Below are 230,686 nucleotides of genomic sequence, written 5' to 3' on the forward strand. Positions count from 1 at the left end.
GTGGCGAGCCAGACCGATACCTTCGGCAACGCCGGCAGCGCATCGCTGAGCTTCACGCTGGACACGCTTGCGCCAGCGGTCGCGATCACGACGATCGAGGGTGGCGACAATCTGATCAACGCAGCTGAGGCGGCCGGCGGGATCCAGATCAGCGGCACCGCGGAGACCGGCTCGACCTTGACCGTCAACGGTGCGGCGGTGACGGTCGACGGGACCGGTCACTGGACCACGTCGATCACACCTGCCGGCCAGGGCGCCCTGGTTGTCACGGCGACAGCGACTGATGCGGCAGGCAATACGGCTTCGGCCTCGACGACGCTGACGGTCGATACCGTTGCGCCAGCGGTCGCGATCACCAGCGCCGGCGGTTCGACCAACCAGGCCAGCCAGACCATCGCCGGCACGGTGGATGTGGCCGATGCCGGCGCCACGGTCACCATCCTGGACGGCACGACGACGATCGGCACCGCCGTGGTGCAGGGCAACGGCAGCTGGAGCACCACCGTCACGCTCAACAACGGCTCGAACTCGCTGACCGCCCGGGTGAGCGATGCGGCCGGCAACACCACGACCAGCGGTGCGGTGGTCTATACGCTCAGCACCACCGGTCCGACAGTGACCGAGGCCCTGGTGTCCGACACCGGCAGCTCGGCCACCGACCACGTCACCACCAATCCGGCGCTGACCGGCACCGGGCTTGCCAACACGGTGGTGCACTTCACCATCGATGGTGTTGTCAGCGCCACCACGGTCACGGCCGATGCGCAAGGGGCATGGTCGTTCACGCCGAGCGGGCTGGCGGACGGATCGCACATCATCGTGGCGAGCCAGACCGATACCTTCGGCAACGCCGGCAGCGCATCGCTGAGCTTCACGCTGGACACGCTTGCGCCAGCGGTCGCGATCACGACGATCGAGGGTGGCGACAATCTGATCAACGCAGCTGAGGCGGCCGGCGGGATCCAGATCAGCGGCACCGCGGAGACCGGCTCGACCTTGACCGTCAACGGTGCGGCGGTGACGGTCGACGGGACCGGTCACTGGACCACGTCGATCACACCTGCCGGCCAGGGCGCCCTGGTTGTCACGGCGACAGCGACTGATGCGGCAGGCAATACGGCTTCGGCCTCGACGACGCTGACGGTCGATACCGTTGCGCCAGCGGTCGCGATCACCAGCGCCGGCGGTTCGACCAACCAGGCCAGCCAGACCATCGCCGGCACGGTGGATGTGGCCGATGCCGGCGCCACGGTCACCATCCTGGACGGCACGACGACGATCGGCACCGCCGTGGTGCAGGGCAACGGCAGCTGGAGCACCACCGTCACGCTCAACAACGGCTCGAACTCGCTGACCGCCCGGGTGAGCGATGCGGCCGGCAACACCACAACCAGCGGTGCGGTGGTCTATACGCTCAGCACCACCGGTCCGACAGTGACCGAAGCCCTGGTGTCCGACACTGGCAGCTCGGCCACCGACCACGTCACCACCAATCCGGCCGTGACCGGCACCGGGCTTGCCAACACGGTGGTGCACTTCACCATCGATGGTGTTGTCAGCGCCACCACGGTCACGACCGATGCGCAAGGGGCATGGTCGTTCACGCCGAGCGGGCTGGCGGACGGATCGCACATCATCGTGGCGAGCCAGACCGATACCTTCGGCAACACCGGCTCGGCCTCGCTGAACTTCACGCTGGACACTACGGCTCCGACGGTCGCGATCACCACGATCGAGGGCGGCGACAACCTGATCAACGCAGCTGAGGCGGCCGGTGGCATCCAGATCAGCGGCACCGCGGAGGTCGGCTCGACCTTGACCGTCAACGGTGCAGCGGTGACGGTCGACGGGACCGGTCACTGGACCACGTCGATCACGCCCGCCGGCCAGGGTGCGCTGGTCGTGACGGCGAGAGCGACCGATGCGGCGGGCAACACGGGCTCGACCTCGACGACGCTGACGGTCGATACCGTTGCGCCAGCGGTCGCGATCACGACGATCGAGGGTGGCGACAATCTGATCAACGCAGCTGAGGCGGCTGGTGGCATCCAGATCAGCGGCACCGCGGAGATCGGCTCGACCTTGACCGTCAACGGTGCGGCGGTGACGGTCGACGGGACCGGTCACTGGACCACGTCGATCACGCCCGCCGGCCAGGGTGCGCTGGTTGTGACGGCGATAGCGACCGATGCGGCGGGCAACACGGGCTCGACCTCGACGACGCTGACGGTCGATACCGTTGCGCCAGCGGTCGCGATCACGACGATCGAGGGTGGCGACAATCTGATCAACGCAGCTGAGGCGGCCGGCGGGATCCAGATCAGCGGCACCGCGGAGACCGGCTCGACCTTGACCGTCAACGGTGCGGCGGTGACGGTCGACGGGACCGGTCACTGGACCACGTCGATCACGCCCGCCGGCCAGGGCGCCCTGGTTGTCACGGCGACAGCGACCGATGCGGCAGGCAATACGGCTTCGGCCTCGACGACGCTGACGGTCGATACCGTTGCGCCAGCGGTCGCGATCACCAGCGCCGGCGGTTCGACCAACCAGGCCAGCCAGACCATCGCCGGCACGGTGGATGTGGCCGATGCCGGCGCCACGGTCACCATCCTGGACGGCACGACGACGATCGGCACCGCCGTGGTGCAGGGCAACGGCAGCTGGAGCACCATCGTCACGCTCAACAACGGCTCGAACTCGCTGACGGCCCGGGTGAGCGATGCGGCCGGCAACACCACGACCAGCGGTGCGGTGGTCTATACGCTCAGCACCACCGGTCCGACGGTGACTGAAGCCCTGGTGTCCGACACTGGCAGCTCGGCCACCGACCACGTCACCACCAATCCGGCGCTGACCGGCACCGGGCTTGCCAACACGGTGGTGCACTTCACCATCGATGGTGTTGTCAGCGCCACCACGGTCACGACCGATGCGCAAGGGGCATGGTCGTTCACGCCGAGCGGGCTGGCGGACGGATCGCACACCATCGTGGCGAGCCAGACCGATACCTTCGGCAACACCGGCTCGGCCTCGCTGAACTTCACGCTGGACACTACGGCTCCAGCGGTCGCGATCACGACGATCGAGGGTGGCGACAATCTGATCAACGCAGCTGAGGCGGCCGGTGGCATCCAGATCAGCGGCACCGCGGAGGTCGGCTCGACCTTGACCGTCAACGGTGCAGCGGTGACGGTCGACGGGACCGGTCACTGGACCACGTCGATCACACCTGCCGGCCAGGGTGCCCTGGTCGTGACGGCGATAGCGACCGATGCGGCGGGCAACACGGGCTCGACCTCGACGACACTGACGGTCGATACCGTTGCGCCAGCGGTCGCGATCACGACGATCGAGGGTGGCGACAATCTGATCAACGCAACTGAGGCGGCCGGTGGCATCCAGATCAGCGGCACCGCGGAGATCGGCTCGACCTTGACCGTCAACGGTGCGGCGGTGACGGTCGACGGGACCGGTCACTGGACCACGTCGATCACGCCCGCCGGCCAGGGTGCGCTGGTTGTGACGGCGATAGCGACCGATGCGGCGGGCAACACGGGCTCGACCTCGACGACGCTGACGGTCGATACCGTTGCGCCAGCGGTCGCGATCACGACGATCGAGGGTGGCGACAATCTGATCAACGCAGCTGAGGCGGCCGGCGGGATCCAGATCAGCGGCACCGCGGAGACCGGCTCGACCTTGACCGTCAACGGTGCGGCGGTGACGGTCGACGGGACCGGTCACTGGACCACGTCGATCACGCCCGCCGGCCAGGGCGCCCTGGTTGTCGCGGCGACAGCGACCGATGCGGCAGGCAATACGGCTTCGGCCTCGACGACGCTGACGGTCGATACCGTTGCGCCAGCGGTCGCGATCACCAGCGCCGGCGGTTCGACCAACCAGGCCAGCCAGACCATCGCCGGCACGGTGGATGTGGCCGATGCCGGCGCCACGGTCACCATCCTGGACGGCACGACGACGATCGGCACCGCCGTGGTGCAGGGCAACGGCAGCTGGAGCACCATCGTCACGCTCAACAACGGCTCGAACTCGCTGACGGCCCGGGTGAGCGATGCGGCCGGCAACACCACGACCAGCGGTGCGGTGGTCTATACGCTCAGCACCACCGGTCCGACGGTGACCGAAGCCCTGGTGTCCGACACTGGCAGCTCGGCCACCGACCACGTCACCACCAATCCGGCCGTGACCGGCACCGGGCTTGCCAACACGGTGGTGCACTTCACCATCGATGGTGTTGTCAGCGCCACCACGGTCACGACCGATGCGCAAGGGGCATGGTCGTTCACGCCGAGCGGGCTGGCGGACGGATCGCACATCATCGTGGCGAGCCAGACCGATACCTTCGGCAACACCGGCTCGGCCTCGCTGAACTTCACGCTGGACACTACGGCTCCGACGGTCGCGATCACCACGATCGAGGGCGGCGACAACCTGATCAACGCAGCTGAGGCGGCCGGTGGCATCCAGATCAGCGGCACCGCGGAGACCGGCTCGACCTTGACCGTCAACGGTGCGGCGGTGGCGGTCGACGGGACCGGTCACTGGACCACGTCGATCACGCCCGCCGGCCAGGGTGCGCTGGTTGTCACGGCGATAGCGACCGATGCGGCGGGCAATGCAGCTTCGACCTCGACGACACTGACGGTCGATACCGTTGCACCGACCGGCGGAGTACCGGTCCTTGCGGCGGCATCTGACACCGGGCAATCGAACTCCGACAACATTACGTCCGATACAGCGCCAAGCTTTGCGATAGCGCTCGATCCAACGGTGTCGGTTGGTGACACGATTCAGCTGCTGCTCAACGGCTTGGCATTTCTGCATCCGGTTGCACACGTCATCACCTCAGCCGATATTCTGGCCGGGACTGTCACTCTGACCGTGACGGCGGGCGACCTCGGGGCCGATGGCAACAAGCAGGTCGCGGTTCAGTTTAGCGATTTGGCTGGTAACACGTCTGTAACTTCGGCGGCGAGCTTCACTCTTGATACCGCTGCTCCAACTGAGGCGCTGGCGATCACCGCTGTCGCTGCAAATTCGGGAAGCTCAACCTCGCTGACGGTGTCCGGTACAAACGGTGCGCTTACCGCTGGGGAGAAGATCCAGATCAGCAGTGATAACGGTGCGACGTGGATCGACGTCCTGCAAAATACCCCGACGAGCTGGAGTCTAGTAGACGCCACGACACATCCGCTGCATTACACCTATCAGGTGCGGATCATCGATGTTGCCGGCAACACCGGCAGTGTCGTCTATCAAACTGCCAACGGTGAAAGCTCGAGTAGCATTGTCGCGGGCAATCTTGATCCCGCGAATAGCGGCAACGTTGCTGTTGCTGTTCCAGCTTCACCATCCATTTCAGGCGCGTACGACGGTGTGAAGGCTTTCACCTTTGGCAGTGGCAACGTAAGCGTTTCGGCTGCGAGCGGCGCAAACATCACTGGCTCAAAGCAGTATGGCATTGAAGCGTTCTCGACATCTACGGGAAGTCTCTCAGTGACGACTGCAGCGAATAGCAATGTCAGGTCCGGGAGTGCGGGCGTCATTGCTTACAATCAGGCGTCGTCGATTTCGCAACTCAATGGAGTCACCACCAGTTCGATCTCGGTGATAGCCAACGGGACGATCGAATCGGGTACTACCCCGACCGGTTCAGGCGCAAGACCTGCAGGGATTTTGGCCGTATACAAGGGAGGTGCGACCAATACGGTCAATGCAGCGGTGTTTGGAAACGTGATCGTGGATAATTTTGCCACCATCACGGCAGCTGGCGGCGACGGAATTCGTGCCGCCAATTATGGCAGTGGTGACGTCACCATTACCGATCGCGCCGGGTCAACGATTTCGGCAAGCGATGTTTATGGCATCAGTGCAGGGACTTATGGAAGTGGCCGGGTTTCGGTCACGATGGAAGCCGGTGCCACGGTCAATTCCGGTTCTATCGGAGTTCAGGCGATCAATCAGGCAACCGCGATTGCTGTGGCCGCTGCATCAACTGTGAGCGTGACCTCGCGCGGGGTAATCCATTCAGGCACGCACCTAACGCAGGGGGGGTCCCAGCCCCAGGGAGTCTCAGCGGGCTATTATTCCAATGGCGGCGTCTCGGACACGAATGTCAATGGGACTGTGTTCGTCGACAACTTCGCGAACGTCATCGCCGACGCCGGCACCGGTGTGAACGCTTACAATTGGGGCAATGGTGCCGTTACGCTATTCGAAGAGGCGAATACGAGCGTTTGGGGCGCGCTATACGGAATAACAGCCTATTCGCTGAGTTCCGGAACAGGCAGTTCCGGTAGTGTATCCATTGTCGTTAGCCAGAACGCAACGATCACTGCAGGCGCGTTGTCCGGGATCATTGCAATTGACACGTCTGAGCGCAATGGTGGAAATATTTCGGTGACGACATCAGCCGGTGACATCATCAATTCCGGCGGCACAGGTATCAGCGCAAGCAATCAGGCTGTAGGTACCGCAGCAGTGCCGATTACGGGGCAGGTCTCCGTAACTGCGTTTGGAACGATCAACTCAGCCTACAATATGTTCACTGGTGGTGGTCAACCCGGGGGCATCTGGGGCGGCTACAGTGCAGGAGGTAGCCAGACCGTCAATTCATTCGTTCACGGCAACGTTATGGTCGATACTGCCGCCACGATTAACGCGGCAGCAGGAGTGGGGATTGGTCTCTACAACTTCGGCACGGGAACGATAACGGCCACGCTTGAGCAATCTTCCGTTATCACCGCCGTCTCGGCCGGTCTGAACATTTTTGCGCAAGGCGGCGGCAATGTGACGATCGTCAATCATGGCGCCGTGACAGTCCCCAACGGCAATGGAATCCTTGCGGGAAGTGGACAGCCTTCGGCCAGCGGCAGTGGCATTATCTCGATCAGCAACCTGCACGATGCGGGAGGACCGTCCAGCTCCGGCACGATTGTCGCGCTCGGCTCGCTCAGCAATGCAACGGTTCAAGTCAATAACTGGAGCAGCCAAGGCGCAACGATCGCGAACTCTGGGACAATTGCCGCTACGCAGTTCTCTTCGACCCGATTGAACACGGCGATCGGCACTAATAATGGGCCTACTAGCACGAACGTGGGCAGCGCCACCGCCAATAACTCCGGCGTTGTTATCGGAAATGTGAACTTTGGCGCAGCATTCAATATCAATGCAGCTTCGTTCAACAACAATTCTGGTGGCGTGTGGAACGTCAACGGGCAGAATTATTTTGGCGGCGTAACGAATGCGATCAACAATGCCGGAACCATCAACGCGTCCGGCCTCAGCATTTTTTCGTCCTCGGGTCCGCTTGCGATAAGCAATACCGGCGCCATAAATGTGTTGGCTTTCGGCGCGGCCCTCGTCTTTGGCAACGTCTCCGGCCAGGGCGCGTTCACGATTGGCGATCGTGCTGCGCTGGAATTCGGTGGCTCGGTTGCGGGTGGATCGACCGGCCAAACTATCACCTTTGTAAATGGCAATGGTCTGCTGACGCTCGATAATCCCTCAGCTTTCAATGGGACAATCGCGGGGCTTTCGGTTGGAGATACGCTCGATCTTCTGGGTGGCGTGACGGTCTCTAGTGCCAGCATCAGCGGCTCGACATTGACCGTGACCGACAGCGCACACTCACAAACTTACGCTTATCAGGTCACTGGCGCCCAATCCGGGACAGCTTTCAATGTGCTGTCTGCGGACAAGATCGTGATGATACCAATATCAGCGCTCTTTCCTACAAACGCACAGCGCTCGTTCACGCCGTCGTCGGGATCTTTTTATGTTCTCGCAAACGATACGATTTCCGGCACCGGCGTTGGCTTTGCAGTGAGTTCGACAGACAGCAATTCGCTCGACTACAATACGGTTCAGATCAACCAGACTTCGTCCATTTCGGTCTCAGGAACGGCGATCAATTTAACGACGACTGGAGCCAATATCGCCCTCGTCAATGCGGGGAGCATTACATCTACAGGCGGCACAGCGATCCTCACGAATTCTGGATCAGGATCAACAGACATCGTTAATTACGGCAGCGTGTCGGGTCAGACCGTTGGAATTGGGGCGCGCACGAGTGGAGCGGGTCCGCTCCACATCGTCGCAGGAGGTTCAATTACCGGCACAACGTCCAGCGGCATCTCGGCGATCTCGACCTTGGGAGCGGTCAATGTAACCACAACGCCCGGAGTGCTGATCAACGCCGGCACCAACGGCATTCTCGTTCAAAATCAAGGTACTGCCGTGCCGCTTGGCAGTGGCCCGATTTCGATCGTTACGTCTTCGGGAACAATCAACGCCGGCACCAACGGTATATCGGCGAGCTACCTGTTAGGCACCAGTGCGCCATCGACCCCACCCAACCCACCAAACGCTACAGTTTTTGGCGACATCGATATTGAAAATGGTGCCACGCTTAATGCAGCATCGGGAGTTGGCATTTCCGCGAGCAATTACGGCGTGGGCAACATCTCGGTTTCCAATAATGCAACCATTACAGCAACGGCGGCAGGGACGACCATTCCAGGCACGACTTCATCGCAATATGGGATCGGCGCCTTCAACTACGGCTCTGGTAAAATCACAGTTACGACCGGGTATGGGTCGGTCATAAATTCGGGCAGTACCGGAATCAACGTTTCTAATCAGGCGACGGCGATCGCTGCGGCAGCGGCAAGCACTGTTACCTTGGTGACGCTGGGAACTATCAATTCGGGCGTAAACAACAACAACTCCGGCAGCGCACCCTCTGGGATCCAGGCCGGCTTCAACCCCGGTCTAGCGGGCGTGTTCAACGCAGGTGTTTGGGGTGACGTACTGGTTAGCGCTAATGGCAACATCACCGCGGCGGCGGGTGATGCCATCAACACTTACAATTATGGCAATGGCAGCGTCACAGTAAATCTCGGGTCTAACGTCAATATCCAGGCGCCAACTTCTGCGACGTCTGCAACCGGTAAGGCGCCTTATGGAATCGGCGCGTCGGTTTATGGGCCTGGCGACATAGCCGTAACAATGGCAAGCGGCGATGTGATAACATCAGGTAGTAACGGGATTAATGCAGTCAATCTTGCAACTTCAATCGATGCGTCTGCGGCAGCGTTGATCACTATTTACAGCGTAGGTACGATTCATTCCCAGTCTATTCTGACAAATAGCGGTGCTCAACCGTCTGGAATAGCCGCGGGCTTCTTCGGCGGCGTGAACGCCACGTCAAACCTAAACGTAAACGGCAGAGTGATCGTAAACAACGATGCGAACATCGTTGCTGACGCAGGTGTCGGCATCAATGCCTATCATTACGGAAACGGGGACATAACGGTCAACGATGCTTCTGGGACAACAGTCTCCGGCGCACAATATGGCATCGAGGGGCACCTGGAAGCCGTCGGTAACACCGGAAATATAGCGATTAATATCTACTCCGGAGCGACGATCAATTCAACCACGAGCTATGGGGTATTCGCATTCACCAAGGGGACTGGGAATATTTCGATCATCACCTCGTCGGGTGATGTCATCAACGCCGGCAGTGTCGGGCTAAATGCGACCAATGAAGCGACTTCAATTGATGTCACGGCAAAGAGCTCAATCGTCGTCACTGCGGCGGGAACGATCAATTCGGGCACAGGATCGACCGGAACCGGAAACCCGCCAGCAGGAATTATAGCAGGCTATTTGGGCGGAACGGGTATCCCGCCAAGCTTCCCTCTTACCACTCTCAACGGCGACGTTATTGTCAGTAGCACCGCAAATATTGTTGCCGCCGCGGGCGATGGCATTCGCGCGTATACCTACGGTATTGGCAACGTCACTGTAACTGATCTGGCGGGATCGATTACGGCGCTCGGCGGAAGCAGCCCAGTCAACGGGTTCGGCGTCGGCATTTCCGCAAACAACTACGGTTCCGGCAACATCAGCATTTCCACTGCGGCGGGAAACGTAATCAATTCTGGAAGCTCTGGCATCGCTGCGGTTAACAAGGCACCTTCAAGCGGCGCGTTTGTCGTGCCTGCAACAAGCGTGATCGCTGTCTTGTCATACGCCACTATTTTTTCCGGCACCATCCTGACTGGTGCGGGGGATGCGCCAGCCGGCATCCTGGCAAGTTACAATCCGAACGCTGCAAACGTCGTCGACGATAATGTCCACGGCAACATCCAAGTTGACGACTATGGTTCTATCACCGCGGCCACGGGGACCGACGGCATTCGCGGCGAAAACTACGGCACCGGGTCAGTAACGATCACGGCGGAAGCCGGGGCGCTCATTTCTGGCGGACGGTACAGCCTTTCAGCAATAAGCCACGATGGTGGAAACGTCAGCATCACCAACTATGCGACTGCAATCGGGACAACGGCGGCCGTGAATGCCATGACCACGTCGACTGGCACGGCGGTCATCGATAACTACGGACATCTCGTCGGCGGCATCAACGCCTACAATGCTACGGTTACCAATGAACTTTCGGCGGACTGGTCCGTCATCGGAACGAGCGCTTTCTCCGGCATAAGCGTTCTTTTTAATATGGGCTCGATCGACAGCGTAGGCTCGTCCTTGATTTCGGGGCTTTCGAGCCTCGTGAACACGGGGACAATTGAAGCGCTATCTGGGAACCTTGAAGTTGCCGCCGCAATGACCGGTGGCGGCGCTGTCAACATCTACGGCGCAACAGTTCAATTCGATGGAGCTTCCGACGCGCACGTTCGATTTGTAACGAGCCAATCCGGCAAACTGGTCCTGGCGGATCCCGCGCACTTCTCCGGTACAGTGACTGGTTTCGACTCGGGAGACATTCTAGACTTAAAGGGGATCGCTCCGGCGAGCGTTAGTATCAGCACGACTGGTTCGCTCCACATCAGCTATGGCACTGGAGCCTTCAATTTGGTCGGCGCTTATAGCGCTTCCGATTTCTCAATCCTGTCGGATGGCGTGGGTGGCTCCGAGATCACCTGGAATCATCACGCGCCCGCCATTGTTACTGACCAGGTCAGCGTTGTGAACAATGCCAATGGAACGATGACGGTCCTCGGCTTGCAGCTCTCTGATACGGATGCAAGTGCGTCGACTGAAGCTTTTGCGTTAAGTGCGACGACCGGAGAGGCTGGATCGGGAAGCACTGTCACGCCCTCGGTGAGCGTTAGCTCCCTCACGGCAATCAACGGCGTTCTTGCGGCCGGCGCAGTCTACAATCCAGGTGCCGCACCGCCGACTACTGACAAGATTACGCTGACGGTGACCGATGGCTTCGGCGCGACGGATATCGTGAATCTAATTTTCGATCGAGTTGGATCAAGCCCCAATACAGCGCTGCAGGGATCGCCAGGGAGGGATGTTCTCTTCGCTTCGAATGGCGCGGACGTGCTCACGGGCGGGAATGGACCTGATCAATTCGTATTCGCGCCGACATCTTCGGGGCCGTCGGTGCAACACACGGTCACCGACTTCGTTGTGGGATTGGACCGACTTGATGTGAGACAGTTCGCTGGCCTTACAGCGACATCGGCGCCTACCGAAACTCAGCAGGGAAGCGACACACTGATTACGCTCGGCAGTCACGACACGATACTGCTGAAAAATGTCAACGTGGCGGCGCTGCACGCCAGTGATTTTCTCTTCCATGTTTAGGCTTACAACTGTGCGATCGCGCAGTTGCTTGGGAGTGAATTTGGCCCGTACGAGAGAAGTCTTGCGAGATCAGATTGCATAAGTCCGGAAATATGCTGCTTTGACATAGCCTGTACGCTCTTTCAGGCGCGCCTACATGACGGGATCAGGAAATAACAGGTGGCATTCTCGAAGTTGCGGCAACTTCGGGGACGGTCCACGCGGAGAGATTGCAGCCGCGAGCTTGTTGCCATGGTTGAACAATCACTTTTGTCTCACGGCGATTGAGTGAGTTCATGCCCGAACGCAATCACAACTTGCCCATCGTGCCAAACCGATCGGTTGTGGAAAATAAGACCATGAGAGGACAGAGGATAGTTGTCGCGTCTTCAGCGGGGCCGAGGCTCGCCGGCAGGTCAGGCACCGTCACCGGCAAAGGCACGACTAAAAGCCAAGTCAGGGTTTTGCTCGATGGCTCTAAGGGTTGCATAACGTTGCACGCGCGCTTTGTGGACCTGCTTCAGAACCTTTCGGATCTTGACGTGACCCCGCCGGCAAGAGTCTGACCGGGCAGGATCAGTACGACGTCGATGAACTCAGGCGGTTTGAGCACCTCTGCCGTGATCTGGCAGAAGAGAGCAGGGGGCCCGGTGAGGCCGGCGCCCTGCTGGAGACCTCTGGAAACTACGGTCGAAAGGCTGTCAAAAGGACCGTGGTTAGTACCCGTAGATTACGAACGCCGCGAGCGGAAAAGGCGTGCGATTTCAGCCGGATTGACGGACACTCCTTTCCCCGAACGTATCAAGGCTTTCAGCGCACTGCCGAGGTCCTTGTGAGCTTGCGGCATCTTCGAAATCCAGAATAGTCCTCAAGACGATATGCACGTCATGAGGAATCTCCTGAGAGGAACATTGGGGCGGCCCATGACGCCCAACGCTTGTCTGTTCGTCGACTGATAAGCTTTGGTCGCAAAGTTTATCAGTCGGACAAAAGTCCATAACATTCGGTTTGCGAACGTCTGCCATTTCTCTTGGAGCCCGTCGCGGACTTAGCCCTATCTCGCAGACAGGGCTAAAGTCGGACAAAGCAAAGCTGCGGGGGCATCGCCCTTAAGAAGCAATTACCGCATCTCTGGACTGTCATGAAAATGGGGGGCGGCATCGATGTATGAACGCCAGCCATACTTGGCCCTGTGTGGCGGATAGGACCAAGTTGACTTGCTCTATCCCGAAGCCTTTCGGTCGGCCGTTGGCCTGCTTCTTCCATAACATCTCATTTGCGAACTGCATGGGCTTAGTTTGCGTGCTACCAGGACCAGGTGACCCTACGCCGCAAACTTCGTTCCGTCCCACGTAGAACCCAACGCCGCCGCAAACGCGCTCGCCGCGATCGCGCTCGGCGTGTAGAGCAGCGCCAGTTCGTCGCCGAGCTTCGTCGTTCCGGCGACCAGGCCCGTGGTATTGGCGAGACGAGCCCAGGCAATGTCGGTCGGGGAAGTTGGCGTCGGCAACGGTGTAGCCGGATAAAACCCTGCACTGGCGAGAAGCGGTGCCAATTTGACCAGGCTCGCATTGTTCAGGGGGACCTTGTTGACGGCAGTACCGGCGATCCGCAGCGCTTCATAATTGTCGGGCGGTATTGCACCGGCCGGCTGGGCGTTGGCCCAGAGATCGAAATCACCGACAGACCCCGCCTTTCGGGCGATGACGAGCGGATCGGTGCCGGGTGCCTGGAGAGCGGCCGAGGGCGCCAGCGTCAAAGCACGACCCAGGTAGAGCAGAGGGTCAACCGGCAACGTCGAGCCCGGTCCGCCGGCCGGCAGCATGAGCGACGTCGGCCCCGCGAACGGCATCGTGGCGTTTGAGGCGTGCAGTTGCTTCAATGTGTCCTGCAGTGCGGCGATGAAGTCGCTGCGTACGACCACGGCGAGCGGTAGGCTTGCCTGCGCCGGGCCGGTGGGGCGGTCGTTCGTCATGCTCACCATCGACAGCGGCTGCGGTTCTAGTGAAGTAAGCGAAGGAATTGGCCCTGCCACGCCCAGGATCCCGGCCAGGGTCTGTTCACGCATGGTCGATTCGCCGAGCGCCTCGAGCAGATTGAAGTAACCACCGATCTCCGTGATGTTGCGCGGCGCCGGCACGCGGGAGCCGACCACATCTCCCGACAGCGCCAACCGGCGCAGCAGGATCGATTGCGCCGCCGCGGCATCTGGCGAGTTGTTCGCCTGAATCATCGCAATGAGTGCGCCAACGATCTGAGAGGTGATGGCCGGATCCAGCGTTGAGGTCGTCGTGTCGGGCACGGTGCCGACGTAACCGAACTGGGCTGCCGACGCGAGGGCCGAGATGCCGCCCGGAGCGACAACTGTGACGTTCACGTTGCCGGTACCGGCGGGGCTCACGGCCACGAGGCTCGTGTCGCTCAGGACCGAGATCGAACTCGCCTGCGTCGACCCGAACCCGACCAGCAACGCGCCGGTAAAGCCAGTGCCGGTCATCGCGACCAGCGTTCCACCCGCGGCCGGGCCGGCCACCGGCGAAATGGATGTGACAGTCGGAGTGGCCACTTTCGGTCTCCTTCTATTTCTATGCAAATGCCGCGATGATCAGCGGTAGCAACGCCGAGATGATCTGCCCGGCGTTCGAGCCACCACCGCTGCTATCCGAGCCGCCAGAGCTGTCGCCGCCGCTACCCGAAGATCCATTCTTGCTCCCGCCCTTGCCGCCACTGCCGCCACTGCCGCCGCCGCTGGGAGCGGCGAGGATCTGGCCGAGCGTGGATAGAGCCTGCTGCGTGATCTGCGTGTTCGACTTCACCATGTCGGCGCGCGCCGACTCGGCGGTGTTCTGGGTGTTTTGGAGCAGCGCGGCAAGTTTGTCGGCGCCGCTCAGAGACGGATCCAGCCCCTTGACGGCAGCCATCGCGGAGATGAGCGCCGAGGCCAGCGTGCTGTTGGGCGACTGCGCCGCCGGCGGAGCCACGTTGTTGTTGATCAGGCTGGGCAGCATTCCCGCCAGCTGGCTGCCTATCTGGGCCGATGCGAGCGTCGGCAGCTGGCTGCCAGGCACCGTGACCGGGGCGATCGCGGGCGCCGAGTCGGCCGGCGAGTCCTGCCAGTTCCAGAAGCGGGTGAGATCGATCTTTTCGCCGGACGAGCAATGGCCCAGCATTGCCTCCCCGAGCACACCCCGTGTCGGGAGCGAGGCGTGGCTCGTCTGGTTCGGCGCGCTCTGCCGGTGGAAATGAAGCAGGGCATCCTCAAGTTCGCCGGTCGTCATCCCGAAGTCCCTCGTGTCGCCGAGCGACTTGGGAATCGAGAACGGGACAATCATCGAACTCCCATGGAAGCCAAGGACCTCGTTGCCGATGCAATCCAACAGGGGCACATTGCTGGACAAGCCCGGGAACGACAGCAAGAAGGGCTCCAGCAACATCACGCGCTCTTCAGGGGGTAGCCCCATCCAGACGGCCTTGGAGTAACGCACCAGGTTGCGCAACACGTGCTGCAGTGTTCTCTCGATCTGAATGAGGTCGGAGTATTTGAGCAGTGGCGCCACTTCCATGGCGGGGATCGGAAAAATTCCCGCAGGCAACTCCGCCGGCGTCGAATCCGGCTTTACATAGCTTTCGGGATTGCCAGCGACGCTTGCCGTCAGATCGGCCTTGAAGTTCCACAGATAGGGAGCACCGATTTCGCTGCCCAATTGCGCCGCCGTAAAGGTCCTTGCTTGCGGCACCATCGGTGGCGAGATCAGCGCCGGAAGGACGCCCAGGACGGACGCCGGCCATCCCACAGCCGCGCCGAGCAGGCCGGTGGCGACGTCGATCGGCGTGGCGAACTGGTAGGTGAAATTATCCATTCTGCGGGTGATCTCAAAACCGACCACATCGGTAGGCGAGAGCGACCGCGGCAGCGCGATCGACGCCTGCAAGGTGGCCGGAACAGCCTGCGTCGGATTCCTCTGGCTCTGCAGGTACTGGATCAGGTCGGCGTCGGTCTTGAAGGCCGCGCTCGTGTTGAACTGGCCCGGCACCGTGACGGGTGCGGTCGGGATCATCTCCACCGGCCCGAGCCGCGCACCCCACCGCGTCACAGCCGCGACGTACACATGATCGAACGGCAGCACGGTGGCCGAGGCCGACATCCGGATCACGTCCTCGGCAAGGCTGTCGAGCGCGAGCGAAGCCCGCGGGTCTGCAGCGAAGCGTTCCAGACGACTTAGCCCGGTCGTGTATTGCAGCGGGAGCGAGCGGGTGAGCACATCCGAGTGTGCCAGCAGGCCTGCGTAGCGGTTCAGGACGTCGTGCCGGGACATGCCGCCGGTCAGCGTCGGGCTCGACAGCTGCTGGTAGAGCGCCAGCGTCACCGGGGCGGCCGAGTTCAGCGATGACAGGGCATCCTGCAAATGGCTTGTGGTTCCCGTCGAGAGGAACTGGTCGACCGAGGTCTTTGCCTGGCCGAGCAGTGCAAGGATCTGGTTGGCCTCGCTGGCCTGGACCGAGAACCCGCTGCCCAGCCCTCCAAGCAAGCCGAACAATTGCGTGGCCTGGTTTTGAGCTGCCTGCAGCTGCGCGTCGGCGCCGGCCGCGAGGCCCTGCGCGAGACCGACGAAGGGCAGCGATGCCAACGCGTTCGCTTGGGTGACGAGACCCGCAATGCCGCCGACGGCAGTGTTGATCTGGCTCGACCACTGGATCGCGTTGGACAAATCGCTGTTCGAGATCAGGTCATCCAGGTGCTCCTTTTGGCCGGGCGGAAGAAACCAAACGATATCCATCGGGATGAGGCACCAGGCTCACGCCGTCGTACGAAGTTGCAATGTCGAACTGGCGCAGCACCTCGAAGTACTGCATGGTCAGCGCGTGCAGCTTGTTGTGGTTTGTGATGGTCTTGGTTCGGACGCTGGTCGACTCTGTCGTCGTGGCCATTCGCATCGCCGTACGCTGCGCCGAGCGGGTTGAATGGGCCTGCTGTTCCGCGTAGGTCTGTGCCGCTTGCGTGGCCGTGGAGCCGTAGCTCTGTAGTCCGTCCATCCAGTTCTGCGTGCTTCCGCCGGAGACGGTTTCACCCACGCTCCCGCTCGGCCCGCCGAGTAGGCCCAGCAGACCGCCGCCGGCGCTCAACGCCCCGGTCTCCGACGCACTGTTGAAGCTGCTGCCGCCCTGGGCGGTTTGCCGCAGTGCCGAGTTGAATGTAGCCTGCGTGGAGGAATCCGATACCTGCGAGGCCTGGCTGCTATCGGAAGCGATCATCGCGTCGAATTCACGCACCGTGAGCGTCGTCGTCTGCTCTTCGACAACCACCTGCTGCTGCTCGCCTGGCGCGAGCGGCAGTGAATAGACGAGGTCGCCTAATGCCAGGCCTTGGAATTGCCAGTTCTGGCTACAACGGAGCACGTAGCCCAAGCCCAGCGAGCCGACGATTGCTGGCCGCGACAGGAGTGACTGGCGGAACTCGTCGACGCTGATCGGACCACTCAGATCGACGCGCGCCAGGGGAGTGTCGACGCGGATGTCGGTCTGGAATGTACCAGGCGCGTTGGCGTTGACGGTCTCGGTTTCGGTGAACAGCGCCGGCGCGATGAGCTGGAAGAAAATGCCGTATGGAAAGCGCTCGAAGGATGTCTGGTTCTCCAGCACGCGGATGCAGTCGGGATCGTCACCCAGCGTGAGTTTCGGAACGGCTGGGCCACCTCCAGTATCTCCGGTTTCCTGTTCGATTATCTGCTGCAGTTCCGTCAGGATCGTGGGCGGGATTGGCAAGAGCTGCTTGTCCATTGCCAGGGTACCGACGTAGCCAGTCGGGCCCAATAGATCCGGTGGCACGGACAGGCTGACGCTCACGCCAGACGCCGCGCCCCGCGCGCGCATCGATAGCGAGGAGCCGGAAGGCAAAACGACGCCGGCGGGCAATGGAATCGTGAAGTTGCCGGCGCTGTCGGTCAGGCCCGACGCAATGACCTGCGATCCGGACGGGCCTATGCCAAGCACGTTCTTTGCGCCGGCCCCGCCCGGATTCTTCGCCGCAGCTCCGCCAGACGCCGGCGGCAGAACCTCGAGCTGCAGGTTGGCCCCGAGGCTATTGTCCGGCTGTTGCAGCGTGCCGAGCAGGCGCTGCGGCAAAGGCACCGGCGGTTGCGTCGACAGGATGACTTTGTTCAACTCCGTCGAAAGGATCGTGAACACTTTCTTGATCTCGACGCCGGGCAACTTGATTGGCTTGGCCGCAACACGTTGCGTGCTGGCTCGCGTGGCGGGGGCCGGCTCGCGCGCTACCGCTGCCGGGAGTGTTGGCACGAGGCCCTGCCCGGCGGGAATGTTGTCTCCGGACGATCCTGATGGATGTCGCGCACCGCGCGTCGTCTTCTTCGGAAGGGGTTTTTTGCGAGCGGCCATCGGGTGCACCTCAGTTTGCGGTGTGATTGCCTGTCGTTCGATCGTCCGGTTTGCATCCAGATTATTGGGCGCATGATCCGCGCCTGATTTTCGACCTCAGGCTACTTCATCGGGATAAGTCCAGATGTGAACTGCTTCACAACGAGTGTTGGTTTGAGAAATCCGGGTATGGCTTGAGAATGGACGACGGTGTCCTCAGATTTCAGCCGAGATGTCCGAAATCCGTTCCGTCGTCTGACCGTTTGGATGCAGCGGAAGTCCAGTGTTCGTAAGTGCAAATTATCAGCCCCTGGCCGATTTATTTCACAACATCTGATTTGCGAACTCCGTTCTTGCTCGCGCAGCAGCTCGGATGTTCTTCAAACGAAGCTGAATGCTTGTTCGCGAGACGCCAAATCCATCGGCGATCGAATCCACCAAAGCTCTGGACCTGCTTGCGCCGCCGGCGGCTGAAGACCGCCCATGCGTGCGCAAGGGGCGCCCAACTCCTTCGGGGGGCGCAATGACCTTCCTTCTGCCAAGCGGTCTTCAGCCTTGACCCGGGCCACGTCCCAGGCGCCGCGGCAGAATGTACTCGACGTCAATACTAATGCTGTCCCCGCTCAGGGGCGGTGTCTCGCGAGTTATGCTGTTCGGATTATAAAGCTGCAGAGTGAAATTGTTCAGCGCGCAGAACAGTCGGCTCATGCAGAAGCTGCTAGAGAACGCCTTGAGCGGCCGCGTTATCACGATCAATCTGCTTTTGGCGAGTTATCGCCAGCTCTCTGCTGCACGCGGTGAATGCAGCGCTCGTTGAACGCATTCCGAAGGTCTCGCAGAATTCGCGATCCTCATCGGCTATCGTCCGTTCAAGATATTTTTGTGCGGCGTCACGCGTGGCAGTGTCCGAGATGAAAAGCGCGTGCAGTCCGTAGGCAACCAGTACGGCAAGAAGTAGCGAATATCCAACTGCAGGGAGCGAGAGGCGGTCGGAGCTTGGAGTATTGGTTTCTGTCTTGGCCATGACTGGAAAAATCAAGGTACATAGGAAGGCGGGTTGTTCGGGGGCGGGCGTCCCCGGACGAAACGGCGGCCAGGCCAGCGGGATTGAATGGCAAGCATGCGCTGCAGTGCATGAATCGCGCGACAGCACCGAGCTGTGATCATGGTCGCGGAAAAGCATCGCAAGCGGGATGTCGTGCGTTGCTAGACGCTCAGCGTGATGAGTGCGCAGCTTGCCGGCGACGTAAATCATCGTGGCGCCATCGTTCACCAGCGCTCCAGTCGCGGTGAGGACGTTCACTTTTCGCCCCACCGGCGGGATCAAGCGCCTGAGCTCCATTTGGAAAACATTGCGCAGATCGCAGCGGCCCTATAGGATTCTAAAATTTGGGACTGGGGGCAGCCTTGGAAAGAGACGAACTCGAACGCCTTGCCGGCCGCCCGTTGCGGTTGAACTTCGAGGACATCGTGAACCATCCTCGGCTGCCGGAGGCCCGGCGAGCTTATCTCGATAGCTTCTCCGAAGTGTACGGAGGCGATCCGTTTCTGGTTCGTCTCTTGCTCCAGGCAGGTCGATTTCTCGTATTCCACAGCGCAGCGGTGCTCGAAGCCGCGCAGGATTTGTCGCGGCGCGAAACCTGGTTCACGGTCGCCGCCCTGAAGCAGCAATTGGCCATGTTTGGCTATGCGAGCCCGCGACAGATCGACCATCTCCTGGCGCGGCTTTGCGAGGTCGGATTTATCGAGCAGAGCCGGGCCCCCGGTGACGGGCGCGTGCGGCTCCTGGCGACCACGAATAAGCTTCGCTCGCATCACACCGAGTGGCTTGCCGCCCATTACGTGCCGCTTGCCAGGCTGTACCCCGACCATGATTACAGCCCCGTGCTGTCGCGAAACCGGGCCTTTCATGTTCTCCATTGCCGCGCGTGCCTGCCGTTCACTCCGGTCGGCGCTCGCCTCATGATGACCCTTCCCGACACGCTGCTGTTCTTTGCTCACGCTGCGGGACCGCTGATCCAGAATGCGCTCCTGAAGGCCGCCCTCGATGCGGGAGATCTGGCCGCCGAGGTCCCTTACATCGACGTGGCCGATCGGTTCGGCGTATCCCGAACCCACGTCCGCAACCTGATGCACTCCGCGGAGGCGGCTGGTCTCGTCAGAATCGTCGGGCGCGGCGGCCGAAGCATCGAAATTCTCCCGCGGCATTGGGTGAGCTACGATCGAGGTCTGGCCGTCGGCATGTATCTGCACGATGTCGGCAATCTCGTCGCGATGCGCCAGTGGACGAAGGAGCACGCGGATACCGGCACGACTGCCCTGCTTGATCGCACATTGACCGCCACAGTTTGATTTTCGTTGCTGGCGCAGGTCGCCTTGATCCTTTAGGTTCCCCTAGGGAACCGATCCCGGGCTGGATCGGCAGGCGGTCGGGGCGACCTTTTGGGCAAATGCTTGTGTTCGGGCGGCTTTCAAGCCGTCTTGGATCAGCGTGGCGCGCGCGTTCCTCTACGCTTGGCGCGACACATGGCGCTCGCCGCAATTGTTGCGATCGGGCAGATCGGTCCGATCTCGGCTCAAAATGCTCCCGCCGGTAGCACACCACCTTCACGTGGCAGCCTCGAGCAGCCGACGCGGCTACCGCCGGTGACCGTTGACTCCAAGCGCGAGCGCATCGCCAAACCCAAGCCCGCCAAGCCAGCGGTTGCGGTTGCGCCGGCCCCGCCTACGACGGGACGCGCCAACGTGCCGGCGCCGCCCGATGGCGTCGCGCTGTACGGCGGGCCGCCCGTGACGCAAACCACTGCCGGGCCGGTAAGCGGCTATCGCGCGCTCACTTCAGTCTCGGCGACCGGGACCGCCACACCGATTGAGCGCATTCCGCAGGCGATTGCGGTCGTGCCGCGCGCCGTGCTCGACGACCAGCAACCGCTCGGGCAAATGGATGCGCTGCGCAATATCTCGGCCGTGACGCCGATGTCGGCCAACACGTTCATAGGCTATGCCTACAAAGTGCGCGGCTTTCCAGCCGACCGCTATGTCGACGGCCTGCCGAACTATTATGACGGCGGCGACAACACCTCACTCCGCAACACCGAACGCATCGAGGTGCTGAAAGGCCCGGCCGGCATCCTTTACCAGGGTGGCATCGGCCCCGTCGGCGGCATCATCAATACGGTCTCGAAGCTGCCGACCGAGAATCGGTTCGCCGAGATCGGCGTCACGGCGGGCGGTTACCGGCTGGGGAACGTCTGGTTCGACGTGAACCAGCCGCTCACGAACGGGGGCACGGCGCTGTTCCGTATGACCGTCGACTTCGAGAAATCCGGCGACTTCATCGATGTGATCGAGCACCGCCGCTATGCGTTCAATCCGACGCTTCTCCTTAACGACAAGGACGGCACACGCCTCACCATCCAGGGCAGCTTCTCGTCGCGCTCGTTCCAGAACTATACCGGGCTGCCTGGTGCCGGCACGGTCGACCAGTCACTGTTCAAGATCTCGCCGACGCTGTTTCCCGACCGGCCCGATCTCGGCCGCAGCTGGACGACCTACAACGGCGTGACGGTGCGCCTCGATCACGAGTTCAACACGGTCTGGTCAGCAAACGCCACGACCCGCGTCAGCGAAATGCGGCTCGAGCAGTTTGGACATTTCCTCGGAACCGATACCCCGCTGTTCGGCTCGACGTTCCCGTTTCTCAGCTTCCATTTTCCGGTAGATACCCGCGAGATCGCCTCGAACGCCAATTTGGTCGGCAAATTCGCGATCGGGCCGACCAGGAACACGGTTCTGTTCGGGGCGGACAGCGATCGCGTCGCCGATAAGATCCGCGACGACATCGCCTTCGTCGGCCTCGTCGACTTCGCCAATCCGGTATTTCCGGCGTACACGACGCCGACCGCGAGCGCGTTCAACTCCAACAACCTCTATGTCAACAGCGGGCTGACGGCGCAGTGGCAGTCGGACATCTATGACCGGCTGCACCTGCTCGCGGGCGTGCGTCTCGCCAATGTCTATATCCACGGCACCGACACGGTGGCGGGCAGCGATTTCATCACCGATGCCTGGAAGCCGCTGCCGCGGTTCGGTGCGGTGGTCGATCTCGTGAAAGGCGTATCGGCCTTCGCGGACTACTCGCAGGGCTACCGTGGTGTGCCATTCTTCAATGCCGCCGGCGCGCCGAAGCCCGAGGAGGCCGAGCAGACCGAGGCCGGGTTGAAGCTCGCGCTGCCGTCCGGCTTTTCTGGCACCTTCGCGTGGTTCACCAACACGCGGCGCAATGTCATGAACCTGCTGCCGGGGAGCCTCTTCCTCGCCACGCAGGTCGGCGAGCAGCGCGCAGAGGGGTTCGACGCGGACCTGACCTGGCAGCCGTTCGCGGGTCTTTCGATCCTTGCAAGCTACGCGCACGTGAAAGCCATTGTCACTCAGGATCAGCTATTCGCGCGAGGCACCGTGCTCGAGCGCGTCCCGCGCGACTCCGGCCGGCTCTGGGTGAACTACAAATTCCAGGATGGATGGCTGCAGAACGTTGCGATCGGGGCCGGCCTCTACGCGGCCTCCGCGCAGGCAGTGGCGCTCGACAACATCTATTTTACACCGGGATATGTCACGTTCGACGGCAAGATCGCTTACGAGACGGAGCGCTGGAGCCTGGGCGTGACCGGGAAAAATCTCGCCGATCACCGCTATTTCGTGCCGTACGCGAGCGGCTCCGGATACATCATGCCAGCCGACGGACGCACCGTGCTGGCTTTCGGGAAGCTGCGATATTGAGCGGATCGTCCGATTGATTCCCCGCGGCCGCCCCAGGTGTTTCGGGCGAGGCGAGATATGCGCAAGGTTTTCCAAACGCTCGTCGCTCTCCAAGGGCTATTCTGCCCGCGTTGCAGGCTGTCCACTCGCGAACAGCGTCCCTTTCCAGCTATTTGATTGCCAAGAGAGATTTGTATGACCGAAGCCAGAACCGGTACTTCCAGCCCCGCCCGCGTCCAGCTTCCCGCACTCGGGTATTGGCTGCTCCTTGCTGTACTGACAGCCTTTGGGCTGAACGCGCTGTTCTTCGCCGGGCCTGCCATGCGGATAGCGGCCCAAGAGCAGCTCGAGCAGGCCGTCGCAGCCGAGGATCGCGGGTTCTGTGAAATGTTCGGTATGCGCTCGGGTAGTGCGGCCTTCGCTGCATGCAGCAGAGAGCTTGCGATCATTCGCAAAAAGCAAGTCGACCGTGATAGCGCAGCCGCACAGGGAATTCTTTAGCAAGGCTCTGTTCGAGATCGAGAGATCCCCGCTCAATTGCGCGTGTCGCAATTCACCCCATTTGCCAGGGGGAGCACGATGTCCTCCCCTATTTTTGCGAAGGCGCCCCTTCCGGCGCCTCTTTTCAAGAAGGAATTTGATGATGGTTCGACGTACGATGCTCGGTTTAGGCGCAGCAATGATTTGCATCGTGTCCGCCGCCGCACAGGAGTCCCCGCCCTCTTACCAGGCCGACCCAACGACCTACAAAGTCATCTTCGAGGATCAGAACTTCCGCGTGATCGCCGGTACCTGGAAGAAGGGGACAACTGACAAGCCACACTCCCACCCGGCTCCCTTCGTCGTCTATGCTCTTAGCGATTGCGTCTTGCGGCTGCACAATCCGGACGGCACAAGTCGCGAGAACAAGACCACGGCTGGAGCGGCCTTTGCGGGACCCATCACATCCTCGCACACCGCTGAAAATGCCGGCGAGTCGGATTGTCAGGCCATTTTCGTCGAACGCAAGTAATCCTCCCTAAGACGGGCGGTGGTGCGGCAAACGACGTACCTGGCAAGTCAAGCCAGTGTTGGGTTGCAGACCAATCGGCTGCCACCTGTCATGAACCGGACACCAACACGACTCAACATGAGTCCGCGCGGTAGCGGTGCATTTTGACATCACTTTGTTCGAAACCTGTTACTGGAGATAACCATGCGCGCAATGCTCAAATTCACGTTGCCGGTCGAAAAGGGAAACGAAGCGTTCAGAGATGGCACTCTCGCAAAGACAGTCGAATCGATAATGAACACCCTCAAACCCGAGGCGGCTTATTTTGGGTCGTTGGACGGCAAACGCGGCGGGATGGTATTTTTCGATCTCTCGAAGTCGTCGCAGATTGTCGAAGTTGTTGAACCGTTCTTCTTGAATCTCAATGCAGAGACTGAAATCGTACCGGTCATGAATCCTGACGACTTGCGCGAGGGACTTTCGAACGCCGCCGCTGCTCAGAAGTAGTTCGGCGTTTCGTGCCCCCGGATCGCAAGACCCAAGGGTGGCCGGTTTTGGGCTCGGGGGACGCACATGCAGCGGCGAGAATTTATTGTGGGGCTCGGCGCGGCAGCTTCATGGCCGCTGGCCGCGCGAGCGCAGCAACCGGCTGCCAGGTTTCCAACTGTCGGATTTATCGGTCCCAGTACGGCCTCCGCGGACGTCACTCGGCGCAACGCTTTCGCTAAGCGGCTCCGCGAACTGGGCTGGGTCGATGGACGAAATCTGGCCATCGAATATCACTGGGCGGATGGCGTGGTGTTGCGCGCCGGCGAGATCGCTGCAGAATATGCGCAAAGAAAAGTCGATGTCATCGTGGTCAGCGGCGACGCTCAAGTGCTGGCGGCGAAGCGAGCAACGGCGGCAATTCCAATTGTCATCGCCGCTGCCGCCGATCCCGTAGGGAACGGCCTGGTCGAAAGCCTGGCACGGCCGGGCGGCAACGCGACCGGTCTGTCGCGTCAACTCACCGATTCCACCGGGAAGCGGCTCGAGGTATTGCGGGAATTTCTTCCGGATCTCCGCCGCGTGGCGATCCTGTTCAATGCTGCCAATCCGCTCACCGCGCCCGAGTTGAATGTGGCCCAGGCTGCCGGCGCCAGTCTCGGTCTCGATACCGTCAACTGTGAAATCAGGAGCGCTGAGGACGTTGCGCCTGCGATCGAAGCCCTCAAAGGCCGCGCCGATGCGCTCTACGTCTGCATCGATCCGCTCGTGAATACCAACGGCGTTCGCATCAGCTCGCTGGCGCTGGCGGCGCGGCTGCCGACCATGCATAGTTCGCGGGACAATATCGACGCAGGCGGTACGATCTCCTTTGGGCCGGATGTCACCGATCTGTTTCGGCGTGCCGCCGAATTTGTCGACAAGATCCTGCGCGGAGCCAGGCCGACCGATCTTCCCGTCGAACAGCCAACCAAGTTCGAGCTGGTGATCAATCTCCGCTCCGCCAAAGCCATGGGATTTGAGGTCAGCCTCGCGCTGCTCTCCCGCGCCGATGAAGTGGTCGAATAAGGCCGGCCGACGGCCGCTGATGGGCGAGCCCGGTCACGCCCTAGTCAGGACCTCAATAACGCCGATACAATGCTCTTTGAGCTTGGGGGTGGGATATGCGGCGGCGCGAGCTTCTTGTTATTCTAGGTGGTGCGGCGGCTTTACCTGTTGTGGCGCGCGCCCAAAAGGACTTGCCCGTTGTCGCCGTGCTTGTGCCGGGACCAGCGAAGCAGGCCGAGAATCGAATAGTGGCCATCCGCCAAGGCATGCGGGAGGCAGGCCTCACCGAGGGCATCAACTTTACTTTCGCTTGGCGCTATGCCGACGGTGTTTTCGATCGATTGCCCGCGCTTGCCCTTGAACTCGCCGCTCTCAAGCCACGCCTCATCATTGCTTCAGCCGCCGCCGCGCCGATCGCGCACAAAGTCCTGCCCGAGCTACCGCTGATCTTCACCTCCTATGCCGCCGATCCCATCAAGGCAGGATTTGCCGAAAGCTATGTCCACCCGGGTGGCCATGCGACCGGCAACGTGATGAATGCGGTTGGCGAGGAGGAGGCGCTGACCCAGAAGCGCATAAACTTCTTCAAGGAACTGGTACCCGATCTGAAGGCCCTCGGCTTCATCGGTTCATCGTCGATTCTGGCCGCAGCCGAGCTCGTCGCATTGCAGAGCGTCGCTGGTCAATTCGGCTTTGTCGTTGTCCGTTATGGGCTTAATGGGCTCGATGACGTCGAGGGCGCGGTTGCGGCGAGCGTTGGCGATGGCGTTGGTGCCCTCTATGTGTCCGGCGAACCTCTGCTCTACACCAACATGCCGCGCGTGCTTCCCTTAGTGATGGCGCCGGGAAAGCCAACGGTCGGCACCTATCCGGAGTGGGGCCGGGCTGGGCTTCTGATGTCCTATTCGGCGGATCTTATCGACGACTTCCGTCGAGCCGGCACCTATGCTGCCAAGATACTCCGCGGCGAAAAGCCTGCCGACCTGCCGATTGAGCAGGCCAGCAGGTTTGTGCTCGTGCTCAATCTCAAGACGGCCAAAGCCTTGGGTATCAAGGCGCCGGACCGCCTCATGGCGGTAGCCGATGAGGTGATCGAGTAACGAACTTGGCTACGCTGCTTGGCGGGATCAACGGCAGTGGCCGCGAGCACGGCAAAATCGATGTTGGAATTGCCGACGCTGAAATTCAGCGCGAAGCCCTTACTGCCGCCCTAGTGGTTCGGGCGAGGCGAGATATGCGCAATGTTTTCCGAACGCTCGTCGGTCTCCGAGGGTTATTCTGCTCGCGTTGCAGGCTGTCCACTCGCGCACAGCGTCCCTTCCTAGCTATTTGATTGCCAAGAGAGATTTGTATGACTGAAGCCAAAACGGGTACTCCCGGCCGCCGGCGTCAATGTGCGGACCGTCATTCGTCGCTTCGGCGGCAAGGGCGGACTGCTCAAGGCCTTCGTTGACGATTTCATTCCGTCCATCGCCATCGACCGCAAGACGTCGCCAGGCGACGTCTCGGCGGCCATCGATCGGCTGATGGAAGTCTACGAGACCTGGGGCGACAGTGTCATTCGCAACCTTGCGCAAAAGCCACGTCACCGGCCTTTGAAGCGGCTTCTTGATCTGGGCCACGAACGGCATCGTACGGTAACGGCGGCGCGCAATGGCTCGACTGTCTTGCCCCGCCGGAGCGGACAAGGACACTCGATGCGCTCGTCGTCGTAACCGATGTCTATGCCTGGAAGCTCGCGCGGCCGTGCCGCGTACAGCTCCGACAACGGAGATCCGCGCCGCGCTCGACCGCCTGGTCTCCGAGCCGAAATTCCGGACAGCAGCTGGAATGCACGGCGACGCGGTCGATGCGGAATTTCGTAGCGATACCTTGATCGCCGACCTTGAAGAATTGGCACGCAGCGATGGCAAGGCTCGCCCCAACGTGGCTGCTCGTCAAAAGGAAACGTTCGCTTGACCTTGCAACCGATTTCTTTCGTCATTCCTATCCGGAGACCTGCGTCATGCGCTGCCGATTTGCACTGATCCTGATCGCCCAGCTCCTGCTCACCGGCGGGCTCATGTCTTCAGGCAGGACTGAGGAAGCCATTGATGCGCGCGAGCCGGTTCAGCGAACTGAGGCGGAGAAAGTCTTTGTTCTCGACCAGATGCGGTTGTTCTTGACCTCTATCGCCGAGATCGAAGAAGGCCTTGGTTCGGGCGATATGGACCAGGTCGCGCGCGGAGCGGCCGCGCGCGGCCGTAAGGCAAATGTGACGCTCGCGCGACCGGCAACTTTAGCTTCCAAAGAGAGCGAAGCCTGGAAGATGATGTTCGGATCGACCCGGGGCGGCTTTGACCAGATCGCCGAGCAAGCGATTTCGAACGCGTCTGCGGCAACGATCAATAAGACCGTTGCCGATACAATGAGGAATTGCGTCGCTTGCCACCAAGCGTATCGCATCTCGGTGGAGGCGCCGTAATTGAATTCCGAGGGCAACTGACCAGAAGAGCGATAATTTGAGCGATGACGGGATTGCCTGAACGTGTGCGCACGAGACGGAGCGGAGCAGCAATGAGGCGACGTGAATTTGTCGGCGTCTTAATGAGCTCTCTCGCGCTATCGGCGGGGGCGGCGCGGGGGCAGCAGCCCCGGCATATTCCGGTCGTTGGTGTTCTCTGGCATGCCGCCAATGCCCAGGAAGAGCGGGAATATCTCAGCGTCCTCATCGATGAGTTCGCCCAGCTCGGCTACGTCGATGGCACCAACATCACCTTCCTGCACAAGTTTCCTGCAGAGGACTCCGCTCGTTTTCGCAGGCTTGCCGGAGAGCTCGTTGAGAGCAAACCCGATGTCATCATTGCGGTAACCTCGGCCGGTGCAATGGCGCTGAGGGAGATTTTGAGCGTAATCCCGGTGGTTTTTGTGATCGAACCCGATCCGATCGGAAATGGTTTGGTCGCAAGCCTTGCGCGTCCGGGCGGTCACATGACGGGACTTTCCATTGTGACAAATGACCTGTCGGGAAAGCGAATGGCTTTGCTCAGGGAAGCCGTTCCCAATCTCACCAGCGTCGCCCTCGTCAACTCAAAAGACGTCGCAACGTCGCGGGTGACCTTGGCGCATGCAAAGGCGGCAAAGGACCTCGGAGTTTCGCTTCGCGAAATCGAAATTCCACAGCCGGACGCGATCGAGCAGGCTTTTGCAGAATTGGAGCATGAGGGTGTACAGGCAGCCATCGTGAACGGATCGATGCTCTTCAACGAGCGGGCACGCCTCGGTGCGTCAGCTCTAGCGCACAAGATACCGACGCTCAGTGCGATCGCAGAAATGGTGCCTTATGGACTTCTGATGTCGTATGGCCAGGACTTCCCCGACTATTTTCGGCGAGCTGCCGCTTACGTCGTCCGGATCATACGCGGCGCCAATCCGGCTGATCTGCCGGTCGAGCAGCCAACGCGTTTCAAGCAAGTCATCAATCTCAAAGCAGCCAAGCTCCTGGGGCTGACCATTCCGCAAACGCTGCTTGTCACAACCGACGAGGTCATCGAATAAGTGTACCGCGATATGAGCCGGTTGTGGTCGAAACGTTGGAAGGCGTCAGAGTTCGCCGATCCGGAGTGTGCCCCAAGGAGAGCGACGCTGTCGAATTTCGAATCCTGACGGCGCGGCCACTTTCTGCGCCGCCTCCACGTCGGGTTCGTTATCCACGACAAGAACCAATGCCGCCACGTTGACCTCTAGTCCTTTCTGTTGTCTGCGGGGGTGGTCGCTCGCGGCAACACGATCGTGAACTCGGTGAATTGCCCAGGTTGCGTATCCACCTCTATCCTGCCGCCGTGTTGTTTCACGATGATGTCGTGGCTCATCGAAAGACCAAGCCCAGTGCCTTCTCCCGCCGGTTTGGTCGTGAAGAACGGATTGAACATTTTTTCCTTCACCTCCGGCGGGATGCCGGTACCATTGTCGCGTATGCGTATCTCGATGTGGCTGCCGAGATTTTTGGTGGCTGCGCTGAGCACCGGCTCGAAATCCGCCTCACCGTTCTCGGCTTCACGCTTGCTCGCGGCATAAAACCCGTTCGAGATCAGATTGAGCAAGGCGCGGGTGATTTCCTGCGGGAACAGCTCTATCACGCCGGCGTCCGGATCCAGGTCGCGCTGCAGCGTGATATTGAAACCAGGTTTCTCGGCGCGGGCGCCGTGATAGGCGAGATTGAGGCTCTCGTCCAACAGCGCGTTGATATCGACCGCCCGCTGCTCGCCCGAACCTTCCCGGGAATGCAACAGCATGTTCTTGACGATTGAATCGGCGCGCTTGCCGTGCTGGACAACCTTTTCGAGGTTGCTTTTCAGAAGCTCGCGGATTTCATCCAGCTCCTTTCGTCGGCCGGCTTCGTCGAGCGCCGGATTTTCAAATACGTCGGTCATCTCGTCGATGAGTTCAACCGACAGCGCCGAGAAGTTATTGACGAAATTCAGCGGGTTCTTGATCTCGTGGGCGATGCCGGCGGTGAGCTGACCGAGTGAGGCCAGCTTTTCGGTCTGCACCAGACGATCCTGCGCGGTTCTGAGATCGTCGAGCGACTGCGAAAGTTCGCGGGTGCGTTCCCGAACCTCTTGGAATAGTCGAACATTTGAAATGGCAATGACCGCTTGGTCGGCGAAGGTCTTAAGCAGTTGGATGTGATTGACTGCGAATGGGCCGGGCTCAACCCGCGTTTGGCCGATCATGCCAATCGGCGCCCCATCTCGCAGCAGCGGAACGAACAGCATGCTGCGGTAGCCGCGCATCCGCGCCAAGTCTCTCAGCACTGGTTCAGTCTCGGTGTCCGGAAGGCTGTAGATCGCACCCTGACGAATAGGTCCGCCAAAGGGCATTGCAGATAGTTGTCTCGGGAACGAAGCCGTGAGCGCTGCGTCAGCCTGCGGATTGGTCCGCGTAAACGCCGACAAGTGTATGGTATCATCAACAATACTGAGCACGGTGGTCGACAGGCCACTAACCAGCCGGTTCGAGCGCTCGGCGATCGCTTCGAACACAGGCTGCAAATCGGACGGTGAGCTAGCTATCACTTTGAGGATGTCGGCTGTCGCAGTTTGGCGCTCCAGCGCCTCTTTGGTTTCGTTGAACAAGCGCGCATTCTGGATTGCGATCACCGCTTGGTCGGCGAAGGTCGACAGCAGATTGATTTGCTTGTCATTGAACGGACGCACTTCGGTACGGCGCAGCAGGATCGCGCCGATACTCTCGTTCCCAAGCAGCAAGGGCACGGACAGAACGGTATGAATGGTCGAGCCTGTGCTTTGGCCCATGGCTCTGGCGTCCGGAAACTCGGCGCCATCCCCGGATAGCATGTCGTGAACATGCACAGGCTTTTGGTCTACAAAGGCGCGTCCAGCGGTCCAATTGCGGCTAATTGGCCATTTGTCGAGCGTTACGGGGATGGGACCGGAATGCGCGCTAAAGTGGAGATATTCTGCGTCTTTCAACAAGACGACTGCATCGCTGGCTTCGCAAAGCTCTCGCGCACTCTCGACGATCTCCTTGAGAACCGGTTCGACATCGGTGGGTGAAGAGGCGATCACCCTTAGAACATTGCTGCTCCCGGTCTGGTAAGCCAGCGCCTCCTTGGTCTCGTTGAACAGCCGCGTGTTTTCGATCGCGATCACCGCCTGATCGGCAAAGGTCGCGACCAGTTCAATCTGTTTCTCGTTAAAGGCACCGGGCTCGCTGCGATTAAGCGATAGCGCACCAACAAGCTTGCCTTCGCGCAACAGCGGCACCGCAAGCGTCGCGCGATAGCGCGCGCGGCTCTGTTCGCGAGTCAGGCCATAAGCCGGATCGGCCAGCACGTCCGGAATGCAGACAGGTTTCAGGGTGGCTCCGGCGCGCCCGATCGCGGAGGGATGGCCGGGCATCAACGGGCGGCGTTCGAGCATTTCGTGAACTTGGGGGGGAAAGTTCCAACTGGCAAGGATGCGAAACACGTCGCCATCGTAGCGAAAGAACATCGTCTGCTCGGATCCGCACAGCCGCGCCGCGGTATCCGAGATGGCCTGAAGCACGGGTTTCAGGTCCGAAGGCGAACGGCTGATGACCGCGAGGACTTCGCTGGTCGCGGTCTGCTGCTGCAGCGATTCGGTAAGATCGCGCGTCTTGGCTTCGACTTCATTGAACAGCCGCGCGTTCTCGATGGCGATCGCCGCCTGATCGGCAAAGCTCTGAATGAATTCGATCTCGGTCTCTGTAAATGGCTTCTTGGGCTGGCGCGTGACGACGAGGGAGCCGACACCGCGAGATTCGGAGATGATTGGCGCGTAGAGCACCGACATGCCGCCGGCCAGCCTTATGGCATCCCTCTTATCCTCGGGCAGGCCGGTCTTGTCGGCAAGATCGGGGAAATGAAGCGGTTGCCGCTGCGAGATTGCCAGGCCGGTCGAACTACCAGCGAGCGGCATCGAATCTGTTCCCCAGTCTCCTACGCCAGGGCCGCGCCGCGCGACGCCCCTCACTCTGTCGCCTTCGACCAGGTAGACGGCCGCATCGTAGGGGTTGAACAGGCGCTGACAGGATTCGAGGATCGTGTCGAAGACCGGCGCCGCGTGCGCGACCGAACGACTGATGATCCTCAGAATGTCTGCGGTCGCGGTCTGCCGCTCCAATGCTTGCTTGGTCTCGTTGAATAGTCGCGCGTTCTCGATGGCGATCACGGCCTGGTCGGCGAAGCTTTGCAGCAGGGCAAGCTCTTCGTCGGTGAATGGCAAGAGCCGGTCACGGAAAACGATGAGGGCGCCGATTGCCTTGCCGTCGCGCCGGAGCGGCGTGCCACAGACGGTGCGGGCACCTCCGGCCCGCGCATGGGGCAGGCCGGGAAAGTCAGACATCGAGGGATCGAGATGATCGAGGTCCGGGATGTGGATCTGCCGGCTCTCGGCCACCACCGTGCCCGGCAGGTTTCGGCCGCCGACCTTGATATTGGATCGGGGATAGGCAGAGCCGACACGTTTGGCGATGGCGCCCACGCGGTACTCCCGCGTGAATTCGCTGCCTTCGGCGAGCTGGATCGAGACGCTGGACGCCTTGAACAGGCCTGCGGTCGTCTCGGCGATCAACTGCAATGGCCCCGCGGTATCCCCCGATGCGTTGGCAACAGCGCGCTGGATTTCGGCGCCAGCCTCCAGTTGCATCCGCGCAGCCTTCAACTGCCGTTTCAGCCGCGCGATCTCCGGCTGACGCGAAGGCTTCCGCTTGCCGAGATCGGTCTTGGCCGGTTTCGGCTCACGCAAGCCGGGCTTGCGAGCTATGGACACGCCGGATTTGCGCGCCCGCAGCCCGCCGGGACCGGCCGTCGTGCGCTTTCCCGCTTTTCGCTTGGTCTTGGCCATCTGTCCCGTCCGTTGGCGACGATTTGCGGATTCGCTATTAGGTTAGACTACTCGTTTCTGCTTTTAGGGCACACCGGAGAGCCAACGACCAATAGGCGCAAAGTTTTCCAGACACGCCGGACGCGAAGCGCTTAGGTTTCTGGCCATTGTTCGGAGCCTGACGGCTCCAGTGAATTTGGCAACGGGGCTAATCGCTCAATTTTTTTCCGACAACTGAACGCGGGCACTTAGAAAAGGCGGCGCCCTTTTCAAACAGGCCGTCTAGCGACCCAATCGCCGGGTCCAGGAACAGATCAATACCTAACACGCTCTCCGAATTGCGGATTATCTGACCATGTGTGGAGGAGGCTTTGTGCTTCAAGTATATAGACCCGATCGGCTCGGGCGAGCTTCCTGGCTTTCTACGGGGCTATCTCATTGGATGCGCTGTCTTGATTTGCATCCTGGCCGTTGATCTGATCGTGCTACTCTAGTCCCCGGATAGGGTACGCTCATCGATGCCTGTCATTGCGTATTCGCAAACTTAAACTCGTGCGAAATTGCCCCTTGGAGCCCCGCTGATGACGATATTCAGCCGACGTGACGCTTTGAAATTTTCCGCTGGTCTGACGCTTGCCGCGGCTGCAGGTGGTTTCTCGTGCGTTGAGATAGCAAGCGCGGCGCCCATTGAGGTGCCTACGATCGACAGGCTCAGCGTTCGTGTGCTCGTCGACAGCGCAAGCGATGTTTTTTTCAAACCTCAGGCGGTGGGTGGAGTCAAAACTGAACCAGGGCGCTCCTCCGACCCGAAGCGGCCGCTGCACAGCGAGTGGGGGCTTTCCCTCTATTTGGAGCCGGAACGCGGAGACGATAAGCGCACGTTTCTTCTCGATTTCGGTTGGACCCCCGAGACGATCAACGGCAATATGGAATTGCTCAAGGTCGATCCATCCCGAATTGACACCCTGATCATGAGCCACGGTCATTTCGACCATTGGGGTGGGCTGCTCGGGTTCCTGGAGAGGCATCGTCGAGCCTTGCCTGCCGACCTCACGATGTACGCCGGCGGCGAAGACAATTTCTGTCAGCGATACGTGAGGATGGGCGCGCAGAGCGAATTGAGCGACTTCGGCATGCTCGATCGCCGCGATCTCGCCAAGCAGAATGTGAAGGTTGTCTTGTGCGAGCAACCGGTGGTGATCGGAGGCCTCGCATTCACGACCGGCAAGCTCAAGCGCAGCAGCATCGAAAAGGTGCTGCCGAACTCGCTCGTGGAGTTCAAACTGAAAGATGGCGCCGGCTGCAACGCGAGCCACTATCTGCCAGCGGAAATGGAAGGCAAGATCGTGCCCGACGAACACATTCACGAGCACGCCACCTGCTTCAACGTCAGGGACAAAGGACTTGTTGTCATCTCCTCTTGCGGCCACGTCGGGATCGTCAATTCGGTGCGGCAGGCCATGGAAGTGTCCGGGATTGAAAAGGTCCACGCGATCATGGGAGGTTTTCATCTTGGACCTGCCCCGGCCGATTATTTGAAACTTGTCGTTGGCGAAATTGCGAAGCTGAATCCGGATGTGCTGATCCCGATGCACTGCAGCCGCCTCAATTTCACCGAGGAAGCGATGCGGCAGATGCCCGGCAAAGTGCTTACCACGACAACCGGCAGTCGGATTACTTTCGGGATCTGATGCGGTCAATGGTCGTCATGCGGGGACTAGCGATCTTGATGGCCGGGTGCCTCATCGCCACCAGTGGCGTTGCGGCAGACAACCAGCCGTCCGCGGCGCAAATGATGGACGACCTGATGTATGGCCGCGGTCAGATCGGCGGTCCGTTCTCACTTGTCGATCAGACCGGCAAGTTGCGCAATGACCGTGAATTTCGCGGCAAGCTCATGATCGTGTACTTCGGTTACACATTTTGCCCGGACGTCTGTCCAGGTGATCTGCAGGCGATCACTCTGGCACTGGATCAGCTCGGTCCATTGGCGGCCAAAGTACAGCCTGTTTTCATCACCATCGATCCAGAGCGCGACAATGATGTTTTGGCGCAGTACGTCTCCGCCTTCCATCCCACTCTGATCGGCCTCACCGGCACACCCGACCAGATTCGCGAAGTCGCCAATTCCTACAAGGCGTTCTACACCAGGGTGAGAGATGATCGTACGGGCGACTATTCGATTGACCATGCTGGCGTGATTTACCTGATGGGGCGTGACGGAAGATATCTCGGCTTCATGCCGCCGCAAATTGCGCCCGATCGTCTTGCCGAGGTTCTGCGCAACCACCTTGCGAATTAGTATGGAACGAGCCCAGCACCTGACGATCGAGTATTTGACGAAGTCATTTTCGAGGAGAATTACATGCCGGAGACGATAGAAGCCTTGTTGTGGTGTGCCGCGCGCGCGACGTGGCTTATGATGTTCTTCACGATCGTCAGGAAAGGCGTGAATGAAATCTTGGGCAGTGTTCGCAGGAGAATGGGTAGACAAGCTAAAGTCCTTCGCTCACCCTTCGGGCAAAAGTCGCGCGAAACTTGGCGCCCTGAATAGGGCTGGAAGGTTCGGCATGAGACGGCGAGATTTTATTGGTTTTATCGCCGGGACGGCCCTTGCATGGCCGCGTGCCATGCGCGCGGAGCAGAGGGGCAAGACGATAGGTGTCCTGGGTGCTGCGTCTGCGGCGGCATGGGGGCCCGCAGTGAAGGGATTTGAACAGCGTCTGCGCGAATTTGGCTGGGTTGATGGACGCGGCATGACCATCATTTATCGGTGGGCCGAAGGTGATAGCAGCAGGTACGCTGTGATCGCCGACGAACTGGTGAACATGAACGTCGATGTCATCCTGACGGTAGGCAGTGCGGCAACCAGAGTCATGCAGGCGACGCGTACGATACCGATCGTACTCGCGGCTGCGGTCGATCCTGTCGCGAGCGGATTTGTCGACAGCCTTGCGCATCCAGGCCGGAACGTGACGGGTCTCTCTCTGCAATCGAGCGAGATCGCAGGTAAGCGACTACAAATCCTGCGCGAAGCGCTACCGGGATTGGCACGAATGGCGGTTCTTGCGAATTCCGGTTACGCGGGGGCTGCCCGAGAGATGGCGGCAGTTCAGGAGACCGGGAGGGGGCTCGGGATCACAGTTGAAAGCGTTCCAATTCTTGCGGCGAACGACATCGCACCGGCAATCGCATCGTTGAAGGATCGGGCAAATGTACTCTACGTATGTACGGATTCGTTGGTCATCTCCAACTGGCGGAGCATCAACGCTGCAGCGCAGGCCTCGAACATAGGGACGATGTGGGGTGCACGCGAGTACATTCGGTCCGAGGGGGGGGTGGTGGCCTACGGTCCCAACGACGTCGATCAATTTCGGCAAGCGGCCGACTATGTCGACAAAATCCTGAGGGGCGCCAGGGCGGAAGACATTCCGGTCGCGCAACCCACCAGGATCGATCTATCGGTAAATCTCAAAACAGCAAAGGCATTGGGCTGGACCATTCCCGAGCCGCTTCTTTTTCGAGCCGATGAAGTGATCGAGTAACATCGAAATGATCACCGCATATGCCAATACTTGCCTCAAAGGCTACGCGATGGGGGAGAGCGCGCGCAAGAGCGTAGCTCAGAAGATGCCCGGAGAGACAAGGTGAGCACCTACATTCTCGTCGTTGACGATGAGCCGGACGTCGAAAGCATGTTTCGCCAACATTTCCGCCGCGATCTGCGAGCGAGCCGGTTCGCGATGGCGTTTGCGACTTCGGCGCGGGCGGCACTTGAACAGGTCAAGGCCATCGCCGATCCGTCGCTAATACTGATCCTGTCGGATATCAACATGCCGGGAATGAGCGGGCTGGAAATGCTGGCGGAAGTGAAGGCGGCGCGACCCAACGTGCCGGTCATCATGATCACCGCCTATGGTGACGACGATACGAAAATGAAGGCGGCTAAGCTGGGAGCAGCTGGCTTGTTGACCAAACCCATCGATTTTAGCCTCCTTCGCCATGAGATCGATCAGCGCTTGGACAGCGCGTCGTAGTGTCTCGCTCCTCTCTCACGACAAGCGCGGATAGAAGCAAAGTTTTCCGGATCTATCTAGCTCAGGAGAGCTAGGCTTATTTCGTCTTGGGTTTTTTAGCATTGCTCATTTGTGTCGACCGGCGCGACTTTTACAGGAGGCCATTTTGGCATTGTTCAGGAAAGTTTCGTTGCATGCGTTGACCCTGCTGGTAGTCGCGGTTTCCGCAATTGCCAATGGCTTCACGCAGAGTGGTGTTGAGTTATCCGCTGCCAGAGCGTCCGATGGGCTTCCAACTTGGGCCTTCTTGTGGGACCCGACCGTCCAAGTACCCCCGCCCAGCGAGATGCCCATTGTGCTTCACGGCAGCAATGCCACGTTCAGTTGGAAGCAAGCGCGGGACCTTTTCGTCGCGCTTGACTGGCATCCGGACGCGCATCCCGCGATGCCGGACATTGTCGCGAACGGGCGCAAACCCGAAGTTCGCGCTTGCGGATCATGTCATCGTGTTGAGGGCACTGGTGGTCCCGAGAACGCAAGCCTCGCCGGTCTGCCAGTTGCCTATTTTGTCCAGCAGGTCGCCGACTTCAAAAGCGGAGCGAGAATAATGTCCGGCCCCGCGAGGCCTTCCACGCAATTTATGTTGGCTTCGGTCAAAGGCCTGACAGACGCCGACATTCGTGCCGCGGCGGAATATTTCGCGGGGCTGAAGCGCAAGTCAATCATCAAAGTCGTCGAGAGCGAAACGATACCGAAAACAGGACCATCGCGCCTATTCTACGTGAAGAGTTCGGCTGGAGGAACCGAATCGCTCGGCCAGCGCATCGTGGAGATGCTGGACCAGGTCGATCAGTTTGAACTGCGCGACTCACGAGCGACATTCACGGCTTATGTCCCTGTCGGAAGCCTGGCGAAGGGAGAAGCACTTGCGAAGACCGGTGGATCGGGAGCGACGACCGCCTGCAATCTCTGCCACGGACCGGAATTGAAAGGTCTTGACGCCGTTCCAGCGATCGCAGGGAGATCGCCAACCTATATCATGCGTCAACTCTACGAATTCCAACGCGGCAGTCGATCAGGAGGCGCAAGCGCTCTGATGAAACAGACTGTCGACAAGCTTTCGCAGGAAGACATGATCGCCATCGCTGCTTACGTCGCCTCGCTTGATCCATGAACACTGAAATTTTCAGTGCATGCGCCGTCGGTTTGCTGCGGGCCCCTAGCTGTCGAGGTGCATAGCGCGAGCGCTCCAATCTGCTTATGCTCTACCAGTTGCCTTTTGCTAGGATCGGACATGAGGCGTCGGGAGTTTTTGGGCATTGCCAGCGGTACGATGACGTGGCCGCTCATGGCGCGTGCGCAGGCACCCGGTCGAGTGCGACGCGTGGGCGTGCTGCCGACGGGTTACCGCCAGGCGGACCCCGAAGGGCAGGCGCGCATCGCCGCATTCGTCGATACCCTTAGCAAGCTGGGTTGGAGCGATGGCCGCAACATTCGCGTCGAGGTCCGCTGGCCGAGCGCCGACATTGACCAGATAGGGGTGGAAACGACCGCTCTGGTCGAGACGGCGCCGGATGTCATCGTGGTCAGCAGCAACGCTGCCCTATCCGTTCTGAAGAAGCTGGATAAGGCTGTACCGACCATTTTCGTCCAGGTCTCCGACCCGGTCGAGAGCGGATTTGTTGACAGCCTTGCGCATCCCGATGGCAATATCACCGGATTTCAGAATTTTGAGCCGGCGGTTGCCGGCAAGTGGCTGGGGCTACTGAAGGAAGTCGTCCCAGCACTCCAGCAGGCGGCTGTTACAGTCTACCGGGATACAGCGGCCCATTCCCGATTCTTGAGCGTAGCCCAGGCGGTCGCGCCAACGCTTGGCGTTCGTATCTCCGCCATCAACATTGACGGGCGAGATGATCTCGAACGCGGAATCATCGAGTTTGCCGCCTCCTCAAACGGCGGTCTGATCTTCCTGCCGCATCCTCGCACCATAGATCAGCGTGTCGCACTCGCCGATCAAACCATTGGGCTTCATTTGCCGTCGATCTATCCTTTCAGCTATTTTGCGGTCGACGGCGGCCTGATGTCGTATGGGTTCGATCAAGTCGAGCAATGGCGAGGCGCGGCCAATTACGTCGATCGCATCCTGCACGGCGCCAGGCCGGCCGATCTGCCGGTGCAAGCCCCAACGAAGTATGATCTTGTGATCAATCTCAAGACTGCAAAGGCGCTAGGCTTGACGATCCCGCACTCGCTATTGGCAACTGCCGTCGACGTGATCGAGTAGCCCGTTTCCCCTCGTAAGCCGTCATGTTTGCATCTGGCCCATCGCGATCTCGGGGAATGTCCGCTTTTGGGCGGTGACCGGACATCACTCGGCGAGCCGCTTAATGAGTACATGACCTAACTGATAAGCTTTGGTCGCAAATGGAGCCAGTTCGAACGCTGATAATGAAATTGCCGAAAGCTTATCAGTTCAACACTCGAAACCAATTGCAAAGTTCCGCAAGGATTGATCTGGAAGCCGAGTAAATAGCATTGCTAACTCTGTGCAACTGACAGGGTTTCCGGTCATTCGCGCATTGGTGGTTGATGATACTTCGAGCGAGTGCGAGGCAGTCGTTCCATCCACCGGTTAAGCGCATCGTTTGTCTGCTGCGCTTCATGGACGATCCAATTTCGTAAGTTGACGATCCCAGGCTCGTCCTTTCTAGATTGGCGGCAGGAGAGGAAAAATGACGGACCATCTTCCACGACGTGAGGGACAGGCGTGATCAGGCGACCTGACAAGACGTCGTCTATATTGTAGAACATTTCGCCCAGCGCGATCCCTGCGCCCGAACGGGCGGCTTGATAGGTCAGAGACAGGCTGTCGAGCTTCCAGCCCCCCGTCAAGTCTATTGGATCGCCATCGCTCGATCGAAACCACGCATTCCATATGTGCAGCTCACGAGCTGGCGGAAATGCGGATCAAGCCGATTGCAGGTATGATCCAGCTCGAGTAACGACCCGCTGCTTCGCAGCGCAGCATCCGGCGCGAGCGGTCTACCCCCTTTGCGCCACGTTTGGGCTTGATTTGGTAGACAACCCTACTAACCTTGAAGTCGAAAATTGATTGCAGTGACCGAATTGTTTGCCAGTGCGCTCAGATGATCATGACCAGACCGCGTAGGTTGCCGTTATTCATCGTGGGGACCACCATTGTTTTTTAGGAAGTGATTGCGACCACGCCCGTCGGGAGATGGACGATGACTGAAGAAAGAATTGTTCGTTTGCGAACCAACAGAAACAACATTGATCGATATCGGCGGCTGCTGAAAACGAATCTAAGTGAAATTGAGCGGCAATACCTCGAAAGGCGTCTGTCCGAAGAGCAAGCAGCAATGGAAATGAACATGGAGCGCAGTTGAGCGGGCTAAAAATGACCGTTCGGCCACCATTGTCGGGATCCGACCACAACAATGACCCCCCGACGATCTAGCACCTCGGGATCATTCATGATTATCAAGCGGAGTGCTCGCCGTGGCCTTCCCCCTGCGCTTCGCCGACGGTTGCTGGATAGGTCATCAAAAAGGTCGAAGGAGTGTGCCCACGCCGCGTTGATGAGTCGTGGTTCGTGGCATAATGCGTGAGCTTCACCGACTCTTTTTTTTGCTAAGATTCCACTAGCTTTTGCGGCGACGGAGCTTCAGAGTTTTCAAATTAATTTCTGTGTTGTTAAGGGGGACATTGCGATGGTGAAATCAGTCGTTTCCCGTGAGGCTTTTCGTGGCCTGTTTGCTCTTTATGCAGCGAGGGCTCACCACGATCAGCAGCACGATGGTGAAAACCGGTTATTGCAGCTGTTCGTGACAACCAAAGACGTTCCTGACTATTTACTCGAGCTATGGTCAGACCCAACGCAGCTGTTCGGCTCCGAAACTGTTGGCACCGTACTCGGTCGGCAGGCCCGCCAGATCGCCGATGGCAGCGCACATTACGACCACGCCAGCAACTTTCTCCATGCTCTCCTTAGAGACGTAGGTCGAAACGCGCACTGACGATTCCGTCCCGTTCCTCATGGCAACGCTTGCCCCGTTTGGGAAGCGCCGCACGTGAATGTGTGGGTGAAGCGGCAACAATTGTGGCGTTCATGTCTATTTACGATCCATTGCGAATGAGGCTGGGGAACGTGCGGGGCCCAGACGTTCGACTTACATTTGCGGAAATCGAGGCAATTCTCGGACGACCGTTGCCCGCCTCCGCCCACAAATTCAGTGCATGGTGGGGAAATGAAAGCTCCCGCAAAGCCGGTCACACGCAATCCAAGGCGTGGCTTCTCGCCGGCTTTGAGGCAAGGGTCTCTCTAACGCGCAAAGCGGTCGAATTTCATCGAGCCTAACGGTCATCGCTTGCGCTCTAACCCGCGGTTTCGAGAACGCTAGTCAAAGCTGCTCTTTGCAGATCCGGATTGTCGCATCACCGCTGAATTCCGCTTAAGCCGTTTTCAACCCTGCTTCTGAAGAGCTTCATCACCCGGGTGTTACGCGCCGCGACAAGGCTGGACTTACCTTGAGTCAGATGGAATCGGCAGACGTTCGACGGCCAATAGGCGCTCGACGTTTGGCTGCGGCCGGCTAGCCGGGCCGATCGTTCAGCTCGACGCGGCCCGTGGTGTTGAAGGCGCGTGGTCGTCACCAAAGCTCATACTTGAAGCGCGATGGTGTGATCCGGAGTGGCGAGCGGCCGCGTGGTGCTGGGATGGTATGACGATGATACCTTCGCGATGATGGACCGGAGCGCGGGTCTTGTTTTGCACCCACCCGGTCCCGCAAAGGTACGTGGTGTGCGTCGGCGATGTGGCGACGGGCTGTGGATATTGTACCCGCATCTCGCGCCAGACTATTGAAATTGCAATGAATATCTTGGATTGAAAATTCGTGGGGCCGTTGCGGCGCAATTAGGTGCCCAAGGTTTCGGCACAATAATCCCTTGGTTCGGCCCAATCGAACCGAGATTCCTGCCTCAAACGTAAACATACGTTCATCCGCAATGAGACGTCGGTTGCGCTCAGACTTACGGGCGCTGGGGGCATTCAGCACAATAGGGGAATCGATTTGGCAACACTACACTACACTGCAGGCAACAACATCAGCGCGCAGGGCACGTACGCTCCAGCTGCGGCAGGCTTCAACTTGGCCGACGTCTCGTCGGTGAGCGAGCTGAATGCATTGCCGGCAGGCGTGCAGGGGATGATCTACCTTGATCAGGGCAGCGGCGTCACTCAGAGCTTCATTGATGCAGTGAAGCCCTACATCGGAAATCCGAAAGTCTTCGGCTTCTACCTCAAGGATGAGCCGGATCCCACGGGACAGTACAATACGCTGGTGACGGCGGCCAACCTCAAGGCTGAGTCGGACTACATCCACGCCAACGTTCCGGGCGCAAAGACCTTCATTACCATGATGAACATGGGGTCTTCGGAAAATCCAACTTACGCGAACACCTACAACCCGACCAACACCCACATCGATCTGTTCGGCATCGATCCGTATCCGGTGCGGTCGGACATGAGCACGGTCGACTACAGCATGATCGACAAAGCCGTGGCCGCAGCCGAGTCCGCGGGGATTTCGGCGGACCACATCGTTCCGGTGTTCCAGACCTTCGGCGGCGGCAACTGGGCCGACGACAGCGGTGGCCATTATGTGATGCCGACGGCCGCGCAGGAACAGACTATGCTCGCTCATTGGGCGGCGGCTGTTCCAAATCCGGCCTTCGACTACGCCTATGCGTGGGGTTCGCAGAACGGCGACACGGCACTCGAGAGCTCGTCAGCGCTGCAGAGCGTGTTTTTGCAGCACAACACCGGCACGAGCACGACGCCTCCGGCCGGAGGCACCAGCGGTGGCTCGACGGGCAGTTCTGGCGGTAGCACGACACCCGTGACCGGTTCGAGCGGTGGCACAACCACTGGCTCGAGCGGCGGCACAGGTACCGCTGCGGGCGGCGGTACGACCACCGGTGGCACGACCACGGGCTCGGGCAGCGGCAGTTCGTCCGGTGGTTCGACATCGACGACGACCGACAGTCACCATCACCACCATCACGGGCTCGATTTCTCGCAGCTTGCGACGAGCGCAACGACGGCCTCGCCGGCAGTCGTCTCGACGGCCACAATGTCGACCGCGACTGCGAGCGTAAGCAGCGCAACGGATACCACTTCTACCCACACGGATGCCGCGACTCATCTGGCGGATCTGACCAGTCAGCATACTGACCATCACGCGTGGCACTTCTGAGTTGAGGGACCGTTTTCGTTAACAGAGACATACGCGGGGCACGCCCCGCGTATGAAAATTGCCTAGGGGATCGCTTGCTGTTGCAGTGATCGCGATCCGGGTGCCATTCTGCGCGAGGCGGAATGTTGGAATGCGAGCGCTTGCGCTCGATCACATGCAAATTTCAACTTCTTGCCGCTGCCCGTCCAAGGGCTGCCCGGATACGCACATGTACGCTACGGCAAAGGTTTCCGCGCTCGCGGATGGGTTCCGTCAGATACGTCCTGGCCTGCTTGCGGCCGGCGGACTATCGATCTTCATAAACCTGCTGGTGTTCGTTTCGCCGCTCTACACAATGCAGATTTACGACCGCGTGCTGACCAGCCGGAACGGAATGACCCTCCTGCTGCTCTCGCTGATCGCGCTCGCGGTATTTGTCAGCTACGCGGCACTCGAGCATTTTCGCAGCCGGGTCCTGGTGCAAGTCGGTCTCCAGTTCGACCAGCTCCTTTCCGGGGAAGTCTTCGAGACCGCGCTCGGCCATTCCCTGAGCACGAGCAGCTCGCATCACGTCCAACTGCTTCGTGACGTGGACACTCTGCGCGAGATCTTGTCGGGTGGTGTGATCACGTCATTGATGGACGTGCCGTGGACACCGATATTCCTGGCAATATGCTTCCTGCTCCATCCTTTGATTGGCCTGGTCGCTCTGACCGGTGCGGTTGCCATTCTTTTGCTGGCCTTCCTCAATGAGCGTGCCACCAAGGCGCCGCTCATTGCGGCCGCGTCGAAAAACCTTCATGCCCTAGACCGACTGACATCCTCGCTACGCAACGCCGAGGCCATCCGAGCGCTTGGAATGGGACCTGCCGTGCGCACCGCCTGGAGCTCAACACATGGCGAGGCACTTCTCGACGGCGCCCGGGCGGGCGAGCGCGGAGGCACGCTGCTTGCGATCTCCAAATTCCTGCGGATGGCTCTTCAGGTGTCGATCATGGGGGTCGGCGCCTACCTCGCGATCCAGCAGGAGATATCGGGAGGCGTTCTGTTCGCGGCATCGCTCATCATGGGGCGGGCGCTCGCGCCGGTGGAAGCAGCCGTATCGCAGTGGAAGGCCCTCGTCGTCGCGCGTACGTCGTATGCGCGGCTCGACGCCGCGCTTCGGAATCGGGCCGCAGAGCGCCCGCCAACCAGGTTGCCGCCACTGGCTGGGGAGGTTTCGGTCGAAGCCGTCACAGTGCTCGTACCCGGATCCCAAATGCCGGCGGTCGCGGATGTGTCTTTCCACTTGGCCCCCGGCGAGATCGTTGCAGTGGTCGGACAGTCTGGCTCCGGGAAATCGTCGCTGGCGCGGGCTCTTGTCGGCTCCTGGCCCGTCGTTCGCGGTTGCGTGCGCATCGATGGGAACGACACAAGGCATTTCGACCCCAATTTCCTTGGGCAACGCCTGGGGTATCTTCCGCAGGACGTCGAGCTGTTCGCCGGCACGGTGCGCGACAATATCGCTCGCTTCCGCGATGACGCGACGGATGAAGCGGTCGTCGAGGCTGCGCAATTGGCGTCCGCGCATGCCATGATTCAACGGCTTCCGAAGGGCTATGATACAGTCATCGGCGATAACGGGGCTGGTCTTTCGGGTGGTCAGCGGCAGCGCATCGGCTTGGCGCGCGCGCTGTTCGGCAGGCCCGTGCTGGTGGTGCTCGATGAGCCGAATGCCAATTTGGACGGCGATGGCGACCGCGCACTCGCAGATGCGATCCAGACGCTGCGGAAGGAGCGCGTGACGGTTGTGATCATCAATCACCGCCCCAACCTGCTTGCCCTGGTCGATAAGATCGTCTTCATGCACGAAGGACGCCTTGGGCGGGTCGGGACACGCGACGAGCTTCTTCCCGTGCTGCTGGGGCAAGCGGTCACGCCGATGCATCGCGATGCTCGAGAGCCGGGTGAGCGCCGTCACCAAGTCGAAGGTCATCATCGCGCCGACGGCGCTCCCCTCAACGTGCCTCTTTCGAAGCCGGCGCGTCCAGCTCACGCGACGAGGCAGTGATGGACAACATGATGTCGGTCAAAGAGAACACGCCTCAACGTGAATTTACTGCGCTTCTCAAGCGCTTGAGCGCGAGCGATAAGCCTCGCGCGAGCCACATCCTGCCCGACGCCATCGCCAACTTGCGGTCACTGGCAAGGCGGCTTCCTCGTCTTGCGAAGGCCATTGGACCGATGCTTTCGCATTGGGGCTCGGGGCGAGACCCTGGTGGCCCGTCCGGCGATTGGCACACTCCAGCGAGGCGGGGCTTCGCCATCGTGTTCGTCACATTCGTCGTGTTTGGCGGTTGGGCCGCCCTGGCCTCGATCGATGGCGCCGTGGTGGCCACGGGCTCGGTCGTGGTCGAGAGCGACAAGAAGGCCGTGCAGCACCTTGAGGGCGGCATCGTTCAAAGTCTGATGGTGACCGGCGACGCTCATGTCGCAGAAGGACAAGTCCTGTTGCGGCTCGATCCAACTCAGGAACGGGCGAAAGAGGAGATTGCGCGCTCGGCTGTTTATTCGGCGGTCGCCGAGGAGGCGCGCCTCCAGGCCGAAGCCGACGGGAGCAACAAGATCACGTTCCCCGCCGAGCTGGCTCAGACGGCCTCGGATCCATCGGCGCAACGTGCGATGGGCGATCAGAAGCGGCGCTTCGACGAACGACGCGCTGCACGAAAAATCGAGATATCGATCCTTGAAGAGCGTATCGCGCAGGCGCAGCGCCAGATCGAGGGAAGCAATGCGCAAAGCAAGGCGTCGCGCGCGCAGTTCGATAGTGTGAGCCAGGAATACGCCAAGCTCAAGCCGCTCGCCGATCAGGGAATCGTTGCTTTCGCACGTGTCGCTACTCTCGAGCGCAGCAAAGCCGAGCTCGACGGAAAGATCGGCGCCTACGAGGCCGACATCGCCCGCTATGGACGCGTCATCGACGAGTCGCGGCTGCAGATCGACCAGGTCGGACAGAAGGTCCTGGAGGAAGCGACTGCCAAGCTGGCTGAGACGAGGGCGCAACTTGGCGATGCGCGCGAGAAGCTGCGGGTCGCCGCTGACATTCTGACCCGGATGGACGTGCGCGCGCCGCGCTCCGGACGTATCGTGAATTTGAAAGTCCACACCGTTGGTGCCGTGATCAAGCCCGGCGACGTGCTGATGGAGGTCGTGCCCGACAATGATGTGCTCGTGGTGGCGGCAAGGGTCTCGTCCCTTGACATCAATCATGTACAGGTCGGGCTGCCCACGGAAATCCGGCTTCCTTCGTTCAAGGCGCGCTCCACTCCGATCGCCGTCGGCGAAGTTCTCTCGATCGCAGCTGATGCGGTTCGCGATGAAGCGACGCATCAACCTTACTATGAGGTCAAGGTCTCGGTGCAGGTGGCGCAATTTCCCGAGAAGATACGCGAAAAGCTCAAGCCCGGGATGATGGCCGACGTTCTGATCGCCACCGGCGAACGCACTGTTCTGGCCTATCTGACGCAACCGATGACGGACGCGGTACGGCGCGGCATGCGGGAAAACTAGCTGGCTCAAGGAGCGATTGAACAAGCGGACCGGTCTTTGGTCAGATGGGGAGGTTGCTCAGGAGTTCGGCCAGTTGCAGGCTTTCGCGAGCTTGCGTCGAACCGAATCCAGGCCGGTCAACTGAAACGTGCTTTCGTATGGCAGAGCCTTTCCCGCGTAAACCCTGATCAGGAGCTGGCCGCCCTCCGGCATTGAGCGCAACAGTCGAACGACGTCACCCTGAAAGGCAAGGCTTTTGCCGCCTTCTGTAGTGCGCCACCGCTCTTCGACGGATGGCTGGTCGTTGATCTGGTACACGACCTTCACGACGCTGTCAGGGGGTGGCTTCCAGGAGGGCGAGGTGGATATCATCAGCTCGGTCCGACTGGCGCGACAGTGGATGGAGAACGAGGAGGGCGATTCCTTTGTCGCTGGGCGTCCCATGGTCTGCGCCTCGATCTGTGGCTTGTAGTCCACCGGTGAAGTCGTCTCGCTGATGATCCAGCCCTGCCCCAGCTGTGCCGGGGTGGTCGGTTCTGCTGCCTCTCCAAGCAACTCATCGACGCATTTCAGGCGTTCCATTCCTTCAAGCCGGGCACATTTCTTCAACTGGTCGGTGGCATCGTCCGCCTGTGCGCAGGTCGGTGGGCCCAGGATTGCTAACGTAATCAAAGCCACCGCACCTATGCCCTTCATCGAGACAGTCCCACCGTCGCGCCCTGTGAGCGATCGAGCCATTCCTGTGCTGGGCCGAACCGGGCGAGGCCGGGCACGTTGGCGCGGAGGCTCACGTCTTTCCATTTCGGATCGAAGCCGGGGGACTGCAGCCGGTCGAGCCGGCCGAACAACTGATCCACGAAGCGGGCCATGCGCACGTAGCGGTCGGATTGTTTCGGCCAATTGTAGCTCGCGAGAATGGTAGGAACGGCGATAGTCGAGATGCGTTCCCCCTGCGGCACGAGGCTCGGATAGTCCGCCGAGTTGATCGCAGACGGCAGATAGTAGTCCTCGAACCGCGAGTCGTACTCGACTGGCAGAAACTTGTACCCGGGCTCCCAACGTCCCTTCAAAAAGGCATCGACCGGCTTCGATGTGATGAACACAACCGCCGCGATTTCCCCGCTCTTCATCTGCTGCAATGCGACCTGATGGGGAATGAACATCTTCTCGACGTTCAGCCCTAGCCGGCTGAAGATCAGCGGACCGGAATAGGCGGCTGCTGTTCCTTGCGTATTGAAATTGACCTTCTTACCCTTGAGGTCATCGAGCGACTTGATCTCGGGGCGCACGAAGACGTGCAGTTCGGCAGGAAAAAGATTGAGAATGTAGACGATGCGCCGGTCGATCGACGGGACCTGGGCCTTGTACTCGTCGAGGGCGTCCGTATTGATGATCGCCGCATCCACCCCCCGCAGATAAAGTAGAGCATTGACGTTCTCCGTCGCGCCGGTCGTCACGATCGGGATGACGTGGAGCTTGTCTTCTTCGTTGACGACGCGGGCGATCTCCGCCGCAAGTCGAAGCGGAGCACCCTCGATGAGACCGCCTGCAAGCCCGACGGTCCAGGCATTAATGCGCTCTTTTGCGATCATGTCGGCGTTCTTTGCCGGTGCCACGACCGGCGTTGCGGGTGTCCTGACAGACTGGGCGTTCGCCGCCATCTGCAGCCCGACCAGCGCCGATAAAACTGCCGGCGCCAACTTGATCATGCGCATGTGTCGTTCTCCGTCGTCTGGCTGCTTCGAGATCTGGTGCGGCGCTAATTCAGCGCCTTGATGCGCTCCTCTGCATCGTCAATGCCGCCGGCCTTTGCTCTTTGATACAAGTCGCGTGCCTTGGTCCGATCGCCCGCGACTCCGCGTGCATGCCACGATTCCAGCACGGGCGGATCATAGGTCTCCGCGAGCATGAAGGCGGCCTGCGCGCTGCCACGGGCAAGAGCCAACTCCAGCAACTGGCGAGCGCTGCTGATGTCGACCTGCCGGAGTAACGCAGTCGCCCGCGCAAGCAGCCTCTGCTCGTCTGCGAGGGCGCGGGGCGTCGCGCTTGCCGGAGCGGAGCGCTCCGATGCCGCGGCGACCTTCGAACCCGGATCTGCGGGCGCGTCGCGATTCGGCGTTTGCGCCTGCAATGTCGATGAGCCAAGTTTCGAGGGAGGTTGTGGGTTGGAGGTGACCGTCCAAGCGGTGTCCTGCTCGCGCGAGCGACCCCCTCCCTCGCCGTTAGGAGCGAGATCGGGCGCACGCTCCTGCGCAGTCTGTTCCGGCGGCCGGCCTGTGGAAGCGTTTGTTGCTGCCAGTTTTCCATTGGCTTCCTCGACCTGCGCCCTGGCCGACGCAAGCTCGCGTGCGAGACCGTCGGCGCGCTTGCGCTCACTGGCGAGGGCATCGTTCTGCTTCGCGGCCGTCGCGTTGAGTTCCGTGACCCTGAGGATTTCGGCATAGGCAGCGGCGAGGCCCGCGGAACGTTCCTCGACCTCTTTCTGCGCAGAGGCCAGTTCGCGAAGGAGAGCTTCGCTCTTGTCCCTCTGTCTGATCGCTGCCTTCTTGTTCTCGGCCTGGGCGGCATCGGTGGCCCGCGCGGCGTCTCCGGCGGCGGAACGCGCATCATCACGTTGGTTCGTCAGCGACACCGTTTCGCGTGCGAGCGCGTCTACTCTGTCTCGCTGCTGGCCCAGCTCGCGTTCCTGCGTCTGCCTCAGCTCGGTCTCGGCTTTGCTGGCCTTCATAGCGGCGGCTTGCGCGGCCTCGAACTCGGCTTGGACGGAGGTGAGCTGCTTCACGGCGGCATCTGCTCGATCTCGCTGTTGCGCGAGTTCTTTCTCCAGGGCGAGCTTCTCTTCGGCGGTTGCTTTCGCGCCGTCTGAGGCCTCGGTTCGAGTTGTGTTGGCCGCCGTCCGCAGGGCACCCAGTTCGGAGGCAGCGGCATCCGCCTTGTCGCGTTGTAGCTTCAATTCCCGCTTCATGGCTTCTGTTTGCGCGGCCTCGGCAGCGGCAGTTTTGGAGGCTTCGGAAGCTGCCGCCCGTGCGGTTTCGAGCTCAGTCTTAAAGGAAGTCAGCTCGGTGGCGAGCGCGGCGGATTTTTCGCGATGCTGCTTCAACTCACGCTCAAGAGCTTCCTTCTGCGCAACCTCTGCGGCGATGGCCTTTGTGGCTTCTGTCTCGGCGCTCCGCGCGACGTCGAGGTCCGATCGGAGCGACGCAAGCTCGGCCGCGGCGCTGTCTTTGCCGCTTCCAGGTGCGACTATCGGCTCTTGCTTGGGTTCCGCTGCGGAGATCTGCATCGCCTTTGAGGCTGCGATCCGGGCCGTGGCGAGCTCCGCCCTGAGGAACGAGAGGTCTCGCGCGAGATTGTTCACCTTGTCCCGTTCCAGCTCAAGGGCGTGAGTTTGCCTGATCCCCAGCTCAATGGCTCCAATCGCATGCGCGCGATCGAGTTGGACGGCATCGAGCTCTGCTCGGACACTTGCCAGTTCACGTGCGAGCCTGTCGGCTCGATCACGCTCCTGTTCAAGCGCCTGGTGCTGCCTGATCCGTTCGGCGTCGACTGCCGGAACGTCGAACTCGATAGTGTCGAGCGGGCCGCCATGCGCCAATCCGACACAGAGTGCCAGGAGGAATGTCGCCGCAGCAGCTGTCCGCGCGAAATCACCGCCAAGCGATCGGCCCTGTCGGAGAGGACGGGGAACGCCGCTCAGCGAGACAATCATTTCGTGCGCAATTTCCTGTAACCCCATCGTGACAGCTCAGATCTGGCCCTAGTCATCTTGTCGTTGGGCGTCATCAATGACACCGCCTCGGTTGGCGCTCTGTCGATGTGGCAGTATAGGTAGCCAAAAGGAGGTAGAGGCGCGCCGTTCCGGGAATAAAGTAGATCGTCTGCGCTGCTGCTGTGCATTCCTTGACCAGCGCAGCCGCTCGCAACAGATTGGACGGGCCAGCCTAGGCTGCGCGTGTTCCGCACAATTCAGGGGAAGACAGCATGAACAAGACAATCGTCGTTTTCGCCAGTCTGACCTTCACTGGCGCGTTTCTGGTGAGCGCGATCCAGACTACTTATGCTTCTCAAGCTGGAAGCCTTAAGCTGAACGCTAATGCCAAGATGATCGTCAGTCCCAAGCGAGCGCAGTCGCACCGGCTCGTCGTCCAGGTCGACGTCAATGATCCGGCGCTCATGAACCTCGCGTTGAACAACGTCAGCAACACGGTTCAGCACTACTCCGAAATCGGTCAGAAGGTCGAGGTCGAGCTGGTGGCATTCGGACCAGGGTTGCACATGCTGCGAGACGATACCTCGCCGGTGAAGGCACGCATCAAGTCCATGAGCGAGACCATGCCCGAGGTCTCGTTCTCCGCATGCGGAAATACCAAGGAAAATATGGCGAAGACTGAAGCAAAGGAGATTCCACTTATATCGCAGGCGAAGGTCACCAAATCCGGCGTGGTTCGGCTGATGGAGCTGCAGGAGCAGGGCTGGAGCTACCTGCGCCCCTGAAACGGGCTCGGCCGTCGCGTCGTTGTGGTGCGCCGGCGAGGTACGAAATCTCAACCGGACGGCGCCTCCGCACGGACTTCCGGTCGCGCCGTGGCTTTTTCCTTGCGGTTAGGCACGAATACCGCAAGGACACCGGGCAGCAGTCGCAGAGACCGGAAAACGAAGAAAGCCATGGCGATGTGCCAGATGATCAACGCGGCCGAGCTGGCGATCGCAGCGCCGGTCAGTCCAAGCCAGTAGATGAGTGCGACGCTGACGAGGATGTTGGTCGCAGCGCTCAGGGTCAGCAGAACGGCAGCCGCCCGTTCGTGCTCGGTCATCGTCATGATGAGCAGCAAAGATCCGAACGCCGCTGAAATTACCTGCCCCAAGAGGAGGATGTGCAGGGCGGGGGCGCCAGCCACAAAATCCTCGCCGAACCAGGAGAGAAGCGGCTCGGCCACGATGGCCAACCCGAGCGCGATGCCCACCGCGGTACAGAGGGTCCATAAAGCGGCCTTGGTCACGAGTGCCTGCAAGGTCACCCGGTCGTTCCTCGTGAACAGGCTTGAGATGGTCGGTGCGAACAGGGTGTTGATCGCAGTGCGGGGCAATGCCACCAGGAATGCGATGTTGAAGACCAGGCTATATATTCCGGCCTCTCTGGTGTCTCCGAACCAACCGAGCAGCACCACGCCGGCGCGGTTGAGGAGAGCTTCTGCCCCCGCGATGATCATGAACGGCACGGCGGTCTGCCGCCAACTTGAGGGCGCATATTGGGGCTCCGCCGCTCTGATTGCGTCCGGGCACAATCTACGAACGGCTTGGCTGGCGAGCACGAGCCCGACAACGGCGCCAACGACGGTCGCCATCATGATTCCCTGTGCCTCGATGCGCGATCCGAGCAAAAGACCGGCCACGACGACAAGGATCACAAGCAATCCGTCCCGCACCACGCGGTCGGGTATAAGTGCCGGCACAACGCCACCAAAAGCGCGGACGACCGAGCAGCGTATCCATAACAGCGGCAGAATGGGAATGAGAACGAAGCCAACCAGAAAGGCATTTGTCAATTCCGTCGAGAACGGCCTGGGCCAGATGTCGACAATGCCCGCCCCGATGAATGCGACCAAAAGGCTTATCGCAAGGGAACGTCGCTCCGCGTATTGGATGACGCCTCGTGCAAGGTTGCTGGCTCCCATGGTCTGATATGCGGACACGAAGCGCAGCAGTGCGATGTCGAAACCGAGCGCGCAGAAATATGCGAGAATGGTTATCCAGGCGATGACATAGGCGTAGACGCCGTAGGTGTGAGCGCCGACAATTCTGGCTAGCAAGAGCTGCGCACAGGCAGTTACGCCAGCACTGGCAACATAGATAGAGAATGCTGCAGCTCCTCCGACTACCACTCGTCTGATCCGCGCGTTACCGACGCCGCGCTCATGCATGTTCATTTTATTGTCCTTGCAGCCCTGGCTTTATCCAGCGCGTAAAATCCGGGTCGAAAAATGATTTAAGGAAAATGATTCAACAGGGAATGGCCTGAGATGTCCGCCTCAACATGTTCCGGTTTGATCGTGCCGCGCTTGTGTTGCTCAACGATGCTCACGATCTGCCGTTCCATCTGTTCGACGGCCGCGGCGAGAGACGCTTGATTGAGCGACGAGATGCTCACGACGTTTCGGCCTTTCCTGCGCAGCAATTTGTGCAGGAGATCGACGACGTTGCGTGAGTTGAGGCTGGTCTCCACGTCCAGCTCGAGCAGCCGTTCGATCTTGCCCCCGAGATGATGTCGGTCGCGGAGCCGCTCCTCGAGGAGCTTGGTCGGTGCGTCGAGGCGAATCAGGAGGTCTGGTTCGGGGACAAAGTCCAGCGCATACGAGATCAATGCCTCGTCTGCGATGCCGCAGAGGAGTGTCAAAGAGCAAATCGCCTGGACGAACGCTTGGTCGAACAAGACGATGTGCGCAATCGCAGATCTGCGAAACCATGCATGCGACAATCTGGACATATATTGCAGCAGCCGGAGCGAAGAGAGCGCGCTGGACGGTGGAAGGATCTTGATCAGGCCCAACGCTGTCCCGAGATCGCGTGAAATCCCCCGCGGTCGGAGCATCATTGACGCCAACTCCGCCAACGGACGCGTCAAGCGCCGTGCCGCGAACGATATCTTCCGAAGGGCCGATGTCGATGATTTGACGTTCTCGTTCGGCCAACGCTCCGCCGGCCGATGGCTGAGTATGAGGTCCACGGTGTAGTTACGTTCACGCAGACGTGCCGCAAGAGTACGTGCAAGAGTAGTCTTGCCGGCGCCTGGAGGACCGAAAAATTCGATGATCATATTCGTATCCAGACAAATGAACTGATTGAATTGGACCGTTTCTCGTTCGCGCTAAAGTATTCGCCACACCTCCTTCTTCACCGCGCGAATGACGTCGGTTAGAGGCTGTTGGGCGTCGATCGAGACCACGCGCGCGCCGGAAAACGCCAGTCGCGGGATGGCCGCGATACGCTGCGTAATGACGGCAGGATCCATGTCGGGTTCGCGTTTGGCGCAAACCTCCGGCGGCACGACCAGCTTGATGACGATATCCGGTGGAAGGCGCGCGGCAAGGGAATAGGTTTTAGCCTCAAATCGACGTAGCCAGAGAGGGATCCCGATCAGGCGCGGCATCAGCGGACCTTCGTTGAAGCCGGCGATTTCGTTCTGCGGGTATCGATCCGTGACTACGACAAGGCCGCGGCGGGCTCCGCGATGCGCCGCCGACAGCTTGGTCCGCTTTTCGATGGCAGTGGCGGTCGCCCAAATCGCCAGGAGAGCACTGTATAATCGGCCCGGGGGGCGACCCGAGATCTTGCCATGCGATGAGCCTTTGGGCTTGGTTTTGAACAACGGCGTGATCAGAGGCACCATCAGCTTGAGCGGCCATAATATGAGCGAAGGACGTCCTGCCCCGGTACCGAAATAGATCGGAATGACATCCATTTCCTGGCCTAGCCACTGCCGAATTGTCGCGACGATGGTTGATTTCCCACTTCCGTCGACGCCGATGACGGCCACAACGTGCCCACCACCTGGGGCCCGTCGGCTCCACGGCCGGGGTGCCCAGATAATGCGTTTGTTTAGGTAACCAGCGACGAGGTGCGTGGCGCGTATCAGACCTCGCAGTCCTGCCTCAAGATCGTTGTAGGTACGATGCGGCGCCAGGTGCTTTCGGATACGCCGCCGCAAATGTCGCTGATGCTCCAGCGCGGTCTGGCAATAAAGGGCGTCTGCAACCATGTCGGCCAGATCGTCGCCCAGGAGTTCTGCCGCTCGCTTTCTGAGCGCAGCGCGTGGAATCTGATCGGCGAGCTCTGCGCGATCAAGTGCGAATTTGCGTGTCATTGCCCGCCAGTTGCGCAGCACGACAGGATCCGATCGCCTCAGTTCGAGGCACCCGCGTACAATCAAAAGCAATGCCTCGTCTGCAGGCTCCAACATACGGATCGGCAGCTCCGGATGAACGATCGCTCGCCTCGCCAGGGCCTCCTCCCACGGCAAGTGGTAGTTCTTGAGCAGGCTGGCGCCCGCGACCAGTCGGACGTGCAGATGAAGATGCACGATCCGGCCACTCGGTTCGTCATAACCGAGATAGCTCAAGACCGACGGATGGTCCCGATAGGCGACGGCAGGAAAGGACTTGAGACCGCGCTCTAGGACGATCGCCTGAGCGCGATGCTGATCCCGTTTCGCGACAACCAGATCGAGATCTCCGTCGCCGGTCAGGCCGCGGCAAATCCGATTGCTGCTCTTCCAGTAGAAGTAGGTGATGTCGTGCCGATCGAAGTCGTTCAAGACCATAAGAGCAAGCGGCAAGATCGCGCTCTCTGCGGCCGGGCCACCGATCAAGTCTGTCCTGTGCAGGGCATCCGGTCTCATCCTTCGTGCCCTTTCCGCCCGAATGATCTTACAATGTCCAGCACTTGAAATCCGACCTCCTGCATCCGTTGATATAGGGCAGATGGTATTGCGAGGCACCTTTGACCAATGCCGGTGCGAGGCGCGTCTGCGGCCCCGGCGAGGAATTCGCTCGTATCCCCGTAGCGATATTGCGCATGCCTCTTGAGATCGACTTGTGTCACGATGGCCGCCGCAAAATCGCCGCGCTCGTTCTTGATGCGCCCGCAGTTGCGAAGCAGGCCCAAGGCGTTTTGAGCGACCTCCCGCCTCGTGCTCCCCCATTTGACGACGAAGAGAAACTTGTCGGCAATCGACGGGAGCAATCGCGCCTCAACGGCTGCGAGGACAGGCGGACCATCAATGATCACGCAATCGTAGCGTTCGCGCAGCTGGCGGATAAGGTCGGCCATCTGTTCGACTGCACTCATTGGGTCGAGCCGATAGCCGGGTATCCGAAGGTAGTCGAAGCCGGCCTGCGGAATGTGCCGGATCGAGTCCGCGAGCGACCGGTTCTGTAGACCGACGATTCGTCGCTCGCCGCCGTTGTTGAACTCGCCAGCGCTCATGCCTCCGGGAAGGTCGATGCCGATCAGGAGCACACGTCGTCCGAGGAGGCCGACATAAGCCGCGAGGCCCCGGGCGAGCGTGGTGTTCCCTTCCCCAGGAATGCTGGAGCCGATCAGGAGCGCCTTCGCGTGGCCTGGCTCGGCCAACCGCAACGTCGCAACCGTTGACCGAAGTGCTTCCGCGTACGGGGAGAATGGCTCGCCCCGAAGGTAACTTACGGAGTGGGCCAACTGGCTCGGCGGCATTCGGGGTACCAGGCCGATGCAGGAGAGTTCGAACGCATCGGTGACTTCTCTTTCGCTGCGCAGCCCACTGTCGAGGCGCTCTTGTGCGAGAGCTACGAAGCTCCCGCAAATCAAGGAGACGATCAAAGCGGGAAGCATAAACAGGATCGGATTCGGAGAGCTCGGCCGAGACGGCGGAGAGGCAAGCGAGAGAATACTTACGTCCGGGTTGACGAGTTCTTCCTGTTCGCGGATCTCCTTTTGTCGCTGAAGAAGACTTGCGTAGAGTTGCGCGCTGGCGGCGGTCCGACGCTCGAGCTCGCGTGGATCAAGGTCAGCTTCTTGTTCCGTGCTACCGGCGCTGCGACCCGCATCGGAGCGGCGCTGAATTGCCTTTTGCAGAGCCGCGCTAGTCCGCTCGATGTCGCCCTTGACCGTAGCAATCCGTTGGTCAATCCGAGCCAGTTCGCTGGCGGTATAGGCCCGTTGCTGCTCGGCATTGCTCTGGACGTAGAGTTCGACGATTCGATTGACGATGTCGGCAGCCCTCTGGGGAGTCGTCCACTGAAAGGTTACGTTGATGATGCGTGAGCGGCGTTCCTGGAGGGCCTGTAGACGACGCTGGAGATCGTCAAATTGCAGGCCTGCGTCGGTTCGCTTGTGCCGGAATAGCGGTCCAATCCAGACGCCAAGCCGCCGCTTGAGCTCCTTCAGGCCCAGCGGCCCGGCCTCGCTCGTCTCAGCCTGAGCAGGTTTCGGCGGAGTGGCCGGATCCGCTTCGACGTCAGGCGCCAGTCCACGAAACTGAGGATCGTTCCGAAAGCTGTCGAGAACGTGGCGCAAGTGATAGGGAGACGTCAGCATCGTCACCTGAGTGTCGACGGCCTGCTGGAGCGCCTCGGGACCTAGGGAAGCGGTGCCCTGAACCTGAACGACCTGCGCGGTCGCAGTATATTTGGGTGTTATGAGCAGACCGGCGATGCCTGCCAGCATCGTTCCTACACCAGCGATGGTGAGGATGAGCTTGCTCCTTCGACGCAGGATCCCGATCACTTGCAGGACGCCCGGTTCGGACGCGATCGTGGTCTGGTCGTCTTGCCGCACGCCTTCGAAGTCGGACCTCAATGGTATGCTGTCGGCGATGAGACCCGTCTTATCCATCAGCTGCATCCGTACCTCCCTGCCATCGCTCCATCCTCGCGGTCAGCTCGACCCCGAGCCCAGTTGGCTCGCTCCATATGCGGGTCGCGGGCGCGCACGAGAGCGACCCCATGCGTTCGCGAGGCGAGCATGGCCGCGCAGTACGTAGCCTCTGGCGACCGATCGTAGCTGGTCCGCCGGCATCGGCTCTGCGGTCAGGCAGACTGCGATTACAAACCAGAAGATAGGATGCCGAAGCAGAAAGGTGGCGACGGCGTAAATGCATAGGCCACACAGCAATGTCGGCAAGGCTGCTTGACCGGTCGCGTAGGCGGACCTGAAAGCCGTCACCACGAGCCAGACGAAGCTTAGGACGATCAGGAGCCCGCCCTGGGTAAAAAGGTCGAGCATCGTATTGTGCGCCTCGAAGTTCGGCACGAACGAGGGCTTGGGGTGCTCAACAAACTCGGGATGGACCGTATCCATTTTCCTCGCGGAGACGATGGAGTTCGGGATTTCGAGATGCGGACCGGGGCCTAGGCCGAGCATGCCGGATTCGACACCCCGCCTGATGGCCTGGCTCCAAAGCTCAAATCGCAATTCCGTCTTCTCCCTGGTTTGCTCGGGGTTTTCCCGTGCCATCGACTTGGCGAAGTCCCTGGCTTCGACCGCGATCGAGTAGGCCAGCGGCGCGATCGAAATCACGACTCCGGGCAACGCCAGCACAATCATCCAGGCGAACGCTGACCGGAAGCTGATCTGCCGTGCTCGCGAGAACAGCAAGGTGCGGCACTTGAGCGCCAAGAAGATCGGGCCGGCGAGCACAAGAATGAGTGTAAACGAGTCGCTCCCGGTGAGCCGGCCCGTGTAGACGGGGATGATGGCGCAGGCCAGAGCGCCAATCCTCGCGCCGAGCCTGGTGGACGTTTCGGCAAGATGGAGCGATAGAATTCCAAGCACCATGCAGAGTACTGCAAGTTGATGCGGATTCGACGACCAGCCTCGGAATTGATCCCACCATAGCGGATCGACCGAAGGAATGCTGTAGAAACCCCAGGCGTTGGCGAGCTGTGCGACCACAACCGGCGTGCCGAATCCACACAAAAGCCAGGTGATGCGACGCAACCTGGGTCCGGGTTGCGGCCCGACCACGCTCAGGCAACTGATGGCGGCCAACAGGGGATAGGCCATGACATCGTGCATGAACCATTCGGAATCGTGCTCGTCGCCGATGAGCTTTGCCGTCAACGTTCCGAGGCTCTGCGCAAGCACAAACAGCGACCAGAACACCAGGAGTCGAGACAGAGCCGGCGTCAGGACCAGGCGAAGGTGAGCTGCTTCGCGACCGAGTACGAGGATGACCCAGATGAACAGACAAAGTTCGCCCGGTCCGACTGGCAAGCCCACAATCCGCAATTGGGAGGCGGGCGTCAGCAGCAGCCCAAATGCGAACAGGAAGTCCAGGATCATCGACGTACCTCGCGCTGCGTCGATCGATTCCGTAACCGCCGCTCGATCGAAGAGGGCAGTCTTTGAGTGACGATCTGAAATGTCGCCATGGTTTGCGGGGCAGCAGGCAGGAGTCCAGACCTCATGTCCGTCGTTCTTATCTTGACGCGCGCATAAGTGCCGCCCGGCTGGCATGTTTTGCGGTTGCGACACGTTCGGGCGGTTTCCATTGGACTTCAATTCATTCGGTTCAAAGCGATTGGGTTTTGATTGCGGCTCAAGAACGCTGCCTGCAATTCCGGTGAGCCGGCGAGGGCCCAGTCTCCATTCTGCGCTCCCCAGCTGTAGGCGAAGTCAAAAACGGGTGTCGGTATGAGCACGTCCCAGCGCGCCAACATTAGCTGCATCTGACTTGCGGTCGGCATCACGTATCGGCCGCCGCCGTCATTGATCCAGCGGCCGCCGCCGAAGGTCTGGTAGACCGGGACCATCTTGTCGCGCGGCACCCCAGCGGCCTCGGCCGCCGCGACATAGCGATCGATCTGGCGGTAATCGCAGCCCTTCAACTCCGTTCGGCACGGGTAGGGATCGATGCCAAACAGATCGACATGCGAGTTGGCTGGGTTGTAGGTGTCCTTGAAAGACGGTGTTCGTGACGACGTCATCGTCATGAGCAGGATGAAGGTCTTTGCCCCCGGCACGTTGGCATGGATCCAGTCCGACTCCGCCTTCAGATTGTCAGCCGTGCAAAGCGCGAAGTGTTGTCCGGTTGGATCCGGATCATCCATCAAATAGAAGCCGAACAGTTTCGTGTGGCCGATGAACGGGCGGACGGTATCGACGAATTTGGCATCCGCGCCGTTGCATTGACCGACCCACACCAGGCCTCTCACACCGTCCGGCAGAGACTCCAGCTGCGCCAGGCTGCTGACATCCGCAAGATTGAAACCGGCAGAGCCGGGAACATAGCTTCCGGCCGAGTCGAAGTTTCCGTTGGAAGCGAAATGCAGGGTGGTCGTGGCCTGCGCGCGCGTCGGCGTCTCGAACACGAAGCCTTGCAGGAGCAATGCACTGGCCCCGAGCACGGCCGCTACCGCGCACCACCTGGCGTACGCGGCGCGTGCATGAGTCCCTAGAGGGCGCTGCATGTGTCCCCCTTAATCGTCGACGCCAACCTCCCGTCTTTGAACCGGGCTGGGGGCGCACGGTCAATCAACTGCCTGTAGAGAGCAGCATGCCGATCGACAACAGTTGTGAGCGAGAACTCCTTCCTGACATACTCGGCGGCGCGATCGGCCATGGCCAGGCCCTTCTCTCGATTGGCGAGCAGGTGGAGAATCTTTGCGGCCAATACGGGCGGCGCTCCCGGGGGCACCAGCAATCCGTTCCATCCATCGCGGATGACCTCAGCGCAACCCGGCATGGTGGTGGTCACGATTGGCAGGCCGGCGAGTGCGGCCTCAAGGAGAACCCGAGGCACGCCTTCACGGTACTCAGTCGGAAACGCGAATACATTTGCCAGCCTGAGCAGAGCCGGGATGTCCGATCTCGGCCCGATCGCCTTCACATAGGGGGCATGCCGATCAATCTCAGCTTGCGTGATGGCGAGGGGTCCTTCGGATTCGCGCGGCCCGACAAGCAGGAAGCGTACATCGGGACGCACCTCGTGCACCCGGGCGGCCGCGTCGAGCAGCGCCGGAATGCCCTTCTGCCTGGTCATCCGCGTCACGGTAATGACGACTTCGGCGTCGCCAAGCCCAAGCTCGCGGCGAAGCTGATCTGGCGAGGGTCCCGAGCTCAGTGCTCGATCGAACCCCTCGACATCGACGCCGGCACCGCGAATCAGAACGGGCATCTTCCCAGCGATCCCGTGACGCTCGAAGAACGCGCGGTCGTCACTGATCTCAAATACCGTGGCGGCGGCGGTGCGAGCCGCCAACCTGTGGAGCGCGCGGTAGACCGGACGTAGCGTCAAGGCAAGCGGGGAGCGAGAAGAATAGAGAAAAGCGCGCCCATTAATCGTACGGATGGCCAACACATCAGGAGCGCTCCGCGCGGCCAAAGGCAGGAATATCGAGGGTTTGGTGTCGAAGCTCTGCGCAAGATCGGGCCGCTCCTCGATCAGGATTTTCGCAAGGCTCTTGATGGCCGCCAAGTCGGCCCGCGGATTTACGAACCGGTTGAACTGGAAGTCTCGATAGCGGATGCCTGCCTGAGCAAATGGAGCTGGGTCGCCGCTCGCGACGGCTGTTATGCGGAAGCCATGATCGCGCAGGGCGCACATCGCCGGAATGCGAAGATGATGATCTTCGCCCCCGATATAGAGCAGATGGGGCTGCACTGGATCGCGTCGGTCCCTCGATGTTTCATCTGGATCGTCATCAAGGAGGTGAGAGCCGTATCTATGATCGCCGTCCCGCCCTGGTTTCAACATTCGCAAAGCTCCCGCATTCGATATCGCCCACGCCTTGGCAAATCTCGGTAGCCCGTCGGCCAAGACAGGATCTCACTAATTCATCCGCTGGATGGCAGCACACTTGAACGACGCGCTGCCCATCCATCGATCGGAAACCGCAATGTGGTATCCGCTCAAAAGCGCCGACACGCTCAGGGAAGCGTGAATTCACCATTCAACCGAGTGGGTTGTCGAGAATCCACTATTATCACAGCACATTCGAGGTCGTATCTGAATAAAGGGGTAACTACACGATCCACTCGCGCAATCGGCGGCCGTGCGTTGCTATGCTGCGCCAGGAGGATCGCGCGTGTGCGGCGAGAATGGATTCGATAAGGCGTTGGTCGATCGATGCTTGGTCGGCGGGTGGGGCCGTATGATGCGGCCCCGCGTTTCCGGTACCCCCTTTGGATTACCTCGCAGTTCGTCTCTGTGCCCGGGCCATTGTCCGCCACGGAGTTTTCCGCTGCGACGCCGAGCGGCAGCCTATCGATGTCGCCGCCTCGGCGCGGGCTTCTGAGCTTCTGAGCTACCCATTAGGGCCTAATGAAACTGCACGTGTACTGCGTTTTTGCCGCGCGGGTATCCCGTGAGCAGAGTTAGAGTCGCGACCGCAGGAGGCGACTTCACTGCAAGCCGTGTTTTCACGAGCACCCAGCGCTCGCCGGATCGAGGGCGAGACGAGCACAATAGATGGCCACTCGGGATGCAGTCCAGATCTGATGTCGTTGATCGTGAGATGTTGGCGGACCACATGCGGGATATCCAGGAAGTAGCGTCTCCAGAGAAGTCAGGGTCCTTTGCCCTCGTCTTGTTGCTCAGGTTGCACGGCATTGCAGCGGACGAGGAGCAACTCTGTCATCGATTAGGTACCCGTCACATCGGGGTGACGGAGATGGTGCGCTGTGCGAAGGCTTTCGGCCTCAAGGCGCGCACGATCAAGACCGGTTGGGCGCGTCTTGCGCGCATACCGTTGCCGGGGATCGCCGTGCTTAATCAAGGCGGCTTCCTCCTGGTCGGCAAGGCGGACGGGGACGAGGTATTGGTTCAGTGTCCCTCGGACCCCCGTCCGCGCAAACTCAGTCGTGCTGAGTTCGAGACGCTCTGGGATGGGCGCCTGGTCTTGATGGCGCGCAGGGCGTCGCTTTCCGATCTGTCTCGCCGATTCGACTTCACCTGGTTTCTTGGTGCCATTCAGAAATATCGCCACCTGCTCGGAGAAGTTCTGCTCGCTTCCTTCTTCCTCCAGGTATTCGCCCTCGTCAGCCCGCTATTCTTTCAGGTGGTCATCGACAAGGTGCTCGTCCATCGCGGGATTAGTACGCTGGAAGTCTTGGTGATCGGTCTGGCCTTGATCGCCGTGTTCGAGGCAGTGCTGGGCGCGTTACGCACTTACCTCTTTTCTCATACCACCAACCGCATCGACGTCGAGTTGGGCGCCCGCCTCTACCGCCATCTGGCGTCATTGCCGCTCATGTATTTCCAAACCCGACGTGTCGGCGACTCGGTAGCCCGCGTTCAGGAGCTGGAAAATGTCCGCAACTTTCTGACAAGTTCCGCGCTGACTTTCATTATCGATTTCATGTTCACCGCGGTTTTCATTGCGGTGATGTTCGTTTACTCGCCGATGCTCACGATGATCGTTCTGGGAGCGTTTCCGTTCTACATCGGCATTTCGGCCATTGCGACTCCGCTGTTCCGTCAGCGGTTGGATGAAAAATTCCGCCGCGGCGCAGAAAATCAGGCCTTCCTGGTCGAGAGCATAACGGGCGTGCAAACGCTGAAGGCCCTGGCCGTCGAGCCCCAAATGAACAGGCGCTGGGAGGAACAGCTTGCCGCCTATGTTTCCGCGAGCTTTCGCGTCGTGAGCCTTGGAAATATGGCAAGCCAGGCGGTGCAATTGGTGAGCCATCTGGTGACGGTTGCGATCCTGTTCTTCGGCGCGAAGCTGGTGATCGACGGTAGCTTGACCGTCGGTGAATTGGTGGCCTTCAATATGCTGGCAAACCGCGTGAACATGCCGGTCTTGCGCATCGCCCAGATCTGGCAGGACTTCCATCAGGTTCGTCTCTCGATCGAGCGGTTAGGTGATATCCTCAATACGCGGCCGGAGCCGACTGTCGGCGTAGGGCGCGCCGTGCTCCCGCCGATTGCGGGCGCCGTTACATTCGATCACGTTACATTTCGCTATCGCACCGACGGACCTGAGACGCTGCACGACATTGGATTCCATGTTCCGGCAGGCCAGGTCGTGGGGATTGTTGGTCCGTCCGGCTCGGGCAAGAGCACGCTGACCAAGCTTCTCGAGCGGCTGTACGTGCCGGAAAGTGGCCGTGTCCTCGTCGATGGTGTCGATCTTGCCTTGACCGATGCCGCCTGGCTCCGACGGCAGGTGGGCGTCGTTCTGCAGGAGGACGTGCTTTTCAACCGAACCGTGGCCGAGAACATCGCGCTTGCCGATTCCGCCATGCCGATGCAGCGGATCATTGATGCGGCCATCCTTGCCGGAGCACATGAGTTCATACTCGAGCTGCCTGAGGGCTACGATACAATCGTCGGTGAGCGCGGCTGCAGCCTCTCGGGTGGCCAGCGGCAGCGCATCGCAATTGCCCGCGCTCTCATCAATGATCCTCGTATTTTGATTTTCGATGAGGCCACCAGCGCCCTCGACTATGAGAGCGAACGCATCATCCAGGACAACATGCGACGCATTTGCGAGAGGCGCACCGTGTTTATCATTGCCCACCGGCTTTCCACGGTACGACGAGCAAATCGGATCATCACCATCGATCGCGGGCGGATCGTCGAGGACGGCACCCATGATGAGTTGATCCGCTCGAACGGGCGCTATGCAAACTTGCACTTGCTCCAGGCAGGGATCAATGACCATCGCTAGAAGCATCGTTCCGTTCCCCGATCGCCGCCGGCGCCGCGAAGAGGAGACCGCCTTTCTCCCGGCCGCGCTGGAGGTCCTCGAGAGGCCGCCGTCGCCGGTCGGCCGCGCCATAGGCATGATCATTATCTTGCTGTTTTGCGTCGCAATGGTCTGGGCGACGCTCTCCAAGGTCGATGTTGTCGCGACCGCGCCGGGCAAGATCGTGGTGAATGGCCGAACCAAAGTGATCCAGCCCGCGGAAACAGGGGTGGTGCGCGCGATTCACGTCAGGGACGGCGCGATAGTCAAGGCGGGTGACGTGTTGATCGAACTGGATCCAACGATCACTGCCGCCGAACTCGATCACGTGAAGAGCGACCTGGTTGCTACGCAGCTTGATATCGCCAGGTTGCGCGCCGCGCTGGGACCCGGCGATCCGATTGCGGCGCTCGTCCCTCCGATAGGGGCCAGCCAGCAGGCGATCGACCTGCAACGTCAGTTCCTGGCCAGCCAGATGGCAGAGCACATTACGAGGCTGTCGGAGCTCGATGGGCAGTTGGGACAGAAAAAGGCGGAGAGCGAGACAATCGCGGCGACGATCTCCAAACTCGATGCAACAATCCCCCTCCTCGAGGAGCGTGTGAGCGTTCGCAAATATCTCTACGACAAGGCGATCGGGTCCAAGATCACCTATCTCACCGAGGCTCAAGAACTGGTCGGCCAACAGCATGACGTTCTGGTCCAGCAGAGCCGGCTCCGCGAAGCGGAGGCCGCGACGACGAGTCTCGCGCAGGCCAGATCCAAAGCGGAAGCGGAGTTCCGGCGAGCGCTCTATGACGATCTGTCGAAGGCCGAACAGCGGGCCGCCGGTCTCGCCCAAGACATGATCAAGGCGGAGCAAAAGGCGAAGCTGCAAATTCTCACCTCGCCGGTCGATGGGGTGGTGCAGCAGTTGGCGGTGCACACGATCGGTGGCGTGGTTACACCGGCGCAAACACTGGCGGCCGTGGTTTCCTTGAATCCGGATTTCGAGATCGAGGCGCTGGTATCGAACCGAGATATTGGCTTTATCGTTCCGGGGCAGACCGTCGCAATCAAGATCGACACTTTCAATTTTACCCGCTATGGCCTGCTGAATGGTCGGGTGCTCAGCATTTCACGGGATGCGATCATACGTGACCGGCGTGAGGACGGAGTGAGGGATCAATCCGGCGGAACGGAGATTGCGTCCAGCGAGCCGAAAGGGCAGGAGCTGATTTACGCGGCCCGCGTCAGCCTCGACCGTACCTCGATGGAGGTAGAGGGCCGGACCGTCCAACTGTCGCCCGGAATGGCGGTGACGGTCGAGATCAGGACGGGTTCGCGACGCATCATCAGCTACCTGCTCTCACCGTTGACGCGCTACAATCAGGAAATATTGCGAGAGAGATAGCGGCCATGACGCTCTGAGGATGGAGGAGCGAGCCTCTTTGGCCATCGGGCGGCGCCCCGGGGCGTGCCGGTGAAACACGCCGGATAGCGGCCTTACGACGATCATCGTTTGGATGCGCCCCTCGGCAGCAGAGTAGTCGGAAACGGAATTGAGGTAGTTAAGGTATTAGGGCGATACGTCCCAAGAGGGTGACGAGCTCCACCTGGCGTCGCGTCTGTGTCTTGACGAACAGCGACGCGAGATGGGAACGGATTGTCGTTCGGCTCAGCCGCTGAGCACGGGAAATGTCGAGCAGATTGCCGCCGCGTGCCAATTCGATGGCGACATGAATTTCCGCGGTCGTGAGGCCAAACAAGCGTTGCAGCGTTCGGGGCGACGGCTCCGGACGAGCATCGAGGTCGACCAGGACGATTGCGCAGGTGTCGTCCGACCAGACATTGGCTGTTTGATTGACAAGGCTCGTTATGCCATCGCGGGAGGACGTTGCCAGCCACGCGATCGAACCCGCGGGAACTTCGACACCCGCGCGCTTTACGATCTCCCTTACAGCGTCAGACAGCGATTTTGTACCCAGCGCGGATCCACAATGGCGCTCCAGTATGGCGCGGCCCGTCGGGCTCACCTCGACTACACGGCCGTGTTTGAGCAAGATGTGCGCGCAGCCGATACGGCCTAGGGCTGCGTGCATTTCATCGCGCACGTCGAACCGACGGTCGTCGGAGAGGATTGGGGGAGCACGGTTGGAAATGTTGAAGATGGATTCCTTGGATTGGTAACGCGATGCAACCGAGCTGCTCTGTGTCAAGTTCAGCATTCGATGCGCCCTTTTCATTTCCCGGCTCGTTCAAATGAACGATATCTGACGACCATTCTCCAATTGGCCGGCGCTTTGTAAATGTTGAATCCGGGTTAGACGGTCAACTTGGGAGTAATCCAGCCGACATTCTCGCGAAGCCGGAGGAGGCTCACGCGGGGTAGCCGGAGATCGCTTGTTGATCGCCCCAATGGAGGGCTCTGCAGGTCAGTGCGATGTGTTCGAGCCGGTGGCGCTAGGAGCCGCCAGGGGCGCGCAGCGCGATTTCGATAACGTCACCTGGTTCCAGGTCGAAATCTTCGGATGCGACGATCTTTTCCCAACTCTGGCCGGACTTTCGTACGACGGTGACCTGGGGCTTTAGGTCACCTGTTCCCGCTGGTACCGCCGCGCTTCCGCTTATGGGCTGCAGCTTTTGCCCCAACGACCTCATTCTGATGCGCAGGTCGGTTATGTGGACGTTGGAGTCCCTCAGCTCACGAAGCAGCGTGACCGTGCGCTGGCTTGCGGCGCGATCGATCTGCCGGGCGGAATCCTCGCGCTGGCGTTGGAGACGCATAAGCTCGACCGTGGTTTGCAGACGTCGCGTCGAAGAAAGCAGAAGGGCACGTCGACTTTCAGTGACGCGGGGGCTCGGTAGGGAACCCGAACCGAATAGCTTCACCACGCGATCGAGCTCTTCCTCATCCGCCTGCACGCCTTTTTCTTCGCCTTCCTGCTGCTTACTGAGCGTCGCGAACTGTCCGTCCGCTTGCTTTACGGCGTCTTCCAGAAATTTGCGCTCCTTGCGATAGTCGCGTTGTGCGGTCTTTAGCGACTCTGCCTCAGCCTGCACGATCGGAACGATTGCAGATGACGGCAAAGATATGTCCTGGGGCGGGGTCTGATCGAAGGTGTCCTTGTCCGCGAGTTCGGCATCGACACGAAGGATATGGAAATACTCCTTCACGTACTCCGTGGAAAAGGACTGATAGTCGCGCAGAAGATCCGCTGGGTCATTGGTGCCGGGCTGATTGCGGGAACGCAACAGGCTGTAACCGCCGGAAACCGCGACAGCCTGGCGCACGGTCATCGAGGACCTGTATGCCAACTGTCCGGGCGTCAGAACATCACCGGTAACGTAAATGGGACGATACTCCACCACGCTCGCGATCACGTCCCCGGGTACGACGACGATTGCCTGTTCGCGACCGTCTGGCAGCCGTTGCCGCAATATCTTCGACTGGAGCAACGTTTCCATCCGGCTCTGCAACTCGGCCGTGGTCAAGCCCGCAACATCGACCGTGCCAATTCCGGGAAAAGCGATCGTGCCATCGATCTGGATTTGCGCCCGGTGCCGTTGTTCTGACGCGCCTCCGATCGACACCTCGACGGTATCACCCGCCGCCAGCCTGTATTGTGCCGCGAAGCACGGGCTGCTGGCGAGCAGAACAATCGCCATCCAGCTCGCGATCGAGATGTGGCTGAACGTCTTGACGCGCTTGATGCCGTCCATAGCGATCTCCTTGCACTGATCAAGCATGCGCAGCACGATGCGGTTCATTCCGGAAGGAGAAGGTCGTTACAGCTCGTAGCGGCTCCACAATCCCGAAGAGAACTTGTCCGGGAATGCCCTGGCTGTTGAGCGGCCTTGTCACGTAATGAAGTCCGTCTGCTGTCGAATTTTCTTGGTGGAGAGGCGACCGCGCCACCAATTGACGGTTCGCTCCAGTCCCTCGCGCAGCGTCACCTTCGGCGTCCAGCCGGTTGCCCGTACGAACCGAGTGGAGTCGGCAAGGAGCGCGCGCACTTCCGAATTTGTCGGCCGCAGGCGCTTTTCGTCGCGAAGGACCGGCTTGTGACTGGATGTCAGCTCAAGAATGTTGTCGATCAGATCACCAATTGTGATGGCGCGCTGACTGCCGGCGTTGTAGGCGTGGCCATATTCGACACCGTCCGCAAGCCCGGCCGCCATGAATGCCGCGGCTGTATCCGTGACGAATGTCAGATCGCGGACGGTGGTGGTATCGCCGACCATGATCGCACCGCATTCCGGATCGAGGGCCTGCCGGATGATCGTGCCGATGATCGCGCGTTCGCTTTGCCGAGGTCCGAACGTGTTGAACGGTCTGAGGATTACGACGGGAACGCCGAACGAGCGCGCAAAGGCCTCCGCCATCATGTCTGCACCGATCTTGGAAGCCGAGTAGGGCGATTGCCCTTGCAGCGGGTGAGATTCATCGATCGGCATCTTGATTGCCGTACCATAGACCTCGCTCGTCGACGTCACGACCACCCGCTCGATTCCGTATTGCCGCGCGGCCTCAAGGATGTTCAATGTGCCGAGTACGTTGGTCTCCACATAGGATTGCGGCGCGAGATAGGAATAGGGTATGGCGATCAGCGCCGCGAGGTGAAAGACGTAGTGATGGCCTTGAACCAGCCGGCCGACGAAGGCTGCGTCGCGAATGTCGCCACGTACGAGATTGAGCTTCTGTCGGGTTGATTGGGGAATATCGTCCAGCCAGCCATGGCTGTCGAACGAGTTGTATTGCGCCAACGCCGTTACGTCGGCTCCTGCCGAAACGAGGTGCTCCGTCAGGTGCGATCCGATGAAGCCGTCCGCTCCTGTCACAAGAACTTTTGCTCCAAGATAGGTCATCATCGCCCTCTCTTTCTCTCAACTTGATCGAAGCTTCCGCGTTAGCGCGGCCCAACATTCCACGGCGATGACGTACCCGGCACGGGCGATCCAGCCGAAATCCGATACGAGAGTCCGGTGTGGAAAATAGGCAAGGTCGATCTTCGCCTTGGCTGGAAACAGGACTTTTCGATAGTACTCCGCTGCCGGCGTGTCGGCGGGGTACATCCTGCTTTCGTGCCTGAACAGGACCTGGCACGGGCCGAACACACCTGGTTTGTAGTCGAGCAGCTTTTCGAAGCCGTCGCGAAAGCAATCGGAAAAGCTGAGAGACTCCGGTCGGGGGCCGACGAGAGACATGTCGCCCCGCAGGACGTTCCAGAGCTGCGGCAGCTCGTCCAGCTTGGTCGCGGCGAGGACTCGGCCGACGGCCGTCAAACGTTCATCCTCCTGCAGCGTCAGGGGCGAGCCGCCGCTGTCACAGCTCGGCCCGAACTTGCGAAACTTGTACATGCGAAACGGTTCGCCGCTTTGTCCCAGGCGGAGTTGCGAGAACAGGAGTGGCCGCCCGCTCTCGAGCCAAATGACGAACGCGACAACGACGAACACGGGTGAAAGCGATACCATGGCGGTGCCGGCGCAGAGAACATCGATTGCGCGCCGTGCACTCAAACGAGATGAACGAGATTGCGCGCCCCACCGGTTCGCTATCTCGGGCAGGGTCATGCTACCGCCCCCACTGGGAAATCGGTGGCGAGTGCAGTCGTCATCGCAATCACGACTCTCTCGACATCCGCCGTCGTCATTTGTGGATGCAGAGGAAGTGTCAGTTCGCGGCGAGCAAAATCCTCGGTGCGCGGGAGGAGCATCTCCGGATAGAGATCCCTGTAGAAAGTCAGGCGGTGGACGGGCGGATAGTGAACTGTGGTCTGAATGCCATGCTTGCGTAGGCGATCGATGACGCGCTGGCGGCTGGTTGCCGGCGGCAGCACGACCGGCATCAAATGGTGGGTCGACGGCCAGGGATTTTCAAAGGGAATCATCACCGATGGGCAATGTTCCGCCATGAGCTCACGGTAGGTGGCAGACAACCGCCGCCTGATGTCGTTCCACTCCGGCAGTTTCTTAAGCTGCACGAGGCCAAGCGCCGCCCGCAGCTCGTCCATTCGGTAGTTGAAGCCGAGAACCGTCACGTCGTAGTCGGGACGGCGGCTGGTGAGACGTTGCCGTGTACCGCTTGTCATCCCATGGGCGCGGGCCTGCCGGATGGTCTCGCGCAGGGAGCGGCTGCGCGCAATGATCGCGCCTCCTTCGGCGGTGGTCATGTTCTTGTTTCCGTAGAAGCTGAAGGCGGCCGCCTCGCCATAGCTGCCGACCTCGGGCAGTCCGGGCGCGTGAGCGGCGTCCTCGATCAAGAGCAGCCCCTTCCGGCGCGCAAAGGATTGCCAGGCATCGCGATGTGCAAGGTAGCCGGCAAAATGAACGAGGATGATGGCCTTGGTCCTGGAGGTGCACTTTGCTTCCGCTTCGTCCAGCGACATCAGTGGAACCTCTGCGGACCCGATATCGACGAAGACTGGTTTGGCGCCGACATAGAGGACACTGTTGGCGGTCGCTACGAACGTCAGCGAGGGGACAAGGACCTCGTCTCCGGGGCCAATCCCGAGGGCGTGCAGGATGAGGTGGAGGGCCGCCGTGCAGGAGCCGACGGCGACCGAGTCCTCGGCCTCGTGCAGGCGGGCGAACGCCTGCTCGAACTCGCGAACTCGATCTCCCATCGTTACCCAGCCGCTTTCAATGACCGCGGCGAGAGCGACCTTCTCCTCGTCGCCCAGGACCGGCTCTGATACCAATAGCATGCGTTCATCTCCAATCTGGGCGTGAGCTCGCGTGGCGAGCGCGGCTGCTGCGATCACTGTAGGATAGGAGCCGGCGCCTCAGGCGGCGGCGAAGCTTGCGAGAGCAGGGGACTGTTCATCCCATGCGACATCCTGTGCTTTCAGGAAGTCCTCGACGCGTCCGATGTCGAGCCAGAGGCCGCTGTGCTTGAAGACGTTGACCGGCACGTCCTCGTTGAGCATCTGGAACATCAGATCGTCGAACCCGAAGGGGACGCCTGACGGGATCCGTTCGAGGATGGACGGGGCCATGCAGTAGATCCCCATGCTCACGAGATGCGTGAGCTCGGGCTTTTCGCGGAAATCGCTCACGCGTCCTTCCGTCTCCTCGATCACGCCAAAGTCCATCTTGGTCGGGCGAATCGACGTGGCGATCGTGAGTGGAGAGTTGCTGCGCCGATGGCAGTTCACGAACTGATTGAGATTCAGATCCGTCAGCACGTCGCCATTGAGAACGAGAAACGGCTCGTCGAGGTGGTCGCGCAGCAGCGACAGTGGGCCCATGGTTCCGAGCGGCTCCATCTCCTGGGTGTAGTTGATGCGCATGTTCCACTGGTTGCCATCTCCGCAGACGCTGCGAATGAGGTGGCCCAGATATCCGGTCGTGACGTAGACTTCCCTGATCCCGTTCCGCCTGAGCCACTTGAGGACGAGCTCAAGCACAGGACGGGCACCAATCGGCATAAGCGGTTTTGGTAAAATCGAAGTGTGGGGGCGTAAGCGAGTTCCTTTGCCGCCGCATTGAATAACCGCCTTCATCAAACCCTCCCTATTGCTAAAATTCGAAATCGTTCAACTATGCACTATCCCCCGCGTAAGTCCGATCTCAGCGTGCTGGTCGCGCAGGAGCATGGAAAGAACGTAGACGCAAAACGACTGAGACGTCTTCGTACGTTTGCATGAGACGATGTGGGTATGATGTGGGTATGCGGACATGATCGAGTGCGTACAGTGCGGTCGCGATCGAATCTCGAACGTCGCGCGCAGGCGTGTGAGTGCGCGGGCGATCGCTGCGCTGCCGCGCTGGTTGGCGCGTTCAAACACGCAGAAATCAAAGCACGATCAGTGCGCTGTGGGTAGACCGGGACGGTCGAGGTCTGCACGACAGACGAACGCCACAGCAGCGTGGCTGCTGTGGCGCGTCGAGAAGATTGGAAGTCGCGTGACGGTTGCCTTACCGCGGGATTAGTCCTTTATCGCACGCCGCAGACTCCGTTGCGACGAGGTGGTAGACGCGTGCCAGGGCCCGCTAGCCGAGTTTAGTGACGCTGGGATCCTGGTTGCCATGATTTCGGCGATCCGGCCGTAAGGCGCTGAGGCTTGCGGGTTGAGGGATAATCGAGGGCAGGGTGTGTCCATTTGCGGTGTGCACCTGTGACCCATTGTTCATTCCCCAGATCGCAGCCTGCGTCCGGTTCTGGACCCGGATCTTGCGCAGGATTGCTTTGACGTGGACTTTCACGGTGGCCTCGGCGATGTCGATTTTTCGCGCGATGCATTTGTTGGAGCTGCCCTCGATCAAACAGGACAAGATTGCCTTCTCCCGCGGAGAAAGATGTGGCGCAATTGGCTCCTCCGCACTGACAACGATCGCGTGCTCGCTTTCACCGATTGGTGGAGCTTCGAGCTTATGATTGCTGTCAAGCGCGAACGATAGAAATGCCGGGGGAAAGACTGCCTCCCCCATCGTCACGAGCTCTATGGATTTAACGAATGCATCGCAGGAATTGACATTCACGAAATAGCCGCTAGCACCGGCCCGATATGCCGAGACAAGTTCATCTGGGCGATAGTGATCCGACACGATTGCTATCCGTGCGTCGGGACAGCGGATCCTCACAAAACGTATCTGTTCCAATGCGACATCGAAATTGTCGCCATTGTGGATAATCAGAAACAGCAGCTGACGTGCTTCGAGAGCGCTTGGCAGTTCATCGGCACTCGAAGCGGATAATAGGATCCGGAAGTTTGCAGCATGCAGTATCCGTGAGATGCCCTCTCTGATCAGTATGTTTTTTCCAATAAGAATGGTCTCGCAAGATTGCCGCCTCCTCATTGTACCCTCCGCGATATACGCAATGACACGACATAAATGGAACTTAAAAACGATTTGGCCGGCTAAAGCGGCCTTTCAACTTGTCGTCTATTCGACCGGTTTTCCCCGGCGCATTACACTTTTGTACTACCTCGGCCGTGGGTTCCCGGCCTTGGCGTCTGTTGGTATGTTTCTAGCCCTCCGTATTTGTTAAGCTTTTGTGAACGCTAGAACTGAATTGCCGACTACTATATATATCGTTGGTTATAGGCGTGACGACGGCTTGAGGTGCGGCGAGCACAACTGTTGCATGACTAATTATCGAAATGCGTCCATAAATTGAGATAATTTGCTGCGGGCCGGCGAACCGGCTGAAACACTGGCCGTCCTAGAATCTCCAGTGAGATACGCGCCGAGCGCCCGTCAAAAACGGATAGGTAATGAAGTCGGACCTGTCGTGCTGCGGTGGAGTTCCTTTCTTCGCGTAAGTGCATCGTGGCGATCTGCCACCGGAGTTCTACGGATGACGCGCTCCCGGATTCTGATCGTAAGGTTACTGCAGAAATCGGCCGGAGCCGAGCGCGCGTTCATAAGCTGAATTTACGGATGCATTGACTTGAGTGTATTGCGTTGCGGGATCGACATCCCTTGTGTTGGTGCAGAAATGTGGAGATCCTATCGACATAGAAGTGAAACATAGGCGGGCGGGTGGAGTTGGAAGGTCGGGGGCGAGTGGCTGTGGAGCGCCCAATGAGCCGCATAAGTGTAGTGATCGCGGACCGGTATCCGGTGGTCTTGCAGGGTCTGAGCAGCGTGCTCAGTGCGGAAGCCGATTTTGAGATCGTTGCATCTTGTGGCGATGCCGCCAGTTGCATTGAAGCGATCCGGGCTCTGGCACCCGATATTGCGATTCTTGATCCAACAATGCCCGGGCTGATTGCGCTGAAGAACTCCTCCGTCGTCAATCCGGACGGTCGCCCGACCCGTGTGGTGTTTTTCGTCCCTGCCGAAGGCTACGAGCTCGTTTTGTCGAGCGCGTTCGATGGCTTCAGCGTCGTGCCGAAAGAGGCGTCGCCGGAAACGCTGGTGCGCGCTTTGCTGCAGATCGCGAGTGGTCAAACAATCGTGCCGCAGTCATCAGTGGATCAGGTCACGCCCGAAGTGAACGGGTTGAATTCGGAGAGTGCGCTGGCAGTGCTGACGGACCGAGAGCGTCAGATCATGCGCCTGGTTTCGGAAGGACTATCAAACAAGGAAATTGGACGCCGCTTGAACATTGCCGACGGCACAATCAAAGTGCATCTTCACCACATCTTCCAGAAGCTGGAGATCAGCAATCGCACGGCGCTCGCGGCCTTGGTCATCTCGCAGCATGATTGGGTTGCTCCGGTCAAATCGCCAGAATCTGGATAAGCGGAGAACATTGTGCTCCGCATGCCAGTGCCGGCTGGCCGAGGCCAAGCCTCGTTTGACTGGAGGAATCGTCGCTAACCGATGGTTTTTGAATGCCAGCAAGGCGCTCGTCGTAGCTTATTGGGAGACCGAAAAGTGAAGGACAAATATTGGCAGACCCGTCAGTTCAGGGCTGTCGCTCACTTCGATCCGCCAGCAGGAATAATCATGGAATGGTCCAACGAGCTCGCTTCTCAGGATCTCTCGGGTCAGCTCAATGGCGGCTGTCCGCGCGGCGCCGATATCGGGGAGAGCCAACCCGAGGTCGTCCGGCACTGAACCGCCGTCGTGAACATGGAAAAAATAGCGAGGCATTGGCGTTTCCGGAAAGCGATGCATCCCCAGGGCGTGGCGCCGCCAAAGTGGACCTACGACAAGCTGCTGTTGTAGGTCCATGGTGATTGTTGGGTACCTCAACGTCGACTCCGAATCTCGCGTAGTTGGCATGGACAATTGTTTGCTGCAAACTAAAGTCAGGTTGCGCCGCAGTGCCCACTTCGGCGTGTTCGGCGGCCCCGGCCCTGCAACCAACCAGCCCCCCTGCCGGGGCCGCGGTCTCTTCGCATCAACGGCAATTGTACGGTGGACAACCGGCTTGACTGGTTCGCTCGCCTGGTCTGCGGGGCGTTACTTATCGAATCGCGTCAGGTGACACACGTCGAGGTGCGAGCCCGATTTGAGGGTGATTAGGCCCGGCAAATGCCAATGCATCCGCTCCCGCGGCCGTTTAGATAAGCCTGCGGCTCGGGCACCGGACTTCGATCCGTCCCGCACATCAACCCGCCGATTCGCTGGATCGCATCGGCAATTGGAAATCGATCAATCAACCTGGACACGACGCGGGGCAGCTCCATCGAAAGAGGAGACGGCTTACCGTATTGGGTTCGCTCGAACGAAGTACCCCGCGCTTGCTGCAGCGGCCCTCCCGATTCGCCGGTCTCAATTTACGCCACCCGTGTATTGGGGGTGATCACCATCGTGCGCGCGCATTTTATGGATTGTCGGCGAGGCGGGAGGTCTAACGGATGTGCGGAATTATCGGCATTCTGGGGCGAACTGCGGTCTCGGAGCGATTGATCGATTCACTCAAGCGGCTCGAATATCGGGGTTATGACTCAACGGGCGTGGCGACGCTCGATGATGGTCGTCTCGAACGTCGCCGCGCCGAAGGCAAACTCATAAATCTGGAGGCGCGGCTGCGTGCCGAGCCGCTAAATGGTGAAGCAGGCATCGGTCACACGCGCTGGGCAACGCACGGCAAGCCGACCGAGTGCAACGCGCATCCACACGCGACCGAGCGCGTTGCCGTGGTCCACAATGGGATCATCGAGAATTTTCGGAAACTGCGCCAGGTGCTCGAAGCGAGGGGCGCGACGTTCGCGAGCGACACGGATACTGAGGTCGTTGTACATCTCGTCAATTCCTACCTGCTGAAGGGCTATTCGCCTCAGGAAGCAGTGAAGGCGTCCTTGCCGCGGTTGCGCGGCACCTTTGCGCTGGTGTTCCTCTTCAAGGGATATGGCGATCTTCTGATCGGAGCGCGCAAGGGTTCACCACTGGCGGTGGGGTATGGCAATGGCGAGACGTATCTTGGTTCTGATGCGATTGCGCTCGCTCCATTTGCAGAGGCTATTAGCTACCTGGAAGACGGTGACTGGGTAGTGTTGTCGCGCGACGGAGGGGTGATCCGCGATGGAAGCGGTGCAGTCGTTACCCGCGAGTTGCTGAAATCGGGCGGATCGTTGTTCGTGGCCGACAAGGCCAACTATCGCCATTTCATGGCAAAGGAGATTTGCGAGCAGCCGGACGTGGTGGGACGTACGCTCGCCCACTATCTAGATATGACAGTCGAACGGGTGGCGCTGCCGATCAAGCTGCCGTTCGATTTCAGCGACGTCAGGCGCGTTACGATCACGGCCTGCGGCACCGCAAGTTATGCCGGGACTATCGCAAAATATTGGTTCGAACGGCTGGCACATATCCCTGTCGATGTCGATATCGCCTCCGAATTCCGCTACCGCGAAGCGCCGCTTCGCAAGGGCGACCTCGCGGTCTTCATCTCGCAATCGGGCGAAACGGCCGATACACTGGCAGCACTTCGCTACGCCAAGGAAAAGGGGGCTCACACCGTCTCTGTTGTGAACGTGCCGACCTCCACCATTGCGCGTGAAAGTGAAACGGTGCTGCCGACCCTGGCCGGCCCGGAAATCGGCGTTGCCTCCACCAAAGCCTTCACCTGTCAGTTGATGACGCTCGCCGCCCTCGCGGTCGCCGCGGGAACAGCGCGTGGCGAGATCTCCGTGAGCGAGGAGAGAAAGCTCGTCGGGGGGCTGGTTGAAGTTCCGCGTTTGATGGCCGCCGCCCTTGCCTGCGAGCCGCAGATCGAGAAGCTGGCTCGCTATATCGCAAAATCGCGTGATGTCCTTTATTTGGGGCGCGGCACCAGCTATCCGCTCGCGCTGGAAGGTGCGCTGAAGCTGAAGGAGATCTCCTATATCCATGCCGAGGGTTATGCCGCAGGCGAACTCAAACATGGCCCGATCGCTCTGATCGATGAGAACATGCCCGTCGTGGTTATCGCGCCTTTCGACGGTGTGTTCGAAAAAACCGTGTCGAACATGCAGGAGGTCGTAGCGCGCGGCGGCAAGGTCATTCTGATGACAGATGCCAGGGGCGCGGCGGAAGCAGGCGTCGAGCCCGTAGCTACGGTATTGCTGCCTGACATGGCGCCGACCTTCGCGCCGATAGTCTACGCCGTTCCGATCCAGTTGCTCGCTTATCATACGGCTGTGATCATGGGCACCGATGTGGACCAGCCGCGCAATCTGGCCAAATCGGTGACGGTCGAATAGAGGCGAATGCCGTGGCAGGACATGGCCGCGCGCCATCCAGGGGTGCAATGATCAAGGATCCGCTCGGAAGCATTATCGATCATGCGGCTGTTCTCCTCCAGGTCGGTGAAGAGGGAGACGACCCATTCGGTGCAACGAACTTGGCGGGGAGCGGACACTTGGATCCCGTGAAGGAGTACCCCTTCTGGGCCGTTAGAATGGTCTGTCGTGGTGCTTCAAATTCCTGGCCGTATGTCGTGCAATATCAAAGAGCGCGGTAGGCGAAGGTGTTACCGTTGGTGGCTGACAGTATCATTTGCGTTCGGGTCCGGTATGCGCGTGAGCAGTGCCGGGGATAACGTCGGATTACAGGCTCGGCTAATTACTGACGGCTTCAGGGATTCTTGGCACGGCCTCGCCGAAGTTTCCGCGACAACGAGAATGATCGAAGAAGTGCAGATTCGGACAGAGGGAGCATAATGTGAGCTATTCCTCGAGCATCCAGACATCATTCTCCGGGCCATCGACCACCAGCACCTCTCCTCCGCACAACGGTCTTGCCGTTGGGCCGAACTACGTCGTGATGATCGACGGGTCGAGGATCGAATGGACGAACCTGACCGGCGGATCGCCGACCGTGCAGTCGGTCTACAGCTTCTTCTCGCCGCTAGCGCCGACCGGCGGCCTCTATGATCAGCGCATCGTCTACGACAGCGTCAATCAGCGTTTCGTCGCGATCATGCAATACCTGGCGCCAGACGGCACCACCACTGACATCGATGTTGCGGTCTCCAAGGACTCCAACCCGAACGATGGCTGGACCTTCTCGCAGCTCAATACCACCGTCACAATCGGCGGTCAGTCGACCGACTCCGACCGCCCGACGTTGGCGGTCGACGGTTCGAACGTCTACATCTCGGCAGCTCAGTACAACATCAACGTGTCCGGCTACGCCGGTACGGAAAACTGGGTGTTCGGCGATACGGCCGGTGCAGGCGGTGGCATCTATGGTGGCGGCACGCTGAGCGTGACCGCAAGCGAAGTCATGCCGTCGACCCAGGACATCTTCGCCGTCGCAACCGGCAATAACGGCAAGACCTACTACGCGAGCGCATTCACCAGCGGAAGTCAGATCGCCGTTGCCGTGCAGACCTACGACAAGGCCACCAATACGTTCAGCACCACGAGCACCATCTCCCTCGGCAATATTGACCAGGGCGGCAGCTACACGGCCCAGCAACAGGGGACGACCCTCCTGCTCGATGCCGGCGACAACCGGATCGCCAGCATGGTCTATGCCAACGGCTTTCTCTACGCCGTGGCCGAGATGAAGCCGACCGGCTCGAGCGTGCCGTTGGTCCATTGGTTCAAGATCGACGTCAGCAATCCCAACGCTCCGGCCCTCGTGGCGCAGGGCGATATCTCCGGCGCCGCAATCGGCACCAGTGTGGCGACGTTCAATCCATCCATCGCGGTGGACGCAGCAGGCGATGTCATCATCAACTTCACCGCCAGCGGCCCGAACATGTACCCGGCGGACTACTATGTCTTCCAAGGCGGCAGCGATCCCGTGGGTTCGTTCAGCGCCCCCGTGCTGTACCAGGCGAGCACCGGTTTCTTCAACTCGGGCAATGGAGCCAACGTGCAGGACTGGGGCCGCAATTCATCGGCCACCGTCGACCCCAACAATCCGAATTCGTTCTGGATATCGAATGAATATGTCACCAGCGGCTGGTGGCAGACGGCGGTCGCGCGGATTGCAATCCAGAACTCCACATCGGGCCCGACGGTCTCCTCGATCGTAAGCTCCGGAACTGGCATCACCAGCGGCGCCGGCGATCTCAATGCCGGCAAGGTGGTCACGCTGACCGTGAACTTCGGCGCGGCCGTGACGGTCAACACCAGCGGCGGCATGCCGTCGCTGACCCTCAACGATGGCGGCACGGCGAACTACACCGGCGGCTCGGGCGGCACTGCGCTCACCTTCAGCTACACGGTGGCGGCAGGCCAGAATGCCGCAGATCTCATCGTCTCATCGCTTACCCTCAACGGCGCGACCATCACCGGTGGCGGCAATGCTGCCAACCTGACGGGGGCGACCAACTACAATCCGGCCGGCACCCTGCAGATCGACACGACGGCGCCGACAATTGCTTCGATCGTCCCGACCGGGACCGGCATCACCAACGGCACCGGCACTGTGAGCACCGGCGGGGTCGTCACCTTGACGGTCAATCTGAGCGAGGCCGTGACGGTCAACACCACGGGCGGCGCACCGACGCTTACCCTCAACGATGGCGGCACAGCGAGCTTTACCGGCGGCTCGGGGAGCACCGCGCTCACCTTCAGCTACACGGTCGCGGCAGGCCAGAGCACATCCGATCTCGCCATCTCGGCGCTCAACCTCAACGGCGCCGTGATCAACGACGGAGCCGGCAACGCCACCAATCTGTCGGGAGCTACCAATTACAATCCCGCCGGCACCCTGCAGGTCAACCCGACGGCGACGACGGTTGCCTCGATCGCAGCCTCGGGCACCGGCATCACCAGCGGCGCCGGCGATCTCAATGCGGGCAAGGTGGTCACGCTGACGGTCAACTTCAGTGCGGCAGTGACGGTCAACACCACGGGCGGCACGCCGTCGCTCGCGTTCAACGACGGCGGCACGGCAAGCTACACCGGCGGCTCGGGCGGCACTGCGCTCACCTTCAGCTACACGGTGGCGGCAGGCCAGAATGCCGCGGATCTCATCGTCTCCGCGCTCAACCTCAACGGCGCGACCATCACCGGTGGCAACGGCAATGCGGCCAACCTGACGGGGGCGACCAACTACAATCCGGCCGGCACCCTGCAGATCGACACCACGCCGCCCACGATCGCCTCGGTCGTCGCGACCGGGACCGGCATCACCAACGGCACCGGCAGTGTGAGTACCGGCGGGGTCGTCACCTTGACTGTCAATCTGAGCGAGGCCGCGACGGTCAACACCAGCGGCGGCACGCCGACGCTTACCCTCAATGATGGTGGCTCGGCGAGCTACACCGGCGGCTCGGGCAGCACCGCGCTCACCTTCAGCTACACAGTCGCGGCAGGCCAGACCACGTCCGATCTCGCCATCTCGGCCCTCAACCTCAACGGCGCAACCATCGTCGATGGCGGCGGCAACGCGGCCAACCTGTCGGGCGCCACCAACTACAATCCGGCCGGCACCCTGCAGGTCAACCCGACCACCGCCGCCAGACCTAGCCACATCGTCGTCCTTTCCCTGGAAAACGAGAACTACGCCGACATCGTAGGTAGTTCCCAGGCGCCTTACCTGAACTCGCTGATCGCTCAGGGGATGCTGCTTACCAACTACAACGGTGTGACCCATCCGAGCCAGCCCAATTACATTGCCCTGTTTTCCGGCTCGACGCAGGGCGTCACCAACAACGGCACCTTTCCCCAGCTTCCGGCCAGCGTACCGACGCTGGCCAGCACGCTCGCCGCCAGCGGTTACACCTTCGGCGGTTACGCCGAAACCACGGCGGATCCCGAACGCCAACCGTGGAACCACTTCGCCAATTCGGCCAACACCGCTCACGATTTCAGCGCTTTTCCTCAGACCGCGGCCGGCTTCGCCAACCTTCCGACGGTCTCCTATGTTTCGCCCAACGACGCCGACAACATGACGCCGACGAGCGACAACGGCGGCGGGATTCCGGCGGGCGACGCCTGGGTCCAGGCCAATCTCTCCGCCTACGCCGCCTGGGCGCAGGCCAACAATTCGGTGCTGATCGTCACCTTCGACGAAAACAACACCAATCCAGCGGTGACCTACCCCAATCACGTTGCGGCAATCGTCGTCGGCGGGGGCGTCCCGGCCGGAGCCGTCAACGACTCACCGGCTGATCCATATTCCCTGCTTGCCACGATCGAAAGCCTTTACGGCGCTGCAGCGATCGGCGCCAGCGCCGGCGTACCGGCACTCAACTTCTATTCGTCGACGCCGGCGAGGTCGTCCGCCGCGGTCACTCGGTCATTCTCCGGATTGTCCGACCCGACCAACAATCCGCCCCAAAATGCGTTGGCGGTAGGGCCGAATTACATTTTCACCGCGGAGACCACTCACTATGCGATAGCCGACCTGAGCGGCAATCCGATCGTATCCAACGGATCATTGTACAGCTTGTTCGCACCGCTTGGCGGCACGCTTGACAACTCCCTTCTCGACGCGCGCGCCGCCTATGACAGCTCGACCGGCCGCTACGTGGTCACCGTGGATAATTTTCAACCAGGAGGCGGGAATTTCGCCACCAATATCGATGTCGCCGTGTCGGTGGATAGCAATCCGAGTGACGGCTGGTATTTGGCTTCGATCGACACGTCCAACGGCGCTACGACCCAATCGGACATGCCCTATCTGTCGGTCAGCAACGGCAAAATCTACATCTCCACGCCCGAATTTTTAGACGCGGGAGGCGGCTACAACAACGGCGAATTCGTCGTTAACGAAAGCAGCGTCATAGCTGCTGGAAACCGCGCGATCACGCCTGACGCCAGCGCTAGCGTGCCTGGGACCGCCAGCATCATGCGCAACGTCGCCGGCGACAACGGGGTGACCTACTATTTGAGCGCCCATTCGACCGCGAGGGAAACCGCGCTTACATATCAAACGTACGATCCGACGCATGGCTTCAGCGGGACTCAAACGATCTTCCTCGACAACGCCGATGTGGGAGGAGGCGGGAGCAACTTCACCGCCGCGCAGTTGGGCACGACCAAGACGCTCGACATTAACGACGGGCGCATCCAAAGCCTTGCCTACACTTCCTCCGGAGGACACAATTACGTCTACGGCGTGAGCGAAGCCATGCCGAGCGCAGGGTCGCGCGCACAAATCGAGTGGTTCAAGCTCGATGTCACCGATCCCACGAATCCGCAATATGTCATCGGGAACGTCATTTCCGGCGCGTCCCTCGGCACGGGTGTCGCCGTGTTCGACCCTTCGATTGCGGTCGACAAGAACGGTGACGTGCTCATCAATTTCTCGGCCTCCGGGCCGAACATGTATCCTTCCGACTATTATATGGTGCTCGGCGCCGGCGCTTCCGCTTTCAGCGGGCCGACACTTTACCAGGCGAGCACCACGTTTCTCGCTTCCGGCAGTCTGAACGACCAGCGTTGGGGGACCTATTCGACCGCAATAGCCGATCCGAACAACGCAAACGGATTCTGGATATCGAACGAATACGTGGCCAACGGCTGGTGGCAGACGGTGGTCGCTCAGATCGCCGTCCAGGGTTCCGCGGGAACGGCACCGACAGTTGCCTCGATCGCAGCCTCGGGCACCGGCATCACAAGCGGCGCCGGCGATCTCAATGCCGGCAAGGTGGTCACGCTGACGGTGAACTTCAGTTCAGCCGTGACGGTCAACACCAGCGGCGGCACGCCGACGCTCGCCCTCAATGATAGCGGCACAGCAAGCTACACCAGCGGTTCGGGGAGCACTGCGCTCACCTTCAGCTATACGGTGGCGGCGGGCCAGAACACCGCCGATCTCATCGTTTCATCGCTCAACCTCAACGGTGCGACCATCACCGGTGGCAGCGGCAATGCCGCCAACCTGACGGGGGCCACCAACTCCAACCCGGCCGGCACCCTGCAGATCGACACGACGGCGCCGACGATTGCCTCGATCGCGGCTTCCGGCACCGGCATCACCAACGGCACCGGCACTGTGAGCACCGGCCAGGTCGTCACCTTGACAGTCAATACGAGCGAGGCCGTCACGGTCAACACCACCGGCGGCACGCCGACGCTCGTACTCAACGATGGCGGCACAGCGAGCTACACCGGCGGCTCGGGGAGCACCGCGCTCACCTTCAGCTACACGGTCGCGGCAGGCCAGACCACATCCGATCTCGCCATCTCGGCGCTCAACCTTAACGGCGCCGTGATCAACGACGGAGCTGGCAACGCCACCAATCTGTCGGGAGCTACCAACTACAATCCCGCTGGCGCCCTGCAGGTCAACCCGACGGCGACGACGGTTGCCTCGATCGCGGCCTCGGGCACCGGCATCACCAGCGGCGCCGGCGATCTCAACGCTGGCAAGGTGGTCACACTGACGGTGAACTTCAGCGCAGCCGTGACGGTCAATACCAGCGGCGGCACGCCGACGATCACCCTCAACGACGGCGGCGCGGCAAGCTACACCGGCGGCTCGGGGAGCACTGCGCTCACCTTCAGCTACACGGTCGCGGCAGGGCAGAACACCGCCGATCTCATCGCCTCGGCGCTCAACCTCAACGGTGCGACCATCACCGGTGGCAACGGCATTGCTGCAAACCTGACGGGTGCGACCAATTACAATCCGGCCGGCACCCTGCAGATCGACACGACGGCGCCGACGATTGCCTCGATCGCGGCTTCCGGCACCGGCATCACCAACGGCACCGGCACTGTGAGCACCGGCCAGGTCGTCACCTTGACAGTCAATACGAGCGAGGCCGTCACGGTCAACACCACCGGCGGCACGCCGACGCTCGTACTCAACGATGGCGGCACAGCGAGCTACACCGGCGGCTCGGGGAGCACCGCGCTCACCTTCAGCTACACGGTCGCGGCAGGCCAGACCACATCCGATCTCGCCATCTCGGCGCTCAACCTTAACGGCGCCGTGATCAACGACGGAGCTGGCAACGCCACCAATCTGTCGGGAGCTACCAACTACAATCCCGCTGGCGCCCTGCAGGTCAACCCGACGGCGACGGCGGTTGCCTCGATCGCGGCCTCGGGCACCGGCATCACCAGCGGCGCCGGCGATCTCAATGCTGGCAAGGTGGTCACACTGACGGTGAACTTCAGCGCAGCCGTGACGGTCAATACCAGCGGCGGCACGCCGACGATCACCCTCAACGACGGCGGCGCGGCAAGCTACACCGGCGGCTCGGGGAGCACTGCGCTCACCTTCAGCTACACGGTCGCGGCAGGGCAGAACACCGCCGATCTCATCGCCTCGGCGCTCAACCTCAACCGCGCGACCATCACCGGTGGCAACGGCATTGCTGCCAACCTGACGGGTGCGACCAATTACAATCCGGCCGGCACCCTGCAGATCGACACGACGGCGCCGACGATTGCCTCGATCGCGGCTTCCGGCACCGGCATCACCAACGGCACCGGCACTGTGAGCACCGGCCAGGTTGTCACCTTGACTGTCAATACGAGCGAGGCCGTCACGGTCAACACCACCGGCGGCACGCCGACGCTCGTACTCAACGATGGCGGCACGGCGAGCTACACCGGTGGCTCGGGCGGCACCGCGCTCACCTTCAGCTACACGGTCGCGGCAGGCCAGACCACGTCCGATCTCGCCATCTCATCGTTCAACCTCAACGGCGCCGTGGTTAGCGACAGAGCCGGCAACGCCGCCAACCTGTCGGGTGCGGCCAACTACAATCCCACCGGCATTCTGCAGGTCAACTCGACCACCAGCGCCGGTGTACCGAAGTACAGCCATATCGTGGTCGTCGTTGAAGAAAACCACAACTACGACGAGATCGCCGGCAATAACCAAGCACCTTACATCAACAGCCTCATGGCCGGCGGCGCCTCGCTAACCAACATGACGGCGGAAGCTCATCCAAGCCAGCCGGACTATTTCGCCCTCTATGCCGGCTCGACATTCGGTACAACCGACGACAACTCCTACAGCCTTCCGGATCCAACACTCTACACGGTCTTGCACAACGCGGGTCTCTCGTTCACGGGCTATGTGGACGAGGGCGGAATTGGTAGTGACTTCAACCACGACCCCTGGGTTTCATTCCCCGAGGGGCGCACGGTTCAAACGGATTTCACCAGCTTCCCGGCGCTTTTTGCCAACGGCAATTATTCGAGCCTGCCAACCGTCTCGTACGTCATTCCCAGCGTGAGTAACGACATGCACGACGGGACGATCGCGCAGGGTGACACATGGCTTCAGCAAAACCTGAGCGCCTATGCCCAGTGGGCGGTCAACAACAATTCGCTGCTGATCGTGACCTGGGACGAAAATGACGATTCGACCTCCGAGGCAGCTTCCAACCAGGTTCCAACTCTCCTGTATGGCGCCAGCGTGGTCCCGGGAAACTACAGCACCGCCTACAATCACTACAATCTTCTGAGCACGATCACTGCATCGTTGGGCTTGACCGCTCCCAACAGCGCCGCGACAGCGGCGCCCGTTCAGGTGTTCGGGACGGCCGCTGCGGGGGCAGCCGCGCTGGCGGTGGATCAAGACGGAGTGGCCGAGAGTCCGGCACTGACCATCAGCAACAATTCGCTGACGGTGCAGGCCGGGGGATCCGTGTCGTTGGGCATCACCGCGACGCCCGTCGACTCCGACGATCAACTATCGCTGAGCATCAGTGGCTTGCCCAGCTACGAGTCGATCACGGCTCCGGCTGGAAACACCGTCACGAGCAGCCTTCAATCCAACGGAACCACCACCTGGACCGTTACCGAGGGCTCCTCCACGACAGGCCAACCGCTCACCGGGCTGACGCTGTCGTCGAGCTATACGGGCACCGACCATCCGGTCGCTACGCTCACGGTGACGGCGAGCAACACAACGACGGGCGAAACCGCGACATCGGCGGCGCAGACCATGCTAATGACCGATCCTCCGGCGGTAACGTCGGATGCGGCGGGGTCTTCATCGGCCGGTCCGAATGACGTATCGAGCCGGGATGCGGGGCATATCGGCCGCCTTGCAGCCATGATGGATCAATTCGCGGCGGCGGGGTGGACCGGAGGGGCCTCTGGCCCGGTCCACCAGGCATTCTGTCCGAACGGCGGCTCGGACAACCCGGCGTTGCTGGCTGCTCCCCATTTTCACATAGGATGAGCAACGGTGGATCAGGTTCGCTATCGTTAACTGGCGTGGCTCCGTCGAGAGCTTGCAACTTCAAGAGCCGGCTTCTGGAATGCCAATCTTCGCCCAGTCAACCCAAGGGGGCGACCGGCAAGTCATTGATTCTTCTTACCGCGTGGCTGCATCTTGATCAGCGGGTCCCAGGTTCGAGCCCTGATGCGCCCACCATCCCAAGTCCTGTTGATGTAGGGCACGGGAGCCCGGGTCTCAGAGGTGCTCGCTGTCACGGCGTCCTCATTCGCAATCGATGCAGGCTTAGTTTCCCCCGCACTCTTAAGCGGCGCAAGCTGCATGAGATACCAATCCCCCCGAGCTAAAGAGAAGTTTCGATGCGTGCTTCGGTCTGCGCCTTGCCGGCGAAGCGACTTATGATCGCCAACGTCTCTGGGGATTTTGCCGTCAGACGGCGCACCGCATTGTGAATGCGCACCATGCCTACTAAACATTGCGAGCGAAGTTGGCTGGTTCTTCGACATAGTAGCAGCGCCTGCCATACGTGCGCGCCAGGAAGTTTGGGAAAATCTTCAACATCTCGTCGATCGGCGGCCGGTTCGCGTGCCCCTTTCTCAAGCCGGGCTTATTCCTTCAGCGCGCCAGCAACCAGATTGTCCATGACGAAGTATTGAAAGACGAGAAAGATCGCGATGGCGGGAAGCAGGGACAGGATGCTGGCCGCAGCCACGAGTTGGGTTGCCGAGCCTGTATAACTCCCGAGAAAGTTGAAGATACCGACCGAGATTGGCAGCATCTCGGGTTGACTGAGCAGGATGAACGGAACGACAAATTGAGACCATCCGAGCATCGCGGTCATAGCGAAGGTCGACGCCAGTCCCGGCAGGGCGATGGGCAGCAGGATACGAAGAAACGCCCGAAAACGCCCGCAGCCGTCAATCATCGCCGCCTCTTCGATTTCCTTGGGAATGGCATCGAAAAATCCCTTCAGCATCCAGGTTGCGATCGGCGCGGACGCTGCAATGTAGAGGAGGGCCGTGCCGAGGTGAGTCTCGGCCAGCCCCAGTGCCTGCATGTTGCGATAGAGCGGCACCATGATGACCAGCGGCGAAAACATCTGGAACGCGAGTAGCGCGAACATCAAGTGGCTGCTGCCCCGAAATCGAAAACGAGAGAATGCGTAGGATGCGGGGGCGGCCACGATACAAGCCCCGGCCGCGCCGACGACCGAAAGCTTGACGCTATTCCAGAGATAGCCGAGGAACTGAGGATTGCCTAGAATTTGAATGAAGTTTTGCAGCGTCGGTGACCTCGGAATGATGCGTACGTCCGCCACGAGGATTTCGGCCGGCGTCCGAACCGACAGCGACAGCAACCAAAGCAGAGGAATCGCAAAGAACGACAAGATCAACGCAAGCGCAATATAGATTGCAATTCCTCCCTTCGCAGGAGAACTCAACTCGCCCTCCTACCGCCAGATCTTCCAAATTGCTGTCGCGACAGCAAGGTTGATGAGCAGCATCAGAACCGCGAGCACGCTGCCTTGTGCCAGATTGAAATCATGGAAAACCGCATTGTAGGCGGCCAAAGCCAATACTTCTGTTGAACGCCCCGGGCCACCGCCTGTCAGAGGCAGCACGAGATCGAACGCGTTAAGCGAGAAGACGCTGACGATCATGACGTTGACCAACAGAATTGGCTTCAGACTCGTCAATGTGATGTGTCGGAATGACTGGAAGGCTGTCGCGCCGTCAACCGCCGCCGCCTCATACAATACGGGCGGAATGGTTTGTAGGCCCGCGTAGAGCAGAATCATACTGAGCGCCGTGCCACGCCAGATATTTGCCAAGGTCGCGGACCAGATCGCGATCCGGGGATCGGACAACCACGCGACGGAAGGCAGCGAAGCCAGGTTCAATACCGCGTTAAAAAAACCAAAGTGAGCTTCGCTCAGAAGCAGTTGCCAAGTGATCCCCGAGGAAACGCCGGGAATGATCCATGTCGCCAGAACGGCAACTTGAACTGCCCTGACCCCGATCAGCTTTCGCCGAAACCCTGCCTGTAATGTCAAGGCGATCAACAGCCCGAAGACAGTCTGGACGATCACGCTGCCAGAAACGAAGATGGCGGTCGCAACAATGATCGCAGCCAGATCGGCATCTGCGAAAGCGGATCGATAGGTTTCCAGGGTGAGACGATACGACGGCTCCGAAAGCTTTGCATCTGTGAAGCTCAATCGCAAGACGTCCACGGCCGGCCAGAGATAGAAGACCGCCAGCAATACCAGGATTGGCAGCAGCCACCAAAAAGGATGTTCGTCGAGGTTCAAGGACTGGCGCCGTGGCATCGACGTCATGGGCGCCGAGCGGCTCGGGCGATTTGCGCCGCCGCATCGTCAACCGCGGCCTCTGCGCTGCGGGTCCCCGAAAGTGCCTCGCTGATGGCTATCTGCAACCGGTTGGAGATTTCGGTGTAGATCGGGAAGCCCGGTCGCGCTCGCCCCTTCTTCAGGTATTCCTTGATCTGCAGATAGAACGGCGAGCGAAACATCGGCATGGCATCAAAGTCGCTTTGACGTGTCGGCAAGCGTTGCAAAACTTCGACGGCTGACCGCATGTAGACTTCGCGGACAAGGTCCATGCATGCCTTCACCTTTTCGGGGTCCTTCGAAAAGGCCACGAAGGTCCACCCGCCGGTGGCAGTGGAGCGTTGGTCAGCAGTCGGTCCAGGCAGCATCGACACCGACCATTTTGCCAAAGCTTCGGGGCTCATCGCCGCCTGCATCTGCCCCATCGCCCAATCGCCATTGACCATCATGGCGGTTTTGCCAGCGATGGCCGCCGCGGTGAGATCATCGTAACTGGTCAGGCTTGCGACACGAGGTGGCGACGCACCCGACTCGATCAGACCACGATAGTAGGCGATCGCATTCAGCAGATAGGTTCTGTTCGGCTCTCGTCCGAATACCGGAGTCCCCTCTTCATCGAGCAATTTGCCGCCTTGCGCCCAGAAATGGGGCAAGAAGTCTATCATCGTAGTCTCGTTGCGGCCCCCGTTAAACAATAGTCCTTCAATCCCGCCGCCCGCCGCGCGTTTTGCCGCGAGCGCAGCTTCCTTGGTCTGCTGCCAGGTCTGTGGCGGATCGGGGACAAGTACAGTATTGCGGTAGAGCACCCGCAGATCGGTCGTCCACCACCAAGCGTAAATGTGACCGTCGGCATCAGAGATAATGGGCCGAACAAAGGGGAAGAGATCGTCGATTTCTTCCTTCGTGAAATGCTCGTCGAGAGGCTGAAGAAGGTGTTGTCGGACGAAGAGAGGTACCTGGAAAGAATCCAACGAAGAACAGTCGGGCGCCGCGCCGTTCCTCGCCTGCTCCATCAGGCGCGCATGTTCCTGCGGAATCTGAAGCGACATAAGCTGGATTCTTATACGCCAGTCAGGATGATTGCGCGCATACTTCTCGAATAGCGCAGCCATTCCAGCGGCGAACTGCGGTTGCGCGTTGCTGTTTGACTGTTCGGTCAGAATACGAAAGGTAAGATTCTTGGGTGCGCCAATCTGACCAATGCGATCTGGTGCAACTAGGTCTGCGGCGCATACCACGCTCGGCGACTGGATGCAGCCGGTCACGAGAATCGCACACAACAGCTGGCCGATTTTCGGCTGCATTTCCACCCGTCCCGAGTATCGCGTTGCTTCACACGATCCCTGACCGAACGCGAATTGGGGCTAGATTTAATCGGAACTTGCCGCAATATGCCGTCTTGCTAGGGTGTTATCAAGCTAATTTAGCCCGTCGGCGCCTCTGACGGTTCGAATCCTGCTGAGGCGGTGAAAACGACATGGGGCTCGCTTCAATTGCCGGGACTACAGAAGCATCCAAAAGGCAGCTGGAGATCGCTTCCACGTGCACCCGTCGCGTCAATCGTCGGATGGCAATAGGGTCATCTCGGCATTGCCAAGGTAAGGACCGTTACCATGGACCTCGCCGGTTACGAGCTGGAGCCTCTGCGCGACGACGGCGAGTTCACGCTGCACCGCGCGCGCCACCCAAACAATCCGGTGCGAGTGCTGGCTCTAGTCGCCGCTCGATCGACGCTAGTTAAGCGGCTTGAGAACGAATACGCACTAGCGGACGCTCTTGATTCCAATTGGGCGGCGCGACCGTTGGCGCTGGTTCGCTACAACGGCTCGGCCACCCTCGTGCTCGAGGATTGCGGCGGCGAGCCCCTTAGTCGGCTTCCCAACGAGGGACTTGAGCCGTCGCAGTTCCTGCGCCTCGCTATCCGGCTCGCGACTGTGGTTGGCCAAGTCCATCGCTGCGGCCTTATTCATAAGGATATCAAACCGGCGAACATGCTTGTCGATGCCGCGGGCAACGTTCGGCTCACCGGGTTTGGGATCGCCTCACGGCTGCTGCGCGAACGGCAGGCAGCCGGGCCGCCCGACGCCATCGCTGGCACCTTTGCCTACATGGCCCCTGAGCAGACCGGCCGCATGAACCGCTCGATTGACGCTCGCAGCGATCTTTATTCGCTGGGCATCAGCCTCTACGAAATGCTCACCGGGGTCCTGCCGTTTACCGCGACAGATCCGATGGAGTGGATTCACTGCCACGTTGCCCGTCTGCCCGTCGCGCCGGTTGATCGAGTGGGCGCGGAGATGACCCAGCTCGCCTCGATCGTGATGAAGCTTCTGGCGAAGAACGCCGAAGACCGGTATCAGACCGCAGAGGGCCTCGCGGCCGATCTTCAGCTGTGCTTGGAAGCGTTGGAAGCGAACCGTCGGATCGAACCGTTTGCCCTGGGCGCACACGACGGCTCGGATCGACTGCCGATCCCTGAAAAGCTATACGGACGCGAGGCAGAGATCGACGCGCTTGCAGCCGCATTCGATCAGGTTGTAAGCCATGGCATGACCGAGTTCGTGGTGGTGTCTGGCTATCCAGGCGTCGGCAAATCCTCAATCGTGAGCGAGTTGCATAAGTCGCTGGCGCCATCGCACGGCCTGTTTGCTGCCGGCAAGTTCGATCAGTACAAGCGCAACATCCCATATGCGACGCTGGCTGAGGCTTGCCAGTCCCTCGTCCGCCAAATTCTCGCCACCAGCGAGCCAGAGGTCAGCCGCTGGCGGCAAGTCCTGCTCGAGGCGTTGGGCGCGAATGGCCAACTGATGGTCAACCTGATCCCGGAGCTTGCACTCATCATTGGAGCGCAGCAGCCGATCCCGGAGCTTTCGACGCAAGACGGGCAGCATCGTTTCCAGTTGGCATTCCGGCGGCTCATAGGCGTGTTTGCGCGGCATGAGCACCCGCTTGTTCTGTTTCTTGATGATCTTCAATGGCTGGATGCTGCGAGCCTCGACCTGCTGGAACATTTGGCTACCCACCCCGAGGTGAGGCACCTTCTGCTCATTGGAGCCTACCGGGATAACGAAGTCGGCCCCACGCACCCCCTCAAGCGCTCACTGGCGCTGATCCAAAAGGCGGGCGCGCCGATCACGCAAATTGATCTGGCCCCACTTGGATCCGACGACGTCGGCCGACTGGTTGCCGACGCGCTTCATTGTGATCCGGATGTTGCTCGACCTCTCGCTCAGTTGGTGCACGAGAAGACGGACGGCAACCCCTTCTTTACGATCCAATTTCTTACTGCATTGGCGGATGAAAGGCTGATCGCATTCGATCAGACGGCGAGCGCTTGGCGGTGGGACATCGAACGAATCCGCGCGAAAGGCTTCACAGACAACGTCGTGGGTCTCATGATCGGAAAGTTGCAGCGCTTGCCGCGAGCGACTCAGGTCGCCTTGCAACAGCTCGCATGTATGGGCAACAGCTGCGAGATCGCCGTGTTGACCAAGGTGTACGGAGTAGCCGAGGAGAAGATCTACGAGACTTTCTGGGAAGCTGTTAGGGCGGGCCTCGTGTTCAATCAGAACGACAGCTATGTATTTCACCACGATCGCGTCCAGGAGGCCGCTTACTCCCTCATCGCGGAGGGCGAACGGGCTGCCGCACACCATAGGATCGGGGAAACACTGTTATCGATGACGGCAACTGAGGAGCTCGAGGAGAATATCTTCGAGATCGTCAATCAATTCGACCGCGGGATGGCGCTCATCACCAACCGCGACCAGCGTGAGCGCGTTGCCGAACTCAATCTCATGGCGGGCAAACGCGCGAAGGCGGCTTCCGCCTATGCGTCGGCTCTGGCCTATTTTTCCGAAGGCTGTGCATTGTTGGCAAATGACAAATGGGAACGAGTCCACCCGCTCGCTTTCTCGCTCGAACTCCTTACCGCTGAGTGCGAATACCTGACCGGAAACCTGGCGTCTTCGGAAGAAAGACTTCTGTTCCTTGCAACCCGTGCCGAGAACACCGTCGAGCACGCCTCGGTCGCATGTCTGCGCGCCGTCCTGTACACGAATCTGGATCGCAGCGACCGGGCCATCGAGCTAGGTCTGGAGTTTCTACAGCGGGTTGGGATCTTCCTGTCGCCGAACCCGACGGCGGAGGATGTCCGGCTGGACTATGAGCGACTATTGCAGCGGCTTGGGCCTCGCGCCATCGACGAACTAGCGCAGCTGCCGCCAATGATTCATCCGGACCAATGCGCAGCCATGAGCGTGCTTTCGACGCTTTGGCCACCGGCGAGCTTCAGCGATGAGAATCTGAGGAGTATCATTGCCATTCGAATGGCGATCATCAGTCTGGAACACGGCAATGGTGATGGATCGGGCTATGCCTATGTATCTCTGGGAACGACGATTGGGCGCCGTTTTGGCGACTATCAGTCAGGCTACCGCTTCAGCAAGCTCGGCATGGAGCTCGCGGAGAAACATAGTCAGTTCAAGGCTCGTATCTATCAGGTCTTCAGCAATCATGCCGCGCCCTGGATGCAACATCTTCCGACCTGCCGGACCTACGTGCGCCGTGCGTTCGACGCGGCTCAGGAAGCCGGCGACCTGTCGCACGCGGCATATAGCTGTTGCGATCTGGTCACCAACCTGCTCGGCGTTGGCGACCCGCTTAGCGAAGTCGAAAAAGAGACGGAGAATGGCCTGGACTTCGCAAGGAAGGCCAAGTTCGGTCTCGTCGTCGACGTCATGATGGGACAGCTCGCGCTTATACGACGTCTCCGAGGCCTGACTTCGGAGCCCGCGCAACTCAATGACAATGCAGTTGCCGAACACGAGTTTGAACGCCGCCTGGAGAGCGACCCCCGGCTGACAAAGCCACTGTGCTGCTACTGGGTACGCACGCTCCAGGCGCATTTTCTCGCCGGCGACTACAAATTGGCCGCTGCAGCAGCATCGAAGGCGGAACCTACACTGTGGACGGCACCTACTGATTTCGAATTTGCCGAATATCATTTCTATGGTGGACTCTCGCGAGCGGCATTGTGCGATTCGGCAAACGCCGATCAGCGACGGACGCATATGGAAGCGCTCTCTGCTCATCACCGTCAGGTCGCCGTTTGGGCGAAGAACTGCCCCGAGAATTTCGCCAACCGTGCCGCATTGCTCGAAGCCGAGATCGCGCGTCTCGAAGGCCGGCCGATGGATGCAGAGCGTCTTTACGAGAATTCCATCGCATCCGCGCGCGAGTACGGATTCATTCAGAACGAGGGAGTGGCAAACGAGCTTGCCGCTCAATTTTACCTGGCCCGGGGCTTCAGGAAGATTTCCGACGCCTACCTCCGAGATGCGCGTGACTGCTATGTGCGCTGGGGCGCCGAAGGCAAGGTTCGTCAGTTGGACGTAAAATACCCGCACCTCAGACGCCCTCAAACTCAGCTGCCCCCCACGACGACGACCTTCGACGCACCCGTGGAGCAGTTGGACGTCGGCACCATGTTGAAGGCTTCACAGGCGCTCTCTGGCGAGATCGTACTCGACACTCTGATCAAGACACTGATGCGGATCGCCGTAGAGCACGCGGGGGCCGAGCGCGGAATCCTGGTTCTCCTCCGCAACCAGGAGCCGCAAATTGCTGCGGAGGCCGCGTTCACGCGCGGCTTGGTTGAGGTCACGCTTCAAGAGGAAACCATTCTGCATCCCGAATTTGCAGAATCCGCACTGAACTACGTCATCCGGACACGGGAGAGACTGTTGGTGGATGATGCGTCGGTCAGCCCCTTGCTTTCAAACGACGCGCACGTCCGACGGCGGCGGTGCAGATCGATCTTGTGTTTGCCCATTATCAAGCAAGCGGGACTTGTTGGCGCGCTCTACCTCGAAAACAACCTGACACCAAGTGCCTTCACACAAGATCGGATTACGATCTTGGAGTTTCTCGCTTCGCAAGCCGCCATCTCCCTGGAAACCGCTTACCTTTATTCCGATCTGTTACGCAGTAGAGCCTTCCTGGCCGAAGGACAGCGAATGAGCCGCACTGGCAGCTGGAGCTGGAATCTTGCCACGGGAAAGGTTGTATGGTCTGACGAGCATTTCCGAATCTTCGGCTTTGCTCCGAGTGAGCAACCTGAACCAACATTCGAATGGTTTCTGGAGCGGATCCATTGGGAGGATCGGCCGTTTCTTGAGCAAAGAGTTGATGCTGCGGTTCGCAGCGGCGGAGAATTTGCGTTCGATTTTCGAATCGTGCTTCGCGATGGGGCCGTCAAGTATGTACATGGTGTGGGTCGCCCGGTCAGGGAGAAGGAGGGCGATATCAATGAATACATTGGGACCACAATCGATGTCAGTGACCGCAAAATAAGCGAGGACGCCTTGCGAAAAGCGCAGGCGGATCTGGCCCATGTCACCCGGCTCACGACAATGGGAGAACTCGCGGCGTCAATCGCTCACGAAGTGAATCAGCCGCTTATGGCAATCGTCAATAATGCGGAAAGCTGCTTGATCAGATTCGCCACGGACAATCCTGATCTCGTCAAGATCCAGCAAGCGGTCGAACGCATAGTCAAGAACGGGCACCGTGCGGGTGACATCCTGAAAAGCATCCGCTCCATGGTGCGGAAGTCCCCGTCGGAGATGACGGGAATCGATATCAATGCGGTGATCGAAAGCATCCTGGATCTGATGCGCGCCGAGTTGCATCGGCATGACGTCTCGCTGGAGGTGGATTTGCGCGAGGGCCTCGATCCAGTTACGGGCGATGGCGTCCAACTGCAGCAGGTCGTCCTCAACCTTGTTATGAACGCCATCGAAGCCATGAGCGAAGGCCCGAAGCAACCGCGGACGTTGCGCGTCGCCACTCGCCCCGATGGAGAAGGGAACGTGAAGACCTCGGTCCAGGATTCCGGAATAGGGTTCGACCTTGCGCAGATCGACCGCATCTTCGAGCCTCTCTTCACGACCAAGCGAGAAGGCATGGGGATGGGACTCTCGATCTGCCGCTCCATCATCGAGGCCCATGGCGGCCGGCTGTGGGCGTCGTCACAATTGGCCGGCGGCAGCGTCTTCGAGTTCATCTTGCCGATGGTAAAGGGTGGGCGCCCGGTCGGGCCTTTCTCTTAGTCGAGAGGCGGCAGCGATCGCGACGCGCACGGATTGCGCATCCGCGCCGCGAAACAGCAGCCGAATTTCGGTCTTTTTACCATCGGGCGTGGTCGGCGCGGCAACGCCATCGATGGGGCGTATCTCCAACGTAGCGTTTGAACACCGTCGTAAAATGAGCTTGCGACATAAAGCCTACACTCAGCGCGACATTGACGACCGATTCTTCGGTTTCAGCGAGCAATTGCCGTGACCTCTCAATTCGGTGCCGGAGGACGAACTCATGTGGGCGGAAGCCAGTGGCAAGGCGGAACTGGCCCGCGAAATGCATCCGACTGAGCCCCGCTACGGACGCCAGATCCGTAAGAGTAATTGAATGCATGTATCGCGAACTGATGTATTCGGTGACGCGCTTCAAGCGCCATTTTGGTAACTGCGGCTCGTCGACCTCCGTATTCCGCTTGCATTCGAATCGCAGACAGAGCAATCGGGTCACGATGGCGAGACGCACAGCGTCCGCGTAAAGGTCATCAAAATGACCGGTGCTCTGTTCCGCGGCTTCAAGTGCCCCGGAGAGCCGCTCGATGACCGGGTCATTCATAAAGCTGCCGGGGACCTGGTATTCGATCGTTTGATCAGCTCCCGGTTGCTTTGCTTGAGGCACTGCGCGACGTTTGCGCTGTCAATATTCAGCCGGATCGCGTCATCGAGTGACGTGGCGCTCGGGGATCGAGGAATTCGGGCGCCTATTCGCCGGGACCCAGCGGATGGGGTGGAAACGGATAGCACAACATCCATGTTGTGCAGCTTGATCGTGATGTCACTCGAAATCGATCGGTTTTGAGTTTCCCGATCCGAATGAAATTTAAACGATGCAGACTTGAACTGGCTCTCACCGGAAGTCTCGGTACGAACCAATTCTTCCGATCGGCCCTCTGCAGGGAGACAGAACCGCCGCAATGGGGTTCATAAACGGGATCATCCGAATTGCACGACAAAAGCATAGACATGGTTCCAGGCTCCTCCGCAATCGTTCGTCTGCATTTCCACAATGCGTGGTGCTTCGATCGATTACACAAGCCGGTCGAGGAAACTTCGCCGCGCTTCCCTACCGACGTCTGGAGAACTCTATGGCCGGCGGGGCTCCCCGAATCGAATGAAATCGCGCAAAATCCAGAGAAACGTTGCTAATGTCAGGAGCCCGGAGTTTCCGACCGCCGCCGTTGTGGTAGGTTTCGTCGACCCTGATTGCAATGGGGCGTTGGCGGGCTTGCGATCGAGCGACAAGCGGAAAGCAGGAATCGGCGGTTGCCCGCCGTCACTTGCGCTCTACCAGGAAGGTACGACGACCGGCCGACGATCAGCGTCTTCCATTTTACGAAGCCGAAAGCAAAGGGCAGGACTTGAAATTGATCGTTCAGCCCAACAAAGAGGCGCCAAGCATCGTTGTTATCGATGACGATGTGGATGTCCGAGAGGGCCTCGCAGCTCTTCTCCAGTCGGTTGGATTGCGCACGGAATCATTCGCCTCAGTACGGGAATTCCTCGACAGCGGGGGGCTCGACCGGGCCAGGTGCCTCGTCCTTGACGTTAGGTTGCCCGGGAGAAGCGGGCTGGATTTTCAAGATGACCTGATCAAAGCCAAGGCGCATCTTCCCGTCGTTTTCATTAGTGGCCATGCCGACGTACCGATGTCGGTTCGTGCGATGAAGGCGGGCGCAGTCGAGTTTCTGACCAAGCCCGTTCGCCATCAGGACCTGCTGGACGCGATTCAGTTGGCGATCGAGCAGGACTCGGTCCGTCGCAAAAGCGAGGATTCAATCACGGCCCTTCGGGCGAGGTTCGACAGTTTGACGGGGCGCGAGCAAGAGGTCATGACGTTGGTCGCCGCCGGCCGCATGAACAAGCAAATCGCGGAAGAAATCGGGATCAGCCTTCCTACGGTAAAGTTGCATCGCGGCCAGGCCATGCGAAAGATGGAGGCCCGGTCGCTCGCCGAGCTGGTTCGGATCGCGGATAAACTCAATCTTGTGCGTCAGTAGGCTAGACCAAGGTATAGGAACTCAAGACCTTGGGAGGAGCCGTTGCTTCGCACGGCCAATTGAGGAGCGCCATCCTTCGGCTCTAGATTGACCGAGTTACAGAGAAAGTGTCGCAGTGCAGAAAAAAACGCTAATTTCCTGCATCGATGACGATGTTGCGGTCCGCGACGGGATTGCAGCCTTTCTGGACGCATCCGGGTTCGATACCGAGTTTTTCTTGTCTGCGGAAGAATTTCTCAAAACAGGGCGTCTGGAGTATACGTCGTGCCTGATTACGGATGTCATGCTCGGAGGAATGTCGGGACTTCAGCTTCAAGAGCGGTTGATTTCGTCTGGCAGGAATATCCCGATCATCATCATCACGGCTTTTCCGGACGACTGGACCCGCACAAAGGCGCTCAACGCCGGAGCAATCTGCTTTCTCGAAAAGCCAGTGAGAGCCGAGGATCTGCTAGCCGCTATTGATTTGGCGCTGAAGGGTTCGGCGCGAGGGTGAAGCCAGCCGTCGGGTAATTGATGAACAGGGAGGCGCATGTGACGAAGATTCGATCGGCGGCACCGCATTCCCCCGAAGCGTTGGATCAGCAGTCGGGATGGCCTTTGAGGGAAAACGAGGAGATGGCCCGATTCGATGCAACCGTGATCATTCGGTTCGGGCGGTTTCTCGTCCTGCCGCGTGCACGCCAATTGCTCGTCGACGGACGCCCTGCAGTGATTAGCAGCCGCGCGTTCGATATTTTGATGGTTTTGATCAGGGCGCGCGGTACGCTGGTTACGAAGACCGAGATCATGAACCAGGTCTGGCCCTCGACGTGGGTCGAGGAAAGCAACCTGCGCGTACAGATGTCGGCACTACGTGCCGTGCTTGGCGAAGATCGGGAGATCATCAAGACGGTCCCGGGACGAGGCTATGTGTTTGCAGTCAATGTCGCTCTGGTAGCGGGGCATCCGTCTCTGCCGACAGCCGTCGATTTTGAGCTTCCCGGCACGGTGCTGCTGCCAGATCACATTGGATCCACCAAACTCGTGACCTCCCGATTCAAACATGCTCCGGCAAAAGCTCGGCCGACGATCATCGTCATCGATGACGACGATGACGTTCGCGACTCCCTCGCAGCTGTTCTCGATTCGGTCGGCTGGCGCGCGGAATTGTTTGCTTCAGTGCCCGAATTCCTGAAGAGCGACAGCCCGGAGCGCGCCGGATGCCTTGTGCTCGATGTCAGGCTGCCGGGGCAAAGCGGATTGGACTTTCACGATGAGCTTATCAAGGCGAATGTGCATCTGCCGGTGGTCTTCATCAGTGGCCACGCCGACGTGCCAATGTCGGTTCGGGCGATGAAAGCTGGCGCAGTCGAATTTCTCACCAAGCCTATCCGGCATCAAGATTTGCTGGATGCAATCCAATCGGCCGTGGGATCGTCGTCATCTGCTTGAGCCGGGCTCAAGAACACGCTCTTCGGGCTGTCATGCGACCCGATCGACTGGACGAGGCGCTAGCAGCCAGTGGTCCATCTTGGTTGCGCCTGGCCGCCAGTGAGCCCCGCCGTCCTCGCCCCGACGCACCACCGTCCCGCGAACGCTGTCGATACCAGCATGAGAATCTCAAGTGCCGTTCGAAGGACACAGCGTTCGATCTCTCAATCGAGACGCGGATTTGAAAAGATAACGGCCCGGATTTGATCGATGTTTGGGTGTCAGCGCGATCTAACTCGGGAGAGTGTTTTGGAGCAATCAATACCACCCGTGAATTCGTTCCCCAGGGGGGACGAAATCGTTGAACCTGGACCGCAGATTCGGACTTGGGCCTCAAGTCAACGCCCGGCGTCTCGGATTGACGTCGAGCGCCAGACGTTGGCGACTCCGAGCGATCAGCTTTCATCGGATCCGGAGCTCCACAAGATGCTTTGGCGAATGAATCAAATGAAAAACATGGAGCACATGGCGGCCGGGCTCGCCCATGACTTCAACAATATGCTGCAAGGCGTTGTCGGCGCACTCGACATCATGCAAAAGCGGATCGGACAGGGGAGAGTGGATGAGATCGCCGATCTGGTGGAGACGGCCCTGGTCTTGCTCCGGCGGACTGCCGCGCTAACCCATAGTTTGCTCGCCTTTTGTCGGCCAGAGGCAGTCGAGATGAACCGTCTCTGCGCAAACGAGGTGATCCAATCGATGGAGAGCCTGCTACGCTGCACAGTTGGCGACCAGATGGAAGTCAAGCTCGAGCTAGGGAAAGGACTTCCGCCAATTGCATGCGACCGTCATCAGCTCGAAAACGCGCTTCTCAACCTGGTCGTAAATGCAAGGGATGCGATGCCCCACGGGGGCGACGTCGTTGTCAGGACGTCGTGCGGCGATCAGGCGATGAAAGAAGCCGATTCGGCGCGGCAATGCATTGGAATCATCGTGGCGGACACGGGCGTCGGCATGACGCCTGATGTCGTCGAACATGCGTTTGATCCATTCTACACCACCAAATGCAAGGGGCGCGGATCAGGTTTGGGGCTCGCCATGGTCAAGTGCTTTGTTGACCGACTTGGGGGGCAATTAGCGCTCAAGAGCGTCGTTGGAAAAGGCACGAAGATAACGCTCTATCTGGCGCTGATACCACAGCGCTAAAAGACGCTCACGAAGCGAACAATCGGAAGCCGCGTTGGTAGGCATCGGACTGCGATCAGCGTACATCGGGGTCGGAAACTGCGTGCTTTGCCGCAATGCATGTCGACAGCCACGCTATAAAACTGCGCCGCTCGATCGGCCCGGACTGTGACGCAGCGCGGTCCGGACCGATGGATGTGCGCGCGGATTTAGCTGCAGCTCAGCGGCAACGGCTGGTTGGGATGTAGCTCGTACCAATCATAGCAATCCGGATAGGCGCCGTAGGATCCATATCCGGGGTGGTAGCGGTCAAAGCGGTGAAACGCGTGCTGGCGGAGGCCGTCGGTTGCGGCATGACCGCCGAAGCCGAGGTGCTCCCCGCCGAACCGGTCGCCGCCGCCGAATACGCCCCCGTGCCCCATGCCGCCGAAATGCGCACCGCCGCCAAGGCCCGCGTGTCCGCCGCCGAAGCCGCCGCCGCCGAAGCCGCCGCCGCCGAAGCCGCCACCGCCAAAGCCGCCGTGGCCGCCGCCACCACCACCACCGCCGTGCGCGTTCGCTGCGCCGATGGCGAGCGTCGAGGCAAGCGCGGCGGTTGCCAGAATCATGATGGCTCTTTTCATGGGAAACTCCTCTCGTGTTGAGCTGCCCGGTCATCCCTGAAGCCGCTTCCGCGTCGTGCTGTGCGCGCGAGGCTGCTGATGACTGGGCGTGTGATGAAAGAGAGGTAAGAGGGCTGCGCGGCAATCCAACTGAATTCGGCGTCAGACTTCAGGCGCGCCGAGCGTGGTGGCCGCGCACGCAAGGGAGCGGGCTGAATGGAACAGCCCGCTCCCTGTCACTCGATGTGCGGTAACCGGCGGAGTCTTCCCGCCGGACGCGTTGGCGCGATCAGAAGCTGCCCGTGCCGGGCTCGCAAGGCACGTTGTTGCCGGTCCACGGCGCAGTGGCGAAGGCGCCGACGCGCGGCGCCGGAACGCAGGCAGGGTCGCCCTGATAAACGGGCGCGCTCGTTGCGACCGTATCGGCGTCCACCGCGGGCTGCCGCACGAAGCCGTGATGCTCGCGTGCCATCACGGGTCCGCCGAGCATGGCGGCTGCAATCAGTCCCATCGACAACAGTTTGGACGTGGTCATTCGCTTTCTCCTTGATGACATCGGGCCGACCAAGCCGGCTGCCCACCGAGGTGTGAGCGATCGGGCGTCGTTCAAATGCACAAATCGCTCACCGCAATTCAACGGCCTGTGAGCCGATGCGGCGTCGCAACCACGATCGTGCGAATACATAACAACCGTGGTCCCCGAAACTACAACGAGTGCGTTGAGGCATATGTTCGATGCTGCACTATTCGGATCCCGGAAGATGATCACGACATTGGCAACCCGCATCGTCCTTGCAGTGGCGCTGCTCGCGAGGCGCACGGTCCGCAGCATGAATTTCAATTTAATGGCGCTCCATGCGCCGCAGCACTATCTCGTACCTCAGCGAGTGGCCGACGTCAGCCGACATCAGCACCGCGGGTTCGACGCGCGCGGGCGCTGAACATGACACCGCGTGCCGCTGAGCCCAAGCTTCCTCACCGCGCGCCGAAACGCCGCACGGAACGTGGAATGCAGATCATGAAGCGGATTCTCCTGATCGAGGATGACGCCGAGACCGCCGAAGCGATTGTCGCCGAACTCGCCGATCGCGGCTTCGAGGTGCAATGGGCCGGCGACGGCGTCGACGGCCTCGACCGGGCGCGCGCGTCGAGCCCGGATGCCATGATCGTCGATCGGATGCTGCCGGGAATGGATGGGCTCACCGTCATCGAGGCGCTGCGCAAGGATCAGGTCAGGACACCCGTCCTGGTCCTGAGTGCGCTCGGTGCGGTGGACGATCGGGTGCGCGGATTGCGCATGGGCGGAGACGATTATCTCACAAAGCCATTCGCACTCATCGAGCTGGTCGCGCGGATCGAGGCGTTGCTGCGCCGTCCGTCCGACAGCCGCGAAACCATCATGCATGTCGGACCGCTCGAGCTCGACCTGATCGAGCGGACCGCGCGACGCGGCGAGCGCGAGCTCGACCTGCTGCCGCGCGAATTCCGCCTGCTCGAATACATGATGCGCTGGAACGACCAGCTGCTGACGCGCGCGATGCTGCTCGAGGAGGTCTGGAACTACAAGTTCGTGCCGGCGACCACCAACCTGATCGACGTGCATATGGGCCGGCTTCGTCACAAAGTCGACGGCCCCGGAGAGGTGCCGCTGATCCACAACGTCCGCGGCTCGGGCTTCGTCCTGCGCTCGCGGCAATAGGGGCGCCAAATGTATCAGATTCAGCTAATCCGCTCTGGCACATTCCTCTGGGCCCTGGCCGTGGCGGCCGCCTTCGCGCTGTTCGTGGTTGGGCTGTTCGCGTTCATCTACTGGAAGCTCAATGATTATCTGATCGCGCGAACCGACCGCATGATCATCACGCAGATCCACTTCATCGCGAACCTGCCGCCGGCCCGCCGCGTCAGCACGATCGCCGATCATCTCGTGCAGGATTCCAGGGGGGTGCAGTACGCCGGCCTCTTCGATGCCGCCGGCACCAGGCTGGCCGGCAACATCGACCGTGTGCCGCGCGAGCTCGGTCTCGACGGCGCGGCACAGGCCGTGCGGCTGGGGCGCATCGAAAACTCGGCCGTGGACGGTCGGGTCGTCAGGGCGGTCGGCAGGCGTCTTGATGGCGGCGATGTCCTGGTGATGGGACGGAACGTCGATGAGACGCGCGAGATATCGAGCGTCGTGGGGGAGGCACTGGCTCTCGGATTGCTGCCGGCCTTCAGCCTGTGCCTGATGGCCGGCGTCTGGCTGAGCGTCCGTGCCCAGAAGCGCGTGGAGGAGGTGAATCAGCGGGTCCAGCGCATCGTGGCCGGCGAGCTGCGCGAGCGCCTGCCGGAGGGCAAGACCGACGATTCCTTCGCGCGGCTGGCCAGGATCGTCAACGGCATGCTCGACGAGATGGAGACGATGATCAATGCGCTTGCCGGCGTCGGCAACGACATCGCCCATGATCTCAGGACGCCGCTCACGCGCGTCCGGCTGGCGCTGGAGCGCGGGCGAACGCATGCGACAACGCTGGAGGAGCTCCAGGAGATCACGGACAAGGCCATCGCCGGCATCGACCAGTCGCTTGCGATCGTCACCGCCCTGCTGCGCCTGACCGAGATCGAGAACAACCGCCGCATGGCCGGCTTTGGCGACGTCGCGCTCGACGAGATCCTGCGGGAGGTGTGCGACGTCTACGAACCGATCGCCGAAGACAAGCGCATCGGGCTCGGTGTCGTCATCGATCGCAATGTGCAGGTGTGGGGTGATCGCGACCTGCTGTTCGAGGCGGTGGCCAATCTCGTGGACAATGCCATCAAGTTCACGCCGCCCGGCGGGCGGGTGGAGCTCGGACTGGAGGCGGAGGACGGCACGGCGCTCGTGCGCGTCAGCGATACCGGACCCGGCATCAGCGAGCAGGAACGCGAGGCGGTGCTGCGGCGGTTCTATCGCTCCGACAAGATGCGCAATACGCCGGGCGTCGGGTTGGGACTGAGCCTGGTCGCGGCCATCGTCAAGCTGCACGCTTTTCGGCTGATCATCGGTCCGGCGCCCGGAGGGCGGATCGAGATCCTTGCTTGGACCGGACGGGCGGGAAAGTCCGCCTCGCGTCGGTCCCGGACATTGCTGGACGCAGAGGCGGACCAGATGGGATGAGCCAAATGATGCGCGATGCGTTCGAGATCGATCAGCCGGCCTGGAGTGTGGAGTGACAGATGCAGACTAGCCACGAAGTTACGAGGAACAATCCCCCTGCTGCGCCGGTCGCACCGGTGCCGGCGCCGTTCCTCAGCGCGTATTCCGCAGCCATCCGGCGCTACGACCTGCTTGAGCCAGGTCAGGAGCAGCAGCTTGCTCGCCGCTGGCAGGAGACGCGGGACCGGAGCGCAGCGGATGCGCTCGTCACGAGCCACCTTCGGCTCGCAGCCAAACTGGCACGAGGCTACAAAGGATACGGACTTCCGCTGGTCGATCTGATCGCCGAGGCGAACCTCGGCCTCGTGATCGCCGCGTCGCGCTTCGAACCCGGCCGCGGCGCGCGATTCTCCAGCTATGCGATCTGGTGGATCAAGGCCAACATTCACGATTACGTCCTGCGGTCCTGGTCACTGGTCAAGATCGGGACGACGGCCGCGCAGAAGAAGCTGTTTTTCAAGCTCCGCAGCGAGATCAGGAAGGCCAACGGTAGCGTGATGGCCGGGCTCACACCCGATGTCGTCGAGGTGATTGCCGGGAAGCTCGCGGTGACCGCGCGTGACGTGATCGAGATGGACGCGCGGCTGAATGGCGACTTGTCGCTGAATGCGCGCATCGGCGATGAGGAAGGCGGAACCGAGCTGGAAGCCCTGCTGGTCGATGGGGCGGTCGATGCGGAGACGGTGCTCGTCGACCACGAGCAGATGGACCTGCGTACCAAGGCCCTGCGTGCTGCGCTGGGCGGGCTCACGGCGCGGGAACGTCGTGTCTTCGAGGCGCGGCGGCTGACGGAATGCCCTGTCACGCTTGATCGGCTTGCCCACGAATTGTCCGTATCCAGCGAGCGGGTTCGGCAGATCGAGGCGCGCGCCTTTGCCAAGGTCAAGCGAGCCGTCATTCTCGCCGCGCAGAATGCCGCGCGTGGCACTGTATGAAGCCTCTGAATTCCTTTTCATTTGAACGGCGGTCCGACCGTCCTCATCTGTCCGACGATCCCGCGTAACTTGCTCCAGGCAGACCACCATGGGAATTGTTCGCTTCGCGCTACGGCTTCCGCACACATTCTATGTGCTTGCCGCGCTGATCCTGTTTCTCGGCGGGATCGCCATCCGGTCGATGCCAACAGATATTTTCCCGGAGATCCGCATCCCCGTCGTCACGGTGGTCTGGAGCTACACCGGCCTGTCGACGCCGGAGATGGAGCAGCGCGTCAGCACTTACAGCCAATATTCGATCAGCGCCAACGTCAGCGGCATCAAGAATATCGAGGCGCAGACCCTCAACGGCCTGTCGGTTCAGAAGATCTACTTCCAGCCGGACGTCAATCTTGATCTCGCGATCTCGCAGATCGTCTCGGCGACCAATGCGATCCGCGCCCTGATGCCGCCAGGCATCCAGCCGCCGATCATCGTGCAGTTCAATGCCTCGAGCGTCCCGGTGCTCCAGCTCAGCCTTGAGTCGAACAGCCTGAACGAGCAGCAACTCTACGATTTCGGCATCTACCGGATCCGCCAGCAACTGGCGCCGGTTCCGGGCGTGACATTGCCCACGCCTGCCGGCGGCAAATACCGCCAGATCATGGTCGACATCGAACCGAACAAGCTTCTGTCGCGCGGATTGACGCCCCTCGACATCGTCAACGCGGTGAACACCCAGAATCTGACGCTGCCGACCGGCACGACGAAGATCGGCGATACCCAATATACCGTTCGAACCAACGCGACGCCGGCCACGATCCAGGACCTCAACATGATCCCGGTCAAGTTCGCGAACGGTGCCACGATCTTCCTGAAGGATGTCGCGCAGGTCCGCGACGGAGCCCAGGTCCAGCAGAACATCGTGCGCGAGGACGGCCACCGCGCCGTCCTGCTCAGCGTCATCAAGAACGGAAATGCCTCCACGCTCGCCGTCGTCAATGGTGTGAAGGCGGCGTTGACGTCGATACGCGCGTCCGCTCCGGCGGGGCTGAAGATCAATGAGCTGTTCGATCAGTCGATATTCGTCACCCATTCGGTCGATGGCGTGCTGCGCGAAGGTGCGATCGCCGCCGGCCTCACGGCGCTGATGATCCTGGTGTTTCTAGGATCGTGGCGATCGACGCTGGTCGTCCTGATCTCCATCCCACTGGCGATGCTGTCCTCGCTGATCGTCCTGTATTTTCTCGGCGAGACCCTCAACACGATGACGCTCGGCGGGCTTGCGCTCGCGGTCGGTATCCTTGTCGACGATTCGACGGTGACGATCGAGAATACGCACCGGCTCTGGACCGAGGAAGGCAGGCCGTTGCCCTATGCGACCCTGCACGGAGCCGCCGAGATCGCGGTGCCGACGCTGGTCTCGACGCTTGCGATCTGTTGCGTGTTCACCTCGGTCGTATTTCTGGAGGGCCCCGCCAAATACCTGTTCACGCCGCTCGGACTCGCCGTGGTGTTCGCGATGCTGGCGTCATACGGGCTGTCGCGGACGCTCACGCCCATCACCATCGGTTTGCTGCTGAAGGGCGAGCGGCGTCATGGCGAGGGCGAGCGCCCGTCGGGCATATTCGCGCGCGCCTCTGCAGCGTTCGAGCGCGGGTTCGAGCGCCTGCGCGATCGGTACTCCGATCTCCTGCTGAAATTGTTGCGGCATCGCGCCGTCGTGCCCGTCATCGTCGTGCTCGTTTTGGCGCTCGGAGCGACCATGTTCGCCTATGTCGGCAGGGATTTCTATCCTGTGATCGACGGCGGCCAAATCCAGCTTCATGTCCGCGCGCCCGCGGGTACGCGCATCGAGCTTACGGAGGCGGTTTTCCAGGCGGTCGAGGACAAGATCCGCGAAGTTATTCCGGAACGCGATCGGGCGCTGATCGTCGACAATATCGGCCTCCCGGCACGGCCCTACAATCTCGCATTCACGGACGGCTCGACGATCGGGGTGAACGACGGCATTATTCTGGTGTCGCTGAAGGACGGGCACAAGCCGACTGCGGATTACGTCAGGAAGCTGCGGCAAGTGCTGCCATCGGCATTCCCGGAGGACACCTTCTATTTCCAGGCGGCCGATATCGTTACGCAGATCCTGAACTTCGGTCTCCCGGCGCAGATCGATGTCCGCACGGTCGGTTACGGCAGCAACAATCTGGCCGTGGCCAAGCAGCTGCAGAAAAATCTCGCGGCGATCCCCGGTATCGTTGACGCGCATTTGCAGCAGGAAGTCGATGCTCCCGCGTTCTACGCCGACATCGACCGCACCCGCGCCGCGCAACTGGGCCTCAATGCGAGCACGGTGGCGACCAATATCAATGTCAGCCTGAGCTCGTCCGCGCAGGTCTCGCCGAATTTCTGGACTGATCCGACGTCAGGTATTCCGTATTACCTGGCCGTGCAGACACCCGAATACAGGGCTAATTCGCTGAACGCGCTGGGCAACACGCCAGTGTCGGCCTCGCTTGCGGCAAGCGGGCAAACGGTGCCTGGCCTCCTCAGCAATGTCGCGACCTTCAAGCGGGGCACTGTTCCCACCAATTTGAACCAGGCCAATGTCCAGCCGGTGTTCGACGTCTATGCGAGCGTCCAGGGCCGCGATCTCGGCAGCGTTGCCGCCGACATCGGCAAGGTGACATCCACCTTGCAGAAGCAACTCCAGCCAGGCAATTCGATTGACGTTCTGGGGCAGATCCAGAGCATGCATCAATCGTTCCGAGACCTCGGAATCGGACTGCTGTTCGCGGCCATCCTGGTCTACCTGCTGATGGTTGTGAACTACCAGAATTTCGGCGACCCCTTAGTCGTCATCCTGGCGCTGCCAGCGACATTCTGCGGCATCGTGACGATGCTGTTCATCACCGGGACGACGCTGAACGTGCCCTCGCTGATGGGAGCTATCATGGCGGTCGGCGTTGCTTCCGCCAATTCCATCTTGCTCGTGACCTTCGCGCGTGACGAGCAGTTGAAGGGACATTCCGCGTTCCAGGCGGCGCTGAGCGCGGGCCGAACGAGGATCCGACCCGTGCTGATGACCGCGGCGGCGATGATCGTGGGCATGATCCCGATGGCGATCGGAGGGCCGGGCGAGGAGCAGAATGCAGCGCTCGCGCGGGCGGTCATCGGAGGACTGCTGTTCGCAACCCCGACCACCTTGCTGATCGTGCCTTACCTCTTTGCCATGTTGCGCAAGGGTAACGACGGCAAGCCTCGTCACGGCGTATTCGAGGAGCAACCGGAATGAGTAATGTTGGCGCAAGGACCGACGAAGACCAGGCGAGAGACCGACCCGGGGCGGAAAGCCCCCGCATCGTGGAGCTGCCGGGCAGGGGCGCACGATCTGGACGCCGTTACGGTGGCGCGCTGCTCGGGGGAGGCGTGCTCCTGCTCCTTGCGGGCGGTCTCGGCATCGGCGGCTGGCGGCACTATGAAGCCGCGCGTGACGTGGCCGCAGTGGCACAGCAGGTTCGGACCAGCGTTCCAGAAGTTCGGGTGGCGACAGTCCGGCCCAGCGACGACCTCATGAAGGTCACTCTGCCGGCGACGACAACCGCGTTCGAGGCGGCCAACATCTTCGCGCGGACCAGCGGCTATATCGAAAAGCGCTACGTCGATATCGGCGATCGGGTCAAGAAGGGCGATCTCCTCGCGGAAATCACCGCTCCCGAGCTGGACCAGCAGATCGCGCAGGCGCAGGCGACGCGCGCCCAGGACCAGGCTGCGCTTCAGCAGGCGCAAGCGAGCCGGGAACTGGCCGACGTCACCAACTCGCGTGACAGCAATCTCGTCAAGCAAGGCTGGTTGACGGCACAGCAGGGCGATAACGATCGTCTCACCCTGCGCGCGCAGCAAGGGGCGGTGGGCGTCGCGCAGTCGAACATTACAGCGCAGGAGGCGCAGATTCGCGTCCTCCAGCAGGAGAAGGCCTATCAGCGTGTGGTGGCGCCGTTCGACGGCGTGGTCACGCAGCGCAACGTGGACAATGGCAGCCTGGTGCAAGCCGGGTCGACCTTCATGTTTACAATGATGCATTCCAACGTCATCCGAACCCAGGTCTTCGTGCCGCAGGACGAGGCGTTCGGAGTCGGCCCGGGCGTCGATGCTGACATCCGCGTCCCCGAGATTCCGAGGCGGACGTTTGCGGGCAAGGTCACGCGAATCGCAACCGCGCTGCAGCCGGGGAGTCGGACGCTGCTGACCGAGATCGACGTGCCCAACCCCGATGGCCTGCTCAGTCCGGGCATTTATTGCACGGTCGAATTATCGATCCCGCGCAGGACGCCGTCGATGACGATCCCGTCCGACGCGCTCGTCTTCGATCAGAACGGTCTCCATGTCGCGGTCGTGCGGAACGGTACGGTTCATTTGCAGCAGGTCTCGATCGCTCGCGATTTCGGCACCACGGTGGAAGTACGCGATGGCGTGCAGCCCGGCGATCAGGTCGTACTCAATCCTGCGGTCAACCTGGCAGAAGGCAGCAAGGTCACCGTTCGCAAGGTTGCAACGAGCTAGGGATACGAATGATGATGCGGGTCGCGTTCGCAACGATGGTCGCTTTCCTCTTGGGATTCTCTCCGGGCGAGGCACAGGTCGCAACGACCGGCACCACGGCCATGGATCTGCCGACCGTGCCGGGCGCGATCGTGATCTCGCCGCTGAACAGTCCGGGGCCGTTTTCTGCAGCCACCGTGTCGGGCACGCCGGATACGACGCTGGCGCCTGTTCCGCTCGCCACGGATCCGACCACGCCGGGGACGGAGGTCATCTGCGCTCCACCGGCGTCATCGCCAATGCCGGTGCCGGCGACTCCGACCGTCTCGTCCACCGGCCTTTCGACGCCGGGAATCGCGGCGCCGATCCTCACGGGACAGAACGGCAGCTCCATCGGGACAATCTCCACGGTTCCGCCGGCGGGAACGGGTGCGACGGTGGCATGCAGCTCAACGCCGGGAGGACAAGTGACGAGTGCTGCATCCCTGCCGCTTTCGATTCCGCAAGTGCCTGAAAGCCCCGCGCCCGGCACGATCCTGGCGGACACGAGCGGCGCCGGTGGCACCGGCTTAGACCCGAATGCGGCCGTCGTGCCTAGCCCGAACAGCTCGGCTTGCGCGGAAGGGGTCTCGATGAATCTGGCGGAGCCTGCGACGGTGTTGCCGGCCAACGCCTCAGGCGCAGCGCCAACGCCGGGCGTGTCACCGATCCTGCCGCCGGGATGCTGAGGTGGAGCTGCAGGGGGGCCGTGTCATCGCATCATGCGGCATTCGCCGGTCATGTTGCCGGGCGCAGTTTGCGGACTTCGGCATCCGGCGGAAGCATGCTTCCACCGTCCCTGTATTTCCAGTCCACCATGACGGCCTTGTTGCCCCTGACCGCGGTGCGGCCGACGAATGTTCCCATCGTGCTCTGATGGTCGATCGAACGCCAAGTTGCCGGTCCAAACGGTGTGTCGAAACTGACATTGCCAAACCCGTCCGCCATCGTCTCGGTGTCGACGCTTCCGAGGCGCTCGATTGGAGCCGCGATGGAGCTGATCATGGCGTGACCGACCACCGAGCCCATGGTGGGAGCCTCGCCGTATCGCGAGGAATAGGCCGACGCGAACGAGCTGTTGGCCTGGTGCAGGATCTCGGTCACGGGATAGCCGGTGACGATCCATCCTTTCGGCGCGTCCTCTCCGAGCGGATTGAGATATTCGGGCTCGCCGGTCGTGAAGGATACGACGTGTCGCCCTTCGAACAGGCCTCGATCATTTCCTTGCCGGACAAATTTTGTGAGATCAGGTCCGAAGGTGACGTTGAGGATCGCTTCGGGATTTTGCTGGGCAAGTGCGTTCACGACCACGCCGGCATCGATGACCCCCAAGGGCGGCCACTGACTGTCAACGAACTCGACATCGGGTCGACGTTGGCTGAGAAGCTGCCTGAACCACCTGACGGCCGACTGCCCGTACTCGTAGTTCGGAGCGATCGTCGCCCATCGCGTCGCCTTCAATTGCGCGGCCTCCTCTACCAGCATCGCTGCCAGCATGTACGTCGAGGGGCGGAGGCGGTAGCAATATCGATGTCCCCTCTCCCAGACGAGGGCGTCCGTGAGCGGCTCGCTCGCCACGAACAAGATCCGATTCTGCCGGGCGAAGTCGCTGATCGCGAGGCCGATATTCGACAGATATGCGCCTGCCAGCAGATCGACGTCGTTCCTGCGCACGAGCTCCTCTGCCGCGCGGATCGCGACGCTGGGTTTGCCTTCGTCGTCCCGGCTGATGATCTGAAGCTCGCGCCCGAGAAGGCCACCCTTCGCGTTGATTTGTTCGACCGCCAACTGCCAGCCGCGACGATAAGGCAGGGTGAACGCAGGGGCGCTGCTGTAGGAGTTGATCTCGCCGATCCTGATCGGTCGCGCGCCCTGCGCATGGATGAGACCGGGCGAAAACATCGACGCGCCGACGCCGCCCAGAACCTGTCGTCGAGAAATGTTCATCAAGCAAGGTCCAGAAGTTCGAGTGAGGGATCGGCAGTGCAGGACATGTTGTTTCGGCGGAAGGCATTGCAACCTAGTGGCAGGTGCAAGACGCGGGCCGGTCGCCGTCGCATGTCGAAAGCGAGATGCCGGGTATTTCGGCCAGAGCGCGGACAAAGGCGAGTGCGGGAAGATCGATCTCCTGATCGAAGAGGGCGCTGACCGGACCGACGAGATCAAGTGCTGTCTGCTGACGGTTCGATCCCGCCATGATCCGTGCCCATGCGGCCGCAACCTTGAGCTCGTAGAAGCGGGATTGCTGGTCCCTGGCCACGGATAGTCCCTCGGCGAATAGCAATTCGGATCGAGAGAGGTTGGTTGGATCGTTGGCCAGGAGAATTTCGCCCTTGATCCTCAACAGGTCCGCAAGGCACCACAATTGCCGGCCTTGCCGCGACATGGACAAGGCCTCTTCCACCGCAGCCAAGGCCTGTGCAGCCTCACCGCCCGCGAGCAGACCCTCGGCGAGCGATCCGAGAAACTCGGGGTTGCGCATCAGCCATCCGTTCTCGGTCCGCGCTTTCAGGCCGCCGCGCAGCAGCGCTATTCCGTCGTGATGCTTGCCTTGCAGAACCAGCAATTGTCCCTTCAAGCAGGACGTCCAGCTGGTCCAGAAAGCTATTCCCTCGCGTGTGACGAGTTCGAGAAGAGAGGATATCGCCTGTTCGGCGGCGGCAAGGTCATGCGTCATCAGCGCGATCGGGCAGACGGCGTTCCGGAGTGCGTAGGCGATCGCAAGCTTGTCCTTCTCACGCTGGGCCTCCTGGAGGCACTCGGCGGCCAAGGATCTGCTCTGGGCGATCTTTCCCTGCAACAGCAGGACGCGGGCCAGCATCGCCTTGGCGAGAACGCTCTGGTTCAGCAGAAACCACATCTGGTTTGCGCCGCCGTTCAATCCGTGAGCCGCATGGTCAAGCGACAGGGTCAGTTCGCGTCGCGCATCCTCCTGCATTCCGAAAAAATGGGCGGCAGCGCCGATCAGGCGCCGGCCGACCGCCTCGTTGGCGGGATTTGGGGTGCGCAGCGCGATCTCGAGGTAGCGTTCGCCGACCTCCTTGGCCGCGGCATATTGGCCCGAGTTGAGGTTATAGCTCCATAACGTCCAGACAGCCTTGAGCTGAAGCTCGAGATCGGACAATTCCTCGGCGAGCACGAGACCGATGCTCAGCGCCGCCTTCATGCGATCCGCCGACCCCGTCGTGTTGAGAAGTGCGAATCCAAGAGCGACATACAGCTGCGCCTTGAGTTTCGGAACGCAGGTGAACTCGGGACCGAAATGCGCAAGAGCGTGCTCGATCCGCGTCGAGCATTCCACGAAGGACAGCAAGTGCATCCATACCGGGACGAAGCCGGCCGTCAGCTCAATGCCAAGCGCGGTATCGCCATTGGGCGAAAACGCCCAATCGAGCGCCGCATGCACGTTTCCGATTTCCCGCGCGAAACGGGAGAGTCGTCAGGAGCGGGAGAGGCATCGCCGAGTGGCGCGATGATCTGCCTGAGAAAGCCAGCATGCCGTCTGGCAGCCTGCTCGACGAGGCCTGCTTCCGCGAGTTTCTCCAGGGCATAAGCGCGGGTGCTCTCCAACAGGCGCCATCGTCCCTCGAAAGAGGGATCCAGCGACACAAGCGATTTTCCAACCAGATTGAACAGCGTTTCGACGACGTCCGACCGCGCCACGGTGTCGTCCATCATCGCACCGGCCCCATCGAGCGTGAAGCCGGCCGGAAACATCGCGAGCTGGCAAAGCAGCTTCTGCTCTGCCGCCGGCAAAAGGTCATAGCTCCAGTCCAGTGTCGCCCGCAGTGTCTGGTGGCGCGGCAATTGATCGCGGCGGCCGCCGTTCAGGAGCTCGAAGCGCCTGTCCAGGCGGAGCAGTACGGTGTCTACCCCGAGATTGACGGCCCGGGCTGCGGCAAACTCCAATGCTAGCGGAATGCCGTCGAGGCGGCGACAGATGGCGGCGATTTTCCGAAGCTCCTCCGCGCCGGCGACGAAGCTTGCGCGCAAGGCCCGCGTTCGTGCGACAAACAGCTGCACTGCGCTTTCCCGGAGCAGCAGATCGGGTTCGTGCATATCGGGGCGACGAACCGACAGCGCCGGAATGGCCGCAACATATTCGCCGTCGATGCGGAGGCCTTCGCGGCTGGTCGCGAGAACGGTGACGTTCGGACAATAGCGAAGTACGGCACTCGCGATATGCGCGGCGGCTTCGATCACATGTTCGCAATTGTCGAGGACCAGAAGCAGACGGCGCGTTCCGATGGCCTGCGCAATGCTCGCAGCCGAGACTTCCTTGCCATTCGAGGCGAGCTTGAGTGCACGGGCGCATGCGGATGCCGCAAGTGCCGCATCCTGCAGGGTCGCGAGCTCGACCAGCGCAACGGAATCGTTGAACGAGGACGCAGCATTGCGCGCGAGCTCGATTGCCAGCTTCGTCTTTCCGATGCCGCCGGGTCCGACCAGGGTCACGGCCCGATATGCGGACAACACATCGGCCAATTGGCTCAGACAATCCTCGCGACCGATGAGAGGCGCGCGGATGCTCGGCAGGTTGCTGGAAAAGGGCGCATCGGCCGGCACCGTGACGAGTGCGGCCTTAAGGTGATCCAGATGCCCGCTTCGCCAGGCTCCGGCCAGAGTATATCCGCGACCTGAAATCGTCTTGAGCAGATTGCGATCTTCGCCAAGCGCTTTCCGGACAGCCGAAATGTGAACCTGAAGCGTGTTGTCTTCGACGGTCAGGCCCGACCAGACGCTCCCGATCAAATCGTCCTTTGTGACAAGGAGACCCGCCGAGCCGACCAGCTTATCGAGAATTTCGAATGCGCGGCTGCCGATCGGTACCGTGACGTCGTTGTATCTCAGCTCTCTTCGTTGGCAATCGATCAGCCAATCTCCGAACGAGTAAGTGCGATCAACCGGCGACAACATAGGGGGGTCCGTGCATCAAATTCACTGCCGTGATCCGAAGGAAGTCACGAGCCCACCCTTGAGATCACCGACCCTTGGCAAGACTTTGAAAGCGCAAATACGCTTGGCTGTCCTACAGGGGCGGCCGTCGGCGTGTCAAGAAGGCCTGCCCAATCGTCGGCGACAGGTCATTGTCGATGCTGGCGCCCGATGCGCGCGTGTTCAGCACACGAATTCGTGACAGCGGTCGGGCGTGTGTCACAATGGGAAAGTCGATCGAAAGGAGCCCTATGCCATCAATGGAGGCATCATTCGCTCACATCGCCGGGAATTGCTAGTGCAAGGACGCAGAGCACAAATGCGTGCGAGAGACGTGCACCGGTCGCAAGAACGGCGGCCTGGTCGTGAGCCGCCGTCCTTCGTTCAGCCGAGAGGTCGAAATCCGGAACGTTGACACGATCAACTTCCAGTCGGCGTCAACCGGACTTGCTCCGGTTCGCGAACTCAATAGCCCGAGGTGGGCTCGCAGGGCGGCCGGCGCCAGGGGGCGCTCGCATAGGCACCGACGTCGGGAGCACGGACGCAGCCGCGCTTGGAGGTGACGGGCACGCGCTGAGCCGACGCATCGGCGTCGACATTGATACGCTTGGCGTTACCTTCGCGCGCCATCACGGGGGAGGCAATCATGGCTGCGACCACGAATCCGGCCGACAAGAGCTTCAGTAGAGTCATCGAACATCTCCTTGAGAAAGCGCCGCCGGGAACACCTCGGCCCGCACGCAAAAAGTGTGCACGAGTGCGCTAAATCCGCAGTGTTGATCGAACGAACATTTTCGCCTTTGCACGAAGTCGTCGCGCGGCGCTGACTTCAAACGTCGATGGTCATCCGACAGGGAGTTCGCGTGTTAGTCAGGCGAGGACGTCGCCTGGTCCGCGCGTCCATCCAGCAGCGGGCCAAACCATTCCCACCTCTCGCCGTTGAAACGCATCATCTGAAGGTGCTCGATCGGATGAAAGTCCGTCGGCGATGTCTTTATGCGAACACCGGGAATGTAGGCCTCGATTTCGAGATCGAGATCCGCTGCCACTCTCATGATTTTCTCACGCGTCAGATCGTCGCCGCAGCGCCTGATCACCTCGACGAGCCCACTCGACATGTTGAAGGCCACCAGCGGTCCGCTCTCCGATCGATCCGCTTCCGGATAGTATTTCGCCATGAACGCGTGAAAGTGCTGCATGCCCGGATGGCTGTCCCACTGCGGATCTGTCACGTCCATCTGATATCCCGCGCTGAGAATTCCTTTCGCGTTGTCCGGTCCGGCGGGCTTCAGCACCGCGCCGACCGAGACCGAGACGTTCGTCACGATGTGGATGGGATGCCAGTCCAGTTCGGCGAGCTTCCTGATCGCCTGGGCGGCGAATTTCGGCGTGGCAATGTCGATGAATATGTCGGGAGCAGCGGTCTTGATCGCGACGACCTGGGAGTCGATCGTCGGCGCGCCGACGTCGTATGGCAGGCTGGCAACCACCATTTGCGCGTACTTCTCCTGCAGAACGTCCTTCAGCCCCAGCAGATAGTCGCGACCGAAATCGTCGTCCTGGTGCAGGATACCGATCCTGGCACCCGGATGGTGTCGCAGAATGTAGTCCGCGTAGATGCGTGCTTCGATTCGGTAGCTCGGTTGCCAGCCGATGGTCCAGGGAAAGTGCTCGGGATCGGCCCAGCGGGACGCTCCGGTAATGACGAACAATTGCGGCACGTGCCGGCTATTCATGTACTTCTGGATGGCGGCGTTGCTGGCCGTACCGAATGGAGCGAAGACCGCGAGCACCTCGTCGTTCTCGACGAGCCGTCGCGCTTGCTCGACCGCTTTGGACGGACTGTAGGCGTCGTCATACGAGATGAAATTGATCTTCCGGCCGTTGATCCCGCCATTGTCGTTGATCATGCGGAAATATGCGCTCATCGTCTTGCCGATGATGCCGTAAGCCGACGCCGGACCGCTGTAGGGCATGATGTTGCCGATCCGGATCTCGGTCTCGGTTGCGCCGGGATCATACCGCGGCTCAGCGGAAGCACTGACATCGCCGGCCGCAAGCGCGGCCCAGGATATGACGAGCTTTCCCAGACGCCACGCAGTGCCCGAAATCGAGTAACTATTTCTGCCCGTGACCAAGTGATACCTCCATTGCGTTGCCGGTTTTCGCACATGCCAAACCCTGACCACCGGCGCCTCGAATATAGCGCGGACGGCGCCGGGAGCCCGGTTACGGATGCTGAAGAATTGTTAAGTTTCGCAGTTGCCGCGCGGACTATCGGGCGCGAGGTGATCGAGCTTGCTGCAAGGCCCGCAGGAGGTGGGCCGCGTGGCGCGGCCGCACCCCCGCTCGGACACCCTCATCTGCACTTGGCAGGACGCATGATGCTCGCTTGCGATATCTCCTCATTGACGCCAGTGTTGGTTGTGAAGGCGGCCTGCCGCGAATACGGGCGCGGCGCCACCGGGCCGCTCGAGGCCCATTCGTCCGGCGGGCGTCAGCGCGCCGCCATTCAGCACGTCGCGATCGGGGTACATCGATGCGAAAGCTGCCGGCTCCTGATCGGCGAAGGACCAGGCTGCGGATGCGGACGATATCGTTGCCGTTGAGAGCAGCGCCGCGGCGATCAGGATCTTGAATGCACTCATAGCGATTCTCCATTGCTTGTTGTGTGTGCGGAGAGGCGCTTGGCGACGACGGCTGCTCGGCTGGTGGCGTTTCCGGAATTGTTCTTGATGGTTATGTAGGATGTCCGGGCGGAAATCCCCGGCGGATGTGCATCACTCTTGCGGGAAGAGTCTGTCACCGTTGTCAGAAGCCTCGCGCGATCGTGCGTAGTCAAACGCGTCTGATCCCCGTTTCTAGGAGGCAGTTCGTTTGAACATCTGGAGTGTGAGCCATGAAATTATTTGTTGCTATTTGCGTCGTCGCCTGCGTTGCTCTCTCGGAAACTGCGTTGGCCCGCGGTGGCATGGGATCGCATATGTCGATGGAGAGCGGCGGTGCGCTCGGTACGAGCGCCGCTGCGCCGGGAACGAACTCGCTGGGCACCGCGCTTTCCTCGTCGGACAGTGGCGGCCACGCGATGACGGGGCCGTTGCTCGGCACCGACCCGACCAGTGCCAAGGAGGACGCCCGGCTCGAGAAGATGCTGGAAGGATCGATCTGCCGCGGCTGCTGAACAGCGCGCATTGCAAGACGGAGCTGGGCGGCAGTGCCGCCCGGCGACGCGTGTCTTTCGAAAGGGTTGATGGTAAGCTGGACTGAAGATGATGAAACCGCTTGGGCTGTCCAAAATGATGGCTGAGCCAGGCCAGCGTCCCGTCTACATTTGCGCGGAATGGGAGATCGATCTTGTCAAACGCGAATTGCGCGCGACCGGAGAGCCCGTTCCTTTAGGAGGACGAGCCTTTGAGATTCTTGCGGAATTGGTTCAGGCGCAGGGCCGGCTCGTCACCAAGAACGACCTGACGGAGCGCGTCTGGCGGGGCGTCTTTGTCGAGGAGAGTGCGCTCCGCGTCCATATCGCGGCGATCCGAAAGGCGCTTGGCCCTGACCGCGACATGCTCTCAACCACCGTTGGCCGCGGCTATCGTTTGCTGGGAGCGTGGCGGATCCAGCATATGGACGCTGCGCTACAATCTGTCGCGACCGCGTTGCCGCCGTCGGTCAACATTCCCAGCGCCTCATTCGATCTCATCGGCCGGGCCGCTGCGATTGCACATTTGTGGCGGCTTCTGTCGGCCTATCGCGTCGTGAGCCTGGTCGGCCCTGGCGGCATCGGAAAGACGGCGCTGGCCCTAGAGGCTGCAAGAACGCCGCCGCCCGGCTTTGCGGCTGACCGGTTGCTGGTCGAACTGGCTGCGCTGTCAGATCCCAAGCTCGTTTGCTCCGTCATCGCCGGCGTGCTTGGCACCAAGCTCGAGGGCGAGGAAATCTCGCCGGACTCCATCGCGCGCGCGATCGGCGCGCGGCCACTGTTGCTCATTCTCGACAATTGCGAACATGTCATTGATGCCGTGGCGCAGGTAGCCGAGCTGGTTGTCAGCCGTTGTTCCGGAACGATCATCGTTGCTACAAGCCTAGAGGCGCTGCGCATCGAGGGAGAGCATGTCTACCGCGTGCCTCCTCTGGGCGTGCCGCCTGAAGCTTGGCTCGAACCCGCCTGCGCTTCTGCCTACAGCGCGGTGGAATTGTTCACCAGCAGAGCGAGGGCGCTGGGTTCAAGCTTCTCGCCCGACGAGGAGAACATCGGCGCCATCGTCGCCATCTGCCGGCGGCTCGACGGCATTCCGCTCGCGATAGAGTTTGCGGCGGCGCGCGCAGTCATGCTCAGCCCGCCGAAGATCGCGGCACTTCTCGATGACAGGTTCAAATTTCTGACGACCGGCCGTCGCACGGCGTTGCCGAGGCAGCAAACGCTTCGCGCAACGCTCGACTGGAGCTATGACCTGCTGCCGGACGACGAGGCGTGGCTGCTCCGGCAGCTCGGCATATTCGTCGGCGAATTCCAGCTCGATGCAGTGATCGCGGTTGCCGGAGAGGGCATCGGCGACGTGACCGGTCATCTTGCTAAGTTGGTGGCAAAGTCGCTCGTGTTCGCGGATGTTCACGGCGACAGCCCTCACTACCGCCTTCTGGACATCACGCGTGCCTACGCATCGGAGAAGCTGCACGCCGGCGAAGAATATCCCGGCGCCGCCCGCCGCCAAGCCAGGTACTATATCGGATTCTTTGCCAACGCCGACGCCGACAGCGAAGTGAAGCCGCAGGCGGAGTGGCTCACGATCTATGGCCGGCACATCGACAACGTGCGAACGAGTCTCGATTGGGCCTTCTCGTCCGGCGGAGATTCGCAAGTCGGTGCGGCGTTGACGGCGGCTGCGGTCCCGCTATGGGTGCAATTGTCGCTCCTCAGCGAATGCCGAGAGCGGACCGAACTCGCCCTGGCGCGCCTCGATCCGACGGCCGCGAACGCACCGCGGCTTCGCATGCAACTCTCGGCAGCACGCGGCTGGTCGCTGATGTACGGTGTTGGAAGGGCTCGAGAGGCCGGTCCCGCCTGGGCCGCGACCCTGCAACTCGCCGAGCAGCTCAATGACAGGGACTATTTGTTGCGCGCGCTTTGGGGACTCTGCATCGATCAGCTCAACAACGGCGAATTCCGCAGAGCCCTAGAATTCGCGCATCGTTTCACGGAGGTCGTGGCCGATTCCGGCAATCCCGTCGAGCGGATGATGGCCGACCGGCTACTTGCAACCACTCTGCACTATCTCGGCGATCAGCGGCGTGCGCATCATTATATCGAGCGAACCCTGTCTCGCCTCTCGGATCTGGCGGCGAAGCCGCAGGTCATCCGTTTCCGGTTCGACCTGCGGGCCTCCGCGCGCTACTTCCAGGCGCGGATCCTGTGGCTGCTCGGCTTGGCGGATCAGGCGTTGAGCGTCGTCGACCGCAACGTCGAGGAAGGCCGAACGAGCGGGCACGCACTCACATTCTGCAGCGGCCTCGGCCAGGGTGCCTGCCCGATCGCCTTCCTCGCCGGCGATCTCGATGCGGCTGAGCGCTATTGTACGATGCTGCTCGAGCACACCGAGCGCCACCCGATCCGCTTATGGAATCTATGGGCGCGCGCCTTCAGGGGCATGCTGATCTCGCGCCGGGGCGACCTCGCGACCGGATTACCCCTGCTGCGCAAGGCGCTCGAGCTCGCGGGCGAGGCGCGCTTCCTGCCGCGTTTTCTGCTTCCCCTCGGCGAGCTCGCGGCATGTCTCGGAGAGGCCGGCCAGGTGTCGCAAGGGCTGGCGACCGCCGACGAGGCGCTCGCACGATGCGAGGCGAGAGACGAAGGGTGGTATGTCGCCGAGCTCTGGCGCATCAAGGGCGAATTGCTGCTGCTCCCCGGCGAGTGCCGCTCGACGATCTCTGCCACGCAGGCCTTCGACAGGGCGTTCGAGGTGGCGCGAAGCCAGGGTGCATTGTTCTGGGAGCTGAGGACGGCGATCAGTGTGGCACGATTGAGGATGAGTGAGGGGCATCCGGCCGATGCGCGCCATGTTCTCGCCTCCGCATACGGCAAGTTCACCGAAGGTTTCGAGACAGCGGACCTCCGCGACGGGCGCGCAATGATGGCGAAGCTGGGATCGTAGGCTGCGGATGCCCCGGGGAGCGGCATCCGATTCGACCAATCGGATACCGGTGCGGCCTCGGCGAGCGCCGCATCCCCCGTGCTCTGGAACGTTCCGCAATTCGCCCGTGACGCCGCCTGTGCCGCGCGCCGACGTCTCATTGCATGTGCAGCATGGGCCGTCCGCTCGGACGAGTCATTCGAAACTGCACCGCTCTATCGCGATTGCACGGCGGTCATTTGGCCGCAAACGAGCACGAGTGCGGAGGACTCAGCTCGGCCAGCAAGCTCCTTGCCGTCACGAGACGGCCCGTGTGGAATCCCTCGGTAAACTGCTGATAGACGGACGCAAGCATATCTTGCGCTTGCTGGCGGCGACCGCCTCGCTGCCATAGTCGCGCAAGCGCGATCGCCGCGCGAAGCTCGTAGCCTAGCGCTCCCTGATGGTGGGCGACGTCGAGCGCCTGAACGAGGCTCAGCTCCGCCTGCGAAAAATCCGGATTGCTCTTGTGCATCAGCGCTTCCGCTCTTGTGCGCAACATGTCGGGCATGTCCATCATGAAGTTGCAGTGCCGGGCCTGGGCGATCGCCTGATCAATGGTGTCCAGGGCTTCGTCGCCGTGACCTGTCGCCGCGAGGGCTTCGGCGAGGGGCATGCGAAGCCCCGCCACCGCACCGAAACTCTGGCTCTGCAGCTTCTCGATCGCGCCTTTCAACATCGCAAGTCCAATACCGGTCTCGTTCCGGGCCAGCAGTGTAATCCCTTTCATGGCCTCGCCGACCATCTGGAGAATGGCGAGGTTATGCCTTCGAGCCTCCACGATGAATCTATCGATATGTTCTTCGCAATCCTCCGTGTCGCCATTCCAGAAGAAGACACCGAACGCCCAAGGCAACGCTCTGCAGAACATGACCGGATGGTTCGTTGCGATGACGTCCGAGATGGCCCGGCGCACCACTTGCATCGCCTGATCGGGATGTCCCTGAAGCCAGAGGACGCGCGCAAGGGTGATTTGAGCGCGTTTGGGATACTCGAGGGTGAGGCCGCTAAGGACGTCTCCATCCCGGCCTGGATGCAGCAACGCCGCTTCGATGTATGAGCGAGAGGCGACAAACTTGCCAAGATACTGGCAGGAGATGCTGAGCAACACGCGCATGCGCGCCACCGCAATGGAATCGTTGCTGGCCAGCGCAATGGCTTCGCCGCGTTTGGCCGTGCCAAATGCGTCGTCATACTTGCCGACAAACAATTGTAGCAAATGCAATTGGTCGATCAAACGGATCTGCCCGGGTATGTCGCCGATCTTTTCTGTCAGCTCGAGCGCCCGGTTGAGGTGATTTGCGCCCAACTCGTCCAGCTGTCCCGTAAGCATGCGGGCGGCCCCAAGCGCAGTGTGAAGGACGAGACCGTGCCTGGTGCTTGCATCGGTTTCATCCAGTGCTTCGATGGCGCGAGTTACCCAGAGTTCGCATTCTGGCAAGAGCGACAGCTTGAAGAATAGCGGTATCGATGCGGCGACGAGGGCCACGCCGGTTGTGCGATCTCCCTGATCCGAGAAGCACCACGTCAGTGCGGCCCGTATGTTGCCGAATTCCTCGGCAGCCGCCCACCAAAGGTCTCGGTCCGATTTGCCACCGATCTTTTCAAGGAGGCTGAGAAAGCAGCAGGCGTGACGTCGCGAGATCGCGCCGGCGTCGCCGCTGGCGGCAAGTTTCTCTTGCGCGTACGCCCGGGTCGAATCCGCAAGGCGGTAGCGGGTCGGTTGCGAGCCGGCATTCAGTGCAAGCATCGACTTGGCGACGAGGCTGTCGATGATCGCCAGTATCGTGTCGTCGTCCTCCGTGGCCGCGGCAATCGATCGCGCGGCGTCCAGGGTCATGCTGCCGACGAACACCGACAGCCGGCCGAGAATCACGCGTTCCGGTTCGGATAGAAGATTGTAGCTCCATTCGATGGTTGCGCGCAGCGTCCGGTGTCGGGGCAGTGCGGTGCGTCGTCCCTCCCAGAGCAGATTGAGGTGCTGGTCGAGGAGCTGGACCATCGCTTTCGCGCCGTATGCGCCCGCATGGCCGGCGGTGAGTTCGATCGCAAGCGGGATGCCGTCGAGCCGACGGCAGAGGTTGCCGACGTCAGAGGCGTTCGCATCCGTCAGCGCGAACTCGCCGCCTCCCGCAGTCGCACGCTCGACGAAGAGTTTCACGGAAGGGTAGGTGAGGGCATTCGCGGCCGTCAGAACGGCCTTCTCCGGTGGGCTCGGCAGGGGCGGAAGACGATATGTGAACTCGCCTTCGACGCGCAGCAGCTCCCGGCTCGTGGCCACGATGTGCAGCTCCGGCACCGCCTGATAGAGCCGTTCGGCAAGCGCCGCTGCCGCTTCGACTACATGCTCGCAGCAATCCAGAATGAGCAGCATGCGCCTGTCGCGCAGGAATGTCGTGAGGCTGTTCGTGGGATCATTCGATCGAGCCAGCAGCCCAAGTGAAGATGCGACGATCGCCGGCACCGGAGCGGCGTTGCCCGTCTCGCCGAGACCGACAAAGTGGACATGACCGGCGAATTCCGCGAGCAGGGCATGGCCCGCGGAAACGACGACCGTGGTCTTGCCGATCCCGCCGGGGCCGACGACCGTGACGAAGCGCTGGGCTCTCAGTTTTTCCGAGATGTCCTGGATGGCTTGCTCACGCCCCACCATCTGCCGGGGATGCGCTGGCAGGTTGTGGACGTAAGTCGGATTGTTCGGCGCGGGTTGCCTCTGTTCCGGGCGTGAGACCGCAGCGACGAAGCAGTAGCCTTGCCCGGAGATCGTGCTCAGATATCTGACGCCGCCGTTGCCGTCTCCGAGTGCCTTGCGGAGTGCGGCGATGTGGACACGCAGGCTATTTTCCTCGACGTCGGCGCCCGGCCATGTCGTGGCTATCAGATCCGTCTTGCTGACGACGTTGCCGGCCTGCCGGACCAGCGCGAGCAGAATGTCGAATGCGCGACCCGACAGTTGGAGCGGGCTCCCGTCTCTTTCAATCCGCCTCTGCGAGGGGGCGAGCCGAAACGGCCCGAAGACGAAGATCTCCTGGGAGGCTACGTCCTGGGTGGAGCGGCCAGCAGCGGCCATCATGTTGTTGCTTTGCCAACAGGGAACCATTTGGGCGTTATCAACCCGGCACACGATTCGTCACGTTCTATGACTTGGAAGCACACCAAGACGTGTGAACGTAATGGCCGATCAAAAGGTAACATCCCGCAATATCAGGGTAAAGGATTGGGCGTATCACTTTCGTCTGGGGCTCCAGAGCGGCTATCGGATTTTTCAGGAATCGACCTTCGATTATGAAAAACGACCGAGAGCTGTCGCTCGAAGCGACGAAATCGGGCACCACGGCTCGCCTTCGGCCTCGCCCGATCACGATTTGAAGGTGCGTCGCCATGACACACCCCGCTCTATCCGATGAATGCGGGCTTGAGAATGTCTTCCAGTCCGATCCGGCGGAGCAGTTCCGCGCGGACACTGTCGGCGACGGCGTCGACGGCTGCGGCTCCGTCGTCGTCCGTACCGAAATGAACTCTCAGCGGCCGCTGTCCGAATGGCATCTCGACGACATCGGCGATCGCGGTCGCGACGTCTAGCGGAGTCTGATCCTTCGCCGGAAGCTGCGCAAGTGCCGATAGCGCGATCTCGCTGACGTCGGCCGTCGGACCATCCGCGTATTCCTCGGCCCTGACAGTGTCGAGCGGCCGGCCGGAGCGAATATAGTGGCCGGGTCCGAGCGCGCTTGGGACTACGATGGTCGTCTCGACACCCCAACGCGCGAGCTCTCCGGCATAACTGAGTGCGAGCGCATCCAGGGCGGCCTTGGACGAGGCATAGGCGCCGAGAAAGGGAACCGAGCCGCCACGCGCGCTGCTCGACGAGACCCATATCAGCAGGCCCTGGCCCTGCTTGCGCAGCTGTGGCAGTGCGGCCCGATTGAGCCTTTGCGCACTCAGTACGTTGGTGTCGTAGAGCTCGGCAAGCTGGTCCGGCGTAAAGGCCTCCGCCGGTCCGTAGACGATCTGCCGGGCATTGTGCACGATCACGTCGAGGCGGTTGTTCTCCGCGACGATGGCATCGATGGCGGAGTTCACGGAGGCTTCCGAGGAGGCGTCGAACGCGATGGTTCGGAGTTCCGCGCCGTGCTTGCCGGCCTCCTCGAGGCCGTGCTCGTCGCGACCATCCGTTTCCCGCATTGAAACGTAGACCGTGTGGCCGGCCTGCGCCAATTTCTTGCAGGTGCTTCGTCCGATGCTGTTTGCAGCTCCTGTGACGATGATCACTTTGCTCATTCGATTCCCAATCGCATTCCAGCTTCCGCAAAGACGCCGGCGCCGTCGCGACACGTTCATCGTTCGTCGATCGACCGCCGGCCTTGCGCGAAGAGCCTCTGAAATAGGGCCAGAGGCAAACGGGGTCTTTCGAGCCCGGCAGGCGTTTTTCAGATCGCACGAATTATTTCGAGAAAGCCCGAAACCGGCAGATGAGCCTTCCGCTGACCGGACAACCCCGAACGTGCCTTCGCGAAATTGGTGTCGGGTTTCGGAAGATCGCGGCTGCGGTCGCCGGCTACAAGGAAGCTGAGCCGCTCGACAGAACAGGCCGTGTGGCTGGTCTGCGGGACGGCTTGCGCATTGCAAGGAGAAGCGATGAATCAGTCAGGCAACCTGCCGCGTTCGGGACTCGGCTCGCTCGTGTTGATCTCTGCCGTCCTCGGAGGCTGCGCTGCCGCGTTCGCATACACCGCAGGGCGGTTCTCGCCGGGGCGCCTGACGCCGATACGGATGATCGCGGCGTTAACGCCTCCGAGTGGCGCGCCGCTCGGGCACCGGCGAAATCATGCCAAGGGAATCTGCTTCACCGGCGTCTTCGAGGCGAATGGAAGCGGTGTGGAGCTCTCCCGGGCCAAGGTCTTTGAGCGAGGCGCGTATCCGGCCCTGGGCCGCTTCAATCTCGGCACCGCCGATCCGAACGCCGTGGATGCGACCGTGCGCGTGCGCGGTTTGGGATTGCAGATCGCTGCGGCGGACGGCGAAGAGTGGCGGATGGCACTGATCAACCCGCCGTTCTTTGCAGTTTCTACGCCGCAGGCGTTTCACGACCTGCTGATTGCATCCGGCAAGAAGGATCCGGAGGCGATAAAGACGTTCATCCAGGCAAATCCGGAATTTGCCGCCTTCGCGGCTTGGGCCAAGACGGCGCCTTGGACCACCAGCTATGCGGAGGAGCCTTACCGCGGCCTCAACAGTTTCATCTTCACCGACGCGACGGGCAGCGACCACACGGTTCGATGGTCGCTGCTGCCGACGGCGCAGCCCGTTCTGGTTTCGCAAGCCGAACTGGAGAAGCGTGGTCCGGATTTTCTCGAGCAGGAGATAGCAGAGCGGGTCCGGACCGCCGGCCCGCAACGCTGGACCATGGTCACGACGATCGCCGATCCCGGCGATCCGACCGCGGACCCGAGCAAGGCCTGGCCGGAGAACCGCCGCACGGTGCAGGTCGGAACGCTCATCGTGCAGCGGATCGAACCGGAGCGGGATGGGCCCTGCCGCGACATCAACTTCGATCCGACCGTTCTGCCGCAGGGAATGCGGGTGTCGGACGATCCTTTCCCGGCTGCGCGCTCTTCGGTCTACCGCAAGTCCTACGATTTGCGCGCGGCCGAAGCCAGCGACTATCCGCGAACCGAGGCCGCCAAGCCATGAGCAATGCTCTCGGTCGTTTCGCCCCGATCCAGCGGCTCCTGCACTGGCTGATGGCAGCCTGTATCATCGCCATGCTGTTCATCGGCGTCGGCATGGTCTCCACCGTGGCGCCGAAATACCTGCCGCTCATCCTGATCCACAAGACGCTCGGCGTCACTCTTCTGGTCCTCGTTGTGATCAGGCTGGCTCTGCGGCTCCATTACGGCGCGCCACCGTTGCCGGCTGATCTTCTGCCGGCGATCAAGCTGGGAGCGAGATTGTCGCATCTGCTCCTCTATGCCTCCATGATCGTCATGCCGTTGCTGGGGCTCGGCATGCTTTGGGCCGCGGCCTATCCGGTCGTCCTGTATGGCGGCATTCAAATTCCGGCGTTGCTGCCGCAGAGCGACCACGTGCACACGCTGCTGTGGAATGCCCACGCTTTTCTGGGCTTTGCGTTCTTTGCCCTCGTGCTGCTGCATCTGGCGGCAGCGCTGTTCCACGCCTTGATTCGCCACGACGGCGTGTTCGCGACGATCACGCCTCTGCCACGGCGGACGGATGAAGCCCGCCGAATGAGCCCACGCTCCACGCCCGGCAGGCGTGCAATCCGGGAATGATCCTGCGGAACAGAACGACCGTTTGCCTGCCGTCTGGCTAGAAATCTCTCACCCTCCAACAAGGATGCCGACCATGACCAAAGCAGACCTCCAGAGCCCGACGGACCTCGGAGCCAATGCGAACCGGGACGTTCCAGCCGCGCTGAGAGCGCTGCTGGCTGATGTCTTCGCGCTGTATCTGAAGACGAAGAACTTCCACTGGCACGTATCGGGCAGTCACTTCCGCGACTACCATCTCATGCTCGACGAGCAGGCCGATCAGATCTTTGCCATGACCGACGACATTGCCGAGCGGGCCCGCAAGATCGGCGGAACGACGCTGCGCTCGATCGGCCAGATTGCGCGCGAGCAGCGCATTCTCGACAACGACGCCGAGTATGTCGATCCGCAGGACATGCTGGCCGAGCTGCGCAGCGACAATCAGCAGCTGACGCGGGAAATGCGCCGGGTCCACGAACTCTGCGACGAATACGGCGATGTCGCTACCGCAAGCCTGCTGGAAAACTGGATCGACGAGACGGAGCGGCGGATCTGGTTTCTGTACGAGACCGCCCGAAGCAGCCCGAACTCGTAAGCACGGGTCACGCCATGCGGTCGGGGATGAGCAGCCTCCCGGAATTCGTGCCGGGTGGCGGCGCGACCGCGGAGCGCCTGCTGCTGCGTGAGCTCTCGCACCGGATCGACGACGAGCTTACCTCGGTGATCGACCTGGTGTCGAAAGCGGGCGATCGCTGCGACGCTGCGGAAGCGAGGGCGACCCTTGCTTCCGTGCGGGGGCGGCTGGAAGATGACGCGCGACTTTATCACGCGCTGCAGATGCCGGGGTTCGCAACGAGCATCGACCTGGCGGCCTATCTTCAGCAATTGTGCCGCTCCATCAGCCGCTCACAGCTCGAACGCGAAGGCATCGCGCTCTCACTGCTGCTGCATCCGCTCAAGATGAGCTCGGAGCGTTGCTGGCTGTTGGGGATGATCGTCTTCGAATTGATCGACCATGCGGCGCGCCAGGTCTCTCACGACGGAAGAGGCGCCATTCGTCTCGAAATGTGGGCGACAACCTCGTCGATCACGTGCTGTGTTATGGACAACGGATCGTGCCACGCCAGCCGGCTCCGGGGAGAAGACCATTCGATCGTCGAGACGCTTGGCGCGCGTCTGGGCGCGACGGTCGATGTCTACGCCGGATCCGATGGCCGCAGAACCATCGTGAACGTTCCCCGTTGGTCGGGAACCTCGCGGGACCGATCCACATCGTGCGGATGCAACAATATCGCTGCATCCTCGAAAGATGACTGGAAGCGGATCTCTGTACGCTTGCCCGTATCGTGACCGGCAGGCCGGTCATACGTACAAGGGTCAAGCCATGACGGATATGTCGAACTCGAAGGCGACGCTCGGAAGGGCCATTCACGCGATCACCGGAAAATGGGGCTGGTTCGTTGCGCTGGGGGGCGGTGAACTGATCCTTGGTGGCATTGCGTCGGCCAATCTGTTGGCGGCGAGCCTCGCCTCCGTGATCGTCATTGGTGTCACCATGGCAGTCGCCGGGATATTCCAGATCGTGCATGCGTTTTCGGTGCACGGTCTGAGGGGCTTCCTGCTCTGGCTGCTCGCAGGGATCGTTTATGGCGCCGCCGGAGCCGTCATCCTCTACGATCCGTTACTGGCTTCGTTCACACTGTCGCTCGTAATGTGCGTTTTCCTGGTTGTCGCCGGGGTGACGCGGATCTGGGCAGGTGTCCATATGCGGCCGGCCGCAGGCTGGCGCTGGATCGTGGCTGCCGGCGTTGTAACGTTCTGCGTCGGCGTCTTGCTGGCTGCGGCCTGGCCTGCCATTGGCCTGTGGCTGCTCGGTGCGATGCTGGTCGTCGATCTGATCTTCCAGGGATGGGGTTTCATTGCATTCGGGCTCGCGCTCAGAAGCCGGGCCTCCCGGCATTCGGCTCAGCCGGCGACGGTGTGAACCATGATGACGGGTTCGACATTCATGCGTCACCGCGAGATCGCCTGGCGCGGCGGCCGCACGACCTCGACGTCGCGGTTGGTCGCCGAGGAGAGCGCCATCGCGCTCACCTACAATGGATCGACCCATGCCGTGATGATGGGGACGCCGGCCGATCTCGAAGATTTCGGTGTCGGCTTCAGCCTTACCGAGGCGATCATCGACCGCGCCAGCGAGATCAGGAGTATCGAGTTGATCTCGAACGAGCTCGGCATGGAAGTGCGGATGTGGCTCGATGGCGACCGCGCGGTGGCCCTGGCCGCACGCCGCCGCGCCATCAGAGGCCCGGCCGGGTGTGGCTTATGCGGCATCGAAAGCCTCGAACAGGCGCGTCGCACGCCGTCGCGCGTCGAAGGGCGTGGCATTGCCTTTAACGCGCGGGACCTGCTGAACGCCATGCAGGCGCTGTCTCCTCTCCAGACATTGAATCAACAGACACGGTCAGTTCACGCGGCGGCCTTCTGGCGTCCCCGCACCGGCATTGCTCTGGTCAGGGAGGATGTAGGCCGGCACAATGCGCTCGACAAACTTGCCGGTGCAATCGTCCGCGACGGCAACTCTGCCCGTGACGGCGCCGTTCTGCTGACGAGCCGCGTCTCGGTGGAGATGGTACAGAAGGCAGCGATGATCGGCGCGCCGGTCGTCGTTGCCGTTTCTGCGCCAACCGCGCTAGCCATCCAGACCGCGAACGAGGCGGGAATCACGCTGCTCGCCGTCGCCCGCGATGACGGGTACGGCGTATTCACGCATCCGCGTCGCGTTCTGCTGCCTGACGAGGCCGCGCCGCGCGCCGGCTACTGACCTCGCGAACCTAAGAACATGGCGATGCAAGCCGCATCAACGGAGCCTTTGGCCGAGACACGCGTCGAAGTCTACGCTCCGGAGCGATCGCTGCTGGTCGCCTCTCTGCTGAGCATGTCGGGAGGCTTCCTCGATGCCTTCACTTGGCTCTCGCTCGGCGTCTTTTCGAGTTCGCAGACCGGAAATGTCGTCTTCCTCGGGATCTATGCGCAGTCCGGGCAATGGCAGCGCGCGCTTCACCATCTTCTTCCGCTCGCGGCCTTCGTCCTGGGGGCGGTGGTCGCGGTCCGCACCCGGGCGGCGCTACGCTGCCTCGTCGGTGAGATCATCTGCCTGGCAGCGGCAATGCTGTTGCTTCATCGCGTTACCGACCAGGTCGCGACCCTCGTCATCTCCTTCGGCGTCGCGTTGCAGTCGGCGAGCTTTAGGCAGGTCGGGCGCTGGAAATATCTCTCGGTCACCGTCACCGGAAACATGCTCCGCGCCATCGACCAGTTCGTCGCGGTGTCCGATCGCGATGCGATGCGCGGCGCTGGAACCATGCTTGTGCTCTGCCTGATGTTCCTGTTGGGGGCCGTCGCCGGCGGCTGCGTGACGAAGTGGCTCGGAACGTGGAGCCTCGCTCTGCCGATCGCATCGTCGGTGTGGGTTCTCTGGCTCTGCCGGCAGCGGAGCGATCCGTACTGAAGCCTTGCCATTGTTTCTAGCCTTCGTTCGCCGCGTGCGCTCGCTCGTTGCAGGCCGAGGCGCCCACCATGCCATTCGAAAAAAGCACGTTCGTTCGCGGAAGCGCGAATACCGCGCGGTCCATACACTTTCGATCGGTGCCGAAAAACTGCTCCCGACGTCAACGGTCACGAGAGGCAAGGATGAACGACCTCCGCAAAGAGACAGACAGCCTGGGTGAAGTGAACGTTCCCGCGGACAAGCTCTGGGGGGCGCAGACGCAGCGCTCGCTCGAGCATTTCAGCATCGGCACGGACCTGATGCCGCGCGAAATGATCCAGTCTTACGCGATCCTGAAGAAGGCGGCCGCGAATGCCAACTGCGCCGGCGGCCGTCTCGACGGTAAGCTGCGCAAGCTGATCGTCCACGTTTGCGACGAGATTTTCGCCGGCCAGCACCAGGACATGTTTCCCCTTCACGTCTGGATGACGGGCAGCGGAACGCAGTTCAACATGAACGTGAACGAGGTGATTTCGAACCGATGCTGCCAGCTCGCGGGTACCGCGCTCGGCAGCAAGATGCCGGTTCATCCGAACGATCACGTCAACATGTCGCAATCGTCGAACGACAGCTTTCCCTCGGCGATGTACATCGCGGCCGCGCTGAACGTGACGCAGCGCCTCGTTCCTGCAGTCGAGGCTTTGCATGACGCGATCGCGGCAAAATCTGTCCAGTGGGACGACATCGTCAAGATCGGCCGAACCCACATGCAGGATGCCACCCCGCTGACGCTCGGTCAGGAGTGGTCCGGCTACGCCGTCATGCTCGCCGACAATCTGGCGCGCATCGACGACGCGCTCAAGGGCGTATTCCGCCTCGCGCTGGGTGGCACGGCCGTGGGCACCGGGATCAACGCAGCGCCGGGCTTTGCGGAAGCCGTGGCTGCCGAAATCGCGCGATTGACCGGGCTACCCTTCGTCAGCGCGCCGAACAAGTTCGCTGTGCAAGGCGCGCACGATGCGTTGGTGCAGCTCTCCGGCACGCTGCGCACGCTCGCCGGCTCGCTCTACAAGATCGCAAACGACATCCGCCTGTTGTCCTGTGGCCCGCGGGCCGGCTTCGCCGAGCTGCGGATTCCCGAGAATGAGCCTGGCTCGTCGATCATGCCGGGCAAGGTCAATCCGACGCAGGCCGAGGCGCTGACGATGATCGCGGTGCAGGTGATGGCTAACGACGTCGCCGTCGGGTTCGGTGGCGCCGGCGGCTACCTGGAGATGAACGTCTACAAGCCGCTCATCATCCACAACATTGCGCAGTCCGTCACCATCCTCACCGACGGCTGCACGAATTTCCGAACGTTCCTCGTCGAGGGAACCGAACCGAACCGCAAGAAGATCAACGAGTATGTCGAGAGGTCGCTGATGCTCGTGACGGCACTGGCGCCGGTGATCGGCTACGACAAGGCGTCGCAGATCGCGCATTACGCGATGGACCACGATCTCACGCTGAAGTCGGCGGCGCTGAAGCTCGGTTTCGTGACCGAGCCGGAGTTCGACCGCATCGTGGACCCCGCCAAGATGGTGAAGCCCTATGTTGCCGAGATCAAGGTGCCGCTCGCGATCGGCGCGAAGGCCGGTTGAGGGGAACAAGGACAATGATCCGGTGCGTCAAGCTGTGGACGGGTGCGGACGGCAGGTCGCACTTCCAGGAAGGTTTCGTCGAGCTCGAGCGCGGAGTGAGGGGCGATGCGTTGAGCGCAGGGCTTCGGATTGATGCCGCCTCGTTCCACGAAACGGATACGGATCCGAAACTTGGGTGGCATCCGGATGCGGCACGTCAGCTCGTCATGTCCTTGAGCGGCACCCTGCGATTCGAAACGGGCGACGGAAGCTTCATGCTGCGCCCGGGCGACGTCCTGTTCACGGAAGATACGATCGGGGCGGGCCACAACTGGACAATGACGGACGAGGCGCCGTGGCGGCGTCTCTACACGGTTCTCGAGCCTGACGCCGAGGTGCCGTTCCGATCCGAACGCGGCACAGGCAAGCCGTCCACAATGCAAGGAGAGACACGATGATCCGCTGCGTGCGTCTATGGACCGGCGAGGACAGCAACTCGCATTTCGAGGAAGGACTCATCGAGCTGGAGCCGGGCCAGCGTGGCGACTTTCTGACCAGCAAGATCGATGCTGTCAGCGTCTCCTTCCAGGAGACGGAATCGGGCGGCGCTTTCGCCTGGCACACCGCGCCGATCCGGCAGCTCGTGATCACGCTGAGCGGAACGCTCGATTTCCAGACGCGTGACGGCCACCACTTCCTGATTCATCCCGGCAACGTCCTGCTTGCCGAAGACACCGCCGGTTCGGGCCACAGCTGGAAATTGACCGACGATTCGTCCTGGCGTCGTGCCTATGTGGTGCTGCGGCCGGGAGCGGACGTGCCGTTCCGGGCCAAGGCGCGGCAATCGGCGCGGGCCTGACCGAGCCATCCAGAACAGCAGCACCCAACGTAGGAAAAGCCATGTCAGCAGCTTCCGACCGCGAAACCGACGTCGTCCTCATTGGCGCCGGCATCATGAGCGCAACCCTCGGCGTCTTTCTCAAGGAGCTCGAGCCTTCCCTCGCGATCCAGATGTTCGAGATCCTCGAGGATTGCGCGCAGGAAAGCTCCGACTCCTGGAATAATGCCGGTACCGGCCACGCGGCAAACTGCGAGATGAACTATACGCCGCAGCGGCCCGACGGCAGCATCGATATCTCCAAGGCGCTCCAGGTCAACGTCGAGTTCGACCTGTCCCGGCAGTTCTGGTCCCACCTGGTCGGGCGGGGAGCGATCGCAGATCCGCGATCCTTCATCCATCCGGTTCCGCACATGAGCTTCGTGCACGGCGCGGAAAACGTCGCGTTCCTCCGGAAACGGTTCAAGGCGATGTCGGCCCATCATTGCTATGAGGGGATGGAGCATACCGAGGATCCGAAGCAGATCGCCGAATGGGCGCCGCTGGTGATGGACGGCCGCAGCGGCGACGAACCGGTTGCCGCAACGCGGATCATCACTGGCACTGACGTCGATTACGGGGCGTTGACGCATCTGCTGGTCGGGCATCTCGTCAGCCAGCCGGGCTGCGCCGTCCACTACAACAGCTGCGTCACCGGTCTTGACCGAGAGCAGGGTGGTCGGTGGCGGATCGAGGTGCGCGACACCGCGAGCGGCGAGACGCGGTCGGTTCGCGCGAAATTCGTCTTCATCGGTGCCGGCGGCGGTGCACTGCCGCTGCTGGAGAAATCCGGTATCCCGGAAGGACGCGGCTATGGCGGCTTTCCGGTCAGCGGGATCTGGCTGCGCTGCGACGATCCGGAGATCAACCGGCGTCACCATGCCAAGGTCTATGGCAAAGCCGCGGTCGGCTCCCCGCCGATGTCGGTGCCGCATCTCGACACGCGCGTGATCGGCGGCCAGCGCTCGTTGCTGTTCGGCCCCTATGCCGGCTTCTCGAGTAAATTCCTCAAGCACGGCTCGTTGCTGGATCTCTTCGAGTCCATTCGCCCCGCCAACGTCAAGCCGTTGCTTTCGGTGGCGCGCGACAATTTCGATCTCACCGAATATCTGGTCGGGCAGGTGCTGCAATCCGAGGGACACCGGCTCGCGGCGCTCGACGAATATTTCCCGAAAGCCGACCCGAAGGACTGGAGACTGCAGGTCGCGGGCCAGCGCGTCCAGATCATCAAGCCCGATGTCAAGCGCGGCGGTCTGCTCGAGTTCGGGACCGAGCTCGTCGGCGCGGACGATCATTCGCTGGTCGCCCTGCTCGGTGCTTCACCGGGGGCTTCCACTGCCGCGTTCATCGCTATCAGCGTGCTCGAGAAGTGCTTCGCCGGCGAGCTGACGGCAAGCGCTTGGCTGCCGAAGCTGAAGCAGATGGTCCCGTCTTACGGCGTGTCGCTGATCGACGACGCGGGTTTTTGCCGACAGATTCGCGCGGCGACGGCCGCGGTCCTCAAGGTTGACAACATTCCGCAGCCGGCCGCACGCGCGCCGGCGGCCGCGAAGCGGGCTTGAGCGAACGGGAGATTGTCCGATGGATCCGACGGCACTCCTCCTGTCGCGGCTGCAATTCGCCTTCACCATCTCGTTCCATATCATCTTTCCGGCGTTCACGATCGGGCTTGCCGCCTGGCTCACCGTACTCGAAGCGATGCACCAGTACAGTGGCAAGCCCGTCTACCGGACCCTGTTCGCTTTCTGGCTGAAGATCTTCGGCGTGGCCTTCGGCATGGGCGTCGTATCGGGCGTGGTGATGGCGTTTCAGTTCGGAACGAACTGGAGCGTGCTCTCGAAAATGTCGGGGCCGATCCAGGGTCCACTTCTGGCCTACGAGACGTTCACCGCCTTCATGCTGGAGGCGGGCTTCTTCGGCATCCTCATCTTCGGTCGACCGAGGGTGCCGCCCTGGTTCTACTTGTTCTCGACCGCGATGGTCGCGCTCGGAACGACGCTTTCGGCGTTCTGGATCATGGTCAACAACAGCTGGATGCAGGTGCCGAACGGTTACGTCCTGCAGAATGGCCAGTTCGTGCCTGATGACTGGGCGCAGATCATCTTCAATCGCGTGGTCTGGGTCCGGTTTCCGCACATGCTGCTCGCCTCTTACCTGACCGGCGCGTTCTGCGTGGCGGCAACCGGCGCGTGGTATTTGCTGCGGCGGACCTATCGCGCCGAAGCGCATGTGATGCTGCGGATGGGCCTTGCGCTTGCAGCCGTGCTGCTGCCAGTCCAGCTCTTCATCGGGCATCTCGTCGGCGACTACGTCCACGACTACCAACCGGCCAAGTTCGCCGCGATCGAGGCGCGCTGGCATGATGAGCAACCAGCCTCGGAGGTGCTGATCGCGATCCCCGATTCGAACGCCGAATCGAACAAATACGCGATATCGATTCCAGTGCTCGGGAGCATCATCGGCAGCATGAGCCTGACGTCGAAGGAGGTCGGCCTGACCAGCTTCGCGCCCCAGGACCGGCCGCCGGTGGCTATCCCGTTCTTCGCCTTCCGCATCATGGTCGGCTGCGGCTTCGTGATGCTGGGGCTGGCCTGGCTCGGGACCTGGCTCGGCCTCAAGCATCGGCTCGATCGGAACCGCCTGCTGCTGTGGGGCATCTTCCTCAGCTTCCCGCTGCCGTGGGTCGCGATCCTCACCGGCTGGTACACCGCGGAAGTGGGGCGCCAGCCATGGACGGTCTATGGCGTGTTGCGGACTGCGGACGCCGTGACGCCGTTCCTGACCGCGCCGGCTGCGATGACGTCCTTGATCCTGTTCGTCGCGGTCTACGCCTTCATCTTCTCGTTCGGGACGTATTACATCTATAAGCTGCTGCGTGCCGGCCCGACGGGACTCGGCGGCAGGCCGCTCCACGTTCCCGTCCCCAATCGGCCGATGTCGCTCGCCGATCAGGTGCCGGCCGCACGCAGCTATCTCGGGGCGGGAGAATAGCCATGGTGATGTACTGGGTTGCCCTTCTTGCCATCAGCATCCTGATCTATCTCCTGCTCGACGGGTTCGATCTCGGCGTCGGCATGCTGTTCGGCGTGGCCGGCGGAGAGAAGCAACGGGATGCCATGCTGAGCACGGTCGCTCCGGTCTGGGACGGCAATGAAACCTGGCTGGTCGTCACGGGCGTGATCATGTGGGGCTCGTTTCCCGTGGTCTACGCCATGGTGATGTCGGCCTTCTATATCCCTGTTCTCGTGATGCTGCTCGGATTGATCCTGCGCGGCGTGGCGTTCGAGTTTCGCGGCAAGGCGCTCAGTTCGCGCTGGGTCTGGGATGTCAGCTTCGTCGCGGGCTCGTTTGCCGCCAGCTTCATGCAGGGCGCGATGGTCGGCGCTCTCGTCGAAGGACTCCAGTTCTCCAACGGCGATTATACCGGTGGAACGCTCGGCTGGCTGACCGCCTTTTCCGCGCTGTGCGGGATCGGGCTCTGCTTCGGCTATTCGCTGCTCGGCGCCTGCTGGCTGGTGAGGAAGTGTGATGGTCCCGTTCGGGATGCCGCACGGCGCCAGATCCCGCCGCTGGCGATCGGCGTCCTGGTCTTCCTGGTCATCGTCTTTGCGTATGCGCTCGCCGAAAACCTCCCGATTCTGCAGCGCTGGACCGACCGGCCCTATCTGTTCGTGTTTCCCGTGATCGGCGCCGGTGCGGCCGCGATGCTGGCCAAGAGCATCCTGCGCCATGACGACTATTGGCCGTTCCATATGGTCGCCCTGATCTTCGTCGCGGCTTTCGCCACGCTCGCCCTGTCGTTCTGGCCCTACATGATTCCGTTCGTCGTCACGATCGACGAGGCCGCGGCGCCTCATGCAAGTCTCGCATTCATGTTCTGGGGCGCCGGCCTGTTCGTATTCCCGCTGATGCTGCTCTATGTGGCGATCGGCTATCGCGTCTTCCGCGGCAAGGCGGCGCCTGCTGCCGATCACTACTGACGGCTGCACGCTCGAAGTTGCCGTGAGCTGTCACAGACAAGAAGAAAGGCGCCGCTTTCGGCGCCTTTCTCGTTCAGAACTCTTGCGAGGCTGGCTCAGGATTTGGGCATGACGCCGGGGCTGTTGTCCGGCCATTGGGCGATCAGCTTCTCGTCGATGTTGAAGTGCTGGGCGACCAACCCGGGGGGCGTGTGCGTCAGCCAGTTGGAGAGCGACACCTCCTCGTAGCGAGGGGCCCGAAACACGCCGACGAACTGCAGCTCGGTGTCGCCGACGTTCTCGACATAGTGGCCGAGATTGCGCCGGACGTAGCCGATGTCGCCGGCGCCGAAGTCGGTCGTCAACGCATTGGGGCCGGTGTCGAACACCGTCATCCGCGCCTTGCCCTTGATATAGTACTGCCACTCGTCGGCATTCGGATGCCAGTGCATCTCCCTGACAGCCCCCGGCGGCATCGACACCAGCGCCGCAGCGACGGTGGTGGCAACCTTGAAGGTGGTGCTGTCGGCGACGCGGATGCTGCCGGCGGAGCTCTCCTTGACCGGGGCCGAGCCGCCGAGCGAGTGGACGAAGGGGTAGGGCGGCGCTTCGGCGTGCTTTGCAACGGCTGCGCGATCGGCGGCGAGATCGCCGGGCACGGTCCCCTGAAAGATCCAGCGGTTGTGCAGTGGGATCTTTGCGAACGCGTCGGCCGGAACACCGAAGTTCTTCGCCAGCACCTCGGGCGGCGTGTGGGCGAACCAGTCGGTCACCAGGAGCGTGTTGAATTCATCGGCGTGGCCGTCGTCGAAACAGATCACGAACTCGCAACCATCGGGGCCCAAGCCCTGCAGCGAATGCGGCGCGCCCGGCGGAAAATACCAGAGGTCGCCGACTTTGAGGTCGCCGACATAGGGGCGCCCCTGCGTGTCGAGCACGGTGACGCGGCAGGAGCCGTAGGTCAGGATCGACCATTCGGCAGCCTGGTGCCAATGCAGCTCGCGGATTCCGCCGGCAGCCAGCCGCATGTTGACGCCGGAGATCTCCTTCGAAATGGCGAAGTCCTCGACGGTGACCTGACGGGCCCAGCCGCCATTCTGGATGCGTCTTGGCGCATTGTTGAACGAGGCCCAATCCATCGGCATGCCGCCGACGTCGGTTGCCGGCGGAGTTTGTGCGGAAGGAAATTGTTTGGCCAGCTCCGGATTTTGCGGACCGGGATCGGTCAGGCTTCCGGGGCTCTTGGCGTTCACAGCGCCTTGCGGCGGCTCGTCCGGATTGCCGAAAGTTGCCGCCTGCGCGCTAGAACCGACCATGGCAGCGCCTGCCGCCGACATGGCCAGCAAATCACGTCTTGAAAACATCTTGGGTCGCTCCTGAAAAATGTCGAAAGCCCTCTGTGGCGACGGGGCTACAGCCGATAAATCTAGTCTCCGGTTGCCGTTCCAGCTTCCGCGAACAGCGCTCTTTTTGCCGGAATGCATGGCTGCTGCGGCCGGCCGGGTCCGAACGCGTGCAATTGCGAAATTCGAGGAATAGCGGCGGGGCTCGAAACGTCGCGGTCACGTATCGGCGTGGAGGTCGCAGCGCGGCAGATCCGCCGGAATGGAGACCGGCAGCGTGAACCAGAAGCGGGCGCCGCCATTCGCACCATGGCCTTCCGCGCCGATCCGGCCTCCATGCGCTTCGACGATCGACCGGCAGATGGGGAGTCCCATTCCCATGCCGCTGTCCTTGGTCGTGAAGAAGCTTTCAAACAGCCGATCGACATGTTCGGCGGCGATGCCGGGGCCGTTGTCCTCTACGGAGCAGCACAACGTGGTCGTGTCCTGTGTGACCGTGCTGATGACGATCCTGCGATCGTCATATCCCGCTTGCGTCATCGCCTGCACCGCGTTGATGGCGAGATTGACGATCACCTGCTGGAGCTGGGTGCGGTCACCGAGCACCTGCGGTGCGCTCGGATCGGGCCGGTGCAGGATCGTCACCGCGCGGGATTCCATGTCGTGTCGAAGGAAGAGGAGCGCTTCGCGAATGATCTGGTCGAACGACAGCAATGACTGCTCTGGGGCTTTCCGGGAGGCCATCCCATGAACGCGCGCCACGATGTTCGCGGCGCGCTGTGTATCCACGACGACGTTCTCGATGGTCTTGCGTATCTCGACGATATCGGGGCTGGGCCTGTTCAGCCAACGGAGCCCGGCGGCGCCGTTGGTGGCGATGGCGGCCAGGGGCTGATTGACCTCGTGGGCGATCGACGCAGTGAGTTCGCCAAGCATCGAGACGCGGGCGGCATGCGCAAACTCGGCCCGCACCTGCTGGAGCTTCTTCTCGGCGCGAACACGCTGTGAGATGTCGATGGTGCCGACCAGGCTCACTTCGAGATCGTTGATGGGACCGACCCGGGCCGTCGTGAAGAGGACGTCGACGACGCGGCCGTCCCACGTGACCATCTTGGTCTCTTCCTCGAAGTTCGTCTCACCGCGATAACGGGATTCCATGGCCCGCCGGAACGTATCGGGCCGCTCCTTCCAGGTCTCCGCCATGGAACGTCCGACATAGTCGTCGACGCCGCCTCCGAACATCTGGATGGCCCGTTCGTTGGCCTCCTGAAACGAGAGCGCATCCATGCAGGTCCGAAGAAACTCGGGATGGCTGTCGAAATAGGTGCCGAGGTCCTTGACCCCTTCGGCGCGCAATTTCCGGAATAGGACCACCAGCCTGCTGGCATCGAGCTGCCGGAATGCGATCGGCATGCGGCTGAACAAATGACGGTAACGCTGCTCGCTTCGCTCCAACTCGGTATGGGCCTTCTTCTGGGCGGTGATGTCCATGACCGCGCCGACGAACTCGAACTGGCCCCGGCCGTTCGTCATTCCGCGAGCGACCACGCGGATGGTCCGAATCGAGCCGTCCTCCAGCATCAGCCGGTTTTCCTGGGAGAAGTCGCCCCTCTCGTTCACCGCCCGGTCGATGGCCTCGCGTACGGCGTTGACGTCGTCGGGATGCGTGCGCTTGAGGACGACGTCGAGCGACGGTCGCGATGTCGGTGCGAGATCGAAAATCCTGAACGTTTCATCCGACCAGAAGAGCTCTCCGGTCGCGACGTTCCAGCCGAAGCTGCCGGTCTGGCTGAGCCTCTGTGCCTCCGCGAGATAAGCGGCCTCGTGGCCGTGGTCGCCTGACCGCCTGGTCAGACTGATCACCGCGAGCAAAGTGGCGAGAAAGGCGGCGAAGACGATCGTGGTGGAGTTGAATCCGAGCAGTGAACAGGCGAATGACAGCAGACTCAGGACAACGCTGCTCCAGGCCCACAATGGAGCGCGATCCAGCTTGGCCCGGTCCGGAAGCACACGGCGCCACCACCGCTGGGGCTGTACGGAGTTAGAGCCATCCAGGCGGTCGAGCATCATGCGAGAGATCTACCGCGTCGCAGAAGGGCGGTCTTTTGTGTTTTCGCAGGCGCCTTGTCAAAACGCACGAACCGCGATTGGGTTGTTCGCCGCCTGCGACCCTAGGCCATCTCAACGGCAGGTTTCGTCACGCCGAAGCGCCGCTCGAACTCGGCGACATCGACAACGCCGCGCCGGTGAGTGCCGTCGCCGATCTTGCGGCCGCCATCCCAAGCCTCGACCTCGAACAGAACGCTCCTGGTTTCGACCGCGACAACTCGCGCGATCGCGCGCACGGTGCGGCCGACCGGGGTTGCCGCCAGATGGCGGACATTCACCATCATCCCGACGCTGACATGGCCCGCGGACAGCAACGGCTGAACCGCTGATCCGGCGGCCATCTCCATGTGCAGGATCATCATCGGCGTGCCGTAGACAGCCGGCATTCCCGGCACCACGTGGCCTACCGTCATCTCGGGCGTGACGGTCACCAGCTTCTCCGCCGTCGTACCGGGGGTCACCTTCTCAAGCGGATTCATGGCTCAGTCCCGTATCTGCCTCGGTCGTGGATGGGGTGGGTATCGCGGCGACTCGCGGCTTGCGCCCGGTGAGCCAGTTGCTGAGCCGGTCGAGATAGAGATAGACGACGGGCGTGGTGTAGAGTGTCAGAATCTGCGACAGCATCAGGCCGCCGACGATCGTGTAGCCGAGCGGCTGACGCAGCTCCGCGCCGGTGCCGGAGCCGATCATCAGTGGTACGCCGCCCAGCAGCGCCGCCATCGTCGTCATCAGGATAGGGCGGAAGCGCAATGTGCAGGCCTGGTAGATCGCCTCTTCCGGGCTGAGCCCCTGCTCTCGCTCCACCTCGAGGGCAAAATCGACCAGCATGATGCCGTTCTTCTTGACGATGCCGATCAGCAGGATGATGCCGATGATCGCGATGACGCTGAGATCCATGTGGACCGCCAGCAGCAGCAGCAGCGCGCCGATGCCGGCGGACGGCAGCGTCGAGAGGATCGTGATCGGATGGATCAGGCTCTCATAGAGGACGCCGAGGATGATGTAGATCACGATCAGCGCCGCCCCGATCAATAGCGGCGTGCCTGAGAGAGAGGACTGGAAGGCCTGCGCATTGCCCTGGAACGATGTCGCTAGCGAGGCCGGCTTGCCGGTATCCTTCTCGATTTTCTGGACCGCCGTCACCGCGTCGCCCAGGGCCGCGCCGGGCCGCAGGTTGAACGAGATGGTGACGGAAGGAAACAAGCCCTGATGGTTGATGAGAATGGGGGCAGGCTTGATGACCGTATGGACCAGCGTGCTGAGCGGTACCTGCTGACCGCTGGCGGAGTTCAGGTAGATATCCTTGAGCGCCTCGGGCCCGTACTGGAAGCGCGGGTCGACCTCCATCACGACGTGGTACTGGTTCAGCGAGGTGAACATGGTGGAGACGATGCGCTGACCGAAGGCATCATCGAGAGTGTTGTCGATTGTCGAGGGCAGGATGCCGAAGCTGGAGGCGACTTCGCGGTCCACCGTGACGTCAAGCAACGGACCGGCATTCGCCTGGTCGCTTGCGACATCGGTAATGACATCGAGCGCGCGCAGCTTCTCCAGGAAGATGGCCGACCAGTGGGTCAGTTCATCGGAATCTGCATCCGTCAGGGTGTACTGATACTGCGTCTTCGACAGACGCGCGCCGATCGTGATGTCCTGAGCCGCCTGCATGTAGAGCGTGATGCCCTGAATGTGAGCCAGCTCGGGCTCGAGCCGCTCGATCACCTGATCTGCGCTCGCCTTGCGTACCGACTTCAAGACGATGAAAATGCGCCCCTGATTGAGCGTCGCTGTCGGGCCACCCGGTCCGATATAACTAGTCACCGATTCGATCGCCGGATCCTTGCGCAGGATGTCGACGATTGCCTGCTGACGCTCGGACATGGCGGGGAAAGAGATATCCTGCGAGGCCTCGGTGATGCCAACGATCTGTCCGGTGTCTTGTTGCGGGAAGAAGCCTTTCGGGATGATCACGTAAAGGTAGCCGGTCAGCGCGATGGTGGAGAGCATCACGAGCAGCGTCGTAAAACGGTGCCGCAGCACGACGCGCAGACCTCGCGCATAGAGCGCAAGCAGGGCATCGAAGCCGCGCTCGAACAGAAGATAGAGCCTGCCGTGCTTCTTTCGCGACTCGTCCTTCAAGAGGCGCGCGCACATCATCGGCGTCAAAGTGAGCGAGATGACCAGCGAGAGCAGCAGTGCGGCGGTGATCGTGACGGCGAATTCCTGGAACAGCTTTCCGACGTAACCGCCCATCAGGAAGAGCGGGATGAACACCGCGATCAGCGACAGGGTGATGGAGACGATCGTGAAGCCGATTTCGCTGGAACCCTTGAGCGCGGCCTCCATGGGCGTCATGCCCTGCTCGAGATGACGCACGATATTCTCGATCACGACCACGGCGTCGTCGACCACGAAGCCGACCGCGATTGACAGCGCCATCAGTGAGAGATTGTCGAGGCTGTAGCCGAGTACATAGAGAATCGCGAAGGTCCCGATCAGCGACAAGGGAACGGTGATCGCGGGGATGATCGTGGCCCAGAAGTTCCGCAGAAACAGGAATATGACCATCACCACCAGCGCGACCGTGAGCATCAGGGTGAACTGAACGTCGGAGACGGCGGCGCGGATGGTGGCGGTACGGTCCGCGGCGATCGTCACCTTGATCGCTGGAGGAACGGACGCCTGCAGTTTGGGCAGCAACGTCCTGATGCGATCGACGGTCTCGATGACATTGGCGCCGGGGACGCGCTGGACTGCCAGCACGAGGGCGGGCTCTTTGCCGTACCAGCCGGCCAGAAGGTCGTTTTCCGGCCCCTCGATCGCCGTGCCGATGTCGCGGATCCGCACCGGTGAACCGTTGCGATAGGCGATGATCAGGGCTTCGTAGGCGGACGGCTTCAGCAGCTGATCGTTGGTGTTCAGCGTATAGGTGACGCGTGGGCTGTTGAGCGTGCCCTTCGGCAGATCGACATTAGCGCCGGCGATCACGTTGCGGACGTCCTCTAGACCGATCCCCCGGTCGGCAAGCGCCTGCGGGTTGACGCGGACACGGATCGCGGGCTTCTGCTGACCGCCGATTCCCACGAGTCCCACGCCTGGAATCTGCGAGATCTTGGGTAGCAGGATATTCTCGGCATAGGCGTCGACCGTGGTCAGCGGGAGCGATTCCGACGTGAGCGCGATCAGCATGATCGGCGTCTCGGCCGGGTTCACCTTCCGGATCGTCGGCGGATAGGGGATGTTAGGCGGCAGAAATGGACTTGCTGCATTGATCGCGGACAGCACGTCGACCGCAGCGCTGTCGACGGTGCGCGACAGTTCAAACTGGATCGTGAGCTGTGCCACGCCCAGCGCGCTGGACGAGGTGAGCTGCGTGACGCCCGGGATTTGGCTGAGCTGCTGCTCCAGGGGGGTGGCGACCGAGGACGCTATCGTTTCCGGATCGGCGCCCGGCAATTGTGCCGAGATCTGGATCGTCGGGTAATTGACGTTGGGCAGCGCGCCGACCGGCAGCAGGGGATAGGTTGCAAGACCGCACAACAGCAAGCCCGCCATCAGTAGCGCGGTTGCGATCGGCCGCAGGATGAAGGGCGCAGAGAGGTTCATGGGATGGCGTTCTGCACGGAGCTCTGAAGGTCCGCTTCGCTCGCGGCCTTGCCATGCAACTCCCGAACGCGGCTGCCCTCCTTGAGCCGATACTGACCGTCCACGACGACGACGTCGCCAGCCTTCAGGCCCTGGTCGATCAGGGCCTGCCCATCGCTGATCTGCGCGACGTGAACCGGGCTCAAGACGGCCGTCTGGTCGGACGTCACGACATAAACATAGGCGCCACTCGGGCCCTGCTGCACGGCCGAGCCGGCGACGGTCAAAGCGTCCTTTCGCAGCTCGAGCAGCAGGCGAGCATTCACCAGCTGTCCCGGCCACAGCCGGTGATCAGGATTTGCAAATTCGGCCTTGAGCTGGATGGTACCTGTTGTCCCCGCGATCTCGTTGTTGACTAACAGGAGCTTGCCTTCATCGAGCTTCACTTTGTTGTCCTGGCTGTAGGCGATGACCTTCAGCGGCCCCTTTGCCAGGTGCTCCTGGATCGCAGGAAGGTCCGTCTGTGGCAGAGTGAAGAGCAGCGAGATCGGCTCGATCTGGGTGACGACGACGAGACCGTTGGGATCGGTCGGATGGATAATGTTGCCGACGTCAATCTGGCGGACACCGGTGATGCCAGGAATGGCGGATGTCAGGCGCGTATAACTGAGTTGGACGTTGGCCTGATCGATTTGCGCCTGATCCGCCTTCACGGCTGCCCGGAGCTGCGCCACCTGCGCTGTCTGCGTCTCGATGAGCTGCGGCGTCGCATATCCCTTGTCGCCGAGCTGATTGTAGCGGGAAAGGTTGGCCTCCGCGTTCACGAGCTGAGCCTGGTCGCGGTCGCGATTTGCCGTGAACTGCTCGATCTGGGCCTGATAGGGACGCGGATCGATCTGGGCGAGTAGGTCGCCGGCCTTGACCTTCTGCCCCTCGGTAAAGACGATCTGGATGAGCTGTCCCTGAATTTGGCTGCGCACGACGTCGGTATTGTAGGCAATCACCGTACCGATGCCGCGCAGGTAGATCGGAACGTCCTTGCCGGCAACGGTGGCCGAGACCACCGGGACAGCTGCAGGCACGACGGCCGCGACAACGGCCGGCTGCGTGCGCTTGCTATAAAACCAGAAGCTTACGCCTGCCAGTACAGCGGCGAGAGCAATGAGCGCGATGGTGGGGCGTCGTTTCACGGCGGAGTTCCTCCAAAATCTCAGGGATTGCCGGGGCCAGCAGCCGAACTCGCGCTCCCCGGAAGATTTGAGCCGGGCACCGGCACGATCGGGCTGATTCCGGCGCCGCCGAGTTCAGTGGCGCCCAATGGAACTCCAACGCGTCCGACCATGGATGTCGAGGGCAGGGCAGACGAAGGAATTCGGCTATCGCTGCAGGAGAGCGCTGTGCCTCCGGAAAGCCCGCCTCCGTCGAACAGCGCGCCGGACGACGCGGCATTGCCGGATCCGGCGCAGCCCGTCGTGCTCTGCGCGGGATTGAGCGGAGAGACGCCCGGTGTTGCGACTTCGGTCGATCCCAATGGAATGCCCACAGGCCGCGTGGATTGCGGATTGAGGGGCGACGTCGCAAGCATGCCGGCAGGCGGCTGCATGCCCGGCACCGTCGTTTGAGCGATGGTTGCGGCCGGAGCCAGCCACAGCATGGCCGCCGCAAGCATCACACCGTTGTTTGTTGAATGCTGTTTTCGCATGGAATGAAGGCTCCGGCTGACTGCGATCGAACAATAGGAAGGTGCGCAAGCGCGGGTATTTCCAGAATGCACGTCCCGCTCCCCGGCTGCACGACGGCGAGGAGCATCAGGTCCTTGACGAGTCGCGCTCCGTTTCGCGCGACTACGTTGACGCGTCGCCTCGCCATCGGCCCCGAGGCGGCTTTAGCTATCTCAGGATGGCGCGCGCGCGTGCGATCTCCCGTCTGCACGCGGCGATGTCGCCGGTGTGATTTGCGGTGCGCGCGCGATCGAGCGAATCGAGCGCGTCGGTGAAGTCGATGCCGTTGCTACCTTCTGCTTCCGCGAGCGAGCGGGGCGTCGGTTGATAGTTGCGTAACGCCCTGAGGCTCTCCGGCTTCCAGCCGTGGGAGCCCGCGTCCTTCTCGATGGCCTGATCGAGCTGGGCCTGCGTTTGCGCGATGTCATCCGTGCAGGTTCCGGCATGAGCCGGTATTGTTGCGCACAGCAGGACGAAGAGGGCGGTCCGGCACTTTGCGATGGATGTCATTGTTCGATCCTATGCTTGGATTTCGAGTGACTTCAGGAACGTTGTCGTGAATGACAGAGCGCGCATCGATCGTCTTTCATATCCGAACGCCGCCCGCTCACGCTCGCGCGAGATCCCTGTCATGAATGTCAGTGTGCATGACGTGGGCCTTCTGCTTGAATGCATCTCTCAACCGGGCCTTGTCCGGAGGACGCGCGAGCAGCGATTGTCGCGGGTCGCGCTTCCCGACGTGCGAAGTCGCAAGGACAGTTGTTTGCCGAAATACGCAAGCAGCTCTCGAAACTAGTATCGCGTCATTCCAACCCGGAGTGATCCTGACATGAAACACCTCAACGCTGGCCTCGCCTTTGTCGCCGCTCTCTCTCTATTCTCGACCGTCGTTCCGGCGCGCGCGGAACCACTGAAGAACATCGTCCTGGTGCACGGCGCCTGGGTGGATGCATCCGGCTGGAAGCCGGTCTACGAGATTCTGACCAAGGAAGGCTTCCGCGTCACCATGGTGCAGGAGCCCGAGACGACGTTTGCCGATGACGTCACGGCAGCAAAGCGCATCCTCGATCTCCAGGACGGTCCGACCCTCCTTGTCGGTCACAGCTACGGCGGCTCGATCATCACCGAGGCTGGCGTTCATCCGAGCGTCGTCGGTCTCGTCTACGTCGCCGCACACGCGCCGGACGTCGGCGAGGACGAATCTGCGCTGGGCAAGAAGACCCCGAGCGTGCTCGGGAAGACCGAAGGCGTCATCAAGGTGACGCCCGACAAGTTCACCTATCTCGATCCGGTGCAATTCCCGAAACTGTTCGCGCCCGATCTCCCGCGTGAGCGGACCGAGTTCGCTGCGCGCTCCCAGGTGCTGGCGGCGACGCAGGTGTTCAGCACACCACTGACTGCGGCTGCGTGGAAGACCAAGCCGAGCTGGGGCATCGTCGCGGGTAGCGACCAGATCATCAATCCCGATCTCGAGCGCTGGTACTACGAGCGCGCAAAGAGCCAGACCACCGTGATCCCGGGCGCCAGCCACTCGGTCTACGAGTCGCATCCAAAAGAAGTGGCGGCGATCATTATCCGCGCCGCGCGCAGCATCCAGCAGCCGGTGACGCGCTGACGACACTTCTGCCGGTCCTGACGCACGATCGGCAGAAGGAAGGCCGGTGGGAGTGACATACTCCCGCCGGCTCGACTGTCCCATCCGGAGAATGTCCATGAACGTGATCGAAAAGACCGGCACCGTCCTGAACTGGAAGGTGACGACGGTGAAGCGGGCTGGACTGAGCCGCGACTTGCCGTCCGGCAATCCGGATCTGATGTGGGTGGCGAATTCGTCGACGCTGATCTATGGCGAACGGGATGCGATCCTCGTCGACACGTTCCTCACCGCCGGGCAGTCGAAGACGCTGCTGGACTGGGTCGTGTCGCGCGAGCGAAATCTGACCACGGTCTATGTCACGCACGGGCATGGAGATCACTTCTTCGGCCTCGCGCAGCTGCTCGAACGCTTTCCGCAGGCAAAGGCTGTTGCGGTTCCCGAGGTTGTCGACGAGATGAAGGCACAGCTCTCGCCGGAATCGCTCGATGGCTTCTGGCGCAAGCGCTTCCCTGGTGAGATCGCAGAGCGCCTGGTCGCGGCGGAGCCTCTCGAAGGAGAGCTCACGCTCGAAGGACACAAGTTCGTCGTCATCGACATGGGACGAACCGATACGGCGCGCTCCACCGCCCTTCATGTCCCGTCTCTAGGCCTGATCGTCGCCGGCGACACCGTGTACAACGGCATTCATCCTTATCTGGCCGAAACCGACACGCAGAGCCGGCTTGAATGGATCGCTGCGCTCGACCGGCTCGAGGCGCTGAAGCCACGCTTCGTGGTGGCCGGACACAAGAAGCCGAATAACGACGATGATCCGCGCAACATCGCGGAGACCCGCCGATACCTGTTCGATTTCAACCGCCTCGATAAGGCGACGACATCGCCGCGCGAGTTGTACGAAGCGATGCTCGCGCTCCATCCCGACCGTGCCAATCCGGGATCGCTCTGGGGCGGGGCCAACGCCGCAAAGGGGCCAAGGTCATGACGAACTGGCAGAACAATCGCGCCGCGCGTGACGCGCGCATTGCGGCGGGAGCTGGCCTCGCCCTCGGCAAGATCGTCGAAGCACGCGACGTCACGCGCCTGCTGGAGGCCGTGATCCGGCCGGGTGACCGGGTTTGCCTGGAGGGCGACAACCAGAAGCAGGCCGACTTGCTGAGCCGCGCGCTGCTGGCGGTCGATCTCTCCAGGGTCAACGATCTGCACATGGTGCAGTCGGGTGTCGTTCTTCCCGAGCATCTGGACCTGTTCGACCGCGGAGTCGCGAAGCGGCTCGACTATGCTTATTCCGGACCGCAATCGGCGCGCATTGCGCGGATGCTATTCGGCGGTAAGATCGAGCTGGGCGCGGTTCATACCTATCTCGAATTGTTCGCCCGCTACTTCATCGACCTCACGCCGCACGTCGCGCTGATCGCCGCCGTCAGCGCCGACCGCGAGGGAAATCTCTACACCGGTCCGAACACCGAGGATACCCCGACCGTGGTCGAGGCAACGGCGTTCAAGGACGGCGTCGTGATCGCGCAGGTCAACGAGATCGTCGATACAGTTCCCCGGGTCGATATCCCCGCAGACCGTGTCCACTTCATCGTCAAGGCCGACAAGCCGTTCTTCGTCGAGCCGCTCTTCACGCGCGATCCGGCCGCGATCACGGAAGGCCAGATCCTGACAGCGATGCTCGCGATCAAGGGCATCTATGGGCCCTATGGCGTGCAGCGGCTCAATCACGGTATCGGCTTCAGCACCGCCGCGATCGAACTCCTGCTGCCGACATTCGGCGAGAGGTTGGGGCTAAAGGGCAGGATCGCGACCCACTTTGCGTTGAATCCGCATCCCGCGCTCATTCCCGCCATCGAGTCCGGCTGGGTGCAGCAGATCCATTCGTTCGGCTCGGAGGTCGGCATGGACGACTACATTCGCGCCAGATCCGACGTCTACTTCACTGGTCCCGACGGCTCGTTACGCTCCAACCGCGCCTTCTGTCAGACCGCCGGTCTCTATGCTTGCGACATGTTCATCGGCTCTACCCTGCAGATCGATCTGCAGGGAAATTCGTCGACCATCACCACCTCGCGCATTGCAGGCTTCGGCGGCGCACCGAACATGGGGGCGGATGCTCGCGGGCGGCGACATCCGAGCGAGCCCTGGCTGAAGGCCGGAGCGGAGGCCGACCCAGACGGATCGGCACTGATGCGCCGCGGCCGCAAGCTCGTGGTGCAGATCGGCGAGACGTTCGGGGACAAGAACGTGCCTCTGTTCGTCGAGAAGCTCGACGCGATCGAACTCGCGGAGAAGCTGAATCTCGAAATCGCGCCGGTCATGATTTATGGCGACGATGTCACGCACATCGTCACCGAAGAGGGCGTGGCGAACCTCCTGCTGTGCCGGACGGCGCAGGAACGCGAGCAGGCCATCCGCGGCGTTGCCGGCTACACCGATGTCGGTCGCCGGCGCGATCGCAACATGATTGGCCATCTGCGGGAACGTGGCGTGATCCGCCGCGCAGAGGATCTCGGCATCAACCCGCTCGACGCGGATCGCAGCCTGCTGGCGGCGCGCTCGATCAAGGACCTCGTGCGCTGGTCGGGCGGGCTCTATGCGCCGCCATCGAAATTCAGGAACTGGTGAGGACGGGCCATGGAAGATCTCAGCTTTCAACACTCGGTTAGCGCGCGCGCGGGCGGCACCAAGCAGAACGCAATTGTCGGCGTGGTTGCCTCGGGCAATCTGGAAGTGCTGGTGGAGCGCATTTTGCCGGACGCAGAATGCGTTGTCGACATCAGGACTGCGGCGATGGGCTTCGGTGAGATATGGAGCGCCGTGATCGGCGATTTTGTCGAGCGTTATTCGCCTGGCGGACTGAAGTTCTCGATCAATGATGGAGGCGCGCGTCCCGACACGGTCTCGCTCCGGCTGGCGCAGGCGGTGCGACTGATCGCGGAGAAGGGCCGATGATCGCCCCGCTTAAGGATTTCGTCCAGGCCGAACGGGCCCGTAGCACCAGTTTCAACGAGGCCTCGGCGCGCACGCGGCTGGCGCTGTTGCTCGATGGCGGCAGTCTTGTCGAGTTCATCGGGCCGGAACAGCGTGAGGTCAGTCCGCATCTCAAGACATTCGATCTTCCCGAGCAATACGATGACGGCATCGTCGTCGGTCATGGTCGCCTCGATGGTGCACCGGTTTTCGTCGCCGCGCAGGAAGGACGCTTCATGGGCGGTGCCTTTGGCGAGGTGCACGGTGCCAAGCTGAGCGGGCTGCTTCACGCTGCGCGCCAGATGGGCTCGATCCCCGTCCTGATCCTGTTCGACACGGGGGGTGTGCGGTTGCAGGAGGCTAATGCAGGCGAACTCGCCATCGCCGAGATCATGCGTGCAATGATGGAGGCACGCGCCGCTGGCGTAAAAGTTATTGGTTTGATCGGTGGTAGATCCGGCTGCTATGGCGGCGGCGGCCTGATCGCGGGCTGTTGCTCCGCGCTCGCCGTCTCGGAACCCGGGCGCATCGCCGTATCCGGCCCCGAAGTCATCGAGACCAATCGCGGCGTCGAGGAGTTCGATTCTCGCGACCGCGCTCTGGTCTGGCGCACCATGGGCGGCAAGCACCGGAGGCTGCTCGGTGCCGCCGATGTCTTCGCCGACGACACCGTTCAGGATTTCCGCGAAGCTGCGCTCGAGTTGCTCGAGTTGCTAGGCCTGGTCGGGACTTTCGGCCTCGACAGGTTGAGGGCGGAGCATGAGCGGCTGGCCGACAGGTTGCTCCGTTTCGGTGCCTGCGAAGATGCGATTGATATCTGGACAGCGGAAGGTGTCGCGCATGCGGGAACGGTGCCGGAATTGCCGGCCGACCAATTCATTGCACTCGCCAACAGGATCGGGAGGACCAGCCGTGACGCTCGATGACATTCTCGTATCGCTGTTTCCTGACGGCCATGAGGTCAGGAATGACAATGGCATCATTGCCGGTTCGGCGACGCTGCGCTCCGTCGGTAAAATCCTCGTCATCGGTGTTGCAGATCGGACCGCGCTAGGCGTCGACGAAGCCATCAGGCTTTCCGGGCATGTCCTGGATTCGATCGACAAGGGAAGCGGACCGATCCTGGTCCTCGTCGATAGCGACAGCCAGCGCATGAGCAAACGTGACGAATTGCTCGGGCTGAACGAGTTCCTCGCGCATCTGGCGAAGGTGCTGATCCACGCGGACATGCACGGCCGCCCGACAATCGGTCTTCTCTACGGCCACTCGGCGGCGGGGGCCCTGCTTGCAACGGGACTCGCAACCCGTGTGCTGGTCGGATTGCCCGGCGCCGAACCCGCGGTGATGGACCTGCCGTCGATGGCGAAAGTCACCAAATTGTCGATGGCAGCTCTGGAGGAGAAGGCGAAGTCGACGCCGGTCTTCGCCCCGGGTCTGTCCAATCTCGAGCAGATGGGCGCCGTTCACATGACATGGCGTGATGCCTCCTCGCTCGCCGAGCAGTTGGAGGCGCTGCTCGCCGAGATGCCTTCTGTGCAGGATCGGCGGGGTGCGCTTGGCAAGGAGCGTGGTGGCCGGCTGAAGGCCGCCGATATTGCGGAGCGCGTTCGTGACCTCGCCCTGCAAATCCGGTGAACGGCCACCCTGTCGTCACGACCTCGTCTTCGTCAGCCAGCAAGGTTGGCGCACGATGCTGGATGCGCACGGCGATCTCGCAACCGATCCCCTTCTCGCGCGCTGGCCTAAAATGAGATGGCCGACGATCAGACGGCGCGCTTTGCCATCTGAGGCAACCGGCCTCGCCTTGGGCCTGCCCTTGCCGCCTTCGGCCGGCAAGAAGCGGATCTCTTTTCTGGTTGATATCGACCAGGTCGCCTCGGTCGCGAGGCCGCCGTCGCTGCAACAGGCGCAAGCTTACGCGCCGCGCAATTGGTGGTCCGCGCTCGACCGGCTCGACGCGTTGGCTCTCCGGCATTCGGTGGACGCGCGGGTCTTCGGCAGCCTGGCCTGGCAGTCGTTGACCGGACTCGACTATGTGACCGGCCGTTCCGATCTTGATGTCTTGTTCGAGTTTCGCCGAGAAACCGACATCGATCATTTCGTCGCCGATGTCGCCGCGATCGAGACTGGTGGGCCGATGCGGCTTGATGGCGAGTTGATGGGTGCCGATGGGGCTGCGGTCAACTGGCGCGAATTGCACGGCGGCGCAAGCGAGCTTCTGGTCAAGAGCATCGATCGCGTGGTCCTGCTTGGCAGGCATCAATTCATTTCGGGAGCGGCGGGATCATGATCACCACGGCCGCAAGAGGCGTGGAACGGCCGGTGCTGCGCCGAGCGCAGCCGGCGCCCGAAGTCTCCACAATCGGTGCCGTCGCCGCCGGCTGCCTCGTCAAGGAGCTCGAAACGTGGCCAAAGCCGGGGCTCGTGAGTCACGTCGATAGTGGCAGTCACGACGACATGGATGCGGGCACGTTTCGCCGCAGTGCTGCGGCCATCAGGCCCTATCTGCAACGCTTAGCAGATGCGGGCGCGCTTGGCTGCGGCATGGGGCGGTTGCGGATCATCGGCCTGGAGGCGGAGCGCGCCATGCTCGCGGCGACGTCGGGGGTCAACACGCATCGCGGCGCGATCTTCGGGCTCGGCCTGCTGTGCGCGGCGGCCGGCGCGAAAGCCGGCGGGTTGGTCGATCCCGGGCTTCCGCTCGGCGATGTCGTGGCGCGCCTGTGGGGCGACAGCATCCTCGATGGTCCGGTGTTGCTGCACAGCCATGGCAGTGTGGCGCGCCGCCGCTTTCGCGCGGGCGGTGCGCGTATCGAGGCCGCGAAAGGATTTCCCAGTGTCTACCGGATTGGCTTGCCGGCCTTGCGGAGAGCGGCGCCTGTCGTACCGGAGGATACGGAAGCCGCCCGGGTCGAGGCGTGCTTTGCCCTGATCGCATCCGTTGAAGACACCAACCTCTTGCATCGCGGCGGCCTCAACGGCCTTCGCTTTGCACATGACGCGGCGCGTCGCTTCATCGACGCCGGCGGCGTCTGCGCGTCCGGCTGGCGTGCGCGGGCGCAATCGATCCACGAAAGATTCGTCGCCCGTCGTCTTAGCCCGGGCGGATCGGCCGATCTGCTTGCAATGACGCTCTTCGTCGACGCCCATGAAAGGCCGAGCCGATGATGTCCAATGCAATCCTGATGGCGCTGGTGCCAGTCTTCTTCGTTCTGCTGTTGGGATACACCGCCGGCAAGTTTCATGTCGTCGACAATCTCCATGTCGACGCTCTCAACGCTCTCGTGATGGATTTTGCGCTGCCGGCCTCGCTGTTCGCCGCGACCGCCTCGGCGTCGCGCCGTGATATGATCGAGCAGTTTCCGCTCTTCCTGGTGCTCGGCGTGACGATGCTGCTGCTCTATTTCGCCTGGTACTGTGCTGCACGTAGGTTCTCCAAGGTCTCCCGGTCCGAGGCGTCGCTACAGGCGTTGACGATTGGCTTTCCGAATCTCGCCGGCGTGGGTCTTCCGATCATGATGTCCGTCGTGGGTCCGGCTGGCGCCGTCCCGGTTGCGGTTGCATTGGCGGCGGGCTCGATCCTCATAAGTCCATTGACACTAATCATTGCGGAAATGGGCGCCGCCAATGCTCGTGGCGGGGAAATGGCCGCGCGGCAGGTCCTGATGGCGGTCGGGCGTGCAATCACCAAGCCGGTGGTGCTCGCGCCGGCGCTTGGCATCCTGTTCTCGCTGTCGGATGTGGGCCTCGACGCACTGGCCCATGCCAGCCTCGCGCTGATCGGAAGTTCGGCTGCCGGCGTCGCCCTGTTCCTCACCGGAGCCATTCTGTCGGCGCAATCGTTTCGGCTGGATTGGAAGATCGCGGCTGCAACGGTAGCCTCGGACATCGTCCGCCCGCTGCTGGCTGTTGCGGTCATTCACCTCATTCCGATCGCGCAGGATGCCGCGAAGACGGCCATTCTGCTCGCTGCCGTACCCTCGGGCTTTTTCGGAATTCTGTTCGCGGTCAACTACCGTCTGGATTCCGCAAGGGCAGGATCCATGGTCATTGCCAGCACGGCATTCAGCGTCGTGACCCTGGCGGTTGCGATCGCAATGCTCTTTCCGAACTAGGCAGCGACAATGACGCTCGCGATCCTGTACTCAGGGCAAGGGCGGCAGCATCGGGAGATGTTCGCGCTTACCGGCGATGCGCCGGAAGCTGCGCATCTGTTTGCGCATGCGGCGACATTGCTGGGCGGCAGGGATCCGCGCGATTTCGTGCGCAGCGAGCCCGACGAAGCATTGCATCGCAACCGTGCCAGCCAGATTCTATGCACCTTGCAGGGGCTGGCTGCCACGGCCGCGCTCAAAGATGCTATTCCGCATGGCGCCGTCATCGCGGGCTATAGTGTCGGTGAGATCGCTGCCTGGGGAGCTGGGTTGTTCGAAGCGACCGTCACGCTTGACCTCGCCGCGCGCCGTGCGGAGGCTATGGATGCCTCCACGCGCGCCGGTGACGGGCTGGTCTTCGTTCGCGGACTTTCACGTGGCGACGTCGAACGTCTCTGCAGGCGCTACGGCGCTGCGATCGCCATCGTCAATCCGGGCGAAGCCTTCGTGATCGGCGGTAGCCGGGAAGCATTGAACGCGGTCGTTGCAGACGCGAGGGCGATGCACGCTGCAATGGTCGTCGATCTACCGGTCGAGGTTGCCTCCCACACGGAACGGCTCGCCGAGGCGTCGGCCGTGTTTCGCGACGTCTTGCGGTCAGCGCGGGTTGCGTTCCCGCCGGCTGCCGGCGCGCGCATCCTGAGCGGCATTGATGGCGCTACGGTGGTCTCCGCCGAGATCGGCCTCGACAAGCTCGCCGCGCAGATATCGCAAACCGTTCAGTGGGCAAATTGCCTGGAGAGCTGCCTTGAGGCGGGCGCCACGACGTTTCTCGAGCTCGGGCCGGGACTTGTGCTGAGCAAGATGGTTGCGGAAATCGAGACCGGACTTCCGGCGCGCTCGCTGGATGATTTCAGGAGCCTTCAAGGCGTCCGCGCCTGGATTGCGCGTAGCCTCTGCGCCTAGCGCCGGCAAGTTCCGAAGAGAGGACGCCGTCGACCGCGCTGCGCTGTCGAAAAAAGGGGCCGTCCGTGGGACAGGACGGCCCCTGAATGCTCGGACGCCCAGGGAGGAGAGAGGCCCGAGCGGTGACTTTGGGGGTCTCAGTCACCTAACACGCACAGCATCGCCGATCCCGTAGCCAAAGTATTTCACGAATCCCGGTCGTTTCTCATTTCGCATGATTCACGAGAAATTCGCGGGCAGCACGTGAGACACAGCTCTCGATGTCGAGGCCGATGCGTTCCGGCTGGCGCAGCGCCAGCGCGCGGGCGTGTCACCCGTCATCCGTTTGAAGACGGTGGAGAAATGCGCCTGCGTGCAGAAGCCGACAGTCAGCGCAACCTGCGCCAGGCCCGTCTCGGAATTCGACAGCAGCGATTTCGCACGCTCGATACGCTGATGCAGCAGGTACTCCCGCGGCCGGTAACCCGTCGCAGCGCGAAACTGGGCCGCGAAATGCATCCGGGACAGTCCTGCCACCTTGGCGAGCTCGGACAGGCTGATGCAGTGCTCGAAGTGCGTCCCGACATATTCCTCGACCCGCCGCAGCCGCCATTTCGGCAAGGCATTGACCTTCGCCTGCGGCAGCTCGCGCCGGGCCAGGTGCATGGCCAGCGTCTGGCCGATGCAGCGCGCGAATTCCCGGTCGGCCGAATGGGCACGTTCGGTCAACGCTTTCGCAAGCTGCTCGGCAAAGGGGTCGCGAAGCAGGACGAGGTCGTTGAAGCCTGCGGCCGAGGCAGCTTCTGCTCCAGCCCGAAGATTCGGAAAATAGCTGCCGGCAGAGACGTGGAAGTGCAGGAAGTCGCACGGCGCGTAGAACTGCGCACTGAGCTGCTGCGACGGGGCGCCGATATACAGCGTGCCTGCCGGCATGACGCCGTCGAAGATGGTGTGACGACCTCTGGTCAGCTTGACGCGGGTCGTCTTCAAGGCGATGGCGAAGAAGTACCGGTCGGAAGGCGTCGTCGCTTCTTCGTGCCTTATGCCTGTTTGCGAACAAGTCCAGCGCGAGATCGTGATGTCGTCAGGCGCGGTCGCGGCATGTGGGTCGGGCTGGCGCCACCGTCGTTCGTGCGGAAATGCGCGGGAATCAGATTCGCGGCGGCTGGGTTGATACGTCAACCGGGCGCCGGCCGCTTGCATATCGGTGAGCATTGTTCGTCCCGTCTCTTGGATTCCGCCGCCGTCGTGACGGCGGCGGAATGCAGATGGTCCATGCTCGAACGATAGGACCGCAAGGCTCGTTAAGGATGCTTAAGCGGTATTAGATTTTGCAAATGCGAGGGACCGCGTGCCGCAAAAAGTTCAATTGAACCAAGGGATCAAGTAGATGTGTTGTGAGGTCCGGTGTTGGAGCGGCGCGGACCGCTCGGGAGGCGCACGTCTGATTCAGGGCAGGCGTGGCGAGGCGTCGATGCCGGGTGTAAGGCCGGGCGCAATCGTCTCTACCGGGGGAACCGCGGGTTCACGCGAGTACGGAACCGCTTCCACCTCGGGGCGCTGCTGGGATGTTGCCTGCAGGCAGTTCGGACGCGGCGGACGTCCCGCGCCGAACAGATCAGTGACGGGATCGACGAAGCTCGCGCGGAGCCGGTCGAACAGGGCTTGGTGATCGCCGGCGAAGGGCTGTCGGATCGTCACCGTCGCAGTCATGCCGGAGACCAGCGGCACATCCGGCGGAACCGTGTCGATGACGACGCGTACCGGCACGCGCTGCGCAAGCCGCCGACGCGATCGCCGACGCAGACACGGGCCATCTTGGTCTCCTCGAAATAGCCGTCGATCCAGAAACCGTTGGAATCGATGACCGAGATGTTGCTGACGCCGGTGACGGCATAGTCGCCAGCGCGCAGCAGGAGATTGGTGACGTAGTCATCGACGGGACTGGCCACGCTGGTCCGGGTCGAGAACCGAGCTCGAATTGTTGCGCGGGTGCCAAACCTAGACTGCTTTCTACGCATGACGAGAAAGCCTCGCCGGCCGGCGAGAATCCGGATGCGCCCTCAAATTCCGAGATACGCGGCTTGGACTTGTTTGCTATTCGCAAGCTCGTCGCTTTTTCCCTGCATGGTCACGCGCCCGCTCTCCAGCACGTAAGCGCGGTCAACCAGAGACAACGCGCGGCTAACATTCTGCTCGACCAGCAGGATTGCAGTACCCATTTTGTGAATTTCTGCAATCTTCTCGAAGGTAACGTCGGTCATCACTGGCGCCAGGCCAAGTGACGGCTCGTCCAGCATCAAGAGCCGTGGCTTCAGCATGAGGCCGCGGCCGACCGCGAGCATCTGCTGCTCACCGCCGCTCATCGTACCCGCGAGCTGCCTTTTGCGCTCGGCAAGCCGCGGAAAGATCTCATAGACGAGCTCCATCGTCTTGGTGCGCTCGGCCTTGGCCCTTGGCACGAAGGCGCCGATTTCCAGATTTTCCTGCACGGTCATCTCGGGGAAAACCTGGCGCCCTTCCGGGACATGGGCGATGCCCAATTCCGGAATCCTGTGGGGTGGCAGCGAGGCCAGGTCTATGCCGTCGAAGCTGATTGTCCCCGACGTCAGGCGGACGAGCCCGGAGATGGCCCGCAAGGTCGTACTCTTGCCGGCACCGTTCGCGCCCAACAGGCCAACGGCTTCACCGGCGTTGACGTTGATCGAGACGTGGGAAATCGCCGGCACCGCACCGTAGGCTGCGCTTACGCCCTTGAGCTCAAGCATGAGCCCCTCCACCTGTGCCCGCATAGCCGGAGCCAAGGTAGGCACGGATGACCTCGGGATTTTCGACAATCTCCTTCGGCGCGCCCTCCGCGATCTTCTGGCCGTGGTCGAGCACAACGATATGACGGGCAACCGCCATGATCGCGCGCATCACGTGCTCAACGATGACGATCGTCAACCCGCGCTGCGACAGTTTGCCGACCAGCGCAACCGCCTGATCGATCTCCGCCGGGTTGAGTCCCGCCATCACCTCGTCCAACAGGAGTATGCGCGGCTGTGTCGCCAGCGCGCGCGCCATTTCGAGCCGGCGCTGGTCGATGGTGGTGAGGTCCTTGGCCGGCGTCTGTTCGCGCGCGGAGAGCCCGACGAAGTCGATGGCTTCGCGCGCCTTCTCGCGCGCGGCCACGATGTGGCGATCGCGCAGGAAGGCGCCGGTCATGACATTGGCAAGCACCGTCATCGCGCCGAAGGGCTTTGCGACCTGGAAGGTGCGTGCGAGGCCCAGCGCGCAGACATCGTGCGGCTTCAAGCCCACAACTTCTCGCCCGAAGGCCAGCACGGAGCCGGAATCGGCGCGATGAAAGCCAGTGATGAGATGAAAGCTCGTGGTCTTGCCGGCGCCGTTCGGCCCGATCAGCGCCACCGTTTCGTTCTGCTTTACGGTGAAGCTGACGTCCTGCACGGCGCGCAAGCCGCCGAAGCGCTTGCTCAGGCCCTTCACCACCAGCGCATCCGTCATGGCGATGTCCTCACCCGCGCCGGCCGCCGGTCGAGATGCCGTCGCCAGACGTCGTTGAACAGGCCCATCAAGCCGGTCGGCCGCCACAGGATGATCGCCATCAGGATCAGGCTGTAGACGGTGAGTTGGATGCCGCCGGTCGAGGAGCCGAGCCAGCTCTGCAGCAGGGCCGAGGTGGTCTCCAGCAGCACCGTGCCGACCACCGGGCCCCACAGCGTGCCGATGCCCCCGACGATCGAGACCAGCGCAGCCTCGATCGAGATGTTGAAACTGAAGGCGGTCGCGGGATCGATGAAGTAGATGTACTGGACGTAGAACGTGCCGGCGAGCGCGGTGAGGAACGCGCTGATCATGTAGATGTGGCGCTTGATGCGCGGCGCGTTCACGCCGATCGCCTCCGCTGCGTCCTCATCCTCGCCGATGGCGACGAGGTAGTAGCCCATCCATGAGCGTTCGATGCGCCAGGTGATCACTAGCCCCAGCACCAGCAGGCCGAGCACCACATAGTAGTAGGACGCCTTGGTCTCGAACTGCATCATCAAGGGCGAGCTACCGAGATTTGGAATGGTGGTGCCTTCGGCGCCCCAGGCGAAATCGCGGAATTTCAGGAAGATCAGCATCAACGCCTGTGCGGTCGCGATGGTGGCGATGGTGAAATAGGGGCCGCGCAGGCGAAAGCAGAGCCAGCCGACCGGCAGGCTCGCCAGCATCGCGACGAAGCCGCCGGCGATCATGCCGACCCAGGGCGAGATGTCGAAATCGATCTGCATGATGGTCGAGGTATAGGCGCCGAGCCCGAAATAGGCAGCATGGCCGAGCGACAGCTGCTTGGCATAGCCGCCCATCAGGTTCCAGGCGACTCCGAGGAACGAAAACAGGAGGATGCGGATGAAGATGGCGAGTGCGAACCCGTTGCTGACGAGTTGCGGGAGCAACAGCAGGACCGTGCCGAGCGTGGCCAGCGCAACCACTTGCCACTTTCCGGTGTTGTCAGCGTCCTTGCCCACTAGCGCATTCTCCCACCGCCAAGGCCTTGCGGCTTGAACGCTAGCGTCAGCAGCAGCATGGCAAACACCACGATCAATCCGGAATCGGCGCCGACGAACTGGACGCCAAGCGATTCTGCAATTCCCATCATCAGGCTTGCGACCAGTGCGCCTAGCACGTTGCCGAGCGTGCCCAGCACGACCGCAACAAAGGCCATCAGCACGAACACCTGGCCTACGAACGGATAGGCCGAATAAAACGGCATCAGGAGCGAGCCCGCGGCGCCCGCAAGCGCCAGGGCCGCGCCGAAGGCGACACAGAACACGCGGTTGGGGTTGATGCCCATGAGCGTCGCGACATCGCGGTTCTGCGCCGCCGCGCGCATCGCCTTGCCGAGATCGGTCGTGTGCAGGAAGGCCCATAATGCGCCGCTCAAGGCCATCGCGACCACGAAGGCGATCAGCTTCGCTTCCGGAATGTACAGTCCGCCGAAGTGAAAGGCTTCATCCGAATAGGAGGTGTGAACCGTGCGGTAGTTCGCGCTGAACAGCAGCAGCGCAAGATTGAGCAGCAGCAGTGACAGCGCAAAGGTCAGGAAGATCTGCGGCATGTCGTTCGGCCCCAGCACCCTGCGGATCAGGAAATGCTGGACCAGCACGCCGATCACGAACAGAGCCGGCATCGACACCAGCAGCGAGACGATCGGATCCACGCCGAAATATGTGGCAAGGAAATAGCTGATATACATCCCGATCATCACGAATTCGCCCTGGGCGAAATTGACGATCTTGACCACGCCGAAGATCAGCGTCACGCCGATGCTGACGAGTGCGTAGATGCCGCCGATCAGCAGGCCGTTGATAACGGCCTGGGCCACTGTCTCCAGCATCGGAACCCTCTCGTCTTCAGCTCTTGCGTCTTCAGCTCTTGATGAGCGGTGCGCGGGCGTCTTCCTTGGGGAAGACGCTGGCGAGGTCGCCGTTCTGCCACTGCACGCCCACGGGGCGGCTGTAGACATTCTTGCCGTCGGGCCCGAACTTGACCTTGCCGCCGGGCGCCATCGCAGCATAACCGGAGGATACGTCGAGCGTCGACAGGGCCTCACGCACCTTCTGCGGATCGGCGGAAGCGGCGCGCTCCAGCGCATCCGCCAGCATGAAGGTTTGCGCCACCAGCCCGCCGGCATATTCAAACAGGAAATCGCCGGTGATCTTCTTGTAGGCCTCGTTCACCTTCTGGCAATCAGGGCTCATGTCGTGATTCCAGTGCGCGATCCCCTGCAGGCCTTCGGCAAGCTTGCCGACATTCTTGTAGAAGTCCGGAATGACAAAGCCGCCGGAGCCCCCATTGATCGCGACGTTGAGGCCGACCTGTTTCACCGTGCGCACGATCAGGATCAAATCGTTGAGGTAAGAGACTGAAAACAGCGCATTCGCCCCTGAAGCCTTCACCTTGTTGATCAGGGGACCCGCATCCGTGAAGCCCGCCGAATAGGGCTCGAACATCACGATCTCGACGCCTTCGCCTGGTGCCAGCTCCTTCAAACCGTTCGAGGTGGAGGTGCCGAAAGCCGTGTTCTCGAAGATCACGGCTACTTTCGGCTGGTCGCTGACGAGCTTGGACATTTGCAGCTGCGCGCGCGCGAATTGCGAGGCGCGCGCAAACGGCGTGAAGGTGAACTTGTGGCCCTTGTTGAGCTGGTCGGAACTCGAGCCGGTGATGATCGGCACCTTGGCGCGCTCGCAGACTTCGCTCGCGATCAAGGTGAGCGCGCTGGCGAAGCAGCCATGGATCGCAGATAATTTGTTGCCCGTGATCAGCCGGTCGGTCTCGGTACGGGTGACGGTGGTATCGCTCTGCACATCGGAGATGATGAGGTTGAGCTTCGCGCCGCCGAGCGATTTGATGCCGCCGGCCTCGTTGATCATCTCGACCGCAAGCTTTGCCGCGGCGACGCAGCCGACGCCGATCTGCGCCATGCTGCCGGTGGTCGGATAGAGCGCGCCGATATTGACGGGTTCAGCAGCGTAACCACGGAGCGGCACCGCGCCGAAGGCCCCGGCAGCCAATGCGCCGCCCGCCTTGATGAGGAATTTGCGGCGGCTGTGTTGCCTGGAGAGGAGGGGCTTCGCTGCGCTCTCGCGATCGAGGACGGATTTGTGGCGTTGTTTGCTCATGCCTTTTCCTCCCTGTTCGGATCTGTCGCCGGCCTTAGGCCCACCGTCCGTCTTGCGGAGGAGCGTAATCGCTCTCAGAATTGTTTACAATATCGTTTGCAATATTATTATCGATGAGAGGATGCTGCGCCTGTGCTGGGCGCGTTGACGGATCGGAACAGTATGGCCACAAAGTCGATCAAGCCAATGAAGGTAGGCGTCAAGGTCGCCGAGAGGGCTTTGGTCAAGTCCGCCGACGGCGCCACCGCACCGGCGCAGCCGCCGGCCGCGGCCGAGATGATCGCGCGGCGTATCGAGGAAGATATCGTGCTCGGGCGCCGCCATCCGCGCGAGCGTCTGATCGAGCAGGACCTTTGCGACCTGTTCCAGACCCATCGTGGCGACGTGCGGCTTGCGCTGTTCGAACTGGAACGAAAGGGACTGATCGATCGCGTCCCCAATCGCGGCGCGATGGTGCGCGGATTGACGCCGCATGAGGTGCGCGAGATCTACGCCGTCCGCGAGGAACTGGAGGTGATGGCGGTGCGCATCATCTCGTTCCCCATTGCATCAGGCGAAATCAGTCGGCTCGAAGCACTTCACCGCGAGCACAGCGCAGCCGTCGCATCCGGTGATCTGCTCACAGTGTTCTACAGCAATCTGAGCTTTCACCAGACCTTGTTCGGCCTGTGCGGCAATTCCTGCCTGATCGAGACCATCGATCAGTTGGCACGGAAGGTCCACGGAATACGCTTCTATGCCAATGCATTGCCGGTATCGCTCGATCGCGCGCGCCTTGATCATCTGAAGATGATCAAGGCGCTGCGCGGTGGACGCCGCGACGAATTGATCTCACTGACCCGCCGGCATCTAAGACCCTCGCCGGAAGCCTACATCAGGGCATACGAGCAGCGTTTCGGTAAAGGCGACGCGGCAGGGTCGTAGGCGCGGGAGCGGAATGCTGCTGAGTCTATTGAATCTACTGGGCACGAAAAGACGAAAGAAATGGTCGGTCCCTATGCTGCTGCAATTTATCGTCGGCACGCTGGTCAGCGTGATCAATATCGGGATCCACGCGCTGGTGACCGTCGTTGCCATCGCGATTGCCCGCTTTGCCGGCCTGCGGCCGACAGGGAGGCCAAGACTACATCTGATGGGCGTGATGGTGGCGACGGCCGCGGTGCTGCAAATTGCGCACACGCTCGAGGTCATGGTGTGGGCGGGCGCGTATGGCATCGTCGAGGCCGCCGCTCCCGGCAGCGATCTGGTTTATTTTGCCTTCGTCAACTACACCACTCTCGGCTACGGCGATATCACGCCGGTGCGGGAATGGCGGTTGATCGGTCCGCTCACCGCAATGAACGGCGTCTTGCTGTTCGGCTGGTCGGCCGCGATCCTGTTCGAGGTCTTGCGCAAGACACTCGATTACCTCGGAGTGACCGAAGTGCCACGGGTCAAATAATTTGGCGGAGACAAGCGGTATCCGGCAAAGACAAAGCCCTCACAAGAACAGGACCATGGCCGTGAGTGCAACCGGCAGCGCCCCGCACACAATGACTGCGACCCGAAATGCGACCTCGTTCGACATGGCTAGATCGTAACATCGGACGGGACCGATGTGATGTGCAGTTTGTGCCACTCGCCGGCGATGGCCGTTCAGGACTGCAAATCGAGGCTCGCGAGCTGGTTCCGGTCCAGCAGCACGATCTGGCGCTGGGTGTTGCCGATGAAGCCGAGGACGCCGAGTTCATGCAGCCGCGACAGTGCCCGTGATACGGTCTCCAGTGTCAGGCCGAGATAGTCGGCGATATCGCGCCGCGACATGGGGAGGGCCATGACGCCGGCGGCGGTCAATCGCTTGTCCATCTCGAGCAGGAATGCCGCGACCCGTTCCAGTGAGGTCTTGCGGCCGAGCAGGAGCATGTGATCTTCCGCGTGCTGGAGATTGTTCGTGGTCATGCTGAGCAGGTTTTTCGCGACCATTGCGTCGCTCTCGGCGACCATCTCGAGGCTTTGCCGTCTGACGAGGCGTACCGTGGTGTCGACGATCGCCTCCGTCGTGAACCGGTGCTCGTTGCTGTTTTCCAACCCGAAGATGTCGCCGGCGAGGTGGAAAGCCCCAATCTGCCTGCGGCCGTCCGATAGCAGCTTGTAGCTTCGCACTGCACCAGACTTGACCTGGTAGACATATTCGGCGGGCTCTTTTTCGCCGTAGACCTCAGTGCCCTTCTTGTAGGAAAATTCGCTTAAACTGACCAGCGCATTTGAATCGCTGGTCATGCCGAGGTCACGGAGGGAATTGGGACGCAGTGCGGAATCCGTTGCGATGCGAACGAACATAGGCCAACTCCTCAACTAACGCCGAATTGGTCTGTCGACATAACCTCTCACAGCGGAAAATGCGCCGCGCTGTCCCACTCCCGCCGAGGTTGATTTTTACGACTAACGCGGTATTTCAATCCATTGCCCCAAGGTTCATTGTACCAAGGGACAGAGTGAGCGTTCGTTGCGCGGAGTGAGAAGTCCTTGCTGTCCTCGGAATGCGTTTTTTCGAAGCAAATATTTCGATTTTCGAATGATTTGGCGCGATACAGCTTCGGTAACTTCAACAGCCATCGGTGAATTCTGCGAAAGGTAAAGAGTGCCCGGCCTTGTCCACGTCGTCGACGACGATGCATCGTTTCGGACAGCGATCGAGCGCCGGCTCAAGCTTGCCGGTTATGACGTCGCGACCTATGCGTCGGCGCAGGACTTGCTGGACGCCTCGCCGAGCGGCGAGCAACCGGGATGTATTCTGCTCGACGTGCGGATACCCGGGCTGAACGGGCCCGAATTGCATAGCCAGCTGATCGCGTCGGGTTCGACACTGCCGATCATATTCCTGACTGGACACGCCGACACGGCGACCACCGTGCGGGCGATCAAGGCCGGAGCGGAAGACTTCCTGACCAAGCCGGTTTCATCGGAACTGTTGATCGATGCGATCGAACGCGCGCTGGTGCGGCAGGACGCAGCGCGAAGTCAGCGCGGCAGGCTCGAGTCGTTTCGCGCTCATCTTGCCACGCTGACGCAACGCGAACGGCAGGTGTTTGATCTCATCGTGCGCGGCAGGATCAACAAGCAGATTGCCCATGAAATTGGAACGACCGAACGCACCGTGAAGGCGCATCGTCATCAAGTGATGGAGAAGATGCGGGTCCATTCGCTCGCAGAGCTCGTTTCGGTCGCGGAAAGGCTCGGAATGCTTGACCCGAACTGTGATCCGGACGGCCGACGGTAGTTTGGATCCGCCATTCAGGTCTGCGTAAGGTCGACCTGTCAAAAAGACAAAACGTACGTTATTGACAGACATCGGCAGCGTGCCGCAATGACGTGCGGTCCGTCGAAGGCAATCCGAGCCTTGAGCAGGCGGCAATACCGACATTGGTCCAGCATCCGTTCTGAAGTGGGGGCTCATCGCCTTGCAGCAGCCGAGATCCATCTTCGTCGTTGACGACGATATGTCGGTGCGCACGAGCCTGAAGCGGCTCTTGCGTGAGTACGGCTTTCCCGTACGCTTGTTCGGCTCTCTCGGCGAGATCGGGGATATCAGCGACGTGGGCGAAGCGATCTGTGTCATCCTGGACATCGATTTGAATGGCCGGTCCGGTATCGATTTCCGTCGAAAGCTGGCAGAGGAGGGCGTCACGGCGCCGGTGATCTACATCACCGGCAATGACAGCGCCGCAAATCGCGACGCCGCGATTGAGTCCGGCTGTGTTGCCTACCTGACCAAGCCTTTCACAGCGCAGTCCCTGATCGAGTCGGTCGCGCGCGCGGCGACCGCGTAGCGGCGGCAAGCCCGCTCATTCGTCCACATATTGCTCCAGCGTCTTGGCCGGTGCGCCCTTGTGGATGGTTGCGAACTGGGCCAGCGGCACCGATGTCGTCACGGTGAGAAGATTGGAATCGACGAGTTCGAGTGCCAGCGTCGTTCCCGACTCCATCTGCTTGACGATTTCAGGAGGCGCAACATCAGCCGCAATGCAGGCATTGGTGACGCACCAGCTATAGGGAATGCGGAAGGAATTGCCCTGGTCGACGGTCAGCTTGGCCGGCTTTTGCAGGTACATGCCGACAGGCACGAACAGTTGCAGGCGCGCGGCGGTTGCGTCCTCACGCTCGATCAGGTCGATGCGCACGGCCATCTGGCCGGTCGGAAATTTGCCGGTGATCGACGTCCGGCACAGTGTCGGCGCGCCGCCGGCCTTGAAGCAGAGCTTCTGCCAGTCGCCGTAGGTGATGTCCCGGGCCTCGCGCTGACCGCGGGGCGCGACTTCGGCCGGCTTCTCCGCGTCGGCCTTTTTTGGGGCGGCGACGCCGGCAGACATGGCGGCGCCGCCAATGACGAGTACCAGAAGACCTGCAAGACGATCGCGGACAGTGGACATGGATACGCCTCCCAAACCAGGCCTATTTTTGCGCATCGAGGAACTTTGTCACCAGCGGCGACCAGAGCGGGATCGCATCCGGCGAGCCGATGAAAAAATGCCCTTCATTGCCGAACGGCGGCATCAAATGGTACTCGGCACGGCCGCCCGCGGCAGTGAAGGCCGCATGCATCCGTTTCGACAAATCGGGGCCGAAGAATGTGTCGTTCTCGATGTAGATCCACAGCATGGGCACCCGCGAGGTACGACCGAAATCCGCGGTCGCCTCGACCAGTTTGTCCGGCGCGCAATTGTTGTTGGGCTTGCCGCCGACCCTGCCGCCGCGGCCGGCGGCGAAGGTGATGATAGCCTTCACTTGCGGCGGATTGACGCTCGACAAGGCGATCGAAGCCCAGCCGCCGGCGGACTGCCCGACCACGATCACATCCTTCGGGATGATGCGCTTTTCCGCGGCCAGATAGTCGATGATCCAGAGATCGACCTGCGCGACCGCGCGCCCGGCGTCGTGGAAATTGGGGTTGGTGCATTTTCCGACCTTGGAGAAGAACGGTCCGTAAAGCGCGCGCTCGGGAATGTCGATGGCAGCTGCGCCATAGCCTGAGCCGACCGGCGCCACGACGAGATAGCCGCGTTTGGCGAACCATTTGGCGGCGTCGCGGAATTCCACCAGCGGGAAGAAGCTCCGGTCGGTCGGGTTGAGCGAGACCCCGTGGTTCATGATCACGAGCGGGAAGGGGCCGTCGCCCACCGGGCGGACCAGATAAGCGAACATCGGCAGCGGCAGCGGGAGGGCCCAGATCTCCTCCTGGATGCGGACATCATCCTCGGCGCGCGCAGGCGCGTCGAACGAGGCGATAAGCAGCAGAACTGTCGCGAGGATCATTGCCAGGATCCAGCGCATCGCATTCTCCTTCAGCCCGAGGACGTCGCAGCGACCACGATAGGACCGAGCACCGTCAGCACGACGTTGCCGACTGCGTAGGGCACGGCGACACCGAGCACCGGCGTCTTGCTCTCGGCGACGTCGCACGCACCGGTGACGGCGGCATCGACCGTCATGGCCCCCGCCAGCGCGCCGCAGGTCACGACCGGGTTCATGCGCAGCAGATAGTAGGCGACCAGCGTTCCGACGGTCAGCGGGACCACCGTAACGACGGTCCCCATGCCGACGAGCAGCAGGCCATGGGCCTGGATTGCCGTCCAGGCTGCGAGGCCGTTGCCGAGGCCGATGGCTGCGATGAAGCCGCCAAGCCCGAGGTCGCTCAGCGTCTGCTGTGCCGCCGGGGGAAGTGCGCCCATGGTGGGATTGCGCGAGCGCAGCCAGCCGCAGACGAGGCCCGCGACCAGCGCACCGCCGCCGCCACCGAGCGTCAGCGCGACGGCGCCGATCTTGAAGCTGGCAAGACCAGCAAGGAGGCCGACGGCAATGCCGATGGCAAGGAAGGCAATATCGGTCCGGTCGCCTGCATTCAGCGCGTGGCCGACCTGCGTGGCAGCCCGCGCGATATTACCGGTGCTGCCGACCAGTGTCATGACATCACCGACATAGACGCGCGTATCCGGGCCAAGCGGTACGTCCCGGCCCATCCGGGTCAGCGTGCGCAGGAAGACGCCGCGAGCATTTGTACCGACGATATCGGCGATCTCCCTGATGGAGCGGCCGTGCAGCTTGCGGTTCTCCACGAGGACCTCGATCACATTGCCAGGCAGGCTATGCAAAAGTTCGTCAGCGTCGATCTCCAGGCCGATGACGGGCTCGGCGGCGACGATCGCCGCGGTCGGGCCGGTCAGGACGACATCGTCCCCGGCCTCGAGGATGGCGTCACGGTTCGGCGGAAGGTCGACGCCGCGACGTGCGATCCGCTCCACGACGGTGCGGCCGCCGATCGCGGCCTCAATGGCCTCGACCGTGCGACCCGCGGCAGCGGAGACGCGATAGGCACGCGCCTGGAACTTGCGATAGGACAGGTTGTCCGCCTTCGCCGGCGCGCCGCCGGCAAGCTCTGCCTCAAGCTTCGCCGCCTCCGCCTTCAGATCGATCCCCATCAGTCGTGGCGCGACGAACGGAACGAACAGCAGCGTGAGGATGTAGCCGAGCACATAGGTCACGGCGTAGCCAGCGGCGATGTTCGCTTCTTGTTGCTTCAACACGTCGGCAGGCAAGCCAAGCTGCGCCAGCGCGCCCGATGCGGTGCCGATCACGGAGGACTGAGTCAGCGCGCCGGCGGTGAGCCCGGCTGCGGTCCCGGCATCGAGCTTGAACGCGTGGGCGAAGATGAGCACGAGGATGAGCCCGGTGGCACCGATCACCAGCGCCAGCACCACCTGCGCCAGGGTCCGGATGCTCAAGGAGGCGAAGAACTCCGGGCCGGAGCGGTAACCGATCGTGAAGACGAAGAGGCTGAACAGGAACGACCGGAGGATCGGTGGGAAGATGAAGCTGCCGAGCTGTCCGATCGCGACGGCGACGATCAGGATGCAGGCGGTGATGCCGATCGAGAAGCCACGGATCTTGATACGGCCGAGGATAGTGCCGATCGCAACGGTCAACAGCAGGAATATCTCCGGTGCGGTGGTGATGATCCACCTGACGGTGTCCATGATCGCATGTCCCCCGGCGCTTTGCGGCGATTTGATCGATGGCAAGGGAAGATTGCTTGATCCAGATCAAGCTTCGGCGCGGACAAGGCGACGCCTATGAAACGATGATGAGTTTGCACGCGTTGGCGACATGAGTACTCTGGACGTCGCCGCCGGCTTTATCGATGTCTATGCCCGGACCCTGCATGGTGTGCTGGCGAATGCCCAGACCGCCAATCTGATCTTTCTCTGGGTCTATGCGATGGCCGGAAACTGGGCGAAGGCGTTCCATTTCGTGCCGCCAATCCTGTCCTTTGCAGGCGGCATCGTGCTCGCCGTCTGGCTGCGCCGTGTCGCGGGTGACATGCAGGCAGGAATTTTCACCAAGGTCGAAGGCGTGCTGTGCAGCACCGTGATGATCACAGGCAACATGCGCCAGGCTGTCGAGAACATTTTTGCAGTGGTCGCCGGCGGAGCGCCAGCCGGGTCCCTGCGCCGCACCGGGATCTTCGCCGCGCTGTGCGCGGCATTCGGCTTCGGTGCCGCGGCCGGGGCGCTCACCACCAGGAATTCGCCTGCGCTTGCTCTCGTTGTTCCCGTGGTCGCGCTGCTGATCGGGTTGCTGCCTTGCGAGATCACCCGCCCCGGAGTTGGCCGATGAACGCACCGCCCGAGCGGAATTGGACGCGATTCTTGCCACCGTTCGGATGGCTCGCCGCCTACCGCGGCGAGTGGCTTCCGTCCGACGCCGTCGCCGGCATCACGCTCGCGGCCTACGCCATCCCGGTTTCGCTGGCCTATGCGGCGCTCGCCGGCCTGCCGCCGCAGGTCGGCGTCTACGGCTATATGCTCGGCGGTATCGGCTATGCCTTGCTCGGGTCGTCGCGGCAGCTTGCGATCGGTCCGACCTCGGCGATCTCGCTGATGATCGCCGCGACCGTTGCCGGGCTCGCCGGCGGGGATGCGGTGCGCTATGCGCAGATCGCGAGCCTCGCGGCCTTTGCGGTGGCCGTGCTGTGCTTCATCGCTTGGCTGTTCAAGCTGAGCGTGCTCGTCCGCCTCGTCAGCGACAGCATCCTGGTCGGCTTCAAGGCCGGCGCCGGGCTCACCATCATCATGAGCCAGTTGCCGAGCCTGCTCGGGGTTGCCGGCGGCGGTCACAATTTCTTCGACCGTGCCATCAAGCTGACGGGGCAACTCGGCCATATTGACCCGCTGGTGCTGGCGATCGGAGCGGCTGCGCTGCTGCTGCTCCTGTTCGGTGAACGATTTTTGCCGGGCAAGCCGGTCGGCATCACCATCGTTGCGCTGGCGATCGCGGCGGCAACGATGCTCGGCTTTCCGGCCATGGGTGTGCCCGTCACCGGGAAGATACCGGAGGGGCTGCCAGCGCTGGGGATACCGACATTCGGTCTGCTGGAGTTCGATGACCTGTTTCCGCTCGCCGCCGGCTGCGTGCTGCTGGCCTACATCGAGGGTGTCTCGGCCGCCCGCAGCTTTGCCGCCAAGCACGGTTACCCTCTCGACGTACGACAGGAGTTTTTGGGGCTTGGCGCGGCAAACCTCGCGGCCGCCTTCGGCCATGGCTATCCCGTCGCCGGCGGGCTGTCACAATCGGCCGTGAATGACAGCGCCGGCGCGCGGACGCCGCTGGCGCTGGTGATCTGTTCGGTGACGCTTGGACTGTGCCTTCTGTTCTTCACGGGGCTCTTGACCAATTTGCCCAAGGCGGTGCTTGCGGCCATCGTCTTTGCCGCAGTCTACAAGCTCGTGGATATCCGGGCGCTGTTGCGGATGTGGCGGGTCAGCCGGATCGACTTCTACGCCGCGGCGATCGCGCTCGTGTCCGTATTGCTGCTCGGCATTCTCCAGGGCGTCCTGCTGGCGTCGATTGCGTCGATCTTCCTGCTGTTGGCGCGGGCCTCGCAGCCGAACGTCGCCTTCCTTGGCCGCCTGCCCGGCAGCGGCCGCTATTCCGATAGCGCCAGGCATGAGGACGTGGAGCCGCTGGTTGGCGTCATTGCGTTCCGCCCCGAAGCCTCGTTGCTCTATATCAACGCCGAAACGATCCTGGATACGGTCCTGGTTTCACTGCGAAGATCGCCGGATATCCGGCTCGTCGCCTGCGATCTCTCGGCGTCACCCTACATCGATCTCGCCGGCGCTCGCATGCTGCGCGATCTCCATGATGAGCTTGCCTCACGCAAGATCATCTTCTGCATCGTCGGTGCGCATGCGCAGTTACGCGACCTGCTGCGGGCGGAGGGGTTGGCGGAGAAGACCGACAGCGGCCAGTGGCTGCGATCACTCGATAGCGTGCTCGGGGATCATCATACCGATACGGCGCAACAAACTGCCTGACGACGTCGTGCTGCGTTGCGAGGAGCGACGGTCGCATCGCCAGTCGCCATAGCTCCCGACCGTTGACTTGGATCAATGGTGCGACCGGCGCCGACAGCACGATCCCGCATCACCTTTCGCCCCAAAGGATCGGGAGAGACGTATGGCCAAGGACACCAAAGCCGCGCAGAAGCGCATCGACCAGTTCTTTTCCGGACCCGGTGCGCGCGCCGACGACTGGCGTGATCTGGTAGAGGCCGCAAAGATGTGGGCTCGCGGCGGCGATCGGACGGCCTATGATGCGGCGCTGGCCAGACTATCGGTGACGGAAGAATTCCACGGTTATCCCGGCCTGCAATTGATGGCTGCCCTGCGCGAAGGGGCCTCGGCCGGCGATGCGGCTTCGTCGCTTGGCCTTGCGACCCGGATCACCCAGGCCCTGGCGACGCGATCCTTCCGCCAGCATGCCGGCGACTGGAATGCACAGGACGATGGCAATGGCGATGCACCCGAACTGGTGTCGCCCACTTTCGGCGGGCATAAGGCGCGCCGGCCCTACTTCGAAACCCTGATTGTCACCGGCGTGTCACCCGGCCAGTGGCCGGCGCTCGCGGCCGAATGGCGCAAGCTGCGCCGTCCGGAAGATGGTTTCATCTATGAGCCCGTCATCGTCGGCAGTCTCGAAGACGCCTTCTGCGCGACCATGCTCAATCCCAACCTCGGGGCCGTCATCATCAACGAAGGCTTTGGCCTGCGCTCGCGGCACGATGCGCCGGTCCTCCGTTCGATGACGGCCACGGCCGGCCTCAAGGACGAATCCGATGCCTCCGCGCTGCGGCTCGCCCAGATCATCAAGCGGGTCAGGCCCGAACTCGATCTCTACATGATCTCGAACCGCGACGTCGAAGAATTGGCCGGCAACCCCGAGGCCAACGTCGTCCGCCGCATCTTCTATTCGGTGGAAGAGCTTCTGGAGCTGCATTTGTCGATCCTCGAAGGCATCCAGGATCGCTACGACACGCCGTTCTTCGACAATCTCAAGAAATACGCGCAGCGCCCCATAGGGACGTTCCATGCGCTACCGATCGCCCGCGGCAAGTCGATCTTCAAGTCCGACTGGATCCGCGACATGGGTGAGTTCTACGGCCCGAACCTGTTCCTGGCCGAGAGCAGCGCCACCACCGGCGGTCTCGACAGCATGCTTGAGCCGACCGGCAACATCAAGAAGGCACAGGAGAAGGCGGCGAGGGCGCTCGGCGCCGACCGCGTCTTCTTCGTCACCAACGGCACCTCGACCTCCAACAAGATGGCGGTGCAGGCGCTGCTCGCGCCGGGCGACATCGCGATCGTCGATCGGAACTGCCACAAGTCGCACCATTACGGCATGGTCCTGGCCGGTGCACAGCCGCTCTATGTCGAAGCCTTCCCGATGACGGAATATTCGATGTATGGCGCAGTGCCCCTGAAGACGATCAAGCAGGCTCTGCTCAGCGCCAAGGCCGACGGCCGGCTCGACCGCGTCAAGCTGCTCGACCTGACCAATTGCACCTTCGACGGCCACATCTACAACACCCGTCGGGTGATGGAGGAATGCCTCGCCATCAAGCCGGATCTGATCTTCCTGTGGGACGAGGCCTGGTTCGGCTTCGCGCGCTTCTCGCCGTTCCTGCGCCGCCGCACCGGATTGGGCGCCGCCAACGAGATCGAAGCTTGGATGCGTGATCCGAAATCGGTCGCCGCCTATGAGAAGCAACAGGCCGAACTCGGCAAGAATCCGTCGGACGAGGTTCTGCTCAAGACCCGGCTGATTCCCGATCCGCGCCAGATTCGCCTGCGGGTCTACCAGACCAATTCGAGCCACAAGTCGATGTCGGCGCTCCGGCAGGGCTCCATGCTGTCGGTCAAGGACGTCGAATTCCACACGGTCGAGCAGCAGTTCAAGGAAGCGGTGTTCACCCACGCTTCCACCAGCCCGAACCAGCAGCTCATTGCCAGCCTCGACATCTCGCGGCGGCAGATGGAGCTGGAGGGCTACGGCCTCGTCGCCAATGCGATCGAGATCGCGTTCGCAATCCGCCACGCGGTCAACAACAATCCGCTGCTCTCAAAATACTTCCGCGTGCTCGGCGCCGACGCCATGGTGCCGGCGCAATACCGCCAGAGCGGCTTCACCGACTATCTGGCGTCCGGCGTGAACTGGGCGAACACGCTCAAAAGCCTGGACGATGATGAGTTCTGTCTCGACCCGACCCGCATGACCCTGGTGTGCGGCACGGCCGGCTTCGACGGCACCCAGTTCAAGGGCATTCTGGCCAACGAGTACAGCATCCAGGTCAACAAGACCTCGCGCAACTCGGTCCTGGTCCAGTCCAACATCAACAACACCCGCAGCGATGTGGCGCATCTTGTGCGTGTGCTGGCGAAGATCGCGGGCGAGGTCGACCGCGGGCTCGCGCAGGGTGGCGCCAATGCGCGGCAGACGTTCGAGGCGCGGGTCAAGAGCCTGATGAAGGACGTGCCTGACCTACCGAACTTCTCGCATTTCCATCCAAGCTTCCGCGGAGACGCCGGCACCAAGACCAACGAAGGCGACATCCGCAGTGGCTTCTATGCGGCTTACAACGCCGCGGGCTGCGAACACCTGCGGCTGAACGATCCCGAGATCGATCGGCGGCTGAAGGCCGGACCGGAGCTCGTCTCTGCCAATTTCGTGATCCCGTATCCGCCGGGCTTCCCGATCATGGTGCCCGGCCAAGTCATCACCCAGGAGACCATCGACTTCATGCGCAAGCTCGATGTGAAGGAGATCCATGGCTACGACGCCAAGGAAGGCCTGAAGCTCGTGCGTACGGAAGCTCTGGCGAAGCTCGGCCGGCCAAAGCCAGGTGCGCAGCCGAAACTGAAGGCCGCGTCCTAGTTCAGGCGAAGGCGACCACCATGATGGAGCCCCAGGTCGTCAACAGGATGTTGGCAACCGGGTAGGCCGGCGTGTAGCCCAGAACCGGGATAGGGCTGCCGGCGCGTTCCTGGAGCGCCGCCATCGCGGCCGTTACCGTCTGCGATCCGGTCAATCCGCCGAGCAGGAGGATCGGGTTCATCCGCAATACGAAATGGCCAAAGCAAAGTCCGACGATTTGCGGCGCCAGCGTGATGGCCATGCCTCCCAGCAGCAGGCTAATGCCGGTTTCCTGTAGGGCCGACAGGAAGATCGGCCCTGCATGGATGCCGGTCAGCCCGACGAAAGCTGCGAGCCCGAGCGAGGTCATCAGGCTGATGGCGCCGTCGGGAATTTGTCCGAACAGCGGGTAACGTGTGCGGAGAGACCCGACCAGGAGTCCGGCCAGCAATGTGCCAACGCTCGTACTGAGCGAGATAGTGATGCCGCCGACGGAGAAGCTCAGGAGAACGCCAAAGAGGCCGCCGAAGAAGATCGCAAGGCCCATCACGATGAAATCGATGCTGGTGCTCGGCGCAACGATGGCACCGATGCTCTTGGCCGCGGTCTGCACGATCGGCTCGGGCCCGACGATCCGCAGCAGGTCGCCGCGCTGCAAAGCGACGCCGGCTCCCACGGGAATCTCCTGACCGCCCCGGCTCAACGAACGGAGATAGACGGCGCGAGACCAGCTCTCTCGCGAGGCGGCTTCCAGCGTCATGCCCGCGAGTTTCGGATTGATCAGCATGACATCGACGGAGATCAGGGGAATGTCGAGCAGCTCCCTGTCCTCGACCTCCTCGGCGCGAGGGCCGATCCATTCGACGATGACCTGCCGCGGAGCGGACAGCGCGACGAGGTCGCCGGCCGCCAGAACGGTTCCGGGTTCCGCTTCGAGAAGGCGTTCGCCTCGACGGATTCGATGGATGAACAGCCGATGATCCGGAATGCGGGCTTCCGCGGCCGCGACCGTCACCCCGACGAGGGGAGAGCGCTCGTCCAGTCGATAGGCGCGTAGCTCGAATTTGCGCCAGGCAGATGCAAGGCCAGGCTTGGAGCGTGTGACGCCCAATGCCTGCTCGAGCTTGAGCGCCTCCGCTCGCAGATCGATTTTCAGGAGGGCGGGTGCAATCTGAGTAACGAAGAGGATGACGCCCGCATATCCGAAGATATAGCAGACCGCGTCCGCCACCGCGACGTGCGAGACGAAAAGCGCACGCTGCGCGTCGGGGATCGCCAATCCATTGATCGCGTCGGTCGCCGTCCCCATGGCCGCGCTCTGGCTCAGTGCGCCCGACATCAGGCCCGCGGCGAAGCCTGGATCGAGCCGCAACACCTTCGCAACGGCCATGGCTGTTGCGAGACCCGTTAAGCACACGACGACCGCGAGCAGCATCGGCTTCAGCCCGTCGCGCTTCATCGATTGGATAAATTGTGGGCCGACCAGATAGCCCACGCCGAACAGGAACAGCAGGAAGAGGAAGGACTTGGTCATGCTGGAGACGGGCACATGCGCGAAATCTCCGACCGCCAATCCGGCGAACAGAGCGCCGGTGACCGGGCCCAGACTAAACGTTCCGATCCTGAAGCTTCCGATCCAGTAGCCCGCGGCGATCACAAGGAACAGCGCGAGCTCGGGATAACGGACGAGAAACTGTTCCAGCCAACCCAACATCGCGGGCGGCCTTGCTATGTCATCAGCATGACAAGAACCATTCCCCAGATTGTCAGCAGCGTGTTTCCGACAGCGTATGTCACCGTATATCCCAGCCCCGGAATCTGACTCTTGGCACGGTCATTGATCATGCCCAGGGAAGCTGTCGTGGTCCGCGCCCCTGAACAACATCCCAGTACGATGGCGTCATGGAAACGAAACACGTATTTGCCGACATACATCGCCAGGATCAGCGGTACCGTCGTGACCGCGACGCCCCAGAAGAACAGGCTGAAGCCAAGCTGCTGAAGTCCCGCGACGAAGCCCGGTCCCGATGAGATCCCGACCACGGCAATGAAGATGTTCAGGCCGACCGAGTTCATGAACCACACGGTGGGCGAAGGAATTCGCCCAAACGTCGGGTGCACCGATCGCAGCCAGCCAAAGAACAGGCCGGAGATCAAGGCGCCGCCGGAGGTGGACAAAGTCAGCGGCACGCTGCCGACCTTGTAGACGATGGCGCCGATCAGGGCGCCAATCGCGATGGCTGCTCCGATGAAGGCGACGTCAGCGACGTCGGTGGCGCGATCCGGACGACCGAGCATCTTTGTCGCGGCTGCCACATCCGGCGTGCGCCCCACGATGGTGACGATGTCGCCGCGGTTGATCTTCGTGTTCGGCAGGATGGGGATATCGACGGCGATCGCGCCCCGGGTGATCTTGCGGAGGAACACGCCGCGGGCGCCTGCCGTTTGCGACAGCTCCTCCAGCGTCTTTCCGTCGACGTCCTTGCTGGTCACGTAGACATCGACGCCTTCGATGGGCATCGCCAGCAACTCGCGATCATCGACTTCTTCTGCCTGCTCGCCGATCAAGCTGACGAGTACGTCGCGCCGGCCGGCCACAGCGACGACGTCGCCTGCGTGAATGACGGCATCGGCGGTGGCATCCGTGATCTTGCCAGCTTGCTTGATCCGCAGGATGAACACCCGATGGTCGGGCAGCAGTGCTTCTGCCTGCTGGACGGTCTTCCCAACCGCAGGGCCCCGCTCGTTGACACGGAAGGCGCGCACATCGAACTGGTGCCAAGCCGTTCCCGGACCGCCCGTCTGCTTCTTGCCCCCGTGCTCCTCCTCATATTTCTTGCAGGCGGCCTCGAGGTCGATCCCGAGCAGGGCCGGACCGATCAGAGCCAGGACGATCGCGGATCCGACCGTGCCGAAGATATAGGTGACCGCGTAGGCCACCGGCATCGCGTCGAGCAACTTCTTGGCTTCCTCCGCAGGCAGACCGGTGCGATTGATCGCGTCGGTCGCCAGGCCCATCGACGCCGAGATCGTCTGCGAGCCGGCATAGAGCCCTACGGCAGATCCGACGTCGTAGCCGGCGAGCTTGGCGCCGATATAAGCAGCTGCGAGGCAGAATACGCAGACTACTGCGGCAAAAATGGCTTGTGGGACGCCATCTTGCGCGATGCCGCGTACGAATTGCGGCCCGACCCCGTAGCCGATCGCGAACAGGAACATCAGGAAGAAGGTGGGCTTGAGCGGACCTGTGATGGTGATCCCGATCTGGCCGATGATGACGGCTGCGATCAGGGTCGCGGTCACGGCGCCGAGGCCGAGGCCCTTGTAGGTGAAGGAGCCGAAGTAATAGCCCAGGGCCAGCGAGAGGAAGATCGCGATCTCCGGATAGCTCTTGAGCGTCTGGAAGAACCAATTGATCATCACGTCCCCCGTTCATGCTGTGCGAAAGCGCTGAAGAACCTGAGAAGGGTTCAAGTCGCATTAGCCAACAACAAGGGACGGCTCATCTGCCGATGTTGATCTATGTCAACCGTATGCGCCGACTTGCGGCCCGATGTCGTCGCGGTCGCGTCATTCGCTGCGTTGCAGCGCTTCGGTGTCGTTCGTTGCTGTCGAAGCGTTGAGATAGATCAAGGGTCGTCGTCGGCCACCGACCATCCTGCGGTGATCGCGCAGGCGATAAGGCCTGTCCGCCCCGCCTTAGCAGGTTGCACAACTCGGGAGTTTCACATGGCCGACCTCTTAACTTTGAAGAAGTTCGAGGCATTGAGCCCCTTCGAGATCAAGGACGAACTGATCAACCTGGCGAAGGCCAACTCGAAGCGGACGCAGAGCGCGTTCCTGAACGCCGGCCGGGGTAACCCGAACTGGGTCGCGACCACGCCGCGTGAGGGCTTCTTCCTGCTGGGACAGTTCGCCATCAGCGAAAGCAAGCGGGTGATGGAGCACCCGGCCGGGATCGGTGGCATGCCTGAGGCGAAAGGCGTCGCCGGCCGTTTTGAGGCCTGGCTTGCAAAACACGCCGACATGCCTGGTGCGAGCTTCCTGACGGAGATGCTGCCCTACGCGGTCAAGACGTTCGGTTTCGAGCCCGACGCCTTCGTCCACGAACTCGTCGATTCAATCATCGGTGACCACTATCCCGTGCCGGATCGCATGCTCGTGCATAACGAAAAGATCGTGCACGAATATCTGATGTGGGCGGTCTGCGGTGCGCCGCGGCCGTCGGGAAAGTTCGACATCTACGCGGTCGAGGGCGGCACCGCCGCGATGTGCTACATCTTCAAGTCTCTGAAGGCCAACCGCCTGCTGCTACCGGGCGATACCATTGCGCTGGGAACGCCGATCTTCACGCCATATATCGAGATGACGCATCTGGAGGACTATGACCTCAAGGTCGTCCAGATCAAGGCCCCCCAGGAAAACCGCTTCCAGTTCACCGACGAGGAAATCAAGAAGCTGGAAGACCCGAAGATCAAGGCGTTTTTCATCGTCAATCCCGCCAACCCGTCGGGAATGGGGGTGAGTCCGGAGACGATCTCCAAGCTCACCAATCTGGTCAAGACCAAACGTCCCGACCTCATGCTCCTGACCGACGACGTCTATGGCACCTTCGTGCACGGTTTCCGATCGCTGCTCGGCGAACTGCCGCACAATACGATCGGCGTGTATTCCTATTCGAAGTACTTCGGTTGCACCGGCTGGCGGCTCGGCGCGATCGCTATTCACGAGGACAACATCTTCGACAAGATGATTGCCAAATTGCCCGATGCCGCCGTGAAGGCCCTCGACAAGCGTTACGGGCCGCTGACGCTGGAGCCACGCAAGCTGAAGATGATCGACCGCATTGTCGCCGATAGCCGGGACGTCGCGCTCAATCACACTGCAGGCCTGTCACTGCCGCAGCAAGTCATGATGAGCCTGTTCTCCCTTTCGGAGATGCTCGATGAAAAGAAGGCCTATCAGGCCGCCTGCATGGAAATCGTCAACAAACGGCTGTGGTCGCTGCTTGACGGCCTCGGTCTCGCCGACAAGCTCACGCCCAATCCCAATTATGATGCGTATTACGGCCTGATCGATTTTGAATTCTGGGCGCGGAAGAACATCGGCGACAAGGCCGTTGATTACCTGAAAAAGAATGTTCATCCGCTCGATCTCGCGTTTCGGCTGGCCGAAGCCCATGGCATAGTGTTGCTGAATGGCGGTGGTTTCGACGCACCCGAATGGTCGCTTCGGGTGTCGCTGGCAAATCTCCCCGACGACGTCTACGACGACATCGGGCGCGGCGTGCGGGCCATCGCGCGAGGTTATCGGGACGCTTACGAGGCGGCTACTAAAGGCGGCGCGGAGTAACGGAGAACTCCTGGTCAACCTGGAGCGCTTCGGCATCATTAACAAAAGGGGGAATAGAACGATGAAACAGACTGCCATCTACGCGGCACTGGTCACCTCGCTCGTAACTGTCACCGGTTTCAGCACGCCGTCGCGTGCCGAGACCGGCCAGGTCGCCGTCGTCTTCACCAAGGGCGGATTCATCATCGGCGTCGGCGGCGGCGAGGGTGTTCTGCTCTTGAGGGGCAAGAAATATCCCTTCACCGTCTCAGGCATGAGCGTCGGTTTCACGATCGGGGCTTCGACCACCAAGTTTGTCGGTCACGCTCTTAATTTGAGAGGGCCGCAGTCGATCGAGGGCTCCTATGCCGCCGGCGGGGCAGGCGGCGCCGTCGCGGCCGGTGCCGGCGCCGTGCAGCTGCAGAACGCAAATGGTGTGATCCTTCAACTCAGCGGTCCGAAGGTCGGTGCGGAGGTGTCGGCCGCGGTGGGTGGCGTGACCATACGATTGAAGTAAGCGCAAACATCATCAGGCCGCGCTCCCGGCGCGGCCTGATTTGCTTCAGTACCGTTCCTCGACGAACTTCATTCCTTGCAGGCTCGCTTGATCGTTGTAGCGGCCCTTGTGGGAGCGCTTGGGTAGCTTGACCTTGGCTCGCGCGATTGTCTTGTAAGGGATCGTTCGGAGAATGTGCGAGATGATGTTGAGCCGCGCTCGCCGCTTGTCGTCGGAACGGATCAGCCGCCATGGCGCATGCTTGGTGTCGGTCGCCTCGAACATCATGTCACGTGCGCGCGAGTAATCGTACCAGCGCCCGAAGGATTCGGTGTCCATCGGGCTCAGCTTCCATTGCCGCAAAGGATCCTCGATACGCGCCTTGAAACGGAGCTCCTGCTCTTCCATGCCGACCTCGAGCCACAGCTTGATCAGCATGATGCCCGCGTCGACGGCAAATTTCTCGACCAATGGACATAGCTGCAGAAAGCGCTTGTGCTCGGTCGGCGAGCAGAAGCCCATGACGTATTCGACACCGGCGCGGTTGTACCAACTGCGGTCGAAGATCACGATTTCGCCGCCGGCCGGAAATTGCTCAATATAGCGCTGCAGGAACAGCTGGGACTTTTGCCGGTCGGATGGTGCAGGCAGGGCGCAGACACGGAAGACCCGCGGGCTCACCTTTTCGGTCAATGCCTTGATGGTGCCGCCCTTGCCGGCGGCGTCGCGGCCTTCGAAGATGATGATCACCTTGAGTTTCTCGGCTTTCACCCATTCCTGGAGATGGCACAGCTCGACCTGGAGCTTTTCGAGCTCCTTCTCATAATCCTTTCGCTTCATTCCCTCCGCGGGCGCATCCTTGGCCATGCCGGTCCTTTCGCTATTGCGCTCGTCAATCGTCGCAAAATCACTCGTCCCAAATCACTCGTCCCAAGCAATGGTCACGCCGATATCGCCCGGAATGCCGCCCGGAAAATCGATGATCTGGTAGGCGATGCGATAACCTCGCGGCTTCAGATAGTCGGTCCAGAGCTGGAAGATCTCCTTGGGGACTCCGGTCAGCGTAGTCTCCCAGCCTTTTTCCATCTGGTTGATGGCGCGTCCCTTGTCGGTGCAGAGCGAGTTAGGGAACCGATAAACCAGCACTTCGGTTAGGCCGTTTCGCACCGCACGCTGGATAATGGTCGAGGCGAGCTTGACCTTCTCTTCCTCGGACTTGCCGGACGGCTTGCTGAGACGCTCGATCAGGGCGCGCTTTTCGGCCTCGACGACGGTGGCGAGACGAACGTACTCGTCCGCCTTTTCAGCGTCCTTGATTGCGGCCTCTTTCCGGATCTGTGCGGCGTCGGGGATCAGATCATCGATGCCGGGCATGCTAACGGCTCCTATGTCTGTATTGCGGGTGTGAGGGAACGCTAGGCGAGTCAGGGGCCGTTCCCTTGATTCAAATCAAGCAAAGCGGCAATCTGCCCGAACACAGTGCCGCACGAGCGCGGCATCGGCAGCGGTTGGGAGAGATCATTGAGCGAGCAGCTTCATCCGATGGCGCCGCATCATCTGCCGTTCTACCTCGCGCCGGGAAGCGGGGTCGATCCGCTCATGGTGGTGATGGGACTGTTCCTGATCGGCACGGTGCTGTGGGTCGGCACGCTCTACTGGCGCCTGCACAGCCTGCCGGAGCGGATGGCGCACAAGTCGCAAAAGCTACAATTTGAATTTGTCGCGGTGCTCGGCCTGATCTCGCTGTTTACGCACATGCATGCGTTCTGGATTGCGGGTCTTTTTTTAGCGATGATCGATATCCCGGATTTCGGTACGCCGATGCGCAGCATCGCCGATTCCGTCGAGAGAATCGCTGACGCGGCGCCCGGGGAGATGAGTGAGACCACTCGAGCCGATCCGCCGCCGCCGCGACAACCCGGTCCCGCCCAGGAAAGGGAGCATGGCCATGTTTGAGCTGATGTTCTGCTCCCTCCTCACGATCGTGCCCGACTATCTCTACCGCCGCTACGCCCAGGGCAAACGTTTCGGCAAAGAGATCACCTTCTTCTCAGTCTGGTACGAGCTGCGCTGGGGGATCACCGGCTGCCTGATGCTCACGGTGTCGCTGATCACCATGATCTTCTATTTCCATCCGACGACATCGAGCGCGACGCTTTATTACCGTACGGTGCCGATCATGCCGGTCGGCGTCGCCGGCCGCGTGGCCGAGGTGAATGTCGGGTTCAGCGCGGCGGTGAAGAAGGGTGACGTGCTGTTCACGCTCGACGGCTTCAAGCAGCAGGCCGCGGTCGAGACCGCCAGGCGCAAGATCGCGGAGGTCGATGCCACCATGCAGACAGCACAGGCTGACGTGGTCAAGGCCGATGCGCAGATCGGGGAAGCCAAGGCCAATTATCAACAGGCCAAGGACGAACTAGACGTCAAGACCGAACTCCAGCGCCGCAATCCCGGGATCGTCGCGCAGCGCGATATCGACAAGCTGCAGGTGCTGGTCGATCAGCGCCAGTCCGGCATCGACGCTGCCACGGCGGCCAGGCAGTCGGCCGCCTTGCAGGTCTCGACCTCGCTTCCGGCGCAGCGGGCCAGTGCCGAGGCAGCGCTGGCAGAGGCGCAGGTGAATTTGGATCAGACGGTTATTCGCGCCGGCGTTGACGGGCGGGTCGAGCAATTTCTGTTGCGCACCGGTGATGTCGTCAATCAACTGTTGCGGCCGGCAGGGGTGCTGATCCCGGATGGTGCCGGCAAAAACGCCCTGCAGGCCGGCTTCGGTCAGATTGAGGCTCAGGTGATGAAGGAGGGAATGGTCGCGGAGGCGACCTGCATCTCCAAGCCTTGGGTAATTATTCCGATGGTGATCACAACGGTGCAGGATTACATCGCCGCCGGTCAGTTCCAGGGCGGTCAGCAGCTCCTCGAGGCCCAGAACGCGCTGAAGCCCGGCACGATCCTCGTGTTCCTGGAGCCGCTTTACAAGGGCGGGCTCGATGGCGTCACGCCGGGCTCGAGCTGCATCGTCAATGCCTACACCAGCAATCACGAGGAGATCTCGGCGAAGGATACGTCGACCGCCCGGAAGATCGCGCTTCACGTGGTTGACGGTGTCGGCTTGGTTCACGCCCTGCTGTTGCGTATCCAGGCGCTGCTATTGCCGATCCAGACGCTGGTCCTGGGCGGTCATTGACGGCGCAAGCGAAGGAACGATGGGATGAACTTTCGAAAAGTGAGTGCGCCGGGCGCAGTGCTGCTGGTATTGGTCCTGATTGCCGCCGGCCACGCCGAGGCGCTCGACCTCAACGGCGCGTGGGCCAGCGATGCCGACAATTGCGGAAAGGTTTTCGCGCGCCAGGGCGCTCAACTCGGCTTCACCGACATGTCTGATGTCTATGGTGGCGGCTTCATTGTCGACGGCGACCAGATCATCGGAAAGTTCGCCCGCTGCCGGATCAAGGCAAGGAAGGACAGCGGCCCGAGCGTTAACCTGATCGCCGCCTGCGCGACCGATATCATGCTCTCCAGCGTCCAGTTCAGCCTGAAGGAACTCGATGCCAACAGCGTCGCTCGGCTCTTTCCGGGAATGGAGGACATGGAGATCCGCTATCACCGCTGTCCGGCGAAATAGCGACTGCTTCTCGGCCTGTCGGTACCGCGCGATTCCCGCTAGAATTGTCCGAGAGCGGGGCGCTTGAAGCCGCCGGGGATGAGCATGAGCGGACGCGTGACAATTGGGCCAGTCAAACCGTGGCCAGCCGCAGCCATGCTGCTGTATTTTGGCTTGATGATCGCTGCCAGCGTCCTGCCCCGATCAGCCAGCGCTGCCGAGCCGGGTGCGACCACGCGCAGCGAGCCCAAGCGCGTGCTGGTACTGCATTCCTTCGGCCGCGAATTCCGGCCCTGGAGCGAATATGCGCGCAGCATCAAGGCCGAGCTTGAGCGGCAATCGCCATGGCCGCTCGATATCCAGGAGCACACGCTGCTCACCGCACGCTTCAACAATTCGGGGCCAGAAGCGCCCTTCGTCGAGTATTTGCGCTCGCTCTACCTGGGCTCACCGCCTGACCTCGTGCTGAGCATTGGCGCGCCAGCTGCTCGTTTTGTGCAGAGATACCGAGGACAGCTTTTCTTGGATACGCCGACGGTCCTGACTGTCGTCGAGCAGCGGCTGGTGAACCGGCTCGATCTCACCGACAACGACGTCGTCGTCTCAGTCCGCAACGACTTCATGGCTGCGTTCGAAAATATTCTCCAGGTGTTACCGGACACGAAGACGGTCGCGATGGTGATCGGTGCGTCACAGCTTGAAAAATTCTGGATCGACGAGGTGCAGCGGGAATTGAAGCCGCTCGAAGGCCGGATCAGTCTCGTCTGGTATTCGGACCTGGCGTTCGAGGACATTCTCAAGCGCGCATCGACGCTGCCGCCGCATACGGTATTGTTCTGGGGCCTGATGTCGGTCGATGCCGGAGGAATCGTCCACGAAGGGGACATCGCCTTGCGCCGGCTACACGAGGTCGCCAACGTGCCGATCTTCTCCTACCAGGAGCCCTTCTTTGGTGGCACCACTGTCGGCGGCCCTATGCAACTGACCGCGGAGACAAGCCTGAAGACCGTCGATGCCGCCATGCGTATCTTCGGCGGCGAGAAGCCCGCCAGCATCAAATATGAGCCGATCGTGTTCGGGCCGCCGAGATACGATTGGCGCGAGTTGCGGCGCTGGGGCATCAGCGAGAGCAATCTGCCTCCCGGCAGCGAAGTGCTGTTCCGCGAACCGAGCATCTGGGAACGCTTTCGCTGGCAGATGGCGCTGATCATGAGTGTGTTTCTGCTGCAAGCCGGCTTGATCAGCGTATTGCTCCATGAGCGGCGGCGTCGCCAGGGTGCCGAAGTCGAGTCGCGTCAGCGCCTTGCAGAGCTGGCTCACGCCAATCGCTATTCAGCCGTCGGCGAGCTGACGACCTCGATCGCGCATGAACTGAACCAGCCGCTTGGTGCTATCCTGACCAACGCCGAGACGGCCGAGCTCATGCTCAAGGGGGCTTCGCCCGACATCGACGAGATCCGGCTGATCCTCGCCGACATCAGGCGCGACGATCAGCGGGCGAGCGAGGTCATCCGCAGGCTGCGCAGCGTTTTGAAGAAGACGCCGTTCGAGATCACTGACATCGAACTGAACGACACGGTGCGGGAGGCGATCGGCCTGGTCACGGCCATTGCCGGTGGACGCCGCGTCGCGTTGAGCTACGCGCCCGTATTCGCCGATCTGCACGTCAAGGGCGATTCCGTGCAGATTCAGCAGGTCGTGCTCAATTTGATCATCAACGCGATGGACGCGGTCTCGGACGCGGACAAGAAGAAGCGCGAGGTCAGCGTATCGACGTTGCGCGCCGGCAACCAGGCCGAGATCAGGGTGGGCGACACCGGTCCCGGCATCGCGGCCGGCGATCTCGCACACGTCTTCGATCCGTTCTTCACGACCAAGCCGCAGGGCATGGGCATGGGACTTGCGATCGTCAAGACCATCGTCGAAGCTCATCATGGAACGATTGCTGCCGAGAACCTGCCGTCTGGCGGCGCGCTGTTTGTGATCAGGCTTCCGATCAGCCGCTAGTGCCGCCCTTTTCGCGCTCCGGCAGGGCGAAATTGCTCTCGCGGCGCAACAAGGCGGCGAAGCCGGGTTTCGTTGATCTCGATCAACAAACGCTCATGTCCCTGCCCGATCCTCTGGGTCGGAGAGTTCGACGGAGGCTATGATGTTTCGCTGCGGCAACACCCTGATGGCGCTTGCGTTGATGGTGACAATCCCGGTCGCCGCGATGGCGCAGACGGCAGACAAACCGGCGGTTCCGAGCACGCAGGCGCAGCCCGCCAGCCCGCCGGCACCGGTCGCCGAGCTTCTCAAGCCCGAGCAGCTCGAAGCTCTGGTCGCGCCGATCGCGCTCTATCCCGACGAGCTGCTTGTCAATCTGCTGGCCGCGTCGACCTATCCGCTCGAGGTGGTACAGGCCGACCGCTGGCTGAAGGATCATAAGAGCCTGAAGGGCGATGCGCTGAAGGCCGAGGTCGGCAAGCAGGGCTGGGACGACAGCGTCAAGGCGCTCGCCAGTACGGCCGATGTTCTTTCGATGATGAGTGACAAGCTCGAATGGACCCAGAAGCTCGGCGACGCTTTTCTCGCGCAGCAGCCCGATGTGATGGACGCGATCCAGCGCCTGCGCAACAAGGCCTATGACAACAAGAAGCTGGTCACCACCAAGCAGCAGAAGGTCAGCGTCCAGAGTCAGGAAGGCAAGCAGGTTGTTGTCATTCAGCAGGCCGATCCCGAGACGATGTACGTCCCCTATTACGATCCGGCGACGGTCTATGGCACCTGGCCTTATGCGGACTACCAGCCGTATTATTTCGGCTATCCGTCCTATATCGGTGCCGGCGCGGTCGCTGCCGGCCTCGCCTTCGGCACGGCCTGGGCGATCGGGCGCTGGGGCAATTACTGGGGCGGCGGCGCCAACTGGGGTAACCGCAACGTCTACGTCAACCATCGCACCACCAACATCAACAACGGCTGGCAGCACAATCCGGCGCATCGTCAGGGCGTGCGCTACAACAACACCAACGTCCAGCAGCGCTTCGGCAACAACAATCTGAAGGCCGGTGCATCGGACCGGATGGATTTCCGCGGTCGCGACGGAAACCAGGTGCTGCGTCCCAATCAGGGCGGGCCAGGAGATCGTGCGGGCGATCGTGGCGGTCCCGGTGATCGCGGCGGAGCCGGTGATCGCGCTGGAAATCGTGGAGATCGTGCGGGTGCGGGCGATCGCCCGAGCGCAGGGACGCGAGACCGGCCCGGTGGTGGTGATCGTGCCAAGGGTGGTGGTGACCGCGCCAAGGGCGGTGGTGATCGTGCCAAAGGCGGCGGCGACCGTGCCAAGGCCGCGAACCGCGGCGGCGGTGCTGCCGCCAACCGTGGCGGTGGTGGCAATCGCGGCGGCGCGATGAACGTCTCCTCCGGCAGGTCGGCGGCCGCGGCATCGGCGCGCGGACGGTCGAGCATGGCGAGCATGCCGCGCGGTGGCGGCGGCGGACCAAGCATGGCTGGGCGAGGCGGCGGTGGCGGGATGGCTGCGCGTGGAGGAGGCGGAGGCGGCGGAGGTGGTCGTGGTGGCGGCGGCGGTGGCCGGCGCTCCGATATTGCTCTGAAGCACGACATTGTGCTGCTTGGGCATCTCGCCAACGGCCTCGGCTATTACCGCTTCAGCTACATCGGCAGCCACAAGGCCTATGTCGGCGTCATGGCGCAAGAGGTCGAAAGCGTGAGGCCGGATGCGGTGACCCGCGGCAGCGACGGCTATCTGCGAGTCTATTACGACAAGCTCGGTGTGACATTCCGCAGCTACAGCGACTGGCTGGCGGGCGGCGCAAGAATCCCTGCGGAGGTGTCGCCATGATCTGTCTGAATATGATCGGACTGAAATCGATTCATCGCGCCATCCTGCCGGGCATTATCGTGCTCGCGCTCGTGAGCACGGCGGGCCTCGCGCAACAGTCCTATCCGACGCCGGAGGATGCCGCATCGGCGCTTGCCGCCGCGGCGAAGGCCGGGCCGGGCGACATCCTGAAGGTGCTCGGCAGATCGGCCGACGAAATCGTATCATCCGGCGACGAGGTCGCCGACGCCGACATCCGCGCACGCTTCGTCTCGATGTATGACGCCCGGCATGCGATCAAGGCGGAGGGCAACAAGAAGGCGACGCTGCTGCTCGGTCCAGACGATTTCCCGTTCCCGATTCCGCTGGTCAACACCAAGACGGGCTGGGAGTTCGACACGGACGAGGGACGGATTGAGGTGCTTCGCCGTCGCATCGGACGCAACGAGCTCGACGCGATCCAGACTGCGCTCGCCTATGTCGACGCCCAGACCGAATATGCCGACAAGGATCGCGGCGCGGGCGCGGGCGTCTACGCGCAACGCTTCCTGTCTACGCCCGGCAAGAAGGACGGCCTGTTCTGGCGCGACGACAGCGACCCGAGCCCGCTCGGCGCCTTGGTCGCGGAGGCTTCGGCCGAAGGTTACAAGCCGGGCGAGGAGTCGGCGCCCTATCACGGTTATCACTTCCGCATCCTGAAGGGTCAGGGTTCCGATGCGCCGGGCGGTGCGCTCAACTACGTCGTCAAGGACAAGATGATCGGCGGTTTTGGCCTGATCGCCTGGCCCGCGGAGTACGGCAATTCCGGCGTCATGACGTTCGTCGTCAACCATGCGGGCACCGTCTACGAGAAGGATCTCGGCACGCGAACCGAATTTGTCGCGCCGCGCACGACATTGTTCGATCCGGACCAGACCTGGAAGAAGGTCGATGCGGCAAAACCCTGAGCGGCGCGCGGCGTTGCGCGCACGTGGCTGCCGCCTGATCTCAAGCGTCTTACTCGGACTTGCGCTTGCCGTACCGGCGACGTCATCCTTCGCGCAAGCCGCCGGCCATGTCCGTGCCAGCATCGTCAAGGCCGGCCTTCTGGTCGGAGGCGGCGCCGGCCGCGGTGTGCTGACCTACCGCGGCAAGAGCTATCCCTTCAGAATCACCGGCATGAGTTTTGGCATCACGGTCGGCGCCACCGTCGGCCGGCTCGACGGTTGGGCCTCGGACATCGGCGAGGTCGGTGACTTCGCCGGCACCTACAGCTCCGTCGGCGGCGGCTTCGCTTTGGTCGGCGGCGTCAGCGGCGTCCATTTACGTAACGAAAAGGGCGTGACGATCGTGTTGCAGGGCCCCAAGGCGGGGCTGGAACTCGCAGCGAATATCAGCCAGATCATGATCTCACTGAAATAACCCTGCGCGGCGCCATCATCGGAATAGGCGGCCTTTCGTCGCGGGCGATCATCATCGCGGCCGATGGAAGCCATCAGGAAAATGCCCAATCGGCCCTGAACGCCCTGTGCTAACAAAAATCAGTTGCGACGGGCGCTGAGACCTTGCTCTTCCCATACGAGCTGCGACTCATTCATTAGTTGGCCAGCCCGTAGCCCGGATTGCGCTGCGCTCCATCCGGGTTACGAGTGCTACCTGGCCTGTTTCGCTTACCTGTCAATCCGCGATCGCGAAAATATTCCACTTTACCGAAATTCGGAATTGACGCATGTGTCGACCAACCCGGCTCACCTTGAGGGGCGATCTTGTGTCGTCACGTTTCGCGAGCCGGGCTTGCGGTGGACGCGGCAGCGTCGGGCGCGAGAGGCGTGGGCAGGGCGGTTTGCTCTCCGTGAGCCCGAGGCTTCGTGCCGACGAGCGGCGCTGTTAGGTTCGTCTCGCCAGCATTCTTTCGGCAACGTCGACAACGCCGGAGGATAATGCTGCGAACAAGCGGGCCGTGCGTACGGCAAAACCGTGTGGTCCTGGCCGTCGTTGCTACGGTCAAGCTCTTGCGGAGGCGGCATTGGCGTCAACCGGCGCGGTGTCTGCGAATTTCGCGGGGCGAGGGAGGCCAGAACGAACTCGGCTCCCGGGAGAGCACGGCATAAGCCGTCAACCCACTGCGCAGGGAAAATAAAAAGGCCCATGAAGTTCTATGGAGCCCCGTGGACTCCGCAAGCCATTGATCATCCACGCAATATACCCATAACGTGTCATACGCCTTCATCGGCCTTTACCGACACCATCGCGACACTTCACGGGAACGGGGACACGATTTCACATGGCACGCAGGGTGAGTTTTGCCGCACTGGAAAGCCGCAGTGCACGGCTTCGATTGAAGATTCGCCGCAGGCCCTACAGCGGTCCGTCGCTCGCGCGCGGAATCGCGTTGATGTACAGGCGCAACAAGACCAACGGCACATGGGTACTTAAGGTCAGCGACGGCCATGGCGCCTACTGGACCAAGGGCTTCGCGCTGGCCGACGACTTCGAGGAAGCCGACGCCAAGAGCGTGCTGACCTTTCATGAGGCGCAGGATGCGGCGAAGAGGCTAGCACGCAGCGATAGCGGCGGCGCCGACAATGCACCGATCACTATTGATGGTGCGCTGAAGGACTACAGGCGCGATCTGGAAGCCCGCGGAGCCAACCCCTACAACGCAGAACATCCGCGCCTGCATCTCACGCCTGCGCTGCTGTCGAAGCCTATCGCGCTGCTGGCGGCTACCGAGCTGAAGAGGTGGCGCGACGGTCTGCTAGGCACGATGGCGCTGGCCACGATCAATCGGCTCTGCCGTTGCGTTTGCGCCGCGCTGGAACTGGCGGCACGGCATGACCAGCGCATCAAGAACCGCGATGCATGGGAAGTTGGTCTCGCTAATCTGCCGAACGCGCAGGAGGCGAGAAACGTCATCTTGCCAGACGACAAGGTGCATGAATTCGTCGCCGCCGCTTACGGACTCGATCATCAATTCGGTTTGCTGGCCGATACGGTGGCGAACACTGGCGCCCGTCCGAGTCAGGCGGTCCGGCTTCGCGTCGAAGACCTGCACGATCATCCGGTGCGGCCGAAATTGATGATGCCGAAGTCTGCCAAGGGCGGCGGCAGAAATCGCAGTGCGAAAAAGGCCGAGCGTTACAGCGTGCCGATTACGATGCAATTGGCTGTGCGGCTGAAGCAGGCGGCTAGAGGTCGTGTAGTCGATGCTCCACTGCTGTTGCAAAGCGAAGGCAGCCCTTGGGATAACAATCCGGGTCAGAACTATCATCGCCAAGTGGATAAGGTCGTTATCGCCATCGGGCTCGATCCTGCTGATGTGACGATGTATTGCCTGCGCCACTCCAGCATCGTTCGCATGCTGCTGCGAAACGTACCGATCCGGCTGGTGGCGTCGCTGCACAACACCAGCGTAGCGATGATCGAAAAGCATTATTCGAGGTACATCACCGAGCATTCCATCGACGACATCGCGCGCATCGGACTGTTGTCGGAACCTGCGCCAGCCGCTGACAATGTGGTCGCACTTGTGCGATGAGACGCGTTCAAGGCGACGGAACCAAACATTACAGACAGGCTGCCAAGAAATATTTGTAGGGAGCACGACCAAGACGTAAACTCACTGTTGGCGCGGATAGGGTAGCTCCCGATAAGCCGGCTTGCACCGCTGGCTTCCGCGCACCTCAGGGTGCCTGGTTCGCGAGTGCACGCGAAATGACTGACGAGCCCGACGATATTGAACTCGACCTGCTGCGGGAACGCCTCCCTATGCTAGCTGAGCGTGGCGAGATCACCGGAAAGAAAGCCGAGGCAACGGCGGCTGCCTTTGGTCTCGAGCCGGTCGAGAGGAAGCCTGAACTTCCTCGCTTCGATCCAAAGCTTAAAACTCACTGGTCGATTCTGATGGTGGTAGCTTGGATTGCGTGGCGTGATTTTGAACTGGTCAGGAAGCAGGATCCCGAGTTCTGTTCGGCGTGTTTTCATTGGGTCGGTCGCGTGCGGAAAGTAGTCCCGCAGAATGACGGCGAGCCCGTCACGCGCATGGTATATTCTCTGGAGGCGCGCCGCGCGCCGACGGTCGAACGCCTGTCGCTCCTGGACGAATTGTTACGCGATGGAGCTAAGGTTTCTTCAAACGCCGTCATGAGGATCCGGGAAGCGGTGGCCGCGCTCTGGCAGGCGTTGTCGGAGGGGCATCTGGTAGCATTGGGTTTCGACGCCCAGGGCACCGTGGTCGAGATCCCATCGAGGGAGTGGGTTTACCTTCAGTTGCGCGAGGAAGGGGGGCGAGACGTCCTAAGCTATGAAGCCGAAGGCCAACCCGAGCCCTTCACCGGACTGAAATTTCTGCAGAGCGATGTGTTGCGGCTATGGCCCGTGACCGGGGAATTACCCGAGCATGATCGGGCAGATATTGCGACCAAGGCACAGAAACCCCGTCGGCAAATCGACCGTACCAAGTGGGCGCTAGGCAAGAAATTTCCGAATGGGGTGCCGCCCGATCTTACCGGGAAGGCAGTCCGACGTGCTATCGAGCCGACTTTTAAAAAGAACTCTTGGAAATTGCCTTCAGTTGACACCATCGCCCGTGCTAGGGGCCGGGGCCAACGATAGGTCGGTTGACACGCAAATACGCAAATAGACAAATGCGTTTTTGCGTGTTCGCATAAGAGTCCACGCTGCCTCATAGTTCTCCATACCGCTTCTCAAGCATGGAGGACAAAGCATGGCGCGCCCTGCAGTCGCCGATCGCAAGCCGATCCAAGCCAATGCAGCCGATCACGTTGACGCCTATAGTATTGACGAATTCTGCGCGCGTCATCGCATCAGCCCGCAGCTCTTCTACAAGCTGAAGCCGCAGGGCCTGATGCCCTTAACGTTCAGTGTCGGCACTCGCGTGTTGATCTCGCGCGAGGCCGCGGATGCGTGGCGTCGGGCGCGCGAAAATGCCGCGCAGCAGCCACCGGTGCGTTTTTGCGATGACCTCGCCCGGGCACCTTCTTTTCCCCAGAGCAAGAACAGGAAAACTACATGACACATTTCACCCAGCCCAGATCCTCATCCCTGAACTGAAAAAAACAGGAGCCATACATGGCCAAACGTAAAGATATTTTTCCGTCCAAGTTCTTGAAGGCGAATGATCTCGCCGGCAAGCCACTCGTCCTCGAGATCGTGCGTTCTCCAACCGAGACACTCGGCAGCGGCGCCGATGCGGAGCAGAAGACCGTTCTGTATTTCCGCGGCAGCACAAAGCCGCTGCCGCTCAATATGGTCAACTGGGATAGCGTCGCCGCCATCGCCGGTGACGATACCGACGACTGGCGCGGTCATCGCATTGAACTCTATCCGACCACGACGACGCTGCGGGGCAGCACCGTTGATTGCATCCGTATTCGCCCGCCCAGACAGACGGAACGGCCTCAGCCGCAGGGGAAGTCGCCCGGCTTAGCGAACGCCGACATGGACGACGACATACCGTTCTAACCCGGAGTGCTTGCCGTGATCCGTACAGCCTTGGCTCTCGCGGCGCGAGGATTCCACATCTTCCCGTGCCGGCCGCATGAAAAGCGGCCGGCCACGGCCAACGGTCTCAAGGACGCCACCGCGGACTCGGACATCATCAAGGCGTGGTGGCAGGAACAGCCCGACAACAACATTGCCATCGCGACCGGGGCGGCTTCTGGCATCTTCGTCGTCGACATCGACGGCCTCGACGCCGAAGCCACGCTGCGTCGACTTGAAGCCGAGCTCGGCGCTTTGCCCGCCACCGTCGAAGCCATCACCGCCCGAGGTAGGCACATTTATTTTAAATGGCCGCAGGAGCCGGTGCGCAATTCCGCTGGCAAGATCGGCGAGCACATCGACATCAGGGGTGACGGCGGTTATGTGATCGCCCCGCCGAGCATCCATCCCAGTGGCCGCCGCTATTCCTGGAGCGTCGATAGCGCCAACAGCTTCGCCGACGCGCCCAGTTGGCTCCTGGCAAGGCAGAACGGTTCTGCCGCCGGCGCAATCCCTACCCCGGAATGGCGAACGCTGATCGAGGGCGTCAGCGAAGGCGCTCGCGACTGCAGCCTTGCCAAGCTCGCCGGCCATCTTCTGCGCCATCATGTCAACCCCTTTGTCACGCTCGGCCTACTGCAATCCTGGAACACCACCAACTGCACGCCACCGCTGCCGGCCGCAGACATCGAGCGGATTGTCAACAGCATCGCCGGCAAGGAACTGCGGAGGCGCGGCAGTGGCTGACAACATCATCAAGCTGGCGACTCTGCAGGATGCCGGCGAACTTCCGGCCAGCTCCGAAGACGTGCTCGCGCTCACCTATGCGGATCGGCATGCTGCCGACTCCCGATATGTTGCAGCTTGGGGACGCTGGCTACTTTATGACGGCGCTCGGTGGAGTTTCGACAACACGCTGCACGCGTTTGACCGCGCTCGGGCGATCTGCCGGGAGTCGGCGCGCGAATGCGCCAAGCCCACCGCTGTGGTGTCCGCCAAGACCGTAGCCGCTGTAGTGTGGCTTGCCCGCGCCGATCGCCGCCTCGCGGCCACGGACGAGCAGTTTGACGAAAACCACATGTTGCTCGTCACGGCGGCCGATGAGGACACCCCGGCTGCGACTTACGACCTGACCACCGGACTGAGCCGCCCGCCGGAACCGCTCGACTACATGACGAAGGCAACGGCCTGCAGCGCCGCGGCTCGCGGCACGCCGCACCCGCGCTGGAGTGCGTTTCTTGATCGCATCACCGGTGGTGATGTGGAGCTGCAGGCTTTCCTCCGGCGCTATATCGGATACTGTTGTACCGGCCTCACGAGCGAGCACGCCTTCCTGTTTGCGTACGGCACCGGGGCGAACGGCAAAAGTACCTTCATCAACACGATCACCCGCATCCTCGCCGAATATGTTGCTGTCGCCGACATGGGCACGTTCATCGCCAGCAATACAGAGCGTCACCCGACCGACCTGGCTAAGCTACGCGGTGCACGCCTGGTTGTCGCGCAGGAAACGCAGAAAGGGCGCCGCTGGGACGAGACCAAGATCAAGGCACTGACCGGGGGAGACCGGTTGACGGCCCGCTTCATGAGGCAAGATTTTTTCGACTTTGTGCCAACATTCAAGCTGTTCATTGCCGGCAACCACAAACCGCGGCTTGGCTCCGTAGATGAAGCGATGCGGCGACGCTTGCTAATTGTACCCTTCACCGTCCGTATCCCGGCCGACGAACGCGACCCCGAACTGGCCGAAAAGCTGTGGGGCGAGCGCGCGGCGATCCTTCGATGGTGTCTCGACGGCTGCCTGCAGTGGCAGCGGGACGGCCTTGCAGCGCCCGCCTGTGTACGCGACGCGACCGACGAATACTTCCGTGATCAGGACACAACCGGCGAGTGGTTGGAAGACTGCACGGAAGATGCGGACGATCGTGCCTTTACGCGCATGGCCGATTTGTTTGCTTCCTGGAAAATTTGGTGCGAGGACCGCAACATCATGCCGGGGAGCAGTAAGGCGTTGTCGGGCATGCTCGAGGATCGCGGTTACGCAAAGCGGCGGGAAGCAGGTACAGGCCAGCGCGGCTTCGCGCGCATCGTCGTCAAGAAACACTGAGAGGACTGTGACAGGTATGACAGGTTACCTCATTATCGACGTCACGCGCGCGCATGTGACGTCCACAACCGGAAAACCTGTCACCACCTGTCACGGCGTTGAGTTCCACATGGCCTCGGCACATCAATTTCGAACGGCACAAGGCTGATTTCTACGCGACGCCCAGGAAATCGAAGCTCTTCGCGATGTGACGGTTCAGTTCCGATAATCGCCTATTTGGGCGATCGCAGTGACCGGGCTCAATGCCTGTAGTTTCGACGCCAATCTTGGCCTAAGATCAGTTAGATAGGGATACGGATATAAGGTCTGATTGTTTATGGGTAGGCCGGTCGGAAGCCTGAATAAGGAGCGGCCCTTTGCCGACGCGCTCCGGATTGCGCTTTGCCGCCGACCACTTGCGTTGCGCAGGGTCGCGGACCAACTCCTCGACAAGGCGGAGCAGGGCAGTCTTGCGCACATTCACGAGCTGATTGATCGACTGGATGGCAAGGCTGCTCAGGTGATTGACCCGCGCGACGTGCCGATCGAAGAACTCAGCGATGCCGAGCTCTATCGGATTATCGCGGACGCCAGATCGCGCCCAGAGCCGTCGAAGATACTGCTGATCCCGCCGGCAAAAATCAGATCGGATGATCCAACTTGAGTCCGGCTGAGTCGTCACATGAAAAGCGCAGGCGACTGAGAAGTCTGATGACTTGAGTGGCTTGCCACTTACCGCCTCTCGGTGTGGTAACCCCTCGCTCGTTCAGGATCACCGAGATGCGTTTGGCCGGCAGGTTGCGTAGCGGCGCGATAATCGGGCGGAAATGCTCCGCGTGTAGGTCAGCTTCTGCCCTGCGCGCTTCTCCGATTGCAGGATTGCCGAGCGCCTGCCCGCGAGCTTTGGCTGCTGCAAGGGCCTCCCTCGTGCGCTGAGCAATGCGCTCGCGCTCCTTCTCTGCGACCGCGGCGTGAACGTGCAACATGAAGCTATCAACGTCAGGCCCGAGCTCAGTGACGATGAAGGGGATGCGCTGGACCATCAGGCCGCTGATGAAATGAACGTCCCGGCTTAGTCGGTCCAGTTTGGCGATGACGATTGGTGCTGCGCCAGCCTTGCCACCTCGACCAACCTTGCGAGCAAATTTCATGGCTGCTGCAAGCTCAGGCCGTCGCTCCAACGCATCGGCGCCCTTGCCGGTCTCCACCTCGCGGTACTCGGCCTCGATGTTGTAGCCGTGCTGCGCGCAGAACGATCTGATTGTGGCTTGTTGCGCCTCGAGCCCAAGACCGCTGCGGCCTTGCTTGGGTTTTGAAACGCGGATGTAGGAAACGGCGGGCCGCATAGAATATTTATCCTCTCGAGAATTACACGTGATCGTGCGTCTATTTGTAAACTCCGATAGCGTACCGGATCGATGTGCAATTCGGAATCCACTTTCTTCGGAATGCGCAATTTATCGAAAGCGTCTCGGTGGGTGCGCCGCTCCACCTGCTTACCGCGCGTGGCGCGGCTCCGCTTACTCAATGGCGCGAGAGAGCACCGAAGCGCGGAAGGAGAGCTGATGCCGTCCCAAACCGCGTGTGGATTTATCGAACAGCAAGATGCGTCTCGCAGCGAGGCCCCCGGATCCTCTTTGGTCGAGGGGTGGGGGAGAGGGAAAATTGTGCGGGAAGCATGCTTACAATTTTCAAAGCCCGCTTGAAAACCCACACTCACATTCCGCATTCGGGAGTGGGGCGGAAGCTGCCCCGAGAGGTGGTCGTCGACGGCTTGGGAACAGACTCTTCGTCACATGTGTAGAGGTTGTGTTCAGCAAGCTTAGCCTTGCCGAACGCAAGCATTTGGCGAAGGTCGCCGTTCCACTATGATGTGTCTGTGCCGCTTTCACCATGTCCAGCAAAAGGCTGGCGCCGGCATGGCTCTCGAATCGATACTCACCCACCATCGAACAGGCGATTATGGCGTTGCTATCCATGCCGGTCAAAAAGCAGGGGAGAGAATATTTCTACCGCATGATCATAGCGGAGCGACGGCGCGCCTGATCTCTTTACACGACGTTAATCGTGTTGCTTAGGGCGCCGGCAATCTGTGCAGGGGGAGTATTGGTCAGGAGGATTTTCATGACCGATAAAGTGAAATGCCTTTGCTCGAATTGTCGAAAACCCTTTTCCGAACGAGCCCAACGTCTCAAGCCTGGCTATCAGGTGCAGTGCCCAAACTGCATGAGGCTGATCACGTTTGACGCAGGTTCCGAGGATCCCAATATCCGGCGCCCCCTCAAGACCGCGAGAGATATCAGGCTTGCCGCGGAAGACGCGTTAGCGGCAGCGCGAGCGGCTCAAATGCAGCCGAAACGGGAGACAACGTTCTAGGGGGGACAGCGCGGCGGACTGATGGCTGACCGGGCTTCCTGCACCGCTTGCGGCACCTCTCCTCACGGGAACACTTGCGCTGCACCCCGCGTTTTTCCTGAAAGGGAGGAAGTCATGGCTAGTCTAAGCGAAGAGGAAATTCGTGGCCGCACCTACCATCTTTGGCGAGGAGCCGGTGAGCCTGCCGGACGGATGGATACTTTTTGGTACGAGGCGGAGAAGGAGCTTCTTGCCGAGCGCAGGGAGTTTGGCGAGGTACCGCCGGGAATGACAGACAACCTGCCGGTCTAAAGCCACAGGATGTGCTTGAGTGACGGTGCCGAGATCTTGCGCATCACCCTCTCGGGGCTGGAAAGCCGCCGCCTGCGATCATTTAAGCGGGCGGCGTTTTTGCTTTCTTGTCGGCTTCACAGCGTTCCAACCGCCCGGCGTCGGCGTCGAGATTGTCCGCCAAGTTCTTCAAAATCTGGCAATCGTAGTCGGTGCTGACTGAGCTGGAGAGCCGCGAGGCTCTGCGGGCCTGGTCTCGAAGGTATTCGCTCTGCTTGCTCATTAGAGGCAAGCACCAGCGAATAGGGGCGTTCCCGGGGAAGACAACTATTCCTGGCGACTTGATTTTGTTCCTGATTTGTTCACGATGGAGGTTCATCCAGCCGCAGGGCGAAATATGCCATCCCTCGAATATCTCCGCTCCGAAATCGAGCGAATGCGCACGCAGATCAGCCGGCAGCGCAACGAAATCCTTCAGCTCCAGCGTGCCGGTATCAGCACGGCTTCGGCCGCGTCCCTACTTTTGCGGATGCAGGACAAGGTCGACGGCGTGAAATATCGCCTGCCGATCACCCAGGCGCCGCCGATCACGACAACCAGGCAGCCGCGACGGCTCGGCGCCCAGCAATTTCGAGTTGGCAAAATGGCCCGAAAGAGATCCGCCGAACCAAGGGCACTATCCTTGCGCGTTATGGTCCGCTATGCGCTGCAATGCGACACGGCCGAGCAATTGGGCGAAAACTGCGCCAGCGGTTCGAGCGCCAGGCCAAGCGCAACGGCACCACCGCGCGGCGCCAGGCCGAGCGCGAGCTCGAGCGGCTGCTCGGCGAGCAGGTGACGTGAGGCGTTGCGTTCGGCGATTGACCATCGATCGAAGCGCCGCTCTCCCGCCGCCACAATTGCACCGGCAGGTTGCGGTACTGATTCGCCAGTGAGCCGGCGTCTCGCGGTTGGTGGCCTTTTTCTCGGCCTCTGGAACTCACAACTCTCAGCCGCCGAGCGGCATGGAATGGAAGCCTGGTCCCCAGCCAGGCCTCTCTCGCGTGTTCACGGTTTCGCAGATCGGGATTAGTGCGCGGCCTGCCTCGTGCTCAAGTGTGCCGGGGAAAAAGGCGGGTCGTTGACCCAAGAAACTATAGCTGTGCTTCGGTGACTGTCACCGACAAACCAAAATGACAGAAAACGGAAAAGAAGAGCGCGTTTATTTCAGTTGCATGTTCTGCGGCGCACTGCACAGCGCGATCCAAATAAAGCGGCCAGTCGTTGGAAGCGGCCGGTTCGATTGCAGGGAATGCAAGCGCACACTCCATCGATGGTGGAGCGTGTACGACTTTACAGATTGGAAGGGTCCGAGCGATCCATAGCATCGGCATCGGTTCGCAACTCGGTGCTGCGCGCGATGAACAGGAACGCCAATCCGGGATGACGGGTAACGACCGACCCGGTTTGATCGTAAAGGCAGCTACTGGCGTGCAATTCCGAAATGATAGGCGCAATAGGACCGGCGTGGCAGAGCCTTATCCGTGCAAAAACGAAATACCGTTGTGCCTGGCTCGCCGATCGGCCAGTGACAGCCGCCCGCCTCAAGCGCGAGCACCGGCGACGCGCGCAGGCCTGGTGCCGCTGGCGGATATTTCGACTTGGAGTTGGCGTGCCGCAACCCATCACTAAGGCCTTGGCGTCGAAGGAGGCTACCCACCGCGCTCCGCGTGGTGCCGAATTCATGCGCGATCGCGCTGAGGGAATGATGCTGCCGCCGTAGCTTCCGCATTCGCGCGGTGTCGGCCGCGCTCCAATGACGTGACATGTGATGTCCCTGGCTATTGCTGCGGTCCAAGTCATTCCAGCGGGGTGGCAATAGTGTGGCGCCGTCACTGCACCCAGAACCGTCGCGCAGGCCTGTGTAAACCGGCGACGATGCTGGGGACCACCACGCGAGCATGGCTGATCAGGCCGGCAGCCGGCTGCGCGATGCAATGACTTTTCCACCGAAGTCGAAAACCATTGATAAGTTCGGGCTTCTTTCCCCCGCCACCTTGCGCGAGGAACCACGGCGGACGTGTATGGAGCCAGGGAATGCGACGATGAATTCGTTGTGTTTGCCCTGGGGCTGACGAATCCAAATCGTCAAGACCTCGGAACTGGGATCGGCCCGGTCTGGTCAACTGACCGATCCCCCGTTCCTGGCAGGAGTGTCCTCCAGCGGCTCGCTCGGGTCCAAACCGAGATGGGTCGCTGGCCCCTTTGCGAGTCATCACGACAGTAGGACGTTCTGTCCCTGACGCAAGACGCGAACCGACCCTGCCGCCGAAGGAAATGCGTCGCAAATACGCTTTTCCACTACCCAATAAGCCAGGGACTGCCCGCAGCCACCGTGACGCGCAGGACGCCGAGCCGCTTGAGCCGTGACGCGGTGATTGGATCGCGCACCTCGCCGAGCGGCACGTGGGTAAAGCTCCAGGCCGGACCGAGCCAGCGCAGCGCCCGGCCATGACGTTGGCCGCAGCACCCTCGTCAATGCCGCCGAGGGCCGCGACTTCCTGAAGCACGCGCGAATCGCGGTAATACGGGCGCTGAACTGGGGGAAGGAAACGCAATGACAGACAAGAGGCTGCGCGAGTTGATGAGGACCTACTTACTCGCGCTTGCGGGCTTGGCCTGCTCCGGTGCCGCTTCTGCTCAGGAACACAAGACCTATCGTTGCAAGATCGCGGACGTTGTGACGCTTGCCGAGGACGGTCGCCTTCGCGCTGACGCTAACCCAATCACCATACTGCGCCAGTTCTACAACGGACCGGCGCGGTAACCTACGCAGACGGTCAGCGGAGCGTCTGGAAGGTGGTTCAGAAGGGAAGCGGAGTAAACGACTACGTTCTTACTCGAAATCAATCCTTTTCGCTCCCCAACGAGTCGGAGGCGGCGGCGGCAACTGACTTCATCCGCGTGCGCGCTTGGAGCGAAAACCCAACCGTCAGAATTCTCGTCTTCGAGTTGAGCTCCGTCGCGTCTGGCCCTTGCGAGGCGCTACGCTAACAAGGCCACTACATCACTGCACCGTAAACCTGCCGCGCCCATGCGGTGTTGCCTGGTTTGCGCAGCATGATCGCAGCGCATGGCATTCAGCGATGAGCGACTGATCGCCGCAGGTGCACCTTGTGTCAATGCCCTTTTGGACAATTGCGACGAAAAATGATTTCAGGTTGCATACTCTCCTACCAGCGCCCCTGGCGGGAACCGTACCCATCATTGCGCCAGCCCCCCTGTGTGGGCGGTTCTCGCCGGATGCGGGCGCTTACTGCACGCTAACCCGCCGCGCAATATCCCGTGCGCCTTGAGCCAGGCAATCGCCTGGTCGACCGGCTCTGTCTCGACCGGGATGAACTGAAGAGAGCCGAAGCTAAACCCGTGAAGGGCAAAGTGTTGGGAGGCCGGAAATGGTGAGCGAGCGGCCCGACATGCAGATGCGCCGGAATTCCTGAAGTCGCTCGACCTTACCCGCAGGCTTTCAACCTGGGAGGGATGGTGCAGGGCGCACATCGAGGCCATCCAGGTCGCGATCGACCCGGAGGCGGCGTTCGGCAACCTGTGGCATCGGGCCGAGAAGCCAGACCGACATTCCCTAGGCACGTTCTCTTTTATCACATCCTGTTCGTGTGCTGTTCGAGAAGTGTTCTCAAATACAACCTGGGAACGTGGTTGCGGTTGTATGTGGACGTTTGGGTGTATACGTCAGTGGAGCACCTCCCAGCTCCCGCAGTTAGGAGACGCGTGAAGTGATGTAGGTAAAACTACTCGTTGCTGGCCCCAATCCGGCGGCGGGTATTTTTGTGAGTTGCGTATGCGGCGTGCCAAATCGGCGATGCCGGGCTTCATCAAGCCCCAGCTCGCCATGCTCAAGACGAAGGCGCCGTCTGGCGTGGATTGGATTCACGAGATCAAGTACGACGGCTACCGCATCCAGCTGCACATCGACGGCGACACCCGTAAGGCCTTCACCCGCAACGGCCACAACTGGGTCAGCAAGTTCTCGAACATTGCCGGCGCGTTCGATATTCCCGACCAAGCCATTATAGACGGCGAGGTGGTCGTCACCCATGAAGGCCGTACCAACTTCTCCGAATTACAGGCAGAGCTCGCAGGACGGCGCCAGGATCGTTTGTTGTACTACGCCTTCGACTTGCTATGGCTCGACGGCAAAGACCTGCGCAGAACATCCCAGCTTGCACGCAAGGAGCTGTTGAAGGAGCTGTTCGACACCCACAGCATTGAGGCGCCCGTGCTCTATAGCGAGCACCTCATCGGCAACGGCCAGGAGATGTTTGAGCACGCAGCGAGGCTCCACTTCGAGGGCATCGTGTCCAAGCGGGTTGAGGCTCCGTACCGTTCCGATCGCAATGAGGGCTGGCTGAAGATCAAAGCTGTGCAGCGTGAGAAATTCCCCGTGGTCGGCTTCGTCAAAGATCCTACCGGCGTTGCGGCCCTGTACCTCGGCAAAAAGGAAGGAAAAGAGCTTGTCTACATCGGCAAGGTCGGCACCGGCTGGAATCGGACCACCTCGGCGCAGATCCGCAAGGCGCTCGATACCGTTGTCAGCCCCCAAGCCAAGCTCACCAAGCCCATCAAGAAGCCCAAGGCCACGTGGGTCGAGCCGAAGTTCTTTGCCGAGGTCGAGTACCGGGACATCACGTCAGAGGGATTACTCCGCGCCAGTTCGTTCAAGGGGCTCACCAAAGGAACGCGACGATCTTAATTGCGTTCTTGCAAAAATCGGAGTGGGAAGATGCGCAAGGCTTTGGCGAAGCGGTCAGCTGCTCTACCTCGTTGATCTCGGCATCGCACTTTGCCTATCAGGCCCGGTGGTCGGAATTACAATGTGCGGCCGTTGATGACGGCAACGTCGGCCGAGGTCGACTACCGCGAAGACGGTCTTGAGCGAATAACTTGTTCTATCGCCGCCTAGCGTCCTGGCGTTTTCACACAGCCAAGACCCATAGCGGAAGAAAGTCGGAGTTCGCGGATCTTCACGGGGCGGAGCTGTTCGCTTTTCGCGCGCACGGCCCGGTTTGAAAAAGAGGCATGATTTGATTTAGATCAATCGCTTAATCGGTACCCGTCGAACTGTCGAGCCATGACGCCAACCGACGAACGAGGTCCAAACAGGGAGACACCTTCCGACCCTACGCGCCTTGAGGAGGCACGACGGGTCGTCGAGGAATACATGGAAAGTCTACGGGAGATCATCAAGAAGCTTCGGCGCAAATTGAATTGAGGGTGCTGTCCGTCCTAAGCCAATGGCTAGTTGATCGGCGTCGTGCCCCACCACAACGAACGCGTAGAACTCGCGATGAAACTTCTGGAATGCGGTCCGAAGTTGCGGCGGATCGGCTGGGATTTGGAACAGGCCGAACGCTTACGCGCAGGGATGGAACGACTGGAACGCAAGCTCCGCGAAATCGACGAGGCCGCCTCACTTGGAGGCACCACTCCGTACATTGAATGTCACCATGTGGCCCATCGCGTCGTTTGGTGCGGCGCAGTCAAGTCGCTCAATGACTTTGAAGATCAAACGCGTGCAGTTGTTTCCGATCTAGAATGTTGATTTCGCGCTGGTTGATGTCAATGAACTCGAGTACGCCCGCCCGACGCAGTCGCGACAATGCGCGGGAAACAGTTTCAATGGTCAGCCCAAGGTAGTCCGCAATATCACGGCGCGTCATTGGCAACGCCATCACGGCGGTAGCGGTGCTTCGCTGGTCCATTTCTACTAAGAATGCCGCGACCCGTTCGACGGCATCCTTGCGGCCCAGGAGAAGCATATGATCTTCAGCATGTTGCAGATTTTTCGTGGTTAGGTGGAGCAGCTCGCGTGCGAGGACGGTGTCGCTCTGAGCAGCCTCCTCTAGGCTTCGACGCATCAAGAGCCGGACGGTGGTCCGAACTACGGCTTCTGCAGTGAACCGGTGGAAATCACCGTTCACCAATCCAAAGATGTCCCCAGAGAGATGGAATGCGCCAATCTGTCGCCGCCCGTCATTGAGCATTTTGTAGCTCCGAGCGGCTCCGAGCTTGATCTGGTATATGTACTCGGCAGGCTCTCCCTCGCCAAAGATTTGAGTGCCTTTTTTGTAGGTGAACTCGCTCAGGCATACGAGCTGGTTCGAACCGCTCGATATACCGAGATCACCGAGCGTGGTTGGCCGATAAGTTTTATCGGTCGAAGTGCGCACAAACATTGGCCCTCCAAACATGCACTGATTTTAGAGGCTAGTTCACGCTTGTCCCTATGTTCATTGTACCAAAGGACATACCCCAATTGCTGCGCTGTTTGAGAAGTCCGGGAACTCTCGTAGCTACAAGTGTGGGGTCATAGGCGCGCTCGCAGTTGCAATATGAGCACTGAAACTAACGGGTTCTACTTTGCAGCGAGTCAGCTGATGGCCCATCGCTTCACTTGGTGCGATGCAGCGGCATGCCCGGAGTTAGAAGGAGACCAGAGTGAGTGGCAGCGGGCCAAATCGACGCGATTGACCCCACAGAGGACATAAACGGCGTTGAAATCTCCCGGTGCAGCGAGCCCTAACTTAATGCTCGCGATTGCGTTATAATGTCACGTTGGCCGAGGCGGCGGATGCAATTCGGTGAATTGAAACGGCGCGAGATCATCACGCTGCTCGGCAGCGCAGCAGTAGCATGGCCACTCGCGGCGCGCGCGCAGCAGGTGGAACGGGTACGGCGGATCGGTGTCGTCATCCTGTACCCAGAAAACGATCCACAAGGACAGCTTCGCGCGACGGCATTCCAGAGCCAGCTGAAGAAGGGTGGCTGGACAATTGGCGGAAATCTACAGGTCAACTTTGAATGGGGCACGGGCGACGCCGACTGGGTGCGGTCCACCACCGAGCAGGCGCTGCGCCGCGCCCCGGATGTTCTGCTCGCAAATGGCGATGCCGCGACTTTTGCCGCAAACCGGCTAACCACGACCGTTCCGACCATCTTCATTGGCAACAGCGACCCGGTGGGGGATGGCCTGGTGCGAAGCCTCTCCCATCCGGGCGGCAACATCACCGGCTTCACAGTCATGGAGCCGAGCCTGGGTGTGAAATTGCTCGGGACGCTCCAGCAGGTCGCGCCACATGTCACCCGCGTTGCCATCCTGTTGAACCCCGACAACGCTACCCATAAGCGGATCTTCGCCTTGCTCGAGGCGGCCGCCCCCAATTTCTCGGTAAGCATTGTTTCGGCGTCGGCGCGTGAAGCGGCCGAAATCGAAGCCACGATGACACAATGGGGACAATATGCGGGCCACGGCCTGATTGTTCCGTCGGATCCCGTGACTAACGCCCAGCGCAAGTTGATCGTTGAGCTCGCCGCACGTTACCGACTACCGGCAGTATACGCGCTGCGCGCAGCCGTCGCCGACGGCGGCCTGATGTCCTACGGCGTCGATCTGATCGGGCTATTCCGACAGGCGGCTGCTTACGCCGACCGAATGCTCAAGGGCGAGAAGCCCGCCGACTTGCCGGTGCAATTGCCGACCAAGTATGAGCTCGTGCTCAACCTGAAGACCGCTAAGACCCTCGGTCTCGATGTGCCGGCCTCGCTGCTTGCGGCCGCAGAGGAGGTGATCGAATAGAACACCTTTTTGCTGCGGCGCATGAGCACGGAATTGGCCCTCAGCTGAACAACGAAAACGCCGCCGCCATGTCGGCAACCGGACGTTGTACGAGGACTGCGTTGACGGGTGTTCCTGCCCCTTAGCGGACGTGGCTATTAGCGCCCAGAGATGATGATCGCGGCTACCTGTCGTACTTAAGGCTTTCGATCGGGTGCAACGAACGGATTTGTTTCAGCACGCTCTCGACTATTTTTCTCGAAACAAGCTTCTAGACGCTCAAAGGCTGCCGCACTTCCATCCAGCGGCACCTGTAACGTCGCGCCTTCTCCGCGAACATCAAGAACGGCAGCTGTTCGAAGTTTTCCGTTGAAAGGGCGGTCTGCAAGCGCGACCGTCACACCTCTCGTTTCAGCTAGGGCTTTGGCTTCCACAGATTGCGAACCTGCGACGAGGCGAACAGTGTAGGCCTTGCCGCGATCGAGCTTCCATTTTGGAGAATCGAGAAGTAGCAAAAGCCCATCTTGAGCTCGCATAAAGCTTATCCCGAATCCGGCAGCAGAGCGGTTCATGACACAAGCATCGAACTTGTCTGCCTTGTAACTTGTTGCAATCTCCCATGGGCCGACAGTCGTTGTCTGGCTACTTTGGGATTGTGCGTTGGATGATAAAGTTGAACAGACAGATATTATGAGCATTGCAAGTGGGAGTGGCGTTCGCATCGCTTACCCTTCATCTTGGTGCGTGCCGCAAAAACCGTCCATGCTTGAGCTCTCTCAGCGGACAATCGATCGTCGCTCTTGAAGGGAAAACGCGGCGACCCCGCAGGAGTTCCACTTTCAGTCTCCCAACTGCCATGAGGATTTCCGCTGGCGCTTCGCCGCGGAACAACCGTGCATTTGATCACATCTCCAGATCAATCGTTCGTGCAACAAGCGCCGCTTCTCGATCGGCAGATCTTGGTCAATTCCCCCTTTGCCGTACCCATGCGTCCGGAAGTGGCCTGTCTCGGACCTCTACATCGTGCCGACCCACGTCTGCTTTTGAGAGATAAGCTGACGGGCCGTGAGATGGCCGCCACTTCGCGTTTTGACCCGAAGCGGCCATTCCGCGTTGTCCCTCATCTTTCCGACCTTCGTGCCTCTATCATGTTGCGTTGCCATCCGCGCCGGGTGCCAGCCATCAAGATTGCTCACTGCGCGGTCTTAAAAAGCAGTACTACTCGCTGCCGGATCATCGGCAAGCAACTGGGAGGAAGTCATGAAAATTATAGAATGGCATTGCTCGCAGGCGTTGCAATCGGTGCTATCGCACTTCAGGGCCTCCACGCTCAAGGGGCCAAGGTGAAAGCCTACTCCGTCAGCGAGGTTGAAATCCTCGATCCTTCAGCCCAAGCCGCATACCTCCCTGACGCCCGGAAGGCCATAGAGGCAGCCCATGGTCGAGCTTTACGCACCGCAGCCGGACGGGTGGTGCAAATAGAGGGTGGAGCGCCGCCCAAGAGTGCGGCCATCGTCGAATGGGACAGCATTGACGACGCACTGGCATTCTACAAATCGAAAGCATGGGCCGAACTTGCACCCCAGCGCGACAAGGCAACCAAGGTACTACGGCGCTACGTCGTCGAAGTCGAAAAGTAGCGTATTGCGAGGTCGTGGCGCGCGGAGCCGAACTACATACTGTGAGGCTGTCTCATTGGCAGCCTCGTCTCGCCGGTGCCTTGTGTTTCGGCAAATCTAGTCGCCTTGTCCTTTGCGGTCGTGGTCCGTTGCTGGGGGCGGAACGGAATTGGCTCAGACCCACTGTTACTTCGCCCATTGACCCAATTGAGACGTTGGTCATTTCGGTCGAACCCGAATCGACGCTTGCAGAGCCCTTGCTGTCGTAAATGACAGGGTGACTCTCACCTAGCTAGGTGGGCGAGTGCAAATCGCCTTGAAGCCAGCGTCCAAGAGCCTTGGACTTCATAGGATCTTCATAGGCCGCCAGGGCTGTGACGACGTGATTGCAGACAGCACATTCAAGCGTATGCAAGTCGACACCTGGGCGTGCTGGCTCGATGCTGGTAAGCATCATCTTGGCCTTGCACTTCGGACAGGCGGGGCGCCCAAATGCAACCAGCGGAATGGCGAACGATATGCGTTGCGATTGGGGCATAGGATGCCTCCCTCGAATAGGCGGGAGCGCAACACTCTCTGTCACCGGTGGATACCCGTGCTGCAGCGGTGATGGAATTATATGGGTCCCGATCGAACCAAATAGCCAGTTAATTCGTGTTCGGTTGCCGAGTTAGCGGTTACGTAGCGATTCAAGGTCAAAACAGGGCCAGCGCACCATCTGCGGTGCGAAGCGCTAATAATTCAGATTTAGACGGAACGATTCACTTGGGCAGGTCTTGGTCCTCAGCGTTCGGCGATCCTATCACCGAAAGCTAAGCCACCGACCGGTCGACATTTTGTCCAATGCCCGGCGGGAGAGTCTCAAACGGCCTCAGATGTGCGCGCACTGAGGCCGCTTTGCTTGTTAAATCACCCATCTGACATCGGGCAGCACTCATCTACGCGGTCGCGGGATGACCGCTGTTGGCCGATTGTGTTGCAAAAGTCGAAAATTGAACAACCCTAAAAATCTCGCCGAAGTCGATTTCTGGACCTCTCCGCAGCTGCATTGCCTTTGAACGCCACGACGAAGGTTCGGGGTCGACTTTGGATGAAGCCATACGGTCCCTCACGTCGTCGCGCGTAAGACGCGTCAGCGGCCCTAAGAATTTTCGTTCGCCACCCCAAAAAGACTTTTGCAACAATATCGGCCCTTAGCTGCAAAGCGCAACGCCTGGCTCAGATCCGCTCCGCGAGGCATAGCGGACCACATTTGCTCAGGTAGTTCTTCGCATTTTTGACCCGTGGCCGACTACCGCTATCAGTCCGCCACTGTCCGCTTCCGAGAGCCGAGCGGAATAGCGTCGTCGCGGAGTTGCCGGCGGCAAGCCGCCGCCGCGAATGGGGATCGATGACGCGGCTGGCACAACGGGGGCAACGCAAAGGCGGCGGCAAGATCTGGCTAACCAATGCTTAGCGCGCCAAGCCATCCGCGAGAGCGAACAATGCGGCTAGTCCGGCGGCAATGGCAGCCCATGCGCTCCACTGACTTTGCCTATAGACCATGAGAAGCAATGCACGTGGATCGTCGACACCGCTTCCCAAGCCGCGTTTTGCGAATTTGCTTTTGCGAAGACGAACGCGCGCAGAAACAAACCACAAGACAGCGGCACTGACAGCCGAGGTTTCTGCGAGTATCTCAAAAACTTGCTTCATGTCCCACCGTCTGGCGCGCACCGGTTAAGCACAGCAGCGGGCCTAATTTGGTAGGCAACGGCCAAGCGGGACAATGTTGATCTATGTCAACGCTAGCCTTGCCTAGCAAACTCACGCTTCCTATCAATTGCGGCGCGACCAAATGGAGCCGTCACGGCATCATGAAGCGCACGCTTTGAGGAGGCGTCATGCAGTGGGATCGTCTTTCGATTGGTTCTGGCGCAGTCGGCGGTTTGTTGATCAGCACTCTGTTGGGACTTGCTGGTGTTACTGTCAGCAGCGCCCCTGCGGGAGCGGTGGTGTATTGCCAGTACGTTGGCTATCCCCCGAGCTGTATCGCAAGGGCTGGCGTTGTGCTTAGGCCGCGCCCGGTCGCGCGCGCTGTGCGCGGGTCGGTGACACACGGTACGGCTATAAATCGCGGCGGTCCGGTCAACCGCGTCGGTCGCCGCTGAGCGCCAAGGGAGAGGCATGCGACATCATGCAGCAGCCGGAGATAGTCCCAAAGCCAATCGTTACGCTAACGCTGAACCCGACGATTGATCTCGCATTCCAATCGAACGAGATCAGACCGATCCATAAGAACCGCGCGGTAGATCAGAGTACTCACGCAGGGGGCGGCGGCATAAACGTCGCGCGCGTGCTGAAAGAATTGGGCGCCGAGGCCTACACCATTTACCTGTCCGGCGGCGCAACCGGACTCGTCCTGAACGATCTCGTTGCAAGACTGGACCTGCCAGGTAAGCGCATCGACATAGCGGGTGCCACACGCATCAGCTTTACGGTCTTCGAAGAGGTCTCGGGGCTGGAATATCGTTTCGTAAGCGAGGGCACTGCCCTTCTTGAAGCAGAGTGGCAGTCGGTCCTATCAGAATTTAATGGCTGTGATGCAGACTATGTCGTCGCGAGCGGTAGCTTGCCGCCCGGTGTTCCTACTGATTTTTATGCCCGTCTGGCCGGTATTGTGCGAAGCAACGGAGCGCGCTTGATCCTTGACACTTCAGGACCCGCGCCCAGGCGGCAATACGGGCAGGAGGAATTTATCTTGCCAAGCCCAGTCTTGGGGAGTTTGAGGCGCTGACCCACCGAAAATTTGAATCAGCGCATGAAATTGTCGAGGCGGCGACAACTTTGGTTGCCGGTGGTTCCGTCGAGAACCTTGCCGTGACCATGGGACGCGATGGCGCGTTGCTTGCGCATCGCGCGGGCACCTTGCGCCTGAGGGGCCCCCAAGTGAAGCCGTTGAGTGCAGTGGGCGCAGGCGATAGTTTTGTCGCGGGAATGACTTGCGCACTCGCGCGCGGAGAACATGTCGAGGACGCATTCATGCTCGGCATAGCTTCCGGCGCCGCAGCGGTCCTGACCCATGGCACCCAATTGTGCCGTCGGGAGGACGTCGAGCGTCTCCATGCGGAGGTGGTGGCCGAGCGTGCGCGCTTGTCCATGCAGTCCAAGTAGCGCGGTGAAAGTCTGCGGCCGCATTTGCGGATCGTTCGCCTGCTTGGCAGCGTAAGGTTGCGATCAGTTCACTACACGGGATGAAATTGTCAGCTTGCCTAATCGAGCGGAAAGGGAAGGGTCATATGTCCATGCGTCGTATAGTGGTGCGGCGTCGACGGGCAAAAATCGTTGCTACCGTGGGTCCCGCGAGCGCCTCGCCTGAGATGCTTAAAGCGCTATTTCTCGCCGGCGTCGACACATTTCGTCTTAACTTCAGCCACGGAACCCAAGAGGATCACGCAACCGTCCATGCCGCAATCCGCTCACTCGAGCGGGAGTTGCAGAGCCCGATCGGTATTCTGATGGACCTGCAAGGGCCGAAAATTCGCGTCGGCACGCTGCGCGATAACAAGATCACCGTCCGATCCGGCGAGACCATTCGCTTTGTTCGCTTCGGATCGGAAGGGGATGGCTCGGCGATACCGCTGCCGCACCAGGAAATCTTTGCAGCCCTTGCGCCCGACGACGATCTTTTGATCGACGACGGTAGGATACGCGTTCGCGCGAAGAACTTGGGCAATGACTTCATCGAGGCGGAAGTAATTGTCGGTGGGACGATCTCGAACCACAAGGGCGTCAGTTTGCCAGGAACGATACTCAATCTGTCGCCACTTACCCAGAAGGATCGCGCCGATCTGGAATTCGGTTTGCGTCTCGGCGTGGACTGGGTGGGTCTTTCATTTGTGCAGAAACCGTCCGACGTGATCGAAGCGCGGGCTCTGATTGGCGAGCGCGCCGGGCTCATGGCGAAGATCGAGAAGCCCGCAGCGCTCGAGCGGATCGATGACATTATCCAGGCGTCGGACGCGATCATGGTGGCGCGCGGCGATCTCGGGGTTGAGATACCGCCTGAGGACGTGCCCGGCCGCCAGAAGGAGTTGGTGCGCGCCTGCAGGCTGGCTGTCAAACCAGTAATCGTGGCCACGCAGATGCTTGATTCCATGATCTCGGCTCCGACACCCACGCGCGCCGAGGCTTCAGACGTCGCGACGGCGATTTACGACGGCGCGGATGCGGTGATGTTGTCGGCGGAGTCGGCCACCGGCCAGTACCCTTGCCAAGCCGTCGAAATGATGGACCGCATCATCCGTAGCACAGAGCAGCACAAGATGTATCGCTCGATCATCGAGGCAACCCAGCCGAACGAGGAGCAGACGCTGCCGCATGCGGTCGCGGCGGCGGCGGCGGATTTGGCCTCGGCGATTGGCGCGGCGGCTATCGTTGCCTATACTTCAAGCGGGACAACGGCCGCACGCGTTGCGCGCAAGCGGCCCAAGGTGCGGATCCTGGCGACGACGACGAGCATAGAAGTGTCTCGTCGTCTCTGCCTTTTGTGGGGGACACATAGCGCGCTTTCTGAACATGTACAAAGTTACGAGGAGATGGTCAGCCGCGCGATCGAGCTTGCGAAGCGGGAGGAATTCGATGCCGCGGGCGATACTTTGGTGGTCGTTTGCGGCATGCCGTTAGGTCTGGGCGGAACAACCAACAACCTGCGGGTCGTTTCGGTCTCCTGATTCGCTGGTACCTTTCGGTTCAAGATATGGGGCTTGCCAGCGGCCGCGGATCGCCACGTGGCGGCCCGAGCACCGCACGCGTGTCGCGGTCAAACTTGTCGACCCCGGCAAAGGACGAGGCCGCCCCGCGTAAGGCGAGCGCCCGTGCGGAGATGGAGGTGAAACCTGGCGTGATCACCAGATTGGTCATGGATTGAAGTTGGCGATCGATAATTCCAGGGACGAGGCGACAGCAAGAGAGAGAGTGAGGCGCACCATGAGATATCAAGTCTGGTATATGAAGCCATCGTTTCTTCGTGGCGTCGTTGGAAGCTCACCCGATCCCAACGACCTTTCGGCTACTCATGTTCACCTGAAAGACATTGAGGCTGATGATCAGGAAGATGTCTTGCGTCGCATGCGGGCGGACATCTGGTCGCCGAATGGTGAGGCTCTCGATCTGCTTCAGAGTAAGGGGTTGGCGCACACAACTATGACAATTGGTGACGTGCTCGTGGACGAAAGCGATGCTGTCTACTTGGTCACCGCAATCGGGTTCAGTCGGTTATCGAAAACATGATGAACCGTACCGATGGTCCGCTCCCTCATTTCAGCCTCGGTATTCTCGCTCCGGATGCGACCCAGGCGTCGTAGGTTCGGAATTGCAAGCCGAGCCTGTCGTAGTGGACCCGGAGATAGCCGTCGGCGCCACGGTCGACCATCTCCGGCTGAAGCGTCTCGACCTCCTGCGCCATCACTCCGACATAGGCCGTGTGGCCGCCATTGTAGATGAAACGGTAGTAGCCGAGCCCGTTCTCCAGATGGCCGAGCAGCAAGATATCGTGCTTGAGGTTGATGTCTGAGCGACGTCCGCCGCCACCACGACCGCCTCCACCACCGCCGCGACCTCCACCGCCGCGCGCGCCGCCGCGCAATCCGCCGCCACCCCCGCCGCGGAAACTTCCGCCGCCCCGTGATCCGACAGCACGATGTCCGCCGCCTGCATATCGTCCGGCGCCTCGAGAAGCTGGTCTTGTCGCCACGCGGCCCGAGCGGGCACTGCGTCCGGCAGATCCGCGGTTTCTGTTGACTGCTTGTCGGTTACCCGCAGACGTTCTTCCGCCACCCGCCTGCCTTCCGCGATCAGCGCGTTGGCCGTGATGGCTGACCCGAGGCCGATTTGCGCCGCCGGCGTTCGGCCGGTTCGCTCCCTGGCCGATTCCCTGGCGGCCGCCGGCGGGACGCTGGTTGCCAAACCTCTGCTGAAGGTTGGAATTGTTGTAGCGCGCACCTTGGCGATGCGCCGGATTATGTTGCCAGTGTTCGACACGAGCGCCACGGTTGATATCGATGGCGCCACCGCCCCAATTGACACGGCTGCCGCCCCAATAACCGCCACCGCCCCAGTATCCACCCAAGGCCCAACGGCCGAGCGCATAGGCCGCGCCGAATGCGATGCCGCTCGCGATGATGCCGGCACCGATGTAGCTGGGGTATCCCCAGTAATAGGGGTAGGCTGGATAGCCGGCGTAGGGCCAATCCCCAAACATCACGGACGGTTCATAATAGGGGACGTAAATCGAGTCGGCCACCGCAGGCTCGATGTAGATGGCGGACCTGTTTTGCTCCTGCCGCACCGTCACGACCTGTTCGCTGGTGGTGGCAAGCTTCTTCCTGTCATAGGCCCTGGAGCGCAGCCGCTGCACTGCGTCCATCACGTCCTGCTGCTGGGCAATGAATGCTTCGCCGAGCTTCTGCGTCCAATCGATCTGATCGTTCATCATTTGCAGCACGGAAGGCGTCGCAATCAGCGCCTTCACGCTGGAGTCCCAACTCTGCTTCTCGGCAGCGGCCTTGAGCTCGTCGCCGTTCAGTTTGCTGTTGTCTTTCAGCCATCGCTCGGCCTTGACGACCTCGAGCGGATACGTGGCGGCCATCAGCACATTCGCCAGCAGCGTGTCAGGATAAAGCGCAATGGACGCAACCAGACCTTCCAGTTCGGCCGGCTTGAGCGTCTCCGCCGATTCCGACGGCGCGGCCGCGGCAGGAGGCGGCACGGCCGCAGCTGGAGGCGCGGTCTGGTCGCTCGTTTGGCCGAGCGCGGGCTGACCAAGGAGCAGTGCACCCAAGACGGTTGCAAGGTAAATCGTTTTGAACCGACGCATGCGCGCCTCGCGGTTGATTGCGACGTTCCCAATCGAACGCCGCTGACCCGGATCCAAATTGATGTAGATCAAAGAATTCGTCGCGACCTCAGGGGTTCCGTGATCCAAACGAGATGCGGTGTCAAATGCCGTTGGGAGCCGTTGGCAGGTGGCAGGAAGATCGCCAGTGAGTGAGATCCGCCAGCATGCCGAACAGCCATAGGCGCGCCCGGGAACGAGGCCAAACCGCTAGAACGCAATCCACGCCCTGGCGACGATCGTTGCACCGCACCAGTTCGAGACCAGGCCGCCCGGGTTGGTCACGAGATCGACACGGCCGCCCGGTCGCGCGTTTGGGTCGCCGGTAAAGACGAAACAGTTCTCTTTCGACAGATTGGTGTCGTAGTAGCGCAGATCGAGGTTGAAGATCTTGTGGGTGAATGTCACGCCGGCCTGCCAATTGAGATAGGCGGGTAACGCCAAGAGCGACTGCGACGCCGATCAGCGCACCACCAACGGCGACCATCGATAGACCCGAGGCCCAGGGCCGAAGCCCGCTGTGACGTCCAAACACGTAACCACAGCAAAAAAGCATCCCGATGGCGACCGCGTAGGAGACACGCAATGCCAGCCTGGCGTCGCCCAGGACTATGAACGGGCATACAACCGGAAAGGTCGAAAAGAAGCTCAGCAGGCAAAGACCCAGAGCTCCAATCCAGTCGCGCTTCGTCAGCCTCGGACGCCTGCAGGGCTCAGGCATTTGCTGCAAGTTTCGTCGCATCAGTTCCAGTTGCTCCGAAGGCAAGACCGACACCAATTCCGGCGGCAATGCGTCGGCGATGACGCGTCGCGCAGCCTCAGGATCCGGCGCCAGCCGTATTGCGTGCAGTGTCAGGATCTTGCGTCCCTGGTCGTTGATGCGGGCCAACAGAAAAAGACCGCCGTCGACGATGCCCCAGGCCAGGTTACAACCGAGCGCACCGATCAGCATCGTTCGAATGTTGATATTGCCCGCCGTTGCGACACCGAGGCTGCAGATGAAGGTGAGAGCCATGATCAGCCCGAACAGGGTCTCCGAGATCCGCTCCATCGGTTCCAGTACGCGCGCGAAGGGAATATCTGAAACCCCCGACATCGATCAAAGACCCGTCGGCTCTATCAGGGACTGATGCGCTGGCGCGTTGCCCGGCCGCGCAGGTCTCTCCACGCAACGCAGTGTGAAGCACAGTGTTGAGGGCCGCAGCACGATCGGGCTCTCCGATTTTGTGTTCGACGCGGTGGGCTCGCAATTGGTCGCGCGCCGTCCGTTGGGACTCGATGCTGTGGAGATTGTCACCGGAAATCAAAACCAGGAATCGCCGCATTAGCCGCGTTTTGTCATGCCCAAGATTGAGAAGCACTACAGCAAGGCGGGTTCTGGCGAGGGTCACAACATCACGATTGAGTACTGTGAGGCGAGGATCACCCCGAAAGCCCGCTGACGAAGGCCGCTGGGGGCGAACAGGTCCGCTGCTTGCTGGTTTCCTTGATTTGGATCAACGGCTGGCCGTCTGCACACAGCATAAGGGCCGCCTGAACGTTCAGATATGAGGGCGCGGACCCGCCGAGTTGGAAGCTCGATTTCGATGCGGTTGCATCCGACTGGGCGGCGTCGGGCCATCATCAAAACCGTACGGCAGCGAGCCGCGAGACGGCGGCATCTCATCGAAATCCAAATGCGAGGTCTTGATCAGGGAGGGCGTTATGGCGAAGACCATGAAGGCCGCGATAGTGCGCAAGTTCAAGGAGCCGCTGTCGATAGAGGAGGTGCCGATCCCGGAGGTTGGACGAAACCAGATCCTTGTGAAGATCGAAGCGTGTGGAGTTTGTCATACGGACCTGCACGCCGTCGATGGCGACTGGCCAGTCAAGCCGAGCCCGCCCTTCATTCCCGGTCATGAAGGCGTTGGGACCGTCGCCGCCGTTGGCGGAGGCGTAACCGCGGTGAAGGAAGGCGACCGGGTCGGCGTCCCCTGGCTGCACACGGCGTGCGGTCATTGCAAGCATTGCCTCGCCGCCTGGGAAACCCTGTGCGATGCACAACAGAACACGGGCTATTCCGTCAATGGCGGCTTTGCGGAGTATGCCCTCGCTGATCCGAACTATGTGGGCCACTTGCCGAACGGCCTGGACTTCGAACCCGCGGCTCCGATCCTTTGCGCGGGCGTGACTGTGTACAAGGGGCTGAAGGAGACTGATGCCAGACCCGGCGATACGGTCGTCATTTCCGGCATCGGGGGACTAGGCCATGTCGCCGTCCAGTACGCGAAGGCGATGGGTCTCAGCGTCATCGCGGTCGACATCTCGGATGAGAAGCTGTCGCTGGCGCGCAAGATGGGTGCCGACGCGGCGTTCAACGCCATGACAACCGATGCGGTAGCCGAGGTGAACAAGCTCTGCGGCGGTGCTCAGGGCGTGCTCGTGACCGCCGTCTCACCCAAAGCGTTCAGCCAGGCGCTCGGTATGCTCGGCAAGAGGGGGACGATGTCCCTCGTGGGTCTGCCGCCGGGCTCTTTCGATCTGGATATCTTCAGCACGGTCCTGATGCGCAAGACCATTCGAGGGTCGATAGTGGGGACACGACAGGATCTCGCCGAGTGCCTGCAGTTCGCTGGCGACGGTAAGGTGAAGGTCCACTACTCGACAGAACGTCTCGAAGACGTCAACAGCATCTTCGATCGCATGCGCGCCAACAAGATCGACGGTCGCGTAGTCATGAAAATCTAAGCCAGACCGAACCTGTCTTGGTCCATCCCGGTCGGCCGCCGCTGACGCTTCTACCGACGGACCGGGGATGACGTCGCCGGCGCTGGCCTCAACTATAAGTTCGGTCGCCGATCGTTCACCAAGTACTAGTCTCGCTCGAGCGGAGGATCCGAAGGCCCGGCAACATCTTGTGCTTTTTGCGCGGAAGCCGACAACGAAGCGCAGCAACGCTAGCAACGACCTTGCCGTCTCGATATTGCCGATGGACGGCTTGAATGGTCCGATCACACCATAGCTTGCCTCTAGAGCCTAAGAGTGCCGAACTGTACCTTAGTACAATGAACATCGGAGAACGGCTTTGCTCTAGTGTGGGACGTATATGCAGCCTTTGGGTGCGGAGATCACCTAGCGTCGCGCTCGACCGCGAGAGCATATTGTGAGAGTGGAGCCGTGTTTATGGGTCTCGCGCTAGACCGAGCGTCTCGTCCCAATTCGCTCGGTGAGCTCAGTTTGACGAGCGGTTCGAGCCCGTTCGCCAGCATCTACGAGAAGAGGCAGAAAATTTACGGCGAGAGCGACCCAGCGGAATACGTCTATCAAGTGCAAACCGGTGCCGTGTGTCGTTTTAAACTGCTTTCAGGCGGCCGCCGTCAGATCGGCGCGTTCCACTTGCGTGGCGATATTTTTGGGTTTGAGAACGGCCCCATCCATCGGTTTGCCGCCGAAGCGCTTGTAAAGACCATGGTTTGTTTGATTAAACGGCAAAGCCTGGAGGAAGCAGCCGGGACGAATGCTAATGTCTTTCACAACCTGCTCAGCACGGCGACAAGCAACTTGCGGCACGCAGAAGGCCAAGTTCTTTTATTGGGCCGTAAGTCATCAATGGAAAAAGTGGCTGCCTTCCTGCTTGAGATGGACGGGAGGCTGACGAGTGCCGGAATGTTGTCTTTGCCGATGACCCGTCGCGACATTGCCGACTATCTTGGTGTAACGATTGAAACTGTGTCCCGCGCCGTTTCTCAACTTCAGAGAGAGGGCGTGCTGGAGTTCATTGGCAAAACTCATCGGGAGATCGTGATCCTGGACCGCCTGCGGCTGTCGAGTTTCGATATGCCAAGCTAGTCGTGGTCGGAAGCCGGTGTACTGCCATTGTAGCGGAAAATGGACATGTGGGTGCTAATGTACGTCTTTTCCTATTCCGTCAGTCCGGCAGCCACTAACGACAAGGCTGAGTGGAGGTTGCTCCCAACCGTAGTGTTTCAGGAATTTTCAAATAAACAACGATGCAGGGCAGCCAAGTCGGCCCTCGAAGGTAGCTTGAAAGAAGCGGGCGCGAAGCTAAAAAGCGGTCTGGAAGATTTGAAAACCATAGGGAAAGCGGATCCCGCTCAGATTATCATCGCTTACAACGTAGAGTGTCTACCAAAATAGAGGCAGCCGCGCCACCTCGGAGCCGCCGATTTAGAGGTTCGAATGTCTGACAGTCCGATAGATGTTATTGAAGCTGCCATTCGCTCAGCGTTCATCAATTATCCGAAGGAGGACGATCCGGATTGGAGAAGCCCGGATTGGATCAAGCCAGAGGAATGCACCCATCTTGCTCAAGGCATTTTGATGGAGTTGCAAGCAAGAGGGTTTGAGATCGTGAAAAGGGCCACCTGACATCGAGAGCAGCTATGCTCAGGCTTCGCTGTTCGAGCATGGGCATGGCGGCCCGCGCTGCCGCGGAGCATGTCATCGGCCGCCGCGTTGGCCCAGCAGTAGTTTTCACGCCATGCTCTGTTTATCGGCCCGCAAACCTACCTTACCGGGATTTTCGCAAGCGGCAGGCCCCTCGCAAGGCGTAAACTGATCATGTCAGCATACACGCCATTATGGACGCGATGGACGCAATCGATTGCCGCGTCGACGGTGATCCGTAGCGCGGCTGCAACCGTGAATCGCAAACTGCCCAGTTGTGCCACGATCGAATAATGGACACCGCTCTCACCCACACCATTGCTTTCCTCTGCGTGGCTATTCTCGTAGCGATCATCGCCCTTCGCATGCGTCTGCCATACACAGTCGGGCTCGTCCTCGCGGGCATCGGTCTTGCTGTGACCGGGTTCGACACAGGTGCGATGCTCACACATGACTTCATCTTTGATGTGATCCTTCCACCGCTTCTGTTTGAAGCCGCGCTGAGCATCCGGTGGCGCGAGCTCCGCAGGACATGTTATTAGTTATCGTACTCTCAACGCTAGGTGTGGTCATCTCGGCAGTCGTTGTTTCAGCAGGCATGGTGACGTTTTCGGCTTGGCCCGCTTCAGCGGCTCTCGTTTTTGGGGTGCTGATTGCTGCAACCGATCCGATCGCCGTTCTTGCCATGTTCAAGGAAATCGGCATTAGGGGGCGCCTCCGCCTGTTGGTCGAGAGTGAAAGCCTGTTCAATGACGGCGTTGCAGCGATTTTGTTTGCGCTTGTCCTTACGTGGGCACAGGCGACGGACAGTTCGCAGCTAAGCATGGCGACCGTGGGACGTAACCTGGCTTTCATGACGGCCGGGGGCATTCTGATAGGAGTTACGTGTGGCGTCGCGGCCATTGCGATCGCTGGACGAACCTCCGACCGTTTGGTGGAAGCTACATTGACTGCCGTCGCTGCCTACGGATCGTTTCTGTTGGCAGAAAATCTCCAATCTTCGGGTGTTCTTGCTACCGTCGCGGCTGGTCTTGTTATGGGCAATCGGGGTGTTCTCGGCGAGGATAAGGGCCGAAAAGCCTTTTCCCCCGACGGTCGTTCTTTCGTGATCGGCCTATGGGAGTTCGGCGCGTTCATCGCAAACTCCCTGATTTTTCTTTTGATCGGTTTGAGGGTCGGGGGCATGCCCCTTACCGAGGTCGGCACCAGAGATCTCTTGCTTGCAATCGGCTTGGTACTCATGGGACGAGGCCTCACGGTCTATCCGGTGTGTTTGTCCTTTCGACCTTCGGGTTCGGCCGTACCCATGCGCGAGCAACATGTCCTCTGGTGGGGTGGATTGCGAGGGGGCCTGGCATTGGCGTTAGCTCTCGCGCTTCCGCCCTCCTTTCCGCACTACAATCAAATATTGGTCACAGCATTTGGCGTTGTTGTTTTTTCAGTCGTCGTCCAGGGGCTCACGATGCCTATTCTTCTGCGGAAGCTGAGGCTCTATGACGCAAGTGAACGCGGTCGCGGTGAAACCTGATGGCGATGTGGCTTGAGCACAAATCCATCAATGCCCGCTTAGGCCTCAAAAAGCCCAACATCTCCGCTGTTACGCTCTCGGCGCACGCCGATGGCGTAATAGCTGATCCTCGCGCGGTCTGAGATATAAGAATATAGGTTGGATTTCAGACACAGGTGTTGTCGCCCGTGCCAATCCCTCTGCCGGGGGGCCGAGAAGGGCCAACGCGGGCATACGATAGATTGATCTATCTCAAGATTGGATCCGAAATGCGGACCTAACTTACATTCGGAAGGAAGCGACACGTTCAGACAATCGGGAGGTGAAGCATGTACCACCATATTCTTATTCCAACTGATGGGTCGGAGTTAGCGGAGCATGGAGTAGCGCATGGCTTGGCGCTGGCGAAATCCCTTGGGGCCAAGGTATCCGCGATCTTCGTTGTGGAGCCGTTTTCGGAAATGTCGGGACGGTTCCTTGAAGCAGTCGCAACATATGCCGAACTGCGCAAGGAGCAGGCCGCGAGTGTTTTGGACCGTGTGGCAAGTGGAGCCAAGGCGGCCGGTGTTTCTTGCGAGACAATTCAAGTTGAGAATGGGCAGCCCCATCAGGCCATTATTGCAGCGGCCAAGGACAAGGGCTGCGATCTCATAGTTATGTCATCGCACGGGCGCAGCGGACTTTCCGCGCTTCTAATCGGCAGCGTGACCAACAAGGTGCTGACGCAAGCAAAAACCCCAGTGCTAGTTTGTCAATGAATGTGCGGACCGCCCAATGGGTCAAAAAAACACGCCGAGTGATAGAAGTGACCAGTAGTGGGCATAACGGATATCGGCCCCTATTCGATCACGCGTTGGTGAGTTTTCCCGGCGCAACGCCGCTCACTGCTCCCCAGTTCGGAGCGGCACGCCCTCATAGTCAAAGTCCGACATGACGAAATCGCGGTCCGCATGACTGAGTGGCTGACATCGCCGGGACTGCAGGCACTAAAGTAACAGCCGCAAATTTCCCAGTGTGCGTCTTAGTTCGCTTTGCCGAACTTCGACACGCTCTTACATCACCTACATGACCCGAATCTATTCTCCACCCATGGGTCGCGATTTAGTGTTCCAGGCTACGGTGATTGTGGTGGGCGTCATGCCAATAGTGTTGACCGCTGTTGCTGTCGTTCGGCTGTGAGATCGGCTAGGCATTGCCGTTGTGCGATAGCGCACAAGCATCACCGCCGTTCAACTAGATGAATGGCGCGGTTTGATCTAGGTCAAGCATCGGAAGCTCTAGAGCGCGACGCTTCGGACATCGACGTCAAAGAAGGAGGACGCCAATGTTGCGTTCAATTCTCCTCGCTTCAGCAGCTGCTGCCATGCTGCTGCTCACCTTCCTTCCTGACGACGCGTTCAACCGCTGGCAACGATACCGAACCTAGGAGCTTGCGATGATGATCGATAAAATAGCCGTTGCAGTAACTGCAATTCTTTTAACGGCATCTCCTCTTGCCCAAGCAGCGGAGATGTCTTCCACTGCCGGAACGCCGCATCTTGGTGCCACGGACCTGAAGGCATTGACGGATGCGCGCGTCGGCATAATCAAGGCCGCCTTGCAACTCACGTCCGATCAGGAAAAATACTGGCCGGCCATTGAAGACGCTATACGTGCGAGAGCGAAGAGCCGACAAGCGCGGTTGGAACGGTTGGTAGAACTCCGCGACAACGGTCCCCTGGAAGTGCTTGGTGAACGCAATCCGGTCGAGCTCATGCAGGGCCGAGCGGAGATGCTGGGTCAACGTGCGGCCGACCTTAAGAAACTCGCCGACGCATGGGAACCGCTTTATAAAACGCTAACCCCGGACCAGAAGAAAAGAATGTCCTTCGCGACATACGCAGCCATGCGGGGAATACGCGATGCGATTGAACATCGCATGGAACCTGAGGATGATGACGACTAAGCGTAGGTCTGCATTAGCGGCCACCCGCGCTAACATCGTTGGTCGGCGGTGGCGCCATCGCTTTGACGTCCTGAAAAGGCAACTTTCCCTGCCAGTTGGCAACGAGACTTCAGGTCTCCAGTTGATCCACAGCGTCATTTCGCTGCGAAGTAGCTGCCAGTTGCAATCACGCGGCTCAAGCGGGCATCAAGCATCCGCAGTTTGATGTCTGCTTCTGCCGTGGAGCGCCGCATTGTGTACCGGATTGCACATAATTTAGGGCGGTGTGGTGATTTGTAGATATATTCATACGACGCGGTCGAGCTATCCCCGCACAAACTCACGGCCTCAGAAGGACCCTGCGATGACCGATTGCGGAGGGGATCGCCATCCGAGCGGGTATCTCCTCGTCAGCCGTTGGACGTATTGACGCTTGCCGTGTTGGCTCCTATCGCTAAGCAAGACATTTGCTCGCTAGGCCAGTCTCGGCGGGTACCATCGGGGATGCAAATCATGACAAATGTGCACGGCGGTGCGGGGCTCGCGCTTGTCGTCGGTGCATTTACGTGAGTATCGCCCCCGACGTGCAATTGCGTCAGCGGTTGGCCGAACTGGCGCGCTCTCATCGCTATTCGGTGGCCCGTGAACTCGCCGCGACAATTGCGCACGAAATTAACCAGCCATTGGGTGCCATTCTTGCCAACGCCGAAACGTTGGAGGCGCTGCTGCAATCCCCTAAGCCGGATTTATCGGAACTGGGGGCAATAGCTGCCGATATCCGGCTCGACAGTCATCGCGCAGCGGATGTCATCCGAAACCTGAAAAATCTCCTGAAGAGATCGAACCCTGAATTCAAAGAGGTCAATCTCAATGAGCCGGTGCAGGACGCCATTCGCTTTTTCACAGCTCTCACGGTCGCACAAGACACCCCTGTTCGTAGCTCCATTGCGCCGATGCCGTTGCCAGTCAAAGGTAATGCACTCCAGCTTCATCAGGTCATTCTGAACCTACTTGTGAACGCCGTGGACGCGATGTCTGGCTTGCACGCCGATCAACGCAGGTTGGAGATTGCAACCGTGCGCGCGGAGAACAGTGCGGACGTATTCATTTCGGACACCGGACCAGGTATATCACCCGACATGCTGAAGGAAATTTTTGCTCCCTTCTTCTCCACAAAAGAACAGGGAATGGGGTTAGGTCTGTCCATCGCTCGAACCCTTGTGGAGGCGCATGACGGGCAGATTTGGGCGGAGAACAGGCCCAGCGGGGGTGCAGTGTTTTGCGTCAGGCTGCCGCTCTTACGAGCCTGAAATCCCCAGCGCGGCTTGGCGTTAGTGCGACAGCGCGAGTGCTTTGCGCACGTCACGTCCGACGACAACCGCGCCAACGTCACGGCAGCGCACGGCTTCGACGGGCGCAGCATCCGCGCGCTTGCACCCAGCGAGGATGGCAGCCGTTGCCCGAACGCACAATAGTCTCACGCTTATGCTGACTTCATGATCGTCACTCCGTTGATCAAAGGGATCAGCGCGGTGACCATAGGCGCGCTCACGACGGCGGCGACGCCAGAGCAGGGCCAGCCCGGACCCGCACAGGCGCGCCCACAGAGGCATCGCCGGGACGGAGGCAAAAAGGAGGCCAGGCAGGCCGCGCCTACGCATCAGCGTCCTCGCCAAGCGATCAGAGAAGTCGTAGCGTGTTGCTCAAGACGGCCACGCCAATCGGGACTAACTAACAGCGGGGCCTCGCGGACATGACAAAATCGACGATGGCATCGCGTCTTGGGCACCTGTTGTATTGGATAGCGTCATGGATTGCTGTGGTCATGATCGCTGGCGGGATGGTCGTCTGGCTCTATTTTGCGCGGCCGAACTACGATCCCTTGGGAATGGTGATCGTCGGCTTGGGCATCATTGTTTGGCTTGCGGGCCGCGCAATCCGGCATTGGCTTGCTGGTCGATGAGCATTTTAAGCGCGCCGACCACTGCCTAACCTGCGCCAATGTGCGCCTGCGAAAACTTCGGCCGCAGGTCCGCGCCGCGCTTGCCGCAGGCGACGCAAACGAAGTCCGGCTCGATGTCGGAGAGCCGCATGTCATCGGGCCAGCAATCCGCGTTGAATGTCATGCGGTGGCCGCATTTGGGATCCCGGCAATAGACCAGCACGTCACGGGTGCCGATCTCGCGCATTTCGCCGAAGGTGATTTTCTGCGGGTAGGCTGTCACGGTCTGTGGCATCCTAGCCAAGGCCGCCGCAAGTTCAAATCCAACCAGTCACCGCCTTCGCAGGCCGCCCGCCAATGCACTGGATTCGATCCCACCGCACCAACACAGAACGGGGGCTCAAACGCTGGTACCCGCTCGACTAAAATCATCTCTTGATCCAAGTCAATTGTCCGACATCTTTGGACACCTACTGGTCGGTTGAGGAGGTCCTCTATAGACCTCGGGATTCGCAGCGGATGCGTCGCACCGTGGGTCGGGTTGCGAACCATTCCATTGTGGTGCTGCCGTTTGCGAAAGGGCGTGGTTGAAAGAGGAATCCGATGACCAAGCTGGAAAGCGTGACCGCGACGGGTATTTCCAATTCGAAGGGCGCCGAGCCGAGAGCGGACAGCAAGCCGACATCCGACGTTCCGGAAGGCACAATCTATACCTGCTCGATGCATCCGCAGATCCGGCAAGTCGGTCCAGGAAGCTGCCCGATCTGCGGCATGACACTGGTACCCGCGGTCGCAAGCCTCGATGCGCCGCCCAACCCCGAACTCGCGGATATGACGCGGCGCTTCTGGGTTGGCCTCGTGCTCTCCCTGCCGGCCGTCGTTCTGGAAATGGGTGGTCACCTCGTCGGCGGTCACGGCTGGGTCGACCAGACGCTGTCGAACTGGATCCAGCTCGTCTTTGCAACGCCCGTCGTTCTCTGGGCTGGATGGCCGTTCTTCGTCCGTGGCTGGCAATCGCTGCTGACGCGCAATCTCAACATGTTCACGCTTATCGCGATGGGCACGGGGGTCGCCTATGTCTACAGCGTTGTCGGCACCATTGCCCCGAACATCTTCCCGGCCGCCTTCCGCGGACATGGCGGCGCGGTGGCCGTCTATTTCGAAGCTGCCGCGGTCATCACGGTCCTTGTTCTCCTTGGCCAGGTGCTCGAATTGCGCGCCCGCGAGGCCACCTCCGGAGCCATCAAGGCGCTGCTGCAACTTGCACCCAAGACTGCCCGCCGCATCGACGACAGCGGAGTCGACCACGAGGTCCAGATCGACACCCTGAAGGTTGGCGACAGATTGCGTGTACGGCCTGGCGAAAAGGTGCCAGTAGACGGCGTCATCCTCGAAGGCCGCTCCTCCCTCGACGAGTCGCTGGTGACTGGCGAGTCCATGCCTGTCACCAAGGAACCGGGCCGCAAGGTAATCGCGGGCACCCTTAACCAGTCGGGCAGCTTCGTGATGCGCGCCGACAAGGTTGGTCGCGACACGCTGCTCTCCCAGATCGTCAAGATGGTAGCGGAGGCGCAGCGCTCGCGCGCGTCGATACAGCGGCTGGCCGATCAGTTTGCCGGATGGTTCGTGCCGGTCGTGATCCTCGTGGCGCTTCTCGCCTTCGTCGCCTGGGCTATGTTTGGACCGGAACCCCGAATGGCGTTCGGGCTGGTGGCGGGCGTCAGCGTACTCATCATTGCCTGTCCCTGTGCGCTCGGCCTTGCCACGCCAATGTCCATCATGGTCGGGGTCGGGCGTGGCGCTCGGGCTGGCGTTCTGATCAAGAACGCTGAAGCGCTAGAGCGGATGGAAAAGGTCGATACGCTGTTGGTCGACAAGACCGGGACACTGACTGAAGGCAAGCCCAAAGTTGTTTCAATCGTCTCGGCGACGGGATTTGAGGAAACCGAGATCCTCTTTCTAGCGGCCAGCGTGGAGCGGTCGAGCGAGCACCCCTTGGCCGACGCTATCGTACGTGCTGCGAAAGAGCGAAATCTGACGTTGGCGGCAGTTGAAGAATTTGACTCTCCGACCGGAAAGGGTGTCACCGGCAAGGTCGAAGGTAAGACGGTTCAACTTGGCAACTCGTCATTCTTGAAGTCGCTGGCCATTGAGACGGCCTCGCTCGAACCAGAAGCGGAAAAGCTTCGCGGAGACGGGGCCACGGTGATCAATATTGCAGTCGACGGCAAGTTGGCCGGCGTGCTTGCTATCGCCGATCCCGTGAAACAGTCCACACCGGAGGCGCTCCGGGCCCTGGCTGCCGAAGGCATCACGGTCATCATGCTGACCGGCGACAACCGCACGACTGCGAACGCCGTAGCGAAACGACTTGGAATTTCCGACGTCGAGGCGGAAGTGCTTCCGGATCAAAAGAGCGCTGTTGTGACCAGACTGCACAAACAAGGACGTGTGGTTGCAATGGCTGGGGACGGAGTGAACGACGCGCCCGCCCTGGCCGCGGCCGAAGTGGGCATCGCAATGGGGACGGGTACCGACGTCGCTATGGAGAGCGCTGGCATCACCCTCCTGGGTGGCGATCTCGGCGGCATTGTTCGTGCACGTCGGCTATCGCAGGCAACCATGAGCAACATTCGGCAGAACCTGTTCTTTGCATTCATCTATAATGCCGCCGGTATCCCGATTGCTGCCGGAATTCTCTATCCGGCATTCGGAATTCTGCTTTCACCGATTATTGGCGCGGCTGCGATGGCACTGTCGTCTATCAGCGTTGTCGGCAACGCGTTGCGGCTGCGAACCGTGAGGATCTGAAGCCCTTGATCAGAAATTCTGTCGGCGACAAGATCATCCCCAAGTCGATGTCCGGGTAGCCGCGAACCTGCATGCAATCCTTATATCGCAAGTGGCGCTCCAGCTCATGGATCGTCCGTTGATCTAAATCAACGAGGCGATGCAGCCCGTCCCTACGATGGGTCGTGAACGTGCCGTCGCTGCCGGCAAACACCATGTCGAAACCGGCCCTTCGGGGAGCGACTCTCAAGGCCCTTCGATCATCTGTTTGGAGGGGAAGATGCCTACGCCTCAGACCGTATTAGCCCAAGGCGAAGCACCGATATTCGGAATAGGCGACCGCGTCAGGGTCGCAGTTCGATTTCCAATCGGGCATTTCCGGGTGCCCAATTACATTCGCGGCAAGAGGGGGGCAATCGTGGCGGTCATCGAGCCGGCCGCCGTCAATAATGAAGAAGAAGGATACGGCCGCAACGCGGGTTCCGAACGCCACTACTACCGGATCTCACTGCCTATGACAGAACTTTGGCCCGCCTACCCGAAGTCCTCGAAAGACAGCTTGCTCATCGAGGTTTTCGAAACTTGGCTGGAAAGGATTTGATCATGGCGGAGCATCATCACGACCACGACCATGACCATCGCGATCATGATCAGGCCGCTGCCGGCATTGGATCCGGCGACTATGTACCGGGATATTTTGAGATGCTGGAAATGTCGGTCGGCGAGCTACTCGTCGAGCGAAGGCTCATTGGGGCGGACGAGATTCGGCGGCAGATCGAGGTTCTGGATTCACGGACGCCAGCGCTCGGCGCGAAGGCCGTCGCACGCGCTTGGGTCGATGCCGAGTTCAAGAAGCGCTTGCTTGCCAACGGGCGCGGGGCCTGCGAGGAACTTGGGATCAGCTTCTATGACGATACCGGCCTGATCGTTCTCGAAAATACGGATGACGTTCATAATCTGGTCGTCTGTACACTCTGCTCTTGCTATCCGCGACCAGTGCTTGGGCTGCCGCCCGATTGGTACAAGTTGAAACCATACCGTGCTCGCGCGGTTACCGAACCACGGGCCGTGCTTGCGGAGTTCGGTACGATCATTCCGGATGATGTAGAAGTGCGTGTCAGCGATTCTACAGCACGGGTTCGATTTCTGGTCTTGCCGAAGCGACCGAAAGGCTCCGAAAATTTCAGCGAGGAACAACTCGCCGCGCTCGTGACTCGCGACTCAATGATTGGGGTCGTGCCGGTCGAACTCAAGTAACAAGGTGAGGAGGCGAGCATGCCGACTAAGCAAGAACTTCTCACGCATCTGCCGACTGAATTTGGCGGGCTTCAGGCGGGTCCCATCGAGCGCGTTGAGCACGAATTGGGGCCTTGGGAGAAGCGGTGCCACGCCCTCGCAGATGTCCTTGATTTTCACAAGATCATTAATACTGAGGAGAAGCGCCGCGGCGTTGAAGCCCTCGGAGCTGAGCTTATCGGCAAGCTGACCTATTACGAGCGCTGGATTGTCGCATTTACCAACATCCTGTTTGAGAAAGGCATCCTCACGCCCGACGACGTTGCAGGAAAAATGGAGGAAGTTGCGGCCCGGGTAGGGGCGAGCCGGCCCGGCACGTAAGCCCCAAATGGTTTTGTTATATCAAGCCGCTACGCATCTTGCGGCCCGGCAGCGCCACGGGCACAACGACGAGGTCAAGACCAGAGCGGGCAAGCGTTCGCGATCCTTGGCGAAGCCAAGGCGGCTCACAATCACACTGTAGGTTGAACGCCCTTGCGTAGCGCCTCGAAGGCAATGCGGGCGTGGTGGGCAGCTTTCTGATTGTCGGCCTTTTCGATATGTTCAAGTGCCCACTTCAAATACTGCATAGCAGTCTGAGGGTTAGCATCGCGGTGCTCGCCCTCGACCGCCAATGTCTTGATCATCTCCCGAGTTTTCTTTTCGGTGATGTCTCTCGCGATCTTTAATGCGCCAATGATTTTGCCTTTGGCGTCCGCGACAGGAGAAATGGTCAGCGAGACTGCGATCCGGCTGCCATGCTTAGTTTGCCGAACGGTCTCAAAATGGTCGATGCGCTCGCCTTGTCTGAGGCGCGTCAAAAACTTTCGCTCTTCGCTTCGCCGTTCCTCAGGGATCACAAGTGTAATGGGCTGACCAATCGCCATCTCGGGCGAGTAGCCGAAAATACGCTCGGCACCCCTGTTCCAGCGCGTAATCGTGCCATCGAGATGCTTGCTTACAATCGCGTCGTCGCTGGCCTCCATGATCGAGGTTAGCCAGCGCACCTGTTGCTCGCATTCGTGAAGCGAAGTCTCGACTTCTCTGTGGTTCAAAGCCGCCTCCTAGCTGAGAGACTTGCGTTCAATCTTATCCTTCGATTGCATAGCTCGTCAAAATCGTCGGCTTGCGCCAATAGTCGTCGCGGCGAACCGTTCCGCTATTTGTCTATCCACTTTTGGAAAATGCGATCCGCGCAGGCTGTGTGTTGTGTTCCTGACCCGCGGTCGGTGTTGCTATGCAATATCGTTTTTACCCGGGCTAAATATGCTGATACGACGCCGTGTCGCGTACCCCGGCACTTCGCCTGAGCCCCAAAGTAACTTGACGACCCGTGACAGTCCCCAGCGAGGTGCCCGCGCGGCACCTTCAGCTCTTCAGTCGCCGGGTCAGCTCTTCAGTCGGCGAGCACGACCGCGATCACGGGCAGCGCTCGCATCGCGCGCCATACCACCCGTAAATTTCCCAGGGTAGGAATCACCGCTGTCCCAAGGGACAATGGTCCCTCGCTCAGGCGGCCTAGAGGGAAGGGCCTCAATTCAGTTTCCGCAAAAGCTTCTTGATGATCGCCCGCAGATCGGCCACGTGCTGCTCTATGAGGCGCAAGGCGTCTTCTTCGCGCGAAGGCTTGGGCTTCGACGTTTCTTTACCCGAGTTCATTTGCGCTGGTCCTCTCTCGATAGGTCTTTGAGAAATTCCGCCAGCGCGCGCTGCCCCCCGTGTAGTGCAGCCGCCTCAGATTGATAACCACCCGCGCCCAGCTTGATGCCCATCGGGGAGCTACGCCGCTTCAATTCCCAGCGCCAAGGGTACGGACGGCCGCCCGTATCGACGGTCTCGATATAGTAGTCCTGATGTAAGCTCATTGCGGTCCCCAGCCCGCCGACAGCTAACCCGAGCCATCGGCCTCCGCAGCGGTCTTCCGGCGATTATCCACAAGGCCGATGCGAAGGCTGGTAAGCGGGCCCCTCCGCGAGCCGCGCACGGCGCAAAGCAAGTCAGACTGCGTAGGAGGGCGTGCATCGTGCCGGGACGGCAGCGCCACAGGACCACGGCAAGGCGGCAGGGCCAGGCCCGCATCGGCGACCTACCTTGATCACCGGTCAGCCGATAAGCCTGCGCCCGGCTTCTGCCGCGCGGAGCTGGCGGGCGCAACGAGGGCGACGTAGCGAGGACGAAGCCTATCGGCTGTGGCGATCAAGCGGCAGCCTTAAGCGCGTTGAGCGTTTTCTTGTCGCTCGGGGCGGGCTTGCTCAGGTGGCCGGCCAACTGCTGCATAGCGCATCCGTGGGGGCTGTTTTCGTCTTGCTGTTGGCAGACTGGCCCCGGCAGACTGTCCCATCGCTGAGCTTCGTTGTTGTTGCGTCGTTGGTGCTGGCTGATCATTGGGATGTTGTTTCGTTTGGTTCAGGTCGGTCTGATTGGTGACGCGATACACCTGTGCAAAGACCAACCATGAGCAAGCGCATAGGTCGCTGATCGCAAATGTTTGGCACGTTTTCACAAGCAGTTCCGAACGACCGGGTGGTACAAGACGATAGTGAATGATCAGCGACTGCGTCAGCACGGCATGGGCGGTGGAGAGGCCATTCGTCGGCGTGCTCGGCCTTCGGCATCTCGGTGATGAAGATGGCGGCATTGCGCAGCGTCAGCAGCTTGCGCCCGTCAGGGCAGCATGATCGGATCGAAGAACCGAGCCGACCACGGCATCAGCCCGCGGTCCCCATGCGCGCCTCCGAAAACTTCGGCCGCAGGTCCGCGCCACGTTTGCCGCAGTCGGCGCAGGCGAAGTCCGGCTCGATGTCGGAGAGCCGCATGTCATCGGGCCAGCAATCCGCGTTGAATGTCATGCGGTGGCCGCATTCGGGGTCCCGACCATAGACCAGCACGTCACGGGTGCCGATCTCGCGCATTTCGCCGAAGGTGATTTTCTGCGGGTAGGTCGTCATGGTTGAGATCGTAGTTATCCTACACGGGGCGTTGTCAGCCGGGATCGGCCATCAGCCCGTCCATCTCGTAGTCCAGCGCGTCCGCTCGCGATAGACTCCCGCAGGCCCTTCAATGCAAAGCGCGCATGCTGCGCGGCCTCTTGGTTGCCTGTTTTCTCAATTTCTTCGATAGCCCATACCAAATACTGAATTGCAGTCTGAGCTTGCGAACTGGCCGCTTTGTCATCAATGCTCGCCAAGCCCGTCACCATCCTGCTTCTTCGTCCAATAAACTCGGAACCGAGTTGTTCCTGGAAGTGTGCAGCTGATGCGATATTCCGACGTGCTATTGGAGGCCACGATGAAGGCCACAGCTCGCGGCGTCATCATCAGCAAGATCGCGCACCTCACGAACCAGCATTTGCGGCGCTCATCGCTAAGGCGGTGCCATTACGGTGGCGCGCCAGCGTCACGCAGGACGCGCTTGATCAGCGCGTCGCCAGTGCTCGTTCACGTAGATGAACGGCGAGGTTTGATCTAGGTCAAGCGTGGGAAGCTCCTGAGCGTAACGCTTCGCAGACCGAACCGCGGTTCGCCGCAATACACAGGTGTCCGCGGCTTTTCTCTCTCAAAGAAGGAGGACGCTAATGTTGCGTCGAATTCTCATCGCTTCAGCAGCCGCGGCCATGCTGCTGGTCACCTCCCATGCCGACGACGCGTTCGCCCGCGCCGGTCGCGGCGGCGGTGCGCGCGCCGGAGGCTACCACGGCGGCGGCGCGCGAGCGGGCGGTTACCGGGGCGGCGCGGTCGCGGCTCGGGGGGGATACCGCGGCGGCGCGGTCGCGGCTCGGGGATACCGGGGCGGCGCTGTCGCTGTGCGCGGCGGAGCATATCGGGGCGGCTACCGCTATCCCTACCGCGGCTATGGAGCGGCGGCGGT

The 230,686-nt window shown here is 61.1% G+C and carries 188 protein-coding genes and 1 pseudogene (2 of these 189 cut by a window edge); 116 read left to right on the forward strand and 73 right to left on the reverse strand.

Features of this window, described 5'->3' with window-relative positions; genetic code table 11:
* On the forward strand, positions 1-11,646 hold the 3' portion of the coding sequence (locus tag ACPPVR_RS11640; protein WP_426614358.1) for an Ig-like domain-containing protein. Its footprint begins 4,074 nt before the window's first position; only the last 11,646 of its 15,720 coding nucleotides appear in the window; its start codon lies beyond the left edge, outside the window; its stop codon occupies positions 11,644-11,646.
* Between the two features lie 1,303 nt (positions 11,647-12,949).
* On the opposite strand, the gene ACPPVR_RS11645 is transcribed toward ACPPVR_RS11640, so the two are convergent.
* The 4 genes from ACPPVR_RS11645 to ACPPVR_RS11660 all read right to left on the reverse strand — a co-directional run bounded on the left by ACPPVR_RS11645 (position 12,950) and on the right by ACPPVR_RS11660 (position 19,327).
* Complete coding sequence (locus tag ACPPVR_RS11645; protein WP_426614359.1) at positions 12,950-14,191, reverse strand: IPT/TIG domain-containing protein; 1,242 nt, start codon at positions 14,189-14,191, stop codon at positions 12,950-12,952.
* 19 nt (positions 14,192-14,210) lie between these two features.
* Positions 14,211-16,163, reverse strand: a complete 1,953-nt coding sequence (locus tag ACPPVR_RS11650; RefSeq protein WP_426614360.1) for a hypothetical protein — start codon at positions 16,161-16,163, stop codon at positions 14,211-14,213.
* 190 nt (positions 16,164-16,353) lie between these two features.
* Positions 16,354-18,021, reverse strand: coding sequence for a hypothetical protein (locus ACPPVR_RS11655; protein WP_426614361.1), 1,668 nt, complete (start codon positions 18,019-18,021; stop codon positions 16,354-16,356).
* A 697-nt stretch (positions 18,022-18,718) separates the two neighbouring features.
* On the reverse strand, positions 18,719-19,327 hold the full coding sequence (locus ACPPVR_RS11660; protein WP_426614362.1) for a hypothetical protein: 609 nt from the start codon (positions 19,325-19,327) through the stop codon (positions 18,719-18,721).
* A gap of 62 nt (positions 19,328-19,389) precedes the next feature.
* Here ACPPVR_RS11660 and ACPPVR_RS11665 point away from each other — a divergent pair, with 62 nt between their 5' ends.
* The 7 genes from ACPPVR_RS11665 (at position 19,390) to ACPPVR_RS11695 (ending at position 26,382) form a co-directional block, all read left to right on the forward strand.
* Positions 19,390-20,352 (forward strand): hypothetical protein, encoded by a 963-nt coding sequence (locus ACPPVR_RS11665; protein ID WP_426614363.1) that lies wholly within the window; start codon positions 19,390-19,392, stop codon positions 20,350-20,352.
* Positions 20,353-20,526: 174 nt separating this feature from the next.
* Positions 20,527-22,779, forward strand: coding sequence for a TonB-dependent siderophore receptor (locus tag ACPPVR_RS11670; protein ID WP_426614364.1), 2,253 nt, complete (start codon positions 20,527-20,529; stop codon positions 22,777-22,779).
* A 174-nt stretch (positions 22,780-22,953) separates the two neighbouring features.
* Positions 22,954-23,259, forward strand: a complete 306-nt coding sequence (locus ACPPVR_RS11675) for a hypothetical protein (protein WP_426614365.1) — start codon at positions 22,954-22,956, stop codon at positions 23,257-23,259.
* A gap of 139 nt (positions 23,260-23,398) precedes the next feature.
* Positions 23,399-23,770, forward strand: coding sequence for a hypothetical protein (locus ACPPVR_RS11680; RefSeq protein ID WP_426614366.1), 372 nt, complete (start codon positions 23,399-23,401; stop codon positions 23,768-23,770).
* Between the two features lie 183 nt (positions 23,771-23,953).
* Entirely contained in the window at positions 23,954-24,256 is a 303-nt protein-coding gene (locus ACPPVR_RS11685; protein WP_426614367.1) for a hypothetical protein, read from the forward strand.
* An 87-nt stretch (positions 24,257-24,343) separates the two neighbouring features.
* Positions 24,344-25,303: an ABC transporter substrate-binding protein gene (locus tag ACPPVR_RS11690; RefSeq protein WP_426614368.1), complete on the forward strand. Its 960-nt coding sequence runs from the start codon at positions 24,344-24,346 to the stop codon at positions 25,301-25,303.
* 95 nt (positions 25,304-25,398) lie between these two features.
* Complete coding sequence (locus tag ACPPVR_RS11695) at positions 25,399-26,382, forward strand: ABC transporter substrate-binding protein (RefSeq protein ID WP_426614369.1); 984 nt, start codon at positions 25,399-25,401, stop codon at positions 26,380-26,382.
* 225 nt (positions 26,383-26,607) lie between these two features.
* Here the strand turns inward: ACPPVR_RS11695 and ACPPVR_RS11700 are convergent, their stop codons facing one another.
* A complete protein-coding gene (locus ACPPVR_RS11700) occupies positions 26,608-26,904 on the reverse strand; it encodes a hypothetical protein (RefSeq protein ID WP_426614370.1) in 297 nt (98 codons plus the stop codon).
* Positions 26,905-27,028: 124 nt separating this feature from the next.
* Between ACPPVR_RS11700 and ACPPVR_RS11705 the strand changes: the two genes are divergently transcribed.
* The 3 genes from ACPPVR_RS11705 (at position 27,029) to ACPPVR_RS11715 (ending at position 28,819) form a co-directional block, all read left to right on the forward strand.
* Positions 27,029-27,241: a hypothetical protein gene (locus tag ACPPVR_RS11705; protein WP_426614371.1), complete on the forward strand. Its 213-nt coding sequence runs from the start codon at positions 27,029-27,031 to the stop codon at positions 27,239-27,241.
* A complete protein-coding gene (locus ACPPVR_RS11710) occupies positions 27,189-27,746 on the forward strand; it encodes a hypothetical protein (RefSeq protein ID WP_426614372.1) in 558 nt (185 codons plus the stop codon). Before ACPPVR_RS11705 ends, ACPPVR_RS11710 begins: the two co-directional genes overlap by 53 nt.
* A 92-nt stretch (positions 27,747-27,838) precedes the next feature.
* Positions 27,839-28,819, forward strand: coding sequence for an ABC transporter substrate-binding protein (locus ACPPVR_RS11715; protein ID WP_426614373.1), 981 nt, complete (start codon positions 27,839-27,841; stop codon positions 28,817-28,819).
* Positions 28,820-29,004: 185 nt separating this feature from the next.
* On the opposite strand, the gene ACPPVR_RS11720 is transcribed toward ACPPVR_RS11715, so the two are convergent.
* Positions 29,005-32,652, reverse strand: coding sequence for a GAF domain-containing sensor histidine kinase (locus ACPPVR_RS11720; RefSeq protein WP_426614374.1), 3,648 nt, complete (start codon positions 32,650-32,652; stop codon positions 29,005-29,007).
* Between the two features lie 560 nt (positions 32,653-33,212).
* Here ACPPVR_RS11720 and ACPPVR_RS11725 point away from each other — a divergent pair.
* From ACPPVR_RS11725 to ACPPVR_RS11780, 12 genes are all read left to right on the forward strand, one after another.
* On the forward strand, positions 33,213-34,322 hold the full coding sequence (locus ACPPVR_RS11725; RefSeq protein WP_426614375.1) for an MBL fold metallo-hydrolase: 1,110 nt from the start codon (positions 33,213-33,215) through the stop codon (positions 34,320-34,322).
* A gap of 8 nt (positions 34,323-34,330) precedes the next feature.
* Positions 34,331-34,933, forward strand: a complete 603-nt coding sequence (locus tag ACPPVR_RS11730) for an SCO family protein (protein WP_426614376.1) — start codon at positions 34,331-34,333, stop codon at positions 34,931-34,933.
* 268 nt (positions 34,934-35,201) lie between these two features.
* On the forward strand, positions 35,202-36,176 hold the full coding sequence (locus ACPPVR_RS11735; RefSeq protein ID WP_426614377.1) for an ABC transporter substrate-binding protein: 975 nt from the start codon (positions 35,202-35,204) through the stop codon (positions 36,174-36,176).
* 102 nt (positions 36,177-36,278) lie between these two features.
* On the forward strand, positions 36,279-36,668 hold the full coding sequence (locus ACPPVR_RS11740) for a response regulator (protein WP_426614378.1): 390 nt from the start codon (positions 36,279-36,281) through the stop codon (positions 36,666-36,668).
* Positions 36,669-36,837: 169 nt separating this feature from the next.
* Positions 36,838-37,821: a c-type cytochrome gene (locus ACPPVR_RS11745; RefSeq protein ID WP_426614379.1), complete on the forward strand. Its 984-nt coding sequence runs from the start codon at positions 36,838-36,840 to the stop codon at positions 37,819-37,821.
* Between the two features lie 120 nt (positions 37,822-37,941).
* The gene (locus ACPPVR_RS11750) at positions 37,942-38,931 is read left to right on the forward strand and encodes an ABC transporter substrate-binding protein (protein ID WP_426614380.1); all 990 of its coding nucleotides are present in this window, start codon (positions 37,942-37,944) and stop codon (positions 38,929-38,931) included.
* 961 nt (positions 38,932-39,892) lie between these two features.
* Positions 39,893-40,054 (forward strand): hypothetical protein, encoded by a 162-nt coding sequence (locus tag ACPPVR_RS11755; RefSeq protein WP_426614381.1) that lies wholly within the window; start codon positions 39,893-39,895, stop codon positions 40,052-40,054.
* Positions 40,055-40,378: 324 nt separating this feature from the next.
* Positions 40,379-40,684, forward strand: coding sequence for a hypothetical protein (locus ACPPVR_RS11760; RefSeq protein WP_426614382.1), 306 nt, complete (start codon positions 40,379-40,381; stop codon positions 40,682-40,684).
* A gap of 116 nt (positions 40,685-40,800) precedes the next feature.
* A complete protein-coding gene (locus ACPPVR_RS11765; protein WP_426616076.1) occupies positions 40,801-41,025 on the forward strand; it encodes a DUF7662 domain-containing protein in 225 nt (74 codons plus the stop codon).
* A gap of 793 nt (positions 41,026-41,818) precedes the next feature.
* Positions 41,819-42,925 (forward strand): calcium-binding protein, encoded by a 1,107-nt coding sequence (locus ACPPVR_RS11770; RefSeq protein WP_426614383.1) that lies wholly within the window; start codon positions 41,819-41,821, stop codon positions 42,923-42,925.
* Between the two features lie 208 nt (positions 42,926-43,133).
* Positions 43,134-44,954 carry a type I secretion system permease/ATPase gene (locus ACPPVR_RS11775; protein WP_426614384.1) on the forward strand — a complete coding sequence of 607 codons (1,821 nt, stop codon included), beginning with the start codon at positions 43,134-43,136 and terminating at the stop codon, positions 44,952-44,954.
* A 257-nt stretch (positions 44,955-45,211) separates the two neighbouring features.
* Positions 45,212-46,453 carry an HlyD family type I secretion periplasmic adaptor subunit gene (locus ACPPVR_RS11780; protein ID WP_426614385.1) on the forward strand — a complete coding sequence of 414 codons (1,242 nt, stop codon included), beginning with the start codon at positions 45,212-45,214 and terminating at the stop codon, positions 46,451-46,453.
* Positions 46,454-46,510: 57 nt separating this feature from the next.
* Here ACPPVR_RS11780 and ACPPVR_RS11785 read toward each other — a convergent pair whose 3' ends face one another.
* From ACPPVR_RS11785 to ACPPVR_RS11795, 3 genes are read right to left on the reverse strand one after another with little or no spacing between them, the layout of a single operon-like run.
* Positions 46,511-47,128 (reverse strand): hypothetical protein, encoded by a 618-nt coding sequence (locus ACPPVR_RS11785; RefSeq protein ID WP_426614386.1) that lies wholly within the window; start codon positions 47,126-47,128, stop codon positions 46,511-46,513.
* Positions 47,125-48,147, reverse strand: coding sequence for a TAXI family TRAP transporter solute-binding subunit (locus ACPPVR_RS11790; RefSeq protein ID WP_426614387.1), 1,023 nt, complete (start codon positions 48,145-48,147; stop codon positions 47,125-47,127). Before ACPPVR_RS11790 ends, ACPPVR_RS11785 begins: the two co-directional genes overlap by 4 nt.
* Before the next feature lie 44 nt (positions 48,148-48,191).
* Entirely contained in the window at positions 48,192-50,141 is a 1,950-nt protein-coding gene (locus tag ACPPVR_RS11795) for a hypothetical protein (protein ID WP_426614388.1), read from the reverse strand.
* Between the two features lie 272 nt (positions 50,142-50,413).
* Between ACPPVR_RS11795 and ACPPVR_RS11800 the strand changes: the two genes are divergently transcribed.
* Positions 50,414-50,926, forward strand: a complete 513-nt coding sequence (locus ACPPVR_RS11800; protein ID WP_426614389.1) for a DsrE family protein — start codon at positions 50,414-50,416, stop codon at positions 50,924-50,926.
* A 50-nt stretch (positions 50,927-50,976) separates the two neighbouring features.
* Here ACPPVR_RS11800 and ACPPVR_RS11805 read toward each other — a convergent pair whose 3' ends face one another.
* The 7 genes from ACPPVR_RS11805 to ACPPVR_RS11835 form a co-directional block, all read right to left on the reverse strand.
* The gene (locus ACPPVR_RS11805; RefSeq protein ID WP_426614390.1) at positions 50,977-52,359 is read right to left on the reverse strand and encodes a lipopolysaccharide biosynthesis protein; all 1,383 of its coding nucleotides are present in this window, start codon (positions 52,357-52,359) and stop codon (positions 50,977-50,979) included.
* Between the two features lie 59 nt (positions 52,360-52,418).
* Positions 52,419-53,246 carry a hypothetical protein gene (locus ACPPVR_RS11810; protein ID WP_426614391.1) on the reverse strand — a complete coding sequence of 276 codons (828 nt, stop codon included), beginning with the start codon at positions 53,244-53,246 and terminating at the stop codon, positions 52,419-52,421.
* A gap of 51 nt (positions 53,247-53,297) precedes the next feature.
* Positions 53,298-54,827: a hypothetical protein gene (locus ACPPVR_RS11815; RefSeq protein ID WP_426614392.1), complete on the reverse strand. Its 1,530-nt coding sequence runs from the start codon at positions 54,825-54,827 to the stop codon at positions 53,298-53,300.
* Positions 54,824-56,809 carry a Wzz/FepE/Etk N-terminal domain-containing protein gene (locus ACPPVR_RS11820; protein WP_426614393.1) on the reverse strand — a complete coding sequence of 662 codons (1,986 nt, stop codon included), beginning with the start codon at positions 56,807-56,809 and terminating at the stop codon, positions 54,824-54,826. The genes ACPPVR_RS11815 and ACPPVR_RS11820 overlap by 4 nt, the downstream gene beginning before the upstream one ends.
* A gap of 33 nt (positions 56,810-56,842) precedes the next feature.
* Positions 56,843-58,249 carry an O-antigen ligase family protein gene (locus ACPPVR_RS11825; RefSeq protein WP_426614394.1) on the reverse strand — a complete coding sequence of 469 codons (1,407 nt, stop codon included), beginning with the start codon at positions 58,247-58,249 and terminating at the stop codon, positions 56,843-56,845.
* Between the two features lie 215 nt (positions 58,250-58,464).
* Positions 58,465-59,313 (reverse strand): hypothetical protein, encoded by an 849-nt coding sequence (locus ACPPVR_RS11830; RefSeq protein ID WP_426614395.1) that lies wholly within the window; start codon positions 59,311-59,313, stop codon positions 58,465-58,467.
* Between the two features lie 47 nt (positions 59,314-59,360).
* Positions 59,361-60,569: a glycosyltransferase gene (locus ACPPVR_RS11835; protein WP_426614396.1), complete on the reverse strand. Its 1,209-nt coding sequence runs from the start codon at positions 60,567-60,569 to the stop codon at positions 59,361-59,363.
* Between the two features lie 868 nt (positions 60,570-61,437).
* Here ACPPVR_RS11835 and ACPPVR_RS11840 point away from each other — a divergent pair.
* Positions 61,438-63,579: a type I secretion system permease/ATPase gene (locus ACPPVR_RS11840; RefSeq protein WP_426614397.1), complete on the forward strand. Its 2,142-nt coding sequence runs from the start codon at positions 61,438-61,440 to the stop codon at positions 63,577-63,579.
* Positions 63,566-64,990 carry an HlyD family type I secretion periplasmic adaptor subunit gene (locus ACPPVR_RS11845; protein ID WP_426614398.1) on the forward strand — a complete coding sequence of 475 codons (1,425 nt, stop codon included), beginning with the start codon at positions 63,566-63,568 and terminating at the stop codon, positions 64,988-64,990. The genes ACPPVR_RS11840 and ACPPVR_RS11845 overlap by 14 nt, the downstream gene beginning before the upstream one ends.
* Before the next feature lie 157 nt (positions 64,991-65,147).
* On the opposite strand, the gene ACPPVR_RS11850 is transcribed toward ACPPVR_RS11845, so the two are convergent.
* The 7 genes from ACPPVR_RS11850 to ACPPVR_RS11880 form a co-directional block, all read right to left on the reverse strand.
* Positions 65,148-65,804, reverse strand: a complete 657-nt coding sequence (locus ACPPVR_RS11850) for a helix-turn-helix transcriptional regulator (RefSeq protein WP_426614399.1) — start codon at positions 65,802-65,804, stop codon at positions 65,148-65,150.
* Positions 65,805-66,039: 235 nt separating this feature from the next.
* Complete coding sequence (locus ACPPVR_RS11855) at positions 66,040-67,347, reverse strand: polysaccharide biosynthesis/export family protein (protein WP_426614400.1); 1,308 nt, start codon at positions 67,345-67,347, stop codon at positions 66,040-66,042.
* 90 nt (positions 67,348-67,437) lie between these two features.
* On the reverse strand, positions 67,438-68,445 hold the full coding sequence (locus tag ACPPVR_RS11860; protein ID WP_426616077.1) for a GDP-mannose 4,6-dehydratase: 1,008 nt from the start codon (positions 68,443-68,445) through the stop codon (positions 67,438-67,440).
* 18 nt (positions 68,446-68,463) lie between these two features.
* Positions 68,464-69,150: a sugar transferase gene (locus tag ACPPVR_RS11865; protein ID WP_426614401.1), complete on the reverse strand. Its 687-nt coding sequence runs from the start codon at positions 69,148-69,150 to the stop codon at positions 68,464-68,466.
* The gene (locus tag ACPPVR_RS11870; RefSeq protein WP_426616078.1) at positions 69,147-70,283 is read right to left on the reverse strand and encodes a DegT/DnrJ/EryC1/StrS family aminotransferase; all 1,137 of its coding nucleotides are present in this window, start codon (positions 70,281-70,283) and stop codon (positions 69,147-69,149) included. The genes ACPPVR_RS11865 and ACPPVR_RS11870 overlap by 4 nt, the downstream gene beginning before the upstream one ends.
* A 78-nt stretch (positions 70,284-70,361) precedes the next feature.
* The gene (locus tag ACPPVR_RS11875; protein ID WP_426614402.1) at positions 70,362-71,081 is read right to left on the reverse strand and encodes a nucleotidyltransferase family protein; all 720 of its coding nucleotides are present in this window, start codon (positions 71,079-71,081) and stop codon (positions 70,362-70,364) included.
* A gap of 490 nt (positions 71,082-71,571) precedes the next feature.
* Positions 71,572-72,378, reverse strand: a complete 807-nt coding sequence (locus tag ACPPVR_RS11880) for a LuxR C-terminal-related transcriptional regulator (RefSeq protein ID WP_426614403.1) — start codon at positions 72,376-72,378, stop codon at positions 71,572-71,574.
* Between the two features lie 729 nt (positions 72,379-73,107).
* Between ACPPVR_RS11880 and ACPPVR_RS11885 the strand changes: the two genes are divergently transcribed.
* Positions 73,108-73,770, forward strand: coding sequence for a LuxR C-terminal-related transcriptional regulator (locus tag ACPPVR_RS11885; protein ID WP_426614404.1), 663 nt, complete (start codon positions 73,108-73,110; stop codon positions 73,768-73,770).
* Between the two features lie 117 nt (positions 73,771-73,887).
* On the opposite strand, the gene ACPPVR_RS11890 is transcribed toward ACPPVR_RS11885, so the two are convergent.
* Positions 73,888-74,124, reverse strand: coding sequence for a DUF6894 family protein (locus tag ACPPVR_RS11890; protein WP_426614405.1), 237 nt, complete (start codon positions 74,122-74,124; stop codon positions 73,888-73,890).
* Positions 74,125-74,834: 710 nt separating this feature from the next.
* Between ACPPVR_RS11890 and glmS the strand changes: the two genes are divergently transcribed.
* Together glmS and ACPPVR_RS11900 are read left to right on the forward strand one after the other, a co-directional pair.
* On the forward strand, positions 74,835-76,661 hold the full coding sequence (glmS, locus tag ACPPVR_RS11895) for a glutamine--fructose-6-phosphate transaminase (isomerizing) (protein WP_426614406.1): 1,827 nt from the start codon (positions 74,835-74,837) through the stop codon (positions 76,659-76,661).
* 460 nt (positions 76,662-77,121) lie between these two features.
* Positions 77,122-85,512, forward strand: a complete 8,391-nt coding sequence (locus tag ACPPVR_RS11900) for an alkaline phosphatase family protein (protein ID WP_426614407.1) — start codon at positions 77,122-77,124, stop codon at positions 85,510-85,512.
* A 604-nt stretch (positions 85,513-86,116) separates the two neighbouring features.
* On the opposite strand, the gene ACPPVR_RS11905 is transcribed toward ACPPVR_RS11900, so the two are convergent.
* Genes ACPPVR_RS11905 through ACPPVR_RS11915 form a run of 3 tightly spaced genes read right to left on the reverse strand, consistent with a single transcriptional unit; the run spans position 86,117 to position 89,163 of the window.
* The gene (locus ACPPVR_RS11905; RefSeq protein WP_426614408.1) at positions 86,117-86,950 is read right to left on the reverse strand and encodes a carbohydrate ABC transporter permease; all 834 of its coding nucleotides are present in this window, start codon (positions 86,948-86,950) and stop codon (positions 86,117-86,119) included.
* A gap of 9 nt (positions 86,951-86,959) precedes the next feature.
* Positions 86,960-87,820 carry a carbohydrate ABC transporter permease gene (locus ACPPVR_RS11910; protein WP_426614409.1) on the reverse strand — a complete coding sequence of 287 codons (861 nt, stop codon included), beginning with the start codon at positions 87,818-87,820 and terminating at the stop codon, positions 86,960-86,962.
* Between the two features lie 23 nt (positions 87,821-87,843).
* Complete coding sequence (locus ACPPVR_RS11915; protein WP_426614410.1) at positions 87,844-89,163, reverse strand: extracellular solute-binding protein; 1,320 nt, start codon at positions 89,161-89,163, stop codon at positions 87,844-87,846.
* A gap of 309 nt (positions 89,164-89,472) precedes the next feature.
* On the opposite strand from ACPPVR_RS11915, the gene ACPPVR_RS11920 reads away from it, so the two are divergent.
* Complete coding sequence (locus ACPPVR_RS11920) at positions 89,473-94,971, forward strand: trifunctional serine/threonine-protein kinase/ATP-binding protein/sensor histidine kinase (protein WP_426614411.1); 5,499 nt, start codon at positions 89,473-89,475, stop codon at positions 94,969-94,971.
* Positions 94,972-95,047: 76 nt separating this feature from the next.
* Here the strand turns inward: ACPPVR_RS11920 and ACPPVR_RS11925 are convergent, their stop codons facing one another.
* Positions 95,048-95,551 carry a helix-turn-helix domain-containing protein gene (locus tag ACPPVR_RS11925; RefSeq protein ID WP_426614412.1) on the reverse strand — a complete coding sequence of 168 codons (504 nt, stop codon included), beginning with the start codon at positions 95,549-95,551 and terminating at the stop codon, positions 95,048-95,050.
* An 811-nt stretch (positions 95,552-96,362) separates the two neighbouring features.
* Here ACPPVR_RS11925 and ACPPVR_RS11930 point away from each other — a divergent pair.
* The 4 genes from ACPPVR_RS11930 (at position 96,363) to ACPPVR_RS11945 (ending at position 99,611) form a co-directional block, all read left to right on the forward strand.
* Complete coding sequence (locus ACPPVR_RS11930) at positions 96,363-96,992, forward strand: response regulator transcription factor (protein WP_426616079.1); 630 nt, start codon at positions 96,363-96,365, stop codon at positions 96,990-96,992.
* A 115-nt stretch (positions 96,993-97,107) separates the two neighbouring features.
* On the forward strand, positions 97,108-97,488 hold the full coding sequence (locus ACPPVR_RS11935; protein ID WP_426614413.1) for a response regulator transcription factor: 381 nt from the start codon (positions 97,108-97,110) through the stop codon (positions 97,486-97,488).
* 38 nt (positions 97,489-97,526) lie between these two features.
* Positions 97,527-98,426: a response regulator gene (locus ACPPVR_RS11940; protein ID WP_426614414.1), complete on the forward strand. Its 900-nt coding sequence runs from the start codon at positions 97,527-97,529 to the stop codon at positions 98,424-98,426.
* Between the two features lie 477 nt (positions 98,427-98,903).
* Positions 98,904-99,611, forward strand: a complete 708-nt coding sequence (locus ACPPVR_RS11945) for a sensor histidine kinase (protein ID WP_426614415.1) — start codon at positions 98,904-98,906, stop codon at positions 99,609-99,611.
* 188 nt (positions 99,612-99,799) lie between these two features.
* Here the strand turns inward: ACPPVR_RS11945 and ACPPVR_RS11950 are convergent, their stop codons facing one another.
* A complete protein-coding gene (locus ACPPVR_RS11950; protein WP_426614416.1) occupies positions 99,800-100,213 on the reverse strand; it encodes a hypothetical protein in 414 nt (137 codons plus the stop codon).
* Between the two features lie 268 nt (positions 100,214-100,481).
* Positions 100,482-100,727 (reverse strand): hypothetical protein, encoded by a 246-nt coding sequence (locus ACPPVR_RS11955; RefSeq protein ID WP_426614417.1) that lies wholly within the window; start codon positions 100,725-100,727, stop codon positions 100,482-100,484.
* A gap of 193 nt (positions 100,728-100,920) precedes the next feature.
* Here ACPPVR_RS11955 and ACPPVR_RS11960 point away from each other — a divergent pair, with 193 nt between their 5' ends.
* The 7 genes from ACPPVR_RS11960 to ACPPVR_RS11990 all read left to right on the forward strand — a co-directional run bounded on the left by ACPPVR_RS11960 (position 100,921) and on the right by ACPPVR_RS11990 (position 109,545).
* Entirely contained in the window at positions 100,921-101,133 is a 213-nt protein-coding gene (locus tag ACPPVR_RS11960; RefSeq protein WP_426614418.1) for a hypothetical protein, read from the forward strand.
* Positions 101,134-101,210: 77 nt separating this feature from the next.
* Positions 101,211-101,891, forward strand: coding sequence for a response regulator transcription factor (locus ACPPVR_RS11965; RefSeq protein WP_426614419.1), 681 nt, complete (start codon positions 101,211-101,213; stop codon positions 101,889-101,891).
* A 9-nt stretch (positions 101,892-101,900) separates the two neighbouring features.
* A complete protein-coding gene (locus ACPPVR_RS11970; RefSeq protein ID WP_426614420.1) occupies positions 101,901-103,325 on the forward strand; it encodes an ATP-binding protein in 1,425 nt (474 codons plus the stop codon).
* A gap of 59 nt (positions 103,326-103,384) precedes the next feature.
* The gene (rpoH, locus tag ACPPVR_RS11975) at positions 103,385-104,299 is read left to right on the forward strand and encodes an RNA polymerase sigma factor RpoH (RefSeq protein ID WP_426614421.1); all 915 of its coding nucleotides are present in this window, start codon (positions 103,385-103,387) and stop codon (positions 104,297-104,299) included.
* An 88-nt stretch (positions 104,300-104,387) separates the two neighbouring features.
* On the forward strand, positions 104,388-107,570 hold the full coding sequence (locus tag ACPPVR_RS11980) for an efflux RND transporter permease subunit (RefSeq protein ID WP_426614422.1): 3,183 nt from the start codon (positions 104,388-104,390) through the stop codon (positions 107,568-107,570).
* The gene (locus tag ACPPVR_RS11985; protein ID WP_426614423.1) at positions 107,567-108,838 is read left to right on the forward strand and encodes an efflux RND transporter periplasmic adaptor subunit; all 1,272 of its coding nucleotides are present in this window, start codon (positions 107,567-107,569) and stop codon (positions 108,836-108,838) included. The genes ACPPVR_RS11980 and ACPPVR_RS11985 overlap by 4 nt, the downstream gene beginning before the upstream one ends.
* An 11-nt stretch (positions 108,839-108,849) precedes the next feature.
* On the forward strand, positions 108,850-109,545 hold the full coding sequence (locus ACPPVR_RS11990; protein ID WP_426614424.1) for a hypothetical protein: 696 nt from the start codon (positions 108,850-108,852) through the stop codon (positions 109,543-109,545).
* Positions 109,546-109,594: 49 nt separating this feature from the next.
* Here ACPPVR_RS11990 and ACPPVR_RS11995 read toward each other — a convergent pair whose 3' ends face one another.
* From ACPPVR_RS11995 to ACPPVR_RS12020, 6 genes are all read right to left on the reverse strand, one after another.
* Complete coding sequence (locus ACPPVR_RS11995) at positions 109,595-110,803, reverse strand: ABC transporter substrate-binding protein (protein ID WP_426614425.1); 1,209 nt, start codon at positions 110,801-110,803, stop codon at positions 109,595-109,597.
* A 73-nt stretch (positions 110,804-110,876) separates the two neighbouring features.
* Positions 110,877-112,262, reverse strand: a complete 1,386-nt coding sequence (locus ACPPVR_RS12000; RefSeq protein ID WP_426614426.1) for a hypothetical protein — start codon at positions 112,260-112,262, stop codon at positions 110,877-110,879.
* Positions 112,199-113,773 (reverse strand): ATP-binding protein, encoded by a 1,575-nt coding sequence (locus ACPPVR_RS12005; protein WP_426614427.1) that lies wholly within the window; start codon positions 113,771-113,773, stop codon positions 112,199-112,201. The genes ACPPVR_RS12000 and ACPPVR_RS12005 overlap by 64 nt, the downstream gene beginning before the upstream one ends.
* A 483-nt stretch (positions 113,774-114,256) precedes the next feature.
* Positions 114,257-114,484: a hypothetical protein gene (locus ACPPVR_RS12010; RefSeq protein ID WP_426614428.1), complete on the reverse strand. Its 228-nt coding sequence runs from the start codon at positions 114,482-114,484 to the stop codon at positions 114,257-114,259.
* Between the two features lie 173 nt (positions 114,485-114,657).
* Complete coding sequence (locus ACPPVR_RS12015; RefSeq protein ID WP_426614429.1) at positions 114,658-115,929, reverse strand: ABC transporter substrate-binding protein; 1,272 nt, start codon at positions 115,927-115,929, stop codon at positions 114,658-114,660.
* A 267-nt stretch (positions 115,930-116,196) separates the two neighbouring features.
* Positions 116,197-116,439 carry a hypothetical protein gene (locus ACPPVR_RS12020; protein ID WP_426614430.1) on the reverse strand — a complete coding sequence of 81 codons (243 nt, stop codon included), beginning with the start codon at positions 116,437-116,439 and terminating at the stop codon, positions 116,197-116,199.
* Positions 116,440-116,690: 251 nt separating this feature from the next.
* On the opposite strand from ACPPVR_RS12020, the gene ACPPVR_RS12025 reads away from it, so the two are divergent.
* Both ACPPVR_RS12025 and ACPPVR_RS12030 read left to right on the forward strand, forming a co-directional pair.
* Positions 116,691-116,972, forward strand: a complete 282-nt coding sequence (locus ACPPVR_RS12025) for a hypothetical protein (RefSeq protein ID WP_426614431.1) — start codon at positions 116,691-116,693, stop codon at positions 116,970-116,972.
* Positions 116,973-117,060: 88 nt separating this feature from the next.
* On the forward strand, positions 117,061-119,940 hold the full coding sequence (locus ACPPVR_RS12030) for an ATP-binding protein (RefSeq protein ID WP_426614432.1): 2,880 nt from the start codon (positions 117,061-117,063) through the stop codon (positions 119,938-119,940).
* 214 nt (positions 119,941-120,154) lie between these two features.
* Here the strand turns inward: ACPPVR_RS12030 and ACPPVR_RS12035 are convergent, their stop codons facing one another.
* Positions 120,155-123,031, reverse strand: a complete 2,877-nt coding sequence (locus ACPPVR_RS12035; protein WP_426614433.1) for an ATP-binding protein — start codon at positions 123,029-123,031, stop codon at positions 120,155-120,157.
* Between the two features lie 323 nt (positions 123,032-123,354).
* Positions 123,355-124,236 carry an SDR family NAD(P)-dependent oxidoreductase gene (locus ACPPVR_RS12040; protein WP_426614434.1) on the reverse strand — a complete coding sequence of 294 codons (882 nt, stop codon included), beginning with the start codon at positions 124,234-124,236 and terminating at the stop codon, positions 123,355-123,357.
* 357 nt (positions 124,237-124,593) lie between these two features.
* Between ACPPVR_RS12040 and ACPPVR_RS12045 the strand changes: the two genes are divergently transcribed.
* The 13 genes from ACPPVR_RS12045 (at position 124,594) to cydB (ending at position 136,193) form a co-directional block, all read left to right on the forward strand.
* The gene (locus ACPPVR_RS12045; protein ID WP_426616080.1) at positions 124,594-125,649 is read left to right on the forward strand and encodes a catalase family peroxidase; all 1,056 of its coding nucleotides are present in this window, start codon (positions 124,594-124,596) and stop codon (positions 125,647-125,649) included.
* Positions 125,646-126,248 carry a cytochrome b gene (locus ACPPVR_RS12050; RefSeq protein ID WP_426614435.1) on the forward strand — a complete coding sequence of 201 codons (603 nt, stop codon included), beginning with the start codon at positions 125,646-125,648 and terminating at the stop codon, positions 126,246-126,248. Before ACPPVR_RS12045 ends, ACPPVR_RS12050 begins: the two co-directional genes overlap by 4 nt.
* 73 nt (positions 126,249-126,321) lie before the next feature.
* Positions 126,322-126,822, forward strand: a complete 501-nt coding sequence (locus tag ACPPVR_RS12055) for a Dps family protein (protein WP_426614436.1) — start codon at positions 126,322-126,324, stop codon at positions 126,820-126,822.
* Positions 126,823-126,848: 26 nt separating this feature from the next.
* Positions 126,849-127,577, forward strand: coding sequence for a histidine kinase dimerization/phosphoacceptor domain -containing protein (locus ACPPVR_RS12060; protein ID WP_426614437.1), 729 nt, complete (start codon positions 126,849-126,851; stop codon positions 127,575-127,577).
* Between the two features lie 34 nt (positions 127,578-127,611).
* Positions 127,612-128,211 carry an HdeD family acid-resistance protein gene (locus ACPPVR_RS12065; protein WP_426614438.1) on the forward strand — a complete coding sequence of 200 codons (600 nt, stop codon included), beginning with the start codon at positions 127,612-127,614 and terminating at the stop codon, positions 128,209-128,211.
* 3 nt (positions 128,212-128,214) lie between these two features.
* Positions 128,215-129,051, forward strand: coding sequence for a formate dehydrogenase accessory sulfurtransferase FdhD (gene fdhD / locus ACPPVR_RS12070; RefSeq protein WP_426614439.1), 837 nt, complete (start codon positions 128,215-128,217; stop codon positions 129,049-129,051).
* Positions 129,052-129,075: 24 nt separating this feature from the next.
* Positions 129,076-129,738, forward strand: coding sequence for a YoaK family protein (locus ACPPVR_RS12075; protein ID WP_426614440.1), 663 nt, complete (start codon positions 129,076-129,078; stop codon positions 129,736-129,738).
* Between the two features lie 182 nt (positions 129,739-129,920).
* Positions 129,921-131,357 carry a class II fumarate hydratase gene (fumC, locus tag ACPPVR_RS12080; RefSeq protein WP_426614441.1) on the forward strand — a complete coding sequence of 479 codons (1,437 nt, stop codon included), beginning with the start codon at positions 129,921-129,923 and terminating at the stop codon, positions 131,355-131,357.
* Between the two features lie 14 nt (positions 131,358-131,371).
* A complete protein-coding gene (locus ACPPVR_RS12085) occupies positions 131,372-131,794 on the forward strand; it encodes a hypothetical protein (RefSeq protein WP_426614442.1) in 423 nt (140 codons plus the stop codon).
* Complete coding sequence (locus ACPPVR_RS12090; RefSeq protein WP_426614443.1) at positions 131,791-132,195, forward strand: hypothetical protein; 405 nt, start codon at positions 131,791-131,793, stop codon at positions 132,193-132,195. Before ACPPVR_RS12085 ends, ACPPVR_RS12090 begins: the two co-directional genes overlap by 4 nt.
* A 41-nt stretch (positions 132,196-132,236) precedes the next feature.
* Positions 132,237-133,775: a malate dehydrogenase (quinone) gene (gene mqo, locus ACPPVR_RS12095; protein WP_426614444.1), complete on the forward strand. Its 1,539-nt coding sequence runs from the start codon at positions 132,237-132,239 to the stop codon at positions 133,773-133,775.
* A 19-nt stretch (positions 133,776-133,794) separates the two neighbouring features.
* Positions 133,795-135,204 (forward strand): cytochrome ubiquinol oxidase subunit I, encoded by a 1,410-nt coding sequence (locus ACPPVR_RS12100; protein ID WP_426614445.1) that lies wholly within the window; start codon positions 133,795-133,797, stop codon positions 135,202-135,204.
* A 2-nt stretch (positions 135,205-135,206) separates the two neighbouring features.
* Positions 135,207-136,193, forward strand: coding sequence for a cytochrome d ubiquinol oxidase subunit II (cydB, locus tag ACPPVR_RS12105; RefSeq protein WP_426614446.1), 987 nt, complete (start codon positions 135,207-135,209; stop codon positions 136,191-136,193).
* A gap of 95 nt (positions 136,194-136,288) precedes the next feature.
* On the opposite strand, the gene ACPPVR_RS12110 is transcribed toward cydB, so the two are convergent.
* The 7 genes from ACPPVR_RS12110 to ACPPVR_RS12140 form a co-directional block, all read right to left on the reverse strand.
* On the reverse strand, positions 136,289-137,536 hold the full coding sequence (locus tag ACPPVR_RS12110; RefSeq protein WP_426614447.1) for an oxalate decarboxylase family bicupin: 1,248 nt from the start codon (positions 137,534-137,536) through the stop codon (positions 136,289-136,291).
* A 198-nt stretch (positions 137,537-137,734) separates the two neighbouring features.
* A complete protein-coding gene (locus ACPPVR_RS12115; protein ID WP_426614448.1) occupies positions 137,735-139,585 on the reverse strand; it encodes an ATP-binding protein in 1,851 nt (616 codons plus the stop codon).
* A gap of 101 nt (positions 139,586-139,686) precedes the next feature.
* Entirely contained in the window at positions 139,687-140,103 is a 417-nt protein-coding gene (locus tag ACPPVR_RS12120; RefSeq protein WP_426614449.1) for a thioesterase family protein, read from the reverse strand.
* Entirely contained in the window at positions 140,090-143,227 is a 3,138-nt protein-coding gene (locus ACPPVR_RS12125; RefSeq protein ID WP_426614450.1) for an efflux RND transporter permease subunit, read from the reverse strand. Before ACPPVR_RS12125 ends, ACPPVR_RS12120 begins: the two co-directional genes overlap by 14 nt.
* The gene (locus tag ACPPVR_RS12130; protein ID WP_426614451.1) at positions 143,224-144,396 is read right to left on the reverse strand and encodes an efflux RND transporter periplasmic adaptor subunit; all 1,173 of its coding nucleotides are present in this window, start codon (positions 144,394-144,396) and stop codon (positions 143,224-143,226) included. The genes ACPPVR_RS12125 and ACPPVR_RS12130 overlap by 4 nt, the downstream gene beginning before the upstream one ends.
* Before the next feature lie 20 nt (positions 144,397-144,416).
* On the reverse strand, positions 144,417-144,908 hold the full coding sequence (locus ACPPVR_RS12135) for a hypothetical protein (RefSeq protein WP_426614452.1): 492 nt from the start codon (positions 144,906-144,908) through the stop codon (positions 144,417-144,419).
* 187 nt (positions 144,909-145,095) lie between these two features.
* A complete protein-coding gene (locus ACPPVR_RS12140) occupies positions 145,096-145,437 on the reverse strand; it encodes a hypothetical protein (RefSeq protein ID WP_426614453.1) in 342 nt (113 codons plus the stop codon).
* A gap of 319 nt (positions 145,438-145,756) precedes the next feature.
* Here ACPPVR_RS12140 and ACPPVR_RS12145 point away from each other — a divergent pair, with 319 nt between their 5' ends.
* The 10 genes from ACPPVR_RS12145 (at position 145,757) to ACPPVR_RS12190 (ending at position 154,554) form a co-directional block, all read left to right on the forward strand.
* Complete coding sequence (locus ACPPVR_RS12145; protein ID WP_426614454.1) at positions 145,757-146,542, forward strand: alpha/beta hydrolase; 786 nt, start codon at positions 145,757-145,759, stop codon at positions 146,540-146,542.
* 97 nt (positions 146,543-146,639) lie between these two features.
* The gene (locus ACPPVR_RS12150; protein WP_426614455.1) at positions 146,640-147,506 is read left to right on the forward strand and encodes an MBL fold metallo-hydrolase; all 867 of its coding nucleotides are present in this window, start codon (positions 146,640-146,642) and stop codon (positions 147,504-147,506) included.
* Complete coding sequence (gene mdcA / locus ACPPVR_RS12155; RefSeq protein WP_426614456.1) at positions 147,503-149,149, forward strand: malonate decarboxylase subunit alpha; 1,647 nt, start codon at positions 147,503-147,505, stop codon at positions 149,147-149,149. The genes ACPPVR_RS12150 and mdcA overlap by 4 nt, the downstream gene beginning before the upstream one ends.
* Positions 149,150-149,158: 9 nt before the next feature.
* Positions 149,159-149,476 carry a malonate decarboxylase acyl carrier protein gene (gene mdcC / locus ACPPVR_RS12160; RefSeq protein WP_426614457.1) on the forward strand — a complete coding sequence of 106 codons (318 nt, stop codon included), beginning with the start codon at positions 149,159-149,161 and terminating at the stop codon, positions 149,474-149,476.
* Positions 149,473-150,420, forward strand: coding sequence for a biotin-independent malonate decarboxylase subunit beta (locus ACPPVR_RS12165; protein ID WP_426614458.1), 948 nt, complete (start codon positions 149,473-149,475; stop codon positions 150,418-150,420). The genes mdcC and ACPPVR_RS12165 overlap by 4 nt, the downstream gene beginning before the upstream one ends.
* Entirely contained in the window at positions 150,407-151,129 is a 723-nt protein-coding gene (mdcE, locus tag ACPPVR_RS12170) for a biotin-independent malonate decarboxylase subunit gamma (protein ID WP_426614459.1), read from the forward strand. Before ACPPVR_RS12165 ends, mdcE begins: the two co-directional genes overlap by 14 nt.
* A complete protein-coding gene (mdcG, locus tag ACPPVR_RS12175) occupies positions 151,104-151,784 on the forward strand; it encodes a malonate decarboxylase holo-[acyl-carrier-protein] synthase (protein ID WP_426614460.1) in 681 nt (226 codons plus the stop codon). The genes mdcE and mdcG overlap by 26 nt, the downstream gene beginning before the upstream one ends.
* The gene (gene mdcB / locus ACPPVR_RS12180; RefSeq protein ID WP_426614461.1) at positions 151,781-152,662 is read left to right on the forward strand and encodes a triphosphoribosyl-dephospho-CoA synthase MdcB; all 882 of its coding nucleotides are present in this window, start codon (positions 151,781-151,783) and stop codon (positions 152,660-152,662) included. Before mdcG ends, mdcB begins: the two co-directional genes overlap by 4 nt.
* Positions 152,659-153,609 carry an AEC family transporter gene (locus ACPPVR_RS12185; RefSeq protein ID WP_426614462.1) on the forward strand — a complete coding sequence of 317 codons (951 nt, stop codon included), beginning with the start codon at positions 152,659-152,661 and terminating at the stop codon, positions 153,607-153,609. The genes mdcB and ACPPVR_RS12185 overlap by 4 nt, the downstream gene beginning before the upstream one ends.
* A gap of 9 nt (positions 153,610-153,618) precedes the next feature.
* Entirely contained in the window at positions 153,619-154,554 is a 936-nt protein-coding gene (locus ACPPVR_RS12190) for an acyltransferase domain-containing protein (RefSeq protein WP_426614463.1), read from the forward strand.
* Between the two features lie 219 nt (positions 154,555-154,773).
* Here the strand turns inward: ACPPVR_RS12190 and ACPPVR_RS12195 are convergent, their stop codons facing one another.
* From ACPPVR_RS12195 to ACPPVR_RS12225, 7 genes and pseudogenes are all read right to left on the reverse strand, one after another.
* Positions 154,774-155,523 carry a helix-turn-helix domain-containing protein gene (locus tag ACPPVR_RS12195; protein WP_426614464.1) on the reverse strand — a complete coding sequence of 250 codons (750 nt, stop codon included), beginning with the start codon at positions 155,521-155,523 and terminating at the stop codon, positions 154,774-154,776.
* Between the two features lie 459 nt (positions 155,524-155,982).
* Positions 155,983-156,494 (reverse strand): annotated as a pseudogene (locus tag ACPPVR_RS12200) (HlyD family secretion protein); the annotation flags it as partial.
* A 102-nt stretch (positions 156,495-156,596) separates the two neighbouring features.
* Positions 156,597-157,301: an ABC transporter ATP-binding protein gene (locus ACPPVR_RS12205; protein ID WP_426614465.1), complete on the reverse strand. Its 705-nt coding sequence runs from the start codon at positions 157,299-157,301 to the stop codon at positions 156,597-156,599.
* Entirely contained in the window at positions 157,294-158,040 is a 747-nt protein-coding gene (locus ACPPVR_RS12210; RefSeq protein WP_426614466.1) for an ABC transporter ATP-binding protein, read from the reverse strand. The genes ACPPVR_RS12205 and ACPPVR_RS12210 overlap by 8 nt, the downstream gene beginning before the upstream one ends.
* Positions 158,037-159,047 (reverse strand): branched-chain amino acid ABC transporter permease, encoded by a 1,011-nt coding sequence (locus tag ACPPVR_RS12215; RefSeq protein WP_426614467.1) that lies wholly within the window; start codon positions 159,045-159,047, stop codon positions 158,037-158,039. Before ACPPVR_RS12215 ends, ACPPVR_RS12210 begins: the two co-directional genes overlap by 4 nt.
* Entirely contained in the window at positions 159,047-159,916 is an 870-nt protein-coding gene (locus ACPPVR_RS12220) for a branched-chain amino acid ABC transporter permease (protein ID WP_426614468.1), read from the reverse strand. The genes ACPPVR_RS12215 and ACPPVR_RS12220 overlap by 1 nt, the downstream gene beginning before the upstream one ends.
* Positions 159,917-159,947: 31 nt before the next feature.
* Positions 159,948-161,204, reverse strand: coding sequence for an ABC transporter substrate-binding protein (locus tag ACPPVR_RS12225; protein WP_426614470.1), 1,257 nt, complete (start codon positions 161,202-161,204; stop codon positions 159,948-159,950).
* A 186-nt stretch (positions 161,205-161,390) separates the two neighbouring features.
* Between ACPPVR_RS12225 and ACPPVR_RS12230 the strand changes: the two genes are divergently transcribed.
* Positions 161,391-162,128, forward strand: coding sequence for a GntR family transcriptional regulator (locus ACPPVR_RS12230; protein WP_426614471.1), 738 nt, complete (start codon positions 161,391-161,393; stop codon positions 162,126-162,128).
* Positions 162,129-162,201: 73 nt separating this feature from the next.
* Positions 162,202-162,645: a potassium channel family protein gene (locus ACPPVR_RS12235; RefSeq protein ID WP_426616081.1), complete on the forward strand. Its 444-nt coding sequence runs from the start codon at positions 162,202-162,204 to the stop codon at positions 162,643-162,645.
* A gap of 194 nt (positions 162,646-162,839) precedes the next feature.
* Here ACPPVR_RS12235 and ACPPVR_RS12240 read toward each other — a convergent pair whose 3' ends face one another.
* Positions 162,840-163,523, reverse strand: a complete 684-nt coding sequence (locus tag ACPPVR_RS12240) for a helix-turn-helix domain-containing protein (protein ID WP_426614472.1) — start codon at positions 163,521-163,523, stop codon at positions 162,840-162,842.
* A gap of 301 nt (positions 163,524-163,824) precedes the next feature.
* Between ACPPVR_RS12240 and ACPPVR_RS12245 the strand changes: the two genes are divergently transcribed.
* Entirely contained in the window at positions 163,825-164,463 is a 639-nt protein-coding gene (locus ACPPVR_RS12245) for a response regulator transcription factor (RefSeq protein WP_426614473.1), read from the forward strand.
* A gap of 220 nt (positions 164,464-164,683) precedes the next feature.
* Positions 164,684-165,013: a response regulator gene (locus tag ACPPVR_RS12250; protein ID WP_426614474.1), complete on the forward strand. Its 330-nt coding sequence runs from the start codon at positions 164,684-164,686 to the stop codon at positions 165,011-165,013.
* A gap of 15 nt (positions 165,014-165,028) precedes the next feature.
* On the opposite strand, the gene ACPPVR_RS12255 is transcribed toward ACPPVR_RS12250, so the two are convergent.
* Genes ACPPVR_RS12255 through ACPPVR_RS12265 form a run of 3 tightly spaced genes read right to left on the reverse strand, consistent with a single transcriptional unit; the run spans position 165,029 to position 168,214 of the window.
* Complete coding sequence (locus ACPPVR_RS12255) at positions 165,029-165,613, reverse strand: invasion associated locus B family protein (protein WP_426614475.1); 585 nt, start codon at positions 165,611-165,613, stop codon at positions 165,029-165,031.
* A 22-nt stretch (positions 165,614-165,635) separates the two neighbouring features.
* Entirely contained in the window at positions 165,636-166,514 is an 879-nt protein-coding gene (locus ACPPVR_RS12260) for an alpha/beta hydrolase family protein (RefSeq protein WP_426614476.1), read from the reverse strand.
* A gap of 11 nt (positions 166,515-166,525) precedes the next feature.
* A complete protein-coding gene (locus tag ACPPVR_RS12265; protein WP_426614477.1) occupies positions 166,526-168,214 on the reverse strand; it encodes an aspartate:alanine exchanger family transporter in 1,689 nt (562 codons plus the stop codon).
* A gap of 130 nt (positions 168,215-168,344) precedes the next feature.
* Here ACPPVR_RS12265 and ACPPVR_RS12270 point away from each other — a divergent pair, with 130 nt between their 5' ends.
* The 3 genes from ACPPVR_RS12270 to ACPPVR_RS12280 all read left to right on the forward strand — a co-directional run bounded on the left by ACPPVR_RS12270 (position 168,345) and on the right by ACPPVR_RS12280 (position 173,450).
* A complete protein-coding gene (locus tag ACPPVR_RS12270) occupies positions 168,345-168,854 on the forward strand; it encodes a DUF1275 family protein (RefSeq protein WP_426614478.1) in 510 nt (169 codons plus the stop codon).
* Positions 168,851-170,554, forward strand: coding sequence for a SulP family inorganic anion transporter (locus ACPPVR_RS12275; protein WP_426614479.1), 1,704 nt, complete (start codon positions 168,851-168,853; stop codon positions 170,552-170,554). Before ACPPVR_RS12270 ends, ACPPVR_RS12275 begins: the two co-directional genes overlap by 4 nt.
* A 142-nt stretch (positions 170,555-170,696) precedes the next feature.
* Entirely contained in the window at positions 170,697-173,450 is a 2,754-nt protein-coding gene (locus ACPPVR_RS12280) for a decarboxylase (protein ID WP_426614480.1), read from the forward strand.
* A 1-nt stretch (position 173,451) separates the two neighbouring features.
* On the opposite strand, the gene aspT (ACPPVR_RS12285) is transcribed toward ACPPVR_RS12280, so the two are convergent.
* Both aspT (ACPPVR_RS12285) and aspT (ACPPVR_RS12290) read right to left on the reverse strand, forming a co-directional pair.
* Positions 173,452-175,143, reverse strand: coding sequence for an aspartate-alanine antiporter (gene aspT, locus ACPPVR_RS12285; RefSeq protein ID WP_426614481.1), 1,692 nt, complete (start codon positions 175,141-175,143; stop codon positions 173,452-173,454).
* Positions 175,144-175,157: 14 nt separating this feature from the next.
* On the reverse strand, positions 175,158-176,849 hold the full coding sequence (gene aspT, locus ACPPVR_RS12290; RefSeq protein ID WP_426614482.1) for an aspartate-alanine antiporter: 1,692 nt from the start codon (positions 176,847-176,849) through the stop codon (positions 175,158-175,160).
* A 309-nt stretch (positions 176,850-177,158) separates the two neighbouring features.
* Here aspT (ACPPVR_RS12290) and aspD point away from each other — a divergent pair, with 309 nt between their 5' ends.
* Together aspD and ACPPVR_RS12300 are read left to right on the forward strand one after the other, a co-directional pair.
* The gene (gene aspD / locus ACPPVR_RS12295; protein ID WP_426614483.1) at positions 177,159-178,781 is read left to right on the forward strand and encodes an aspartate 4-decarboxylase; all 1,623 of its coding nucleotides are present in this window, start codon (positions 177,159-177,161) and stop codon (positions 178,779-178,781) included.
* Between the two features lie 61 nt (positions 178,782-178,842).
* Entirely contained in the window at positions 178,843-179,277 is a 435-nt protein-coding gene (locus ACPPVR_RS12300; RefSeq protein ID WP_426614484.1) for a hypothetical protein, read from the forward strand.
* A 45-nt stretch (positions 179,278-179,322) separates the two neighbouring features.
* Here ACPPVR_RS12300 and ppk2 read toward each other — a convergent pair whose 3' ends face one another.
* On the reverse strand, positions 179,323-180,123 hold the full coding sequence (gene ppk2, locus ACPPVR_RS12305; protein WP_426614485.1) for a polyphosphate kinase 2: 801 nt from the start codon (positions 180,121-180,123) through the stop codon (positions 179,323-179,325).
* 54 nt (positions 180,124-180,177) lie between these two features.
* Positions 180,178-180,630: a hypothetical protein gene (locus ACPPVR_RS12310; RefSeq protein ID WP_426614486.1), complete on the reverse strand. Its 453-nt coding sequence runs from the start codon at positions 180,628-180,630 to the stop codon at positions 180,178-180,180.
* 168 nt (positions 180,631-180,798) lie between these two features.
* Here ACPPVR_RS12310 and ACPPVR_RS12315 point away from each other — a divergent pair, with 168 nt between their 5' ends.
* From ACPPVR_RS12315 to ACPPVR_RS12380, 14 genes are all read left to right on the forward strand, one after another.
* The gene (locus ACPPVR_RS12315) at positions 180,799-181,212 is read left to right on the forward strand and encodes a hypothetical protein (protein ID WP_426616082.1); all 414 of its coding nucleotides are present in this window, start codon (positions 180,799-180,801) and stop codon (positions 181,210-181,212) included.
* Positions 181,205-182,440, forward strand: coding sequence for an HlyD family secretion protein (locus ACPPVR_RS12320; protein WP_426616083.1), 1,236 nt, complete (start codon positions 181,205-181,207; stop codon positions 182,438-182,440). The genes ACPPVR_RS12315 and ACPPVR_RS12320 overlap by 8 nt, the downstream gene beginning before the upstream one ends.
* 24 nt (positions 182,441-182,464) lie before the next feature.
* Positions 182,465-182,878 carry a hypothetical protein gene (locus ACPPVR_RS12325; protein WP_426614487.1) on the forward strand — a complete coding sequence of 138 codons (414 nt, stop codon included), beginning with the start codon at positions 182,465-182,467 and terminating at the stop codon, positions 182,876-182,878.
* Positions 182,879-182,962: 84 nt separating this feature from the next.
* Positions 182,963-184,864 carry a sensor histidine kinase gene (locus ACPPVR_RS12330; RefSeq protein ID WP_426614488.1) on the forward strand — a complete coding sequence of 634 codons (1,902 nt, stop codon included), beginning with the start codon at positions 182,963-182,965 and terminating at the stop codon, positions 184,862-184,864.
* 142 nt (positions 184,865-185,006) lie between these two features.
* Entirely contained in the window at positions 185,007-186,698 is a 1,692-nt protein-coding gene (locus tag ACPPVR_RS12335) for a DUF3300 domain-containing protein (protein ID WP_426616084.1), read from the forward strand.
* 11 nt (positions 186,699-186,709) lie between these two features.
* On the forward strand, positions 186,710-187,624 hold the full coding sequence (locus ACPPVR_RS12340) for a DUF2950 domain-containing protein (protein ID WP_426616085.1): 915 nt from the start codon (positions 186,710-186,712) through the stop codon (positions 187,622-187,624).
* On the forward strand, positions 187,608-188,078 hold the full coding sequence (locus tag ACPPVR_RS12345) for a hypothetical protein (RefSeq protein ID WP_426614489.1): 471 nt from the start codon (positions 187,608-187,610) through the stop codon (positions 188,076-188,078). The genes ACPPVR_RS12340 and ACPPVR_RS12345 overlap by 17 nt, the downstream gene beginning before the upstream one ends.
* A gap of 862 nt (positions 188,079-188,940) precedes the next feature.
* The gene (locus tag ACPPVR_RS12350) at positions 188,941-190,194 is read left to right on the forward strand and encodes a site-specific integrase (protein WP_426614490.1); all 1,254 of its coding nucleotides are present in this window, start codon (positions 188,941-188,943) and stop codon (positions 190,192-190,194) included.
* A 176-nt stretch (positions 190,195-190,370) separates the two neighbouring features.
* Complete coding sequence (locus ACPPVR_RS12355) at positions 190,371-191,270, forward strand: hypothetical protein (protein ID WP_426614491.1); 900 nt, start codon at positions 190,371-190,373, stop codon at positions 191,268-191,270.
* Positions 191,271-191,382: 112 nt separating this feature from the next.
* On the forward strand, positions 191,383-191,691 hold the full coding sequence (locus ACPPVR_RS12360) for a hypothetical protein (protein WP_426614492.1): 309 nt from the start codon (positions 191,383-191,385) through the stop codon (positions 191,689-191,691).
* 56 nt (positions 191,692-191,747) lie between these two features.
* Complete coding sequence (locus tag ACPPVR_RS12365; protein WP_426614493.1) at positions 191,748-192,140, forward strand: hypothetical protein; 393 nt, start codon at positions 191,748-191,750, stop codon at positions 192,138-192,140.
* Between the two features lie 15 nt (positions 192,141-192,155).
* Complete coding sequence (locus ACPPVR_RS12370; RefSeq protein WP_426614494.1) at positions 192,156-192,905, forward strand: bifunctional DNA primase/polymerase; 750 nt, start codon at positions 192,156-192,158, stop codon at positions 192,903-192,905.
* Complete coding sequence (locus ACPPVR_RS12375) at positions 192,898-194,265, forward strand: phage/plasmid primase, P4 family (protein WP_426614495.1); 1,368 nt, start codon at positions 192,898-192,900, stop codon at positions 194,263-194,265. Before ACPPVR_RS12370 ends, ACPPVR_RS12375 begins: the two co-directional genes overlap by 8 nt.
* Positions 194,266-194,581: 316 nt before the next feature.
* The gene (locus ACPPVR_RS12380; RefSeq protein WP_426614496.1) at positions 194,582-194,908 is read left to right on the forward strand and encodes a hypothetical protein; all 327 of its coding nucleotides are present in this window, start codon (positions 194,582-194,584) and stop codon (positions 194,906-194,908) included.
* On the opposite strand, the gene ACPPVR_RS12385 is transcribed toward ACPPVR_RS12380, so the two are convergent.
* Positions 194,886-195,590 carry a recombinase family protein gene (locus ACPPVR_RS12385; RefSeq protein WP_426614497.1) on the reverse strand — a complete coding sequence of 235 codons (705 nt, stop codon included), beginning with the start codon at positions 195,588-195,590 and terminating at the stop codon, positions 194,886-194,888. The two genes, ACPPVR_RS12380 and ACPPVR_RS12385, sit on opposite strands and share 23 nt — an antisense overlap.
* Positions 195,591-196,734: 1,144 nt before the next feature.
* Here ACPPVR_RS12385 and ACPPVR_RS12390 point away from each other — a divergent pair.
* Positions 196,735-196,911 (forward strand): DUF2934 domain-containing protein, encoded by a 177-nt coding sequence (locus ACPPVR_RS12390; protein WP_426614498.1) that lies wholly within the window; start codon positions 196,735-196,737, stop codon positions 196,909-196,911.
* An 82-nt stretch (positions 196,912-196,993) separates the two neighbouring features.
* Here the strand turns inward: ACPPVR_RS12390 and ACPPVR_RS12395 are convergent, their stop codons facing one another.
* Positions 196,994-197,173 carry a hypothetical protein gene (locus ACPPVR_RS12395; protein WP_426614499.1) on the reverse strand — a complete coding sequence of 60 codons (180 nt, stop codon included), beginning with the start codon at positions 197,171-197,173 and terminating at the stop codon, positions 196,994-196,996.
* Positions 197,174-197,601: 428 nt separating this feature from the next.
* On the opposite strand from ACPPVR_RS12395, the gene ACPPVR_RS12400 reads away from it, so the two are divergent.
* Complete coding sequence (locus ACPPVR_RS12400) at positions 197,602-197,733, forward strand: hypothetical protein (protein ID WP_426614500.1); 132 nt, start codon at positions 197,602-197,604, stop codon at positions 197,731-197,733.
* A gap of 619 nt (positions 197,734-198,352) precedes the next feature.
* Here ACPPVR_RS12400 and ACPPVR_RS12405 read toward each other — a convergent pair.
* Positions 198,353-198,832 carry a GcrA family cell cycle regulator gene (locus ACPPVR_RS12405; protein ID WP_426614501.1) on the reverse strand — a complete coding sequence of 160 codons (480 nt, stop codon included), beginning with the start codon at positions 198,830-198,832 and terminating at the stop codon, positions 198,353-198,355.
* Between the two features lie 654 nt (positions 198,833-199,486).
* On the opposite strand from ACPPVR_RS12405, the gene ACPPVR_RS12410 reads away from it, so the two are divergent.
* Both ACPPVR_RS12410 and ligD read left to right on the forward strand, forming a co-directional pair.
* Entirely contained in the window at positions 199,487-199,696 is a 210-nt protein-coding gene (locus tag ACPPVR_RS12410; protein ID WP_426614502.1) for a hypothetical protein, read from the forward strand.
* 1,032 nt (positions 199,697-200,728) lie between these two features.
* Entirely contained in the window at positions 200,729-201,640 is a 912-nt protein-coding gene (gene ligD / locus ACPPVR_RS12415) for a non-homologous end-joining DNA ligase (protein ID WP_426614503.1), read from the forward strand.
* A gap of 796 nt (positions 201,641-202,436) precedes the next feature.
* Here ligD and ACPPVR_RS12420 read toward each other — a convergent pair.
* Positions 202,437-203,123 carry a helix-turn-helix domain-containing protein gene (locus ACPPVR_RS12420; RefSeq protein WP_426614504.1) on the reverse strand — a complete coding sequence of 229 codons (687 nt, stop codon included), beginning with the start codon at positions 203,121-203,123 and terminating at the stop codon, positions 202,437-202,439.
* A gap of 395 nt (positions 203,124-203,518) precedes the next feature.
* Here ACPPVR_RS12420 and ACPPVR_RS12425 point away from each other — a divergent pair, with 395 nt between their 5' ends.
* A complete protein-coding gene (locus ACPPVR_RS12425) occupies positions 203,519-204,523 on the forward strand; it encodes an ABC transporter substrate-binding protein (protein ID WP_426614505.1) in 1,005 nt (334 codons plus the stop codon).
* Positions 204,524-204,699: 176 nt separating this feature from the next.
* Here ACPPVR_RS12425 and ACPPVR_RS12430 read toward each other — a convergent pair whose 3' ends face one another.
* Complete coding sequence (locus ACPPVR_RS12430; protein ID WP_426614506.1) at positions 204,700-205,074, reverse strand: hypothetical protein; 375 nt, start codon at positions 205,072-205,074, stop codon at positions 204,700-204,702.
* A 321-nt stretch (positions 205,075-205,395) separates the two neighbouring features.
* On the opposite strand from ACPPVR_RS12430, the gene ACPPVR_RS12435 reads away from it, so the two are divergent.
* From ACPPVR_RS12435 to ACPPVR_RS12460, 6 genes are all read left to right on the forward strand, one after another.
* On the forward strand, positions 205,396-206,142 hold the full coding sequence (locus ACPPVR_RS12435; RefSeq protein ID WP_426614507.1) for a DUF1330 domain-containing protein: 747 nt from the start codon (positions 205,396-205,398) through the stop codon (positions 206,140-206,142).
* Between the two features lie 1,862 nt (positions 206,143-208,004).
* Complete coding sequence (locus tag ACPPVR_RS12440) at positions 208,005-208,271, forward strand: hypothetical protein (RefSeq protein ID WP_426614508.1); 267 nt, start codon at positions 208,005-208,007, stop codon at positions 208,269-208,271.
* Between the two features lie 26 nt (positions 208,272-208,297).
* Positions 208,298-208,897, forward strand: coding sequence for a 1-phosphofructokinase family hexose kinase (locus ACPPVR_RS12445; RefSeq protein WP_426614509.1), 600 nt, complete (start codon positions 208,298-208,300; stop codon positions 208,895-208,897).
* A complete protein-coding gene (locus tag ACPPVR_RS12450) occupies positions 208,894-209,274 on the forward strand; it encodes a PfkB family carbohydrate kinase (protein WP_426616086.1) in 381 nt (126 codons plus the stop codon). The genes ACPPVR_RS12445 and ACPPVR_RS12450 overlap by 4 nt, the downstream gene beginning before the upstream one ends.
* 143 nt (positions 209,275-209,417) lie before the next feature.
* A complete protein-coding gene (gene pyk, locus ACPPVR_RS12455) occupies positions 209,418-210,833 on the forward strand; it encodes a pyruvate kinase (protein WP_426616087.1) in 1,416 nt (471 codons plus the stop codon).
* A gap of 256 nt (positions 210,834-211,089) precedes the next feature.
* On the forward strand, positions 211,090-211,392 hold the full coding sequence (locus ACPPVR_RS12460) for a hypothetical protein (RefSeq protein WP_426614510.1): 303 nt from the start codon (positions 211,090-211,092) through the stop codon (positions 211,390-211,392).
* Between the two features lie 25 nt (positions 211,393-211,417).
* Here the strand turns inward: ACPPVR_RS12460 and ACPPVR_RS12465 are convergent, their stop codons facing one another.
* Together ACPPVR_RS12465 and ACPPVR_RS12470 are read right to left on the reverse strand one after the other, a co-directional pair.
* Positions 211,418-212,977 (reverse strand): DUF3300 domain-containing protein, encoded by a 1,560-nt coding sequence (locus ACPPVR_RS12465; RefSeq protein WP_426614511.1) that lies wholly within the window; start codon positions 212,975-212,977, stop codon positions 211,418-211,420.
* Between the two features lie 121 nt (positions 212,978-213,098).
* Entirely contained in the window at positions 213,099-214,091 is a 993-nt protein-coding gene (locus tag ACPPVR_RS12470) for a VIT1/CCC1 transporter family protein (protein WP_426614512.1), read from the reverse strand.
* A gap of 608 nt (positions 214,092-214,699) precedes the next feature.
* Between ACPPVR_RS12470 and adhP the strand changes: the two genes are divergently transcribed.
* The 4 genes from adhP to ACPPVR_RS12490 all read left to right on the forward strand — a co-directional run bounded on the left by adhP (position 214,700) and on the right by ACPPVR_RS12490 (position 217,363).
* Positions 214,700-215,722: an alcohol dehydrogenase AdhP gene (gene adhP / locus ACPPVR_RS12475; protein ID WP_426614513.1), complete on the forward strand. Its 1,023-nt coding sequence runs from the start codon at positions 214,700-214,702 to the stop codon at positions 215,720-215,722.
* Between the two features lie 429 nt (positions 215,723-216,151).
* Positions 216,152-216,823, forward strand: coding sequence for a helix-turn-helix domain-containing protein (locus ACPPVR_RS12480; RefSeq protein WP_426614514.1), 672 nt, complete (start codon positions 216,152-216,154; stop codon positions 216,821-216,823).
* Positions 216,824-216,868: 45 nt separating this feature from the next.
* Positions 216,869-217,132 (forward strand): hypothetical protein, encoded by a 264-nt coding sequence (locus ACPPVR_RS12485; protein WP_426614515.1) that lies wholly within the window; start codon positions 216,869-216,871, stop codon positions 217,130-217,132.
* 42 nt (positions 217,133-217,174) lie between these two features.
* On the forward strand, positions 217,175-217,363 hold the full coding sequence (locus ACPPVR_RS12490) for a hypothetical protein (protein ID WP_426614516.1): 189 nt from the start codon (positions 217,175-217,177) through the stop codon (positions 217,361-217,363).
* A 137-nt stretch (positions 217,364-217,500) separates the two neighbouring features.
* Here the strand turns inward: ACPPVR_RS12490 and ACPPVR_RS12495 are convergent, their stop codons facing one another.
* Positions 217,501-217,833, reverse strand: a complete 333-nt coding sequence (locus tag ACPPVR_RS12495; protein ID WP_426616348.1) for a hypothetical protein — start codon at positions 217,831-217,833, stop codon at positions 217,501-217,503.
* Here ACPPVR_RS12495 and ACPPVR_RS12500 point away from each other — a divergent pair.
* The 6 genes from ACPPVR_RS12500 to ACPPVR_RS12525 all read left to right on the forward strand — a co-directional run bounded on the left by ACPPVR_RS12500 (position 217,753) and on the right by ACPPVR_RS12525 (position 222,775).
* Positions 217,753-217,923, forward strand: coding sequence for a cation:proton antiporter (locus ACPPVR_RS12500; RefSeq protein ID WP_426616088.1), 171 nt, complete (start codon positions 217,753-217,755; stop codon positions 217,921-217,923). The two genes, ACPPVR_RS12495 and ACPPVR_RS12500, sit on opposite strands and share 81 nt — an antisense overlap.
* Positions 217,914-218,909 carry a cation:proton antiporter gene (locus ACPPVR_RS12505; protein ID WP_426614517.1) on the forward strand — a complete coding sequence of 332 codons (996 nt, stop codon included), beginning with the start codon at positions 217,914-217,916 and terminating at the stop codon, positions 218,907-218,909. Before ACPPVR_RS12500 ends, ACPPVR_RS12505 begins: the two co-directional genes overlap by 10 nt.
* A 308-nt stretch (positions 218,910-219,217) precedes the next feature.
* On the forward strand, positions 219,218-219,646 hold the full coding sequence (locus ACPPVR_RS12510; protein ID WP_426614518.1) for a universal stress protein: 429 nt from the start codon (positions 219,218-219,220) through the stop codon (positions 219,644-219,646).
* A gap of 677 nt (positions 219,647-220,323) precedes the next feature.
* On the forward strand, positions 220,324-220,833 hold the full coding sequence (locus ACPPVR_RS12515; protein ID WP_426614519.1) for a Spy/CpxP family protein refolding chaperone: 510 nt from the start codon (positions 220,324-220,326) through the stop codon (positions 220,831-220,833).
* Between the two features lie 545 nt (positions 220,834-221,378).
* A complete protein-coding gene (locus ACPPVR_RS12520) occupies positions 221,379-222,122 on the forward strand; it encodes a sensor histidine kinase (RefSeq protein ID WP_426614520.1) in 744 nt (247 codons plus the stop codon).
* Between the two features lie 443 nt (positions 222,123-222,565).
* Entirely contained in the window at positions 222,566-222,775 is a 210-nt protein-coding gene (locus tag ACPPVR_RS12525; RefSeq protein WP_426614521.1) for a hypothetical protein, read from the forward strand.
* Between the two features lie 25 nt (positions 222,776-222,800).
* On the opposite strand, the gene ACPPVR_RS12530 is transcribed toward ACPPVR_RS12525, so the two are convergent.
* On the reverse strand, positions 222,801-223,037 hold the full coding sequence (locus ACPPVR_RS12530) for a hypothetical protein (RefSeq protein WP_426614522.1): 237 nt from the start codon (positions 223,035-223,037) through the stop codon (positions 222,801-222,803).
* A 320-nt stretch (positions 223,038-223,357) separates the two neighbouring features.
* Between ACPPVR_RS12530 and ACPPVR_RS12535 the strand changes: the two genes are divergently transcribed.
* The 4 genes from ACPPVR_RS12535 to ACPPVR_RS12550 all read left to right on the forward strand — a co-directional run bounded on the left by ACPPVR_RS12535 (position 223,358) and on the right by ACPPVR_RS12550 (position 227,161).
* Positions 223,358-225,565: a copper-transporting P-type ATPase gene (locus tag ACPPVR_RS12535; RefSeq protein ID WP_426614523.1), complete on the forward strand. Its 2,208-nt coding sequence runs from the start codon at positions 223,358-223,360 to the stop codon at positions 225,563-225,565.
* Between the two features lie 259 nt (positions 225,566-225,824).
* On the forward strand, positions 225,825-226,145 hold the full coding sequence (locus tag ACPPVR_RS12540; protein WP_426614524.1) for an SH3-like domain-containing protein: 321 nt from the start codon (positions 225,825-225,827) through the stop codon (positions 226,143-226,145).
* Between the two features lie 2 nt (positions 226,146-226,147).
* Positions 226,148-226,801 (forward strand): nitrile hydratase subunit alpha, encoded by a 654-nt coding sequence (locus ACPPVR_RS12545; RefSeq protein WP_426614525.1) that lies wholly within the window; start codon positions 226,148-226,150, stop codon positions 226,799-226,801.
* A gap of 18 nt (positions 226,802-226,819) precedes the next feature.
* Entirely contained in the window at positions 226,820-227,161 is a 342-nt protein-coding gene (locus ACPPVR_RS12550; protein WP_426614526.1) for a nitrile hydratase, read from the forward strand.
* A 131-nt stretch (positions 227,162-227,292) separates the two neighbouring features.
* Here ACPPVR_RS12550 and ACPPVR_RS12555 read toward each other — a convergent pair whose 3' ends face one another.
* The 3 genes from ACPPVR_RS12555 to ACPPVR_RS12565 form a co-directional block, all read right to left on the reverse strand.
* A complete protein-coding gene (locus tag ACPPVR_RS12555; protein WP_426614527.1) occupies positions 227,293-227,874 on the reverse strand; it encodes a PAS domain-containing protein in 582 nt (193 codons plus the stop codon).
* Positions 227,875-228,352: 478 nt separating this feature from the next.
* Positions 228,353-228,478, reverse strand: coding sequence for a hypothetical protein (locus ACPPVR_RS12560; RefSeq protein WP_426614528.1), 126 nt, complete (start codon positions 228,476-228,478; stop codon positions 228,353-228,355).
* Entirely contained in the window at positions 228,475-228,684 is a 210-nt protein-coding gene (locus ACPPVR_RS12565; protein WP_426614529.1) for a hypothetical protein, read from the reverse strand. The genes ACPPVR_RS12560 and ACPPVR_RS12565 overlap by 4 nt, the downstream gene beginning before the upstream one ends.
* A 678-nt stretch (positions 228,685-229,362) precedes the next feature.
* On the opposite strand from ACPPVR_RS12565, the gene ACPPVR_RS12570 reads away from it, so the two are divergent.
* Positions 229,363-229,497, forward strand: a complete 135-nt coding sequence (locus ACPPVR_RS12570) for a hypothetical protein (RefSeq protein ID WP_426614530.1) — start codon at positions 229,363-229,365, stop codon at positions 229,495-229,497.
* A 30-nt stretch (positions 229,498-229,527) separates the two neighbouring features.
* Here ACPPVR_RS12570 and ACPPVR_RS12575 read toward each other — a convergent pair whose 3' ends face one another.
* Positions 229,528-229,767 carry a hypothetical protein gene (locus ACPPVR_RS12575; protein WP_426614531.1) on the reverse strand — a complete coding sequence of 80 codons (240 nt, stop codon included), beginning with the start codon at positions 229,765-229,767 and terminating at the stop codon, positions 229,528-229,530.
* 626 nt (positions 229,768-230,393) lie between these two features.
* On the opposite strand from ACPPVR_RS12575, the gene ACPPVR_RS12580 reads away from it, so the two are divergent.
* Positions 230,394-230,686, forward strand: partial view of a hypothetical protein gene (locus tag ACPPVR_RS12580; protein WP_426614532.1) — the 5' portion only. 97 nt of this gene lie beyond the right edge of the window; the window shows 293 of its 390 coding nt (coding positions 1-293); its start codon is at positions 230,394-230,396; its stop codon lies beyond the right edge, outside the window.

Source organism: Bradyrhizobium sp. McL0616 (assembly GCF_049993385.1).
Classification (GTDB): domain Bacteria; phylum Pseudomonadota; class Alphaproteobacteria; order Rhizobiales; family Xanthobacteraceae; genus Bradyrhizobium.

Bases quoted from the DNA above. Each gene is read 5' to 3' on its own strand.
- ACPPVR_RS11655 (WP_426614361.1), bottom strand. From the start codon at position 18,021: ATGGCCGCTCGCAAAAAACCCCTTCCGAAGAAGACGACGCGCGGTGCG.
- ACPPVR_RS11670 (WP_426614364.1), top strand. From the start codon at position 20,527: ATGGCGCTCGCCGCAATTGTTGCGATCGGGCAGATCGGTCCGATCTCG.
- ACPPVR_RS11675 (WP_426614365.1), top strand. From the start codon at position 22,954: ATGACCGAAGCCAGAACCGGTACTTCCAGCCCCGCCCGCGTCCAGCTT.
- ACPPVR_RS11680 (WP_426614366.1), top strand. From the start codon at position 23,399: ATGATGGTTCGACGTACGATGCTCGGTTTAGGCGCAGCAATGATTTGC.
- ACPPVR_RS11685 (WP_426614367.1), top strand. From the start codon at position 23,954: ATGCGCGCAATGCTCAAATTCACGTTGCCGGTCGAAAAGGGAAACGAA.
- ACPPVR_RS11695 (WP_426614369.1), top strand. From the start codon at position 25,399: ATGCGGCGGCGCGAGCTTCTTGTTATTCTAGGTGGTGCGGCGGCTTTA.
- ACPPVR_RS11710 (WP_426614372.1), top strand. From the start codon at position 27,189: ATGGCAAGGCTCGCCCCAACGTGGCTGCTCGTCAAAAGGAAACGTTCG.
- ACPPVR_RS11715 (WP_426614373.1), top strand. From the start codon at position 27,839: ATGAGGCGACGTGAATTTGTCGGCGTCTTAATGAGCTCTCTCGCGCTA.
- ACPPVR_RS11720 (WP_426614374.1), bottom strand. From the start codon at position 32,652: ATGGCCAAGACCAAGCGAAAAGCGGGAAAGCGCACGACGGCCGGTCCC.
- ACPPVR_RS11725 (WP_426614375.1), top strand. From the start codon at position 33,213: ATGACGATATTCAGCCGACGTGACGCTTTGAAATTTTCCGCTGGTCTG.
- ACPPVR_RS11730 (WP_426614376.1), top strand. From the start codon at position 34,331: ATGGTCGTCATGCGGGGACTAGCGATCTTGATGGCCGGGTGCCTCATC.
- ACPPVR_RS11735 (WP_426614377.1), top strand. From the start codon at position 35,202: ATGAGACGGCGAGATTTTATTGGTTTTATCGCCGGGACGGCCCTTGCA.
- ACPPVR_RS11750 (WP_426614380.1), top strand. From the start codon at position 37,942: ATGAGGCGTCGGGAGTTTTTGGGCATTGCCAGCGGTACGATGACGTGG.
- ACPPVR_RS11755 (WP_426614381.1), top strand. From the start codon at position 39,893: ATGACTGAAGAAAGAATTGTTCGTTTGCGAACCAACAGAAACAACATT.
- ACPPVR_RS11760 (WP_426614382.1), top strand. From the start codon at position 40,379: ATGGTGAAATCAGTCGTTTCCCGTGAGGCTTTTCGTGGCCTGTTTGCT.
- ACPPVR_RS11765 (WP_426616076.1), top strand. From the start codon at position 40,801: ATGAGGCTGGGGAACGTGCGGGGCCCAGACGTTCGACTTACATTTGCG.
- ACPPVR_RS11775 (WP_426614384.1), top strand. From the start codon at position 43,134: ATGTACGCTACGGCAAAGGTTTCCGCGCTCGCGGATGGGTTCCGTCAG.
- ACPPVR_RS11785 (WP_426614386.1), bottom strand. From the start codon at position 47,128: ATGAAGGGCATAGGTGCGGTGGCTTTGATTACGTTAGCAATCCTGGGC.
- ACPPVR_RS11790 (WP_426614387.1), bottom strand. From the start codon at position 48,147: ATGCGCATGATCAAGTTGGCGCCGGCAGTTTTATCGGCGCTGGTCGGG.
- ACPPVR_RS11795 (WP_426614388.1), bottom strand. From the start codon at position 50,141: ATGATTGTCTCGCTGAGCGGCGTTCCCCGTCCTCTCCGACAGGGCCGA.
- ACPPVR_RS11800 (WP_426614389.1), top strand. From the start codon at position 50,414: ATGAACAAGACAATCGTCGTTTTCGCCAGTCTGACCTTCACTGGCGCG.
- ACPPVR_RS11805 (WP_426614390.1), bottom strand. From the start codon at position 52,359: ATGAACATGCATGAGCGCGGCGTCGGTAACGCGCGGATCAGACGAGTG.
- ACPPVR_RS11810 (WP_426614391.1), bottom strand. From the start codon at position 53,246: ATGATCATCGAATTTTTCGGTCCTCCAGGCGCCGGCAAGACTACTCTT.
- ACPPVR_RS11815 (WP_426614392.1), bottom strand. From the start codon at position 54,827: ATGAGACCGGATGCCCTGCACAGGACAGACTTGATCGGTGGCCCGGCC.
- ACPPVR_RS11820 (WP_426614393.1), bottom strand. From the start codon at position 56,809: ATGCAGCTGATGGATAAGACGGGTCTCATCGCCGACAGCATACCATTG.
- ACPPVR_RS11825 (WP_426614394.1), bottom strand. From the start codon at position 58,249: ATGATCCTGGACTTCCTGTTCGCATTTGGGCTGCTGCTGACGCCCGCC.
- ACPPVR_RS11840 (WP_426614397.1), top strand. From the start codon at position 61,438: ATGCGGGATATCCAGGAAGTAGCGTCTCCAGAGAAGTCAGGGTCCTTT.
- ACPPVR_RS11845 (WP_426614398.1), top strand. From the start codon at position 63,566: ATGACCATCGCTAGAAGCATCGTTCCGTTCCCCGATCGCCGCCGGCGC.
- ACPPVR_RS11850 (WP_426614399.1), bottom strand. From the start codon at position 65,804: ATGCTGAACTTGACACAGAGCAGCTCGGTTGCATCGCGTTACCAATCC.
- ACPPVR_RS11855 (WP_426614400.1), bottom strand. From the start codon at position 67,347: ATGAACCGCATCGTGCTGCGCATGCTTGATCAGTGCAAGGAGATCGCT.
- ACPPVR_RS11860 (WP_426616077.1), bottom strand. From the start codon at position 68,445: ATGACCTATCTTGGAGCAAAAGTTCTTGTGACAGGAGCGGACGGCTTC.
- ACPPVR_RS11865 (WP_426614401.1), bottom strand. From the start codon at position 69,150: ATGACCCTGCCCGAGATAGCGAACCGGTGGGGCGCGCAATCTCGTTCA.
- ACPPVR_RS11870 (WP_426616078.1), bottom strand. From the start codon at position 70,283: ATGCTATTGGTATCAGAGCCGGTCCTGGGCGACGAGGAGAAGGTCGCT.
- ACPPVR_RS11875 (WP_426614402.1), bottom strand. From the start codon at position 71,081: ATGAAGGCGGTTATTCAATGCGGCGGCAAAGGAACTCGCTTACGCCCC.
- ACPPVR_RS11880 (WP_426614403.1), bottom strand. From the start codon at position 72,378: ATGAGGAGGCGGCAATCTTGCGAGACCATTCTTATTGGAAAAAACATA.
- ACPPVR_RS11885 (WP_426614404.1), top strand. From the start codon at position 73,108: ATGAGCCGCATAAGTGTAGTGATCGCGGACCGGTATCCGGTGGTCTTG.
- ACPPVR_RS11890 (WP_426614405.1), bottom strand. From the start codon at position 74,124: ATGCCTCGCTATTTTTTCCATGTTCACGACGGCGGTTCAGTGCCGGAC.
- glmS (WP_426614406.1), top strand. From the start codon at position 74,835: ATGTGCGGAATTATCGGCATTCTGGGGCGAACTGCGGTCTCGGAGCGA.
- ACPPVR_RS11915 (WP_426614410.1), bottom strand. From the start codon at position 89,163: ATGCAGCCGAAAATCGGCCAGCTGTTGTGTGCGATTCTCGTGACCGGC.
- ACPPVR_RS11920 (WP_426614411.1), top strand. From the start codon at position 89,473: ATGGACCTCGCCGGTTACGAGCTGGAGCCTCTGCGCGACGACGGCGAG.
- ACPPVR_RS11925 (WP_426614412.1), bottom strand. From the start codon at position 95,551: ATGAATGACCCGGTCATCGAGCGGCTCTCCGGGGCACTTGAAGCCGCG.
- ACPPVR_RS11945 (WP_426614415.1), top strand. From the start codon at position 98,904: ATGAATCAAATGAAAAACATGGAGCACATGGCGGCCGGGCTCGCCCAT.
- ACPPVR_RS11950 (WP_426614416.1), bottom strand. From the start codon at position 100,213: ATGAAAAGAGCCATCATGATTCTGGCAACCGCCGCGCTTGCCTCGACG.
- ACPPVR_RS11955 (WP_426614417.1), bottom strand. From the start codon at position 100,727: ATGACCACGTCCAAACTGTTGTCGATGGGACTGATTGCAGCCGCCATG.
- ACPPVR_RS11960 (WP_426614418.1), top strand. From the start codon at position 100,921: ATGTTCGATGCTGCACTATTCGGATCCCGGAAGATGATCACGACATTG.
- ACPPVR_RS11965 (WP_426614419.1), top strand. From the start codon at position 101,211: ATGAAGCGGATTCTCCTGATCGAGGATGACGCCGAGACCGCCGAAGCG.
- ACPPVR_RS11970 (WP_426614420.1), top strand. From the start codon at position 101,901: ATGTATCAGATTCAGCTAATCCGCTCTGGCACATTCCTCTGGGCCCTG.
- rpoH (WP_426614421.1), top strand. From the start codon at position 103,385: ATGCAGACTAGCCACGAAGTTACGAGGAACAATCCCCCTGCTGCGCCG.
- ACPPVR_RS11980 (WP_426614422.1), top strand. From the start codon at position 104,388: ATGGGAATTGTTCGCTTCGCGCTACGGCTTCCGCACACATTCTATGTG.
- ACPPVR_RS11985 (WP_426614423.1), top strand. From the start codon at position 107,567: ATGAGTAATGTTGGCGCAAGGACCGACGAAGACCAGGCGAGAGACCGA.
- ACPPVR_RS11990 (WP_426614424.1), top strand. From the start codon at position 108,850: ATGATGCGGGTCGCGTTCGCAACGATGGTCGCTTTCCTCTTGGGATTC.
- ACPPVR_RS11995 (WP_426614425.1), bottom strand. From the start codon at position 110,803: ATGAACATTTCTCGACGACAGGTTCTGGGCGGCGTCGGCGCGTCGATG.
- ACPPVR_RS12005 (WP_426614427.1), bottom strand. From the start codon at position 113,773: ATGTTGTCGCCGGTTGATCGCACTTACTCGTTCGGAGATTGGCTGATC.
- ACPPVR_RS12010 (WP_426614428.1), bottom strand. From the start codon at position 114,484: ATGACTCTACTGAAGCTCTTGTCGGCCGGATTCGTGGTCGCAGCCATG.
- ACPPVR_RS12020 (WP_426614430.1), bottom strand. From the start codon at position 116,439: ATGAGTGCATTCAAGATCCTGATCGCCGCGGCGCTGCTCTCAACGGCA.
- ACPPVR_RS12025 (WP_426614431.1), top strand. From the start codon at position 116,691: ATGAAATTATTTGTTGCTATTTGCGTCGTCGCCTGCGTTGCTCTCTCG.
- ACPPVR_RS12030 (WP_426614432.1), top strand. From the start codon at position 117,061: ATGATGAAACCGCTTGGGCTGTCCAAAATGATGGCTGAGCCAGGCCAG.
- ACPPVR_RS12035 (WP_426614433.1), bottom strand. From the start codon at position 123,031: ATGATGGCCGCTGCTGGCCGCTCCACCCAGGACGTAGCCTCCCAGGAG.
- ACPPVR_RS12040 (WP_426614434.1), bottom strand. From the start codon at position 124,236: ATGAGCAAAGTGATCATCGTCACAGGAGCTGCAAACAGCATCGGACGA.
- ACPPVR_RS12045 (WP_426616080.1), top strand. From the start codon at position 124,594: ATGAATCAGTCAGGCAACCTGCCGCGTTCGGGACTCGGCTCGCTCGTG.
- ACPPVR_RS12050 (WP_426614435.1), top strand. From the start codon at position 125,646: ATGAGCAATGCTCTCGGTCGTTTCGCCCCGATCCAGCGGCTCCTGCAC.
- ACPPVR_RS12055 (WP_426614436.1), top strand. From the start codon at position 126,322: ATGACCAAAGCAGACCTCCAGAGCCCGACGGACCTCGGAGCCAATGCG.
- ACPPVR_RS12060 (WP_426614437.1), top strand. From the start codon at position 126,849: ATGAGCAGCCTCCCGGAATTCGTGCCGGGTGGCGGCGCGACCGCGGAG.
- ACPPVR_RS12065 (WP_426614438.1), top strand. From the start codon at position 127,612: ATGACGGATATGTCGAACTCGAAGGCGACGCTCGGAAGGGCCATTCAC.
- fdhD (WP_426614439.1), top strand. From the start codon at position 128,215: ATGATGACGGGTTCGACATTCATGCGTCACCGCGAGATCGCCTGGCGC.
- ACPPVR_RS12075 (WP_426614440.1), top strand. From the start codon at position 129,076: ATGCAAGCCGCATCAACGGAGCCTTTGGCCGAGACACGCGTCGAAGTC.
- fumC (WP_426614441.1), top strand. From the start codon at position 129,921: ATGAACGACCTCCGCAAAGAGACAGACAGCCTGGGTGAAGTGAACGTT.
- ACPPVR_RS12085 (WP_426614442.1), top strand. From the start codon at position 131,372: ATGATCCGGTGCGTCAAGCTGTGGACGGGTGCGGACGGCAGGTCGCAC.
- ACPPVR_RS12090 (WP_426614443.1), top strand. From the start codon at position 131,791: ATGATCCGCTGCGTGCGTCTATGGACCGGCGAGGACAGCAACTCGCAT.
- mqo (WP_426614444.1), top strand. From the start codon at position 132,237: ATGTCAGCAGCTTCCGACCGCGAAACCGACGTCGTCCTCATTGGCGCC.
- ACPPVR_RS12100 (WP_426614445.1), top strand. From the start codon at position 133,795: ATGGATCCGACGGCACTCCTCCTGTCGCGGCTGCAATTCGCCTTCACC.
- cydB (WP_426614446.1), top strand. From the start codon at position 135,207: ATGGTGATGTACTGGGTTGCCCTTCTTGCCATCAGCATCCTGATCTAT.
- ACPPVR_RS12110 (WP_426614447.1), bottom strand. From the start codon at position 137,536: ATGTTTTCAAGACGTGATTTGCTGGCCATGTCGGCGGCAGGCGCTGCC.
- ACPPVR_RS12115 (WP_426614448.1), bottom strand. From the start codon at position 139,585: ATGATGCTCGACCGCCTGGATGGCTCTAACTCCGTACAGCCCCAGCGG.
- ACPPVR_RS12120 (WP_426614449.1), bottom strand. From the start codon at position 140,103: ATGAATCCGCTTGAGAAGGTGACCCCCGGTACGACGGCGGAGAAGCTG.
- ACPPVR_RS12125 (WP_426614450.1), bottom strand. From the start codon at position 143,227: ATGAACCTCTCTGCGCCCTTCATCCTGCGGCCGATCGCAACCGCGCTA.
- ACPPVR_RS12135 (WP_426614452.1), bottom strand. From the start codon at position 144,908: ATGCGAAAACAGCATTCAACAAACAACGGTGTGATGCTTGCGGCGGCC.
- ACPPVR_RS12140 (WP_426614453.1), bottom strand. From the start codon at position 145,437: ATGACATCCATCGCAAAGTGCCGGACCGCCCTCTTCGTCCTGCTGTGC.
- ACPPVR_RS12145 (WP_426614454.1), top strand. From the start codon at position 145,757: ATGAAACACCTCAACGCTGGCCTCGCCTTTGTCGCCGCTCTCTCTCTA.
- ACPPVR_RS12150 (WP_426614455.1), top strand. From the start codon at position 146,640: ATGAACGTGATCGAAAAGACCGGCACCGTCCTGAACTGGAAGGTGACG.
- mdcA (WP_426614456.1), top strand. From the start codon at position 147,503: ATGACGAACTGGCAGAACAATCGCGCCGCGCGTGACGCGCGCATTGCG.
- mdcC (WP_426614457.1), top strand. From the start codon at position 149,159: ATGGAAGATCTCAGCTTTCAACACTCGGTTAGCGCGCGCGCGGGCGGC.
- ACPPVR_RS12165 (WP_426614458.1), top strand. From the start codon at position 149,473: ATGATCGCCCCGCTTAAGGATTTCGTCCAGGCCGAACGGGCCCGTAGC.
- mdcB (WP_426614461.1), top strand. From the start codon at position 151,781: ATGATCACCACGGCCGCAAGAGGCGTGGAACGGCCGGTGCTGCGCCGA.
- ACPPVR_RS12185 (WP_426614462.1), top strand. From the start codon at position 152,659: ATGATGTCCAATGCAATCCTGATGGCGCTGGTGCCAGTCTTCTTCGTT.
- ACPPVR_RS12190 (WP_426614463.1), top strand. From the start codon at position 153,619: ATGACGCTCGCGATCCTGTACTCAGGGCAAGGGCGGCAGCATCGGGAG.
- ACPPVR_RS12205 (WP_426614465.1), bottom strand. From the start codon at position 157,301: ATGCTTGAGCTCAAGGGCGTAAGCGCAGCCTACGGTGCGGTGCCGGCG.
- ACPPVR_RS12210 (WP_426614466.1), bottom strand. From the start codon at position 158,040: ATGACGGATGCGCTGGTGGTGAAGGGCCTGAGCAAGCGCTTCGGCGGC.
- ACPPVR_RS12220 (WP_426614468.1), bottom strand. From the start codon at position 159,916: ATGCTGGAGACAGTGGCCCAGGCCGTTATCAACGGCCTGCTGATCGGC.
- ACPPVR_RS12225 (WP_426614470.1), bottom strand. From the start codon at position 161,204: ATGAGCAAACAACGCCACAAATCCGTCCTCGATCGCGAGAGCGCAGCG.
- ACPPVR_RS12230 (WP_426614471.1), top strand. From the start codon at position 161,391: ATGAAGGTAGGCGTCAAGGTCGCCGAGAGGGCTTTGGTCAAGTCCGCC.
- ACPPVR_RS12235 (WP_426616081.1), top strand. From the start codon at position 162,202: ATGCTGCTGCAATTTATCGTCGGCACGCTGGTCAGCGTGATCAATATC.
- ACPPVR_RS12240 (WP_426614472.1), bottom strand. From the start codon at position 163,523: ATGTTCGTTCGCATCGCAACGGATTCCGCACTGCGTCCCAATTCCCTC.
- ACPPVR_RS12250 (WP_426614474.1), top strand. From the start codon at position 164,684: ATGTCGGTGCGCACGAGCCTGAAGCGGCTCTTGCGTGAGTACGGCTTT.
- ACPPVR_RS12255 (WP_426614475.1), bottom strand. From the start codon at position 165,613: ATGTCCACTGTCCGCGATCGTCTTGCAGGTCTTCTGGTACTCGTCATT.
- ACPPVR_RS12260 (WP_426614476.1), bottom strand. From the start codon at position 166,514: ATGCGCTGGATCCTGGCAATGATCCTCGCGACAGTTCTGCTGCTTATC.
- ACPPVR_RS12265 (WP_426614477.1), bottom strand. From the start codon at position 168,214: ATGGACACCGTCAGGTGGATCATCACCACCGCACCGGAGATATTCCTG.
- ACPPVR_RS12270 (WP_426614478.1), top strand. From the start codon at position 168,345: ATGAGTACTCTGGACGTCGCCGCCGGCTTTATCGATGTCTATGCCCGG.
- ACPPVR_RS12275 (WP_426614479.1), top strand. From the start codon at position 168,851: ATGAACGCACCGCCCGAGCGGAATTGGACGCGATTCTTGCCACCGTTC.
- ACPPVR_RS12280 (WP_426614480.1), top strand. From the start codon at position 170,697: ATGGCCAAGGACACCAAAGCCGCGCAGAAGCGCATCGACCAGTTCTTT.
- aspT (WP_426614481.1), bottom strand. From the start codon at position 175,143: ATGTTGGGTTGGCTGGAACAGTTTCTCGTCCGTTATCCCGAGCTCGCG.
- aspT (WP_426614482.1), bottom strand. From the start codon at position 176,849: ATGATCAATTGGTTCTTCCAGACGCTCAAGAGCTATCCGGAGATCGCG.
- aspD (WP_426614483.1), top strand. From the start codon at position 177,159: ATGGCCGACCTCTTAACTTTGAAGAAGTTCGAGGCATTGAGCCCCTTC.
- ACPPVR_RS12300 (WP_426614484.1), top strand. From the start codon at position 178,843: ATGAAACAGACTGCCATCTACGCGGCACTGGTCACCTCGCTCGTAACT.
- ppk2 (WP_426614485.1), bottom strand. From the start codon at position 180,123: ATGGCCAAGGATGCGCCCGCGGAGGGAATGAAGCGAAAGGATTATGAG.
- ACPPVR_RS12310 (WP_426614486.1), bottom strand. From the start codon at position 180,630: ATGCCCGGCATCGATGATCTGATCCCCGACGCCGCACAGATCCGGAAA.
- ACPPVR_RS12315 (WP_426616082.1), top strand. From the start codon at position 180,799: ATGGCGCCGCATCATCTGCCGTTCTACCTCGCGCCGGGAAGCGGGGTC.
- ACPPVR_RS12320 (WP_426616083.1), top strand. From the start codon at position 181,205: ATGTTTGAGCTGATGTTCTGCTCCCTCCTCACGATCGTGCCCGACTAT.
- ACPPVR_RS12325 (WP_426614487.1), top strand. From the start codon at position 182,465: ATGAACTTTCGAAAAGTGAGTGCGCCGGGCGCAGTGCTGCTGGTATTG.
- ACPPVR_RS12330 (WP_426614488.1), top strand. From the start codon at position 182,963: ATGAGCGGACGCGTGACAATTGGGCCAGTCAAACCGTGGCCAGCCGCA.
- ACPPVR_RS12335 (WP_426616084.1), top strand. From the start codon at position 185,007: ATGTTTCGCTGCGGCAACACCCTGATGGCGCTTGCGTTGATGGTGACA.
- ACPPVR_RS12340 (WP_426616085.1), top strand. From the start codon at position 186,710: ATGATCGGACTGAAATCGATTCATCGCGCCATCCTGCCGGGCATTATC.
- ACPPVR_RS12345 (WP_426614489.1), top strand. From the start codon at position 187,608: ATGCGGCAAAACCCTGAGCGGCGCGCGGCGTTGCGCGCACGTGGCTGC.
- ACPPVR_RS12350 (WP_426614490.1), top strand. From the start codon at position 188,941: ATGGCACGCAGGGTGAGTTTTGCCGCACTGGAAAGCCGCAGTGCACGG.
- ACPPVR_RS12355 (WP_426614491.1), top strand. From the start codon at position 190,371: ATGACTGACGAGCCCGACGATATTGAACTCGACCTGCTGCGGGAACGC.
- ACPPVR_RS12360 (WP_426614492.1), top strand. From the start codon at position 191,383: ATGGCGCGCCCTGCAGTCGCCGATCGCAAGCCGATCCAAGCCAATGCA.
- ACPPVR_RS12365 (WP_426614493.1), top strand. From the start codon at position 191,748: ATGGCCAAACGTAAAGATATTTTTCCGTCCAAGTTCTTGAAGGCGAAT.
- ACPPVR_RS12380 (WP_426614496.1), top strand. From the start codon at position 194,582: ATGGGTAGGCCGGTCGGAAGCCTGAATAAGGAGCGGCCCTTTGCCGAC.
- ACPPVR_RS12385 (WP_426614497.1), bottom strand. From the start codon at position 195,590: ATGCGGCCCGCCGTTTCCTACATCCGCGTTTCAAAACCCAAGCAAGGC.
- ACPPVR_RS12390 (WP_426614498.1), top strand. From the start codon at position 196,735: ATGGCTAGTCTAAGCGAAGAGGAAATTCGTGGCCGCACCTACCATCTT.
- ACPPVR_RS12395 (WP_426614499.1), bottom strand. From the start codon at position 197,173: ATGAGCAAGCAGAGCGAATACCTTCGAGACCAGGCCCGCAGAGCCTCG.
- ACPPVR_RS12400 (WP_426614500.1), top strand. From the start codon at position 197,602: ATGCGACACGGCCGAGCAATTGGGCGAAAACTGCGCCAGCGGTTCGAG.
- ACPPVR_RS12405 (WP_426614501.1), bottom strand. From the start codon at position 198,832: ATGCTCGCGTGGTGGTCCCCAGCATCGTCGCCGGTTTACACAGGCCTG.
- ACPPVR_RS12410 (WP_426614502.1), top strand. From the start codon at position 199,487: ATGACAGACAAGAGGCTGCGCGAGTTGATGAGGACCTACTTACTCGCG.
- ligD (WP_426614503.1), top strand. From the start codon at position 200,729: ATGCGGCGTGCCAAATCGGCGATGCCGGGCTTCATCAAGCCCCAGCTC.
- ACPPVR_RS12420 (WP_426614504.1), bottom strand. From the start codon at position 203,123: ATGTTTGTGCGCACTTCGACCGATAAAACTTATCGGCCAACCACGCTC.
- ACPPVR_RS12425 (WP_426614505.1), top strand. From the start codon at position 203,519: ATGCAATTCGGTGAATTGAAACGGCGCGAGATCATCACGCTGCTCGGC.
- ACPPVR_RS12430 (WP_426614506.1), bottom strand. From the start codon at position 205,074: ATGAACCGCTCTGCTGCCGGATTCGGGATAAGCTTTATGCGAGCTCAA.
- ACPPVR_RS12440 (WP_426614508.1), top strand. From the start codon at position 208,005: ATGCAGTGGGATCGTCTTTCGATTGGTTCTGGCGCAGTCGGCGGTTTG.
- ACPPVR_RS12445 (WP_426614509.1), top strand. From the start codon at position 208,298: ATGCAGCAGCCGGAGATAGTCCCAAAGCCAATCGTTACGCTAACGCTG.
- ACPPVR_RS12460 (WP_426614510.1), top strand. From the start codon at position 211,090: ATGAGATATCAAGTCTGGTATATGAAGCCATCGTTTCTTCGTGGCGTC.
- ACPPVR_RS12465 (WP_426614511.1), bottom strand. From the start codon at position 212,977: ATGCGTCGGTTCAAAACGATTTACCTTGCAACCGTCTTGGGTGCACTG.
- ACPPVR_RS12470 (WP_426614512.1), bottom strand. From the start codon at position 214,091: ATGTCGGGGGTTTCAGATATTCCCTTCGCGCGCGTACTGGAACCGATG.
- adhP (WP_426614513.1), top strand. From the start codon at position 214,700: ATGGCGAAGACCATGAAGGCCGCGATAGTGCGCAAGTTCAAGGAGCCG.
- ACPPVR_RS12485 (WP_426614515.1), top strand. From the start codon at position 216,869: ATGTGGGTGCTAATGTACGTCTTTTCCTATTCCGTCAGTCCGGCAGCC.
- ACPPVR_RS12490 (WP_426614516.1), top strand. From the start codon at position 217,175: ATGTCTGACAGTCCGATAGATGTTATTGAAGCTGCCATTCGCTCAGCG.
- ACPPVR_RS12495 (WP_426616348.1), bottom strand. From the start codon at position 217,833: ATGTGTGAGCATCGCACCTGTGTCGAACCCGGTCACAGCAAGACCGAT.
- ACPPVR_RS12505 (WP_426614517.1), top strand. From the start codon at position 217,914: ATGTTATTAGTTATCGTACTCTCAACGCTAGGTGTGGTCATCTCGGCA.
- ACPPVR_RS12510 (WP_426614518.1), top strand. From the start codon at position 219,218: ATGTACCACCATATTCTTATTCCAACTGATGGGTCGGAGTTAGCGGAG.
- ACPPVR_RS12515 (WP_426614519.1), top strand. From the start codon at position 220,324: ATGATGATCGATAAAATAGCCGTTGCAGTAACTGCAATTCTTTTAACG.
- ACPPVR_RS12525 (WP_426614521.1), top strand. From the start codon at position 222,566: ATGACAAAATCGACGATGGCATCGCGTCTTGGGCACCTGTTGTATTGG.
- ACPPVR_RS12535 (WP_426614523.1), top strand. From the start codon at position 223,358: ATGACCAAGCTGGAAAGCGTGACCGCGACGGGTATTTCCAATTCGAAG.
- ACPPVR_RS12540 (WP_426614524.1), top strand. From the start codon at position 225,825: ATGCCTACGCCTCAGACCGTATTAGCCCAAGGCGAAGCACCGATATTC.
- ACPPVR_RS12545 (WP_426614525.1), top strand. From the start codon at position 226,148: ATGGCGGAGCATCATCACGACCACGACCATGACCATCGCGATCATGAT.
- ACPPVR_RS12550 (WP_426614526.1), top strand. From the start codon at position 226,820: ATGCCGACTAAGCAAGAACTTCTCACGCATCTGCCGACTGAATTTGGC.
- ACPPVR_RS12560 (WP_426614528.1), bottom strand. From the start codon at position 228,478: ATGAACTCGGGTAAAGAAACGTCGAAGCCCAAGCCTTCGCGCGAAGAA.
- ACPPVR_RS12565 (WP_426614529.1), bottom strand. From the start codon at position 228,684: ATGAGCTTACATCAGGACTACTATATCGAGACCGTCGATACGGGCGGC.
- ACPPVR_RS12570 (WP_426614530.1), top strand. From the start codon at position 229,363: ATGATCAGCGACTGCGTCAGCACGGCATGGGCGGTGGAGAGGCCATTC.
- ACPPVR_RS12575 (WP_426614531.1), bottom strand. From the start codon at position 229,767: ATGACGACCTACCCGCAGAAAATCACCTTCGGCGAAATGCGCGAGATC.